This window comes from Mesorhizobium sp. 43Arga, from assembly GCF_053714255.1.
This window is the reverse complement of record NZ_JBSKBO010000002.1, coordinates 836,939-1,056,981: the sequence shown is the minus strand read 5'-3', so window position 1 is coordinate 1,056,981 and position 220,043 is coordinate 836,939. Positions and strand designations below refer to the sequence as shown.

The window sequence follows — 220,043 nt, the reverse complement described above, 5'->3', positions numbered from 1 at the left end:
CAGATTGCCGTTGGCGACCCAGGTGCCGTTGCGCCAGGCGAGCGCGGCCGACGCCTCGTCGATGTCGGCGTCGGCCGGGCCGACATCGGCGGCGGCTGGCAGCACCACGGCGTCGATGCCTTGCGCGTCGAGCCAGTCCTCGAAATCGATCCGCCGTGTCGCTTCCAGCCCTTTCAGGCCCTCTTCAAGCGTCGGAATATCCCTGAAGGGCGTGACGCCGGATTTGGCGCGCTCGACATATTCCGCCAGGTCGAAGCCACCCTCGTAGCGATCAGGCAATGTACCCGGCGGCTGCGGGAAGATTTTCGGGCCGTCGACCGAGGCGAGGTCGGGCAGGGCCGGATCGGCATTGGCGCGCAGGAAATCGTCCCAGCCCCAGATGCAGAGATCCCAGATTTCGCGGTCGGCGAAATCCGGCGGCACCAGCCCGCGCTCGACCATGGTGCGGGCGCCGGGACGGTCGCGCTCGTAGTTGGAGACGACGGGAAAACCGACCTCCACCACCTCGGCGCCAAGCTGCTTGAGATCGGCCGCGGCTTGTTCCCATAGCGCCCGCACCGAGGCGCGGGTTTCGATTGGCCGGTCGGCCTCGCTGTCGCGGCCGATATACATTTTCGGCACGCCGAGCCGCATGCCTTTCAGCGAGCCCTCAAGCATCAGGTCGGTATAGCGCTGCGGCCGCACTTGAGAACTCTTCGGCAGCGCGACCCAGGGCTGTGCGCGCCAGAAATCGCCGCGCGTCTGCGGGTCGTCGGCGACGATCACGTCGAGCAGTTCCAACATGTCGGGCACGCTGCGTGTGTGTGGCACCACGACATCCATGGTCGGCACCAATGGCCAGTTGCCGCGCACGGAAATGACGCAGCGCGACGGGGTGTAGGCGACCAGCGCGTTGTTGGTGGCTGGCGCCCGGCCGGACGACCAGGTCTCCTCGCCGAGACCGAAGGCGCAGAAGCTGGCGGCCGTTGCGGTGCCCGAACCATTCGATGAGCCCGACGCGAATGCTGCGGTCAGGTAATCGGCATTGTAGGGGCTTTCGGCGCGGCCATAGACGCCGCGCTGCATGCCGCCATTGGCCATTGGCGGCATGTTGGTAAGACCGATCAGTACGGCGCCGCCGGCGCGCAGCCGGGCGATGGTGAAGGCGTCCTCATTGGCGATGAGATGCTCGAAGGCCGGCGAGCCGGCGGCGACCGTCAGGCCTTTGACCTTGTAGCTGTCCTTGGCGGTGTAGGGGATGCCGTCGAGTGGCCCGAGCAAGGCATTGTTGCACCGCCGCCGGTCGGAAGCGGCGGCCTCCTCGAACATGGCGGGATTGAGCACGGGGACTGCGTTGAGGCCGATGCCATGCCGGTCGAAATGCGCGATGCGCCTGAGATATGCCGCGACCAGTTCGACGCTGGTGACCGTGCCGTCATCGAGCGCGCGGCGCAGTTGGTCGATCGTCGCTTCGACGAGATGAAGTCTGGCATCGGTCATCGCTGGTTCCAGGCTGTTGTCTGTACGCCATGGATGAGCGAGGCCGCCGGCTTCGGCAAGGGCCAGCGGTCAATCTTTGTCGGGACGCGTTATTCCTGCCGACACCTTGCCGGCAGGCATGGCGCGCGATCGGCGGTTTCACCATGGCAAAAAGATTTCCACCCTCATGCAACCCCTAATGGGTGCGTGCGTTACAGGGCTCCCGGGGGAGGTTTGCATTGAACCGTTTTGGGATCCTGGACGAGCCGAGAGGCGCGTGCTTCATTTTCGACAGATTTACGGAATTGCCGGCTCGGCAGGGGGCGGGGCTCTCATCGGGCTCCGTCGGCACGAAGTGCCGTCGGACCGGTTTGAGATGGAGCAAGCGGCAATCACTGGGCGCTGCCGTCGCTGTCGTCGCCGGGCAACTGTCGGATAAATAATGGAGATCGGACATATCAAAACGGCTTGCAAGCGCAAGCTAAAGCTCGCAGAAGTTGTGCAAAAAGCATGCCGTTCGAGAAGACTTATACCGTCATCCAGCATGAAGGGGGAATCATGCCTGACCAGAATGCCCTGATCCGCGCGGCTATCGGACGGCTGCTTTCCGAGAAAACCGGAGTTGCGGTGATTTCCATGAAAGAGAGTATCACCGAGTTGCTGGCAAGGACCGGAGCGACGCTAGCCATCGAAACCCTGCAGGACATACTGCTGGAAATGGCCGAGGTGCGCGGCATGACTGTCGTGCTCGATGTCTAGGGCAGTTCACCGTTTCCCGGAAACGGCGAGCTGCTCCAACTCAATTTCGGAGGGGAAAGCGCTACGCGCTTTCCCGGGCGGCATCGGGTAGCCGTTCAGCCGCGACCGGGCCGAGGCGTTCTGCCTTGCCCGCTGGTGCAAGCGTGCCATCACCGTAGATCATGCGGCCGGCGCGGAAGGTGGCGCGGACGCGTGGCACGGGATGGCGGTCGGCCACCACGAAATCGGCCAGAAGACCGGGCTCGATGGCGCCGCGATCGGTGAGTCCCAGGGCGTTGGCCGGGTTGGCGCTTGTCAGCGCCGCCGCCGCCGCGAGGCCATCGCCCCGCAGCTCCGCCAGGCCGAGCACGGCCGGCAGGATGGAGGCCGGATGGTAGTCGCTGGCCAGCATGTCGAGCAGCCCGGCCTGATAGGCCTGCCGGGCGGAAAGATTGCCGGAATAGGACTCGCCGCGCAGCGCGTTGGGCGCGCCCATGGCGGAATGCATGCCGAGCCTGCGGGCTTCCTGCGCCGCCTCCAGGGTCACCGGGAATTCCGAGAGCGCGGCACCCAGGCCACGCACCAGCTCCACCTTTTCCGGCGTGTCGTCGTCATGCGAGGCGAGCACGACGCCGGCGGCCCGGGCACGCGCCGACAGGTCCTGCAGGGCGTTCAGCACATCGCCCTGGCCGTTGCGGCCCGCCATGCGCTTGCCGACGACCTCGGAGGCCGCGGCAACCGACATGCCGCGCTCCTTGGCGATGCGGGCGATGTAGAGCTCGACGTCGCGGTACTGTCCCTGTCCGGGCGTGTGATCCATCAGCGAGATCAAATGCAGCCTGCCGGCGTCCATCAGCTTCTGCAGTCTGGGAATCGCAGGGGTGAAGGTCACTTCGAAGCGGGCGTGGATGCGGTGGTCGACCAACAAGTGGTCCTTCATCCCGGCAATGGTATCGATGATTTCCTTGGTATGGCCTTCCGAGCGCAGCACGCCGCTGGTGACGCTGGCGCCGATAAAGGAAAGCGCTGCATAGGCCGTGGTGATGCCGCAGGAGGCGAGCTTCTTGTCGAGCTCGGCAATGCCGATCCGCATCGGCACGTGGACGCCGATGCGCGGCTCGACTTCCCTCTCCACCATGTCGCCATGCATGTCGATGAAGCCGGGCAGCAGCAGGCGGCCGCCACCCTGGATATCGGCATGGTCGACAGGCCTGTCGCGGATTTCGGCGATCCGGCCGTCTTCGATCCTGACGGCGCCGTTCTGGATGACGCGGTCGCGCAGGACAATTTCGAATTCACTCAGCCACATGTCATGTCTCTCAGGATGGATTTCGCGATCGACAAGATCGGCGACATCATCGGGATGGCGGAAGACCGGGATCATGGAGGATGCGCCGGCTTGCCGACGCCTCGATCACGATCTCTCCAGGACATGGCTTCTAGTTCACTCGAATGTCGGTTTCCATTTGATTTTTATGACATTTCCATGAAAGCCGGCCCTGCCGGAGCCCCTGATTCAGCCGGTGCGTGATCGTTCCGACAGCCATTCGGCGGTTTGCCGGCTGGCCTGTTCGGCGGAAAACTCAGGGGTCAGCCCCTGCAGCAGGCCGTGCAGGAAGATCCCGGTGAAACAGTCGCCTGCGCCGATCGTGTCGGGCACGCTAACCTGCTTCAGCGGCATGACGTGATTGAGCGCCTTGCCGTCATAGAGCGAGATCGGCCGCATTCCATCGGTCAGCACCAGCGTCCCCAGGCGAGGCCCGGCAATCCCTGATGCCCGATCCCAGATCCCCCGTATGTCCTCGCCGGGAAAGTCGGCGCGCGATCCGATGACGATGTCGGCCGGGCGGTGCGATGGGCTGCGCAACGGAAACTGCGAGATGACAAGCGGGATCGTTCGCAGCGAGGCAACCAGGCCGTCGTCGAGCACCAGGGCGTTGAGATAGGCGGCGTCGCCGCTGACGGGCTCGGGTGCGGCGAAGGGAGGGCGCAGTTGGCCGCTGGTGTTCAAAATGGTGCGCTCGCCGTTTGGCTCGAGCAGGATTTCCGTGAACCGGGTTTCGCCGGCCCACACGGTGACGTAGCCGGTATCGATGCCGCTCGCCTGCAACGTGGCGAGTGCTGCCCGGCCATAGTCGTCGTCCATCAGGTTGCTGATCAGCCGGACATGGTTGCCGAGCTTCGCCAACTGCGTGCCGGTGTGGAAGCCGCCGCCGCCAAGCCTGACAACACGCTCGGAATAGGTGATGCGCGAGCCCGAGACGAGGGGCGCTGACAGCGACCAGACCTGGTCGTGATTGACGTGGCCGACAACGATGACGGTGCTCATGATCCCTTGCTTTCCGTTCCTGCCGCCCAGGCCAGGCGCCAGTGCGTCGACGATGAAGCGCTGCGCGAGCACGCTCCCGCCGCACTATGACCGGTCGGAGTCACCGTCGACAATCGCTGCTTTGTCCGGCGCTCCGGCGTTGGCGCGGACGAAAACACCGTCCACGCCATGGCCCTGCGCTGTCCCTGCGCATTCCGTGAAAACGGGAGACACTGCTTCTACACCGGCGAACGCGACTTCGTCGCCGTCTACCGCCGTCATCCCTGCACGAATTCGTAGGCGTGGGACACCAGGCCGTCGCCGATCTTTCGCGTATTGACCAGGTGCAGCGGTTTCTTGTTGCTGGTCTCGCCGAAGAGACGCTGGCCGGTTCCCAGCACGACCGGGAAGACCGTCAGCCGCAGTTCATCGGCCAGGTTATGTTCTATCAGTGTGTGCACCAGCTGATAGCTGGCATAGACCAGGATTTCCCCGTCCACTTTCCGCTTCAACTCCGAAACCTCCTTTGCCGCATCGCCGTTGAGGACCGTGGTGCTGCCCCACTGAGGATGATCGAGTGTCGAGGACACGACGTATTTGGGGATGCCGTTCATTCTGGCCGCCCACTTGCTGCCCACGCGGACGTCCATAAAGGGCGTCCGGGACGCGAACCACTCGAAGCTGCGCCTGCCCAGCAGCAGCGCCTCGGCACCCAGCACTTCCTCCGTCTCGTTGGCGGTCCAGTCTTCGATGTCCTTGGCCCCCGCGGACTGGCGGAACCAGCCGCCCAGTTCGAAGCCTTCCTGGCCGTCCGGATCCTGGACCACTCCATCGAGTGTGGCATTTGTGCTGATGACGATCTTTCCCATTTCCGTGCTCCTTTGACGATATTGTCGCAGAAGTAGACGCCGCGGCATCGCAAAAGGGGGCGCTCGGCGACCGCTCCTTTTGCGCCCTGGCCGGCGTCAATACAGTATGGAACCGCACACAAGGAGGCGTGGAGTTGGCGAGAACGGACCTGATGTCGAGGGCGCGGAGCGGCGACGGCGAGGCATTCCGGGCGTTGACAGAGCCGCACCGTCGCGAGCTACAGGTGCACTGCTACCGGATGCTCGGATCGTTTCAGGACGCCGAGGACGCTCTCCAGGACACGATGCTCGCCGCCTGGAGAGGTCTCGAACGTTTCGACGGGCGCGCCTCGCTTCGCACCTGGCTCTACCGCATCGCCACCAACCGCTGCCTCGACGTGCTGCGCTCTGCGCGCCGACGTCCGGCAAAGCAGTGGGACATCCCGGGAATCCAGCCGCCGGAACCCACCGGACTCGGCGAAATTCCCTGGCTCGAGCCCTATCCCGACGCCCTTCTGGACGGTGCGATCAGCGTGCCACTCGGTCCGGAGGCGCGCTACGAGCAAACCGAATCCATTTCCCTGGCCTTTGTGACCGCCCTGCAGATCTTGCCGCCGCGCCAGCTCGCTGTCCTCATCCTGCGCGACGTCCTCGGATTCCACACGGACGAAGTCGCCGACATGCTGGACACTTCAGTTGAATCTGTCAAAAGCGCGCTCAAACGCGCCCGTGCGGGAATGCAGCGCCGACTGACGGTAACCACTGTCCGAGAGCCGCCGCCGGCCGGCAACTCACCTGCCGAGGACGCGATCGTGGCGAAGTTCGTCAGCGCCTACGAATCCGCCGACATCGACGCGTTGGTGGCGCTGTTGACCGGCGACGTCTTCTTGTCGATGCCGCCGGTGCCGCTGGAATACCAGGGTCGAGACATTGTGGGCCACTTCTTCGCCCCCATTTTCGGCTCGGGACAGAGATACGAACTGGTGCCGACGCGAGCCAATTGTCAGCCGGCATTCGGCGTCTACAGGCACACACCCACAGGCATCCACGGATCCGGCCTCTTCGTCCTCGCTCTCGCCGGCGACCAAATCGGCGCCATGACCGCCTTCGAAAAGACGGTCCTGCCCATATTCGGCCTGCCGCAATCCCTCCCGGGTGCAGGGTAGATCGCCTTCAGCCTGACCGCAGAGCCGCTCTGGGTTCTAAGAGCTCCTATGAGGCGCGAAACGGCCAGGGGACGACGGTCACCATTGGACCAGATACAGCCGACAATTCACGCGGGGTGCAAGCGCGAACCGCCTATCCCCGCTTTTCAATCACCGCGTACAGAACATTGCGGTTCTCACCAAAATACACCTTTGCCTCGACGGCGTTGCGGTCGACGCTGGCGTTGACGATATTCCACATGTCGACCTCCGAGCGCAGCAGCAGCACCCAGTCCATGAACGTCTCGCGGTAGCCGGCGTCGGGGGTGCCCTCGGCGTAGTTGGCGAACAGGAATGTGCCGTTCGGCTTCAGCATCTGCAGGCAGGTCTTGGTGAGTTTCACGGCGACATTGTGCTGGAGGTAGTCGTAGAGGCCCGAGGCGTAGATGAGATCGAACTTGCCGAGCTTGTGGCCCCTGGTCAGCACGGTCCGCACGGAGCCGTCGACGGCCTCGACCGCGGTGCCCTGGAAGTCGCGTGCGATCAGCCCGACGCTCTGCGGATCCTGGTCGAGCGCGACCCAGCGCTTGAGACGGCCCTCGGCCAGAGCGACGGAGCGGTTGGCTTCGCGCAGGTGGCCGGCGGCGATGGCGAGCACCTCGGTTTCGGGGCCGTTCTTGGCCGCGGTCTCATCGACATAGCGGGTCAGGAGATCGCGCCGTTCGCGTGCCGCCACGCATGACGGAACGTTCTGGGTATGGCTGTAAAGCGCCTTGCCGATCTCGGAAGCGCTCGCCACGCTCTCGGCCACGTGCGGGTCGCAATAGATGTAGTCGAGCAACTGCGCGTCGCCGGAATAGCCCCTGGGCTTGGTGAAGGACCAGTGAGTCAGCGGATCCTGGAGAAAATACTCCAGGATCGGGTGGTTCTGCGCCACCGGTATCAGGGCCTGCCAGACGTCGGGATGCACCTTGGCCCGCAGCGCGCTGAGCAGCGACAACAGCCGGCGAACGATCTCGGCGGCATATTTTTGCTGCTCGATCTGCTGCTGAGTCGCGTGGAGGATGAGTGCCAGTTCCGCACGGGCGGTTTCGAACTCTTCGCCATGATGCTCGAGCTTACCCCGGGGCAGACTGCCGGCGATAATCTCGGCGGTAATCAGGCTTTGCCCATCAAACACGGTTTGCACACCAGGACTCCTTGGTTAACAGTCAGTTAACTTATTGCGTAGAATGCTCCCTTTGCCAACGGCACCTCGGAGGCATTTTATTGTTATGATTAATTTCCCGCTAACCATCTCAATTTATTAGCGATCTTGCAGATAAGATTCTGGGTCCGAGTTAACGCAAACTTGTCTGGCGCCATCGCATTTTACCGCGTGGCAATCGTGTCGCGTCCCAAGGAGTCGTCCTGCGTGGGGGCAGAAGCTGGAAAAAAGTTCGGAGCGCAGAATCCCCTTTCGCAGGGGCTTGTGAACGAACGCGCGTCATCTAGATTGGCCGATACGGCGGATGTGGAACCGTATGATCCGCGCCAGGAACTGGGGGTGGCGGAGCTGCGCATCCTTTACCGCGACGAAGCCCTGGCGAAGCGAAGGAAAGACGCCAGGCCCGGGCTCTGGATCGCCGTTGTCATCTATGTGCTGTTTTCGGTATCGGACCTGCTGCTGATACCTGACGTGGCGGCCTACACGATTACGGCGCGCTTTGCGGTGGGGTTGACCGCTCTGCTGACCCTGGAGGGGCAGCTTCGCCGGGGCGTCGCGACGGAATGGCTTGATGTGACCTGCGCCGCGGCGATCATCTTTGGCTATATCGGTTGGCTGCTTCCGGCTTCCATGGGGGCGGACAAGGAAAGCGTCGCCTATTACATGGTGTTCGGCACCATTTTCATGATGAGCGCCAATCTATTTTTCACGTTCAGCTTCAAGGTGTCGATCATAACGTCGACAATCATATTGTGTATCTTGTATGTCGTGAACTATTTTGTACCAGCCTCGCTGACATACAAGATGGTATTTGGAATTTTCTACGTTTCGTGCTTCACCTTCACCTCCTATGTGAACTGGAAGCTGAATGAAGAGCGCTACAACGTCTTCCTGAACGCGCTGGAAGCCAAGATCCAGCACAAGGAGGCGACCGAACGCGGCAAGGCCCTGCTCAGACTGTCGCGGACGGATCCGCTGACGGGGCTGGAGAACCGGCGTGCGATCGACGAGAAGCTGCGCGATCATTGGAGCGACTGGCAAAAGCTTGGCAGCAAGTTCGCCGCCATCCTCATCGACGTCGACTTCTTCAAGAAGTTCAACGACTGCTACGGGCACCAGGAAGGCGACCGCTGCCTGATCCATGTCGCCAATGCGCTGAGCGATCTGATCAAGAATTACAATGGCTCGATCGGGCGCTATGGCGGCGAGGAATTCATCGTGCTCGCCCGCATGGACAAGAAGGACCAGGTCGCCGAACTGGCCGAAGCCATCTGCCGCACGGTGGAGAACCTGGCGATCACCCACGAGCTCAGGCGCGACGGTATCTCGATCGTGACGGCGAGCGTGGGTGCTGCTTTCACCAGGACGCAGGCCGGCGCCAAGCTGGAAAAGATCATCCATGAGGCCGATCGCGCGCTCTATTTGGCCAAGGCCGGCGGGCGCAATTGCGCCCGGCTGTTCGACCCGACCGATCCGCAGAGCAGCGACGAGAGCGAGAACCTCGCAGCGCTCCTGAAGATCGCGATCGGCCAGGGCCTCGTTTCACTCGTCTACCAGCCGATCCAGGATGTCGTGTCGGGCCGGGTCGAGGCCGTGGAGGCGCTGATGCGTCTCAAGATGCTGGACGGAACCCTGGTTCCGCCGAGCCTGTTCATTCCCGTGGCGGAACGCACCGGGGCGATCCTGGAACTCGGCCGCTGGGCAATACGGACGGTGTGCGCCGAGCTGCTGGCGGACGATCACGTCCCCCTCGTCAGTGTCAACGTCTCGCCGATCCAGCTCAAGACGCCTGGCTTCGCCGCTTCCGTCGCGACCATTCTGGGCGAGACGGGCGTGACCGGCAACAGGCTGGCCTTCGAAATCACCGAAGGGCTCGAGATGGAGATGCACTCTGACATCCTGCGCTGCATCAGCGACCTGAAGCTGCTCGGCATCAAGATCTGGCTCGATGATTTCGGCACCGGCTTCGCCGGCCTGTCGTGGCTGCGTCTGATCGATTTCGACACGGTGAAGATCGACCGCTCGTTCCTGCACGATTGCGGCACTCCGAAGGGCATGGCGATGCTGCAGGACATCATCGCGCTGGTTCGCAATCGCGGCCACAAGATCCTGGTCGAAGGCGTGGAAACCGACGAGCAGATCGCGCTGATGCGTGAGTTCGGCATCGACAAGATCCAGGGTTTCCGCGTCGGCCGTCCGGTTCCCGCCGCGACCTACCAGGCAAAGCGGGGCGTCCAGAAGCGCCCGTTCCTCAAGTCCGCGTAACGGGGGCGGGCGCGCTCACCCCAGCAGATTGCGCGCCGTGCGCATGAAGATTTTCGAGCCGATCGGGATCAGGTCGTCGGGAAAATCATAATCCGGATTGTGCAGGGAAGGGTGCCGTTCGCCGGCGCCGAGGAAGAACATCGCCGATCTGGCGCTGCGGCCGAACAGGCCGAAATCTTCCGAGGCACGCATCGGCAGGGCCTCTTCACCGTACACGACGCCTTCTTCGTCGAGCGCGCGTTGCAGGTGCTCCACCGCGTCCGGCGCATTGACGCTGGCGACGAAGATCTCGTGATAATCCCAGCGCGCGGAGAGGCGATGGCGGGCCGCGATGTCCGTGACCACGGCTTGCGCCGCGGCGCACAGATCCGCCATGCGCTCGTCGCGGCGGGTGCGCAGCGTCGCCCACACCTCAGCATGCGCGGGCGCGATGCCGAACACGGCTTCGCCCATCGCGGCATGGGTGACGGTGACCATGGAAAAATCGTCGTCGGCGAAGGTGGCGCGGCCGAGCGCCGGCAGCGCCGGCATCAGCTCTGAGATCGCCGGCATCGGCGAAATGCCGGTCTCGGGCATGGAGGAATGCGCGGTCTTGCCCTCGAGCACGATGCGCATGCCGCGCGAGGCGCAGTTGACCACGCCGGGCTTCAGCCTGACCTCGCCGAACGGCACGCCGGGCAGATTGTGCAGCGAGAAGGCGAAATCCGGCGCGATCTCGCCATAGCGCGGATCGGCGACGACGCCGGCAGCACCGTTGCCGGTCTCTTCGGCCGGCTGGAACATCAGCACGACGCGGCCGCTGGCCGGGCGCTGGCGCCCCAGCTGGCGGCCAAGCGCGGCCAGGATCGCGGTGTGCCCGTCATGGCCGCACATATGCGACTTGCCGGGCACCTGCGAGGCATGCGGCACGCCGGAAAGCTCCTCGATCGGCAGCGCGTCGAGTTCGGAGCGGAACAGCACGGTCGGCCCGGCCTTGCCGCTGTCGTAGACCGCCGCCACGCCGTGCCCGCCGAGGCCGGTCAGGACCTTGTCCGGCCCGGTGTCGGCGAGGAAGGAGACGACTTCCTTCGCCGTCTTTTCCTCCTCGTTGGAGATTTCCGGCTGCCGGTGCAGCTTGCGCCGCCATTCGGTCAGCTCGACGATATCCCGGTTGGTCAGGGTCATGGTTCCGCCTCCGATTGTTCCGATCGGCACAGTGTCGCAAACGCCGCTAGCGTACTCGATTGGGGCAGAGCGCTTTGAACTGGTCCAGCGTGACATCGTATGAGGAGGCGCCGGAGCCATCGAGCACCACATTGTCATCGATCGATGTGATCAGGTAATCCGTCGTCACCTCAGTACCCTTGTTGCGGCCCTGGAACAGCATGTTGGCGCCATAGAAGGTGGTGAACTTGCCGGTCTTGCAGTTGGCGGATATTTCGAAGTGCAGGGGCGACTTCATTTCCGCGTCGATGCACTCCTTGGAGAAATCATGGCCATATTCGCGGCAGTAGACGCCCGCCTTCTGCCTGTTGTGCTTGGCCAGGATGCTGGCGTGCTCGGAGCCGATGCCTGACTTTTTGACGATGGTGAGTTCCATTCCCACCTTGTTGCCGTAGTAGATGGTCCTGGCTTCGGCAGAGGTGGCCAGCAGCAGGGCGGAAAGCACGAGCGGCAGATGTCGCATGGAAACGCCTCCCTTTGGCCGGGAGGATTTCACGCACGCGATCGCATGGTCAAGGCCTCAACGCACAACCGCCGCCGATGAGCATGTCATCGACGGCGGCGCCGCGCAGTTTCTGGAACTGCCTTACTGATTGATCTCCGGCTCGACCAGCTTTGCCAGGTTTCTCAGCGATTCCTGCCAGCCGAGATAGCAGGCCTCGACCGGGATGACGTCGGGGATGCCGGCCTGGGTGATGTCGATTTCGGTGCCGACCGAGACTTTTTTCAGGATCACGGTCACCTGGATCTCGCCCGGCAAATTGGGGTCGTCGAACCTGTCGGTGTAGCGCAGGCGCTCGCCCGGAACGAGTTCGAGATATTCGCCGCCGAAGGCGTGGCTGCCGCCGGTGGTGAAGTTGCGGAACGACATCTTGAACGTGCCGCCGACCTTGGCCTCGAACTGATGGACCGTGCAGGTGAAGCCGTTCGGCGGAAGCCATTTCGCCAGCGCGTCGGCTTCGACGAAGGCGCGATAGACCTTTTGCGGGCTGGTGGTGAGAACGCGGTGCAAACGTACGGTGCCGGGCATATCGTGTCCTTTCATGATGCCTGTTCGATGTCCCAAGGACGAACGGGGCTTGACCGATCCGACACGGGCTCTCAAACTTTTCGAGAACCCGGCCGCGAGCCTGTCTTAGTCCCTGTGCATGTCGTTGTCGCAAAACCGCTGCACGCTTTTGGCGACATGCACTGGCGTAGGGCAAACCAGGTCGATTTGGGACTCGATTTTGCGGCGGCTGGACCAATCGTCGCAAATGACGAACCCGATAGCCATTATGAGGAGAGTGTTTATAACGGTCGCTGAAATCGCGATATCCAAGGGGAGACGATGCGCTACATACGTCCGCTTTCAATCGAAGATGCCGTTGGCCAATTGGCCGGATCGGCTGGCACGGCAGCCATCCTGGCCGGAGGCAGCGACCTTCTGGTGAGGATGAAGGGGGGCTTTGTCGAGCCCGACCTGATCGTCGACATCAAGTCGATCGCGGGCTTGAGCGAAATCCGCGAAACCGCCGACGGCTTCAGCATTGGCGCTGCCGTTCCCTGCGCCGTGCTGGGCGAGAACGCCGCCCTGAAGAAGGCATGGCCCGGCGTCGTCGAGGCGGCCAAGCTGATCGGCTCGAAGCAGGTGCAGGGACGCTGCACCATCACCGGCAATCTGTGCAACGCCTCGCCGGCGGCGGACAGCGTTCCGGCATTGGTGGCCGCGAGCGCCAAGGCGGTGATCGCCGGACCCTCGGGCAAGCGCACCATTGCCGTCGAGGCCGTGCCGACCGCGCCGGGCAGGACATCGCTCGCCAAGGGCGAGATCATCGAGGCGATCCTGCTCGACAAGCGCTCGCCGCGTTCGGGCGATGCCTATCTGCGCTTCATTCCGCGCACCGAGATGGACATCGCCGTGGTCAGCGCCGGGGTGAACCTGACGATCGACGAGCATGGCGTCGTCACGGCGGCCCGCGTGGCGCTGGGCGCGGCGGCACCGACGGTGCTGCTGGTGGAAGAGGCCGCCGAGGCGCTTGTCGGCAGGAAGCTGGACGACGCAGCGCTCGAGCGGCTGGCAAAAGTCTGCGCCGGCGCCTGCCGCCCGATCGACGACAAGCGCGGCACCATCGAGTTCAGACGGAAGGTTGCGGGCGTGCTGGCCGGGAGAGCCGCAACGACCGCCTACGCACGTGCAGGAGGCAAATAATGGCTGGCATTGCAGTCTCGACGACAATCAACGGCGACACGATTGAATATCTCTGCCAGCCTGACGAGACGCTGCTCGACGTGCTGCGCGACCGGCTCGGCCTGACCGGCGCCAAGGAAGGCTGCGGCACCGGCGACTGCGGCGCCTGCTCGATCATCCTCGACAACCGGCTGGTCTGCTCCTGCCTGGTGCTGGGCGCGGAAGCCGAAGGCCGGCGCATCGAGACCGTCGAAGGCATGGCGCATGGCGACCAGTTGCACACGCTGCAGCAGAAATTCCTCGAGCACGCGGCGCTGCAATGCGGCATCTGCACGCCGGGTTTTTTGATCGCGGCGAAAGACCTTCTGGCCAAGAACCCCGACCCGACCGAGGAGGAAATCCGCTTTGGTCTGGCCGGGAACCTCTGCCGCTGCACCGGCTATGACAAGATCGTGCGCGCCGTCCAGGACGCCGCACATGTGATGAAGGGAGCCTGAAGATGAATTTCGATCCGCGTTTTTCCGGGCGTAAATTCGCATCCGTCGGCACGCGCCCGATCCGCCCCGATGGCGTCGACAAGGTGACGGGCCGCGCCCGCTACGGCGCCGACTTCAACATGGCCGGCCAGCTGGTCGGCCGCGTGCTGCGCAGCCCGCACGCGCATGCGATCATCCGCAAGATCGACACGTCGAAGGCGGAAAAGCTAGCTGGCGTGAAGGCGGTGATCACGGCGAAGGATCTGCCCGACCTCACCGATGGCGATGCCGCCATGTACGACATCCTCGACAATTGCATGGCGCGCACCAAGGCGCTCTATGACGGCCATGCGGTGGCCGCGGTCGCCGCCGTCGACGCCCGCACGGCAAGGCAGGCGCTGAAGCTGATCGAGGTCGAGTACGAGATCCTGCCGCATGTCACCGATGTCGACGAGGCGATGCAGCACCACGCCCCGCTGATCAACGACACGATCTTCACCGAGGGGCTGGAGGAAAAGCCGGCAAAACCCTCCAACGTCACCAAGCGCAGCCAGTTCGGTCATGGCGATGTCCATCAGGGCTTCGGCCATGCCGACTTCATCGTCGAGCGCTCCTTCAAGACCGAGCAGACGCACCAGGGCTATATCGAGCCGCATGCCTGCGTGGCGAGCGTCTCGTCCGACGGAACCGCCGATCTCTGGGTCTGCACGCAGGGCCATTTCGTCTACCGCCAGCACTGCGCCCAGCTGCTCGGCATGGAAGCCTCGAAGCTGCGCGTCACCTCCTCGGAGATCGGCGGCGGCTTCGGCGGCAAGACCCATGTCTGGGCCGAGCCGGTGGCGCTTGCCTTGTCACGCAAGGCCGGACGCCCGGTGAAACTGGTGATGACCCGCGACGAGGTGTTCCGCGCCTCGGGGCCGACCAGCGCCACCTCGATCGACGTCAAGATCGGCGCCCGCAAGGACGGCACCATCACCGCGGCGGAAGCCACGCTGCGCTACAGCGCCGGCCCCTATGCCGGCTCCTGGGCCGAGATCGGCGCCATGACGGCGTTCGCCTGCTACAAGCTCGATAACGTCAAGACCGTCGGCTACGAGGTGCTGGTCAACCGGCCCAAGACCGCGGCCTATCGCGCGCCGTCGGCGCCGATGGCGGCCTTCGCGGTGGAAAGTGCCGTCGACGAGCTCGCCAAGGAGCTCGGCATGGACCCGGTCGACTTCCGCATCAAGAACGCCGCGCAGGAAGGCACACGCTCGTCCTACGGCCCGGTCTACGGCCCGATCGGCATCGGCCCGACGCTGGAAGCGGTGAAGAACCATCCGCACATGAAGGCGCCGCTTAAAGCAAACCAGGGCAGGGGCATGGCCTGCGGCTTCTGGTTCAATTTCGGCGGCCAGACCTGCGTGGACCTGAACATCGGCATGGACGGCTCGGTGTCGCTCGCCGTCGGCACGGTGGACGTCGGCGGTTCGCGCGCGTCGCTGTCGCTGGTGGCGGCGGAGGAGCTCGGCATCGACTATGCCCAGCTCAAGGCGGTTGTCGCCGACACGTCCAGCCTCGGTTACAACGACATGACCGACGGCAGCCGCGGCACCTTCTCCTCCTCGATGGCGACCATCTCGGCCGCCCGCAACGCGATCAAGATCCTGCGCGAGCGCGCCGCGCAGATGTGGGACATTTCCGTCGACGACGTGGTCTGGGAACAGGGCCACGCTGTCGCCAAGGGCGAGAAGCACGGCAATCTCGGCAAACTGTCGCTGAAGGAGATCGCGGCCCAGTCCGGCAAGACCGGCGGGCCGATCGCCGGCCACAGCGAGCTCGTCGCCGACGGCGCCGGCGTCTCCTTCGCCACCCATATATGCGACGTCGAGGTCGACCCCGAGACCGGCGCGACCAGGGTGATCCGCTACACGGTGGTGCAGGATGCCGGCAAGGCGGTGCACCCGACCTATGTCGAGGGCCAGTACCAGGGCGGTGCGGCGCAAGGCATCGGCTGGGCGCTCAACGAGGAGTATATTTACGGCAAGGACGGAAGGCTGCAGAACGCCGGCTTCCTCGACTATCGCATCCCGGTGTGCTCCGACCTGCCGATGATCGACACGCAGATCCTGGAAATCCCCAACCCCAACCACCCCTATGGCGTGCGCGGCGTCGGCGAAACCTCGATCGTGCCGCCGCTGGCGGCGATCGCCAACGCGGTGTCGAACGCCGCCGGCGTGCGCATGACCCACATCCCGATGTCGCCGCCGCGTATTCTGGCGGCGATCGAGGCGGAACGGGGAGAGTAGAGCGAAGGCTAGGGATAAGGTGTGTTGAGATACAGGTCAGGCCGAGCCGAAAGTGGCGGGTTCCGAGAACCGGAGCGGAGCGTACTTGAAGTACGTGAGCACCGGAAGCGCAGGAACCTGCCATTTGCAGGCCGGCCTCACCTGAATATCAGCACACCGTAGCGCCGATGGTCGAAGTCACGCTTTGGGGCGCGCTCGGCCAGCTCGCCGGCGGCAAGAGCAAGGTCGAGGTCGAGGCCAAGGACATCAGGGAGCTGTTCAGGAAACTGGCTGAACAGTACCCCGGGTTCGAGCCGTGGATCGATCGCGGCATTGCGGTCGCGATCGACGGGACGATTTATAGGGATACGTGGAGCAAGGAGCTGCCGCCGGGGGCGGAGATTTTTCTGCTGCCGCGGCTGGCTGGGGGGTGAGGGGGTGAACCTATTTTGCCCTTTCCCAGCAGTCCCGCGCCACTGATGCTCGCTAGAACTTTGCTCGGCGACGACCTCGGGGTGGTCTAGAATGCGGAGGCCTCGCGTAGTTCCAACGACGAGCGGCTAGCCCCCTTTTGACAAACCAGGCAATAGCTTCAGTGGGAATTATGTGCCCCCTATTCCGAGCGGCGTCTATAAACCATGATCGAGAAACAGCCGCGAGAACGGCATAGCCGTCAATGCGCCCCGGCAGTAGGCACCAGAGCTTCCCTTGCATTGCCCCGGGTGTACCCTGCGGGGGAGCGAAGCCTTCAAAATCGAATAGGACCGGCTTTGCGCAGTTGAGCCAGACAGCGGGCAGACAACTCTCAGGGCTATGCGTGATGAATAGGTCTTTTGCAAAGGCTAGCCTAAACAGCTTTTCGCTTGTGAAAAACCGATGCCGGTCCCGCTTCAGCCGCATCCCGTCCACGATCCAGACCATGTTCCGGTAGAAAGCCTCGCGCGTGGCTCTCTCCTGCGCGGCTAGGGGCGAATGTTGGAACTCAATCACTATGCCATTGTCGGTCATCACATCCGCGATGTGCTTCTCGCCTTTTTCATCGTGCCGGAAGATTTCCTGCCATTCTGAAGGAAACTGTCCTTTCCAGCTGCGGTGCCAGAGGGTTTCCGCCTCCCACCAAGGGTCGCAGTTCCTATTGCCACGATGCGCCCAATGCCAAACTCGTTGTGTTCCGCACTTTGCGACCGTCGGCTGCGAACAGCCGGGGCAACAGCCTGCCAACTTAGAGGCCGCTTCGCTTCGTTCGTTGTTCACCAACGCAAACCGCATAACTTTCTCCATAGATTTACGGCCAGCCCATTGCCGGGCGACCGCGAGCTTCTCTCGAGGAGGGTTTCGGCAGCATAGCCAACTACAAGCTGGCGCTGGTTCTTCTTATCGTCGACATAAGAGACAAAACTCTTCGCCGGTTATCGTGCGGCTATCCTCAATGCCCGGCGCCGCTTCTTCTCGGAGCATTCCTCAACAGTATCCGAATAGGTGGGCCAGTCAAGTTTTGTCATAAGCCGCGACTTCTGGGCCGCCCATCTTGCGGCGGCACGATCATTTCGATCGGTGATAGAAACGAAAATATCGATAGATTTCAGTGTCTAGACTTTTAATGACGAAGCTTGCAAATGTATAACTTAGGGGTGGCATCTCATAGATTCGTGCCCATGCTGCTGTGGATGGTATTATGCTGGACGTTAAAGAGAGAAATTTTCTTGCAGCGGCGATGGAGATCGGGGAAAGCGGCGAAAACGATACTCTTCCCTACGATATCGACGCGAGCTTTATCCGTGACAGATCACCAGAGCTATCAAAAATATGTTTTGAGTTATTTCAAAATATCAACACTAGATCTGTTAGGCAGGCCGCCGCCTTTATGAGCGAGATTACAGTGGGTGCGGAGCGCCTACTTGCTCCTTCTGGCTCGCACGGCTTTCGCATCACGACTAAAATACACCCATTTTGGAACTTGTACCTTAATGGTCTTGGCTTAGCTATAGCCGAAGCGAACGAAGCCAGCCGGAGTGCCCGGGTGCATGCCTATCGGCTTGGCCGAGACTTGCACAATTTTCCATCATTCTTTGACAGGTCGCGCTCATGGAGAACCTATAAAGAAGCAACTTTAAATGAGGAAGCATTGAACAATGAGGATAGTGTTGTTATTCAAACGGACGTATCCAGTTACTACGAGCATATCTATCACCACAGATTGGAAAATCTCCTAAACGATCTGAGCCCCGCTGGGTCCACGGTTGCAGTGCAGATCGATCGAATCCTGAGCAAACTCTCATCGGGTCGATCTTTCGGTCTGCCCGTCGGTGGACAGTGCGCCCGAATTCTTGCGGAAGTTATGATGTCTCCGATAGACGGATCTCTTTCAGATGCTGGAATAGTTTGGCATCGTTATGTAGATGATTTTACATTGATATGCGACTCGCAACAAGACGCCTATCGGGCACTTTCGACACTGTCACATTCACTTGCTGACTACGGGCTTTCGCTTAATAGAACGAAAACTACGATTCTGAGCGCCAAACATTATAAGGATTATATTGCTGCCCTGCTCGGGCACGGAGAAGATGCAAGCACGGCGCTGAGGGAACTTGACTTGCATTTCGATCCTTATTCGGACGCATCCAAGAGCGATTACGAGGAGCTGAAAAAATCTTTTGATGATATTGATATTCAATTTCTGCTTGACCTTGAGAAGCAAAAATCACAGCCCGATAATTTCGTTTTGGCTCAGATAGGACGGGCTCTGAAATTTCAGGAGCCAACTGTAGCCGCCCAACTTTGCGCAACTTTGCTGGACGTTCGCAACCTGGATTCTTTTAGAGCGTCATGGGCAAAGATTATGCGCGGTGTGTACTCTGTACGCGCTAACGAGGATTTTAGCGTGGTATTTGATCAGATTGATGGCCTTCTAGATAGATTGCCTGCAGCCGCGTCACACCTGCTTATGCCAGAAGCCAATCTACTTCATTTTTTGAGAGCTATACGCTTTCGAAGAACAGATGTGCGCGGCCGTTTTGTACGTCGCATCTATGATGGATCTTCGTCGCAAGCGGTAAGGCGTGCTTGCATCGACTGCTGGCGGCATTGGGGCGATCGTGCCAGCTTTATGCGCCTAAGAAATCAGTGGCAGAATCTCGGCCCTGACGAGCAAAGGATGGTTTGGCTTTCAGCTGGCAATTTCGGGGATGACGGAGCGCATGCAAGAAGTCAGTTGCGCAGGACGCTAGCGCAAGAATGGCGGCTTGGGTTTGAGCCAACCATAGGGCCTACTTTTGCTTCGTGTTATGAAGACTGGGTGGCAAATGGCTCTTAACAGGCTCCCCTTAAGGGATCCACGAACTGTTGCCCGGGACATTCCCGGGGTGTTGGATATCCTTTTCCCTCGATTGTCCGGAGGGCTAGTGTCATCATTGAACAAGACGATGTTTTCGTTTGCCGAGTTGAATGCCATCCCGATTGAGCTAATTGAGCAAAGCCGACTGCAAAAGGCCATGTTGTTCGAGGTGGCGATGGCTCGCGTCGATTTCGCCTGTGATGGATTGAGCGAGGCAACATGGGACGACTGCCTCAAGGTAGCAGCAAGGCGCCAGAGTCAGCACTATGACGCAAGAATTCCGACAAAACTCGAACGGTGCGACATTGATGTTGCCGAGCTAGCCGCGCATAATCTCATGGAGATGCTAAGAAGTGTGAGGGCGCAGCAACCGGATGCGCCCCTGGAGAAAGCTCCCTTTATACCGGGATATGGGTGGATTGCATCAGGGAACGGAGACTTTTCGCTGAGAAATATTCTTATTGAAGTAAAACATACGGACAGGAACTTTGTGTCTGGCGACTTTAGGCAGATTCTCATGTACTGGATTCTAAAATACGCGGCGTCAATTGAGAACAAAGAAGACGTATGGTCTGATTGCCTTTTGTTAAACCCAAGGCGAAATTGTGCCTTGCTGGTTAAGTTTGACTATTTGGCCGATTCAGCCTCGGCAAACTCAAGCCGTGTTGAGCTATATGAACTCATGCGGTCCGTTGCAGCGCGGGATTTTGACAAGCGATAAAAGCATGCATATTCCTCGCTCTGCTCGCTTTACCCTACGCTCCAACCACCCCCGCCGCCTGCGCCCGCATATACACCAACCCCGCCACCGCAAGATCCCCCACCGCCATCCCCCGGAACACAAACGCCGTGACCTCGCCTGGGCCCTGCCGCCCCGCAAAGTCGCCGCAGACAAGGCCCGTCAGGTCGCCGGCGACCAGCGCGGGGTCGACCATGGGTTTGGGCATCTGCTTCTCCTGCTCCAGATCGTCGACGACGATGCGGTCGAAGCGGCGCATGGTTGCGGGCTGCCAGGGCAGTGCGAGGTCGGTGATGGCGGTGAAGCTTCCCGGCTTCAGCCAGTTGGCGTCGAGGAACGGTTCGGGTTCGGGCACCAGGGTCACCGTCGACACCACCATGTCGGCGCCTTCCACCGCGGCCCTTGCCGTGTCGCAGGGGATTGCTTCCAGGCCGCGCGACCCGGCCAATTCGCACAGTGCGTCGCGATTGCTTTTTCCCCGGCCGAAGGCGCGGATTTCGCGCAGGGGAAAGAGGTCGGCGAAGGCTTCGAGGTGGCCACGCGCTTGCACCCCGCAGCCGATGAAGGCCAGGGATGACGCATCGTGCCTTGCCATGCGCCGGGCGGCGACGGCGCTCAGGCCCGCCGTGCGTTTGGCCGTCACCCAATTGCCGTCGACCAGGGCCAGCGGCAGGCCCGTCTCGGCGTCGAGCAGGCTGATCAGCGAATTGATCGTGGCCAGTCCGCGCCCGGCGTTGCGCGGGTTCACCACCAGCGACTTGGTGGCCAGCACCGGCGGCACGGTGGCGACGCCGAGCGTCGCCATGAAGTAGCGGTCGTCGCCCGGCCACACGGCGGCCTTGGGCGCGCACCAGACTTCGCCGCGCCGCTGGCCGATGATCTGGCGTTCGATCTCGTCGACGATTTCAGGCGTCGAGATCGCCAGGCGATCGAGAACCGCCGACGACAGATAGGGCAGGGTTTCGGCTGTGTTCATCTTGCCATGTTCCCAAGAAAACCGTCAGACTACACGATGTGCGCGGAGCCGAAAGCCTCGCACCGTGAGCGGCGTGACGGCATGCGTGGCCGATGAGAGCCGCGTCCAGCCATTGCCGATCTTCCCGGCGGGTCCTTGCTTAAACCCTTGTTCTTCGGCTGAATGGCCGGACGCCATTTGACATGCCGCGAGGAGGGCATCGAGATGAGCAAGGACAGTCCACGGCCGCTCGCCGAGATCGCCAGCTATCACGCCCATATCTACTATGACGGGGCGGCCGAGCGGCAGCATGCCGAATGGCTGCGGCTTCGCATCGCGGAACGGTTCCGCGTGCGCCTGGGCAATTGGCATGAGGGGAAAGTCGGCCCGCATGAGCAGGCCATGTACCAAGTCTCCTTCGCCAACGAGATTTTCGGCGCGCTGGTTCCGTGGCTGATGCTGAACCATGGCGGCCTGAGCATCCTCATCCACCCGAATACGGAGAACCCCAAGCGCGACCATCTGGTCGATCCCATCTGGATCGGCCGGCCGCTGGGGGTGCATGGCGAGGTGCTTCCGGACGAGCATGAGGCGGAAGAGGCGCTGGAGCCGAACACCGAGCCGACGCTGCCGGCGTAGACCGACTTCGCCTGCTTCGCAAGGCATTGCGTGATGCCGTCGGGTGGGCTTCTATCGCGCCGCGCCGTAGGGCGCGCCATGGGGGGTCATCCTTTGTCTGCCACGAACCAAACGTCCACCGGTCACGAAGCGAGCGAGGCCGGCTGGCTCGATCTGCATTTCGAATCGTCGCGGCCCGAATACGAGGCGGCCTTGCTCGAGGCCGGTATCCGCCCGGGCTGGGGCGTGCTCGACGCCGGATGCGGCAGCGGCGGCTTCCTGCCGCTCATCGCCAGCGCCGTCGGCCCATCCGGCTTCATCGCCGCGCTCGACCTCGCGCCTGAAAACATCGGCCGGGTCGAGGCGCTCGCGGGCACGCTGCCCGAGCCGCCGGAAATCGCCACGCGTGTCGGCAGCATCCTGTCGCTGCCATTCGCCGACGCATCGTTCGATTGCGTGTGGTCCGGCAATGTCATGCAGTATCTGACGCCGGCCGAGTTCGAGCTTGCCGTCGGCGAGGCCAGGCGCGTGCTGAAGCCGGGCGGCATCTTCGCCGTCAAGGATTTCGATTCGACCATCCTGCAGATCCTGCCCATGGACCGGGCCCTGCTGGCGCGCTTCATGGCCGCCAGGCTGCAGGGGTTTCGCGACCGGGGCGTGCTCGGCACCGATTGCGGTTCGACGCTTCCGGCGCGTCTGCGGCAGGCGGGCCTGGAGGTCGTCAGCCGCAAGGGCTGGCTGGTCGAGCGCTGGGCGCCCGCGCCTCGCTTCACGCGCGACTATGTTCGCGACCTGCTGGCCTATTTTGCCAGCGTCGCGCCGGGCTACACCCTGCCTGACGCCGACCAGGCCTATTGGCGGGAGCTGAAGCAGCGGCCGGATCGCCTGCTCGACGATCCCGACTTCTGCTACCGCGAGTTCTTCGTCATGGCGGTCTGCCGGATTTAGCGCTCAGCTCAGCCGGCGCGTTTCCAGCAGGCGATGAAATGGCCAGGGGCAACTTCCCGGGCCAAAGGTTCGGCGGCGTGGCAGCCGGCATCGGCCAGCGGGCAGCGGCCGGCGAAGGCGCAGCCGCCGGGTTCGGCTTCGGTGGCCTGCGCTTCGGCCATTGTCGCAGCCTGCCCGTCGTTGGAGGAGGCCGCCAGCAGCAACTGCGTGTACGGATGGTTGGGGCCAGCAAAAATCTGGTCGGAGGAGCCGGTCTCGACCAGGCGGCCGCGATAGAGCACGCCGATGCGGTCGGCCATGTAGCGCACGACCCTGAGATCATGGCTGATGAAGAGATAGGCGGTATCCCCTTTCTTCTGCAGGTCGTTGAGCAGGTTGAGCACGGTGGCCTGCACCGAGACGTCGAGCGCCGAGGTCGGCTCGTCCAGCACCACCAGCCGCGGCAGGCCGGCGAAGGCGCGGGCGATCGCCGTGCGCTGGCGCTGGCCGCCGGACAGCGTGCCGGGCTTCTGTTCCGCCGTGGTGCGGGCGAGGCGTACCGAAGCCAGCAGGTCACTGATGCGCTGCGGCACGGCGCGGCGCGGCAGGCCGGCCAGCCGCCGCAGCGGGCGGCCAAGGATGCGGCCGATGCGCTGGCGCGGGTTGAGCGTGCGGTCGGGCGACTGGAACACCATCTGCACGTCGCGCCGCTCACTCGGCCGGCGGCGCTCGACCAGCGGCGCCACGGCCTTGCCAAACAGCGCGACTGTGCCTGCCGTCGGCGGCTGCAGGCCGGTGACGATGCGGGCCAGCGTCGACTTGCCGGAACCGGATTCGCCGATCAGCCCAAAAGTCTCGCCGCCGGCGATGTCGAGGTCGATGCCGTGTAGCACCGGCTGGCCGCCGAAGGATTGTCTTATCCCACGGCAGGACAGGGCGATTTCGCGCCGCCGTGCGGGCAGGGCGCTTGCCGCCTGATCTCCGGCCGGCACATCCGAAGCCAAGTCCACGGGGCTGGCATCCTCGGCCAGCCTGCCGTCGCGCTTGGTGCGGTTGAGCGTCGGAATGGCGGCGACCAGCGCCCTTGTGTAGGCATGACGCGGATTGTCGAACACGTCCCCAGCGGCGCCGGTTTCGACGATCGAGCCGGACTGCATCACCGAGACGCGGTCGCAGGAGCGACGGATCAGGTTGATGTCGTGGCTGATCAGCAGGATCGAGGTGCGGTGCTCGCGGCGCAGATCGTCGAGGATGGCGATGATCTCGGACTGGACGCTGGCGTCGAGCGCCGTGGTCGGCTCGTCCATCACCAGCAGAGCCGGGTCGAGCGCGACCGCAATGGCGATGTTGGCGCGTTGCTGCATGCCGCCCGACAGCTCGTGCGGGTAGAGCCGCAGCACGCGTTCGGGATCGGCGACGCGCACGCGGCCGAGCAACTGCGCGGCGCGCGCAAACGCATCGTCGCGATGCATCGGGCGATGGCGCCGGATCGTCTCGGTGATCTGGCCGCCAATGGTCATGCTCGGGTTCAGCGCCGAGCCCGGATGCTGGTAGACGGCGGCGATGCGGTCGCCGCGCAGGCGGCGCAGCTCAACGGCGGAGAGGTCGCGGATCTCGCGGTTTTCGAAGGCGAGCTGCGCGGCCTCGACCCGGGCGTGCCTGGGCAGATAGCGCAGCACCGCCAGCGCCACCGAGCTCTTGCCGGAACCGGATTCGCCGACCAGCCCGAGCGCTTCGCCCTGGCCGATCTCCAGCGAGATATCGTCGACCGCGCGGTGCCTGGCTCCGCGATAGGAAACGGAGAGGTGCTCGACATTCAGAACCGAAGACATGGCTGGCAGAACCGAAGACATGAAGGACCCGAAACCACTTTCTGCGCGCGCGGCGATCAGGGGCAATCGCTTCCGCTTTCATAGGGAACAATCTCTATAAAATTACTCGAATTAAGCCTAAGCGCAATCTAACTTTCACTGACTGGAAGATTTTCGGGGGCACGGCCACAGGCCGCTGCACTGGCGGTTTTCCGCACCCGCAGGGAAGGAACAGAGATGTCGCACATGATCCTCAGCGCGTTCTTCTTCAATCCGCAGGGCGACCATCGCATGGCATGGCGCCACCCGCGCGCGCCGGGCCGCGAAGTGCTCGATTTCGACTATTATCGCGAGCTGGTTCAGGCGGCCGAGCGGGCGCGCATCGACACCATCTTCGTCGCCGACCACGTGTCGATCTGGGATTCGGTGAAAAGCGGCGTCGCGCATTACGCCAATGCCCGCCTCGAGCCGCTGACGCTGCTGGCGGCGCTGGCCGGGGTGACCAAACATATCGGCCTGATCACCACGGCGTCGAGCTCCTATAGCGAGCCCTACAATGTCGCGCGGCTGTTCGCCTCGCTCGACCATATCAGCAAGGGCAGGGCGTCGTGGAACGTCGTCACCTCGGCGATGGACGAGGAGGCGCGCAATTTCGGCCGTGACGGCAATATCGAGCACGCCTTCCGCTATGAGCGCGCCGGCGAGTTCCTCGATATCGTCAAGGCGCTGTGGGACAGCTGGGAGGACGAGGCGCTCCTCATCGACAAGGAGACGGGCTATTTCGCCGACCCCGACAAGGTCCATCCGATCGACCACAAGGGCAAGCATTTCAAGGTGCGCGGGCCGCTCAACGTGTCGCGGCCGCCGCAGGGCCATCCGCTGATCGTCCAGGCCGGTTCATCGGAGGACGGCAAGAATTTCGCCACCGCGCAAGCCGATGCGCATTTCGCCATCTACAGCACCAGGGAAGACGGCATCAAATACCGGCAGGACATCAACGAGCGGCTGGCGCGCCATGGAAGGCGGCCGGAGAGCTTCAAGATCCTGCCCGGCATCCTGCCCATCGTCGCCGCCTCCGAAGCCGAAGGCCGCGACAAGCAGGAATATCTGCAGACGCTGCTTCCAGACCAGGTCGGCATCGACCTTTTGTCGAGCTGGAGCGGCCTCGACCTCTCGGCCTATCCGCCGGATGGGCCGCTGCCGCCGCTGCCGGACGAGAGCACCTTCGATGGCGGGCGCACCTCGCTCAACCGCGTCAAGCAATGGTCGAAGCAGAATCTCAGCCTGCGCGACATCGCCCGCAAGCTCGCCAACAGCGGCTCGGTGCCGACGGTCGCCGGCACGCCGAAGCAGATCGCCGACCAGCTCGAGGACTGGTTCGTCTCGGGTGCGGCCGACGGCTTCAACCTGATGTTCCCGCTGCTGCCGGAGGATTGGGTGAATTTCGCCGAACAGGTGGTGCCGGAATTGCAGCGGCGCGGCCTCGTCCCGACCGAATATGCGCCGGGCACGTTGCGCGACCGCTTTGGGCTTGCCCGCCCCGCCAACCGTTTCGCCGAGCAGCGCGCCAATCAGCGCGCCGTGTCCTGAGGAGGCAGCCATGACCGCGGCACCTAATCTCCAGCCCCGCGAAGCCACCGCTCCGCGTCTCGTCAATGTGCTGCACAGCCCCAAGCGTGTGCGCGTCAATTTCGGCGGCCGCACCATCGCCGACAGCCGCAATGTGCTTGTGCTGCGCTCCAACCATTTCCTGCCGATCTATTTCTTCCCGCCTTCCTCGGTCGATCCGTCGGTGCTGAAGCCGTCGCTGCATCGCGAGCCGCACGCCGTTGGCGGCGAGACAGCCTATTGGGACATCGACAGCGGCGACAAGCGCGCCGCCAATGCGGCGTGGTCGTTCACGGCGCCGCCCGATGAAAATCTGGCGCCGCTCGCCGGCCGCATCGCCTTCACCTGGAAGGCGGTCGACCAATGGTTCGAGGAGGAAGAGGAAGTCTTCGTCCACGCCCGCGACCCCTATGCGCGCATCGACGTGCTGCACAGTTCGAGCCATGTCCAGGTATGGTTCGACGGCGAGATCATCGCCGACAGCCACCGGCCGGTGCTGCTGTTCGAAACCCATCTGCCGACGCGCTTCTACCTGCGGCCGGAGGATGTCCGGCTGGAGCGGCTGACGGCGTCCAATTCGACGACACGATGTCCCTACAAGGGCATCGCCTCCTACTGGTCGGGCCTGCTGAAGGACGGTTCGGTTCGCCCCGACATTGCCTGGAGCTACCGCGACCCGATCGACGAAATGCCGAAAATCAAAGGGTTGATCGCCTTCTATCCGCAAGCGGTCGACCGCATCCATCTCGACGGCCAGCCGGCCTGACGGCGGCTTTTTCTCCCCCATCCTCCAATTGATGAGAGACTGACAATGACGAAACGTTCCGACATCGATTTGCTGCGCAGCCAGTCGACGCGCGGCCACACCGGCGACATATGGAATGTCGCGGTGGATGAATACGCGCAGGGCTTCCTCAAGCGCCGCGACCTCCTGAAATACGCGGCACTTCTGGGCCTCACCGGCTTTGCCGCCTCGCAGGGCCTGTTCACGCCCGGCGCGGCCCGCGCGGCGGCAGCTGGCGGCACGGTCCGTGTCGGTCTCGGCCAGCCGACCAAGGCGATCGATCCCGTCACCATCACCGATCCGGCCAGCATCGGGGTGATCAGCCAGGTCGGCGAATATCTGATCCTCGACGATCCCAAGGATGGGCTGCAGCCGAAGCTTGCCGTGTCCTGGGAAGCCGACGAGACCGCCAAGCGCTGGACCTTCAAGCTCAGGCCTGGCGTGAAGTTCCACGATGGCCGCACCGTCACCGCCAAGGATGTGGTGGCGAGCTTCGAGCGACTGGTCGATCCGGCCAGCGGCTCGTCGGCGCTGTCGGCCTACAAGGGCATCCTCTCCAAGGGCGGCGCCAAGGTCGTCGACGATGAGACGGTCGCCTTCGATCTCGACCAGTCGAACAGCAATTTCCCGTTCTATGTTTCCTCCGACGTCTACAACGCCGTCATCGTGCCGGCCGACTATGCCGGCGATTTCGAGAAGACGTTCAACGGCACGGGCCCGTTCAAGCTGGAGTCCTTCCGCCCCAAGCAGGGCGCCAGCTTCGTGCGCAACCCGGACTATTGGGGCGACAAGGCGCTGCCCGACCGTGTCGAGATCAAGTTCTTCGACGACGAGCAGGCGCAGGTGCTGGCGCTGCAGGCCGGCCAGCTCGACGTCATCCCCTCGACCACGCGGCTGGAGCTGGCGATCGAAGGCAATCCCAATTTCAAGCTGCTCAGCGTGCAGGCCAGCTCGCATGATCCGGCGCATCTACGGACCGACCAGGCGCCGTTCACCGACAAGCGCGTGCGGCGCGCGCTGGCGCTGACCATCGACCGCGAGGCCGTGGTCAAGGGCCTGCTCAAGGGCCGCGCCGTCGTCGGCAACGACACGCCGTTCGCGCCGATCTTCCCGTCGGCCGATCCGTCGGTGCCGCAGCGCAAGCAGGATATCGCCGAGGCCAAGCGCCTGCTTGGCGAGGCCGGCGTGCCCAACGGCTTCGAGGTGACGCTGACCACCGAGCGCGCCTATGACATTCCCGACTACGCCGTGATCATCCAGAACTTCGCCAGGAAGGCCGGCATCGACATCAAGCTCAACGTGCTGCCGCAGGATGCGTACTACGGCTCGGCGACGTTCGGCAGCTCGCCATGGCTGGACTCCAACCTCGGCATCACCGATTTCGGCCATCGCGGCACGCCCGACATCTTCCTCAACGCGACGCTGAAGAGTTCGGGCGCCTGGAACGCGGCGCATTTCAACAACCCGGACTATGACGCGCTGCTCATCGACTATGGCAAGGCGCGTGACCTGCAGGCGCAACGCGTGGCCGCCGGCAAGATCCAGACGCTGCTGCTCGACGAGACGCCGCTGATCATCAGCTATTTCTCGCAATACAGCCGCATCGTCTCCGCGAAGGTCGAGGGCGTGCGCTTCACCGCCATCTCGCATCTGCTGCTCGACAAGGTGTCGTTCGTGTGAGCGGCATCGCCTCGATGGCGCGGCCGCTGGCGGCACGCGCGGGCTCGCTGCTGTTGACGCTGTGGCTGGTCAGCGCGCTGGTCTTCCTCGCCGGGCAGGTGCTGCCCGGCGATGTCGGCCGCGTCATGCTCGGCCCGTTCGCCGATGCGCAGGCGGTTGCTGAATTGAACCGTAAGCTCGGCACCGACCAGCCGATCCCTCAACAGTACTGGCACTGGTTCAGCCGGGCGATCACCGGCGATTTCGGCGACTCGCTGTCGATGCGCGCGCCGGTGGCGCCGTTCGTCCTGTCGAGCATCAGGAATTCCGCGGCACTGGCCGGCGTCGTTCTGCTGTTCCTGGTGCCGATCGGCATCGGCGCCGGCGTCGTCGCGGGCCTGCGCTCGGGGAGCCTTGCCGACAGGCTGATCGTGCTGACCGGCGTCTCGCTCTCGATCGTACCCGATTTCGTCTCCGGCCTGCTGTTGCTGATGGTCTTCGGCCTGTGGCTGGCCTGGTTTCCGATCACCGGTGCTGCGCCCGACGGGGCCAGCTTCTGGACGTCCAGCTACTATCTCATCCTGCCTGCGCTGCCGTTGGTGCTGAACCTGATCGGCTATGTCGCGCGCATGACCAGGGCAGGGGTGATCGAGGCGCGCGCGGCGGACTATACGCGCACCGCCATCCTCAAGGGTCTCAGCCCCACGCAAGTGCTGTTCAAACATGTGCTGCGCAACGCACTGGTGCCGACGGTGGCGGTCATCGCCACGCAGAGCGGCTTCCTGCTCGGCGGACTGGTGGTGATCGAGGCGCTGTTCGGCATACAGGGTCTCGGCAATCTGGTGCTGAGCGCCGCAAAGGCGCGCGACTTCCCGATGCTCGAGGCTGGCGTGCTGGTGATGGCTGCGATTTTCGTGTCGACGGCGGCGATCGGCGATCTCCTGCAGGCGCTGCTCGACCCGCGCCAGCGCCGGCGCAACGCGCCATGACCGATCTCGCCCAATCCCCCATGCGCCGTGAAATCAGGCTCTCCTGGGTCGGCCGGCTGCGCGGTCTTTTGCCTGATCTGGCGCCGTCGACCGTGATCGGCTCGGTGGTGCTGCTGTTCTGGGTTGCCTGCGCGGTGTTCGGCGCGCGGTTCGTGCCGTTCGACCCCTATGCCGAGGATTTCCTGTCGATGATGACGCCGCCCGACGCGGTGCACTGGTTCGGCACCGACCAGCTCGGCCGCGACGTGCTTTCGCGCATCGTCGTCGGCTCGCGCGACATCCTGCTGGTGGCGCCGCTGGCGACCCTGGCGGGTGTCAGCGCCGGCAGCATCATCGGCCTGGTGCTCGGCACCTTTGGCGGCATGGTCGATGCCGTCGGCGCACGGTTGCTCGATGCCGTCATGTCGCTGCCCTTCATCGTGCTGGTGACCATGGCGCTGGTGGCGATCGGTCCGTCAAACCTCACCGTCATCGCGGTCATCGGCCTTGCCTATGCGCCGCTGGTGGCGCGCACCGTGCGCACCGCCGCGCGCGAACAGCGCGAGCGCGACTATGTCAGCGCCGCCCGGCTCGCCGGCGAGGGGCGCCTGGCGATCATGTCCCTCGAAATCCTGCCCAATGTCCGGGAAACCATTCTGATCGAGCTTGTAACCCGGCTCGGCTACGCCTTCTTCTCGATCGCGACGCTGAGCTTTCTCGGCCTCGGCATCCAGCCGCCATCGGCCGACTGGGGGCTGGCGATCGCCGACGGCTACGGCTTCCTCACCGGCGGCAAATGGTGGGTGGTGGTCTTCAACTCGGCCGCGATCATCTCGCTGGTGATGGCTACGAACCTGATCGCACAAGGCATCGGCGCCTTCGAAAACGGCGACAAGTAGCGGTAGTCGAACAGGCTGACCGGCGCGGGGCTGACTCTTTTCCCGATGCTCAAACGTCTTTGCTACAGTGAAGCAATGGAGCAGGGTCGATGAGCCTCAAGGACAAGAAAATCGTGGTCACCGGCGGCAGCCGTGGGCTTGGCCTGGGATTGGTCGAAGCGCTGGTCGACCATGATGCTGAAGTGACCGTCGTCGCGCGTGGCGCCGAGGCGCTGGAGGCGGTCGGTGCGCGGCTCGGGGTCGCCACGATTGCCGCCGACGTCACGGACGAGGACGCGGCCTATCGTATCCTTGGCGAGATCAGCCCTGATATACTGGTGCTGAATGCCGGCGCGACACCCCGGATGGGGCGGTTGGATCAGTTGAGATGGGAGGATTTCTCCATCGCCTGGGAGACCGATGTCAAGGCAGGGCTGTACTGGCTGCAGGCGGCGCTGAACCTGCCGCTCAAGCCGGGCAGCCGGGTGCTGGTGGGATCGAGTGGTGCTGCCGTTACCGGATCGCAGATGTCCGGCGGCTATGGCGGCTCCAAGCGCATGCTCTGGTTCATGGCCAAATATGCCAATGGCGTCTCGCAGGAGAAGAAGCTCGGCATCCGCTTCCAGGCGATCCTGCCGCGGCAGATGATCCTCGGTACCGGAACCGGCGACGCCGCGGCCGGCGCCTACGCAGGCTCCATGGGCATCACGCCGGAACAATTCGTCACCCGCTTTGGGGCGCCGATGCCGCCCCGGTCGTTCGGTGACAGGGTGGTTTCGGTGCTGGAAGACCCGCAATATGCCGAGGGTGTTGTCTTCGGCCTCAGCGGCGACGCCGGCGTTACGATCATGGAGGGCGGTGCGGCTTGAGCGGCGGAAAGCCTGGCGTGGAACGCGATCGACGCGAAGGGCTGCTTGCCCTGGCCGCCGCGCTGCGGCCGGAGCTGCACCGTTATTGCGCGCGGCTGATGGGCTCGGTCATCGATGGCGAGGATGTGGTGCAGGACACCTTTGCCCGGGCCTTCGTTGCGCTGGACGAACTGTGCGCGGTGCCGCAGCTCAGGCCCTGGCTGTTCCGCATTGCCCACAACAGGGCGCTGGACCTGCTGCGCAGCCGCGCAACCCGCGCCGCGGAACCCATCGAGGCGGCGCTTGAAGTCGTCGATGACAGCAAAGCCGATGCGGTAGAGACGCTGATGCGCAAGGAGGCAATCGAAACCGCCGTGTCGCGCTTTGCGGAGCTCCCGGTCGTCCAGCGCAGCGTCATCGTCTTGAAAGATGTGCTCGATGAACCTCTGGCCGAGATCGCGGCCCTGCTTGGCATTTCGGTCGATGCGGTGAAAGCGCACCTGTCGCGCGGCCGGGCCAGGCTTCGGGAGATCAACGTCAGGACCGACCCGTTTCCCGACGCGCGCATCGCCTCAGCCAACGTGGTCCGCTACATCAATCTGTTCAACCAGCGCGACTGGGATGGCTTGCGCGCGCTGCTTGCCGATGATGTGCGACTTCAGCAGTCCATGCACCCGCCACGCTCAGGTGCGGCCGATGTCGGGATGTTCTTTACGATCTATGCCAAGAGCGAGGGCCTCTGGCTCAAGCCGGCGTGGGTCGAAGGCCGCGAGGTGATCGCGGTGTTCGAACATCGGGCGGCCCCGAAGCCAATCCATTTCATGTGGCTGGAGTGGCTGGAAGGGCGGATCAGCTTCATCCGTGACTATCGCTATGTCCGCTATGTTGCGGACGATGCCAGGCTGGTTATGGCGAGCGACGTCAGGTCTTCCGGTCACGGGACCAGACTCTGATGTCTTGGCTCTGATGTCTTGGGGGCTTGCGACAACAATAAGGTTCCTGGTCGAGCGGGCCCTGGATGGTGGCTGCAACAGTCGCACGGGGCCAGTCGGTTGCCGGCGCGTGTAATTTTCCTTTGGGTACAGTCACGCTACGCAATGGTCGGCGATTCTATCGAATTTCTTTGTAACCCGTTAATTCGGCCATGCTGTGATTAAGCGTCTGCTAATGCATGTCGACCGGAACCGCGCGGCGGTTTCGGGACAACGACATGCGCGTAACTGATTGGTTTGGCGCGGGGTACGCAATGACCAAGAATCTCGGCAACGCACGCTATGTGCCGCCCAGGGACATGAAAGCTTCCTTCTTCAGCAAGGTGGCGCCAGCGCTGTTTCCGCTCGTCGCGGCGGCGCTGGGATACATGATCGGGCGACAGTTCTTCGGCCTGTAGAGCGTTTCACCGTTTCATGGAAACGGCGAACCGCTCTAACTCTTTGTTTTGACGCAATTCCTGACGGAAAACCGCTCACACTTTTCCTGGAATTGCTCTAGGGTCCGATAGCCGAGCCGGAAGGATCAGGCACTGATTTCGGCCGCCGCCTCCTCTGCGTTGGCCTCGGCTCGCTTGACGCGTTCGCTGGCCACAAGCACGACCGGGCAGGCGACCGTGGCGAGCACGGCTGTCGCGGTGTCGCCGAAGAACAGCTCTTCGCCTGGCCGCTGGGTGACACCCATCACCACCATCGCAGCCCCTTTGGCCACCTCCCTGGCGATCGCCCTGTCCGCCGTGGCCCGGGTGCGGATCGCGGTGTCGACGGCGACGCCGTAGCGGTCCGCGAGATCGGCGACATCCTTGAGCACGGCTTCCTCCCGGCGGTGCGAAAACCGAGCCCGGCAGGCTGCCTTGCCTGGCTTGCGAGACATAGAGCACCTTGACGCGGGCTCGGTGCGGCCGCGCCAGCGACAGCGCGAAATCGGCGGCGCGGCGCGCGACCTCGGTGCCGTTGACGGGGACCAGTATCGTCGTTCCGGCGCGCAGCACCGGCATCTTTCCATCGGCCCTGGCGCCGTTCAGCACGAGGCAGAGCGGGCCGTCGAAACCGCTGCTGATGTCCTTCAGCGCGCCGCTGAAGGTGCCTTTGTCGGTCAGCATGTTCTCCAGGCCGACCAGCAGAAGCCCATAGCCCTTGCGGGCTTCCGCGGCGATTGTCTCGGCGCTGGCCTCAAGCTCGGTGCGGGCTGTGAGGTGGACCTTGTCGACAAGCGTGTCCTCGGCCTTGCTGACGGCCCTGGCGCTCCTGGCGGCACCTTTCTTGACCTCCCTGGACGCCCGTTCCGGACCCCTCTCGCTGACCTGCCCGGCGAGCTTGCCGTCCTGGAGATGAAGCAGTGTGGTCGGCATGCCGCTGCCGCCGCTGATCAAGCCTGCAAGGTAGGCGGTGAACTTGCCGGCCGGGCTGTCGTCGACCAGCAGCAGCAGGCGCTCCAGCCTGGAGACGAAGCCGCGCTCGTCGAGCTGTTCGCGCTCGACGCGCTGCTTCTCGGCATGCCCCACCGGCAGGCGGCCGAGCGCCCAGCGCAGCATGGGCGGCATGGCGAGCGTGGTGATGACGGCCATGGTGACGATCATCGTGAACAGATTGTGGGACAGGAGATTCATCGACAGGCCGATGCTGGCGACAATGACCTCGGTCGAACCGCGGGCGTTCATGGCAGTGCCCACGGCAGTGGCTTCCTTCAGCGACATGCCGGCCAGCCGGCCGCCAAGGAAAGCGCCTGAGAATTTGCCGATGCTGGCGATGGCAACCAGTGCCAGTGTCAGCAATGCCAGCGTCGGATCGGTGAGCACGGTGAGGTCGGCGGACAGGCCGGCCATGCCGAAAAACACCGGCATGAACAGCGCGGTGATGACGCCGCGCAACTGGCTCTCGATGTGATCGGACAGGATCGGCGATTCGCCGACCAGTATGCCGGCGACGAAAGCGCCGAGCACCGTGTGGACGCCAATTAGATTGGTGATCAGGGCCATGACGCCCATGATGATGAGGATGACTGTGATGACGGCATATTCGCTGCGGAAAGAGTCGTTGCTCCACCGGATAAGCGTGAAGACAAGCCGGCGGCCGATGGTGAAGGAAAACACCATGAACAGCGCGACCTCGGCCACGGTGGTGATGAGTGGCAGGACCTGCAGGCTGCCGTTGGTGGCGATCCCGAAGGTAACGGCGATGACCAGCCAGCCGATCGTGTCCTCGATGATGGCCGAAGAGATGATGACCTGGCCAAGATTGCGGCGCATGAAGTTCATCTCGCGTACCACCATGGCGACGATCTTGACCGACGAAATCGACAACGCCGTGCCGAGGAACAGCCCGGCGACGACGCGCTGGCTCGGGTCGGGCAGCAGCGAGTCCGGCAGGAACTGCGCCAGCGCGAAGCCGCAGGCGAAGGGCACGACGACGCCGGTGATCGAGATCGAAAAACAGGCCGCCCCCACGCGACGCACCAGGCGCAGGTCCGTCTCCATGCCTGTCAGGAGCAGGAGCAGGAGGATGCCAAGTTGGGACACCGCATCGATCATGCCCCTCTGCGCCGGATCGCTGGAGAAGATCAGGTGCTGCGCGTCGGGCCATATCCAGCCGGACAGCGAGGGGCCGAGCAGGACGCCGCCAATCAGCTGGCCCATGATCGCCGGCTGGCCGTAGCGCTGGAAGATTTCGCCGAGGCCGCGGCCGACCAGCAGGAGAAGCACGATCTCCGCGACGAACAGCCCCTCGGCCGAGCCGCCCATGCCGGAGGCGTGTCCGGGCGCCTGGGCGGCGAAAACGCGGCTTGCCGGTGCAAGGGCAAGAATAGCCAGTATGAGAATGGCCGCAAGGTGGCCTGACGTCTTTGCCGGTTGCCGGTTCATGGGTTCCCTCAAAACGTCGCGGCGGCCTGACCATGACAACGCGCGCCCGCCGTTTGCGTTGCAGGCGCATGTCGCCAAAGGTCGATGTCAGACCTCGATGTCAGACATGGACGTCACCGAAGGTCAGCTCGCCGTCGCCGCTGGATGCGAAAAGGACGATGGCGAACAGCCAGGCATAGAATGCAGCCACGCCGACCACGATCGCCACGCCTGGGATGGGACCGAGTGCGGCGCTGTCGACCGCCTCACGCAGTGAGCCGACGATGCCGGTCCTGACTCCCACGGTTTGCAGGCTGGGCGTCGATATTTTCAGCACCCATGCCAGCAGCAGGATCAGGAAGAGATAGATGTAGTTGCGGCGCAGGCGGCGCGCCAAGGCGGCGCGGTGTGACAGCAGAAACTTCGGCGCGCGCAGGCCTTCGCCGACGATGAGCAGCCAATCCGAGGCGAAGTCGGGCTGCGGCGAGAATATCTGCGCGAAATAGTGGCGCTCGAACTGGCGCACGCGGGCCCGGTAGAAGTCAAAGAAGCGGTAGCGGCGCGCCTCGATCCACAAAAGCAGCAGGATCAGCAGCATAGCGAACAACAGCACGCCATGATGCGCGCCGGCCGTCGACAGCGACACCGAGAGCATTGCCGCCACCACGGTGATCGCCCAGTTGGTGGTCCTGTCTAGGCGATCGCGCCATCCGGCCATGCGCGCGATCTCGGCGCGGTGGAAATGCGACAGCGTGCTAACGCGCTCCGCCGATGAAAGGACAGGCCCCACAGGTTTTGCCGACGCATCGTTCATGACGTCCTCCGGCAAAGACTAAAACAGTTTGCCGGCAACATCGTTCCCTCGCGGTCGCTGTATCGATGCGCGGCGATTCGCCGTTTGGCGTGACCCCCGAGCAATTCTGTCCCGGCGAAAGCAACACGGTAGCCGTCGCGGCCCGGAAGACGAGGGTGATGGCCGATGGCGCGATGCTCGAGACCCGCGTATCGCTCGGCTGGCGGCACGCCTTCGCCGATCTGCCGGCGGCGCGGCTGCCCTTGGCCGGCGGCGGTGCCTTCACGGTCACCGGCGTGCCGATTGCAAGGGATGCGCTGGCGCTGCAGGCCGGTATCGATTTGGCCATCGGCCAGGCCAGCCGGCTCGGCTTCACCTATGACGGCCAGTTTGCTTCGGGCGCGATGGAGAACGCCTTCAAGGCGAATTTCTCGACACGGTTCTGAACGGCGTCAGCGCCGCCCCCGGGAGACCTCACAAGGCCAGGCTGCACATCGTATTGTCAATCCATCGGCCGTTGCTTCTCCTGCGTTGACCGAGTTCGCAATAGTTTAAGAGAGCAGCCTTTTAGAACAAGTTGAATTATCTTCTACTACCCCAGAATCAGCGTCGCTTGACATATTAGGCAATATAAGAATACGATTTGTGGTTGCCGGATTGGGGGGCTCCAATGACGGACATTTCTGTAAGCGCGAGCTTGCTCTCTCGTGCTGCGAAGAGGAATGGATATGCCGTTCCTGCCAAAGGCCTGGTGTTCTTTGGCATTCGCGGCCTGTCTCCAGATCATCCTTTCGAGAATACTTTCGCGCAGAGTCAGCCGGCGCATTTCAGCGCCTATGATTTCCGCCGCATGCGCTGCACTCTTGGGCAGTGGAAGGTGGAGACGGGCGAGGTGGCGCTGTTTCCGGGCTCGACCGTGCCATCCCTGCCCAACATCACGAGTGCCCAGGCCAGAGGTGGCATCGGCACCAATCTTTTGATGCCTGGCCGCTTCGAACATGAGCGTGGCACGCACAAGGCGGGCAAGCCAGGTGCCCACCGGGCCTTTCGCCAGGCGTCTTTCCAACCGGTATGGCGCACCGCCGACAATTCGGACTACGACCTTCAGGACAGGCTGGATTTCGGATCGAGTTCGGGCGATTTCGTCTGGGACAATATCCACAGCGCCTATTACGACAATCCGGAGGTGGGTTATTCCAGCGCCGGCTGCCAGGTCGTCTGCGGTTTGCCGCAATCGCCGAAACGCAACATGGCGCCGGAGACAGGCCCCTGGCGCGCCTTCATCGACAGTGCCTATGGCACAAGTCAGACCCGTTTCGTCTATCTGCTGTTCACCGCCGAGGAATTGTCGTCCGTCGACAAGGTCGACGACACTGTGCTGAAGCAGGTTGTCCGCTTCGGCTCGTCGGGTGCACTGGCCAAGAAAGTGCAGCAGGCGCTGGTCAAGCAAGGCGATTTGCAGGGCACGCCCGATGGTGCCTTCGGGCGGCTGTCGCTGATGGCGCTGGTGAATTTCCAGAAGCGCCAGTTTGGCGCGGGCGCCGCCGATGGCGTGTGCGGAGAGATAACGGCGGCGGCACTCGGCATCGATCTTCCCACCATCGCCAACGCCGGTACGTCGCCGATGCCGACGGGTCCTGCCGACCAGGCGACATCGGGCAATCCGGATATTCCCGACGAAACCGATCTGGCGCCCGATGTGCTGACGATGCTGCTTGCGGCGCTGGGCTTGCAGCCGCCGCCCGACGCTCCGGCGGTCCCCTCGACGCCTGCGGGCCCGGCCGCCGGCTCGCCCCAGGGAGGCGGCGCCTCGGCAGCCGGCCAGGCGGCGGTATCGCCACCGGCCGATGGCGGCAGGGCCAATTTCGAACGCGCCCAGGAAATCGTTCGCGAGTTCGAAGGCGGCTATTCCGACGATCCGAAGGATCCTGGCGGAGCCACCAATTTCGGCATCACCCGCAAGACGCTTGCGGCGTGGCGCGGCAAGCCGGTCTCCAAGGCCGACGTCGCCAATATGAGCTATCAGGAAGCCAAGGAGATTTATTTCTCGGAATACTGGTCGAAATCGTCCTGCGGCGCGATGCCTGGTCCGCTGGCGCTCGCCGTCTACAATGTCGCCGTCCACGCCGGGGTCGGCACCGCGGCGACCTATCTGCAAAAGGCGCTCAACCGGAATGGCGCGGCGGTGGCCGTCGACGGCGGCATCGGCGGCGAGACCCTGGGCGCGATCCCGAAGACGCCGCTGCCCGATGTGATCGGCGACGTCATCGATCTCTATGACGCGAAGCTGCGCGCGCATCCTGATTACGAGCATTTCAAGAACGGCTTCAATCGGCGCGTCAACAAGCTGCGGCTCGAAACCGAGCGCTGGCTTGAGGAAGACGGCGAACAGACGCTTCCGATACCCACGCCGAACCTAGAAGAAGGGGATCCTGTCGTGACGGACAAAGTGAGCGAATTCATTCAGGCGCTGCTGGCTGCGCTGCAGCCCGGCGCAACGACGACAACTGGAACCACGACGACCACGCCGGCAACCACCACGACAACGCCGGCAACGGGGACCGCCGTGGCGGCGGCTGCCAGCCTGGCCTTGCTCCTGCGTCAGCTGGCGCAGGGTCTGGATGGCAACCCTGTCGTCCTGCCGCCGAATTCGGCGGCCACCAATGTGCTGACGCCGGTCAATGGCGCGCTCGGCCAATGGCTGGGAAAGCTGCTCGACGGGCGCAAGAGCGCGCTCGGCATCATTGGAGCGCTGGCAAGCGCCTTGCTCACACCGTCAGCGGCCGGAGGGGCGGCGGGGACGGCGGCGACTTCGCCCTTGGGCGAACTCATCCCGATTCTCGGCTCGATACCGGGACTGGCGCCGATCATGATGCCGATTTCGCTGGCGCTGACCGCGTGGGGTCTGCTCGGCAAGATCGACAAATACGTGCGCGCGGCAAAGCAGTAGGGCTGGCACAGGGGGAACCGATGGCCGATGTTCCAGGCAAGGACCCGCGCCGGAACATCGTCGTCTTTGCCGACGGCACCGGCAACAGCGCCGCCAAGGCGTTCAAGACCAATGTCTGGCGCCTCTACCGGGCGCTCGACCTGACCGGCGCAGACCAGATCGCGGTCTTCAGCGACGGCGTCGGCACCTCGCAATTCAAGCCGTTCGAGATCATCGGCCTGGCGCTCGGCTTCGGCGTCAAGCGGCGCGTGCTGGCGCTCTACAAGTTCCTTTGCCTCAACTATGAGCCGGGCGACAGGATCTTCGCCTTCGGCTTCAGCCGCGGCGCCTTCACCATCCGCGTGCTGGTCGGCATGATCGCGCGCGAAGGGCTGGTCGACTTCAAGTCTGAAGAGGAACTCGACCGCAACGCGCTCGCCGCCTACCGGGCGTATCGGCCGAAGGCTTTCGATTCACGGTTGCCCTGGGTGGTGTTCGCCCGCTTCGTGCGCGACAGGGCGGTCGACCTGTGGAATGAAATCACCGGGAGCCGCACTTACACGCAAGTGCAGCCGCAAGCACCGTCCCCCCGTTCGGCCAGCAAGATCCGCATCGCCTTCGTCGGTGTCTGGGACACTGTCTCCGCCTATGGCCTGCCGGTCGACGAATTGACCAAAGCGGTGAACAAATGGGTCTGGCCGATGACCTTCGAGAAGAGGGGCCTTCTCGATGCCGTCGATTGCGCCCGGCAGGCCTTCAGCATCGACGACGAGCGGCGCACATTCTTCCCCATTCCGTGGAACGAGCCTGCTCCGGCACTGGATGCGGCTGTCGCGCAGGTGGCTGACCCGGCCGATCCGCGCCTGCTTCAGGTCTGGTTCGCCGGCTGCCATGCCAATGTCGGCGGCGGCTATCCTGACGACAGGCTCGCCCATATTCCCCTGTGCTGGATGATCGGCGAGGCCGCCGTGCAGGGGCTGCAATTCAAGAAGGATCTGGTCGCCGACTACTGGGACTATGCGTCCGAATCCGGCCGCATCTACGATTCCCGTTCCGGTGTCGGCGTTTTCTATCGCTACCATCCGCGCGACGCCAAGCAGTTGATGGGTCCCGGCGTGACACCGCTGGTCGACGCCAGCGTCATCATGCGTATGGCGAAGGGAAGCGACGATTACGCGCCGATCGCGTTGCCGGAGCATATCGAGGTGCTGTCGCCGCTCGGCGCCCGGGTGCCGTTCACCGGCTTGCCTGACGAAGACAGGGTGACGATGCGCAAGGCAGCCATCGTCGACAAACTGCCGCTTCCGGCCGGCCGCAAGCGCAATCTGGCCAGCATGGACAAGAAATTCCGCGACGCGCTGGCCACGCTTCAGGAAAAAGACACCGGCCGCGACCTGGAGACCGACGACGTACCGGCCGCTCAGCAAGGGAAAGACGCCGGCGACCATAAGCAGCATTTGGAGAGCCGCCTGGAGCGCATGCGGCTGATGCGGGACACGGTGTGGTGGCGCCGGGGGCTCTATTACGCCCTGCTGTCGATCGCCATGCTGTTCCTGGCGTTTCCGCTGTTTGCCGGGTACGTCACGCTCGATGTCACCGGCCGTTTCGATCAATCCGCGGCCGGCCTCGTCGGACCCGTGATCGGGCTGGTCAGCGGTTTCCTGCCCGGCATTGCCGCGCCGTGGGTGGACGCCATGGCCAAGCATTCGATCCTCGCTGCGGGACTTGGCCTCGTCCTCGGTGTTCTCCTGTGGGTCAACGGACTGTTGCGCACGCGCATCAACGATCGGGCGCGGGCGGCCTGGAACGTCGTGGTCGACGGCAATGCGAGTGCGCTGCTGTCAAACCGGACCGATGCACACCGGCGCACCTCGCTGATCGGGACGATCGTGCTCGGCTTCGGCGCCCTGGCGCTCGGGCTGGCCAAAAACTATGCGGCCGGCTTCTTCGCCATCGGCTTCATCGGCTGTCTTGCCACCTATGTGGTGCTCAGCCGGCGCGGACCGCGGCGGGACGCACCGCCGACGCCTGTCTCCTTGCGCATCGCCCGCGCCATCCGCACCAATGACCTCGCCAACTGGATCTACGAACATTTGCGGGAGTATGTGCTGCCGGCGGTGTTCCTGGCCCTGTCGGCTGGTCTTCTGCTGTTCGCGGCCAACAAGACCACGTTCGAGGTTGCCGATTCGATGGGGGCCTTCTGCGCCGAGCCCGCCTCGGCAAACACGACCGGCGCCGAAAGGCTGACGGGAACGCCCTATGTCCTCAACACCGCCGACATGTGCGGCGATACCGGCAACTGGGTGCAGGAAGGCGTTCGCTACAAGGTTGAAATCTCAATCACCGACCCCTGGAAGGACGGTGCGCTGTGCGCCGACACGCGTGGCGTCCAGGAGAGCAGTGTGGCGCACTATATGGCAACGCTGATGAAACGCTGGTGGGCGGAGCCCTATTTCAAGCCTATCGCGCGTGTCGGCCGGTTCGGCAATGACGAATATGTCCTCAATGCCGTCGAGCCGGTGGTCCCCGGCCAATGCGCCAACATGAAGCTGACCGCCGAGATCAAGCCCAAGGCATCGGGCGAGCTCTATGTCTATGTCAACGATGCCGTGTTCGGCCTGCCTGGTGTCTATGACTTCTTCTACCGTCACAACAACCAGGGATCGGCCGACGTCAAGGTCGGGAAGGTGAACGTCTTTCCCTGAGCGGGCTGGCCGTCATTCAGGCCCGCCGAGAGTTTCGAGGCGGCAAGGCTGCCGTTCCAGGTCAGGGTGGAGGCGCTCAGCGTTGACCTCAGAATGTCGCTGGTGGCGCGCGGCCATGGCATCGTCACGCCCGGCGCCTTCGCCGAAAGCCGCTGGCCCGACAAGGTGGAGGTCATCGACTGTCCTGGCTTCAAGCCGCAGTGCGCGCCCGGCTGCTGCACCGCCCGCCGGCGGGACGGCTGGCCCGCCCGATAGCGCTGTTTCGAGATGCGCTGATCGATGGGCTGAAGGTGCCGATGCCGCTGGTGTCATGAGTTGGCGGCCAGTTGTCGCGAGGAAGACTCCCCAATAGAGTGAGCACTCCGGGGGAGGGTGCCGTGTCGGTCAGCATTTGCGTGTATTGGGGCCCCAGGCAACGCCCTCTCGACGGGTTGGTCCCGCAAGCCGCAGCGTACTTTCGCGTTCTGGCGAAAGCCGACCCGGGGCTCGCCCGTTGGGCGCCGGTGGGCCGATCGCTCAAGCAGGCGATGCTATCCGAGCCTGTCGACACGTCGTCGCCAGAGGTTTTGCGACGCTTGCTGTTGAAGGGGCAGAACAGGACGGATGTTGCGCCGCGCAAGCCCATTCCGGAACTTGGATACACGCTGTCGCTTTGGAACCAGCGCCATGGGAATCTGGAAGCGTCGACCTCGGTCCATTGTGGTGCCTACTCGCAATATCTGTCCGAAGACAGCCAGAACAATGCCTTGCTCGAACTCAGCTTTCCGAACGAAGAAGGGCTTGCAGTTGGTGTTCTCCTGGATGTGTTCCGGGAGGCCATCGACATATGGCAGCCTGTCTGGGGAACGATCTGGCGATATTTCCATGGCGCGCATGCCGCTGGTGCACCTTGGGACCCGAGCCATGTCCAATACGCCTTCTACCAGTCGCAAAGCGGGTTGGGTCCGGCAGGCCGTGAGATTGGGACACAACAAGTGACGGCCGATCGAGGGCGCCTCTGGATCAATGATGCGACGGCGCCGTTCATGGAAAAGAGATTGCTCGCACCGGCTGCACTCCCACCCTGTTGACAGGCCACTCCTCGTCCCAACATCTTCAACCGATGCAGAACTCCTGGCCAGACATCGTTGGCTCCATTCAAGGCAGGCGGGACGCGGCCGACCCGTTTGCTCCGGCGCTCGGCGGCGTAGAAGCGCTTGCCTCTTTCATAGCAAGCGGTCCCTTGAGTTTCGTTTTGTTTGGATGGATGTCGATGTTCGACCTGTGTATTCAGCAAGTGGATGTCGAGCCCTATTCCGGGCCTTACCTGAAGGTGAGCCCACTGGCGTCCGGGCGGATCGAGTTTCGATATGTCGACACCGCCATAGTGCAAAGGCAATGGCATAGGGAGACGACACCCGATGCCGTGGTGCCGAAACTCGTCCAGTTCATGGACCAGCTTGGATGGATTTCAGGTCGCTGAGTGGAAGCAAGTCGTTGGCAGTGCAGGCGCTGTCGGGGGCGTGAAAACCTGTTCGAGCAGGCGGGCGACAGCTACCGTGCCGGTCAGGTCGACCTCCCTGCGGAAGCCCGACAGCGCTTCGAAGCAGGCGTCGCGAACGGCCTTGTGGCAGGCGGCCAGATTGCCCCAGGCGGGCGTACGCGCATTCGACGATCACATTGCATTACCAGGTCTTGACCCCTCCGCAACGAACCCCAGATCGACCGTGCCGGCGCCAGGTGGGGCCGGTGCAGGCGCGGGCGTCATCTTCATGGGTGGCGCCGCGCCGGATGGTCTTGTGACCGTCGAACTCGGGCATCATGCGCCGGAGGCGATGACGTGCGGGAGACCCGCGACCGGGCGAGGGCGTTCCAAAGGTTGAGCGTATCGGACCAGAAGCAGAGCGAAAAACAGCAAGCACGGATGGGCCGGCAGGGATGCCGGCTTCAGACGGCGTATCGTCCTCCGGAGCATGGCAGCCAGAGCATACAAACGTGCCAGAAACAGGATCAAGAAAGGAGAAGTGCAATGACCATTCGTGATCTCATGCCGTGGAGCCGCGACACCAGCCAGTCTGCGACCCTCTTTCGCGAAGGCGATCGGGATCCGTTCATGGGCCTGCATCGCGAGATGAGCCGCCTGGTCGACGACATGTTCCGCGGCTTCGAGTCGCGGCTTCCGTCCATGGGCAGGTTCTCGTTGGCCGGCACCGGTTGGCCCAGCGTGGAAATCTCCGAAACGGACAAGGATATCCGCGTGACAGCCGAGATACCCGGCATGGAGGAGAAGGACATCGAGGTGTTGCTCGATGACGGCGTCCTGACGTTGCGCGGCGAAAAACACTCCGAGACCGACGATAAGGAGCGTCAGTTCACCGAGCGGTTCTATGGCCGCTTCGAACGTCGCATCCCGATCGGCTTCGAAGTCGCGGAGGACAAGGTCGCCGCCGACTTCCGCAACGGCGTACTGTCCGTGAGCTTGCCGAAGTCCGAGAAGGCGCAGAGCAAGGCTAAGCGCATCCCAATCGGCGGCAAGAGCACCAAGCACTAGAACAGACCTGCCGGGCGTGCGTGCCGCGCACGCCCGGCATTGACCGGCGGATTTCGCGCCGGTCGCCCTTGAGAATCCCCCAGCCTTCGGCAACATGGCGGCAAGGCTGGGAGCGCAAGGATGAACAAGGCCATTTCCACCGCACCGGGCAAGTCCGCACCGCGCAAGGCGCCGATGGCGCTGACCGAGGCGCTGGTAGCTCGGACCATGCGGGTGGTCGAGGATGCCGGGCCGACGCCGGGCATGGTCCATATGCTGGACGCCGACTATGCGCGGTTTCGCGACGAGATCCTGGCTGGCGCTCCGCCCGGACCGCTGAAGCTGTTCGCCTATGGCTCGCTGCTGTGGAAGCCGGCCGGCGAGGTCAGTGGTGGCGAACGCGCGGTGGCGCGAGGCTGGCACCGGTCGTTCTGCTTCACGGTGCAGCGCTTTCGCGGCACGCTCGAGCAGCCCGGCCTGATGATGGCGCTCGACCGTGGCGGCCAGTGCCAGGGCATGGTGTTCGAGATCGCCGAGCCGGTCGCCGAAAATCTGGAAGCGCTGCTGCGCCGCGAGATGACCATCCTGCCCGCCGTCAACGTGCCGCGCTGGCTGCAGGTTAGGACCGAAATAGGGGCGAGCCGGGCGCTCGGCTTCGTCGTCGATCCGGCCAATCCGCGCTATGCCGGCAAGCTCGACAAGTCCGCGGTGGCGTCGACGCTGGCCAGGGCCGTTGGCCACTGGGGCTCGGGCGCGCAATATCTGTTCGAGACGATCCGCCACCTCGACGCCTGCGGCATACGCGACCGCAATCTGTGGCAACTGCAGGAACTGGTGGCGCAGGAGATTGGCCGTGACCATGCGGCTGTCTAGCCGTTCGCGGGCCTAACGGGGACCGTGCGAACCAGGAAATTTCGGAAGCTTTCCGGCGGCTTACCCGTAAGCGTGGTGAAATCGCTGGAGGTCGGGGCATAGCTACCCTCGGCGATCGAAGCGCATAGCGTGGCGAAGGCCTGCGGCCAGGGGTCGTCGAGGCGCGCCGACGCGGAGGCCAGATAGTCGTCGAGGGAGCAGGGGCGATAGTGCAGGGGTTGTGCTGTTGCGTCGGCATAGAAGGCAGCGATCGCGTCGAAGCCCAGCGCCCGGTCTCCGGTGATCGTGTAGTGGGCGCGGTCGGCCTTGGCCGCCGCAGCGGCGACGGCCGCCGCCACGTCGTCGCGCGAAACCGGCGCAACGAGACCCTGTCCGGCAGGCAGCACCAATTCCCCCGAGGCGGGCGCAAGCCAGGTGTCGAGAATGAAATCGCTGTAGAGGCCGCAGCGCAGGATGGTCGATGGCACGCCGCAGGCAGCCAGCCGGCGCTCCACGTCGCGGTAGGCGGGCGCGTAGTAGAAGGGCGAAGTGTCGCCGATGTCGATGATGCTGGTGAAGGTGATGTGGCGGACACCGGCCGCCGCTGCGGCCGCGATGGCGTTGGCGTGATGGCGCACGATCGTGTTCGCCTCTCCATCGCTCGAAATCAGAACCAGCCTTTCGATGCCGGTGAAGGCTGCCTTCAGCGCCGATGCATCCTCGTAATCGCCGACGCGCAGCGCTGTTTCCCGGGGCAGGCGCCCTTGCGCGGCCCCAGGCTTGCGGACCAGTGCGGCGACCTCGACGGCGCGCCCGACATGGCCAGTGGCTCCAGTGACGAGGATCATCAGGGTGCTCCATCTTCTGCCCAGCGCAATCTTGCGGCAGTCCAATCTTCCGCTTGACGAACATATATCTCTGCGGTTATACGTCAACCAATAGCCAACGGGTTATCGATCTGAGATGCCGGATACCCATGACATGCTTTTCAGGACGCTCGCCGACCCGACCAGAAGGGCGATCTTCGAGCGGCTGTGCCGCCAGGGCGAACAGACGGTGGGGGCGCTGACGAGCCAGTCCGGCGTCTCGCAGCCGGCGGTGTCGAAGCATCTGGGCGTGCTCAAGCAGGCCGGTCTGGTGCGCGACCGCCATGAAGGCCGCCAGACGCATTACAGCGCGCAGCTTGGCGCGCTGGCGCCGCTGATGGACTGGACACGTGAGATGGCCGGGTTTTGGGAGGCTCGGTTCGATGATCTCGAGGATTTGCTCAAAAGGATGGACCAGTGAACGATAGTGCCACGGAAAACCGCACCGTCGTTGTCGAGCGGCAGATTTCCCATCCGCCGGAGAAACTTTGGCGCGCGCTGACGCAACCGCATCTGATCGAGGAGTGGCTGATGAAGAATGATTTCAAGCCTGATGTCGGCCACCGCTTCAACATCAGCGCCGATTGGGGCGGGGTGCTCGACTGCGAGGTACTGGCCGTCGAACCGAACAAGACGCTGTCCTACACCTGGAACCTCGCGCACCAGGACCCGGCCTTCGATCTCAGAAGCGTGGTGACCTTCACGCTCACCCCGACGCCAACCGGAACGCATCTGCGCATGGAGCAATCCGGCTTCCGGCCCGAGCAGCGGCGCGCCTATGGCGGCGCCAAGATGGGTTGGCCGCAATTCTTCGAGAAGCTGGAGCAGCTTCTCGACCGGACGGATTAGACTTGTTGTTTTGACGCAATTCCGGACGGAAAACCGCTTCACACTTTTCCTGGAATTGCTCTGGTCCGCCAGGCCGATCGAACCCGACACCTGACTTCACCGGGCGGTCCACCGCCAGCAAAACCTATGGAGAAAGACGATGAAGATCAAACTGACCAGCATCCATGTCGACGACCAAGAAAAGGCGCTTGCCTTCTACACCGGCGTGCTCGGCCTGACCAAGAAGGCCGATTTCAGCAATGGGCCGTTCCGCTGGCTGACGGTCGCCTCGCCGGACGAGCCCGAGGGCACAGAGCTGCAACTGGCGCTCAACGACCAGCCGGCCGCAAAAGCCTATCAGCAGGCGATGTTCGAGCAGGGCTAGCCGGCGGTGATGTTCTTCACCGACGACATCAAGGGCGATCATGAGCGCATCAAGGCGCGCGGCGGCACGTTCGCTATGGCGCCGACCGAGGTGACCGGCTCGACCATCGCCAAGCTCAACGACGGCTGCGGCAATCTCATCCAGATCACGCAGCTGGCGCGCTGGTAGTAGCGCCCCTCACACATTTTCACGGGAGGTTATCTTGGACTGGAGCAAATGGATCAGGCAGGCGCATCGCTGGCTGTCGATCATCTTCACGGCGACCGTCGTCGCCAATTTCGTCACCATGGCGTTTGGACAACCGCCCGCCTGGGTGGTTTATTCGCCACTGCCGCCGCTCTTCCTCATGCTGTTCAGCGGCCTCTATATGTTCGTGCTGCCCTATGTCGCGAAAGGACGCAGCACACAGCGGGTCAACGGGAGGAAAGCGCATGGCCAAGTCGACCCCAGCCAAGGCTGAGCCGAAGCTGCTTTCCGGCGGCAATCCGCGGATCGCCAAGGGTTATGGCGATGCTTCCGTCCAGGCCTATATCGCGGCCATGCCGGGCTGGAAGCGAGAGATGGGCGGGCGGCTCGACGCGCTCATCGAGCGCGCCGTGCCTGGCGTTCACAAGGCGGTCAAATGGAATTCGCCGCTCTATGGTATCGAAGGCGAGGGCTGGTTCCTTGGCCTCCATTGCTTCACCAAATACATCAAGGTGGCTTTCTTTCGCGGCATGTCGCTGAAGCCGGCGCCGCCGGGCGAATCCAGGAGCCAGGACACGCGCTACCTCGACATTCATGAGGACGACGCGTTCGACGAGGCGCAATTCAGCGCCTGGGTGAAGCAGGCCAGCCAATTGCCTGGCGAGCGCATGTGAGCGCGCTATTGTTCATGGTTTGAGGAGAAACAGCATGACCGCATCGCAGGAGAGCAAATCCCCCTCCGAACTGATCGACGGCAGGATAAAGGAACTCGGCGACTGGCGCGGCGACATGCTGGGGCGGCTGCGCGCGCTCATCCATCAGGCCGATCCCGATGTGGTCGAGACCTGGAAATGGCGCGGCGTTCCGGTGTGGGAGCATGACGGCATGATCTGCACCGGCGAGACCTACAAGAGCGTCGTTAAGCTGACCTTCGCCAAGGGCGCGGCGCTGCCCGACCCCGCGCGCCTGTTCAACTCCAGCCTCGAAGGCAATACGCGGCGGGCCATCGATTTCCAGAAGGGTGAGGAGGTCGACGAAGAGGCGCTGAAGGCGCTGGTGCGGGCTGCCGTGGCGCTGAACAAGTCGAAGGCCAAACGCTAGGCGCCGCCATACTGCCACCCCAAGACCATCCATGTTTACGATCTGGGAAGCTTGACGGTGCTAGATGCGCCGGGATGACAGCTGGCCGCCTCGGCCGGCCCCGGATGGATTTGCCCGGATGGACTCGCCATGAACAGCCCGATGCGCATGCCGTGGGTGGACACGGCCAAAGGCCTCTCGATCATCCTCGTGGTGATGATGTACGCGGCGTACAACACCGGCGAGTACACGGGCGGCGTCGGCTTCCTGCACTATGTCATCGGCTTCGCGACGCCGTTCCGCATGCCGGAATTCTTCCTGATCTCCGGCCTGTTCCTGTCGCAGGTGATCGACCGGCCGTGGCGGCGCTATGTCGACCGGCGCGTCGTGCACTATCTCTATTTCTACGTGCTGTGGGCGATCATCTCGATCGGGCTCAAGATCGGCATCTTCAGCCGCGATCCCGGCGGCATGCTGCACGATCTGGCAATGGCCGTCGTCCAGCCCTATGGCGTGCTGTGGTTCATCTACATGCTGGCGGTGTTCGGCCTTGTCGCCAAGCTGTTGCGGCAGTTCCGCGTTCCCGCCTGGATCGTCATCCCGTGTGCAGCTGCGCTGCAGATGTGGGCGCCGCGTCCGGACAGCTATGCGGTCGAACAGTTCGCGGCCTATTTCGTGTTCTTCTATGTCGGCTTCGTCATGGCGCCGCTGGTGTTCCGCCTCGTCGAATGGACGCAGCCCCGACCGATGCTGGCCGTCGCCGGCTTGGCTTTATGGGCAGTTATCAACGGCCTGCTGGTCTATTCGCCGGGCTATGCCTTGCAACCGGTCAGCATGCAGATGGGGCTGGCGGCATGGCCGCCGCTGCATCTCACCTTGGCTGTGGCCGGCGCGGTGGCGCTCTGCGTGCTTGGCGGCTTGCTGTCGACATTCGCCTCGATGGAATGGCTGCGCTGGCTCGGCGAACATTCGCTGGTCGTCTATGTCGCCTTCACCATCCCGATGTCGCTGTTCCGCGGCGCCGCATTGGCAAGCGGCCTGCTGACCGATACCGGCCTGCTCAGCCTGGCGGTGCTGCTGGTCTCCATCATCAGCCCTGTCGTGCTCTACCTCGTCATCCAGCGCGTCGGCTTCGGCACGTTCCTGTTCGAACGGCCGGCCTGGGCGCATATCGACAACAGCGCGCCGCAAGCGGCACCGAGCGCGGCGCTGCCTGCTGTCCAATCAAGCCGGCCATAGGCGAGCATCCAGCCTCAGCCGTCCCGCAGCCATACCAGCATCTCGCCGGGCTCGCGATTGTCCCAGGCGTAATAGGGGATGGCGGTCAGGCGCGTCTCGACGCTGGCCGGCGGCTCACGCCGGTAGAGCCCGTCCTGCCAGCCGCCGCCGGCATCGGCCCGCGCCGTGGCTGAAAGCGTCACCACGCCGCCCAGCAGTTCGGGCGCCTCATGCGCCTCTATGCCTGCGGTACGGGGCAGGGTCAGGCGATGCAGCCGGCTGTCATTGTCGGATGCCTCGACGCAGTAGATCAGCGGCCCGCGCGACAGCGCGACGCGGCCAGCATCCTGCCTGACCTCTGGATTGGCGTAGAGCCGCTCGATCGGCATTTCGAGGTCGAGCCGGACGCGGTCGCCCTTTTTCCAGCTGCGCCGGATCGCAGCGTAGCCGTCGCTGGTCATGTCCTCGAGATCGACCGCCTCGCCATTGATCTCCAGCGTGGCGCTGCTGCTCCATGCCGGGATGCGCAGATGCAGCGTGAACTCCACCGGCGTTTGCGGATCGACGGTGATAGCGACGGCGCCGTCCCAGGGATAGCGGCTTGCCTGGGTCAGGCTCACCGGCGTGCCCGCAATGTCGAAGCGGGCGGTGGAGTCGCCGTAGAGGTGCACGGCCAGCGCATCATCCGCCAGGCTGTAGAAATAGCTGCCGATCGAGGCGACCATGCGGCCGACATTGGGCGGGCAGCAGGGGCAGCGGTGCCATTTCCACCTGTTGTGCCGGCCCCGGCTTTCCAGCGGGTTCTCGTAGAAGAACAGCGAGCCGTCGAGCGACAGGCCGGAGATCGAGCCATTGTAGAGCGCGCGCTCCATCATGTCGGCGTAGCGGGCGTTCGGCCCCATGCCGAGCATGCGGCTCGCCCAGAACACCAGGCCGACGGCGGCGCAGGTCTCGGCATAGGCGCTCTCATTGGGCAGGTCGTAGTCGCTGGTGAAGCCTTCATTGTGCGCCGACGGCCCAAGCCCGCCGGTGATGTAGAGGTTCTTCGTGGTGAGGTCGTCCCACAGCCGGTCGAGGGCGACGCGCAGCGTGCCGTCGCCATATTCGGTGGCGATGTCGGCCATGCCCGAATAGAGATACATCGCCCGCACCGCATGGCCGACGACCTTATCCTGCTCGCGCACCGGCTTGTGCGATTGGCTGTATTCATAGGTCTTGAAATGATAGGCCTTGGGATCGGCGCCACGGGCGCGCGCTTCCTCGTCGAAATAATGCGGCTGTTGGCCACGCTGATCGATGAAGTACTTCGCCAGATCCATGTATTTCTGCTCGCCGGTCACCCGCGCCAGCTTGACCAGCGCCAGCTCGATCTCCTCATGGCCGCAATAGCCCTTCTTCTTGCCCGGTTCCGGCCCCAGCACCGAGGCGATGTGGTCGGCGTAGCGGCACACAATGTCGAGCAGCTTGCGCTTGCCCGTCGCCTGGTAATAGGCGACCGCGCCCTCGATCAGGTGGCCGGCGCAATAGAGCTCGTGGCAGTCGCGCAGGTTCGTCCAGCGCTTGCCGGGCTGGATGCGCTGATACCAGCTGGAGAGATAGCCGTCATCCTGCTGCAACTTGCCATACATGTCGATGACGGCGTCGATCTTCTTCTCCAGTTCCGGGTTCTTGCGCCGGTAAAGTGAATAGGCCGCGGTCTCGATCGTCTTGCCGAGATCGGAATCCCAGAACATCTGCGTTGTCACCGTCGAGCCGGTGAATTCGGCGCCCTGGCGATCCGCTTCATCGGGCGAGGGCGAGTGAAAGGGAATGACGATACCGGGCGAGGGCCGGTCCGGGTCGATCTGTTCCAGCATGCGCGCCTCCACGCAGCGTTCGTAGAGGATATCGGCGGTGCGGGTCGCCACCGCGTCGGCGCGGTCGCCCCAGAAGCCGTGCACATCGACCTGCGGCACCGGCAGCGGCCGGAAGGCGAGTTTCGGCTTCCCCGTCTTTTCCAACCTTTTTGGCGTGGCGTGGCGGGGGGATGGCGATGCGGTCATGAACTCACTCCATTGTTCTGTCGATTGGTCGACGGCCTCGGCCGTCGGGCGATTACTTGACGGCCCCGGCCATCAGGCCGCGGATGTAGAAGCGCTGCAAAGCGAGGAACAGGATCAGGCACGGCACCATCATCACCGTGACGCCCGCCTGCACGGCGCCCCAGTCAATGGCGCCGAAGCGGCCCGACTGCAGTGCCGTCATCATCACCGGCAGCGTGAATTTGGACTGGTCGGTCATCAGCACCAGCGCGGCGAGGAATTCGTTCCAGGCGCCGAGAAAGGCGAACAGCGCGATGGTGACGACACCAGGCCAGACCAGCGGCAGCATCACCTTCAAAAGCATGGTGGCGTTGCCGGCGCCGTCCATGCGCGCGGCCTCCTCGATCTCGCGCGGCACGGCGTCGAAGGCGTTGCGCATCATGAAGATCGAGAACGGCAATTGCAGCGTCACATAGACGCCGACCAGGCCGGTCAGCGTGTTGTGCAGGCCAAGCCTGGTCAGCACCAGGAAGATCGGCGTCAGGATCGACTGGAACGGGATCATGATCGTCGACAGGATGAGGACGAAGAACAGGTCCTTGAAGGGAAAGCGGAACCGCGAAAAGCCGTAGCCGGCCAACACGCTGACGATGACCGACAGCAGGACGGTCATCGCCGACACATAGATACTGTTTTGCGCCGCAACCCAGAGCCCGTCGCCGAAGGAGTTGAGCGTGGCATAGTTTTCCAGAGAGACGCCTGTGGTCGGCCAGGGCGGCAACGGCGGCAGGCGCGCTTCGGCCGCCGGCTTGAAGGCCGACAGCGCCGTCCACACGATCGGCGCCAGGAACAGCAGCGAGGCAATGATGCCGGTGGAATGCCTGGCCAGGCGCGCGGCGAGCTTGCCCCTGGCTGAAATCGCCTGCGCCATCAGTCGAGCCCCTCGGGCTTGCGCAGCAGCCAGAGCTGGATGAGGCTGAGCGCCACCAGGATGACCAGCAGTACCATCGAGAGTGCTGCGCCATAGCCGAGCTTGAACGACACGAAGGACTGGTTGAAGATCCAGTAGACCGCCGTCAGCGTCTGGTTGCGCGGGCCGCCACGCAGGATGATGTAGAACTGGTCGAAGGCGAGGATGGAGCCGGCGACCGACAGGATCAGCGCCAGCGCCAGCGTGCGGCGCATCAGCGGCAAGGTGATCGCCCGGAAGCGCGCGAACGGCCCGGCGCCGTCGATCACCGCGGCCTCCTGCAGATCCTGCGGGATCGATTGCAGGCCCGTCATCAGGATGATCATGGTGAAGCCGGCAACCTTCCACACCACCATGGCGATGATCGACCAGAAGGCCGGCTGGAAGGTGGCGAGCAGGTTGAACTTCCTGTCGATCAGGCCGAGGTCGTAGGCGGCCGGGCTGAACAGGCCGGAATCGACATTGAGCAGCCATGACCAAAGCAGGCTCGCCGAAGCGAAACCAACCACCGCCGGCATGAAGAAGAAGGTGCGGTAGAGGTTGGTCAGCGGCCGCGGCTTTTCGATGAAGATCGCCAGGGGAAAGGCGACGGCAAAGATCGCGATGGTGACGACCACCGTGTAGTAGCCGGTGAATTTGAGCGCATTCCAGAACCTGGTGTCGCGCAGGATCGCCCAGTAATTTTCGAGGCCGATGAAGGCGTGCTCGCCCATCAGCGGCCAGTTGTGCAGCGACATCCACGCCGTCATGCCGAGCGGGATGACGAAGAACACCATGACCAGCGCCACCGCCGGCGCGACATAGATGAGGCCGATCCATTGCCGCCGCCCGGCGCCGACGAGTTTTCGGGCGCGGGGCGGGGCGGTGGTTGTGGCTGTGATGGTGGTCATGCCTTGCCTGTTCTTGCGTCGGATCCAGTTGGCCGCCCTACCTCCCCCTTGTGGGGAGGGTAAGGTGTACGCCGGCCACCCGCCCAGGGAGAGAGGCGGGCGGCCGGCAGGTCGCCGCTACTTCTGCGGCGCCTGGTCGATGATCGACTGCATGGTCTCCTGCGCATTGGCGATGGCGCCATCGACATCGTCGCCGAAGAAGACCTCGTTGATCATCTGCGTCCACGGGCCGTTGGCCGAGTTGATCAGGTCGTTGAACACCACCGAATAGGGCGTCTTGCCCTTGGCCATGGCCTCGGCGGCGACCTGGTAGCGCGGGTCGAGATCCTTCAGCGCGTCCTTGGCGATGTCGCCGCGCACCGGCAGGCTGCCATATTTGGCGAGGATGGTCTGGCCTTCCAGCGAATAGGCGAAATCCAGGAACTCCTTCACCACCGCAAGCTTCTTGGTGCCCTTGGTGACGACGAAATTGTCGCCGCCGGCAAAGGACGACCAGCCGCCATCCTTGCCCGGCAGGAAGGTGATGCCATAGTCGACATTGGGATACTGGGTGTTGAGCGCGCCGATGGCGAAGGCGCCGGAGGGCGAGATGCCGATATTGCCGGCGGCAAAGGCGGCGAAGAAATTGGCGCCGGTATCGGTCTGCGCGCCTGCCGGCACCAGGTCCTTCTTGACCATCGAGCGGTAGAGATCGATGGCGCCGCGCAATTGCGGGCTGTCCAGTGTCGCCTTGGAGCCGTCTTCACTGAGGATATCGCCGCCCGAGGCCCAGATCAGCGGTGTGAAGGTGAAGATGTTGCAGCCGCCGCAATTGCCGGAGAAGTAGAAGCCCTTGATGTTGCCGCCAAGCGCGTTGACCTTCTCCGCATCGGCGGCGATCTCGGCCCAGTTGGCGGGGCCTTTTTCAGGGTCGAGGCCGGCCTGCTTGAACAGCTTCTTGTTCCAGATCAGCACCGAGGCGTCGGCCGAGAAGGGCAGGCCGTAAATGTGGTCCTTGTAGGTGCCGGTCTTGACATGCGCCGGCGACAGGCTGGCGAAATAGGGCAGGGACTTGGCCCAGTCGGTGATGTCCTCCAGCTGGCCGGCGGCGGCGAAGGAGGGCGTGTAGATCAGGTCGAGCGACAGCGCGTCGGGCGCCGTGCCGCCGGCTGCGGCCGCGCCATATTTCGGGATGATCTCGGCATTGGGGATGATGTCGAGCTTGATCTGGTCCTTGTGCGCCTTGTTGTAGGCGTCGACGATGCGCGGCATGAAGTTCGAGCCGTCGGCGCGCACCCAGATGTTGGCGGTGTCGGCGGCGGCAGTGCCGAGCCCGCCGCCCAGTACGGCAGCGGCCAGCGCCAGTTTGGCAATCACGTTCCTCATCTTCTCCTCCTCCAGGGTTGGCCGCTATCCGCGGCTTGGCGCCGATCACGCGGCGCGTCGTTTCAGCCATCCAGCGGATGGCCGCAGGAACGCCGCACCACCAGCCGGCACGGCAGTTTTCGAATGCCCGGCGCGGCGGGCTGACCGCCGACCAGGGAAAGCAGGGTCAGCCCGGCCTCGCGCCCGAGCGCGACCAGGTTCATGTCGACCGAGGTCAGCGGCGGGCGCGTGGCTTCGGCGACGATCTCCCAATTGTCGAAACCGATGACGCCGACATCGCCGGGAACGTCGAGGCCGCGCTCGCGCAGGGCATCGATGACGCCGCGCGCGATCTGGTCGTTGCCGCAAAAGACGGCGTCGGGGCGTTGGCTTTTGCCGTCGAACAATTGCGCCACCGCTTCATGTCCCCAGGCTTCCGACCAGGCGCCGAGCAGCGGCTCGGTGACCGGCAGGCCGTTTTCGGCGAGCACGTCGCGATAGGCCTGGGCGCGGGCATGCACCACGGCAAAGCTCGCCGGTCCGCTGACATGGGCGATGCGCCGGCGTCCGAGCCGGCAGAAATGTTCGACCGCCAGCCGCGCGCCGCCGGCATCGTCCGAGACGAAGGCGACGGCGTCTGGATCGGGCTGGGTGAAAGCATAGATCACCGGGATGCGCAGATTGGCGAGGTCGACGGGCAGATGGCGGTCGATGCGCTTGCCGGTGGCGATGATGCCGTCGACGCGCTTGTCGAGCATGGCCTCGACATGCAGCTGGCCCAGCCGCGGATCCTCCTCGACATTGCACAGGAACACCGAGACGCCATTGTCGACCAGCGCGTCCGAAATGCCGGACATCAGCGGCAGCGAGAAGCGGCCATAAGTATCGTTGGTGAGCAAGCCGACGGTGAAGGAGCGGCGCCTGAGCAGGCTCTGCGCCAGGCTGTTGGGCCGGAAGCCCAGGCTGCGCGCCGTCTCGCGGATGCGCTTGCGCGTTTCGGCGGTCATCCGCCCCTGGTCGTTGAGTGCCTTCGAGGCAGTGGCAACGCTGACGCCGGCCCGCGCCGCCACGTCACGCAAGGTGACGGGCTTGGGGAAAACCGGAACAGGCTGATCGTCCGATGCCATCGAGAATCCTTAGTTGGGAAAAGGTTTTCTCTTACTGGCCAGAACAAGGCCCGGCCAATGGCCGAGCCTGATCGGAACTGTTGGAAAAACCTTTTCTCAAGTCAAGGCTAGGCCAGTTTGGAGCATCGTTCAAGGGGGAAAAGTGGTTTGGGGATCCGTCGGCCCGGAGGAGAAAGGCCTGAGGCGGCAAGGCCTGGGGCGCAACACGTACCGCATCTTCAAGGTCGAGGCCGGCGAAAGGCCGCAGCGCCGCGGCGTGAGGGCTGGACGCTTTCAGGAAAGCGGGAAAGGCCTTCTGGTCTGAATTTCTCGAAAACAACGAGTTAAGGCTGAGAGTTGGTGTTCTGCATCACCCGTCAGGCCGTGGCTTGCCCGCGCAGATCGGCGTTTCAGCCCCCATGGCACCGCTCGTTCCTTTTGGGTTTCGGTGGCGCAGTGCCTGCCGAACAGCGGTGCCAGCAACGACGCCAGGCGACATTTCGCGAAGTGCCGACAGAACAGCCGTCGGGCTTAACTTTTCCGCAAGCATTTCCCCGTTAGGTCGACTGCAATGGCCTCGTGGCGGAGCGGCTACGCTGGAGACTGCAAATCTCTGAAGCCTCGGTTCGATCCCGAGGCGAGGCCTCCAAAAAATCATACAGCCGAGACCCTGTGCCCGACCTCTTGTCGCAGCCGGGGTTTGCGCGGTTCCCTGGGCACGGCGGCCGCCGGCCCAGGGCCAAGACCCCGCAGCACCAAACCAAGAGGATTCCCGTGAGAGCGAGCCTGAGGCAAAAGATACTGGAGGTCTGCGACCGCAGGATTTCCGAGAAAGGACCTGCCGTCGGCCTGTCGTTCTACGCGTTTTTCGCCAATAGGAATGACGACCCCGAACTGCTGATGGAAGCAGCGGAATGGTGGATCAGGACGCACCGCCTCGACCATTTCGAAAAAGCCGCGAAGATACGGGCGATGATCGAGGACATGGACCTCGGCTGATCAGCCGAAGTCGTCTGCGGTCAGCACATACATGCTCTTGTGCGTGCGGTCGTAAGCCTTCGACGCCACGTCGCGGATGGCGCTGCTCTCGGTGTCGAATGTAGCGAGGTAGCCGGCCTCGTTGGCCGCGGTCGCCGGCTGCATCCTGGTCATGGCATCCGCGGCGACCGAGAAGGAAATCTGGAACATGCCGTCATGGCCGACGAAACGAATGCGCTTGCCGGCTTCGTCATAACTGCGGCTGCGGTTGGGGAAGGTCAGGCTCATGTTTTTGCCTCCGTAGCGGCGGCCTTCTTGGTCACCCGCTTCTTCTTCGGCGTCGGGTTCAGGGCTTCGGCGACGCGGTCTGCCTCTTCCTTGGCCAGCCGCAACTCCCTCAACCTTGCGGTCTTGATCTCCCTGGCCCGCGCCTCGGACATGTACTCGGCGGTTGCCTTGTTGCGCTCCGCCGTCTTCTTCTGCTTGTCGACGAAGCGGGCTTCAGCTTTTTCCATGATCGTCTGATTGCCGTCGGCCATCGCGTAAATCTCCTTGGTGCTGGAATCGTGAAAATGAACTTGTCCGATAAATAGGCATTCGACGGGCAAAATTCAATTTTTTGAATTATTTGACCGCCTTCCGATATCACGAAACGGCAAGCCGAAATAATACTTTTCAATATTCAATTGCCCCGCGAATAATTTTTGGCACTCCTATCCATCGAGTGCCAAAGCGCCTATAGGAAGGGCGCGGTCGCCAAAGCCGGCCCCAGAAAGTAGTTCTCATGAAGTTTCGGCCACTCCACGACCGCGTTGTCATCCGGCGCGCCGAAGGCGACACAAAATCCAAGGGCGGCATCATCATTCCAGACAATGCCAAGGAAAAGCCCGGGGAAGGTGAAGTCATCGCCGTCGGTCCCGGCGCACGCGACGAAAACGGCGCGCTCGTGCCGCTCGACGTCAGGGCCGGCGACCTGATCCTGTTCGGCAAATGGTCAGGCACCGAAGTCAAGATCGATGGCGAGGACCTGCTGATCATGAAGGAAGCCGACATTATGGGCGTTATCGAGAAGAGCGAGACTGGCGTCATCGAGAAGAGCGTCGAGGCCAAGAAGGCCGCCTGACTGGAGCGCTGCGCCTTCCGCGCGGGGTTCGTCCACTCCAAATTCGAAGGGGATAAAAATATGTCCGCCAAGGAAATCAAATTCGCCACCGACGCGCGCGACCGCATGCTGCGCGGCGTCGAGATCCTCACCAATGCCGTGAAGGTCACGCTCGGCCCCAAGGGCCGCAACGTTGTCATCGACAAGGCCTATGGCGCGCCGCGCATAACCAAGGACGGCGTGGCGGTGGCCAAGGAAATCGAGCTTGCCGACAAGTTCGAGAATATGGGCGCGCAGATGGTGCGCGAGGTGGCCTCGAAGACCAACGACCTTGCCGGCGACGGCACCACCACCGCGACCGTGCTGGCCGCCTCGATCCTGCGCGAGGGCGCCAAGCTGGTTGCCGCCGGCATGAACCCGATGGACCTCAAGCGCGGCATTGACCAGGCGGTCGCCGCCGTCGTCGTCGAGATCAAGGCCAAGGCAAAGAAGGTCAAGTCGTCGGCCGAGATCACGCAGGTCGGCACCATCGCCGCCAATGGCGACGCGACCGTCGGCGAGATGATCGCCAAGGCGATGGACAAGGTCGGCAATGACGGCGTCATCACCGTCGAGGAAGCCAAGACCGCCGAAACCGAACTCGATGTCGTCGAGGGCATGCAGTTCGACCGCGGCTACCTCTCGCCCTATTTCGTCACCAATGCCGACAAGATGCGTGCCGAGCTGGAAGAGCCGTATGTGCTCATCCACGAGAAGAAGCTCGGCAATCTGCAGGCGATGCTGCCGATCCTCGAAGCGGTGGTGCAGAGCGGCAGGCCGCTGCTGATCATTTCGGAAGACGTCGAGGGCGAGGCGCTCGCCACGCTGGTCGTCAACAAATTGCGCGGCGGCCTCCAGGTCGCGGCCGTCAAGGCCCCGGGCTTCGGCGATCGCCGCAAGGCGATGCTAGAAGACATTGCGGTGCTGACATCCGGCCAGATGATCTCCGAGGATCTCGGCATCAAGCTCGAAAACGTCACCATCGAAATGCTCGGCCGCGCCAAGCGCGTGCTGATCGAGAAGGACACCACCACGATCGTCGACGGCGCCGGCACCAAGGCGACCATCCAGGCGCGCGTTGCGCAGATCAAGGGCCAGATCGAGGAGACGACCTCCGACTATGACAAGGAGAAGCTGCAGGAGCGGCTGGCCAAGCTGTCGGGCGGCGTTGCCGTCATCCGCGTCGGCGGCGCCACCGAGTCGGAAGTCAAGGAAAAGAAGGACCGTATCGACGACGCGCTGAACGCGACGCGCGCGGCGGTCGAGGAAGGCATCGTGCCCGGCGGCGGCGTGGCCCTGCTGCGCGCCCGGTCGGCGTTATCGGGCCTCAACGGCGCCAATGCCGATGTCACCGCCGGCATTTCGATCGTGCTCAGGGCCCTCGAAGCGCCGATCCGCCAGATCGCAGAGAATTCCGGCGTCGAAGGCTCCATCGTCGTCGGCAAGCTCGCCGACAGCAAGGATCACAATCAGGGCTTTGACGCCCAGAACGAGACCTATGTCGACATGATCAAGGCCGGCATCGTCGACCCGGCGAAAGTGGTGCGCACCGCGCTGCAGGACGCCGGCTCGATCGCAGCACTTCTGATCACCGCCGAGGCGATGATCACGGATATACCGGCCAAGGATGCCGCGCCTGCCGCTGGCGCCGGCGGCATGGGCGGCTACTAAGGATTCAGCCGGCCTGGAGGGCGGTTCATAGGAGCCACCTTTCAGCCTGGGCTGACCATCCACGCCGGTTCTCGCAGCCGGACATTATCGCCGGGGGTCTCTCCCGGCGCGCAGGCCTCTAGCTCAGGAGACCGATCCATGATCGTGTTCGCGCAGAAGCCACAGACGGTCGTCACGACCGAAACCATCGAGGAAGGCCGCTTCGACCGCATTCGCAGGATTGCCGCCGACAAGCACAAGAAATCGGATTCCGACACGGCAACGCCACAAAAGGGCGAGCCCAAGCCCCCGATGTAGGGGTGCGCCGCGACGCTGCTGGCCGTTCAGCACCACATCGCGCGTCGACGGCGCGAGCTCGATTGCGTTGGCCGAGCGTGGTCCAGCCAGACACCTGCCTGCCGGCAGCATCGGCGTGTCCGGTATTGTCATTATATTAGCTTCAGCGCATATTTGGCCGGCAGCGGGCCCTTGGCCGCCACGCGTCCAAGGGCGCCTGCAATTGTTCCGAAAAAATAAATCACTCCGTGCCGCTCGAATTATGGAGCTGCACGAGACAATGACATTTGGAGGAAATACCCATGAAAGTGACAATCTTGGCAAACTATGCGCCTCACGCCGCCAAAGGGTTGATGCAAGGCTCGGACAGGCAGGCTGCGATCAAGGCGCTTTTTGAAAGCGTTGGCGGCAAGGTGAGCAGCGTGATGTTCACGCGCGGCATCTATGACGTCGTTGTCAATGGCGAGGTGCCGGACCAGTCAGCGGGGATTGGCATGTCCCTTGCGGTGCGAGCGAGCGGCTCGCTGACCGAGATGGTTGTACTGGAAGAGCTCGACATGAAGGCGGTGCTCGCGGCCGCCAAAAAGGCTGCCGGTGCGTACAAACCCGCCGGCTGATGGACTTGCCTTCTTGATCAAGGCAGCACGGTTTGATGCCGTGCTGCCGAGTGCCGGACAGGGCATCTTCTTGCGACTTTCCCAGCGACTGGAATTCAAGCTAGTATCGGCCGGTGGTCGTTTGGTGCAGAGAGCTTGCGGAAACGCAACCGCGATTCTGGACACGGAGACAAGCCATGTTTGCCGCCAAGGCCATCGACACCTCGGACAAGACCGCGTTCTACAGCGACCTCGCCGCTCAGCTGAAAGCGCTGCTCGACGGCGAGAGCGACTCGATCGCCAATGCCGCCAATACCGCCGCGCTGATCTTCCAGATGGTGCCGGACCTCAACTGGGCCGGCTTCTATTTCCTGGCCTCGGACGAGGAGCTGGTGCTGGGTCCGTTCCAGGGCAAGCCGGCCTGCGTGCGCATCGCGGTCGGCAAGGGTGTCTGCGGAACGGCGGTTGAACTCGGCACCTCGATGCTGATCAAGGACGTGCATGATTTTCCCGGCCACATCGCCTGCGATGCCAATTCACGCTCCGAGCTGGTGGTGCTTCTGGAAGACGACGAGGGCGTCTTCGGCGCGCTCGATCTCGACAGCCCGCTGCCCGGCCGCTTCGACAAGGCCGACCAGGCCGGCATCGAGGCTCTCGCGGCGATCTATGCGGCGGCGAGTTCGTTTGAGGACTGAGCGGTCGCCGTTGAGATAGGTGTCGACGTCGAGTTCTACGGCGCCCCCTCTGTCCTACCGGACATCTCCCCCACGGGTGGGGAGATTGGCAGCTTCGGCGCTTCGCTCAATCCTGCGGCGTTGGAGATTGGCGAAAGCCATCGTGACATCCGATCTCCCCCCTCGTGGGGGAGATGTCCGGCAGGACAGAGGGGGGCGCCGTAGAGCGCTGCCCTGCAGGCCTACGGCCCCGCTTTCAGCGCGCGATCGAATGCCATCGCTGCCATCTCGATCAGCTGCGCGTGAATCTCGTCGCGCGACCGGCCCACGCCATCATGCGTGCTTAAGCGCGATTGAGGACCGCTCGGCGCAGACGGCGTGGAGCGCTAACCCCGAGCCTTAAGCGAACTTCACCAGAATCAGGCTGAAGCTGCCGATGAACAGAAAAGCCGAGAAGGCGAGCGCCAGCGGGCGCAGGCCGCGCGAGCGCAGCTGCGAAATGTCGGCCTGCAGGCCCATGGCGGCGAGCCCCATGGTCAGCATGATGGTGGTGGCAAGCGCCATGGCCGACTTCACCTCGGCGGGCACGGTGACCAGGCTGTTCAGCGCGACGACGGCAACGAAGGCGGCGACGAACCACGGCATGGGCGGCCGTGCCGCCGATTGGTCGCGGCTGGTGTTGCGGCGTGCCATCAGGCCGAGCGCGATGACCATCGGCGCCAGCATGGCAACGCGCGTCAGCTTGGCCACGGTGGCGATCTCGCCGGACTGGTTGCCGTTCTGGAAGCCGGCGCCGATGACCTGCGCCACCTCGTGGATGGAGGCGCCGGCCCACAGGCCGAAAGCATGCTGGTCGAGGCCGAGCACGGGCGCAAGCAGCGGGAAGCCGAGCATGGCGACGGTGCCGAACAGTGTGATCGAGGCGACGGCATAGGTGACGTCCTCGTCACGCGCATCGGTGACGATGTTGGTGGCGACAATGGCGGAGGCGCCGCAGATCGAGGTGCCGGCGGCAATCAGCTGCGCCAGCTTGCGGTCGACGCCGATCAACCTGCCGAGCGTGATGGTGAAGAGGAAGGTGGCGCCAAGCGTCGCTGCGACAATGCCGACGCCGCCGATCGAGACGACCTGGCCGAGCGTCAACTGGAAACCGAGCAGCACGATGGCAAAGCGCAGCAGGCGCTTTTGCGAGAAGGCGATGCCGGCCTTGGCATGCGCCGGCGTGCCGAGCACGTTGGAATAGACCATGCCGGCGACGACGGCCAGGATCATCGGGCTGAACAGGGCAAAGCCCGAGACATTGTGCGCCGAGAAGGCGACCGCCGTGATCATCGCCACCAGCACTATGCCAGGAATGACGCCGTTCCACACCGAATCGAGCCGCTTGCGGCCAGCGGCCAGATCGGCCGGCATCCGGCTTTTCGGAATATCGTTCGCGATGTGGGTAAGGGAAGACAATGCAATGCTCCAGGCGGGTATGCCGGAGGAATGCCATTCCTGAAATGATCTTTCCAACGAATTGTTTTGGTTGGAATGATCGATTTTTACGAACGATCGGCAATCACTGACCGGCATTGGCGCTGCCCCTCATCCGCCTGCCGGCACCTTCTCCCCGTAGAACGGGGAGAAGGGAACTGGGCGTCAGAGCTGCGCTTCGATGGCCGCCTTGTCGATGACCGACCAGACGTTCCTGATCCGGTCGTTCAGGAATTCATAGAAGACGTTCTCGCTGAACGAGACTTTGCGGCCGTTGATGGGCAGGCCGAAGAAGGTTCCCTTCGGCGTGCAGTTGAACTGCAGGCGGCTGGCGATGAAGGGCGGATCGGACACCAGCAGCTGGACATCGAAATAGAGGTCCGGGATTTCGCGAAAATCCCGCTCCAGCATGGCGCGGTAACCTGACAGCCCGACCCGGTCGCCATTGTAGTGGACCTCGTCATGGACGAAGCGGTGCAGCCGTGCCCAATCCTGGTTGTTGAGGCAGTCGATATAGCCTCGGTAGAGATCGGTTTCTGTCACGGCGACGGCTCCGGGGTTTCGGAGAAGATCATGGTTGATCGCGAAGATAGAACGACCGCGGCGGCAGTCCAGATGGATTAACCGCGATAGCGCAGCGTCGAGCAGCAGCGAGAAAGCAGGCGAGGGAGCTGCCTGACAGCGTCACCGAGCCCGATGTCGCCTTTGGCGATTGGCTGAAGCGCTCCTCGCTTCGTCATCCGCGGGTCTCCGCAACGCCGCTACGCCGCTACGCCCGAGGATGACGAAGTTGGGGGCCTGGGCCAATCCCGAAATCTTGACAGCGCCGCGCCTGATGCTCCAGCTTGGCGTCATGTTCGCCTTCGCGCCCACCACCGCTACGCGATGCCGCCCCTGCTTAGCACCGAGCGGCAAGCGGATTGCGCGACGACAAAGGCCGGCAGGATAGATCCGGTTCGTTCGTTTCCAGCCCCGCCCGCGACACCGCCGGCGGGGTTTTTCATGTCTGGAGCATTGTGATGACAAATTCTTCCATCCGGTTTCGGCCGGCCGAACCCGCTGATGCCACCGCGATCAGGGACATTGTACGCGCGGCCTATGCCAAGTGGGTGCCGGTGATCGGCCGAGAGCCGCTGCCGATGCGCGCCGATTACGGGAAGGCCGTTGCCGAGCATCCGTTCGAGCTCGCCGTCGCGGACGGCCGGATCGTCGGGATGATCGAAACCATGCTGGCCGACGACCATCTGTGGATCGAGAATGTCTGCGTCGCGCCGCAGGCGCAGGGCAGGGGGATCGGCCGGCTGCTGCTCGAGCGGGCCGAGCACAAGGCGCTCGAAGCGGGCCGCCCGGAACTGCGCCTGCTGACCAATGGCGCCTTCGAGGCCAATGTGTTGTTGTACAAAAGGCATGGCTATACGATCGACCGGGAGGAGCCGTTCATGGGCGGCAAGACGGTCTATATGAGCAAGAAATTGACGCGATAGCGAGCAAATCGGAGGCATGGACACGACGATGGCTGCCAGGGTCAAATTGAGGCAACTTCCAGGCTCGTATGCGATTTCGCGGCTCGGGACGGGCGACAGCATTCCCGGCTGGGCGGACGGGCCGGGCTTCGTCAGCATCACCAGGACCGACGACGAGCTTTCGATCACGTGCCTGCAGGATCGTGTTCCAGGCACGGTCAAGCACGACCGCGACTGGGTCGCCTTCAAACTGCAGGGACCCTTTGCTTTCGACGAGACCGGCATCGTGTTGTCGGTCATCCAGCCACTGTCGGAAAACGGGCTGGGCATCTTCCTGGTGTCCACCTTCGACGGCGATCACCTGCTGGTGAAGGCAACGGATCAGGATGCGGCGAGAAGGCTTCTGGGTGAGGCGGGGCACACGCTGCTGTAATTCATCCGATGCCATCGAAAACGGCTGGGTTCGCTGGCCCAACGCCTCTGGCTCAATCACTGGCGCGCTGGCTCAACCACTTCGGGGGTTGCGTTTGACAGCGCGGTTCGCGCATCGTTATTTCTAGCTGGATATCACGGTCGGAACGGCCCTGCGGCACCCCAAGGAGAAAACCATGTCACACAATCTGCAGTTCTATATCGATGGCGCGTGGATCGATCCTGTCGTGCCGAACACGCTCGATGTCATCGATCCGTCGAATGAGGATGCCTTCGCGCAGATCTCGATCGGCTCCAAGGCCGATGTCGACAAGGCTGTGGCCGCCGCCAAGCGCGCCTTCGATACGTTCGGCTTCACCTCGGTGGAGGAGCGCCTCGACATCCTTAACCGCGTCATCGAGGTCTACAAGAAGCGCTCCAGCGACCTAGCGCTTGCCGTGTCGCGCGAGATGGGCGCCCCGCGCCAGATGGCGCTCGACAGCCAGGTTGGCGTCGGCCTGGCGCACCTGGAGAAGATGGCGGAGACGCTGAAGACGTTCCAGTTTCGCCACGTCAAGGGTTCCTCGCTGATCGTCAAGGAACCGATCGGCGTCGTCGGCCTGATCACGCCCTGGAACTGGCCGCTCAACCAGATCACCTGCAAGGTCGGCCCGGCACTTGCCGCCGGCTGCACCATGGTGCTGAAGCCATCTGAGATCGCGCCGCTCGATGCCACCATCTTCGCCGAGATCATCGACGAGGCCGGCGTGCCGAAGGGCGTGTTCAACCTCGTCAACGGCGACGGCCCCGGCGTCGGCCAGGCGCTGTCCAGCCACCCCGACGTCGACATGATGTCGTTCACCGGTTCGACCCGGGCCGGCATATTGGTGGCCAAGGCCGCCGCCGATACGGTCAAGCGCGTACACCAGGAACTGGGCGGCAAATCGGCCAACATCCTTTTCCCGGATGTCGACCTCGCCCGCGCCGTCACCAAGGGCGTCGCCGGCTGCTTCGGCAATAGCGGCCAGTCCTGCAATGCGCCCACCCGCATGTTCGTGCCGCGCGAGCGCCATGACGAGGCCGCCGGTTATGCCAAGGCGGCTGCGGAAAAGTTCGTGGTCGGCCCGGCCGACGGCGCCAACACCAAGCTTGGTCCCGTGGTCAGCCAGGTGCAGTTCGACAAGATCCAGGACCTGATCCAGGCCGGCATCGATGAGGGTGCGACGCTGGTCGCCGGCGGGCCCGGCCGCCCGGCCGAACTCAACCGCGGCTACTATGTCAGGCCGACGGTGTTCGCCGACGTCACCCACGACATGCGCATCGCGCGCGAGGAAATCTTCGGGCCGGTGTTGGCGATCCTGCCTTACGACACGGTCGAACAGGCCGTCGAACAGGCCAACGACACCGTCTACGGCCTTGCCTCCTACATCCAGGCCAAGGACATCCAGAAGGCCCGCGACGTGGCGGCCCGCATGCGCTCCGGCAATGTCTACATCAACTACCCGGCCTGGGACGCCGGCCTGCCCTTCGGCGGCTACAAGCAGTCGGGCAACGGCCGCGAATACGCCGAATACGGGCTCGAGGATTTCCTCGAGATCAAGGGCATCGCGGGGTATGAGGCGGCGGAGTAGGATACGACACAGCGCGCTGCTTGTGCGGCGCGCTGACCTTCCTGGATAGGTGCAATGGAGCTGATTACCGGCGCTGACATTTATGTCTCGTCGCGCGTTCTGAACGGCGCGATTGCGTGGTGCTTTTCCTTGGACTCCTTGCCAATTGGCAAATACATGCTATATCTCTGCCAATACCAGGGTGAGCAACATGCAACTTCAATCCATCGTCACCACACCGGCCACGGTCGGGTCAGCCATTTCGGAGGAAGAGGCCGGCGCGCTGGCGCGCACCACGGTCAATCTGTTCAAGGCGTGGAACCTGACGGACCTCGAGGCCTGCATCCTGCTCGGCGGCATGTCGGCACGCACTTGGGCACGTTGGAAGACTGGGGCGCGGTCGAAGGAAGGCGGCATCGGCCGGATCGACCGCGACCTGCGCACCCGCATGGCGCATCTGATGGGCATCCACAAGGGCCTGCGCTATCTCTTCACCGAACCGGCGCGCGGCTATGCCTGGATCCGCAAGCCCAATGCCACCTTCGGCGGCCAGTCGGCGCTCGACCTGATGCTGCGCGGCGAAATCTCCGATCTTGCCGCCATGCGCGAATGGCTCGATGCGGAGCGTGGTGCATGGTGAGTGGGTTCGCGGTCCGGCGCCGCGTCCACTGGCCCCAGACGTTTCGCATCATCCGCTCCATCCATCCGCCGATCGACCTGTTCGAGGACATTGCCGATCCGCGCGACTGGGAGGCGCTGGCCGCCGTCGAGGAGAAGACCAACCCGCGGATCCGGCTGGAGATCGGCGACCTCGGCAAGGTCGCGGCCGCAAGGCGGGTGTCCGGCCCCGGCGCCAGCTTCGTCATGGCGCCCTTCGTGCATTGTTCGACGTTGCGGCCCGGCCGCTTCTCGGATGGCAGCTACGGCCTCTATTATGCCGGCGACAGCGAGGATGTGGCGCTCGCCGAAACCATCCACCATCACCAGAATTTCACGCGCGCCACCAATGAGGAACCGGGCTGGACGGCTGACTTTCGCGTGCTGATCGGCAGCGTCGACCGCGACCTCGATGACGTCAACGCGGTGCCCGGCGTGCTCGACCCCGACGACTACACCGCCTCGCAGGCGGAGGGGCGGGCGCTGCGGGCAGGGGGCAGCGACGGGCTTGTCTGGAACAGCGTGCGCATGCCGGACGGGCAATGCATTGGCATCTTCTGGCCCGACGTCATCCCCGTGCCGATGCAAGGCCGGCACTACTCCTATCACTGGGACGGCAGCCATGTGGATTTCGTGCGCCAGCACGATACGGGCAAGGTGCTGGCGGTCACGTGACGGGATAGCGGCGCATTCGCTGCAGAGGCTGGCGCCCGGCGGCGCTATTTGCGGTTCCGTGCTGAGTCCAGAGATCAACGTACTCCGATCACCCCGAAAAATGGCATGGATTTCCTGCCATATCGGCTCTACCCGATCTATATATCGGGTGAGGTCGATGCGAGGTGAAGATGGACCGCGACATCATATTGAAGGCACTGGCGCATCCGTTTCGACGCGATGTCCTGGCGTGGCTGAAGGAGCCTGAACAGCACTTCGCCGCGCAGGCGCATCCGCTCGAGATGGGCGTCTGCGCCAGCCAGTTCGACCATCGCGGCCTGGCGCAGTCCAGCGTCTCGGCGCATCTGGCGACGCTGGCGTCGGCCGACCTAGTCACCACGCGGCGGGTCGGCCAATGGGTGTTCTACAAGCGCAACGAAGAAACCATCGCCGCCTTTCAGGCCGCCTTGTCCGATCTCTGACGATCCTCCCCCGATCCCCCAGAATGCATGAAAGGCATTTCTCATGACTACCCTCTTTGATCCCTTGCGGGCCGGCGACCTGACGCTGGCGAACCGCATCGTCATGGCGCCGCTGACGCGCAACCGCTCGCCCAATGCGGTTCCCAGCGATCTCTCGGTCACCTATTACAGCCAGCGCGCCACGGCTGGCCTGATCGTGACGGAGGCCACCGCCATCAGCCATCAGGGCCAGGGCTATGCCGACGTGCCCGGCCTCTATGGCGCGGATCAGCTTGCCGGCTGGAAGCGCGTCACCGACGCCGTCCACAAGGGCGGCGGCAAGATCGTGGTCCAGCTCTGGCATGTCGGACGCATCTCGCACAATGTTTTGCAGCCCGGCAGCGGCAAGCCGGTGGCGCCGTCGGCGATCAGGGCAAAATCCAAGACGTTCCTGGTCAAGCCGGATGGCAGTGGAGAGTTCGCCGAGACCTCCGAGCCGCGCGCGCTCGATGCGGCCGAACTCCCTGGCATCGTCGATGATTTCCGCCGCGCCGCCAAGGCGGCGATCGAGGTAGCGGGTTTCGACGGCGTCGAGATCCATGGCGCCAACGGCTATCTCATCGACCAGTTCCTGCGTTCGGGCACCAACCATCGCGGCGACGAGTATGGCGGTTCCATCGAAAACCGGACGCGCTTCCTGTTCGAGGTGGTCGACGCGGTCACGGGCGCTGTCGGCGCCGGCAGGACCGGGATCAGGCTGTCGCCGGTGACGCCCGCCAACGACGCTTCGGATGGCGATCCGCAACCGCTGTTCAATCACGTGGTGACGGGCCTCGGCAGCCGGGGCCTCGCCTATATCCACATCGTCGAAGGCGCGACCGGCGGCGCGCGCGACTTCAGCCAGGGCGACAGACCGTTCGACTATGCGGAGCTCAAGGCCACCTATCGCAAGGCCGGCGGCACCGGCGCCTGGCTGGTGAACAATGGCTATGACAAGGAACTGGCCGAAAAGGCTGTCGAGGACGGCTATGCCGACCTTGTCGCGTTCGGCAAGCTGTTCATCGCCAATCCCGACCTCGTCAGCCGGCTGAAGCACAATGCCGAACTGAACGCTCCCGACAAGGCGACGTTCTATGGCGGCGATGCCAGGGGCTATACGGACTACCCGACGGCGGCCTGAGCCGCCCATCCCAGACAGTGTGCTCCTTTGCTTGCACACAAAGCAGCCGGCTCCTCAATGAGGGGCCGGTCTGGCTGTCACACAGGTTCGCAGCCAGATTGAACATCTTGCCGGGACGTACAGACCAGGCCTGACCGGATTTCTTTTCTGCGGTGACTTGCGGCAATCAGGAATTTGCCTGATCAAGTCGGCATAAGGCCAACAACCAGTAATTGCGATCCAGATTCCGCTGACATGATGCTTCATGGATTTTTGCGATTGGCTGCGGGGGCAGGGCGGACTCTGGCTGTTCCTGCGATCCTGCTTGGGCTCGGCGGTCCCGTCATGGCCGCCGGCGGCCGCCTGGAGGATTGCGCAAACGACAAGCTCGACACCGCCAAGCGGATTGCTGCCTGCAAGGACGTCATCGAGGACAAGGCGTCGACTTCGAGCAATCGAGCCCTGGCCTTTTTCAACCGCGCCAACGCGTTGGCGGATATGGGCGCGTATGATTTTGCCATTGTCGATTATGGCGAGGCGATCAGCCTTGATCCGAAAGATGCCGACGCCTTCAACAACCGTGGGCTGGCCTGGGGCCAGAAGAATGATTACGACCGAGCCTTGGCCGACTATAGCCAGGCCATCAGCCTCAATCCGCAACTCGCTGTCGCCTACGGCAACCGGGGCATGATCTGGAACGACATCAAGCGCGACTACGTCAAAGCCATCGCGGATCTTGACAAGGCGATCAGCCTCGGCCCGGCAAACGGCTCCGCCTACAACAACCGCGGCAATGCCTTTTTGCGCACCGGCGACTACGACCAGGCCATCACCAGTTACAACCAGGCGATCTTTCTCGACCCGCAAGACCCGGATCAATATTTCAACCTTGGGCTTGCCTGGGCCTACAAGGGCAATGACGAGCGCGCCATCGCCGACTTTGGCCAGGCGCTCAGTCTCGAGCCGAAGCATGTCAATGCCTGGCACCGGCGTGGCGATGCCTGGGCCAGGAAGGGTGACACCGACCGCGCCATATCGGACTATACCGAGGCCATCAGGATCGATCCCAGGGATGGCGAGACCTTTCGCAATCGCGGCGACGTCTGGCGCGGCAAGAAGGATTACGATCGTGCCATCGCCGACTACGGGCAAGCCATCGACGTCAATCCCAGAGACGCGGTGGCCTATAATAATCGCGGCTGGACGTGGTCGCTGAAGAACGACGCGGACCGTGCCATAGCGGATTTCGACAAGGCGGTCAGCATCGATCCGAATTACGCCAGGGCCTATAACAATCGCGGCCTGATCTGGGCTGACAAGGGTGACCTCGACCGGGCGATCGCGGATTACGGCCAGGCAATCATCATCACGCCTGGAGATGCCTGGATCTATAACGACAGGGGCCGGGCCTGGGCATCCAAGGGCGAATATGTCCGCGCCATTTCGGACTACAACGTCGCCATCATGATAAAGCCCGACTTCGCAAGTGCTTTCAGGAACCGGGGCTGGGTTTTCAGCCGCAAGGCTCAGTACGAGAGCGCCATCGCCGACTACGATCAGGCGATCCGCCTCGACCCGCACTATGCCGTCGCCTACAAGGGGCGGGCCTGGGTGTTCGGCCGCAAAGGCCAATATGACCGCGCCATCGCCGATTACGATCAGGCGATCAGCCTCGAACCCAAATATGCCGATGCCTATAGCGGCCGAGGCCGCGTCTGGCTCTACAAGGCGGACTACGACCGCGCCATCGCGGACTGCAACACGGCCATCAGCCTCAATCTGAAAAATGCCAACGGCTTCGAGTGCCGCGGCCTCGCGCGGCAGCACAAAGCCGACTACGGCGGCGCGCTTGGCGACTATGACGAAGCCATCCGCCCCGATCCGAAAAACGCCGATGTCTATGGCGACAGGGGGATGCTCGGCTTCTATTCCGGCTCGGCGGTCAAGGCGCAGGCCGACTTCGAGCAGGCGACGGCGCTGAAGGCCGACAACGCCTATTATGCGATGTGGCTCGACCTCGCCCGCCGCCACAATGGCCAGCCGAGCATCCTGCGCGAGGCCAGGCTCGACATGTCGAAATGGCCAGCGCCGCTGGTGCGTATGCTTTTGGGCGACCAGACGCCAGAAATGGCGCTGGCCAACGCCGATGACCCCGACAGCACGACACGGAACGAGCATGTCTGCGAGGCCAATGTCTTCATCGCGGAATTCCAGCGGCTGCAGCATCATGATGAGGAGGCGTTGCGGCTCTACCGGCTTGCGCTTGGCGGCTGTCCTCGTGATTTCATTGAGTACACCGCCGCCACCAGCGCGCTGCGCTCCATGGGCAAGGCGCCATGAGGTTCCACTGGCGTTCCGGTCTGACTGTTGTGGCAGTGCTGTTCGCCCTAGGCACGGCGGCGACCGCCGCCGGCAAGGACCATGCCGACTGTGTCAATGAAGGGGTGGAGGGCGCCCGCAAGATTGCCGCTTGCACGGCAATCATCGAAGACAAGGCGGAAGCTTCGAACAACCGCGCCGCGGCCTATTTCAATCGCGCCGGCGCTTTCGTCAGGAGAGGCGACAACGACAATGCGTTCGCCGACTACGACAAGGCGATCGGCATCAACCCGGAGCTGTCGGCGGCCTACTATAACAATGGCATCATCCTGGTGCTCAAGGGCGACTTTGACCGGGCGATAACCTATCTGGACCAGGCAATCTTCCTCGATCCGGCCAACGCCGAATTCTACTACAACAGAGGTGTTGCCTGGTCTTACAAGGGCAATGACGAGCGTGCCATCGCCGACTACGATGCCGCGATCAAGCTCAATCCCGGAGATGCCAGGGCCTATCACAACCGGGGTCTGAACTGGGCACGGAAGGGCGATAAGGAGCGCGCCATAGCCGACTACAGCCAGGCCATCTCGCTCGATCCGAAGAATGCCAGCTCATACAACAACCGGGGCGACGCCTGGGGCGGCAAGGGCGACGATGATCGCGCGATGGCCGACTACAACCAGGTGATCGTTCTCGATCCGAAAAACGTCCATGCCTACTATCGTCGTGGCCTGATCTGGTCGCGCAAGCGTGACGATAGCAGGGCCATCGCGGACTACAGCCAGGTGATCAGCCTCGATCCGACAGACCCCAGCATCCGCTACGACAGAGGTCTGGCGTGGTCGCGCAAGGGCGACGGCGATCGCGCGATCGCCGATTTCGACGAGGCGATCCGCCTCGATCCCAAAATGGCAGCGGCCCATTACGACAGGGGCACCGAATGGCTCAGAAAGGGCGACAGGGACCGCGCCATCGCCGACTACAGCGAGGTCATCACGCTCGAACCGACAAATGCCATGGCGCTGAACGATCGGGGTTTCGTCCTGAACGAGTTGGGCCAATATGAGCGTGCGCTTGCCGATCTCAACCGCGCGATCGGTCTCGATCCGAAACAGGCAAAAATCTACAGCAACCGGGCAATCGCCTGGGCGGCAAAAGGCGATTTCGCTCCTGCCCTGGCTGATTACAACCAGGCGATCGCACTCGATCCGAACTTTCCCAACGCTTATGCGGGCCGGGGCTTCGTGAGTTTTCCGGAATGCTGGCCAAGGCAGAGCCCGATTTTGCCAAGGCGGCGGCGCTTGCGCCCGACAATGCCTATTTGGCGATCTGGCTCGACATCATCGACCGGCGCAACGGCGGCACCAGTCATTTGCGCGAGGCAATTGCCAAGATCGATATGTCGAGATGGCCTGCGCCGGTGATCAAGATGCTACTGGGGCAAAAGACATCCGCCGAGGCCCTTGCCGATGCCGGCACGGGAGACCCCGCGCAAACAAGCGGGCAAGTGTGTGAGGCCAATTTCTACACCGCAGAACTCGACCGGTTGCAGGCCCGCAACGAAGAAGCAGTGCGGCTTTACCGTCTCGCAGCCAGGACGTGCCCCAAGGGTTACGTCGAATATCGTGGCGCCGTCGCCGGCCTGCGCTCGCTGGGTATGCTGCCGTGATGCCTAGACCAAGTGCGCTGGTTGAGCTCGGTGTTCCAGCGCCCGCCGAGGACAGCGAAGATTGAAGGCAATGGCAGATCACCTTGTCGGGGAGTGGAAAGTCCGGCGCACCATGATCGATTTCCTGGCCGGCGCGACCTGCCGCTTCGCCGGCGACGCCGTGGTCACGGAAGATGGCTTTACCGAGCATGGAACCATGCGGATCGGCTCCCACGAAATGCCGGCAAGCCGGTGCTATCGGCTCGAGCCGGGCGAAGGTTCGACGCGTATCCTGCACGCGGATGGCCGCGACTTCATCGAGCTTGGCCCGGAGGCGGCGCAGACCGTCCGCCATCTCTGCGGCGCCGATCTCTATGTCGGGCGCTTCTTCTTTCGCGGCCTGGACGAGTGGGTGGAGGTCTGGCGGATCAAAGGGCCGCGCAAGAACTACGCAAGCCTCGCCAGGTTTTGCCGATTGGACGATCCCTCATCTCGTTGAGGATATGGCTCGGCAAGTGATGTCGTGCGTGCCGGCCGGCGGTGCTCGAAGTACACGAAGCCAAAGTCGCCGCGTTGCAAAACGCCCTCATTGCCGGCGAAGAATCCGGCACACCTGTCGCCTTCGACAGTGCCGCATTCCTGAGCAGGATGAGGACCAAGCATGTCAGGTAAGAGCCGCCAATATCGGCTCTCACCCTGCGCGCGCCCGGCCAAGTCTATTACCGAACGACCAGCACCGGGATCGCGGTGTAGGACAGCACTTCCGCCGTCTGGCTGCCGAGAAGCAGCTTGCCCAGCCCGCGGCGGCCATGCGAGGCCATCACGATCAGGTCGCAGCCTTGCGCCTGCGCCAGTTCCAGGATCGCTTCGGCGGGCCGTTTGTCCTCGACATGCACAAGCTTGGCGGACACGCCGGCCGCATCGGCAGAGGCCTTGCATTTGGCCAGAACCTCCTTGCCATATTTGCGCGCCTCTTCTTGGTAGACGGCCAGCTCATCGCCCGCCGCATAGCCGGACATGGCGCCGCCCCAGGCAAAGATCGGGAACGGTTCCGAGACGGTGATGAAGGTGACGGCGGCGCCGATGCCTTTTGCCAATGTGAGGCCATGGGCAACGCCCTTATCGGCCAGTTCCGATCCGTCGGTGGCGATGAGCAGATGTTTGAACATGATGATCTGACCTGTTGTGCAAGGGCTGGCGCCCTTGGGGTGGCGGGAGTCTTGGTGGCTCCCCCTGATATAGTTGCGCCGCTGGTCTGCTCACAGGGCCAGCGTCATGTGGATCAGGGCCAGGCGAGGGCGAGCGCCGCGGCGATCTTCCGGTCTTGGCCTTGGCCCGGTTGCGCCGCCACCGAGATGATTGCGACGAAGAGCGGAACGTCGCGTCGAAGACCACGCGCGAGCAGGTCGACCTTAGTGGCTCCCTTACGAATTCGTATATCCGCGGCGAGGTGGCGGTAAGTTACGACATCCAAAATTGAGGTCATCAGTTGCGTTTGACTGATACGTCCGACCGAGAATACAGCAAATGATGATTGCCATGGGCGCTGCGCGGCCATTACGGCCAACAGGCCCAATAAAACGGTCGCCCTCCAAGTTTCGGCGCAAGCTGAACAATTGGGTGCATGAAAAGAAATGGGCGGCGCTTCGGTGGATGTTCCGGCGCGATATCGCCGCCATCCGGTCGGCCCTCGGTGTTGAGCCGTTCACTGCAATCCTTGCTCAATATCCCGACATTGCGCTGAAGCCGGTTCGGCCGTATCTCGCCGCCAATTTGATGCGTATCCATCGTTGCGCCGCCGTCATTGGTCACTACGCCGCGGCAGCGCGTCTTTTGACCGACACCGCCCTGGTCGAAAGTCACACGCGCGGTCGTCGTCTTTTGGCAATGCCGACCGTTGCCGGTGAAGTCACGGTGGAACTGACGGGCCAGGCAGGTCTGTACCGAGAGGCGGAATGGCGCCTTCTCCTGCGCCTGGAAGGACGTCCCGTCATCGAAATGGGGCTGGCGATTGTGGACCGGTCGCTTCTACAACTCGATGGCGGTGGCAACATTCTCTATATTGGCGCGCTGAAGTCGATGTCGACCGGTGCGCAAGGTCTCGAGGATTCCCGGATACTGACCAAAGCCATGGAAGGTCTACGACCGAAAACCCTGCTGCTCCTCGTCGCCCAGAATTTGGCATCCTCCCTCAAACTGCGTGGCCTTGTCGCGGCGTCAAACGCAGGCCACGTCTTTTCGAGGGACTATGCTTTGCGCCGCCGCATCACCGCGGACTATGACAGCTTTTGGGTGGAGTCCGGGGGTAGGCCAGTATGCCGGACGATGTATGCCTTGCCCCTGGCGAAGGTTCGGCGCGACCCAGCCGACTACAGGCCGAACAAACGGGCGCAAATACGCAAGCGTCAGCGCCTCGAGGTCGAAATCGTGCGTTGTGTCAGCGAATCCGTCAGGCCTTTGCTGCGCGGCTGAACGCCTCGGTAAGGTCGACCGGCCACCAAGCGTGCCCGGCGGCCAATTGTGGAACGGTATGATCCTCGGCTTAGAGCGTTTCACCGTTTCATGGAAACGGCGAACCGCTCCAACTCTTTGTTTTGACGCAAATTCCCAAGGGAAAGCGCTACGCGCTTTTCCCGGGAAAACCGCTCACACTTTTCCTGGAATTGCTCTAGAACGGTGCCGCCGGCAGCTCCTGGGTGCCTTCGAGCTTCACAGCCTGGAGTTCGTTGGCGTCATAGCCAAGAGCCCGCAGGATGGTGGGAGCTACCTGCGTCGTCTGCACCAGAGCTGGCACCGACCTCGGCTTGAGCGAAGGACCGCTGATGAGAAGCGCCACGTTGCGATCGTTCACATTGGCGCCACCGTGCTCGGCAATCTTCGAGCCGGATGTGTAGACCACACCCGGATTGACCGTCGCTATGAAGTCCGGCGTACGGCTGTCGGTGGCCGGATCCTGATAGGCGAGAGCAAGGGCATTCGGGGGCTGGATCTGGGCGATGCCTTCGGCCTTGCTCGATTTCTCGAGATAATCCTGCGCGGCCGCGAGGTTTTTGACCCTGTCTTGCGGTTTGAGCCAGATCAGCGCGGCGTCGTCGGCGATGTGGAAGGCATAGCCCGGTGTCTTCGTATAGGGATCATCGTCCAGTGGCTGGAACGACGCCGGGTCGATGGGCGACTGGCCATGCTTCGAGGCAAGGATGATCAGGGTCGAATTGGCGAGTTTGTTGTCCTTGAGTGCGGCCATCAGTTCGCCGACAGCGCCATCTACATAGGCGAGCTGCCCGGCGAGACCATTGCCAGGCGTGCCGCTGGCATCCAGATAGCCGCCGACCAGACCGGCCTCGTCGCCAGGACCGGCCTTGGGAAGCTTCTGGCCCACGCTCACCGCCTGGAAATTCATGCCGAAAAGCGTGGGAACCGCCGCGGGATGCGAGCCGGTGCTGTCGAGGCCTTTGATTTCGTTGATCACCGCCTGGACCCGCGCTTCATCAAAGTCGCGCTCGGCCTTGAAGCTGCCCGTCGTCTTGACCTTCGTGCCGGGGATCAAGCTGTCCTGTTCCAACGCGTAGAGGTCGTCGACGCCTTTGCCCGAAGGTCCGTTCAGCCATTCATAGGCCGGGTGCTTGTCGGACCAGGCCGTGCGGCCGCCATGCGCTTTCACGATTTCGAAGACGTTGTTGACCCGCACGAAATCATGCGGATAGACCACCGAGCATTTGCCGTTGATCAGCGTCATCGGCAGCTTTGCCGGGTCGATCTGGCTGCGGTAATCGCCTGGCTTGCCGCCACCATCAAGGCGCGTCGAATCGACGTCGATGTTCTCGGCGAAGGCCACCTCGGCACCCGGCTCGCCCTTGCAGTCCGAAGCCGGCGCGAAATAGGTGCGGTCGTAGCTGTCGTCGTAGAACACGCCCGTCGATTTGGGTGTGCCGCCGGTTACCTGTGCCACAAGGCCGGGAAACGAGTCGGACGGGGCGCTGGCGAGCGCATTCGGATAGAAAATCCCGGTATCGGCGAGAGCGGCGAGCGAGCTTTTCGGATTTGTGGCGACATAGTTTGCCAGATCGAGCGCATGAAGCCCGTCGATGCTGATGAGCAGTACGTGCTTGTAGGGTGCGGCGATGGCGCTGGAACTGGACAGCGCGCCAGCCAATGCTGCCGTCAGCGTGCCCGCAGCCAACGCCAGAGATAGTGTTTTCATTGAAGTGTCCCTCGTCTCGCAGCCCGCGATGGATCAAGGATAGGCGGGTGGACATGACAGGTTCGTGAAACTCGTTGGCAAAGGACCTTACGGATTGGTAAGCCAGCGGTGATGCACAAGGACCGCCGTCACCCAAGCTGCGCGAAACGCAGGTGGCGAAGCGGTCGCCGGGCCTTTCGCTCTTTCGCGCCGACCGCTACAGCTTTGGCCGACATCAACGAAGGGCCGAGCGCATGAGCAGCGTGCTACCGCAAATCCATCTGGTCCGGCATGGCGAGACGGCGTGGAGCCTTTCTGGGCAGCATACCGGCCGCACCGACATGCCCCTGACGCCTGCGGGCGAGGCCGCGGCGCGGGGGGTGGCGGAGCGGCTCAAGGGCCTGTCGTTCTCGGCGGTGTGGTCGAGCCCCTCGCAGCGCGCCTACAACACCAGCGTGCTGGCCGGCTTTGGCGCGGCAAGCGTCAGAAACGACGATCTGCAGGAATGGGACTACGGCGCCTATGAGGGGCGCACGACCAAGGACATCCTGGTCGAGCGGCCAGGCTGGAACGTGTTTCGCGACGGCTGCCCGCAAGGTGAGACTGCAGCCGATGTCGGCGCTCGCGCCGACAGGATCATCAGGCAGCTTGGCGAAGCTGGCGGCTCGATCCTGATCTTTTCCAGCGCGCATTTCCTGCGCGTGCTCGCCGCCCGCTGGCTCGGCCTGCCGCCGGAAGGCGGCGCGCTGTTCGTGCTCGACACGGCCAGCATCAGCGTGCTCGGCTACGAGCATGATCTGAGCGAGCCGGTCGTGCGCAAATGGAACCTGAAGTAACGGGCATCGCTGCGGGCCACTCGCGGGAACGCTCATCGCTTCGTCATCCACGGGTCTGCGCCGCGTCGCTGCGCTCCTTGCTTCGCCCGTGGATGACGAACGCGGGGAGGCTTCGGCCGATTCCCGATGCAGGCGCTGAACCAACTCGAAACCGACGCAGCCCGCCCCCTACTTGTCGAACTTCCGGATCGCTTCCGCGGTCACCGGCGTGAAGAAATTCACCAGATTGCCGTCGGGGTCGCGGAACAGCAGCGAGCGGTTGCCCCAGGGCATGGTGGTCGGCTTTTGCACGGTCACGTTCCCGATCGTGTCCGACAGCCGGGCGAATTCGGCATCGACATCGCCGACGCGGAATTCAAGGATGGCCGTGTGGTTGTCGGCGGGGCGGGCGATGTCGCCGCCGAACAGCATCAAGGTGCGCGTGCTGCCGATCGCCAGCGTGCAGGAAGGTGTCGCGAGTTCCGCGAAGTCCTCCGTGTAGACCGTCACCGGCATGCCGGTGATCTCGCCGTAGAAGCGCACGAGGCGCTGAACGTCCGAGGTGATGATGCGGACAGAGACGAAATTCATCATTGGCTCCTTGATTGCTGAAGCCGCGGCCGGGCTCCCGATCGATCCATAGACCAGGCCTCCTGCCAGCTTTGTGTCAGGAGAGGATTGCGACGGCTACGCCTCCGGTCCGGACCAGACCGGCGGCAGACCGAACGCGGCGAACAGGTCTGCCCCGAGCGGGCCGACATAGACCGTGAGCGATACGATGCCGCCATCGGCCGGCTCGAAAACGTGGAGCGACTGGGCGCGCCATTCCGACTCGTGATGGTGGCGCGCGTAGATCGCGACCGCCGGCTGGCCATTGGCCCGTGTCGCGACAGGGAGATAGCCGGCGAAATTCCCCCACACGGTCCTGAAGAAACCGTGGATCGCCTGATGTCCCCGATACCAGTCGCGCCATGGCGGCATGTGGTAGGTGGCGTCCTCGCGCAGCAGCGCGATGAAGCCGTCGAGATTGTTGGCCTGCCAGGCGCTGATATAGCGTTCGAGCAGCGCACCTTCCTCCGGGTTGGGCTGCGATCGCTGCTGGGGGCGTCCCTGCGGATAGCGCAGCGCCAGCGTCGCGCGCGCCCGCTGCAGGGCGCTGTTGACCGAGGCGGTCGAGCCGCCCAGCAATTGCCCGGTCTCCAGCGCCGTCCAGCCCAGCACGTCGCACAGCAGGAGGGATGCGCGTTGCCTGGGCGGCAGCAGCTGGATGGCGGCGACGAAGGCAAGCCGCACGGCCTCTGTTGTCTCGTAGCGCGCGTTCGGGCCGGGCTCGCCATCGGCAAGGTCCGGCAGCTCGGCGTCGGGGTAGGGCTCCAGCCAGGAGAGCTCGGCGGCCGGCCCGGCGGCGGCGCGCCCTTCGCTCGGCGGTCGCGCGGGCTCTTCGAGGATGCGGTGCGCCGACGCCCGCGCCTTGATGGCGTTGAGGCAGGCGTTGGTGGCGATCGTGTAGAGCCAGCCGCGCGGCGAGCCGCGCCCGTCGAATTGCGCGCGGCCGCGCCAGGCCTTGAGGAACGTCTCCTGGACCAGATCGTCGGCCTCGTGCAGCGAACCCATCATCCGGTAGCAATGCAGCTTCAGCGCACGGCGATGGGCCATCGTCAGGCGCTCGAAGGCGGGCCGATCGAGGATCGGCCCGCCTGTCGGGGCCAGCGGCTCAAACGGGCCGGGAGCGTCTGTCATGTCGAGCCTGCCATGCGGAGTTCGCCTTGCATCCTGCGCGCCTCATGCCGCAGCGGCAAGGCCGCTGCCGCTCACCGTGAAGGCGATGCCCGGCACCTTGCCACCGGCGAGCGCCACCACGGCCCGTCCGACATCGGCGGGCGTCTGCACATCGCTCATGCTGGCCAGGAAATCCGCCGGGCTGATGCCGAGATAGGCGGAGATGCTCGAAATGCCGCGCTGGCCGACGCCGGTGCCGGCCATGATGCGCATCGGCGCCAGCGCCATGAAGCGCAGGCCAAGGCCAAGCCGGTCGGCCTCCTTCTGGCTGTGGGCGGCAAGGAACATCTGCATTTGCTTGGCGCCGGAATAGCCGCCGGAGTTCGGCGGGCCGCCGCTGAATGCCGCGCCGCTGGAGATCAGCACCACGCGGCTGCCCGGCTTCAACCGGCCCTGAAGTGCTGCCCTGCAGAACAGGAACGATGCCTTGACGTCCGTCTCCCAATTCGCCGAGAACTCGTCCCAGCTCTGGTCCTGGATGCAGGCCGATGGGGCGAGGGCGCCGGCGCAGATCACCAGCACGTGCGGCTCCAGCGCGGCGAACACCGCGTCGGGCGCGGTCTCTTGCGTGGCGTCGGCGGCCAGCGTCCTGACTTCAGACCTTTCCCAGGCGAGCTCCTTCAAGGCTTCCGCGCCGCGGGCGACGGCAAGCACATTCGCGCCTTCGCCGAGCGCGGCTTCCACGATCGAGCGGCCGACACCCCGGCTGCCTCCGACCACGACGACATTTTGACCTTTCAACGATCCCACGGATCACCTCGCTTTTCCGGCCCGGACAATTCCGGCGCCTATGGATGAGGACAGCGCGAGTGGATGGAAATCATCGGTGCGCGGTGAAGAAATCTCTCAAGTGGCCTGCGGAGCCGGCGTGTCGCAGACGTTCTGGTCAACGGAAGATCGTTGCGAGAAGATGCACGCCGTTACGCCCAAGCCGGACCGGGCGAGCCGCATAAAAAGTCAGCCGCCCAATGAGTGCAACTCTTCAGTCGCTTGTTGCCAATGTCGGGGGAAAAATCATTGCAGCCGTCAAACGGGGGCACCAAACGTTAGATTCTATCCACTAGTAGGCAGTTCAGACAATCGCTGAGCAGCTTTCCTAAGTCCGTGGCGCAATGGCCTCCGCGAAGAAATCGGTCACTTGGCGCACACGGGCCGGAACGAACCGGCGTTTGGGCCAGACGAGGCTAATATTCCTGATATCGCTCATAAAATCGTCAAGGATAGTGATGACATCGGGATGGCGGAGTTCATCAGCAAGAGAAACCTTGGCGAACAGGCCAATTCCAACACCGGCCAGAACCGCGGCCCGTATCGTTTCGACACTGTTGGACGAGAGATTCCCCTGAACTCGCACGCTGAATCGACCTTCTGGCCCCACGAAAGGCCAATTTGCCACCTCTGCTATGCCGCCATACAGGAGGCAGTTGTGGTCAACGAGCTCTGCGGGGGTCTTTGGCAAACCATGGCGCTCGAAATAAAGACGGGACCCAACGCATACAAGCGGGGTGCTCGCCACGCGCCTGACGACCGCGTCGGGTTCGTCGACGGGGCCCACGCGTATCGCCAAGTCAATCCGATCTTCCACCATATCGCGTACGAAATCCGAGAGAATGAGATCCACCTGAAGGGCGGGATGAAGCGACAACAACTCGGGTATCAGCGGCAGGATATGCAGGCGGCCAAATGTGGAGGCAGCGCTGATTCTGATCAGGCCCGAAACAGTCTGCGTGCTGCTCGTGAGTTCGCTATCGGCATCGTCGATTTCATCAACGAGCGGCTTCGTCCGGTCATAGTATCGCTGCCCCTGATCCGTCAGGGTCACGCTGCGGGTGCTCCGATTGAACAGCGCCACGCCGAGGCGTTTCTCGAGCGCGGCGATTGCCTTGCTGACAGCGGGCTGTGACTCGCCGGTCCGACGCGCAGCAGCCGAAAAGCCGCCCGATTCGACCACCGCGATGAAGGCACTCAACTCGTGAAATCGGTCCATTCTATTCTCCTCAGGCATCAATCTTATGGAGATCCGCGTTATTATCAATGTTTCCCGCATGACCTAAATGAGGCTTCTACCAACGCTTGAAAGGGAATGCGCCATGAATATCGATAGTACCGGACGCAAGGCGATCGTTACTGGGTCTACGGCGGGCATTGGCCGAGCCATTGCCGAAGGGTTGGCGCGTGCGGGCGCCTCGGTCGTCATCAACGGTCGCCGCGAGGACAGGGTCGCCGCAACGCTTCGCGAATTGCGCGCGCTTTTCCCGAAAGGCGAATTCGTCGGTGTCGTCGCCGATCTTGCGACCCCGGAGGGCGCGGCGGAGTTGTTCGCTCAGGCCCCGGATGCGGACATTCTCGTCAACAATGTGGGCACTGGGCGCGCGAAGCCCTTCTTCGAAATAGGCGACAGCGAATGGATCGATCTCTTCCAGCTGAACGTCATGAGCGGCGTTCGCGCCTCCCGCCACTATGTGCCGAACATGATGAAGCGCGGCTGGGGTCGCGTCGTCTTCGTCAGCAGCGAGTCCGCGCTCGCAATCCCCGTGGATTTGATCGACTACGCCATGACCAAAACCGCTCAGCTCGCCATTGCGAGGGGCTTGGCCGAGGTCGTCGGCGGAACGGGGGTCACCGTAAATTCGGTGCTTCCGGGTCCGACAAATTCGGAGATCATGGGCGGTTGGATGAAGGCGGCCGCGGAGGCGCAAGGCATTACGCGTGAGGAAGCCGAGCAGCAGTTCCTCAAAACGACGCGCCCGTCAACGCTCATCAAGCGCTTTGCGACAACCGAAGAAGTCGCAAACCTTGTCGTCTATGTCTGCTCGGAGCAGGCGTCGGCGACAACAGGCACGTCCTTGCGTGTCGACGGCGGTGTCGTTCGCACAATCGCATAAGGCAACCCGCCTTTGGCTCGCTTGAGCGGTGCCGAGAAGCGCCAAAGCAAATTGGTCGCCTCTCGGAGCGGACAACAGCTCAAGTCAGATGTGCCTTGCGTTCGTACGCGTATTTCCAATTCAAGCAGCGATCCGGAGGATCTTATGAACTATGCGATTATAGGTTTTGGTGCCATCGGCCAAGCGCTTGCCCGGGCGTTCGCCCGTAACAACATTCAAGTCTCCGTCGCGGCCCGGCGACCGCTCGAGGCGATCGCGCCACTGGCCAAGGCGATTGGGCCGACAGTGACCGCGAGTTCACTGCAGGACGCGCTCAAGGCTCAGACCGTCATCTTAGCGATCCCTTTTTCGGAAATTGCTGGGCTTGCTTCCACAACAAACTGGAACAGAAAAACGGTCATCGACGCGACAAACGCGATCGACTTTCCCGATTTCACCCCGTCTGACTTGGGCGGAAAATTCTCCTCAAGCATCGTTCAGGAGACCCTAAGTGGAGCGCAGGTGGTCAAGGCCTTCAACACAATACCCGCAGCAATTCTTGCACAGAGCCCCGAAGAAGATGGGGGGCGCCGTGTCGCGTTCTTGTCTGGCGACGATCCTGACGCCCGCAGGGATGTCTCCGCGCTAATAGACGACTTGGGCTTCGCACCAATGGACCTTGGATCGCTTCAGGACGGCGCGCCCCAGCAGTGCTTCCACCCTCTTTGGGCGAAAAATCTGATCCTCAAGGGCTAATCCAATGCCCTGCCCGCCAGTTTTTCCCCGACCTCTGGCGGACTGCACCGGTTCGCAAATAATGGAAAGGCGTCAATATGACTGTGAACACCCGAGAGCGCTCTGCTATCGAGTCAACTATCCTTGCATATTTCCAGGCGCTGAACGATGCCAACATCGACGCTATACTTGATCTTTATTTTGAGGATCCGGTGATGTTGCCATTTCTCCAACCCGCCGTCGCAGGGGCCAACGCTGTTCGAGCAAACTATGAAAGCACTTTCCAACGCATCCGCTTTGAGGTGCAAACCACAATCCAGGAACTTGTGGAGATGTCACCGGAATGGGCCTACGTGCGTACTGATACTAGCGGGATCTTCACACCAACTAGGACTGGAGAGGGCGCTCCGGCTGCTTTCCATGAACTCTTTCTTCTGCGAAAGATGGGCAATGAACATTGGCAAATCGCGCGGTATAGCTTTTCCCCTGCCGGCGCCCTCCCACCCATCTAGTCAGCGGGTCAACTTCAGCGTCATGACAACTCCAGGTATTTAGCTCATGCCCCCCGGCGTCAGGCGGACGAGTATGCTGATCCCATCAGGTTTAGTCGGGCGTCCGAAAGAAGATAGGCGAAGCTGTTGCCAGCGTCGTCCCTGGTCCAACGAATTCGGAAATCATGGGCGGTTGGATGAAGGCGGCAGCAAAAGAGCAAGGCATTACGCAACAGGCAGCCGAGCAACAGTTCTTGAAGACGATGCGCCTGATATCGCTCCTCAATCGCTTTGCGACAACCGAAGAAGTCGCAAATCTGGTCGTCTATGTCTGTTCGGAGCAGGCGTCGGCGACAACAGGCACTTCCTTGCGTGTCGACGGTGGCGTTGTTCGGACGATAGCGTGAGGGGCCGATCTAAGCGCGCATGACGCGGCTCCGCGAAGGGGGCAAGGCTTATCGGTTCCCTCGCGGGGTAGACTACAGCTCAATCCGAGCAAGCCTGCATTCTAACGCAAACTCCGCACGGAAAAATGAGCCTGGCCGCTCGCGGTCTGGCCGGCGGGACGTTTGCTCAGCCGCCCAGCAGCGCCAGCTCCTCCGGCGTCAAATGCCGCGCCGTGCCCTTGGCGAGGTCGCTTAGGGGCAGCCGGCCAATGGCGATGCGGATGAGGCGCTTGACCTCGATGCCGTGCGCAGCGAGCAGGCGGCGGATGTGGCGGTTGCGGCCCTCGTCGAGCACGACCTCCAGCCAGGCTGTGCGACCGCCGCTGCGCAAAAGCGCGATCGAATTGGCGGTCAGGGTCTCGCCATCGACGGTGACGCCCGCGCGCAACGTCTCGAGCATCGCTTCGTCGGGCACCGTGCCGACCTGCACATGATAGGTCTTGGGCAGATGCGAGGCGGGGTCCATCAGCCGGTTGGCGAAATGCGTGTCGTTGGTCATCAGCAGCAGGCCTTCGCTGGCCTTGTCGAGGCGGCCGACCGGCGAGACGAAGGGCAAATCGAGCCCCGCGAGGCAGGCATAGACGGTGTCGCGCTGCTGCGGGTCGTCGCGGGTGGTGACCAGCCCGCGCGGCTTGTTGAGCATGACATAGACCTTGCGCTTGGCAACGACTTGCGCGCCGTCGACGACGATGCGGTCGCGGTTCAGGTCGACGCGCAGCGCGGCATCGCGCACCACTTTGCCGCCGACGCGCACGCGACCCTCGGCGATCAGCACCTGCGCCTGCGTACGCGAGCACAGGCCGAGCTTCGAGAGCGCCCTGACGAGGCTGACGCCTGGCGGCTTGCCGGGTCTGCCGGCGGGGGGTGGTCGTGATGCCATGCTCATCCGGATTGGTCGGTTGCATCAGACAGATGGCACGGGCCGCGACGGCTCCGCAAGCCGCAACACCACTGCGCTGAAGCGGCTGGCCGCTCAATCCAGCCCGTTGAAAAACGCCGTCAGTACCGGCGCATGCGCGGCGGGCTTCAGCATGTGGTTCTGGCCTGTCAGCGTCTGGTAGCGCGCATTGGGCAGCGCCTGCGCCAACGCCTTGTTGCCGTGGCGCATCCATGGCGGGCTTTTTCCGCCGTCGGTCACCAGCGTCGGCACGCCGAGCGTGGTCCAGCGGGCGGGATCCAGCGGCTTGCCGAGCTGGTCGCCGGCGACGATGGCGCCGTCGTAGGGCAGCGTATGCGCCACTGCCTTGAGCTTGCGCCAGATCGGCGTCAGCTTCATGACCGCGATCAGCAGGCCGGGCATGCCGACCGATTTGAGGAAGGCGCCCACGGCGTCGCCGCGCCGGTTGTCGGCGATGGCTTGGCGGATCGCTGCCCAGTCGCCTTGCGTGGTCGCGCGGCTGTCGTCGACGATCAGCGGCGCTTCGTAGAGCGCGAGCCTCCTGATGCCGGGCAGGCGGGCTGCCGCCATCAGCGCCAGCATGGCGCCGGAAGACATGCCCCAGACATAGGCTTCGCCGCCGGCCGCCCGCAGCACGGCCTCGATGTCATCGACCTCGCGCTCGACGGCGTAAGGCAAGGTGTCGCCGCTGTCGCCACGGCCACGGCGGTCGTAGCGAAACACGGTGAAACCGCCTTGCAGCGCCTTGGCCAGCGGGCCGCTCGGCCCCATGGCGCGCGAGCAGAGCGCGCCGTCTACGAGGATGAGCGGATGGCCCTGGCCGCGCCGTTCGCAGGCGATCGGCGTTCCATCGCGCGACAGCACGGTTTGCGCGGTCGGTTTGGCACTCTCAGCCAGCATGGTCGGCTCCCCTGCCTATCAGCTGTTCCAGCCGGTCGAAGCTCTGCATCCAGCCGCTGCGCATGCCGAGTGCCAGCAGGCGTTCGCGGTCGGCGGCAGTCGCCAGCATCACCTCGAAATGGACATGGGTGCACGCGCCGTCGGGCGTGAAGCTCACCGTGTGGCGGCTCTGGCCCGGCGGCTTGCCTGCCCATTCGCGGATTTCAGGATCCGGTTCGTCAAGGTAGCTCAGCCTGACGTTCTCGACGATTTCGAGATAGCTGCCCTGGTTGCGGTAGAGCGCACCACTGGGCGTCAGCATGTCGATGCGCCAGCGGCCGCCGACGCGCACGTCGAGCACGCAAAGGGGAATGGTGCAGTCCCTGACGCCCCACCATTGCGCCACCAGGAGCGGATCGGTCCACAGCCGGAAGACGCGTTCGACCGGCGCGTTTAAAATCCGCTCGATGGCAAAGCTGCGCTCGGCGGGCGTACTCATTCCGGCCTGTCCGCGTCGCGCCGCAGCAGGTCTTCCATGCGGTCGAAGCGGCCTTCCCACAGCTTGCGGTAGTCGTCGAGCCAGCGGTCGATGTCGCGCAGCGGTCTGAGCTCGATGCGGCTGAGATGTTTCTGCGCGGCCCGGCTGCGGGTGACGAGGCCGGCCTGTTCAAGCACGCCGACATGTTTGGAGACCGCGCGGACGGTGAGCGCGAAGGGCTGCGCCAGCTCGGCAACCGAGGCTTCGCCATCGAGCAGCCGGGCCAGTATCGCCCGGCGTGTGGGATCGGCGAGGGCGGCGAATGTGTCGTCGAGGGAGAGCGCAGTCGTCATTATGGAACCAATTAGTTCTGGAACTAAATGGTTCTATAAATGGTTTGACCTAGGCCGTCAACGCGCTTTGCAGAGTCGAGAGAGTTTGGGGTGAGTGCACTGCCGAGGAGGACGTTCCCACCCCGGCAGGGAAATATCGCAGGAAATCTCAGGCGGCCGCCTTCTCGTCGGCTATGCCGTTCAGCACGGCGAGCGCGTCGGCCGGCAGGTCGAGTTCGGCCGCTGCCAGGTTCTCGCGGAGATGACTGAGCGAGGAGGTGCCGGGGATGAGCAGGATGTTGGGCGCGCGGCGCAGCAGCCAGGCGAGCGCCACCTGCATCGGCGTCGCGCCGAGTTTGCGGGCGACATTGGCGAGCGTGTCCGACTGCAGCGGGGTGAAGCCGCCGAGCGGGAAGAACGGCACATAGGCGATGCCGTCGGCGGCAAGCGCGTCGATCAGCGCGTCATCTTGGCGATGCGCGATATTGTACTGGTTCTGCACACAGACGATCTCGGCGATGCTGCGCCCCTGGGCGATCTGGGTCGATGTGACATTGCTCATGCCGATATGGCGGATGAGGCCCTGGCGCTGCAAATCGGCGAGCGTGTTCAACTGCGGCTCGAGCGATCCTTCGGCGGGACCGTGGATGCCATGCATCGAGCGCAGGTTGACGACCTCGATCACATCAAGCCCGAGATTGCGCAGATTGTCGTGGACGGCCTCAGTCAGTTCCTTGGGCGACATTGCGGGAATCCAGGATGCATCGGCGCCGCGCCGGGCGCTGACCTTGGTGACGATGGTGAGGTTGGCAGGGTAGGGGTGCAGCGCCTCGCGGATGATCTGGTTGGTGACGTGCGGGCCATAGAAATCCGATGTGTCGATGTGGTCGACGCCGCTGGCGATCGCCTCGCGCAGCACGGCAAGGGCTGCGTCGCGGTCCTTCGGCGGGCCGAAGACGCCGGGGCCAGCCAGTTGCATGGCGCCGTAGCCGAGGCGCTTCACGGTGCGGTCGCCGAGTTTGAAGGTTCCAGCCTTGCTGATGTCGGTCATGGTCTCATCTCCTTTGGATCGGCCCAATGTAGACAATGCGCGCCTGCGCGATAATATGGTGCAATCGGTACAGCCTGTACGGAAAGGCGAACAATGGCGACGGATCTTGGAGACCTGCAGGCGTTCATGGCGGTGGCGCGCGCCGGCGGCTTTCGCGAGGCAGCCCGTGTGGGCAATGTCAGCGCCTCCAGCCTCTCGGAGACGGTGCGGCGGCTGGAGACCGGGCTCGGCGTGCGGCTGCTCAACCGCACGACACGCAGCGTCGCGCCCACGGAGGCCGGCGCGCGGCTGCTCGAGCGGCTCGGCCCGGCGCTCGGCGAAGTCGAGGCGGCGCTCGACGTGGTCAACGGCTTTCGCGGCCGCCCGGCCGGCACGCTGCGGCTCAACGTGCCGGTCGTCGCGGCGAAACTGGTGCTGCCGCGCCTGTTGCCGCCCTTCCTCGCCGCCTATCCCGACATTCGCGTGGAAGTGACCGCTGAGGACAGTTTCGTCGACATATTGGCGAGCGGCTGCGATGCCGGCATCCGCTACGAAGAGCGGCTGGAGCAGGACATGATCGCCGTGCCGATCGGCCCGCGACGGCAGCACTACGCCACCGCCGCCGCACCGGCCTATCTCGACCGGCATGGCCGGCCCGACCACCCGCGCGACCTGCTGCATCACGCCTGCCTGCGCGGCCGCTTCGCCAGCGGCCTGACGCCGCCCTGGGAGTTCGAACGCGACGGCGAGGTGGTGAGCGTCGAGCCGACCGGCCCGTTGCTTGTCAGCACCGGCACGGCCATGGCGCTGGCGCTCGAAGTCGCGGTCGCCGGCGGCGGCATCGTCTCGCTGTTCGAGGACTGGCTGCGCCCCTATTTCGACGATGGCCGGCTGGAGCCGGTGCTGGAGCCCTGGTGGCAGGAATTCTCCGGCCCCTTCCTCTACTATCCCGGCCGCCGCCTGACGCCGGCGCCGCTGAGGGCGTTCATCGATTTCGTCGGCGGGATGCGCTGGGGGTGAGGTGTGGACGGTTGGCGGCGGTTCGGACGCCGATTCTCGTTTTCGTGCAGGTGCGTGCCGGCAGCGTCACGCGGCAGGGCGTTTCCATATCCTGCCAGAAACCCGCGAACTGGCGGGCGCGCCGCTGGCGCTGGCCTTGGCCGGATGGCTGCTGGCCGAATCCGAGACCGTCACTGAGATGAAAGCCGCACAATGACCATCACCATCTATCACAACCCCGATTGCGGCACGTCGCGCAACACGCTGGCGATCATCCGTCAATCCGGCGAGGAGCCGCAGGTGATCGAATATCTGAAGACGCCGCCGTCGCGCGAAAGGCTTGTCGAATTGCTCGAGGCAATGGCGATGACGCCGCGCCAATTGCTGCGAGAAGGGCACGCCCTATGCCGAGCTCGGCCTTGGCGACCCCAAATGGAGCGACGACGAGATCCTCGATTTCATGCTGGCGCATCCGATCCTGATCAACAGGCCGATCGTGGTGAGCCCGCTCGGCGTCGTGCTGGGCCGGCCGTCCGAAGCGGTGCTCGATATCCTGCCCAATCGCGATATCGGCCCGTTCACCAAGGAGGATGGCGAAGTCGTCATCGACGCGAGCGGCAAGCGGGTTGTCTGAAGGCTATTTCGGCCTCAGAACTTGCGTGGGTCGATACCCTTGGTGCCCGGGCCGGAGGGGCTCCGCTGTCAGCACCGGCAACATTGCTTTCTGAAGCCTGCCGGTGGAAGCTGCCCCGCAGCGCAATTCTAGAGCGTCCGCCCATGACTGGAATGTTTGCCGCCACCTCCATGCCTGACCGCGATTGGTGGCAGGCGCTTTGGCCAGACCCGTCGGGCCTCTTGCTGTCGTTGGGCGTCGAGCCGGGCATGACGGCTCTGGACCTGTGCTGCGGCGACGGCTATTTCACCGCTCCGCTTGCGAAAATCGTCAGTGGCCGCGTCTACGCGCTCGACCTCGACCCGGAAATGATCGTGGCGGCCAAGGCCGAGGCGAAACAGCTCGGCGTTTCGGTCCTGAAATGGATTGTCGCGGATGCCGGCGACGTCGCGGAACTGATCCCTGAAAAGATCGATTTTGTGCTGATCGCCAACACCTTCCACGGTGTGCCCGATCAGCCGGCCCTCGTCAAAGCCGTGGCCCGTACGCTTAAGCCGCGCGGTCTGTTTGCGCTGGTCAATTGGCATCAACTGCCGCGAGAGCACACGACCGTGCTTGGCCAGCCGCGCGGCCCCAGGACGGAGATGCGCATGTCGCCCGAAGCGGTGGCGGCGGTTCTGGAAGCTGCTGGTTTCCGGCTTCTGCGAATGGTCGATTTGCCGCCATATCACTATGGCGCGGTGTTCGAACACAATGGATGATACCGAAGCTTCCCGCCCGGCTCAGACGCCGCCGCCGACAAGTCCAAGGGTGAAACCGACCAGGCCGCCGGAGCCCAGGGCGGCAAACAAAGTAGCGCTCATGATGGCCGCTCGACGAAGAAGCTGTCATGGGCAACGATGCCCGCCAGCATAAAGGCCACGAAGACCAGGGTTGGCGTCAGCCCAAGCGACAGCGAAGCCAGGGCCGGACCGGGGCAAAACCCGCCCAGGCCCCATCCCAGGCCGAAGATCGCCGAGCCGACGATCAGTCGGGCGTCGATCCGCGACTTCATTGGCAAATGGAAGCGATCCGCCAGCAGCGGTCGCGACATCCGCCGGAGCCAGGCCATGCCTGCCATCGCAACCGCGACGGCACCGCCCAGCACGAAGGCCAGGCTCGGGTCCCACGCGCCAAAGACGTCGAGAAAGCCCTGGACGCGGACAGGATCGAGCATGCCCGACAGTGCCAGGCCAAGCCCGAAAAGGGTGCCCGCGGCCAAGGCGGCAACCGGCCGTAGTCTGGTGTGTCTCACAGGACTGCTCCGCGAAGAAGCGCGACGGCCGCGATGCCGCTCGCAAGGAATGTCAGGACCGCGACGATCGAACGTGGCGATAGCCGGGCCAGCCCCATGACGCCATGACCGCTGGTGCAACCCGAGCCCATTCGGGACCCAAAGCCGACCAGCAATCCCGCGAGCATGACCAATGGCAGCGATGCCGTCACCGTCACGGTGGGCCAATGGTGAAAGGCCGCGAAGTACACCACCGGGCCAAGCAGCAATCCGGCGACGAAGGCGCCGTTTGTCCAGACACCGATGCCCTGGACCGCCCTGCCGACAATCCCGCTGACGCCGGCGATCCTGCCGTTCAGCATCAAGAGGATGACCGATGAAAGACCGATAAGGGCTCCACCGAGAAGGGATACGAGATAGGAGGTCATGGCCGGCCTTCCGAACAGAAGATCGTGTAAAGTGCCGCAACCAGTTGAGCGGCCTTCTCGGCGGTCAGCCGGTAGAAGATCTGTTTCCCGTCTCGCCGCGTCTCCACAATGTCGGCGTCGCGCAACACCGTCAGCTGCTGGGAAAGGTTCGGTTGGTGGATGTCGAGCGTTTCTTCCAACTGGCTGACCGAATACTCGCCTTCGACAAGGGTGCAGACGAGCATCAGCCGCATTGGATGCGCCAGTGTCTTCAACAAGGCCGCCACTTCGCCGGCGCGCGATTCCATGGCGGCGGGCGACATCTTCACCGCGTCAGACCGAATCTCGCTCACCACGCTGCTCCTTGCAATGCGTCGAGGGGAAATTTCAGATAGCGCATACCGTTCGCCTCCGGCTCCGGCAGACGCCCGGCCTGAATGTTGACCTGCAAGGCATGCAAGATGAGTCTCGGCATTGGCAGAGTTCGGTCACGCGCCACTCGCAATCCGGCAAAGGCCTCTTCGTCCACGCCGGCCAGGTGTGCATTGGCGCGCTTCTGCTCGCCGACCGTGCTTTCCCACTTCGGCGCGCGTCCACCCGGCTGGTAATCATGGCCCGTGAACAGGCGGGTTTCGTCCGGAAGCTCCAGGATCTTCTGGATCGATTTCCACAGGATGCGCGCGTCACCACCGGGAAAATCGGCGCGAGCCGTGCCGCCGTCAGGCATGAAGATGGTGTCGTGAACAAAGGCCGCATTGCCGATCACGTAAGTGATCGACGCCAGGGTGTGACCGGGCGAAAACATCACGCGCGCGTCGATGGAACCGACCTTGAACGTGTCGCCATCCGAGAACAGCCTGTCCCACTGCGAACCGTCGACGCGAAGTTCTGGCCAGTTGTAGATGCCCCGCCACAGGCGCTGGACATCGACCACCGGCGCTCCGATCGCGGTCGGGGCGCCCGTCTTCTCCTTCAGATACTGCGCGGCCGAAAAATGGTCGGCATGAGGGTGGGTGTCGAGAATCCATTCGACGCTCAACCCGTTCTCGGCAACGTAGGAAAGCATGGCGTCGGCGTTGCGCGTCGTGGTCGCTCCGGACTTCTCGTCGAAATCAAGAACCGGATCGACAATGGCGCATTTTCGGGTGTCCGGGTCCGAAACCACATATTGCACGCTTCCCGTCCGGGGATCGAAGAACCCCTTCACGTCCGGTCGCAGTTGCCTGTGCGCTTGGAACCATCGCGACGCCGCCGACAGGTCCATGCCGAGCTTCTGTCCGAGGGCCGCTATATCCTGGGATGACATACGGCCGTCGAGGGCCTCGCCCAATGCATACAGGGTCAGGGCACGCGCGCCGGTCTTGCAATGAGCATAGACCGGGCCGCCGGCATCGGCCATGGCCGCCTGGAAGGCCCGCACGTCCGCCTCGGTGATGGTCGGCATCGTGACGGGTATGAAGGTGTAGGACACATCGGCATGACCCGCCGCTTCCCGCTCGGCGACGTTTCCGGGCTGGGAAGCCTCTTCGCCGTCAGGACGGGCGTTGATCATTCCCGCAAACCCATGGCCAGCAAGCGACCGGATTTCGGAGATCGAAGGCTGGGGACCGACGCACAGCACGTCATTTACACGGATCATGGTCATATCGAGCACCTGGCTTCCTATTAATATACAATTACATATAATGTATAATGAAGGCGGCGCAAGATGGCTGCCTCGAAATTTTGCAGCCTGGTTGACCAGGAGCCAGCTGCGATCGGCGGAACGCAGTCAGCTGCCTATCTGTGCGGCTGGTGTATGATGATGCCTCGCTACCTCCCAAGCAGGATCTTGCAAATCATGGTCTCTCGAATGCTCCGGCGGGCGAACGCCGTGCCCCTGGCGGCTTGCGACGCCTGGCGTGATCCTGGCGGCGTTGCTGCCGCGATCGCGTGGGCCTTGCGCCCTTGACCGGTTCTCCTGACTCCGCGCCGATCGTCAAGACCATCGCAATCGATGCAGCGCCGGCCGAGGTCTGGCGGGTGCTGACGACGCCGGCGATGCTCCCGCTATGGATGTCGGACGAAGAGCTGACCGTCAGCCTTGAGGGACGTGCCGGTGGCGCGATCGTGATAAGCGGCCTGCTGCACGGCATGGCGTTCGAGAACCGTGGCATTGTCCGGGCGTTCGAGCCGGAGCGGCTGTTCGCCTACAGTTACTGGAGCACGCTGTCGGCCTCGCGCCTGGCGGATGTGCCTGAAAACCGCACGCTGGTCAGTTTCGCCCTGGCGCCTGCGGATGGCGGGACGCTGCTGACGCTGACGCTCAGCGACTTCGCCGAACCGGCGATCCGCCCGCATGCCAATCTCTACTGGGGGCCGACCTTGCGGATATTGAAGGCGGTCTGCGAGCGCCCTTGAAGAGGGGTGCCATCGCAGCGACGCCGGTCTTTACCTCTGGCGCTTGGCCAAGGCCCGGATGCGGTCAGCGACCTTGCCTTCGACCGGATTGTAGACCGTCAGGTTCAAATCCGGCCGGCCGTCGACGGCGAAGGACGAATATTCCAGCTCGATGTCACCCAGCTCCGGGTGCTTCAGGCGCTTTGTTCCGTCGCCGTGGGCGAGCACGTCGTTCTCCTGCCACAGCGTGGCGAACTCGGCGCTACCGTTGCACAGTTCGTCCACCAGCTGGGTGACCTCGGAGACAGCGCCGGCGCGCGCCGCATCGGCCCGGAACGCGCCGACCACGAAACGGGCAAGGTTTTCCCAATCATGCTGCTTGGCGCGGATGTGGGGCGTGAGGAACATGAAGCGCAGGATGTTGCGCCGGCCGGCGGGGATGGTGCCGTAGTCGGTCAGCACGATCTCGGCGGCGCGGTTCCAGGCGACGACGTCCCAGGTGGCGGTCTTGACCAAAGCGGGGCTGGCCTCGAGCGTGTCGATGAGGCGCTGCAGCCGGGGGCTGACGCCCTCGTCGCCCCGGTAGCGGACCTCGGGGGGGCGGCCGAGCCCGAGCATGAAGAGATGTTCGCGTTCCGCCTCGGTCAAAAGCAGCCCCTTGGCGATGCGGTTCAGCACATCGGCCGAAGGCGCGCCGCCACGGCCCTGTTCCAGCCATGTGTACCAGGTCGGGCTGATGTTGGCGCGCTGGGCGACCTCCTCGCGGCGCAGCCCCGGCGTGCGCCGGCGCCCGGCGAAGCCGAACGAGGCGGGATCGAGCCGGGTGCGCCGGTCTTTCAGGAAGGCTGCGAGCGAACCGGGGGAAGGCATCCTGTTAGGCATCCTGTTAAAGATTATACCATGATAAGATCACTACTTTAATGGAATAATAGACCCGGGGATACTGCGCGGGCAACTGTGCAGGAGATTTTGCATGCGTATCTTTTTGACCGGCGCCACCGGCTTCATCGGCTCGGCCATCGTTCCCGAACTCATCCAGGCCGGCCACCAGGTGGTCGGCGTCACCCGGTCCGATGCCGGCGCCGAGGCGCTGGCGGCCGCGGGCGCCGAAGTGCATCGCGGAACCCTCGAGGATCCGACAAGCCTGCGCGACGGCGCGGCGAAGGCGGATGCCGTGATCCACACCGCCTTCGACCATGATTTTTCACGCTTTGCCAAGAATTGCGAAAAGGACAAGCGCGTCATCGCCGCGCTCGGCGAGGCGCTCGCCGGATCCGACCGGCCGCTGGTCATCACGTCGGGCGTCGGCATGGGCAGCCCCGGACATGGCCAGCTGGCGGTCGAGGACGTCTTCAACGCCAGCCATCCCAATCCGCGCATCGCCTCGGAACTCGCCGGCAATGCCTTGCTGGAAGCCGGCATCAACGTGTCGGTCGTGCGCCTGCCGCAGGTCCATAATCCGGTCAAGCAGGGGCTGATCTCGCCGCTCATCGAGATCGCGCGTGAAAAAGGCGTCTCGGCTTATGTCGGCGAAGGCCACAATCGCTATTCGGCGGGGCATTTGCTCGACGCCGCGCGGCTCTACCGGCTTGCCGTCGAAAAGCGCCAGCCGGGGGCGCGCTATCACGCGGTCGGCGAGGAAGGCGTCGAGGTGCGCGCCATCGCCGAGGCGCTTGGCCGGGGCCTCAACCTGCCGGTCGTTTCGATCGCGCCGGAACAGGCGGCGGAGCACTTTGGGTGGATGGGAATGTTCGCTCCCATGGACCTGCCGGCCTCCAGCGCGCTGACCCAGGCGCGGCTCGGCTGGCAGCCGACCGGCCCGACGCTGATCGCCGACCTCGACGCCATGCGGTATTGAGAGACTGCGGCCTCAGCCAGCAGCGCTGCATGGGGATTTGATGGGTTGGCGGCCTGTCAGCGGCGAGGATTCATCGTTCGTCTCGGTGGAACATTGAGAGTTGGCCGAAGCCTCCCAAGGTCGTCATCCTCGGGTCTCCGCGACGGAGCTTCGCTCCTGCTCCGCCCGTGGATGACGAAACGATGGGGGCTGGACGGAAAGCCGGTTCCTGCTTTCCGGTCTCAGCCAGGGCTCACGGCGTAGCGCAAGTGGATGAGCCCATGCGCCAGCGTTTCGCAGCTTGTCAGCGACAGCTGCATCTTGCCGGCGAGGCCGCTTTCGCCGAACTCGACAAAGCCCTGGTTTCCCGCCCGCGCATCGAGCGCGGGGGCAATGAGAAGACTCAGTTCATCGACAAGCCCCGCCGCGAAGAAGGAGCCGTTGATGCCGGCGCCGCCTTCGAGCAGCAGCCGGCGGATGCCGAGCTGGCGCCCGAGCACGTCGAGCATGGCGGCGAGATCGATCTCGGCCGTTTCCGACACGATGTAGGACACGCCGTCGGCGGTGAGCTCGGCGAGATGGCTGTCGGCAACGCCCTGCCCGAGCAGCACCACGACATGGTCGCCGCCGACATCCGGCTTGGCGAAGTGGAGCTTGCCGGAGGCATCGAGCGCCACGGCAAAGCTGCCCGCGTCGCGTTGCGCGAAATGATGCGGCCGCTCGACCTTGCCGGCCTGCGCCGGCGGGTGCGCGCCGGCCTTGCTCATCTCGGCCATGGTGACACGCCCGACGATCCAGCCGTCGCCTTCGAGATCGCCGTGGATCTTTTCATAAAGGCCCGACCACGCCGGCACGCCGCCATCGGGGCTCGCCGTGTAGCGGCTGGGATGAAGGCCGCCATCGAGCGAGGCGAGCATATGGCAGATGATGTGCGGCTTCATGCATTCTCCAGGGATTACTTTGGGGCGACACGCATCAGGCCGATTCAAGCTCCATCGCTTTCTCAGCCGCCTTCGCGAGAAACCCGGATCGCGTATAGCCATGGGCTTCGGCAAAGGCATCAATCCGTCGCAGAACGTCGTCCGGCAACGTCACGTTGATACGCACCGCCTTCCTGGCCTCGGTGTTGGCCGCGACCAGGATTGCGACACCGTCACGATTATCGGCGTCCGCCATCACGGCCTCCAGACTGGAAGGCTCCGGAATGGCTTCGCCATCCTCGACCAGCCCTTCGATGTGGAGGGTGAGCGCCTCTTCAGCCATGGACCGGGCGTCATCCAGATCCTTTCCGGCGGTAATCACACCCGGGAAGTCAGGGAAAGACACGCCGAAGTCGCTGTCGGCATCCTTGTGGATAAGTCCGATATACTGCTTCATGTCCGTCACCTCAGTTTCAGTCCAGATTACTTTTCGATGCTGCGTAGAGTGCCTATTGGGATATCGCGCTTGGGATGAGAGACGGTGACCCGCCCTTGCTTGTCACGGTGTTTGAATTGCGCATGGCTGCCCTTTCGGGCAACCTCGAACCAACCATCAGCTTGCAACAGACGGATAATTTCGGCGCTATTCATGTGTATTTATACACACTGAGAGGGATTCTTTCAACCAGAATGTGAAAGTCAGCTGGAGCCGATAAGGTTGGCGGAGCGCCGCGTCCGTCATACAGGGCAGGACGCCCGGCAGCCAAAATTCCGACAATTCCGATAATTCGCCGCCCGGCACTGTTATATCGATGTTGCACAAATGGTTGACCCTGGGTTAGCATTCCCTTGCTGACGCCGATGGGAGGCAGTTTTGCTACGGCGATCAGCTGGAGCGGCATGCGCTGTCCGCGCAAGGAGGATGCTCCAACACTTTGAACCGACGCATGATCCTTCCCGAAACCGTCCCGGTTTCCGGGGCGTGCGTTCTGTGGAGGAGATCAACCATGAACAGACGTGAATTCCTGATGACGTCGGTGGCCGCCGGCGCGATGGTTCTTGCCGCACCTTCGGCGTTCGCCGAGGACAAGCTGACTATCCTGGGCTCGGTGCCCAATCTCGGCTTTCCATTCTTCGTGCACATGCTCAACGAGATCAAGGCGGAGGCGCAGGCCCAGGGCGTCAACCTGACCGAAAGCGACGGCCAGAATTCGGCCACCAAGCAGACCGCCGACATCGAGGCGGCGCTGGTGCAGAAGGTCAACGCCATCGTGATTTCGCCGCTCGACGTCAACGCGCTGGCGCCGGCGATCGACGAAGCGGTCAAGGCCGGCGTTCCCGTGGTGACGATCGACCGCCGCGTCGACGGTGTCCAGGGCATCCTCGCCCATGTCGGCGCTGACAATGTCAAGGGCGGCGAGGCCGAGGCCAGCGCCATGGTGGCGGCGTTCCCGAACGGCGCCAAGCTGTTCCATCTGCAGGGTCAGCCGGGCGCCGGCCCGGCGATCGACCGCAACAAGGGCGTGCACAATGTGCTCGATCCCCTGAAGGACAAGTACCAGATCATCTTCGAGCAGACCGCCAACTTCGCTCGCGCCGAGGCGCTGTCGGTCACCGAAGCCGGCCTCGCCGCCAACGGCAAGCCGGACGCCATCATCTGCGCCAATGACGACATGGCGCTCGGCGCGCTCGAGGCGTGTGCGGCGCGCAACTTCACCGACGTCAAGATCTATGGCTTCGACGCGCTGCCGGAAGCGCTGGTTGCCGTGCGCGACGGCAAGCTCGCCGGCACGGTCGAACAGTTCCCCGGCCAGCAATCGCGCACCGCCGTGCAGATCGCGGTCGCCTACGCCAAGAGCAAGACCGAGCCGAAGGAGAAGCTGGTGCTTTTGACGCCGATCGTCATCGGCAAGGACAATCTCGACAAGGCCGAGAGGTTGAGCGAGACGAAGTAGGGAGCCGGTGGGGATCGGCCGATTGGCAAGGCAAGCGGGGCATCGCCCCCTCGAGGGGGAAGATCGGCAGTGGTCTCCGCTTTCGCCAATTACCAGCCTTACAGAAAGCCGCTGCCGGCGAAACTGCCAATCTCCCCTCTTGAGGGGGAGATGTCCGGCAGGACAGAGGGGGGCGTTCAAGCGCTGACGTCGAGAGGAACTTGTGTCGTGAGAGCCACCCTTGCCAGCTGAAGCCGCACCCGTCCTGCTTGCCGTCGAGGGCGTCACCAAGCACTTCGCTGGTGTCACCGCGCTGAGCGATGTCTCGCTCGACATCCGCCCCGGCGAGATCCTCGGCCTGCTCGGCGAAAACGGCGCGGGAAAATCGACGCTGCTCAAAATCCTGTCGGGCGTCATGCCGCCGTCCAGCGGGCGCATCACTTTCGACGGCGCCGACTATGCCCCGTCCAGCCCGCAGGATGCCAAGCGGCTCGGCATCGTCACCATCTACCAGGAACTCAGCCTGATCCCGACGCTGACAGTGGCGGAGAACATTTTCATCGGCCGCGCGCCGGTCGGGCCGCTCGGCCTGGTGAGTTGGAAGCGCATGGAGCGGGACTCCCGCGACATCATCGCCCGCGTCGGCCTTTCCATCGACCCGATGACGCCGGTTTCGGCGCTGTCGGTGGCCGAACAGCAGCTGGTCGAGATCGCGCGGGCGTTGTCGCTGCAGAGCCGGCTGATCATCATGGACGAGCCGACCTCGGCGCTGACCGAGACCGAGGTGCAGCGGCTGTTGTCGATCATGGGCAGGCTGCGGCAGGACAAGGTCGCCATCATGTTCGTCACCCACCGGCTGGAGGAGGCATCCGCCATCTGCGACCGCATGACGGTGCTGCGCGACGGCCGGCTGGCCGGGCATCTCGACCGCGACAAGGGACGGCCGATCCAGCTGCCGCGCATCATCGAAAAGATGGTCGGCCGCGCGGCTTCCGAACTTTATGCGAGGCCGGCCCAGCGCGCGGTGGCGGGTGATATCGTTTTGTCGGTGCGCGGCTTGCGCACCGTGCGCGATCCCGAGGCGCCGCATGCCATCGTGCTCGACGGCGTCGACATCGATCTCAAGGCGGGCGAAATCCTCGGCGTCGCCGGGCTTGTCGGCTCGGGCCGCACAGAGCTGGCGCGTGCCATTTTTGGGGCCGACCGCATCGCGGCCGGAACCATTACGCTCGACGGCAAGCAGATCGCGCCGGCCTCACCGGCGGATGCCATTGCGCTCGGCATCGGCCTGGTGCCGGAGGACCGCAAGCACCAGGCGATCTTTGCCGCGCTCGGCATCCTGCCGAATTTCTCCGTTGCCTCGCTGGGCACGTTCAGCAATGGCTTCGGCTTCATGGCCGAGCGGCGCGAGCGTGATGCGCTGTCGGGTTTCAGGAAAATGCTGTCGATCCGCATGGCCTCGGCAGAGCAGGCGATCGAAGGCCTGTCGGGCGGCAACCAGCAGAAGGTGATCCTGGCACGCTGGCTGGCGCGCGATCCGAAGGTGTTGATCGTCGACGAGCCGACGCGCGGCGTCGATGTCGGTGCCAAGGCGGAGGTGCACCAGATCCTGGTGCAATTGGCAGCGCGCGGCATCGCGGTGATGATGATCTCGTCCGAGCTGCCCGAAGTGCTGGCGGTGTCGGACCGCATCGTCACCATGCGCCGGGGCCGCATCACCGGTGAGATGCCGGGCGTCGAGGCAAATGAGGAAAAACTGATGGAACTGATGGCGCTCGACAGCCAAGATGCGCTTGGGCAGGATGCGAAGGATCAGGCGCGATGAGCATCGCCGAAGAGCAGAGCCAGCGCGGCGGCGCGACGATCGCGCGGCTGCTGATGAGTTTCGGGCCGCTGCTGTTCCTGGCGGCGCTGGTCGTCGTCTTCACCGTGCTGAAGCCGAGCTTCATCGACCCGATCAATCTGTTCAACATCACGCGGCAGATCTCGATCACCGGGCTGATCGCGCTCGGCATGACCTTCGTCATCCTCACCGCCGGCATCGACCTGTCGGTCGGCTCGCTGCTGGCCTTCTGCGGCATGGTCGCCGCCGTCGTCGCCAAGGGCGGTGCGGCCAACACGCTGTCGCTGTCGACCTCAGGCACGCAGGGCTATGGCTGGTTCGCCGCGCTGCTCGCCGCCGTCATCGTCGGCGCCGCCGCCGGCGGCGTGCAGGGGCTTGCCATCACCCGACTGAAAGTGCCGCCCTTCGTCGTCACGCTTGGCGGGCTGACGGTGTTTCGCGGGCTGACCCTGACCATCTCCAATGGCGGCCCGATCTCGGGCTTCGACGTCTCGATGCGCTGGTTCGGCACGGGACTGATCGGGCCGGTGCCGGTGCCGGCGATCATCTTCGCCGTCGCCGCGGTCCTGTGCCACATCGTGCTGCGCTACACGCGCTATGGCCGTGCCGTCTATGCCGTCGGCGGCAATGCCGAGGCCGCACGGCTGTCAGGCCTGCGCGTCGACCGCATCCTGGTCTCGGTCTATGTCATTGTCGGCTTCTTCGCCGGGTTGGCCGCCTTCGTGCTGTCGGCGCGGCTCAACTCCTCCGAAGCGGTCGCCGGCATCGGTTACGAACTGACGGTGATCTCCGCCGTCGTCATCGGCGGCACCTCGTTGTTCGGCGGCATCGGCTCGGTCGGCGGCACGGTGGTGGGCGCGGCGCTGATCGGCGTGCTGCAGAACGGGCTGCAGTTCAACAATGTCTCGTCCTACACGCAAAGCATCGTCATCGGGCTCATCCTGATCCTGGCGGTGGCGTTCGACCGGTGGCTGAAGTCGCGGGTGCGAAGGTAGCGCTCTTCCTTCTCCCGCAGGGGAGAAGGAAGAACCTTCACCCCGGCAACTTCTCCTCGATGATCCGCGCCGAGCCCGGCACCAGATGCCCGGCCTGATCAAAGCGCAGCACCACCACCCAGTTGAAGACATCGTCGGGCCATTTGCCGTTCGGCAGCAGCGCCTGCGGGTCGGCGCCGAAGGCCTTGATGAGTTTTCCCAGCTGGCCGTGATGCCAGGCGATCAGGATCGACTTGCCGTGGGTTTCGCTGGAGAGTGCGGCGACGAGGGCTTTGACGTCCTTGTCGGCGAAGCGCTGGTCGATGGGCAGTTTCAGCGCCTGGCTGAGCGGCGTCAGCGTCAGCCGTTCGCGCGCGCTGTTCTTGGAATCGGTGCTGGCCACCAGCACATCGGGCCGGAAGGCAAAGCCGTCGAGCATGAAGGGCTGGAAATAGGCGACATAGGCCTGCGCCCGGACTTCGCCCTCGGGCGACAGGCCGGGGCCGCTGTCGGGCTTTTCGCCATGGCGCACGATCGCCACCGTGGCGTCGGCAAGCCCTGATGTGCCGTCGTGGGCATGGGCGGACAGGGCAAGCGCCATCACCCACAGGGCGGCGAGAACAAGGCGTTTCATGGCGGGTCCTTCACTGGGGTTCGAGTGGACCAGCCAACGTATCAATTCGACGGAATCAGGGCCGGCGCCGTGCCCGTGGCATCGAACCGAGGAGATGCGCGGCCGTTTCCCGGCGCGGTTGCAAAACGATCGGGTCTTGCTAGAAAGGCCCGGGGCGGGTGGCATCGTGAGAGGCCTCATGTTTGCCGATATCATCAGGCCGATCAGCTTGAGTTTTTCGCTGCTGCGGCGCTTCTGGCCGCAGCTTGTCGCACTGGTGCTGGTCGGGGTGCTGGCCGGCGATCTTCTGCTGCGGTTGGCGGCGAAAGTGGCGCTCGCCAATCATTTCGCCGGGCTCGCCATGCTGACGCTGGTGGCGCTGGCGCAGCTGGTGGTGACGGTGGCGATGTTCCATGTGCTGCGCCCCGGCTTGCCGCATCTGCTCGCTGCCCAGCGTGGCGCCGACAAGGCCGCCGAGGAGCAGGCTACCGCCGACCGGCGCGGCTCGCGGCTGGTGCGCATGGTCACTATCGCGCTGTTGCCGTTCTTCGCCTATTACGCCGCCTGGGGGTTCCTCGGCGATATCGTGCGGCAATATTCGCGCGCCACACTCGACCAGGCCGGTTTCGGCCAGGGCGGCAATGTGCTCGACGTGCTGGATTCGCGCTGGCTGCTGATCTCGGTGGCGGTGTCCTGGCTGATCCGCCGGCTGGCCAAGTTCATGCAGACAAGGACAAAAACCGCGTCGTTCTGGCAGATCGTGGTGGTGATCTGCGAGACCAACTGGATCTTCGTCGGTCTCTATGTGATCAGCCGCTGGAAGGACACGGCGCTGCAATGGCTGATGAGCCGCTCTTTCTGGTCGGTGCTGCAGGCGGCCGCCGACGGGCTGACGAGCCCGGTGCCGGTGGCGACGGCCGCCCCCATGGTGCCGGTCGAGATCACCTCGATCGCGCCCTCGACGGTCGCCATCAACCTGTTCTTCTACATGCTCCTGCCGCTGATCTGGCTGGTCATGGCGGCGCTGATCTACGGCTATGACGTGCGCGACGATGCCGCGCTGATGCGCATGCACAACCGGGTGGAGCGCTTCGGCAAGCGCTATGCCGGCCTGCCGAAATTCCTGCGCGACTTCGCCGAACATTTCATCGCCGGCTACCGCTCGCGCTATCTGCCGATCGCCAATGGCGTGCGGCTGACGGTGAGTTCCAGCCTGCTGCTTCTGTGCACGCTGATCATCGGCTATCGCCTCATCGACTGGAGCGCGGCCTGGCTGTGGCTCGGCGCGACGCGGCTGATCGGCCCGCACGAGCTCGATGTCTGGCAGATTTTCTCGCATGGCGTGACGCTGCTGTTCGGCAGCCCGTTCCAGGATTCCTCCACCGGTACTCTGGTCGAGCCGATCAGAATCTGTTTTCTCGCCGCGGTGCTGGAGACGGCGTTTTCGCTGTCGAAGGGGGCCGGGAAGGCTGGCGAAGCGTAGAAGAGCGTTCTTCTCCCCGTCACAATACGGGGAGAAGGTGCCGGCAGGCGGATGAGGGGCGGCGCTGACGTGGCAGGATAGAGCACTTGGATTTGTGTCAGCTGTCGCAATCCTCAGCAACCACTTACCGAAGCGTTGGCGCTGCCCCTCATTGCCCTGCCGGGCATTTCTCCCCGTATAGTGACGGGGAGAAAGTAGCTACTTCGGCGGCCTCTGAAAGCGCAGATACCAGGGCCGTTCGTTGCCCACCCCGACAGCCGGGCGGATGGTTTTCACCGCATCCTCCGGCACGACAAAAGTGTCGCCGATGGTGAGGACGTCGCCTTTCCTGGCGCCGGAGAAGATCGCCGAGGTGCAGTTCATCACACCCGCCGGCAGGCTGACGCCGGCGATGACATCCGGCAGCCAGCTGCGTCCGGCGGCGTCGGTCAGCATCAGCTTGCAGCCCAGCCACTGCTTTTGCAGGTCGGGATCGCCAATGGTGACGGTGAAGGTGGCGATCACGGCGAAGGCGTGGTCGGGCAGGCGGCCGGCCTTGCCGCCGCGCAGATCGGTCAGTTTCCAGTCGCTGCCGCCGAACGGCACGGACTGGCCGAAATCGACATCCCTGGCGATGAGGTCCTCGCCATGCAGCCATTCGCGCAGGCTGTCATGGCTGGTCTCGGCCAGCGTCAGCGGCAGCAGGATGGCGAGCGCGACAAGGCTGCGCCGCCGCCATTTTCGCTCGGCCTGCAGGCCTTCGCTGGCCATCGGTCCGGTAGCGATAGGAACGGCGCTCATGACTTGCCTTGAGGTGTCTGGGCCTGCGGCGCATCCAGATCATACTCCGGCAGCACATCAGCCGGCTGGCCGTCGGCGCCTGTCGGCACCCCGTCGAGGCTGATGCGGGCTTGCGCATCGAGCGGGCCGAACTGGCGTGCGGCGACCAGCAGGCTGGCGCCGCGTATCTGGTCGGACGGTATCTCGAACACGAACAGGCCGTGCTTCTGCAGGCCTGGATCGACGCCATGCGGCGGCATGTCCTGGCGGTAGCCCAGCCGCTCCGTCTGGTGATAGCGCAGCCCGGTCGGGCCTTGCCAGGTGCCGTCGGCGACCGTGGTGGAGGCAGCGGTGGCGGTGAGGCTGGTCGACACCACCGCCCACAGGCCGCTGGTGGTCAAAAGCTTTTCCTGGCCGAACTGATTGGTCTTCAGCGCGCGGGCAAAGACCACCTTGTCGAGCCGGACATCGAAGCTGCGCGCGTGCACCGTGTCATGCGTGGCGCCGTCGACGTGGATCGGCGCGGTGAGGTCGGCATAATGCGGCTTCGACACCTGCATGCCGTAGCTGACCGCCACGGTCGCGCAGAGGATGACGAGATTGCCGAGGATGCGAATCCTCATGAGCCGGTCCCCGGCACATCGGCGACCGGCAAGGTGACGGTGCCGAGCCGGTAGGGATTGAACCAGCCGGGCATGCCATAGAGGTTGTCGCGCGGCTTGAAGATCTCGGCGGTGACGCCGAAGCTCAGGCTGGCCGGCACTGTGGCGTCGCCGGCCAGCGGCCAGACATAGGCCATGCGCTCGGTCATCCCGGGATGGAGTTCCGGCGTCAGCGTCGCATCGCGCGTCAGCACGATCATCGGCATGGGGTCGGGCAGGGCGATGCCGTCCGGCCTGAAGACATCGAAATAGGCCTTGTCGGATTGCGCGGTGCGGTTGGTCATGTCGGCCTCCAGCACCAGCGCCTTCTGGCCGGGCTTCAGCAGCACGCCATAGATCCTGGCGTGGCTGACATAGGCGCGCACCGGCTGGACGCGCCAGCGTCCGGCATCGATGGCGGTGTCAAGCGGCAGCTGCGGTGGGGCGTGGGTGGGCAAGGCGCCGAAGGCGCCCATCAGGCCAGCGACGAACAGCGCCGCGATGGTTCCCGCGCCGGCCGTGATCCAGGTTTGAACTTTTGAGCGGGCAGTCCTGATATTCGAAATCATGCACGTCGAACGAACAGCCACCCCCAGACGCAATCTAGAAAGAAAATTCAACGATTGGAACCCGCAAAGGGCTGGTCCAGTGCGCCGCGTCTCAGGCCGCTTCGAGCGCCCACAGGCGGTGGCCGTAGCGGCGGAAGAAGCGCGCCACGAGCCGCCGCTGCCTGGCCCGGATGAGGTCGGGCAGGCGCCGTTCCTGGCGCCAGCGCGGCATGTTGCGCCAGCAGGCGATGAAGTGGGCGGTGTCCTCGATGGCCTCGCCCGCCGACAGCGCCGGGCCGATCGCCGCCAGGAACAGCGGTTCGGATTGTTTCAACTCGTCGATGACGGCCTTGCGCCGGAAATGCTCCTGGCGGGCCTGTGCGATGCCGTTGCGGCGGATCGCCTCGAAGGCTTCAAGCAGAGCAGGGCTGTCGCCGGTGTAACCGCAGGCGCGGGCGAAATCGGCGGCATCCATCATTGCTCCCGGGTCTGATGCGGCAGGCGACTCACATTTGTGAGTTGTTGAAAGCATAACTCAAAAAAATATAAAAGGGAAACTTTGGGGAAAGTGTTAAAACTGCGACTCGACTCCGGGCTTAAAACACGGGATTATGCGAACAAATCAGGAACAAACTGGGTGGAGAGGCAATGGCATTGCCGGGCAGGAAACCAGTCATCGCGCATGTCGTCTCGATATCGGTCGAGTGCGTCGATTGCGGCCGCAACAGATGGTGGAAACCGGATGAACTCCGGCGTTTCGGGGTGACGGGCAGCACGCTGCTGGCGGAGCTTTCGGGCCGCATCGTCTGCTCGGCCTGCCGCGCCGATGGGCTGCCGGGCACGGCGATCTCGATCCAGGCAGCCTTCATTGACGAGCGCCAGCGCGTGCGCAGCGAGGCGCAGATGCTGAGCGATCGCGAGGTGTTGGTGGAGGGGGCGAGAAGGGCTTGAGGGAGGCAGGGCTAGTTAGGGCAGGGCGGACCCAGCTGTCGGATTCCGTTCTGGCTCGCTGTGCCCTTTACCTCGGTCGCGGCAAGGATCCTAAAGCGCGTCGCGTCGAAACGGATTCATGCGCCGCGCTTTAGGTTGTTGCTTGATGCATGTCGTTCTCGCAAAACCGAGGTGACTTTTGCGCGACATGCATTAGGTGTCGACCGTAGAGATGTCATGGCGGAGACGGCCAGGCTGTCGAACTTCGATGTCCATTCCACCGAACGCGAGCTGACAGCTCCATTGCGCTTCATCCCGCGAGGGAGACCCAGAAGTTGCTGACCATCGGATCCTTGCAGTCCATGTTGCGGCCCGTGAGATTCCGCCCTTCAGGCCCTTGATAGACGACCCGTGTGCAGGCTTGGGCTTCGGCGGTCAGCAGCGCCGCGGCGGCAGTCAAGGTGGCGCGAGAATGCGTGTAAATCGAGACCTATTGAACACCAATCCATAAGAAGACTGCGAGAAGCAGATGCTGATCAAAACCGATAGGTCATGCCGAGAACCGGGCCGCTGACGTCCGTTAGTAAATCAGCGATGTCGGGCGCTGCGTGCCTTGTAGGCACGACAGCCTCGCGCAATCAGCCATCGATTGCAACGTCGTACGGAGCCTCGGTGTCGGCGTTCTTCTCTTCAATACCCCAGCAATTCCTTCAGCGGTATGACCCGCCAGACATGCTTGATCGCGTAGCGGTTGAAGGTCAGCGTCTTCGGCGGATTATACTGCTCGACCACCAGCTCGCCCGCCGTGCGCCTGACCAGCTTCTTGACGAAGGCCTTGCCGTTCTTCTCGTTTTCTTCCGGAAACGTCTCGATCACCACGTGGTCGCCGGGGATCGCGTCGCGGCCGCCGCAATAGATGAGGTCGCCGGGTTCATAGCGCGGCACCATGGAGTCGCTCAGCACATGCAGCGCGAACACCTTGGGCAGGTTGCGCACGCCCGGCGGGCGCTGGACGTAGCCGGCGGGCTCGCCGTTGAAGGTGAAGTCGCCGTCATCGCCGCCGACCGCCGCACCCAGCACTTCGATATCCATTGAGCCGGCGGGCATCGGGCCGGCATCGGTGACGATCTCGGCATCGGCCACCGAGCCGGCATCGTCGAGGAAGACGACCTGCCCTTGGCCGAGCGCCACCGGGTCGACGCGCAGGAAGGCGGCGGTCTTCAGCAGGTTCTCGGTCTTGGGCAGGTTGCGGCCGGTTTCCCAATTGCCGACGGCGGCGACATCGGTGTCGTTGTGCTCGGCAATGTGGCGCATGACCAGGCCGCGCTGCTTGCGCGCCTGGCGTATCGCCGCCCCGACCTTGATCGATAGTTCCGTTTTGGCCATGGCACCCATGTGAGCGATGAAAGCTGCTCTCGTCTATGAAAGAATAGCTTGCATCTGTTTTTGAGTTATGCTTATATCTGGCCATGCAGAACCTGTCCAGTCTTCATGGCGCGGTAGCGCCGGCCTCTCGCGAGGCAAACAAGGCGACCGATGTCGCCGCCCTTCCGTCCCGGCCGTCCTCCTCCCCGGCCGGGGCGAAGCCCGAGCGCCTTGATGCCTCGGGTCCGGCCCGCCCGTCCCTGGCGGCCGGAACGGCCGGAGCCGCCGCTCCCCTCGGCTCCGGCCCCCAATTCGACCGGCCCGCTGCTGGTCCCCATGCGCGCTCCTGCATCCGCACCCAGGACGGCACCGTGTTCGAGCCGATGACGGGCAGGGCGGTTTCCGCTCCCGACAGGAAGACGGCGGAGGCGCGGCTGGCACGCCTGACCGCCAGGCATTCGATCCGCTCCGGCTGATCCGGCCCGCGAGCCGGCTTTCGCACTGAACACCCTGACCGTGGCCCGGACCGGGCCCGACCCCTGACGCCCGACTGACGGCGCGCTCGCTGGCGCGGCCGAAGGCCGACCCCTGGATGGAGCCTGGATATGGCAAGCTACAGCGACGCCGAACTGCATGAGATTGCCCGCTGGCTGAAGGAGGGGCTTTCGGCCTCGAGGATCGCTGCGGGATTCAGCGCGCTGCGCGGCAGCCCGGTCTCGCGCAACGCCATCATCGGCATCGTGCACCGCAACGCCATGCTGGGCGCGATCGGCTTTGCCAATGGCCGGGGGATGCCGCCGGGCGTCAGGCAAGCCGCCGGCGAACAGGCAATGCGCAAGCCGGCGGCCAAACGGGCAAAGGCGGTGGCGCAAGAGCCCAGCGGCGTCCATGCCGGCGAAGGCGCACGCAAGAAAAAGGCCCGGTCCAGGCGCGATTCCTCGCCGGCGTGGCTGCCGCCGCGCCTATTCGTGCGCGAGGTGGGCGTGCTTATCGCCGATGGCCAGGCCTACCGCCTGGAAGTGGCTGCACCCCAGCGTGGCCCGATCGGCCGCCAGCCGCATGGCGTGGCGATGCGCTTCATCGACTGCCTGTTTTCCCGCTGCCGCGCGCCGCTCGACCTGACGCTGGAAGAGGCCCCGGAGAACGACGCGCCGGGCGCCCGGCCCGGCGCCGACATGCTGTGCTGCGGCATGCGAACCCAAGGGCAGAAAAGCTACTGCGACTACCACAAGGCGCGGTTTCAGCGGCGGGTTTGCCAGTGAGCCTATTTCGGTATCTGCCGGCCCTGCTTGGGCATGCGGCTTTGCACGGTGCGTGCCTCCAGCCGCATGGCCGGGCCACCTTCGGCAACCAGGATGCCGGCGACGCGGGCAAAGCCGGTGAACACCTTTATCGCGTCGGATTCGGAGATCTGCGCGGCGATCGCGGCGCTGCAGGCGTTGAGCGCGCTGCGGTAGACATGGCCGCGACGATCGATCGGCCAGCGCTGCAGGAAATCGGCGGCATCACTGACGTTATCGATCTCCTCGACCTGTCCATCCAGGCTGACTTTGAGCGGCACTCCGGTTTTCAGCGTACCCACGGCGTTCACCTTCGATCTCGACGGGACTATAAAGCCCGCGCTTATAAACGCGCAAGGCCGCCACGCGGTTGCATTGCACCGGCGTCACGGGCCGGCGGCGGCGTCGAGCCAGTCATGCGCGCGGCTTCTCGGTTTCGCCACCAATATGCCCTGTTGCCTGGCGGTCTTGCTGAAGGCCTCGAAGGCGGTGCGCGGGCAGCAACTGCCCTCGACCGCCAGCCTGACCAGCCTTGCGGCTTCGATATAGGCGGGTGCTGTCTTGTCGGGCCACTGGTGTCGCAATGCCGTCTCGGCGTCGGCCACCGAGCCGACCAGCATGGTCTTGTTGTCGCAAAAGCGCAGCGTAACCGGCATGAACGCCGTCATCGGCAAACCTCCCCGTGGCATCGACGCGTCATAACGTGCGGACTGTCGGCTGGTTCCATTAGCTTGCGTGCAGACACGGGGCCGGCATGAGCGAGCGGCCCTTCATGCAGCTCTATGTCTCCGATTTCGTCGGCGACACGCTGCCACTCTCCACCGAACAGATCGGCGCCTACATGCTCATCCTGATGGCGATGTGGAACGCCGGCGGCCGGCTGCCCGACGACGACGCCAAGCTGGCGCGGGTCGCGCGCCTTTCCCTGAAAAGATGGCGCTCCATCAGCGCTGATCTGTTGCGCTTTTTCGAGCGCGAGGCGGGCGAGATCGGCCACAAGAGGCTGACCAGGGAATTGCACAAAGCCCAGGTCAAGAGCGAGGCGAGGGCCGCCGCCGGCGCACGCGGTGGCGCCGCCACCGCCTTGAAAACAAAGGCGCATGGGGCGGCAAATGCCGGCGCTTTGCCGCGGCATTCTCCAGACTCCAGAAACCAGAGTGAAAAAGCTTCCGCTTTTTCCCCTGCGGGCAGGAACACACCAACTCCCGGCTTTTCGGGAAGGAAGCCCGGCTGGCAGCGACCGAAGACCCACACCGACGCCGCCAACGCCATCATCGAGGAGATCCGCAGCCATGACCGCAGCCGAACTGCAGCAGGCGACGAAGGCGCTGGCCGCGATGTTCTCATGCTTCCCGCAATCCGCCCTGACTGATGTCGAGATGCAGATGCGCGGCTATCTCGGCGCGGTGCGCGACGCCGAGCTTGCCGATCTGCAGGCCGCCATTCAGCGCTTCGTGCGCGGCGAGGTGAAGACCGGCAACGCCCAGTTCTGCCCTTCAAGCGCGCAGCTCTGCATCGAGGTGCGGGAGCGGCGGGTGATGCGCGAGTTGATGGCGCGGCGGGGCGCGCAAGTGCCCGCGAAGCCGGTGACGGGATGATCAGACAGGTCGGCGGGACAGCGCCGCCCTCTCTAACCGAAACGCCACACCCCCAACCCAAGGAGCCACCCATGCCCAAAAAAGCCAAAGCCGCCAAACCGCAGGCCCCCAAACTGCCGAAGGGCGAGGCCGAGCAGGTGCGCATCCGCCGCGAGATCGGCCATGATTTCGCGCTGAAAGACGACGCCTTCGGCCGCAAGCGGCAGGCCGCCGGCACGGCTGAAGCGCGACGCGTCTACGAGGTGTCGAATGACGGCTACACCTCCACCGGCGGCATTGTGCGGGTGCGCAACGTGGATCCGCTCATCGGCATCACCTCGCTGTCGCGCCAGCAGCGCGAGGCCGGCCAGCGCTACCGCGAGGATTTCCAGTGCAGCCAGCAGGCCAGCGTAAAGCCGATGCGCTGGACCGAACGCGTCGATGGCGGGCGCCGGGGCAGCGGTATCGCCGACAGCGTGCTCGACGCCGGCCGCGCGCATGCCGCCGCCACGAGGGCGCTGGGGCATTGGGAGGTGGCGGCGGTGGTGCGACAAGTCTGCTGCGTGGGTGGGTCGATCAAGAGCCTGGCGGAGCAGACGGGCGAGGGCAGGGATGTGGTGACAAAGCTGCTGAAGGTCGGGCTGGACCTGCTGGCGGTGCATTATGGGATGATGATGGGGCGGTGAGAGCGTGACGCAACGATCCGACCGGCGAGGCCGGCCGGATCCGTTTCACGAAGGATCAGGTCATCCGCAGACGCGGACTTCCTCGACGATCCTGTGATGGTGACGCCAATGGTTGATCACTTCGATATGGCAACGGTGGTGCCGGTGGAAATAACGCGGCCTGTAGCCGTCATCATAGGGGTCGTAGGGGCTATAGACATAGCGGCGGCCATAGTCCCCATAGCCGTTGTAATAGTCATTGCCGTAATAGTCGTTGTAGCCGCCGCCGATGCCGATAAAGACGTGGCTACGCGCGGCGGCAGGGGCGATCATCGCCGCGGCCGAAGCAATGGCGATAACCGAGACAAGTAGGAGCTTCTTCATGGCTGCCTCCTTTTCAAGGTTGGTCTAATATAACTCCCGGGAGCCAGGCCCGTTCCATGGATTTTATGATCCACCAACCAGATTAGAGCGCGGAAAGATTGCACTTGAGCGCTATGTAGCAGAGTTGGCTGATGCTGAATCAACCGGCTGGGACGGATGTTTGTGCAAAAGGGCCGACGTCGGCGCCGCCCCTCATCCGCCTGCGGCACCTCCGGGCGTTTGCCGTTCGGAAAGCCAAGCAATTGGCTTTCCGTCCGCTACGCGGACCACGCCTCACCCCCGTGAACGGGGAGAAGGGAGCTGATTTTTCAAAACAGCGCTTTCTCCAGCGGCGCCTCCAAGGTCTCGGCAAAGGCCGTCGCCAGATGATGCCGGTCGCGGAAGGCGAGTTTTCCGCCGATGAAGACGTGACACTGTGTCGGGCCGCAGAAGCGGTCGGTGAGGTCGACATAGCGCGTGTCGGGGACGCTTTTGACCACGGCGCGCTCTTGCGCCGCCACGCTGTCGTTGGCGGCCTGCGCTCGCGGTGTGTCGCAGCGCGAGGGGGCTTCGCGCCACCACAAAGCGCGCGCCACGCAGGAATCGGCGAAACTGTCGCCGATCGGCGTGTCGCGGATGACGGCGGTTTCGACGCCGGCCTGGCTGAAGGCCTGCAGCGTGGAGCGCAGGCCGGCCTGCCAGCGCGCGGTCTCGGCCTTGCGGCCGGCGGCGGGCATGTCGCGCGTCAGATTGCCGATCGAGAATTCCGAGATCACCACCAGGCGCGGTTTGCGGCGGATGATGTCCGCGATCGCCTGTTCGCGCCAGGCGTCGCATTCGGTGTAGTCGCGCTTCAGCACTGTGTTGAAGGTCGGCAGACGCGAGGCGCGGCACGAGGATTTGAGATAGGTGACCACCTTGGTGTCGTTGCGCCTGGCCGCCTCGACCAGCGGCGTCGACCAGTGGTCGGCGTGCGAATCGCCGAACAGCACGATGGTGTGGGCGGCGTCGGCCGGGCCGAAGGTGCAGGGTTTCGGCTTCACCGTGTGGAAGTCGAGCAGGCAGTTTTTGTCGGTGGCGCGCGCGATGGAGGGCTGTTCGGCGGCCTGTTCGATGCCGCGCTGGGCCGGGTCGATATTGCGGGTCGCCAGATGCGCGTTGGCATAGGCCGCCGCCACGCCTACACCGGTCAGCGCCAGGGCGGGGGCCAGAGCAATTCCGGGAAAAGTGTGAAGCGGTTTTCCCTTGGGAATTGCGGCAAACCGAACTGCACGGGCGCCCGCCGTCAGCGAGCCGCCGCGCCGGGCCGGGTTTTCGATCAAATGATAGGTGAGGAATGCCAGCGCCAGTGCCAGCGCGCCGCAGCCAAGACGCTGGAGGACGCTGAGATCCGGCGCCAGCATGCCGGCATAGACGATGACAGGCCAGTGCCAGAGATAGAGCGAATAAGAGAGCGTGCCGACCCATTGCAAAGGCGGCAGCGACAGCAGGGAAGCGGGCGCGAGGGCCTGCCACCCAGCCTGGCTGGCTGCCTCTTCGCCGGCGCCGCCCAGCAGCACCAGCACCGTGCCGGCGACCGGCAGCAGCGCATACCAGCCGGGGAAGGGCAGGTCTTCGCTCAAGCTGAGATAGGCCACCGCGATCAGCGCCAGGCCGAGCCAGCCCTGCACTGCGCGCAGCCATGGCCGCTCTTGCCACAAGGCCGCCGGCGCCAGCGTCGCCAGGCCGCCGGCGGCGAATTCCCAGGCGCGCAGCGGCGAGAAGTAGAAGGCCCAGGCCGGCGAGAGGCTGGTCAGCCACAGGCAGGCGGCGAAGGAGGCGAGGCCGGCGACGCCGATCACCACCACTGCCATGCGCCGGCCCGGGCGCAGCCAGGCGGCGAACAAAAGCAGCGCCGGCCAGACGAGATAGAACTGCTCCTCCACCGACAGCGACCAGAAATGGATGAAGGGATTGCTCAAGGCGTCAGCGGCGAAATAGTCGAACGACCAGCGCAGCAGCCATAGATTGATGGCATAGGCCGAGGCGAACATGGCGCCGCGCGAATAGAGCGCCTGCTCCTGCGGCGCCAGGATGAAATAGCCTAAGCCAAGCGTCGCCAGGATGACGAACAGGGCCGCCGGCAACAGACGCCGGGCGCGCCTGGCATAGAAGCGCCAGAGGTCGAGCCTGCCGGTCTCGGTGATCTCGCCCATCAGGTGCGTTGATATCAGCCAGCCGGAGATGACGAAGAAGATGTCGACGCCGGCAAAGCCACCGGGGAGGGCGGTGAGGCCGAAATGATAGGCCACGACGCCGCCGACCGCCAGCGCGCGCAATCCCTGTATATCAGGCCGAAACGATGCCGCCACGAGGCCTCCTTCGTTACGCCCAGCCCGCCCCGCGTCTCGGCCTGACCGGCCGATATCGCAATGCAACAAGTTTTTCGCAGTGCAACATGGCCAGAACAAGGAATCGGTCGGAAAGGGCGAAATGTCCTGGCGCCGGGCGCTCAAGGCTATCGCCTCAGGGTGGTCCGACGCTTCTCGGAGACGTCAGACCACCGCTTCCAACTCCCTGTTCGACGCGCTCTGCCCGGGAAGGCCGTTTCACGCCTTTCCCGCCCCCTTCGGACGGCACTCCTGCGGCACGTCGCCATCGATGCTGATGATGGCGGCATGCGCCAATATGTCGATCGATGCCGTCTTGTTGCCTTCCGCCGGCGGCAGTCTCCTGGCCAGGCTCGTTTCCATGGCGCCGTAGTCCTTGAACAGGAAGTTCCTGGAAATCTCGTCGGCGCGCACATCCCTCCAGCCGGTGAACTTGGTCGGTTTCGGCCTGCTGTCGATGTCGATCAGAGGGTTGTCGATGCCAAGCGCCTGGATGATGGCGGCGCGCCGGCCTTCGGCGAGATAGAGATTGAGGTTCTGCTTCTTCGTGCCATTGTCGACACCGTCCCATTTCTCGCTGGCATAGCCTTCGACGCGCAGCTTGAGCCTGGGCGTGCCGGCGCCATTCCCCGCCTTGTCGAAAGCGGCCTTTGCCCGCTCCATGCAGTCGTTGTAACGGGCAGCGATCTCGCGCAGCAATGCCTGCTTGGTCTCGCTGTTCGACAGTTTCGGGTTGCTCAGGCTGGTGAGGCCGAAATAGAAAGCCTTCGCCTCCGTATCGATGCCTCCTTCCCAGAACGCCTTGTCATCGTTGCCGGTAACGGGATCGAGGAAGATCGGCAGCATCATCGCGCCGCTGCCATAGTCGTAAACCTTGCCGTCGGCGGTATAGACCTGGGTGATGAAGGTCGGGCCACCGGCCTGCGCTTCCGGGGCGCTGGCCTGGGCCGGCGGTGCGTCGATAATGATGGGCACGACGATGGGCGCCGCGGGCGCTTGCGAGCTTGCAAGGCGGCCGGCACCGTCCTTGATGTTGGCGGCAAGGCTTCCGGTCGCGCCCACCAGCCTGGCAAGCGGCGAGGCATCGTCCTGTCCGGTGCCCTTGCCAAGCTTGTCGGCGATGGCGCCAAGTCCCTTCTCGACGTTGCCAGCCAGGTCCCTGGTCGCGCCCACCAGATCCGGGGGAACGGGATTGTCGTGGATGGTGCCAAGCTTATCAGCGACAGAGGCAAGCTCTGTCACGCTGCCGGTCAGTTTGTCGGTCGCCGTCACCAGCGCGGCCTGGTCCGACGCCTTCGGCTCCGGGCGCGGCGCGGCGCAATCAGGCAAGTTCGACTGCGGAACCGAACCCTTGGCGTCCGTGGGTTGGGCGCCCTTGGCTTGCGATCCGTTCTGACCGGCTGTCTCATCGCTTCGCGCGGCGATCGCATCGCCCTGCTTTGCCGTCGTCTCATCCTGACCGAGAGGCTCTATGCGCAGCACCAGCGACTTGTCGATCTCGGTGACCGGGTTGCCGTGGCGGGTCTCGACGAAATAGCTGCCGCCATTGGCCAGCAGAACGCGGCCGCGTTCCAGAACACATGAGCCGAGTTCGGCGGTCCGCGAGATGAAGGCGAATTGCTTGTCGTGACCCAGCGTTCCGGAAGCAAGGGAGGGTAACAACAATAATGAAATGAAGAATAGACTTATGGCTGCGTTGATTAGAAACGTCACGCTATCTCTTGACGAGGACGTGTTGACGAATCTTTCCAGCGCTGACGAGAGGGGTTTCGATCTCAAATATTTTTTTGAAGGGATTTCGTTGAAACTCCCCCACGGCAGCTTTGTGAAGCTGAAATATTGATCAGACCTCTTTCCTTTCATGGCGGTCAGAATTCGGTCCATCCTGGTGAGGCCGGGTTGATTTTCTCCGCCTCCCGGCAGTTCGGCGGGATTCTCCAAGACGCTGTCATAAAGCGTTCCCCGCAGCGCGCTCATGAAGCTGTCGCGCCTGATCTTTTCGATGAAGACCGAAGCGGCATATGCCGCGATTGCGGCGACGGCCGCCGTCGGAATTATCCAGTTCTTGAGGACCAGATTGTTGTCGAAAACGATCAGGACGATCGCGACGACAAGGCCGGTCAATCCGCCGGTGATAAGGGCCGAATAAGCGGCAAAGAGTCCGGTTTTCTCGATGCGCATGGCGTAGGGCCGTGTCGCCTCCTTGTAGGCGTCGACGGAGGCCTCCGTGTAGAAATCGCGGCCGACCCTGTCCGCATAGTTCCTGGCGTGGTCCAGGAAGTTTCGGTAGCGCGTGAGGAATTGCCTGGCTCCGATCAACAGCTTGTCGTCGTCGGCGGAACGGTCGGGATTTCCTGGAGCCTGCATGGCGGGTGCCGGCTTCAGCGGCGAACGGAATTGGTCGATCTCCGTCAGCTTCTTGTCGATCGCCTCCTGATCCCGTTCGAACGCCTTCAGGCTTTGGATGAACTCGTCCTTGACCCTGTCGAACAGCCGCGCCGCGTTCGAATGATAGGTGACGATGTCCATCTCCTCGGCAATGCGCTTGGCGCTGGCGAGGTCGAGAAGGCGGTTTATTTCCTTGATGGTGTCGCCACTGGAGATGCCGACCTTCTCGATGGCCCCGAGAGCCTTGCGTTCTTCGGGAACGTCCTCGGCAGACTGCGGCAACGGCAGCGAATTCCCCTTGTCATTGTAGAAGATGGCAGGATTGTCCTGCCGGCTGACCAGGCAATAGACGCTGTGAAAGAGCGCCCTGGCCTTGTCCGAGCAGTTCTCGGTTCCATTCGCCGCACCCGATACAGGGGCTTGTGGCGTCACGTCTTGTTCGCGCTTCTCACTACCCATTGCTTCCTCCGAGATCTTGTTCCAGGAAATCGCGTGCCCGTTCCAGGCCCATCACGAACAGGTCTCTCTGGTCCCTTTCGTCCATGGCGAAGTTGAGCCAATTGGCGTCCTGGACGTTGATGGCCGCAAGGCGGAACGGGAATTTCGCCGGCATCGTCAGGCCCGCCTGAATTTGCCGCCTTTCAAACACCTGCCTTCTGCGCTCCAGCACGGCGATGGCGTCACGATCGCGCTGATCTCGAACCATGAAAGCCACTGTTCCGATGTCGGCGGCAAGGCTGCTCAGGCGGGACCGGCGGCGATAGGGCCGGGCAGGAGTGGCATTCATCAGTGGTACGGCGATCGTCGGCACGTCCGGAAAGATCGCGCTGAATGCATCGACCGGGAGGTTTGAAAACATCCCGCCATCGAGGAACGCCACTTCATCGATGGAGCGGAATTCATCCAGCCTGTCCTTGCCGGCGAGCCCGCCGAATTTGCTGTCGATGAACGATTTCCAGTTTGTCTTGTTGACGCCGAAAGTGGCTGGCCCGAAGAAGAACGGGATCGACATCGACGCCCGCACAAGTGCCGCCGGCGAGTTCGAGCTGGTCTCGCCTGAGAGATATCTGACATCTTCGGGAAACTGGAATTTCACGCCGATCGGTGTGCAGGCCGCCATCACCTGAAGCAGGTGTCTCCCTTCGTCTTCGACAGGTTCCAGCGATGACAGGGGCTGTTTTCCGAGCTTCTTGACGGCATCTATGGCCGCGTTCAACTGTATCGAGATCGTCTTCAACCGGGCAAACAGGTCGTCGACGGTTCGCAGGCCGCGCTCAGCCAGAACGCCGCGAACCCAGTCTTCGAAGGCGTTGCCCGGGTTCAGTCCACGCGTCTGCAAAATCTGGCGCAGCGCGCCGAGCAAGGCCGGCCACGACGAAGGCGAGAAGGACTGCCGCTTGAGCAGGAATTGCTTGATCAGCCGGCGCGTCCGGTATGGGCCGTCGATGAAGGCGCTCATCGGCATGGCATTGACGATGTCGACGACGTCCTTGTGGGTTTCGTTGAGCAGATCGTCTCCGCGCACCGCGGTCATGCCCATGGCCATGATGGCACCGGCAGAAGCGCCGGCAATGCCGGCGAAGCGGACATCGGCGCTTTCCAGGCCGGCAACGAAGCCGGCATGTGCTATACCCAGCACACCGCCGCCCTGCAGCACGATATTGGCTATTCTGTAGACTTTGTCGGCCGGGGCAATGGCGTTACGCGGTGGCTTTGCGCCATGCTGAGCGGCGGCGTTGAAGAATTTCAACTCGTGGGAGGCGGCGCCCGGTGCCTTGTTTCTGGCAGCGACTGCCTTCAGCCAGAAAAACTTGTCCACCTCCGACCGCTTGGCGAGCACTTTGATCTCGCCGAGCAGGCTGATGACGCCGGGATCTTTCCAGACATCCAAGGTCATTGGTTTCGCCCCCGCGAACCACGACTGTTGCGCAGCGCTACCGAAAACTCCAACCCTCGGACCTTGCGCCGGGGTGCACCCTCATGGTGCCGTCATCCCCTGTTGGTTCAGCCTTTCATTGCACCATTCGGCAGATTTTGTTTAGGCTTCGCTTTATTAGGGCTCCACATTGTTTTCGCCGTCAAGTCGTTTCTGGCGTCAACTTGGCCTTCGTGTGAAAAACATCGCGAACGAGCCCATTCATTTCATGCTTTCCAGATGTCGGCATGGCTGCCGGCGGTCAATTGCAGCATGCTGGCAGATATGATTGCGGCCGCTTGCTTTGGCTTTGGTTGAGCAGGCCCGATGCTGAAAGCAAAGCGTGAATTGATCAGTATTGATCTGCTGTTCGCAGGACCCGGGGTCAGGGATTGATCAAGGCCGCGAGGCGGAGTGCGGGGTGGCCGAGGTCCGCGAGCAGTTGGATCAGGGAGATGCTTTCGGGCGCGGGGCCGCGGTTCTCGCACCACGCGCGGCATAGAGGCCGGTCGCTGCCGCGAGGATGACCAAAGCGGTGAAGATCGCCAGCTTCTGTGGTGTCGCGCCCTGCGGGCCGAAGGCGACGAAATACATGGTGCGGCCGGGAATGAAGGTCAAAAGCCCGGTAATGATCAGGCCGAAAATGTAGGTGCCCTGCATGATGCGGCGGTGGGCGGCAATGTTGCCGCCGCGTGCCGCGCGCACGCCGCGCCACAGCATCACCAGCACGAACAGCGACAGAAGGTGGATCGGACTGAACGGCCCCCACAGCCGGATCGTCCAGATGAACAGGCCGGAGCCGGCGACCGTCGCCATCAGCGCCACCCAGATGCGGCCGAGCGCGCGGTGCAGCCGGTCGCCCTTGGTGCGCCAGAGCTGCACGGCGCCGAGCAGCAGCGCCGCGATGGCGATCAGCGCATGGAGCTGGATGACGGGCGAGGCGTGGAGCAAAGGGCTGAGCGACATCGATGTTCTCCGGCGGCCTTGGGCGTGCCTTGTGGACTATCGCCGACGCAGCTCCGTGGAGGCAAGACCGTACAAACCGGCTGCGAGCGCGGCGCCTCGTTGGTCCGGCCGGTGAGGTGCTTTTGTCAGCCGGTGATGCGCAGCGAGGCGGTTCGAAATTTCGATCTACGACTACGAAGGATTCGCCGCGCCACGCGGACCGGTATAATGTGCCTTGTCGTCCGCACTCAACCGAGGCACACGGACGCTTGAAAGAGGAGATCACGCTTTCGCCCACTGAGGGAGAAGAGCGTCATGCCCTTCGAAAAATACAGCAGCATATTCACGCCCGTCGACCTGGAGATTCTCCAAAGGGTGTTCGACAGGCTGTGCGAGGAGCGCCGCCTGGCCCCTAAGGACAAGGACCAGAGGAATTTCCTTGCCTCCGAAGTCATGGAGGCTTTCGGCAACGGGTTCACCGACGAAACGGAATTGTGGCAGTCGTTTTCGAAGCGCCGCGCCGCCTTGGCATGAAACCTGGAGCGCCTCTTGGGCGCTACACCTTTTGGGACACGCTTCTCGGCTTCCTTCGCTTCTGGCAGCGCCGCAATGTTCGCGATGTGCCAGAGCCCGCCAAGGGCGACCATCTCACGACAAGACAGCCCCGCGGGCGGGGCTGTCTTCATTGATATGGCGCGTCTACTTGCTGCCGCCGTTCTGTTTCACGCTGCTGCAGAATTCCGGATGCGCGTTGGTGGGGTTGGCGTTCTTGGCCTCGTCGGCGCAAGCCGTCGTCATCATCTTCTGGTCTTCGGGCGTCAGCGCCTTCCAGGCCTTGATGAAATCGTCATTGCCGCGCAGCTTCTTCATGCTGGAGTCGGTGTAGAAGGGCTGCATCTTGGCCGGGTCGTCGAGAGCGGATGTGCCACTGCCGCCCGCAGCCGCGAAAGCCGAACCGGCGACCATCGAAAGCGTCATGGCGCCAAGACAAATCATCTTGATATTCATGATAGGATCCTTCCCTGTTGCTTTATGACCGTCGAAGCAACGATCCTAGGCGTAACGGGGGGATTTGGGTGAAAGTTCCAGCCTGCCCCGCGAGTTTAGTCCAATTTTCTAAAATATGCCCGGAAGTAGCTCCGAAACATTGCCCGGCTCTTATCGTATGCCGGCGCGAAAACTTGCCATGACACAGGATTGTTGCGCAATAACTATCACTGACGCGAATCGGGATCGGCGCTGGAGTCGACCGAACAAACAGTGTCCGGCCGATTTGAAAACGTCGCTGCTCCCTGGTTGTTGCGTGCCGGCCGTCCTGCCGGCCCGCCTCAAAAGCCCCACCGGCAGGGCCGGCGGGGCATTGATCGGAGGTCTGCGATCGCCTGGGAGGCGATCCCGGGAAGCAACGGGAAGGGCGGGCGAAAAGTTTCACCCGTGCGGTATGATGGCCATCGCCGATGGTCGGCCTCAGCTGGCCCGGCGGCCTTGGCCGCGCCGGGCAAGAAGGTTCGCCACCACCAGGAGCACGATCGACAGCGCCATCGGCGAGGTAATAGCTGATGGTCAATGGCTCTAGGACGCTTCATCCTTCTGCCTCGGCTGGGTCAGCGCACGCGCCGCATCCGCGCCCGCCGCCAGGATACGGTCCGACAATTCCGTTCCTTCCACCGCACGGGCCAATTGAAGGGCGCCGATGAGCGCGGCGAACACGCCCAACGCCACGCCTTCGGGATCGCGGGTGTGCGGCGGCAGGTCCCTGGCCAACTGACGCACAAGGGTCAGCAGCTTTTCGGTGTAGAGGGAGCGCGTCTCGGGTAGTTGACGCGCGATTTCCGGCAACAGCGCTGCGGAAGCACAGCCGGTCTCCGGATGGTCCCGGTGCTCGGGCGACAGATACATCGCCATCGCCAGTTCCAGGCCGCCCAAGGCCAGCGCCTGCTGCAATTGCTGCGACTGGATTTCCAGCGCCGATGCCATGCTCTCGCGGACGAGATCGGCCTTGGACTGGAAGTGCGGATAGAAGGCGCCATTCGTCATCCCGGCGTCGCTCATGATGCTGGCCAATCCCGACGCGGCGATGCCGTCACCTCGGAAGCGGTGCGAAGCGACCTCCATGATCCGGCTGCGGGATGCGTCCTTCCGGCCCTTGTCATAGCGCATGATGGTTCCTTCTCGTTTCCCTATTGCATTATGAGTGTAATGTGATATTACGATCATAATTCAATGGCCGACCGCAGGCAAGACCTCTTACGTTTGGAGCCTTCACAATGAACCGGAATTCGGGAAAGACCGCTGTTGTGACCGGCGCCTCCTCAGGCATTGGCCGTGCCAGCGCCGAGATTTTGGCACGCGCCGGCTTCACTGTCTTCGGCACCAGCCGCAAGACATCCAACCAGGGCTCGAACGGGATATCGATGCTGGTTTGCGACGTGACCGACGACGCGTCTGTCGCGTCCCTTATCTCGACTGTCCTCGGCAAGACCGGCCGGATAGACCTGTTGGTCAACAATGCCGGTATCGGGCTGCTGGGAGGCGCGGAAGAGTCGTCGGTCTCGCAGTCGCAGGCCCTGTTCGACGTCAACCTGTTTGGCGTCATGCGGATGACCCACGCGGTGCTGCCGTCGATGCGGCGGCGAGGCGAGGGGCGCATCGTCAATATCGGCTCGATCCTGGGGTTGGTCCCGGCGCCGTACTCGGCCCATTATTCAGCCGTCAAGCACGCGCTTGAAGGCTATTCGGAATCGCTCGACCATGAGGTTCGCGCCTTCAATATTCGCGTTTCGGTCATCGAACCGGCATTCGTGCGCACCGTGTTCGACCAGAACGGGTTCGAGCCCGATTCCGTCATGAAGGAATATGATGAAGCGCGGGCCGGTTTGGAGGCATTGCTTCGCGACGTGATGCCCAAGGCCGATCTGCCGGAAGTGGTGGCCAAGGTGGTTCTGCGGGCTGCGACCGACGGGCATCCGCTGCGGCGCTACACCGCCGGCAAGGCAGCGCGGCAGGTAAGCATGCTGCGCCGGTTCGCGCCGACAGCAATGTTCGACAAAATCTTGCGCAAGCAATTTCGCCTGCCTGTCTGAACGAAGCCGCGGATTTAACAGCAACATCGCCGATCTTGTCCGGTGTATCCGCGCTTGCACCGACGACGCCTTGCGGCCTGGCCGTTCGTGCCGGCCACCGAGAATCATTTTTAGAAAGCGACCATGATGAAGGCCTTTGTTGTCGACAAGTATCAAAAGAAGGGTGCCCTGCGGCTCGCCGAGATGCCGGAACCCGAGTTGCGGGACAATGATGTCCTGGTCGAAATTCACGCCGCCGGGGTGAAACTTCTCGATTCCAAGCTTCGGGATGGGGAGTTCAAGCCGATATTGCCCTATCGGCCACCGTTCATCCTGGGCCATGACGTGGCGGGGATCGTCGTGCGGGCCGGATCGAAAGTCCGCAAATTCAAGCTGGGTGACGAAGTCTATGCGCGGTCGCGCGACGGGCGGATCGGCACGTTTGCCAAATCCATCGCCATGGATGAAGCCGATGTGGCGCTGAAGCCAAAAAACCTCAGTATGGAAGAAGCCGCCTCGATTCCGCTGGTGGGCCTGACCGCCTGGCAGGTGCTGGTCGAGACAGCCGGGCTGAAGAGAGGCCAGAAGGTGTTTATCCAGGCCGGCTCGGGCGGAGTGGGGACCTTCGCCATCCAACTGGCGAAGCATCTCGGCGCGACCGTCGCGACGACAGCGAGCGCGGCGAATGCCGATCTGGTGAAAGGTCTCGGAGCCGATATCGTCATCGACTACAAGAAAGACGATTTCGAGAAAATCCTGCAAGGCTACGACGTCGTCCTGAACAGCCAGGACGCCAAGACGCTCGAAAAATCCCTGCACGTGCTGAAGCCGGGCGGGAAACTCATCTCCATTTCCGGCCCGCCGGATCCCGAATTTGCGGGAAAGCAGAAGCTGAACATGGTCCTGAAGCTGGTCCTGCGCCTGCTGAGCCGCGGCATACGCAGCAAGGCCAGACGCGCCGGTGTCGGATATTCTTTCCTGTTCATGTGGGCGCAGGGCGATCAGCTGGGCAAGATCACGTCGCTCATCGAATCCGGCTTCATACGCCCCGTCATCGATCGGACGTTTCCGTTCGAGAAGACGAACGAGGCATTGGCCTACGTCGAAGCGGGGCGTGCCAAGGGCAAGGTCGTCGTCAAGGTCAGGTAAATGAGCGAACCGCTCTATCTCCTTGTTCCCTTTGCGCCATTACGGATGGAGGGTCGTTGCTTCACCTAGCCGACGCCGCCAGCCGGCGCCGTCTCGATCTCCTGGAGATAGAACACCTTGCTCGGCTGCAGGTGGTCGACGCAGAGCTGCGCCAGCACCCAATTGTCCCGGCGCTTCAGCGCCTCGATCATCATCGCGTGGTGCTGGCGCGAGACGTCGAGCTTTTCCCTGTCGGCCAGCGAATTGGCCCGCACCGGCAGGCTGAGGCGCATATAATGTTCGATCGAGGCAACGAGATAGGCGTTGCCGCAGGCCGAGAACATGGTCAGGTGGAAGCGGTCATTGGCCTCGTGGATGCCCCTGAGATAGCCACTGTCGACATGGCCGCTATAGATGCGGTGGATCTCCTCCAGTTGCGCGATCAGCGCCGCGCTGACCGGCAGGGGGATCATCAGCGCCGCCTGGCGCTGCAGCATTTCGCGCACTTCGTAGATCTGCCGCACCTCCTCCGGCGAGAGCCGGCGCACCATGGCGCCCTTGTTGCGCTCGCGCGTGACGATGCCGAGCTTTTCCAACTGGTACAGCGCCTGGCGGATGGTGTGACGCGATACCGGAAAGCGGGCCAGGAGCACGTCCTCGACGAGGCGCGTGCCGGGCGCCAGCCGGCCGAAGATGATGTCCTCCTCCAGCGCATGCACGGTGTCGGCTTCCTTGCCGCCATAGTCGAAGCTGTTGAGCATCGCATATCCCTGCTGCTCCCGGCTTCTTGTCCGCCGGGGATGCCAGTCTAAAGCGGTTCATCGTTTCACGGAAATGCCTAACCGCTGCATTTCCTTATCTGACGCAATTCCGGTGGGGAAAGTGCTATGCGCGGCTTCCACCGCGAGGCATGCTTTGATGGTCGCGACTGGCTGTGGCCGGCCTTTAGCGGTCCTTGGACGCATCCGGCGAATTCGATGGTGTTTCGCAATTTGCATGGCAACATGCCCACCCTTCGACGGGTGGGTCCATTTAGGCAAACTGCTACAGGAGCGAATATGTCCGAGCGCGACGCCAAGCTCCACGGTTGCTGGCGGTTGGTTTCTTTCGATACCGAGCTTCAGGAATCAAAGGAGCGCAGTCAACCGTGGGGCGCCGACCCCAAAGGGTACCTTATTTTCGGCTCTGATGGGCGAATGATGGTCCTGGTTACCGCTGAGGCGCGGGAGCCAGGGAATACAGATGAGAAACTGGTGGCACTTTTCCGCACTGTGATGGCCTATACCGGACCGTATCGGGTAGATGAGGATAGGTTCATCGTCAGGGTTGACGCATCCTGGAATGAAGCCTGGAACGGCAGTGAGCAGGAACGGTTCTACAAGCTTGATGGCGACACGCTCCACGTCTTTACGGCCTGGATGCCGAATCCGTTGGTATCAGGAAATCCAATAGGAAGGGGTATTCTCAGCTTTAGACGCGAGTAGTTCTCTGAGTTCGCAGCCAACTGGAATTACGACAGATTGAAATCACCCTTCTTTTTCAGTCCGCGTCTTTAGAGCGTTTCACCGTTTCATGGAAACGGCGAACCGCTCTAACTCTTTGTTTTGACGCAATTCCTGACGGAAAACCGCTCACACTTTTCCTGGAATTGCTTTAGAGCGTTTCACGCATAAGGCTGGCCACAAGTTGGTCGAGGCTCGGGTCATCGAGGCTGACGACCCCGGACATTTGCAGCGCCTGCCTCAGGCTGATCTTGCGGACCTCCTGGCGCATGATGACCTTCACGCAGACCGGCCTCGTTCCGGTCAGGACGAAGGCGTTGCCGACCAGGACCGGCTCCGAGAACGGCGCCCACTGCACGGCAACGATCGATGGCTCGCCGGTCTGGCGACGGTTGATGCCGGCGAAATAGATCCAGTTCAGCTGCGAGATCGCCACGCCATAGTGCCAGCCCGGCGCCCGCGCTCCGCTCCGGCGGAGGCCCTCGGCCCAGCGGGTCACGCGCCTGAATGTCACCAACTCGGCCTCGCGCCGCACGAAGGTGACCGATCGCATGACAAGGTCGGGACGGTCCGGAACCGCAAAGTAGGTGAAGTAGGTGCCGCCGGCGATGGCGGGAGCCGGGCCGCGCACCATGTTCTCGTAGAGCGCCCGGTGGATCGGCGACAGGGCATTGCGTTCAGGCGCGGGGGCTTCCAGCGCGCGGTACAATTCGTCCTCGTCGATGCGGAAATAGTCGCAGATCAGCTTGGCGGTGGCCCGGTTGGGCACGCTCTTGCCTTGCAGATAGCGCTCGAACTGCGAGCGGTTCATGTTCAGCCCGCGACATACGGCGGCCACCGACGCATGGCCGGAGACCAGCCGTCGCAGATTCGCGGCAAGATTCTTGCGAATTGGCACGACACCGCCCCTCGACAGCCGTCCGAACCATTATTCAAGTAATCGCTTATATGCGCCAATCTTGCACAAGATCACGCCGCCGCGAATGGGACCTTTGGCCAATATTGCGCGGCGCGTGACAATCCTTGTTCAGGCCCGGAACCATTGCGCGCGGCCAGCCGTTGGGTCGCACGGAAGGGACATCCGAAAGATGACCGACGAGCCAGAGAAGCCACCGGCCGCGACGGACGAGGTTGTTCGCCATTTGGTCAATAAAACCGGGATCACCGAAGCGCAGGCCCGCGAGCTTGTCGCCTTTCTTGGCCCGAACAATTGGACATCGCTGTTGCGCGAAGCGCGGATATTGAACCCGAAGCCCTAAGGCCGAAGCGGTTTTCAAATATCGAATGACAGGGCGGCCAGGCAAAGTGTGGGACAACGTGAAAAGCACGTCTTGAAACAGACCCGACGACATGTCTCCCGGAGACGCCACGCGCCTATGTCTTTGACTGCCGCTCGAGATCGCGCGCGTCGACAACCACCTTTCGCGCAAGGATCAGGTGTTCGCGGCGCCTTCAGGAAATCGGTCGTGGAAAATCGTATCGCGGAACGCGAATGGCGCATGCACGCCCGGGTGCTGGCGCGCGAATTGACCGAGCTTGACGAAATCAACCGGGACAGTCTGGACTGGATCGTGCGCTAGTAGACGTTGCCGGCCTTCGACAGTGCCCGCGCGGCGTCAGTCGACGTCGAAGGTTTTTCGTGGGGCTTTGCGGGCGGCTACGCACTTTCGGGGCGCACGGTCTCCACCAGAAGCGCTCCAGCTGGAAGTGGACGCAACAGTTCGGCTTCCGGCTTAGTCAGGTTGATCTAGGCCTCCCAATCCGCGGGTTGAAGAACGACGACCTGGCGATTGTGGTAGGGCGCGATATCCGGCCCGGGGTCCGTCGTCAGCATGGTGAAAGTGGGCGGCTTGTTGCCAACGGCTTCACGCCAAAGCCCCGCAATGGCCAGGAACGGGGAGCTGTTGAGCGTGAAGCGATGTTTCGCCTTCGGATATTTCGTGCCGGTGAATTCGAAGAAGCCAGACGCGGGGACGAGACAACGTTTACTGTTTGCGAATTGCCGGCCTTCGGAGCGGAAGTTGAACACTGGCCCGCCTTTGGGGCCAGCGGGCGGAAATCCGAATGTCATCGACGCCAATTCTATAGCGTCGCTGCCGGCGGTGGCGCGCATTATGGGTGCCGGGTCGTTGATGCGAATGTCGTCGGCTCGAGGCAGGTCAAGTTCGCTCTGGCGGCTGGGTATACGAAGCGCCAGGGACTCCATCATCCGGCAATACTCGGCCCATGCCACATGCTGTTCGTAGTCATTGCACATGTCCGGCACTCGCTCTCAATGCGCTGGATTCTCATATAGCGGTTCCGCCGCTGATGAAGTGCTAGCCGGCCTCGGCTCAGCCGGCGAACCGATGTCCGCGCGGCTTCTTCCTCGAGCTTGCCGAGCTTCGCCTTGATCTCCTTCGGGTCGGCATGTTCGAACCCGACGACGTCGTTCCTGGCGTCGTTGGGCGCGACGATGATCTCGTCTTGGCATGGATGGCGGCGGTGCCGCGGTAGCCCTGGATCAGGACGACACCGGTGATGACGATGGCCACACCGCAGTCCTCACTCCCCTGAGGACTTCGTCTTGCGGGCGTCCTGTTCGCCATTCAGAAGACCGAAATCTCCCGAACGCGTGCCGCTTTTGGCATGCAGAAAGCCTTCCGCGGCCAGGCCACGACGCAGCAGCTCACGCACGGCGGCCGCGCGGCTCGGCATGCGCTTGTCGAAACGCCATGTGTCGAGGGCCGCGAATTCTTCCTCGTTCAGCATGACCTGCAGGCGTTCAGGACGTTCGAGATTGTCAGCCATTGGGGAGGTCCTTCTTCCGGCGATTCAGCCGGTGAGCCGAATGAGTAAGTGACTTATGTGCCTCACAATCTGCAAATGGCCTGTTTGGTTCCGAGCTAGTCAAATACATTTGTTGCATCGGCCACTCAAAGTGCTTCGGTTGCATCACTGGCTCAACATGCTAACTAATTGATTTTATTAATACTTTTTTCACAATTGTCTTGCTTTAACGAATCGTGGGGCGCATGGTGAAAGTGAGGGAAAACCCAGTCCGCTGGACAGGAGTTTGCCATGCACAACTACCCGATCGAACTGCGTGACGACCTGAATCGCACGCTGATCAAGACCATCTACGATCTTGGAATCGTCAACGTTCCGGTCCTTGCCGCTCGACTGGCCGGTCGCTATTGCGACCTGTCGCTTGCCGACGCCGAACGGCTGGTGCTGGGCTTCGCCCAGCTCTATTCAGCGCCGATCGAGTTCGACCGCTCAGCCTGCGACTGGCGGTCGAGGGCGCCCGTCGGCGCGGACAATAATGGCTTGCTGCTCGACATTGTCGAGAACGAGTTCGGCCGCGCCGCCTGACGCTTGCCATGGCTGGGCTGCATGGCCCGGCGGGGAAGCTTCACAAGGTGAGCACCGGCTTCCATCGCAGCAAAGGATCGAACGCGCGATGGCTGATGCGATCCTGGCAGTCGTGTTCCCGGCCGATTTCAAATGAAGAAGGCCGCCGGTTCGAACGGCGGCCTCCAATCGTCTCTAGAAAGCGAAGAACCCTCAGAGGTTTTTGTTGATCGCGGCGGCGGTCTTGTTGGTCGCGTCCTTGACGGCGGACTTCGCGTCGCCGACAGCCGTCTGGACCTTGCCCTTGGCCTCTTGCGCCGCGCCCTCGGCACGCAGGCGGTCATTGCCGACGGCCTTGCCGACGCCTTCCTTGGCTTTGCCTACGGCCTGATTGGCGAGACCCGAGGCCTTGTCACTGGTGCTTCCCATGGAATGTTCCTTTTTGCGAATTGTCTGCCTGACCGGCGAGGACCAACGTCGCCTTGTCCGGAAGGTTCCGCATGCCTTGGAGAACGCGGAAAACGAAAAAGGCCCGCCACCGACGCGAATCGTGACGGGCCTTCTGGAGTAGGCCGGACGTCCCACCGCCCGGCCCTTTGCAAAACCTGTCAGCGGCAGGATCGTTCCATCACGATGAGAAGCTCGCGGGCTTGCGGGCTCCGGGAATGCAGCCGTTTCTCAGAGTTGATTGGTTGAGGATCGTTGCTTACCGGCTCATTGTCGAGCGAGCAGGACAGGACGGCGCAAATGCGGGCGCGCAAGGTCTGGCTGCCGGACGGTCAGTTCCGGTCCACCGGCCTGGAGCGCATGCGCGAGACCGTCTCGCGCTCGGCGCGCTTGGAGCGCAGCGGCGGCAGGCCGCGGTCGATCAGGTCCATGTCCTCCAGCACCATGTCGCCCATGCGCTTGAAGGCGATGTCGAGCGCGCCGGCGCGGTGGGCCGAGCGCAGGAAACCGGGCAGGGTGCGAACCGGATGGTCCAGTGCCAGCGGCTCTTCCGGGAAGACATCGCTGGCGGCGACGATGTGGCCGCTCTTCACCGCCGCCATCAAAGCCGGGAAATCGACGACGCCGGCGCGGCTGAGCAGGATGAAGGCGGCACCCTTGCGCATCGAGGCAAAGGCGTTCGCGCCGAGAAAGCCCTGGTTCTCGGAGGTCACAGAGGCGACGACGAAAACGAAGTCGCTCGATGTCAGCACCTCGTCCAGCGAGGCCGGCTCGACCCCATTGTCGATCAGGATCGATGGCGGCAGCCAGGGGTCGAAGACTTTGATGCTGACGCGGAAACCCGTCAGCAGCCGGTTCAGCGCGCGGCCAAGATCGCCGAAGCCGATGATGCCGACATCGGCGCCGGAAAGCAGCCTCGCCGTCTGGTTGCCGTCGCCGCCCCACAGCTCTTCGCCCTTGCGGAAGGCGAGGTCGGCATCGACGATATTGCGGGCAAGGTTGAGCGCCATGGCAAGGCCAAGCTCGGCCACCGGCTCGGCGAAGACCAGACCGGTGGTGACGACATGGATGCCGCGCGCGAACAGCGTCTCGTAGGGCATGTTGTCGAGGAGGTTGGACTCGACATTGAAGACGCAGCGTAGCGCCGTCATCCGACCCAGCGTCTCCGACGAGATCGGCGGCTGGCCGACGATGTAGCGGGCCTGCGCCAGCACATCGGCCGGCAGTTCGGCGACGCCGTCGGTCGTGGTCTCGACGATGCGGTATTTCGCCCGAAACCGCGCCAGCTGCGGCGGTGTGAAGATCAGCTCCAGCGAGCGCGGTTCCGGCGCGCTGATCACCAGCGGCAAATCCTTGTTTGGCACGACGCTTCCTCCCGGCGCGGTCCGACGCCGCGCATTTTTGCTTTGCCCATGCCGTTGTCCCAAGTTTGTACAGTTTTGGGCGACATGTGGCTCGGCGGCTAAAATACCGCCGATGAACCGATTTACAACTGTGAAAAATCGATTTACTCGTTTCTCCGGCGAACAGAATGCCTCTGTCCGCACCTCGGGAGGAGGAGCAATGGCGCAAGACCAGCAGCGGCGTCCGTCGATCCATGACGTGGCCAGCCGCGCCGGCGTCTCGGCCGCCACCGTCTCCAAGGTCATGGCCGGCGTCGCCACGGTGAAGCCCGAGAATGCGCAACGCGTTGCCGACGCGATCGAACAGCTCGGTTACCGCGTCGATCCGCTGGCCTCCGACATGCGCCGAGCCAAACGCCGCATCATCGGCGCCATCATGCCGGAATTCGAAAGCGAGTTCTTCGGCCAGATGGTCACCCAGCTCGAGAGCCTCGCCGAACAGCGCGGCTACACGCTGGTGGCGGCGTCGAGCCGCGAATCCGAGGCGCGCGAAACGGAGATCCTCGCCCGCATGCATGACTGGCGGGTCGCCGGCGTGGTGCTGGCGCCGGTGCGCAATGAGCATGGCCCGGCGGCCGCCTTCATGAAGGCCAACGGCATGACCGGCGTGCTGATCGACCGCGTGCTGTCCGACGATGCTTTCGACACGGTGTCGGCCGACAGTGCGGCGGCCAGCGCCGAAGTGGCGCGCGAACTGATCGGCAAGGGCCATCGCCACATCCTTGTCGTCGGCCTTGGCGAGCAGGCGGCGACGGTGCGCGCCCGTCTCGACGGGTTTCGCACCGCCGCGCTGCAGCTGGCGCCGGATGTGCGCGTCGATGTCGTGCTTGCCGAAACCGATGTCGAGCCGCTCAGGGCGCAACTGCGTCATTACTTTGCGAAAGGCGAGCGGCCGACGGCCGTCTATTCGCTGTTCCTCAAGGGCACGCTGGTGGCGATGTCGGAGTTCCGCCGGCGCGGCTGGCACTGCCCCAACGACATTTCGCTGGTCGGCTTCGACGACGCCGAATGGATGCAGGTGACATGGCCGGCCATCGCCGCGGTGGTGCAGCCGGTGCGCCAGATCGCCGGCCACGCCATGGAAGCGCTGTTTGCCAGGATTGAAGGCGAGGAGGGGCCGCCGACGGCGCGACTCGAGCCTTGCCGGGTCTTGATGCGGGAATCCGTTGGCTCGCCAGGCAGCGGCCGGCATTCCGCAAACCAGCAATAGCCGCTTTTTTCTGCGGCGGCGACACCGGCGTCGCGGCGGCGCGCTCGGCTCGTCCCGGTCTTTGGACCGCCGCATTCTTCGGCGGACGTCGCGGCATGGGCCTCAGGGTCTGCGCCGCGTCGCTTCGCTCTTTGCTTAGCCCTGGGATGACGAAGTTGGGAATGCCTCGGCTAATTTTGAAGACTCACGATTACCATGCCGCCAGCCCCGCAATCACATGGCTGGCGCGCTTCCCTTCTTCGCGGGGAGAGGAGAAGAAAACACGCCTCTGCCTTCGATGGCGGGAGACAGTGGGAGGACCCTCACGCCATTCCGGGCTCGCGCCGCGGTCCCAAATGGCGCATCTTGCGGCCGATGATCATCAACTGACGCGCCGTGTTGTTGCGCAGGCGCCGCACGCGCCATTCCAGTCCGGTTTCGGTGGTGATCTGCTTGGCGTAGAAACTTACTCGCATGCCCGCCTTGTCGGAGGCCACCTTGACCGGGTCGTCATAGAACGCGCCGATCTTGTCAGCCGCCATGCCTGGTGTTTCCAGCCAGCGCGGAATGTGAACGGAATGGAGCTGATCGACATCGACCATGACCCGCCCGATGCCGACGCCGGGCGTCGGGCATGTCGTGCTGAATGCGTCGCCGATGAAGACGACGCCGTCGCGGCGATGGCCCTGTGTCGTGGTCAGATTGACCTGCCTGACCTCGACCGGGCTCGCCACCTCGAAGTCACCGCATTGCGCCGCGATCTCGGGCATGAGTTCGCGTAGCATTTTCCGCGGATCGGCGCGGAAGTCCCGCGTCCATTGTTCGGCGACGGTGCGGTAGACGAACATGTTCGCGCGCATCCTGTCGCCGATGGGAAAGACGGTGAGATAGGCGACGCGGTCCGAGGCCCGCTTGCCGTAGCAGGTGACCGCCCGATAGGCGCAGTCACGCCGCGCGATGGCGAGGTCGAATCCCATCGACAGCGAATGCGCCTTCGACAATTCGATGCGCTCGACGCCGATGGCGCGCCGCACGGCCTCGCTGTAGCCGGTGGCCACCACCAGCAGGCGGGCATCGATGACGGCGCCGTCGGCCAGCACAAGCCGCTGCCGGTCAGGTCCGGTCGAGACTTCCGTCACCTTGCCGACCGTGATCGGCACTTGCGGCGGCAGTGCATCGCGCAGGCCGTTGATCAGCGCACCGTAGGAGAATGCGTATTCCCACTTCTTTTCACGGGCGAAGAATTGACCGAGGCGGAAGACATCTATGTCGGTAAACGGGGTGACGAGCGGCATGACCATCTTGTCGAGGCCGAGCTTCTCGAACAGCTGCATTTGGTCCGCGCCGATCTTCTCGGCCCTGAATTCGTCATGATGAACGCGGTGCGGATCGATCAGCGCCACCTTGCGGCCGGCGTTTGCCAACACCGTTGCCAGGGTGGTGCCGGCCATTCCGGCGCCGATGATCGCGACGTCGACTTCGGTCGGGCCGGCCGCGGCGGTGGTCATGTCCTTGCCCTTTCTGCTGGTCATCTTGCGCCTGCACAATCTGCAGTGGAAATATCTTCCCGACCCATATCAACCTCAAGCAACCAGCGCGGGTGGCTGGTAGTAACCATTGTTTACGTTAACGGCGAACGCTTCTGTTTCCAGCGCGGCGCGATCGCCGAGCCATCGATGAATTCCAGGCCGCCCGCTTCGTTGAGCGTATGCAGCTTGCGCCCATTCCATAGCGCTCCAGGAGTTAAGATGGTCTCGACGACTTGCTCCATGCCGCTCAAATCAAGGTGAGCGACGCGTGCGATGCCCAGGGCCGCGCCATAACTCCTGCGGCAATCCTGCACCGGACGCAGCAGGTCGTTGCCGCGCCTGACCATGCGGCCGGCCGGCCGCGCCGAGGCGATGTCGACCAGAACGGGGTTTTTGGGATGCGGTGTCCAGGGTCCGCGGAAGTCGGGCGCCGACCACAGATGCAGCGCATCGGAGAAGGCGCCTCCGCCGTCCCGGACAGTGGCGAACAGCCACCAGCGCCCGCCATGCTCGACCAGAGTGGCGTCGCTGGCGACAATGTCGGACAACAGCGTCGCTTCCTTGACCCATCCGCCGGGGAAGGCGGTGGCGCGGTAGAGATCGACGGTGCGGTTGGCACAGCTTTCCGGCACCATCCAGACCTCGCCGTCGCGCTCGAAGACAAAGGGGTAGGACAGGTGGTAGGGCAGGTCGAGAACCGGCTCGGGACGCCCGATCGGTCCCGACGGACCGAACGGCACGGCGGAGATGATGGCACGGCCCAGGCGGTGGATATAATCCTCGACGAACAGGGTCACTTGTCCCCGGTACAGGATCGGAAACGGATCGGCGTAGAAGCGGCTGCCGTCGTCGGGCAACACCTGCCAGCCGGTTGCCGGATGGGCGCGCAGGTCGAACAGATCCCGCCCCCTGGTCTCGCGCCAGCCGACCTTCCAGTGCGGGGCGTTGTAGCAGAGATGGTAGATCTTCTGGACGATGCGCCGCGCCAGCGCCTTGCCCGCCCTGATGCCGAGCCTGGTGGTGGAGGGTATCGCCGGCGGGGCGCCGACTGGCGCCGGTTCGGGCAGCACCGGCAGGGCGGCCCGCGCCGCGCCATTCATTGCTGAGAGGGGCATTGCCGCGAGGATCAGGCTCGCGGTGCGCGCCAGCATGTCCTGGAAGGAGGCCAGTGCGATGCCGCCATATTCGGTGCCCAGGCGTCCTTCGGCAACGGTGGCGCCGCCCTCCTCGATGCGGGCGATCGGGGTGCGGCCGTCGAGGATCAGCGCCAGCAAGGCCGCTTCTCCGGCGGCGCCGTCATAGGTGATGCGCCAGACGCGGGTTCCCTCCAGGCTTACGTCGCCGCAGAGGTCGATCACCAGGTCAGGGGAGGCGGGCGGCTGCGTCCGGTAGGGCGCCAGCGCCGAAAGCGGCAGGCGCTTGGCCAGCCCGTCCGCCGGCAGGCCATGGATGGCTGTCTCAAGCTGGAACAATGCCGCCGCGCTGCCCGGAATGCCGCCCCCGGCCGGCCTGGCATCGACCGACACCTCGACCTGCGCCAGTGCCCCCAGGCGCTGCAGCAGCAGCAGGTGAAAAGCACGGACGCATTCGCTGTCCAGGCGCAGGCTCACTTGCATGTCGCACCCCTAGAATCTTGACCTTTGTCTGGCTGGTGTTCGAAAATTGGGCACCGGAGATGGCCGCACGAATGGGCTGGACTGATCAGCTGCCCCATTTCCATCCGTCTCCTGCTCGCTGACCCGTGTCGATACGCACGCGCCTTTATTAGGCAAACTCCGTGCCAAAAATCAGAGGAGCTCTCAACATCATTAACAGTGTTTTAACAGTTGGAGGAATAGCTAGGTCGAAGCTGCAATTTAAACTTGCAGGCACACGGAGTGTTGTCGGAGCGACCTTTGCAATCATCCCTGCTTTCGTTGCCGCAACAACCCGCTCCGGAGGCGATGCAATATGCTGCCCAGGAGCCAATGCCGACGGCCTCCCATGCATCCTCGACCGTCGAGCTGGGTGACCTGAAGCGCATATTGGTGCGCCGCCGTTTCCTGATCTTGTTGACCGCCGCGCTGCTGACCCTCGGGGCGCTGGTGTATGGATTGCTGACACCGGCGCTCTACAGCTCGGTGGCGGAAATCCTCATCGATCCGCAAGACCTGCAAGTGGTCACCAACGACGTCAATCCGAGCCGCGTTCCGCCCGATGGCGGCATCACCATGGTGGAAAGCCAGGTCAGCGTCGTCCAGTCGACAGGCGTGCTGCTACGCGCCATCGAGGCGACCAACCTGACCGAGGATCCGGAATTCAACGGACAGGGCGGGTTGCTGGGCCGTTTGCTCCGCGGCGTGCTGGGCTCGGGCTCGGCTGAGACCGACAAGACCGGCAAGACGCTCGATGCGCTGCGCCGGGTGCTGGCGGTGAAGCGCGCCGACAAGGTGCTGGTGCTCGACGTGATCGTCACCGCCAAGAGCCCCGACAAGGCCGCGAAGCTCGCCAACGCCATCGCCCAGGCCTACCTGGCCGACCAGGCGAGCGCGCGCGCGAAGATGGCCACGGACGCTTCCGATTCCATCACCGCGCGGCTGGAGGAGCAGCGCAAGCGGGTGCAGCAGGCCGAGAACGCCGTCGAGGCCTACAAATCCGCCCACAATATGGTGATGGCGGCGGGCAATCTGGTCAGCGACCAGGAACTGACCGAGATCAACACGCAGCTTTCGGCCGCGCAGAGCCGCACGGCGGCGCTGAAGGCGCAGGTCGACCAGTTGCGCCGCTCCGGCGGCGCGCCGGACGCCACCTCGGAAGCGATGCGCTCGTCGGTTATCTCCAGCCTGCGGGCGCAGGAGGCGACGCTCGTCGACCAGGTCTCGCAGCTTGGCACCGAACTTGGGCCGCGCCACCCCTCGATGATCGCCGCCCAGCAGCAGTTGCGCGACACGCGCGCCCTCATAGCGCGCGAACTCGGCCGCATCAGTGCCGCCGCAGAAGCCGACTACGAACGGGCCCTGGCCAACCAGCAGGCGCTGGAAGCCAAGGTCGCCGGCATGAAGAGCAAGTCGCTCGACACCGACCAGGCCTCGGTCAGGCTGCGCGAATTGCAGCGCGACCTCGAGGCGGTGCGCTCGGTCTACGCCACCTATCTGCAGCGGGCGCAGGAAACGCGCGAGCAGATCAATGTCGACAGCACCAATGCGCGCATCATCTCCAATGCCATGCCCGCCTTGAAGAAGAGCTGGCCGCCTTTACCGCTGCTGGTTTTCGGCGCTCTCTTCGGCGGGCTGGGGCTGGGCACCGCCCTGGCGCTGATCATGGAATATTCCTCGCCGACCGTGCTTTCCAGCGCGCAGATGCAATCGGCCATCGACGCGCCGGTGTTCGGCGTGCTGCCGGCAAAGTCGGGCAGTGGCCGCCGCTGGCGGCCCTTCGGCGGCGGCGCCGCCGCGGCCGGGCAGAAGACGGATGCGGTCGCAGGCCTGGCGCTGAGGCGGCTGTTCGCCTCCAGCCGGCGTCCGCCGAACTGGCCGCTGGTGCCGTCCATCCTGCTGACATCGCCGCCGGAAGACGCCGCGCAACGGGGCCGAGTGGCGCGCCTGCTCGCCAATGCCGCGGCCGCCAGGGGCAGCCGTGTCCTGTTCATCGACACCAACAATGCCAGCGGCGGCAAGAAGGAGCCGCAGCCCGGTCTTCTCGACGTGCTGCGCGGCGAATATGCCTTCGAGGCGCTGAGCCAGCACACCGCCGGCAGCAATGTCGCGGTTCTGGGCAGGGGCCGGCAAAAGGCCGTCTTCTCCGAGGCGCAGGGCGTCTATTTCACGCAACACATGCTGGCCCAGGCAGGCCGCAACTTCGACCTCGTCGTCGTCGACGGCGGCGCGCTGGCCGACAATCTCAATGCCTCGCCGCTGGTCGCCATGGTCGACAAGATCGTGATGGTCGCGACGCTGAACTCGACGCCGATGCGCGATGTCACGGCGGCCTCGCAGGCCATTTCCGTGATGGGGCGGTTGCCGACCGGCGCCTTGCTGGTCGACGAGGCGGCCTGACATGGCCGCGACCGGGACCGCCGCCCGGGCCGCCAAGCCGGCGGCCGGCTGGGCCGGTTCGGGTCAAGTCCGCGCCGGCGATTCCGTCGACTGGGTGACGCGCTTCGGCCTGGTCGCGACGGTGGCGCTGCTGTTCGCCATCTCCGGCGGCATGCTGTGGCTGGTTGGCTACAATTACGACGGCCTGACCGGCAATCCGGCGACCAAGATCCATCCGTCGACCTATCTGCTCGTGCTGGTGTTCGCCTGGCGCGCCTGCACCTTCGGCAATCCGGTCGGCTATTTGGTGGCCGTCGCCGACCGGCGGCCGGCCAGCACGCTTATGGCGGTCATCTCGATCGTGCTCTTGGTGGTCGTCGTCGCCAGGCAGCGTCCCGGTATGGCCGGCATGATCGACACTTTCGTGGCGCCGGCGCTGCTGGTGATGATGCTGGCCGAGGACGACGAGAAGACATTCGCCCAGATGCGGACCGTCGTTCACGCCATCATGACCGTGAACGCGCTGCTCGCTTTGTTCGAGTTCGCCACCAAGACGCTGATTTTTCCCTATCGCCTCGACGGCGAGGTGTTCATGAGCGACCTGCGCTCGACGGCGCTTCAGGGCCATCCGCTGTCCAATGCCACGGTCACCTCGATCTACGTGCTGGCGCTGCTCTCCGGTTCGAGATCCCTGTCCATGCCGCTGCGGCTCGGGCTGATCGGCCTGCAATTTGCGGCTCTCGTCGCCTTCGGCGGCCGCTCAGCGATGGTGCTGACCATCGTGCTCGGCGGTTGCTACCTGCTCATCCAGGGCCTGCGCGGCTTGCGCGCGGGGCGCGTCAACCTGCTTGGCGCGGCGCTCGGCCTCATCGTTGCCGCGCTGGTGCCGGTGGTTATCGCGGTCGCGGCGGCCTACGGCTTTTTCGATGCGCTGCTCGAGCGCTTCGTATCCGACTCCGGCAGCGCCAATGCCCGTGTCGAGATGTTCGAACTGTTCAAACATTTCGAACTGCGCGACCTGATCGTCGGGCCTGACATCGACCTCATCGAAAGCCTGCGCCGCATCAGCGGCCTCGAACAGGGCATCGAGAACCCGATCATCCGCATGGTCCTCTACCAGGGCGCCTTCTTCACCTTGCTGTTGTTCGTCGGCTTCGCACTGTTCATGCACGAAGTGGCGCGCCGCTGCCATGCCGGCGTCTGGCTGCTGATGCTGGGCTGGCTGATCCTGCTCAACACCTCCGAAAGCCTGGCGTCGAAGACGACGCTGATGACCAAATTCGTGGTGATCGCGCTGGTGTTGTACCGGCCGGCAAGGGTGGTGGTGCGTCCGGGAGCACAAGGGCGCACGTTCAACTGATGTAGCGCTCTAGGGACCCCCTTGGACTGCCGGACATCTTTCTAGAGGGGGAGTCCAAGTAGCGGATACCGCTGGAGTGCGGGGGAACCCAGAACACCTTAACCGCAAGCTGCAACTAAAGGTGTATGGAACCTTACCTGCCCCTCGTTCGATACGGAGTTGCCGGTCGATGCATCAGAAAGATGGATGTCAACGTTAACACCTAGCGACAAGAGATATCGGAAGAGGCGTTCTGCCGAATAGCCAGTTAGCCTACCTCTGGTGATCTCAGAGACACGAGCCTGAGTCGTGCCTAGGCGGCGAGCAACATCGGTTTGAGTATATCGGCGTGCGTTTATAACCCGCGTGATTTCTCTCGCGATTTCAATCTTGATCTCGTCCTCGGCGGTTAGTTCGAGGCCAAGATCGGCGAACACATTCCCTGAGCTATGGACGATCTGCGGGTTATCGCCCTTGCGTGCTGACATATCTCTTCCTCATACCCTTTCGGCCGAAATGGGTTTCATAGTGCTCGTGGGCTGTCCTGAGACGTTGCCTCACCAAGTCCATTTCCTTTTTCGGCGTGGTGCATCCTTTCTTGGACTTCTTCATAAAGGCGTGCAGAACATACACCACTTCACGAAACCTGATGGTGTACACTGCACGAAACGTATCTCCGTTGCTGTCTACAATAACCTCAGGCACCGATGCGTTCCCGAACCCAGTGAGCGGAACTGCATTTATCGCCGTGTCGCCCGATTCAGCGAGGTATAGAGCGAATCCAATTTCTCTCCTTACCTCTTCCGGAAATTTCCTAATATCCTCTTTACTAGAACCTATGAAAATCGTCTGTCTGGACATCTGTCCTCCCTGGCGGCTCACCTGTTTGATGCATAATCATCTCTATCCTCCCAAGCACTCGCGTTGCAGATCAGCCGACCTAAGGACACATGCCTCCGTCAAAGATCGACCATGCCAATATGCCAGATTTAGCATAAATGGTCAACCTGTGAAACTGCCTAAATGAAGTGACTGTCGCCATAGTGTAAATTGGAAGTTGGCTATCCCGGCATCCTCAACCCAAGCGCCTCGACCATCGCCGGATCCAGCGCGCGCGTGGTGTCGTCCATCATGCCCATGCCGTCGAAGAGGTCCCAGAAGGCCCAGGGGAAGCCGGCCGCCTCGGCGCTCTGGCGGACATCGGCGATGTAGCGGGCGCGGTCGGGGTTGGGGGCGGCGGTGTAGCGGGCGTCGGTGCGCAGCGCGCCGAATTCGCCCATGATGACGCGCTCTGGGGCGATGCCGTTCCTGTCGGCCCAGTCGCGCGCCTGGCCGAGATATTTGTCGATGAACCAGCGGTCGGGCCGGGCGTCGAAATAGACTTTCAGCACGCGCTCGGTTTCGGCATAGGCGGCCTGCTTGTCGGCTTCCGGGGTCTCGCTATCCGCAGCCATGCGCGCCCTGACCGAGGCCAGCGTCTGTTCGAGCGAACCGGCGGAGGCCGGCCACGGCACATTGTTCAGCGAACGGTAGACCGGCTCGCGCATCCAGGGCGCGCCCTGGTGGCTGAACAGATAGGGCTCGTAGAAATGGAATGTGAACAGGATCGGCTCGAAGGCCGCCAGCGGCGCCGGATCGAGTGCCGCCAGCCCGCTCACCATCGAGCCGCAGCCGCCGGTGACGACCAGTGGCAAGGTCCGGGATGACGCCCGGGCCGCGGTCAGCAGGGATGCCTGGACCTGCGACCAGACGTTGGAATCGCAGGATTGTGCCGGTTCGTTGACCGGTTCCAGCGCCACCATGCCCGGCGTGAACCGCGCCAGCCTGCCGGCAAGCTCGCCGACCAGTGCGCGATAGGCCGCGAATTCGGGCGCGGCGGTGCTGGCGACCATGCGATTGGAGTTCCAGTAATGGGTGGCGCCATTGGCCTGGACGTTGACGATGATGCCGAGACCGGCGCCAAGTGTGGCGACGACGGCGGCGTCCAGCATGTCCAGCAGCTTGCCGCGCGTGGCGTCGTCTCCTGCCAGGAACGGGCCGGGATCGACGGGCAGGCGGATGAAATCGAGCCCGCTCTGGCGCAGCCGACCAAGGTCGTCCGGGGTCGGCACCGGCCGCTGCGACTGGAAGGGCGGCCAATCATAGTCGGTGCGCGGGGCGGGAAATTCGCGTGTCAGCGAGAACCAGGGCCAGGCGTTGACGCCGCGGCGGAAACGCCATTCACCACTTGCCGCTCGTGCGGACGAAAGCGGCGCCAGCACGGCAGGCACCAGCGCCGTCGACAGCGCGGTGGTGAGAAGCCGCCGGCGCGTCCAGCCCGTCATACCGCGCCGGGCGAGGGGCGGTCGATCGCGGCCGTTCGGGCTGATGTGACGCCGAGAAGCCGGTAGGCTTCGCTCTCGTAGGCCAGCAGCACATCCTCCCAGCGGAAGGCTTCGCGGGCGCGCGTCCTGGCGGCCTCGTCGCAGGCCTTGACCAGCGCGTCATCCTCCATCGCCTGCTGCATCCGCTCGGCGCAGCTTTGCGTGTCGGTGAAATAGATGGCGGCGGCTCCGGCGACCCATCTGTTGTAGGGATTGTCGTGCGCGATCACCATGTTGCCGGCGGCCAGCGCCTCGACCAGCGACGGGTTGGTGCCGCCGACCGTGTGACCATGCATATAGGCGCGCGCATGGTACCGCAGCGCCTTCACCGCCGCCTGGTCGTAGATGGCGCCGGGCAAGACCACCGAGGCGTTCGCCGCCTTGCGGACCGCGACGTGATAAGGAATCTGGTCGGACAGTGTGCCCAGCACCACCAGCTTCATGTCGCGCTTCTTGCTGCAGAAGGCTTCGACGATCGGCAGGATGCTGTTGTCGGGCTCGATGCGGGCGATCGAGATCAGGTATTTGCCGGGCTCAAGGCCGAGCGCGCGCACCGGCGCTTCGGGCGCCGATGTCACCGGATCAGCGCCATAGGCGATGGTGGAAATGGCGCTGCGCGGCCGGCGCGTCGCCAGGTGATCGGCAATGACCGGATGGTCGGCGACCAGCCGGTGCGAGGCCCAGGCGCCGATCCACTCGTTGAGCCAGAACCAGGTGCGCGCCGCGCGCCCCCATTTGGGGCGGCGCCACTCGATGCCGTCCATATTGGTGATGACCTTGCGCCGCATCAGCCTGAGCCAGGTCAGGAAGACCGCGCCATTGTAACCGAGCACCAGGCACACGCCAGGCCGGCGCGCGGCGTCGAGCACACATTGCCAGTCGAATTCCAGCGTCGCGCGCGGGCCTTTCGAGGCGACCTGGACGTGGATGAGGTCGATGCCGCGCCAGCTGTCGAGGCGCACCCTCTGGTCGACCCGCTCGACCTCTTCCTGGCAGTAGACGCCCACCTTCCAGCCGCGTGCGACCAGAAAAAGCGCCAGTCTCTCAGCGAAGGTTTCGAAGCCGCCATGGGCCGCGGGGATGCCGCGCGTTCCCAGGATCAGGATGGAAGGCTGTTCGGGTTTCATGGCTGCTGGCGCTTTCAAATCCGTCCAATCCGCTGTGGAAGGCTGTCCCGTCTCAAAACCCGGCCTTGCAATTTGCCTGCCAGGCCCGATTCCAGCCCCCGATTCCAGCCATTGTCGCATTCGGGTTGTAAAATATTTGTTCCAGCCGCCGGAGTTGTTTCACTATCGGTCAACCTTCCGAACGTATGTGTATCGAAACGAGGCGATGCCGGGGCCAGTCGGCCCGCGATTGGATATATTAGCCCGGCATGAACCTTGCTGATGGACTTCTGCGCGCCAGAAACGGCGGAAGGCGTGCAGCGTTGGTGTGGTGAGCCGGATCCAGATCCGTTTCATGACCACACTGAGAACCAGTGAAGTCCAAAGGGGTGTTGGGCTTGACGTTTCCGGTCGCCGATAGCGTCAGGCGGCGGAATCGTCACACCACCCCTGGCAGAAAGATGCGCGTGAAGATGCGGATTGCCTGCGTCCATCAGGGGTACGAACTCTACGGTTCCGACCGCAGCTTCGCCGAGAGCGTGGCGGCGCTGCGCGCCGCGTTTCCGCTGGCCGACATCGAAGTGGTCCTGCCGCGCAGCGGACCGATCGTCGAAATCCTGCAGCCGCATGCCAGCCGCATCGTCTTCGAGCCGCTCTGGGTGCTCAGGCGCCAGGCGATGCTGAGGCTGGCGACCATCGAGATGGCGCGGCTGCCGGTTGCGCTGTGGCGGGCATGGCGGCGCCTCAGCGTTTGCGACCTCGTCTATGTCAACACATCGATCGTCGCCGACTATGCGCTCGCCTCGCGCCTGCTGCCTGCCAAGGCGCTGCTGCACATCCATGAAATTCCCGAAGGCGTGCTGCGCCGGGCCCTTGTCGGCCTGATGCACTGGAGCCATGCCGATCTCATCTTCAACTCGAAAGCGACGCGCGACACGTTCGGCGAGCCCAGATCCGCGCGCTCCTACGTTGTTTACAATGGCGTTGCCGGTCCGGCCGCGGCCGAGGCGATGACCTATGACGGCAAGCGCCCGCTGAGGGTGCTGCTGCTTGGCCGCGTCAACCGGATCAAGGGCCAGGAAGTGCTTCTGGAAGCCATCGCCTCGCTGCCGACCGAACTCAAGTCAAGGATCGAGGTGCGGCTGGTCGGCGGCGCCTTCGAAAGCGTCGAGCGCGAGCGCGCTCTGGCGAACCTGGTCGAGACCATGGGGCTGGCCGGACAGGTCAGCGCCTTGCCCTTCATCCCGGACCCTTCGGAGCATTATCGCTGGGCCGACATCGTCACCGTGCCGTCACGGCGTCCGGAATCGCTCGGCCGTGTCGCCATCGAGGCGATGGCCTATGGCCGTCCGCCACTGGTGTCGGCGATCGGCGGGCTGGTCGAAGTGGTCGCCGACGGCGAGACCGGCTGGCATGTTCCGCCAGGCAATGCAGCAGCGTTGGCCGCGAAGTTGCGGGAGATCATCCTCGCCCCTGAGGCCTGGCGCGGTTTCGTCGTCGCCGGGCGCAAGCGCTACGAGACGGTGTTCAGCGAACCGGTCGCCGCCGCCGCGATCGCGGCGATCGCCGCCGACAAGCTGAAGGCTGCCATCGCAATGCCGGGACGGACGGCCAGCGCCCGCCAGGCGGAGACGCGGCCGTGAAGTTCCCTCTCCATCTGGTGCGGCGCCTCGTGCTGATGATCGGCGGCGAGGCGATGCAGAGCGGCTTTCACTTTGCCCTCAACATCGCGCTGCTGCACATGCTGTCGGCGCAAGGCTACGGCCTTTTCGCCATCGCCATGGTGATGGGCGGCGTCGGCCTGTCCTACATCAGGTCGCTGACTGCCGTTCCCGCCTCGATATGGATGGGCAAGAGCACCAACAGCGCAGGCGTCGACGCCCATGACGTGGCCTTTGGAACGGCGGCGCTGGTGGTGGCGCTGCTGATGGCCGTCGGCACGGGGGTTCTGATGCATCTCCTGGGCGACCCGAGCGGCATTGCGGCCGGCTGCTTCGTCGGCGCATGGTCGCTGCGCAGCCATATGCGCACGGCTTTCTTCGCGCGCCGCCAGCAGGTGATCGTGTCCGTAAGCGACGCGGCTTTCACAATCGCCGGCACCGTGTTGGCCGGGCTGGCGATCTGGTTCGCCGGGGCCGCGCTGCAGACCGTTTTCTACGCCCTTGCCGCGGCCAATGTGATCGGCATCTTCGTGCTGGCCCGGCTGGCGCGCCGCACGCTTCGCATCAGCTTCCGCATGCCGACGCGGCGGCGCTACACCAGGCTCTGGCGCCAGCTGTGCTGGTCGGCCTTCAGCGCGACCACCACCAACATCCAGGGCCAGTGCCTGGCGCTGCTGGTCGCCGGCATTGCCGGGCCCGCGGCCTATGCGCCGCTGGCGGCGGTGATCGTGCTGTTCGCGCCGCTGCGCATCATCAGTCTTGCCTTCGTCAACATGACGCAGCCGGAACTCGCCAAGCTGATGCGGCGCAATGAAACGCGCCGCGTCTGGTCGCAGGCGAAGACCTGGTCGGCCGTGATGGGACTTGGCGGCCTGGTCTACGGATGCGCCATCCTGTTCGTCCTGCCGATGATCAAATCCCAGGCTCTGCAGGATGCCTCGGTCGGGTTCATCGGGCTTCTGGTGACAGTGAATTTTATCCCGATCATGCTCTACATCATGCCCCGCATCGTCCTGGAGATCTTCGGCGATTTCCGCATCGTCGCCTTCATCACCATGGGCGGGGCGATCGTCGGGCTGGCGCTGATCGCCATCCTTTTGGCCGTCGCGTCCCCGCCATGGGCACTGCTGGGCTCGGCGGTCTCCGAGACCTTCGTGCTCGCGGCATCATGGTATTTCGCGCATCACCGCATGTGGAACATCGAGCATCCGGACCAGCAGCGTAACAGCCGCTTGGGCTCCTGGCGGCGGGCGGTCACGTTCGCCGCGGTAAAGCGATAGGAAATGGACGTGGCTGGCCAGGCAGTGCAAATCGCTACGGTGGATGACGGCTTGCCGGCAGGGGAAGCCTCCCGTCCAGTGACGGTCCCCGCGAACGACGCGTACACGGCGCGATTGCACACAAGCCTTGAAGCGGTCCGGCCGCTCTGGCTGCGTTTCCAAATGGACGGTGTCTGCACCGCCCACCAGCATTTTGCCTGGGCGGAGGGGATCGTGGCCCGGCTGATGCCGGCAGGCGCGGAGCCGCTCATTGTTGAAGTGAACGACGCGGTGACGGGCGCGCCCTTGATGCTGGTGCCGCTGATGCTGCGATCGGCCTTCCAGCATCGGGTGATCGAGTGGCTGAGCTGCGGGGTCTGCGACTATTCGGCACCGCTGCTGGCCGATGCGGGTGCCTGGACCGCCCAATCGGCGCAGGCTGCGTGGGCGGCGGTGCGTTCCGTGCTGCCGTCGGCGGATCGCTTCCATATCACGGGAATACCGCGGCAGATCAACGGCGTCGCCAATCCCCTGGCCTTGCTGACGGCCGCGCGCGATTCCGTCCATACCACCTTTGGCCTTGCCATCGACGGCGACCCGGAAACCGTCCTCAAGCGTCTCTGCAGGCCATCTTTCGTCAAGGAATTCGGCAAGGACTGGCGCCGGCTCGAAAGGCTTGGCGGCGTGGAGCTCGTCCAGGCCGGTTCGCCGGACCAGGTGGAGGAAATCTTCGGCGAACTGGTCCGGATGCGGCTCAGCCGGTTCCGAGAGCTTGGCCGCTTCGACCTGCTGACGCAGGAGGCGGTTGTCGATTTCTACCGTGACGCAGCCATTCGGGGCTTGTCGGACGGTTCGGTGCGGCTCTTCGGGCTGCGCGTCGGCGGCTCCCTGATCGCTGTTCAATATCTGCTGGTCCATCAAGGGACTGTTCATGCTCTGCTGATAGCAATGGACCAGAGCGTCGTGCCCAATGTCTCACCTGGAATGGCGATCATTGGCAGGTTGATGAGGTGGGCACGCGAGCAGGACTTTGGCTATTTCGACCTGTCGGTCGGCAACCAGAGCTACAAGGAACATATGGGCGCCAAGGGTTCGGTTCTTGCGGAACTCTGCCACGGGTACACAATGCGGGGCAGGGCGGCGACCACCGTCATCGATCTACGCAACCGGACCGAGGCCTTCGTGCGATCCAAGCCGCGGCTGCTCAATGCAGCCCAGGGACTGATGCGAGGTTTGCGGCGTTCGCGCGGAGGACGTTGAGAGCGGGCCTGAACAACGGGAGAAGTACGTGACAGGCCAGGCAATGCGAATAGTCGCGGTGGGGGATGCACCGGGCCAACCACTTTCCCATGATATAGCCGGTTTGGGCGCCGCCGCGCGCTTTGCCGCGCGGCTGCACACAAGCTTCGATTCGGTAAGGCCGCTGTGGCTGCACCTCGAAGCGACCGGCTTGTGCACGGGCCATCAGGGCTTTGCCTGGGTGGAAGGGATCGCAAACCGGCTGATGCCCAAAAGCGCGCAAGTGCTGGTCGTCGAGGTCAACGACGCCGCAACGGGCGCGCCGGTCATGCTGCTGCCGCTGATGCGCCGGCGGGCCCTGGGCCACAATGTGATCGAATGGCTGAGCTGCGGTGTGTGCGACTATTCGGCGCCGCTGCTGGCCGATGCGAGACCCTGGACCACGCAGAGCGCCGACGCCGCCTGGGCGGCGGTGCGCGCCGTGCTGCCGCCGACGGACCGCTTCCACATCGCGGGGATTCCGCGGGAGATTCACGGCGTCGCCAATCCGCTGGCGCTGCTTTCACTGGCGCGCGATTCCATCCAGATCGCCTCTGGCCTGGTCATGAATGGCGATCCGGAGACGCTGATAAAGCGCATCTGCAAATCGTCCTTCGCCAAGAATTTCCACAAGCACTGCCGCCGCTTCGAACAGATGATGGGCAAGCTCGATCTCGTCGAAGCCGACACGCCCGACATGGTGGAGGCGCATTTCGCGAGGCTGCTCGAGCTCAGGCTCAACCGCTTCCGCGAGCTCGGGCGCTTCGACCTCCTGACGCAGGCGCCGGTGGTCGATTTCTACCGCAGCGCCGCGTTGCAAGGGCTGTCCGACGGCTCCGTGCGGCTGTTTGGGCTGCGTGTCGGTGAAACCTATCTCGCCGTCATGTACGTGCTTGTCATGAAGGGTACCTTGCACGCGCTTCTGCTCGGGATCGATAAGGACGCGGTGGCCAACGCATCGCCTGGCCTGACGACGATCGGCAAGCTGATGATGTGGGGGGTGACGCAAGGGCTCGGCTATTTCGACCTGTCGGTGGGCAGCCAGGGTTACAAGCAGCATATCGGCGCTTCGAGCGCGGTGCTGGCCGAGCTTTGCGAGGCGGTGACGCTGAAGGGCAGGGGCTCGACCGCCTACATCAGGCTGCGCGGCAAGACCGAGCTTTTCGTGCGCTCCAGGCCCGGACTGTATAAGGCCGTGCAGGGCGTGATGCGGCGGTTTCGGCGGTTGAAGAACTAAGGAACTGAGGAACTGAAGAATTGAAGAATTGAAGAATTGAAGAACGGCTCCCGAAGCGGCTTCGGGAGCAGGAATTGATGGCGGCGACATGGCTCACAGCGGCTCGGTGTCGAAGAGCAGCATCGTCACCAGATCGTCATCCCCGGCGAGTTTGCGCCGGTCCTCCGCGCAGGCGCGGCCGATCTCGCTGGCAAAAGCTGTGCGAATGGCCTCCAGGCTGTCGAAATAGAGGATGGCGACCCTGTAGGGCGTCTCGCCCGGCAGGACGTTCATGATCGGCGACCGGCTGATCTCGTAGCGATGCAGTCCGGGCAATTGCTTGGCCAGCGGCACGTGAATGTCGTGGTAATGGCGCTCGAAAGCCGCCGGATCGGCGGGGGTTTTGTAGATGACAAGCATCTTGGCCATGGTGGTGCTCCCTGTTTGAGGTGATCGCGGCGCGTTGGCGCCGCACCAATGTCGTTCGCCAGGAGCGGATTTCGACAGGGATGCGGATTTTTGCGAGACCAACAGCATGGCTCCGGCGCCTGAAATTGACAGGACTGCTTGTCTCCGTCATCCTTGAACCCAATCGCCTGATGTGTCAGGGCGACCGAGGGCAGCGTCATGTTCAGTCCCGTCACCGGCCAGAATGCCAAGCGCGCCGCGGTGCGCAGGGCGCTCGACGCCCACAAGGTCTACATCACCGCGCAAAGCTTTTCGGACGGCGCCTACCGCGCACGCGTTCTGGTCGACGGCGAGGCCTATTGGGTGGATGAGTTCCGGCTGAGCCAACTTCGGCAGGGCCTGTCGCCGGCCGAGCTCGAGCTGACGCCGGCCGCCGACGATTGAGGCCAAGTGAACAATCGCGAGTGGTGCAAACGTAGCGCTCTACGGCGCCCCCCTCTGGCCTGCCGGCCATCTCCCTCACGAGGGGGGAGATCGGATGTTGCGACGGCCTTCGCCAATTTCCAAAGTTGTAAGGGGAGAGCCAGCGGCACGGCTGCCAATCTCCCCCCTCGTGGGGGAGATGTCCGGCAGGACAGAGGGGGGCGTGAAGGAACGAGGCGGTTATTGTTTCCAACTGTCGTGCGCTTCGGTCTTTGATCATGACCACCTCACCCAAACTCAAGACCTACCGCGCCAAGCGCGAATTCTCCAAAACGCCGGAACCGGCCGGTGGGCTGATCAGCGGCGAGGGCAACCGCTTTGTCGTCCACAAGCACCACGCCACCGCGGACCATTATGATCTGCGCCTGCAGGTCGGCGACGTGCTGAAGAGCTGGGCGGTGCCGCGCGGGCCCTCGCTCAATCCGGCCGACAAGCGGCTGGCGGTCGAGACCGAGGACCATCCGCTCGAATATATCGATTTCGAGGGCGTCATTCCCGAGGGTGAGTATGGCGGCGGGCCGATGATCGTCTGGGACACTGGCACCTGGGCGCCGATGGACGACATCGAGAAGAGCCTGCGCACCGGCGCTTTCAAGTTCCGGCTGGCCGGCGAAAAGCTCAATGGCGGCTGGATGCTGACCCGCCTGAAGCCCAAGCCCGGCGAGGACGAGAACAAGAAGAACTGGCTGCTGTTCAAGGAGCGCGACCTCGCCGCCGACACGGCGCTGAATATTCTGGAGGCGCGGCCGGAAAGCGTGAAATCCGGATTGCGCATCGAGGAACTGGCGGCGGCCGCAAAGCCGGTCGCGAAGTCCGCGCCAAAGCCGGGCTCGCTGAAGCCCGGCGAACTGCCGGGCGCGGTGAAGGCGCCGGCGCTCAGCCGCATCGAGCCGCAGCTGGCGACGCAGGCACTGAGGCCGCCGGGCGGCGAAGGCCCTGCCGAGAACACCAACGAACTCTGGCTGCACGAGATCAAATTCGACGGCTACCGCACCATGGCGCATCTGTCCGACGGGCAGGTGCGGCTGATCACCCGCGGCGGCATCGACTGGACGAAGCGCTATGGCGACCTGCCGCATGCCTTCGCCAAATTGCCGTGCCGCGAGGCGATCATCGATGGCGAGATCGTGGTGCTCGACGCCAAGGGCATCAGCCGCTTCGCGCTGCTGCAGGATGCGCTGGCCGAGGGCGCCGGCAGCAAGCTGCATTTCTATGCCTTCGACCTGCTCCATCTCGACGGCTGGGACTTGCTGAAGACGCCGCTCATCCGGCGCAAGGCGCTGCTGGCCGAGCTGCTTGGCGGGCTCGGGGCGAATTCCGCCATCCAGTTCTCCGACCATGTCGAGGGCTCAGGGCAGGGGCTGTACGACCAGGCGACCGAACTCGGGCTCGAAGGCGTCATCTCCAAGCGCGCCACCGCGATCTACCAGAGCGGCCGCACCAAGAGCTGGACCAAGTGCAAGGCGCTGCAGAAGGACGATTTCGTCATCGCGGGTTACACGATTTCGGCCGCGGCGGAAGGGCTGGCGGCACTCGGCATGGCCGAGTGGGAGGAGGGCGAGCTGCACTATCGCGGCAAGGTCGGCACCGGCTTCGATGCCGAGACGGCTGCCGACCTGCTGGCACGGCTGCAGCCGCTGACATCGGGCGCCACGGCGCCGGAAGGCGCGCCGCGCGAAATCTTGCGCGAGATGCATTGGGTCAAGCCGCTGTTTTCGGCGCGCATCCATTACGCCAACCGCACGGCTGACAATTCGTTGCGCCATGGCGTGTTTCGCGGTCTCAGGGATGTCGGCCTGTCGACGCCGGTCTCGCCCATGCGCAAGCGGCTGATCTCGGAGGCGGATCTTGCCACCATCTGGGTGACCAATCCGGAGCGGCGCCTGTTCGGCAAGACGGGCCCGACAAAGCTCGACATCGCCGTCTACTACGCGCTGGTCGGCGATTTCATGCTGCCGCACATCCTTGGCCGCCCGGTGTCGCTGGTGCGCTGCCCGACCGGCCTGCCGAAGGACTGTTTCTTCCAGCGCCACGCCTTCACCGGCATGCCGCCTTCGGTGGTGACGTTCCAGGCGACCAATTCCGAGGGCGAGACCAAATCCTATCTCTCGGTCGAGGGGGCAAAAGGCTATCTGGCGCTGGCGCAGTTCGGCGTCGTCGAGTTCCATACCTGGGGCACGCACCGCTTGAGCCTCGACAAACCCGACCAGATCGTCTTCGACCTCGACCCGGGCGAGGGGATTTCCTGGCGCGAAGTGGTGGAAGCCGCCATCCACATCAAGGGCGAACTGGAGGGGCTGGGGCTGGTGCCGTTCGCCAAGACGTCCGGCGGCAGCGGCATCCACATCACGGTGCCGGTGACCCCAAAGCAGAACTGGAAGAAGCTGCATCAGGCGACCAGCGCCATCTCCACGCATCTGGCGGCGACCGCGCCCGACACATTCACCACCACCATGGGCAAGGAAAACCGCAAGAAGCGCATCTTCATCGACTATCACCGCAACGCCCGCGGCCACACCTCCGCCGCGCCCTATTCGCTGCGCGCCCGCACCAATCTGCCGGCTTCGACGCCGGTGAGCTGGAGCGACCTGGAGGCGATCGATGCGCCGCAGGATCTGAACTATTCGTCGCTGCCGGGACTGCTGGAGACGTCAGGCGATCCCTGGGCGGATATCGAGGACTTTGCGCGGGATTTGCCTACCCATCTTTCGTCATCCTAGGGTCTGCGCCGCGTCGCTTCGCTCCTTGCTCCGCCCCAGGATGACGAAGAAGAGGGATGCCGGGTCATCTTCCTGGCTTGATCCGAAAGGCTGGGTGCCATCGACGCTTCATACAATTTGAATTATTCTCTCCCCGCGACCTCAAAGACGCAGCGGAAGATTTCGTCAGGAATTTTTCTGTATTGTGCGGGGTCGGTGTAGGATTTGCGCAGCCTTAATCGTCCTGCGGACGAACAGCGCTGCACCGATGTGAGTGCATGGCCGCGTAGGAGTGTATCATGGCGCCCAGGGCAAGTTGGAAAGGTTACCTCAAGCTCAGCCTCGTCAGCTGTCCGGTGCGGCTATACCCCGCCACCAGCGCCAGCGAGCGCATCTCGTTCAATCAGCTGCACAAGAAGACGCATAACCGCATCAACATGAAGCCGGTCGATCCCGAACTCGGGCTCGTCGAGCGCTCGGACCTGGTCAAAGGCTACGAGTACGAGGACAAGCAGTACATCATCATCGATGATGCCGACCTCGACGCGGTGCGTATCGAATCCAACCACACGATGAACATCGAGGCTTTCGTCGACGAGGGCGAGGTCGATGTCATCTACCAGGACGCGCCCTATTACCTGGCGCCGGATGGGGCGATGGCCGAGGAAACCTTTGCCGTGCTGCGCGAAGCCATGCGCAAATCCGGCAAGCTGGCGATCGCGCGGCTGGTGCTGTCCAGCCGCGAACGGGTGGTGACGATCGGCGCGCGAGAGAACGGTATGTTCGTGTGCACCTTGAGGAACCCGAACGAAGTGCGCGGAACTGCTGAATATTTCGGCAACATCCCGGCCGGCAAGCCCGATCCGGAAATGCTCGAGCTCGCCGAAGCGCTGATCAAGCAGAAGGAAACCACCTTCGATCCGAAGGATTACGAGGACCGCTACGAGATCGCGCTGATGGCGATGATCCGCGAGAAGCTGAAGGGCCACAAGCCGATCATCGCGGCCGCGCCCGAGCGCGGCAATGTCATCAATCTGATGGACGCGCTGAAGGCCAGCCTGTCGCAATCGAAGCCGCCGGCCAAGTCCAAGAGCAAGGCCGACGAAGGGGCCGCAAAACCCGCCGCCAAGAAGGCAGCGGCGGGCGGTGCGCCTGAAAATCCGCTGAAGGCCAGTCTGCTCAAGGCGGTCGGCAAGAGCAAGAAATGACGGCACCGGCCGTTTCGGTTCCAGGGGCCGTCTTCGGTACCATCGGCGCGCTGGCGGCGTTCCCCTTGCGGCTCGCCGCACGCGAGGTCGAGCGCCAGCACGGCCAGCTGAGGCGCGGCATCACCAGGCGGACGACGCATGTGGTGTTCGGCAGGACGATGTTGGCCAAGGCCGGACTCACCAAGAGCGGCGATGCCGGGATCGAGCGCCGCGTCGCGTCCGAGCGCGCCGCGGGACGCACGCTGATCAGCGAGAACGGTTTTTTGCGTCTGCTCGGCTTGATGAAGGCGCCGGAGGCGTCGTCATTGTCCAGGCAATCGCTGATCGAGCAGTCGCGGCTGTCGGGCGCCGACCTTGACCTGCTGTCGCTGTTCGATGCCTTCGAGCGTGATTGCGAACCCTACTCCTTCCGCGACCTGATCCTGGCGCGCAAATATGCCGGGCTGGTGGCAGGCGGCGCGACCTGGGGCGCGATCGCGCGTTCCGTGCACCGCTCCGGCCCGGTCGCCTCGCTCACCGCCAAATCGCTCAATGTCGGCTCGCAGCACGGCCGCCCCGACGCGATCTATCTCGAAGGCGGCCAGAGCGAGCTCGACGGGCAATTGCTGTTCGATCTGGGCGCCGCGGCCAGTGGCGACGACACGCTGGAAGATTTGTTCGCCGAGGCAGAAGCGGCGGAGGAGGGCGGCGACCACGAAGGTGCTGCCGCACTCTACCAGCGCTGCCTCGCCATCGACCCGAGCGACGCCATCGCCGCCTTCAACCGCGCCAACTGCCTGCGCGCCGGCGGCCACGCGGCGGATGCCGCGCATGATTATGCCAGGGCTATAAAGCTCGATCCGGCCTTTGTCGAAGCCTGGTTCAATCTCGCCGGGCTGATGAGCGAGCAGGGCCGCGACGCCTCCGCACGACGCCATTTGCAGAAGGCGATCGCGCTCGACAAGAGCTATGCCGATCCGGTGTTCAACCTCGCCAGGCTGGAATTCGACGCCGGCAATCTGCCCGAGGCGCGCCGGCTCTGGGTGCGCTACCTGGAGCTCGACGCGGATAGCGAATGGGCCGGGGTGGCGGCCAGGGGCGTGCAGTTCGTGGACATGCAGCTGGCGCGGACGGCGGGGTGACCATGATTGGCGAGGGTCGCGATGACAGCCGATCTCCCCCTTGTGGGGAAGATGTCCGGCAGGACAGAGGGGGGCGCTGTCCCGGCAACGGATCGGCTCATTTCAGATCGTTTTCCTGCACGCAAGCCCGACCGAAGGCTGGCGTTCCTTCACGCCCCCCTCTGCCCTGCCGGGCGTTCGTCATTTGAAAGCCAAGCAATTGGCTTTCATCCGCTTCACGGACCATTCCTCAATCCCCTCGAGGGGGGAGATTGGCAGTGTCACTGCCGCGCGAGACTCCCCATGACCAGCTTCCTCTTCGACGGCTTCGACACCGCTCCCCTCACCATCCTGCTTGCCCACGGCGCCGGCGCGTCGATGGATTCCCCCTCGATGACCGCAACCGCCAAGGCGCTGGCCGCCGCCGGCTTCCAGGTGGCGCGGTTCGAATTCCACTATATGGCGGCGCGCCGCTACGGCCACCGCAAACCGCCGCCGCGCGCGGAGACGGTCAATCCGGAATATGTCAAGGCGATCGGCGATCTCAGGGCCAGGGGCGTGACCGGGAAGCTTATCATCGGTGGCAAGTCGATGGGCGGGCGCGTCGCTTCCATGGTCGCGGACGAGATGTTCGCCAAGGGCGAGATCGCCGGGCTGGTCTGCCTGGGCTATCCCTTTCATCCGCCGGGCAAACCCGACCAGTTGCGCACCAAACATTTGATCGGGCTGAAGACGCCGACGCTGATCTTTCAAGGCACGCGAGACGAGTTCGGTACGCGCGACGAGGTGGCGGGTTATGGGCTGTCCGACGCGATCGAGGTGATCTGGCTCGAGGATGGCGACCATGATCTCAAGCCGCGCAAGAGCGTTTCGGGGTTCTCGACGGCCGATCATCTGAAGACGCTGGCGGAGACGGTGAAGGTTTGGGCAGAGAGGTCACGAACTTCGTCATCCTAGTGCAAAGCAAGGAGCGAAGCGACGCGCGCAGACCCTAGAATCCATGCCGCGACCTGCGAGCGTTGCGACGGTCGAGAATTCTGCACCGCCGCGTTCCTTGGCGGGCGTGCATGGATCCTCGGGTCAAGCCCGAGGATGACGAAACGAGAGGCGCTTTCGGCATCCAACCATGAAACTCGCCACCTTCAACATCAACAACATCAACAGCCGCCTCGAAAACCTTCTGGCATGGCTGGCGGCGGCGAAACCCGATGTCGTCTGCCTGCAAGAACTCAAGGCGCGCGATATGCAGTTTCCGCGCACCGCGCTTGCCGATGCCGGCTATGGCGCGGTGTGGAAGGGCGAGCCGACCTGGAACGGCGTCGCCATACTGGCACGCGGCGCGGAGCCGGTGCTGACCCGCGATGCCTTGCCCGGCGACGATGCCGACCGGCAGAGCCGCTATATCGAGGCGGCGGTCGACGGCATCGTCATCGCTTGCCTCTATGCGCCGAACGGCAATCCGCAGCCGGGGCCGAAATTTCAGTACAAGCTTGCCTGGCACAAGCGGCTGGAAGCGCATGCGGCGCAGCTTCTCGACACCGGCCTGCCGGTCGTGCTGGCCGGCGACTACAACATCGTGCCCGAGCCGCGCGACATCTATGCCACGCGCTCCTATGACGACAACGCGCTGGTGCAGCCGCAAAGCCGCGCCGCCTTCGCCGCCCTCATCGAGCAGGGCTGGGTCGACGCGTTGCGAAAAGTCTATCCGCAGGAGACGCTCTACACCTTCTGGGACTACCGCCGGAACCGCTGGCCGCGCGATGCGGGTCTGCGGCTCGACCACATCTTGCTGTCGAAGACGCTCGCCCGCCGGCTGAAGGGAGCGGGCATCGACCGCGACGTGCGCGGCGAGGATGGCGCCAGCGACCATGCGCCGGTCTGGGTGGAGTTGAAGTAGGTCGCGCCCTCTCCCGGCAAGCGGCGATGCCCGCAGTCATCCGACCGTCGGCGATGCCCCGGAGTATTCGCGCTTCAGCAGGCTCATAATGTGGGCGTCGACAGCTTCGCCATCCCAGATCAAGGCCTCGCGCCGCGTGCCTTCGAGCCGGAAGCCGAGCTTTTCGTACACCCGTCCGGCGCGCGGGTTGAACGCGTAGACCTCCAGTTCGATGCGGTTCAGCCCCAGCGTCTCGAAGCCGTGGCGAAGCAGCAGCGCGGCGGCCTCGGTGCCGTGGCCTCTGTCGCGACCGGTCGCCTCCCAGATGACGATGCGAAACGATGCCGTCTTGTTTGGCCAGTCAATTCCGTTCAGCACGGCTTCGCCGATCAAGGCGCCGCCAGCGATGATGCCATAGTCGCAGCGGTGGCTTGCCGTTTCGGCTCTTGCGTAATGGGCCTCCACCACCGCCAGCGTGTGCTTTGCGTGCGTGCCCGTCAGCCGCTTCGCTTCTGGTTCTTCCAGCCCCGCATGAATCGCCGGCGCATCATGCCGGGTCAGCGGCCTCAGCGTTACCGTCCTGCCGGTCAGCACCGGTTTGGTCGCCTGTGTCATGGACGCTCCCTTGAATGGCCCAGCCTTCTTTCGAACCAGCCGAGGAATGTCCAGCCATTTCCGTGCGTTCGCCCATGCGGCATTCGCACCGGCGGCCACTCGACTCCGCCGCGGCCTTGCGTAAGATCGGCCGCGGCGAGGAATTCGATGCGACCACAGCCTGCCAATATCGAGGCCGATGCCGTCATCGGCGGCATCACCGGCATGAGCCTCGCGCCATGAACAGGGTTGCCGACAGGTTGCTGGCGGTGCTGTTGATGGCGCTGGCCGCGGCTTGCCTTGTCCATCTCTATCTCTTGCCGGGCGGCAAGGGTTTCGGTCTCACGGCCATGCGTGAGCCATGGGCAATGCAGCTGGTGGCCTTCTCGCTGCTGGCGTTCGCCTGCCTCGTCGGTGCGGTGCTGTTCTGGGCCGGGCTGTTGCCGGGGCGGCCGGCGCATCTGGCCGGGGCACCGCTGTTCGGCCGCGCAGCCGAACTGCAGGAGACCGGCAGGCCCGGCCTGCGCAAGGTCTTTCTCGCCTTGCCGTTGATCGTGCTGGCGGCGCTGGCCGTCGACCGATTCGGCCCGTGGGGCGGCGGGGAGGCGGCCAGCCTGCCGAACGAACCGAAGACGGCCGAACCCAAGCCTAGCGCACCCAAGCCCAGTGAACCCAAGCCCGATGAGCCCAAACTTGCCGAACCCAAACCAGTGGAGCCGAAGGGCCAGGATGTCGCCAGCGCGCCACCGGCCCCGGAGCCAGCCCCTGCGCCAGCACCGCCACCGCTAGCCGCCAACCCGCCGCCGGTGCCCGCGCCGTCGGCGCCACCCGTGGCCGTACCGCAGGCGCCGGCCGCTCCGCCGGAGGTCGCGGTCATTCCGCCGCCGACCGTGGCGCCGTTGCCGCCACCGCCGCCGGCGGCGCCGACGCAGCCCGACGGCCATCGGGACGCGGTCGTCTGGCTTTCGGTGGCGCCGGACGGCCGATCGATCATGAGCGCCAGCACTGACCGTGTGATCAAGCTGTGGGACATTGGCGGCAAGCAGCTGATCCGCAATCTCGGCGTCCACAAGGACATGGCGCGCACCGCGCTCTATATGCCCGACGGCGCCAGCGCGCTGACGGGCGGCGACGATGGCGAGATCGTGCTGCGCAAACTTGCCGATGGCGCCGTGCTGCATGTCTTCCAGGCCGGCCAGAATGGCGGCGTCAACAAGCTCGCCATCAGCCCGGACGGCAAGCGCGCCGTCAGCGGGCATGATACCGGCAATGTCATCGTCTGGGACCTCGTCAACAATTCCGTGCTGCATGTGCTGACCGGGCACGACTGGTCGATCAGCGCGGTCGCCGTCTCGCCCAACGGCAAGCAGGCGCTGAGCGGCAGCATCGACGGCACGCTGAAACTCTGGGATATCGAGAGCGGCAAGCAATTGCGCAGCTGGCACGGCCACGAGCAAGGCACCTATGGCGCCGTGTTCACCGCCGACGGGCACCATCTGATCACCGGCAGCGGCGACCTGACGATCAAGGTCTGGGATCTCGACAGCGGCCGCGAGGTGAAGCGCTTCGAGGGCCATGAAGGCACGGTCTATACGCTGGCGCTGTCGGCCGACGGCAAACGCCTGCTGTCGGGCTCGCTCGACGGCACGGCGCGGCTGTGGGACATGGAAACGGGGAACCAGATCGCCCTATTCGACAGCCAGACCGGACCGATCTACGCCGTGGCCTTCGCTCCGGACGGCACGGTGCTGACCGGCGGCTACGACCGAACCATCAGGGATTGGCCGGCGGCGGGTGGCGATGGCGTGGTGCTGTTTGCGGGCGCGCCGGGGTGAATGAATTTCCGGGTAAGGTATATTTCGGAGAGAATTGCTCTGCGCTAGTATCTGTCGATGTCAGCAGGTGAATCTCCTCGTTTTTATAGTGAAGACTGGCCACCTGAGGCCACCACGACTGTGTCGAGCGTGCCTGCGCCACGTCGCTGGAGACTCTGGCCATTCATCTTGCTTGTGCTGGCCGCATGGGCGCTGCTCGCTCCGGTGCGCAACTATTATGTTCAGTGGTCGGCTGCGCAGAAGGCGCAGGCGGCACTCCTCGCCAAGAATTATGCTGAAGTGTTCAATCAGTGGAAGCTGATGGCGCAGGATGGGAACGTCGATGCCCAGACCAATATTGGCCTGATGTATTGGATGGGGCAGGGTGTTGCACAAAATGACCTGCTTGCAGTGGACTGGTGGAACAAGGCTGCCTCGGCGGGAAATGTGAATGCTGCGTCCGGCCTTGGCGCGGCCTATTATTTCGGCAGAGGCGTCAAGAGGGACTACGAGTCGGCGGCGATTTGGGCCCAAAAGGCGGCGGCCGGCGGCAATTCTGCCGCTCAATCCCTGCTGGGCAGTCTGTATTGGGAAGGTTATGGCGTTGCACGGGACGAGGCGCAGGCGGTGTCATGGTGGAGAAAAGCGGTTGACGGGGGAAACTCCGATGCCGCCTACAGTCTCAGCCTGGCCTATTCCTTCGGCAAGGGCGTTGCGAAGGATGATCAGCAGACTGTGATCTGGGCAAGGAAGGCGGCGGATCAGGGCAACGCCAATGGTCAATACATGCTTGGTGTGCTGTATCACCAAGGGCAAGGGGTGCCAAAGGATGATCGGCTAGCATTCGAATGGTGGATGAAATCTGCAGCCAGCGGTGTTCAGCAGGCTCAATATAGCGTTGCAGGCGCCTATAGCACAGGAAACGGCATCGGCAAGGATGACGTCCAGGCGTACTTCTGGATGCGCAAGGCGGCCGATCAAGGCCACGGTCCGGCGCAATCCGACCTGGGTACGATGTATTCACTTGGTTCGGGTGTGCAACAAGATGATGTCCAGGCCGCTGTCTGGTGGCGCAAGGCGGCAGACCAAGGCTATGCCCAGGCTCAACTGTGGCTCGGCAACGCATATATAAAAGGCAAGGGTGTCCCCTGAGCAATGCGGATGGGGCGTCATGGTGGCTGAAGGCCGCGCAGGCTGGCAATGCGGATGCTCAAGGCCAGATTGGCATCCTGTACCATCAGGGCGTCGGGCTGCCGCAGGATGACAGGCTGGCATTCCAATGGTGGATGAAAGCCGCGGCCAGCGGCGTCTCGCTCGCGCAGTACAGTCTCGCCAGCGCCTATTTGAAGGGACAAGGTATTGGCCGGGATGATGCTCAGGCATTCTCCTGGATGAGCAAGGCGGCCAATCAAGGCAATGTCTTGGCGCAATCCGGCGTTGGGGGGATGTATGCGCGCGGTCTGGGCGTGCGGCAAGATTATGCCCAAGCTGTCGTCTGGTGGAGCAAGGCTGCCGAAGCAGGAAATGCCGAAGCCGGTTACAATCTCAGCCGGGGGTATTATCTCGGCGAAGGCGTCAAACAGGACTATCAGCTGGCTGCCAAATGGGCTCGGATCGCCGCTGACCAAGGCAATGCGGATGCTCGATATCAGCTTGCCATCCTCTATCATGAAGGCCTTGGGGTTGCGCGGGACGAGGCGCTAGCCTTCAAATGGTGGATGAAGGCTTCAGTCAGTGGCCATGCGGTCGCGCAATACAATGTCGGCATCTGCTACCGTGATGGACAGGGCATCGACAAAGATGAAGCCCTGGCATTTACTTGGTTGAGCAAGGCAAACAACCAAGGCAACGACTTAGCTGAATTCGCCTTGGGTGGAATGTATTTTGACGGGGTGGGCGTCCCAAAGGACGAAGCACAGGCCGTCCTGCTGTGGCGCAAGGCGGCGGACCAGGGCAGCGCTGTGGCGCAGGAGGCCCTCGGAAACGCGTACTCAAAAGGCAAAGGCATTACGCATAGCAACAGTGACGCGGCTGGGTGGTGGCTCAAGGCCGCGCAACAGGGAAATGTCAACGCGGAACTCAGTTTGGCCTACGCCTATGCCAATGGCATAGGGATATTAAGAGACGACAAGTCCGCGGAGTTCTGGTGGCTCGCCGCGGCAAAGACCGGCAACGCCGACGCCGAAGCCAGCCTTGGGATGCTTTACTATCGCGGGATGGATGGAAAACCGAACTATGCGGAAGCCGCCAAATGGTTTTTCAAGGCAGCGGCACACGGCAGTCCCAGCGCCAAAACCTATCTGGAGATGATGAAAGAGAACGGCCAGATCGACAGCAAGCTGCTGTGATCACCGCACCCAGGCTCTTGCCATGGCCGACGCGGGCGGGGGGCGCATTGTTGGGATGGCTGGGCGCCCGCGTCAACCAGGGCGGCTCGTACCGCCGCGATAACACGATTGCATATTGCGGGGCCACCGAAACTTCCGCGAAAGCGGAATAGGCAAGAGCCGCGGTGCGGATTCGCGCTCTGCCTCGCCCGAACCAGGGCAATTGCGCGAAACAGTTTTTCTTGTCCGCCGCATTGACCCGTGGCGGGCGGGCGGCGAGGACTGGCGCTTTCAGCGGGGATGGCGCCCATGCGCGAGCAGACGATTTTGAGCAGGCAGACGATTTTGAGCGAGCAGACGATTTTCCGCAACGCGAAACTGGCCGATGGGTCGCTGGCGGATTTCTTCGTCACCGGCGGCCGCTTCAGCGCCATCGCGCCGGCCGGGAAGGCGCCGCCGGCTGATTTCGCCGCCGTCGCCCCCGGCATCGTCGACCTCGCCGGCCAGCTTGTCGTGCCGGCCTTCGTCGAGGGGCATATCCATCTCGACACCTCGTTCTATGGCGACGCCTGGCGCCCGCACATTCCCTGCACCAACGGATTCGACGTGCGCGAGCGTGTCGCCTTCCAGGCGCGAAACCTTGCCGCCGCCGCGCCGATGGCGGAGCGTGCCAAGAACCAGCTCGAGCTCTGCGTCGGCAATGGCAGCCTGGCCATGCGCAGCCATGTCATGGTCGACGCCTCGGTCGGGCTCAGCCATGTCGAGACCATCCTGGCCGTGCGCGAAAAATATCGCCATCTCATCGACATCCAACTCGTCGCCTTCCCGCAAAGCGGCATCCTGTCCTCGCCGGGCACGGCGGACCTGCTCGACGAGGCGCTGAAGCTTGGCTGCGACCTTGTCGGCGGGCTCGACCCCGCCAGCTTCGACCGTGACGTGAACGCCCATCTCGATCAGGTGTTCGCCCTGGCGCAAAAGCATGGCGCCGGCGTCGACATCCACCTGCATGATGGCGGCGCGCTCGGCCTGTTCCAGGTCGAGGAGATCGCCGCGCGGACAAGGGCGCTCGGCATGACGGGCCATGTCGCCGTCAGCCATGCCTATGGCCTTGGCGACATCCCGGCCGACGCCCTGGCGAAGGCCGGCGCGATGCTGGCGGCGGCCGGCGTGGCGATCATGACCAACGCGCCCGGCAACCATGCCTTCCCGCCGGTGGCGGCGCTCAGGCAGGCCGGCGTCACCGTGTTCAGCGGTTCCGACAACATCCGCGATTCCTGGTGGCCCTATGGCGATGGCGACATGCTGAACCGGGCCAACATGATCGGTTACCGCTCCGGCTTCTACGAGGATAGCGGCCTTCGATGTGGTGACCCATGCCGGCGCCAGGGCGCTGGGGCTGGCGCACTATGGCATTGCCGTCGGCGCCAGCGCCGACTTCGTCGCCATGCCGGCGCGGCACGTGCCCGAAGCGGTGGTGGCCGTGCCGAAGGATCGCACGGTCTATCGGCGGGGCAAGGCGGTGGCCAGGGACGGCAAGGTGCTGGGCGTCAGCACCTCTCATTAGGCTTTCCTGCCAAACTGCGGTCTATTTGTTGCTGCCGTGCAACGGGATGCACTCAAAAACACTCTCGCCTGAACCTTTCGGTGCTTTCAGCTACTGCCGCCGATCTGCCTTGTGGTATTGATGTGAGGCGGGGAAGGGCGATTGATGCGGAGACATTGATGAAGCTCGCACTGCTGTGTTCGGTTGCATTCCTGGCAGCCGCGTCTCCGGCTCTGGCGGCGGATATCGTCGAACCCGTCGCCGCCATGCCTTTTTCGTGGACCGGGTTTTATGGCGGCGTCCAGGCGGGCGGCGGATGGAACGACAGCCGCTGGTCTGGCGCCACGTTCGAAAGTTTCAACACAAACGGATCCGGCGGCATTTTCGGCGGCCAGATCGGCTACAACTACCAGATCAACCAGTTCGTCATCGGCATTGAAGGCGACCTTGCGGGCTCTACCGTCAAGGGCGACGATCAATGCTCTACTGCCCTGGGCACAACTTGCGAGACCAAGCAGGACTATCTGGGCTCGGTGCGTGGCCGTCTGGGATATGCGGTCGACCGGATCCTGATCTATGGCGATGCCGGTGTTGCCTTCACCAAGTATAAAATCGCTGAGGTCGACGGTTTTCAGCAGTCATTTGGCGGGGGATCCCGGGTAGGCTGGACGGCGGGCCTGGGCGCCGAATATGCATTGACCGACCATTGGACCGCCGGCGTCGAATGGAATTATTATGATTTTGGCTCGAAAAGCGGCGAAAGCGACGTAGTTCCGGGCTTCTTCGTCGACAATCGCAACACGGAAAATGTCGTGGTCGGCAAGATCAACTACAAATTCTGAGACGACAGGCCGGCTCCGGGGTCGCCGCCGCAATCTTCGATGACGCATGATGGCCGCGCCGCGGCCTCATCAATCGACCGCCCTGCGGTCGGCCGCCTGGGCTGATCGGGCTGGCACGGAAGACAGCGCGCGTTGATCGGGTGGCTGCTCGCCGAAATAGAGCAAGCCGCCCAGGACGAGGAATACGATCCCCACCGCCGCCAGTCCGACCATCAACACGGCGACCGCCGTACCCGGGCCGTAGCCCGTTCTGGTGATGATGGACCGCTGGCGCATCGCTCTTCCTCCGAAATCCAGTCCGGTCCGCGGACCTTGCGGCAAACGACGGCGGAGGCGGGATGTTCCCGATGGAGAGCCTCATCAGCCTTTTGCGTTTCCTTTTGGGACCAAGGTCTTAGGTGCCGGAAGCAAAGGTCCGATGGGTCCTGTTCGGTTCCGGCAATGTCCATCGGATGTTCCGCTATTTTAGCCAATTGAGATATAATGGCTTTACCCTGTCGAGGGGCAAAAGCGGGCGGCGGAAAGGGCAAAATGTCGGCCGCCTGCCGCTCGACGATGATGTGCTACCTTCCACATTTACAAAAGGCCCGCTACAGGCGCGCTCGCTTGTTTCGAAACTCAAGATCCATCCAACACGGCTGTTGTGGGAGCGGAGTTAGCCCTGAGGGATTACGCGGACATTGCGGAGCGTGCGCTATGTCCCGCAGCTACCCCAGCCACCACCACAGCGCCGCAACCACCACCAGGGCGGCCGCTACCGCCAGACCCAGCATGATGTAGGAGCCGTTGATGATGTCGCGGATGATCTTCTTGATCGTCTCTCGGTCGTTGAGGTTGGGGAAGGGCTCGTTGGGCAGCGCCACGCCGAGGAAATCGCAGAGCGGCGCCCAGCCTTCGGTCACCTTGTAGACCAGCAGCCTGTGCGGCGGCACCGCGGCCTTCACCTCCTCGACATAGGTGTTGTAGCGCGCAACCGCCTTGGCGCGGTCGTTCATCACGCCGTCCAGCGTGCGGCCCCATATCAGCTTGCGCGACATATCGCCGAATTTCCAGCCGAACGGCGTCAGCCATTCCAGGATCTTGAACTGCCAGACATTTTCGGTGAAGTAGATCGTGTCGATCGTGCTTTCGTACCACGCCTCGGCGCCGCGCGGATGCAGGGTCAAAAGCACCTTGGCGTCGGGGTAGGCGGCCAGCAGTTCCTTCCACACGCAGCAGCCGGGATTGTCGACGGTCGCCGTGTAGTTGGCGAAGACGCGGTTCCAGTCGTGCTGGCTGCCGGGCGGGCTGTTGGCCACCTTGCGCCAGAAATCGAGATGGCCCTTGTTGGCCTTGTTCATGATCACTTCCTGCATGTGATAGCAGGGCAGGCCGAGCCTGTTCAGCGCGGCAAAAGTCGACCACGTGCCGGTGCGGCCGAAACCGGCCCCGATCAGTTTGAGCGTCATTTCCCTATCCCCCCGGATTTATTTTCTGCGCGACCTCAGCCCGTGAGTATCAAATTGCTCCTGACCAGGTCGGCGCGCAACAATTTTCGAGGTTGGTCAAGGGTCAGACCATCACATAGTTGCGGAGTTGCTAAAATAATGGAATTTTGTCTGCGGGCATTGGGAGTTCGGGTAGGGAGTCGTGCGAAACCGGGCGGTTTCGGCGATGTGGATCGATGTACTTTGGACAGTTTCTCCTGGGAATGTCAGCCACGACCACTATCGTCGCGGTCTGGACTTATATGGCCACCGGTTCTTTCTGGAAGGCGCTGGGCTGGGCGATAGCCGTGCTGGTTGTCCTGCAGGTCGCCTATTTCGCGCTCGTCATGCGGCTGATCTACTCGCGCGCGCGCAAAGCGGCAAGTCAGGGTGAGGTCGACGCTGGTCCGCCGCTGCATCGCGACGGCGTCTCGCTGTGAGGCCTGGCACTTGGGCGCCGTCAACGCGGTAGCGACAAGCATCATCCGAGCTGGAACCGGATGTCAATGCCGGCATTTTCCCGATGTGACCGGTGAGGCTGCCACCTCCGCCGGCACCGTTTGGGGCTCGCCCTGCTCCCGGCCGGGCGAGCCTTTTCATGCCTCGGACTGGAACGACATCTCGCGCCCTACGTTAGTCGTCTCTAAGGCAATCAGCCGCTCGCCTCCTGTTTGGAAAACAGCACCCTCGGATGCATCGTCCGAGGTAAGTGTATTTCACACTATTCATCCCAGATGCTGTAATTAATCGCGGCTCAGTCAAGCATAGACTGGGGCGCTTTCCGCTCGCTTCGAAAATAATAGAAACAGGCATTTGTTGGGCGTGCCGCATTTATTCCACAAACTGCGATGGAACCTCGTGGCAATGGCCGAGTTCTCCTACAGGGCGGGGACTGGAATAATTGATATGGAGGTAGTTATGAAACATTATCTTTCGAGTGCGGCAGCCGCGATCATCCTGATGGGCGGCGTTGGCACGGCGCTGGCGGACACCATCGTCCTGCAGCCCGAGCAGGAGACCGTCGTCCGCGAATACGTCAGGAAGCAGCCGCTGGCGTCGGTCAACCTGCTGGGCCTCGAGCTCAAGCTCGGTTCGCCGGTGCCTGACAAGGTCGAGCTGCGCGAAGTGCCCAACGTCAAGTATCGCGTCGCCGTGATCAACGACCAGACCGTCCTGGTCGACCCCGATACACGTCAGATCGTCGAGGTTCTGCACTAATCCATGGCTCGGCCATGACAGCGGGTGCGACGCCAGCATAGCGAAAAGCCCGCCACGATTCGTGGCGGGCTTTCTCGTGAAGCTCTTGCTGCCGCCTATTCGGCTGCCAGCTTGTCCTGCGTCTTGGTGTCGAAATCGCTGGCGTCATGGCGCTCGTGCAACTGCATGGCCGGCTCGCCGAAGGCGCGGTTCACCATGCGGCCGCGCTTGACCGCCGGGCGGGCGTCGATCGCCTTCGCCCAGCGCTGGACGTGCTTGTATTCCTGCACGGACAGGAACTCGCCGGAATCATTGTACATGCGCCCAAGCGCCAGCCCGCCATACCAGGGCCACACCGCCATGTCGGCGATCGTGTAATCCTTGCCGCCGAGATATTCATTTTCGGCCAGCCGACGGTCGAGCACGTCGAGCTGCCGCTTGGTTTCCATGGCGAAGCGGTCGATGGCGTATTCGAATTTCTGCGGCGCGTAGGCATAGAAATGGCCGAAGCCGCCGCCCAGATACGGCGCCGAGCCCATCTGCCAGAACAGCCAGGACAGGACTTCCGCGCGCGCCGGCTGTTCGGTGGGCAGAAATTCGCCGAACTTTTCGGCGAGATAGACCATGATCGAGCCGGATTCGAAGATGCGCACCGGCGTGGCGCCGCTGCGGTCCAGCAGGGCGGGGATCTTGGAGTTGGGATTAACCTCGACGAAGCCGCTGCCGAACTGGTCGCCATCGTTGATCCTGATGAGCCAGGCATCGTATTCGGCGCCCTTGTGGCCGCGCGCCAGAAGCTCCTCCAGCATGACGGTGACCTTGACGCCATTCGGCGTCGCCAGCGAATAGAGCTGCAGCGGGTGCTTGCCGACGGGCAATTCCTTGTCATGCGTCGGCCCGGCGATCGGCCGGTTGATGCTGGCAAAGGCGCCGCCATTTGCCTTGTTCCAGGTCCATACTTTCGGCGGGGTGTAGTCTGTCATGTCGGGCCTCGTGGGGAAGGACGGGATTGAGCGGACACATCTACAGCTAGGGCTGCGGAGGAGGAAGTTCAACTTGCGTTGAACTATTGTTTTATGGGGGTGCTGCTCCTCATTGTCCTGCCGGACATTTCTCCCCGTATAGTGACGGGGAGAAAGACGCCGTCATCGGCGCTTTCGCCAATCACCAATGTCGCAAGAAGAGCGCCGAGGCCAACGTAGCTTGCCTTCTCCCCGTCACTATACGGGGAGAAGGTGCCGGCAGGCGGATGGGGCGCGCCGCCTTCTGCAATTGCACCTTCTACCCTTGCACCATCCCCTCCGAGGCATACCTATAGAAGAAGCCGCAAAGCATTTGCATCGCAGGACAAAATCATGGCCATCAATCCCAATCCGCGCTCCGTCGTCGCCGTGCGCGCCACCGTTCCCGAGGATGCGTTCACGGCCGGCGCGCTGGGCACGCTCAGGGAAGGCAGCGGCGTCGTCATCCGCAATGACGGGCTGGTGCTGACCATCGGCTATCTCATCACCGAGGCCGAGGAGGTCTGGCTGACCGCGTATGACGGCCGCGTCATCCCGGCGCATGCGCTGGCCTATGACCAGGAATCGGGTTTCGGCCTGGTCCAGGCGCTGGCTCCGACCGGCCTGCCGGCCGTGGCGCTTGGCGATGCCGGTAAGGCCAGGATCGGCGATGTGGTGGTGCTTGCCGACGGCATCGGCCGGGCGGTCGAGGCCAAGATCGTCACCAAGCAGGAATTCGCCGGCTATTGGGAGTATCTGCTCGATGAGGCGATCTTCATCGCGCCGGCGCATCCGTCCTGGGGCGGGGCGCCGCTGTTCGGCGCCGATGGGGCGCTCCTCGGCATCGGTTCGCTGCGCCTGCAGATGAGCCGGGCCGGCGAGGTCGCCGATATCAACATGGTGGTGCCGATCGACCTGTTGCCGCCGATCCTCGACGACCTGCTGACGCGTGGCCAGGTGGCCAAGCCGCCACGCCCGTGGCTCGGCGCGCTGTCGGCCGAAAGCGACGGCAAGGTTGTGGTGATGAGCGTGACCGAGGGCGGCCCGGCGGCCAAGGCCGGCCTGCGCCAGGGCGATGTCATCTCCGAGGTCCGCGACGGTGCTGTCGACGGGCTCGCCGATTTCTATCGCAAGCTGTGGGACAGCGGCTCGGCCGGCGCCGAGATCCCGATGCGGGTGGTGCGCGACGGCCGCGAGACGTGGCTGCGCGTCAAATCCGCCGACCGCGGCAGTTTCCTGAAGAAGCCGCAGCTGCAATAGGCCTGATGTCGGCCAGGCGATGCATCCAAGACTGCTCAAGACCTTCCTCGCGGTGGCGCGCAGCCGCAACATCACGCGTGCCGCCGAAGCGGTGCACCTCGCGCAATCGAGTGTCAGCGACCAGATCCAGTCCCTGGAGGCCGAGCTTGGCGCTGCCCTGTTCACGCGCTCGAAGTCAGGGCTTGAATTGACGCCGGCTGGGCTGGCGCTGAAGCCCATCGCCGACGAGCTGCTGCGGCTCGACGGCGAGGCGCGCGCGGCGGTGCTGGCGGCTGCCGGGCGCGCCAGCGGGGTGCTGACCATCGGCGCGCTGGAGACGATCGCCTCGGCCCGTCTGGCGCCCTGGCTGCCGGGGTTTCAGGCCGGCCATCCCGACATCACCGTGCGGATGAAGGTGGCCGACAGCAGCACGCTGCGGCGCCTGCTGGAGGACGGCGATATCGACGTCGCCTTCTGCTTCGAGCGTCAGGACGGTGCGAAGGACGACGATGCGCGCCTGGCCAAGCGCACGATAGGCGCCGAAACGCTGGTGCTGGTCGCCGCTCCCGGACAAGCCACCCCGCCGCGTGACCTGGCAGACCTTGCCGCGCTGCGCTTCGTGGCGACGGAGCCCGGATGCATCTACAGGCACATGCTCGACGCCGCTTTCGCCGAGGCGGATATGGCGCCGCCCAAACCCGCGGCCGAAGTCGGCAGCATCGGCGCCATTGCCCGGCTGGTGGCTGCAGGTGCTGGGCTGGGTCTCGTACCGCGCCTTGCCGTGAGCGATGCGCTGGCGCGCGGCGAGCTCATGGAATTGCCGTGGCCCGGCCCGGCACAGGGAGCACCGCTGACAATGATCTGGCGACGCCGGCGCGTCCAGCCGCCGACGCTCAGGCAATTGCTCGCCGCCGCGCGCGACACGCTGGCGCCGGAACGCCTCGAGACGGGCTCAGAACTTGAATCGGCGGATAGCTCCAAAGCGTTGTTTCCAAACAACTTCCTGGCGAAGGGTCTCGCCAGCTAAACCAGCCGGTGCCCGCCTTCGACATGCAGCGTCGTTCCGGTGGTAAATCCGTTGCCGAGGAGGAAGAAAATCGCGTCGGCGATGTCTTCGGGCTGGCCGACCCTGCCGACCGGCAGCCGCTCGGCCATCCCCGCCAGCGTCTCGGCCTTGCGGTCGCCGGCGACCTGCGCCCAGATCTCGGTGTCGACCCAGCCGGGCGACACGGCGTTGACGCGGATCGGCGCGAGCTCGACGGCCAGCGCCCGCACCAGCCCTTCGAGCGCGGCATTGACGGCGGCGACGACCGAGCCGCGCGCGGCCGGCCGGTAGGCGGCGATGCCGGAGACGAAGCTCATCGAGCCGCTCGCGGCAAGCCGGGGCGCGCCGTGCTTGGCAAGCAGCAACGGGCCGAAGAGCTTGCTGTCGACCATGCGCTGTGCTGCCTTCAGGTCAAGCTCCGGCAGCAGCCTGTAGGCGCCTTCTATGTCGGCCGCCGTGCTGACGATGTGGTCGAGCGCGCCGATCTCGGCGAACAATGCCGCAACCTGGTCTTCCCGGGCGATGTCGACGACGGCTACCTTCAGGCCGGCAGGATTGCCAAGCGCCTCACGCGCCTGTTGCAGCCTGTCTTCGCTGCGCCCGGCTATGATGACCATGGCACCGGCCTCCACGCAGCGCCTGGCAAGCGCCAGGCCCATGCCGGAGCCGCCGCCGACGATCAGGATCTTCTGGTTCGAAAGGTTCATTTCGCTCTGCCTTTGCTTTGATGGGACAAGGGCAGGGGATTGGCAGGCCGGTGTGCCGAGGGGAAACGGAAGAAACCGATAGCGTTATCGGAAATGCCGATGATGATGCCATGAGCGCGGTTTCGGTAAGGGGCGGTCGCAGGGGTAGGGCGCGCCACTTATTGGTCGCAAGCGGTAAAGGCGTCGCCGGAGTCCCAGTCCCGGAATGCGATGGTCCGGCCTTCGGTCGACACGGTCTTGTGCTTGGTGCTGCCGTCCGGCTGCTGCTTCGAACTGGTGCCCTTGCCGGTCAGCACATTGTAGTCACAGCCGCTGGCGGCATTCTCCTGCAGGTAATCATTGGAATCATAGGCGAAGCCGGCAACGATGAAGGCGCCGTCGCGGTAGGCGATGGTCAGCGTCTGGTTGGTGCGCTCGCTGCCGATCGGCGGCGCCGGCAGATAGAATTTGATCGAGCCGTTGGGCAGCATCGTCAGCTCCGGCTCGGTGTCGGAGTTCTCGTAGCCCGGGCGGTCGTAACCGTTCCACTCGCCACCGATCTGTTCGTGCACGATTTCGACGGGCTTGAGGTAATTGTGCTCCTTGTCCCTGAGGAAGAAGTGGACGTCCATCGGGTCGGTCGGCCCGGTCTCGACCACCATGGCAAGGTCCGGGGCGCCATCGCCATTGAAGTCGCCGGTCAGCGCGGTGATGATCTTGCGGGTTTCGACCGGTTCGGCCAGCGCCACGCCCGGCAGCAACAAGCCAAGGCCGAAGAGCAGAGATTTCATTGTGACGTATCCCCCAGCGTGGCATTTCTGGTCCTATAGCACGGTGGGGAAGTGTCGCGCTGCTCCATCCGGTCGGTTGCGCTCCGGCCGCAACGCGGCGATGTATGGTGCGTTCGCTACTTCGCGGCGGCGTGTCGCGCTGCTGACGGGATCTGACAGTGCGCGATGCCATGATGCCGAGATCGCAGCAGGATGACGGAGCCACGATGACAGGGATGCCAGTGACGACGATTCTAAACCGGCAGGCCCGCTGATGGCGCCGGTCAGGGTCGATCCCGACAAGGTGCGGGAATTCCCCGACGCGGCGAGTTTTTATGCCTGGCTCGGCCAGCACCACGCCTCGGAAAGCGAAGTGTGGATCAAGGTGCACAAGGTCGGGTCGGGGCTGAAGTCGATCACGCCGAAGGAGGCCATCGACGTCGTGCTGTGCTTCGGCTGGATAGACGCGGTGCGCAAGGGGCTGGACGAGAACAGCTTTCTCCAGCGCTACACGCCGCGCGGCAAGAAGAGCATCTGGAGCAAGATCAACATCGACAATGTCGCGCGGCTGGTGGAGGAGGGCCGCATGACCGGGCATGGGCTGAGCCAAGTCGAGGCAGCTAAGGCCGACGGGCGCTGGGCGCGCGCCTATGGCGGCAGCAAGGAGATGAAAATCCCTAGCGATTTGCAGGCGGCCATCGATGCCGAGCCGGCGGCGAAGGCAATGCTGGAAAAGCTCAGCGCGCAGAACCGTTTCTCGCTCGCCTTCCGCACCCACAACATGAAGACCGAGGCTGGCCGCAAGAAGAAGATCGAGACCTTCGTCGCAATGCTGAAACGCGGCGAGACGATCTATCCGCAGGGCAAGAAGTAGTTCTCAGCCGCCCGAGTGGGGGTCGAGGCTGTAGGAATGGACGGGGTAGCCGGGGCCGATGGCATCGCGCACGCGGCCGGTCCAGGCGAGGAATGCCGGGTAGTCCGCCGGCGAGAAGCCGCAATCCCCGGCACGGTGGCTGTAGGCGTAGATGGCGATGTCGGCGATGGTGAGGTCGTTTCCGGTGAGGAACGGCGTCTCGCCAAGGCTGCGGCCCAGGGCGGCCAGCGTGCGGGCGCCGGCCTCGCGCTTGCCGGCAACCATGGCGTGGTTGCGGTCGAGCCGCCCGGTCAAGGTCCAAAAGCGCAGCGAGCCGATGACGGGCTCGACATTGTACTGTTCAAAGAACAGCCACTGCATCACCTTGGCACGCCGGAAGCGGTCCGCCGGCAGCAGAGGCGTGCCTTCGGCGAGATAGGTGAGGATCGCATTGGATTCGGCGATGGCGCTGCCATTTTCGAGCTGGAGCACGGGAACCGCGCCGGCCGGGTTGAGTTCGTGAAATGCATCGGTGTGGCTCTCGCCCTCGAAGATCGAGACGATGCGGGTCTCGTAAGGGATCTTCAGCAGGCCGAGCAGGACCCGGACTTTCCAGCCATTTTGCGATGGCAGATAATCGTGAAGCGTGAGCATGACAGGTCCTCGTGATGGGTGAACAATTGCATGGCGAGATGCCAGGCGACACCCGATTCCTGCGGCGGAGCATTCGCAGAGACGCTGAGTGCGGGATGGGGCGACAGTCTGGATGCGTTGGCGCTTGGCGCCACGGAATGCAACTTTGGAAAGCAACCTCGCAACTCATGCATCAAATCGCATGAAGATTGCGAACTCTGACGCCTAATAAATCAATCCGCCTCGTGCCATTTTCTCCAAGCAATCGAAATCCAGGAAGGGCCCGTGACCACGCATCCCAACAAAGTCGCCCTAATCACCGGGGCCAATCGCGGCATCGGGCTGGAGACCGGCCGCCAACTGGCGAAACTTGGCTTCACCGTGCTGCTCGGTGTGCGCGATGTGGCCAAGGGCGAGGTGGCGGCGAAAGGGCTCGACGGCCATGTCGAGGCCATCGCGCTCGATGTCGCCGCATCCGACGCGGCAACAAGGGCAGCCGCTGAGGTCGAGCGCCGGTTCGGTCGGCTCGACGTGCTGATCAACAATGCCGCCATCCACTACGACACCGGCTCGCGCGCCTTGCGGCCGGACTGGACTGTCATCCGCGAAGCGTTCGAGACCAATGTCTTCGGCGCCTGGCGGGTGGCGGCCGCCTTCGCGCCGCTGCTCAAGGCCGGCGGCCACGGCAGGCTGGTCAATGTGTCGTCCGAAGGCGGTTCTCTGGCCTCGATGGGGGCGGGGGCGCCGGCCTATTCGACATCGAAGGCGACGCTCAATGCGTTGACCCGTGTGCTGGCTGCGGAATTGCGCGGCTCCGGCGTGCTGGTCAATGCCATCTGCCCCGGCTGGGTCGCCACCGACATGGGCGGGCCGGGCGGACGCCCGGTGGCGCAAGGGGCGGCCGGCATCGTCTGGGCCGCCACCTTGCCGGATGACGGCCCGACTGGCGGCTTTTTCCGCGACGGCAAAAAACTGCCGTGGTGAGCGAACAGGAGGCGGCGATGAGAATTGCAATTCTGGGCGCCGGCATGATCGGCGGCACGGTCGGGCGGCTGTGGGCCGAGGCCGGACATGAGGTGAGCTTTGGCGTGCGGCACCCCGAGCGGCGGCGCTCGATGCTTTCCAGCCTTGGCGGCAAGGGCACGGCCGGCTCGGCCATCGATGCCGTTGCCGGCGCGGATGTCGTGCTGGCCGCCATCCCGTTTCGGGCCTGGCCCGGTGTCGCGGCCGAGATCGCGGCCACGCTCGGCGACAAGGTGCTGCTCGATGCCACGGTGCCCGACCCGCCACGCGACCGTGCCTTCGGCGACGCCGCACTTGCCCGCGAAGATGGCGTGGCTTTCGCCGTCGCCCCGCTGCTGCCGCGCGCGAAACTGGTTCGCGCCTTCAGCACTGTCATGTGGACGACACTGCAATCGCAGGCGCATCGCGCCGGCGACAGGGTCGGCATTCCGCTCGCCGGCGATGACGAAGAGGCCGTTGCGCTCGCGGCCCGGTTGGTGAGCGATGCCGGCTTCGATCCGGTCGTGGTCGGACCGCTGTCGCAGGCCAGGCGCTTCGACCCGGGCACGGCCGTTTTCGACAGCGGCATGAGCGGGCCGCTGGTTCGGGCCGCACTCGACGTGGCCTGAGGCGGTTCACGATCTGAATCGTGGAATTGCCGTAAGCGCCTGTTTTGACGAATTTTCAGTGGATCTGGCTTGCCTTGTCGCAGACAAGAAAACGCCGCCTCGCTTTTCAGCGAATGGCGGCCTTTTCCCGGGAGGAAGTCAGAAAGAGCGGCGATCAAGCCGCCTTGGCGTGCTTGTGGCCGTGCTTCTTGTGGGTGTGCTTCTTGGCGACGTGCTTGCGCCCATCCTTGCGATGCTTCTTGTGGTGCTTGTGCGCGGCTGCCTTGACCGGCGTCTTCGCTGCGTCCACGGCGGCGGGAGCCGCTGGAGCGGTCGCGGGGGCGGTCGTCGTCGCCGGAGCGGTTGTCGTGGTGGTGGTGGCGGCAGCATTGGCCGTGCTGGCGCCGACAACCGGCATGGCCAGACCGAGAGCGATGGCCAGGCCGAGCGCGGAGAGGAGGGGCTTGTTCATGATAGGCTTTCCTGTGATGGCTGCTGTCACTGGTCGAGGTCGACCGGTGTCACTCCAAGAAGTTTCAGGGCGTTGGCGTAGGTCCGGATGCCTTGCGCCTCCTTGCGCTCGGCGCAAAACCGGTTGGCCTTGTCCTGCAGTGCCGTTGCCGTGGCGATCTGGCTCGCGCTGGCACCGGGTTCGGCTTTGGTCCGGATGGCTCCGTCGAGTTGAGAACCAAGCCGGCTGCAATATTCGCTCCGGGTAACCGCCGCTTCCGCACCCGATTGCGCGACCGCAAGCATGGCGAGCGAAATGCCGGCTCCGGCACCCATCCATCCGGTCGAACGTCGTTGCATTGTCGGGACCATCCCTTTGCGTTGTGTGGCGACCGCTGTCCGGTTGCTACGAGGATGGTTATGCCTGACGATCTTTTCTTCAGTTTTTCCCGCATGTTGAATCTTGTTTCTGAAGTGTGTCTGGGGGTGAAGCTGCCAATCTCCCCCCTCGTGGGGGAGATGCCCGGCAGGGCAGAGGGGGGCGCGAAGGAACGCCAACCTCGCGGGCATTACGATAGGGTACGAACGCTTCTGCCATATCGAAGGATTGAGAGGCCGGCGGGCCAACGTCCCCCTCTGGCCTGCCGGCCATCTCCCCCACGAGGGGGGAGATCGGCTGTCTGCGGCGCTTGTGCCCCTTCCTCTGGCGCTCGCCATCGCGTATGGCCCCGGGGAAATCCTCCCAAGTTCCAATTCCCTCGGAAACCGCATGATCAGACTTGAAAGCATCAGCAAGCAGAACGGCCGTCAGCTTGTCTTCATCGAGGCGTCGGCCTCCTTGCAGAAGGGCGAGAAGGTCGGCCTTGTCGGGCCGAACGGCGCCGGCAAGACGACCTTGTTCCGCATGATCACCGGCCAGGAGCAGCCCGACGAGGGCCAGGTGCAGGTCGATCGCGGCGTCACCATCGGCTATTTCAGCCAGGATGTCGGCGACATGGCGGGCCACAGCGCTGTCGCCGAGGTGATGAACGGTGCCGGGCCGGTGAGCGACGTGGCTGCCGAGATGGCGGAACTGGAGGCGGCGATGGCCGATCCCGACCAGGCCGACCGGATGGATGAGATCATCGAGACATATGGCGAGGCGCAGCATCGCTTCGAGGAGCTCGACGGCTATGCGCTGGACGGCCGCGCCCGCGAGGTGCTGGATGGCCTCGGTTTCAGCCAGGAGATGATGGACGGCGATGTCGGCAAGCTGTCGGGCGGGTGGAAGATGCGCGTGGCGCTGGCGCGCATCCTTTTGATGCGGCCCGATGTCATGCTGCTCGACGAACCGTCCAACCATCTGGACCTCGAAAGCCTGATCTGGCTGGAGCAGTTCCTGAAAGGCTATGACGGCGCGCTGCTGATGACCTCGCACGACCGCGAGTTCATGAACCGCATCGTCAACAAGATCGTCGAGATCGATGCCGGCTCGCTCACCGCCTACTCGGGCAATTATGAATTCTACCAGCAGCAGCGGGCGATCGCCGACAAGCAGCAGCAGGCGCAGTTCGAACGCCAGCAGGCCATGCTGGCCAAGGAGATCGCCTTCATCGAACGTTTCAAGGCGCGCGCTTCGCATGCCGCCCAGGTGCAGAGCCGGGTGAAGAAGCTCGACAAGATCGACCGCGTCGAGCCGCCCAAGCGCCGCCAGGTGGTGAATTTCGAATTCCAGCCGGCGCCGCGCTGCGGCGAGGATGTCGTCACCTTGAAGAACGTGCACAAGGCCTATGGCAGCCGCTCCATCTATGAGGGGCTCGATTTTCAAGTCCGCCGCCGCGAGCGCTGGTGCATCATGGGCGTCAACGGCGCCGGCAAGTCGACGCTGCTCAAGCTGGTGGCGGGCGCTTCCGATCCCGACACCGGCACGGTGGCGCGCGGGCCTAGCGTGAAGATGGGCTATTTCGCCCAGCACGCCATGGAACTGCTCGAAGGCGAGCGCACCGTGTTCCAGACGCTGGAAGACAATTTTCCGCAGGCCGGCCAGGCGCCGCTTCGCGCGCTTGCCGGCTGCTTCGGCTTTTCCGGCGACGAGATCGAGAAGAAATGCCGCGTGCTGTCAGGCGGCGAGAAGGCGCGGCTGGTGATGGCGCTGATGCTGTTCGACCCGCCGAACCTTCTGGTGCTGGACGAGCCGACCAACCACCTCGACATCGCCACCAAGCAGATGCTGATCGAGGCGCTGTCGCAATATGAGGGCACCATGCTGTTCGTCTCGCACGACCGGCATTTTCTGGCGGCACTGTCGAACCGCGTGCTGGAACTGACGCCCGAAGGCATCCACACCTATGGCGGCGGCTATACCGAATATGTCGAGCGCACGGGCCAGGAAGCGCCGGGGCTGCGGAGCTAGGAGACTAAGGACTTTGCGAGACGCGCTCGCTGACATCGGTCGCCCTTCGTTTTGTCGTAGTGCGGTCAACTGAGTTCCTGGGCGAGGCCGACGAGAAGCCCTCCAGGCCCGCGAATGTAGCAGAGCCGATACGCATCCTTGTACCGGACGACCTCGCCTGCGAGCCGCGCACCGCGCTTGCGGAGCCTTTCAAGCGTCTCGTCGATGTTATCCACGGTGAACATGACGCGGAGGTAGCCCAGGGCGTTGACCGGGGCGTCGCGGTGATCCGCGACGACCGGCGGCGTGAGGAAACGGGACAGTTCGAGCCGGCTGTGGCCGTCCGGCGTGCGCATCATGGCAATCTCGACGTGCTGATCGCCCAGTCCTGTGACACGTCCGGCCCACTCGCCTTCGATCGTGGCCCGCCCTTCGAGTTCAAGGCCAAGCTCGCGAAAGAAACCGATCGTCTCTTCGAGGTCATCGACGACGATTCCGACATTGTCCATCCGTTTGAGCGCCATGTGTCCAACCTCGTGTCTGGATCAAAAGCTGGTCGGCCGTCGGCCAGGGAAAAGGCGGCTGTCGAGTCGACGCCGCCTTCTGGATTTTCCGTCCGACCTCTTACCGTCGAAGGAATAGGGTCCCTTACCTCAGCGAGATGGCCAGGCCGCTGAGATCGGCGTTGACCTGCAGCCCGACCTGCTTGCCGGTGAGTTCGAGCTGGGCACCCCTGTCATTGGTCATGACGATCACCTGGGCGCCTTTGCCGAGCGTGCCGCCGCCGCCCGCCGCCCCGTAGACCCCCGTCACATCGCGGACGCGCCTGATGTGGCGAACGGTGCCTCGGAAATAGGTCTTTGAAACGCCGAAGGCGAGGCCGCCCGAGACGCCCCCGATCGAGATTGGGTAGGTTTTGCCGTGGAAAGTAAACGTACCTTCCCCGCCGGAGCCGCCGACGAAGAAGGCCGCCTTGTAGACGGCAAAGCGGATCGTTCCGCTGTCGGCATGCGCGGCGCTGGCGAAGCCGATGCCCGCGGTGGCGATGGCGGCAACCGCGATTCTACGAAATCCGGAGGAAATATTCATCATGAGAGCTCCTCAAAGTCGCCGCTTGCCCAACCGGCCGGGCGCGCCAGCGCTGTGTTAAAGTTACAACGGAACAGTCTCGCCCGTCATTTGGTTCCAGGCACGCGGCCTGAATCTGGCCGCGGGAAGATCGACATGAAGCGAGGCCTATGGCAAGCGCTCGGGCGAGACATCGCGTACACGTGATTGGCGCGGACGGGACGCCTGCGAGGTCTGCGGAAAGCGAGAAGGGCTTCGGGATGAGAATTGCGATGCGAATTGCAATGTCCGCATTGGCCGCGACTGTGGCTGGATGCGCGACCTCTCCCGTCGATTATGGCGCGTCGCTTTCGCCGCAGGACGCGAAATGGGCGTCGCCGCCATGCCAGCAGGCCCGCGCGGCGGCTGCGGCCTACGAGGTTCGCGAAAAACAGCACCCGGGCTGGGAATTCGCGGCGCTTGGCCCGTACGGGCTGGGCATCATTGCGGCCACCAAGGAGGCCGAGCAGAAGCAACGAAAGCTTTACGCCCGCGATGTGCACCTGCAATGCTCGAGCCTGCCTTTGCCGAAGGAATTACAGGGCGATCTGAGCCCGGCAGGCGCCAAGGCGAAATATCCGTAGCCGTGTCGCTGGGGATACGGTCAGGCTGGAAGCGCCGCGCCTTGGTGTGTCGGCTTTATGATGCGGCGTTGACCGCAAATTGCGCGGCGAAAGCCCTGGCATAAGCGGGCCGGGCTTCCCCGCGCGCCACATAGGCAGCCAGGTTTTGATATTCGTCCAGAATGCCTGACATGCGTAGTCGCAGCAGCACCGACACCATCAGCAGATCGCCGGCGCTGAACGCACCATCGAGCCAGTCGGCGGCGCCGAGGTAGGCCGAGAGCTGGTCCAGCCGCGCGCGAACACGGTCCTTGACCAGTGGCAAGCGCTCCCCGCTCCAGGCCCTGTCGGCTTCGAATATTCTCGCCGTCGTCAATTCGAGGATCGGCGGCTCGACCGTGTTGAGTGCGGCAAATATCCAGGTGATTGCGCGGGCGCGGGCATCGCGATCGCTGGGCAGCAGGCCCGGATGCTGCTCGGCAAGATGAAAGACGATCGAGCCGGTCTCGAACAGGCACAGAGAGCCTTCCTCATAGGTGGGAATCTGGCCGAAGGGATGGATGGCCAGATGGTCAGGAGCCTTCATCCCGGCGAAGGAAACGAGACGAACCTCATAGGGTTGCCCCACTTCTTCGAGCGCCCAACGCACGCGCGTGTCGCGCGCCAGTCCCTTGCCGCCATCGGGCGATCGTTCAAAGGCGGTGATGGTGGGGATCATGGTAGGCTCCGGGTGAATAGTGTGCAGTTCTTGCTCTTTGCACTCTGAGGACGAACGACCGGGGCGATTCCCGACAACCGCCTCGTTTTTCCGGACCGCGGATTAACGGCTCGGGCTGGTTGGATGCGTCCTCGGTTCTAGCGCAGCAGGCCTTCCGCCTCGAATGTGTCCCAGCCCTCCAGCTTCGGCGGTGGAGTGTCGTCCTTTCCCGAAGTCCCGGCGCTGCGCGCCTTGCGCTCCCGTTTTCCTGCGCGCGTCAGGGCGGCCTTGCCGGCACCGCGCCGTCTGTTTTCGGACGCTTCCCGCGCATCTTCCTCCCGCCAGGCGCTCGCCAGGTCGCGATCGAGAACGTCCTCGATGTGGCGTGGATCGAAGACATGGAAGGTTACGGCCTTGGATCGCCCGCGCATCTTGACGGTGCGGGTGCCGATGCTCTTCAGGCGGCCGTCCTTCAGCCATTTGTGGCGCTCGCGGTCGGAGATGGTGAGAATGTCCTCTGCCTCGCGCGGAAGCACGGCCAGTGCTTCGATCCCCTCCAGTGTCCTTGAAATGGTTGCCGACGCCGCCTGGAACGCCTCCGCGTCGGTTCGCAACATGCGCAAGATGATGCGGCCCGTCTCAGCCTTGGCAAATTTCCTTACAGTCCACGGCAGACGGGCCCGAATTTCGCGTTCGATCCCCTTCAGGCGCAAGGCGGAGCCAAGTGTTGCCGATGGCGGCAACGGCCATTCGGCGACCACCGACGCTTTGGCGGTGCTCACGCCGTGCTCGGATGTGCGGTCAGGCGCGCCGGCAATTGCCGCGACGATGCCACTCAGGACCTTTCGCAGGGAATCGCGCTTCTTGTCTGCCATGCTTCATGTTCGCTCAACAGGTGGCTTCGTGGAACGGCAGTTCGCACAGCAGACAACCGAAATCGGGCTCAAACAGTTCCTTGGCATGCGCAGGCGCCTATTCGAATTCGCCAAACCAGCGCGATGCGGCTTGGGCAGCTCCCTCGAGGTCAGGCTCAGCATCAGCGGCCCAGGCCACAAAGCCATCCGGGCGCACGAGCACGGCGCTGAACCCCAGCCGCTCCCTGGCGTCCCCGGCGACATAGGCGATCCGCCCGCTCCAGCGGCTGGCAAGCGCTTGAAGGGCAGGGTGGGCATCGAAGTCCAGCAGCAGGCCCTGGCCGGCCCTCAGGCGTTCGCCGAGCCTCGTCCCGTCGGCCAGTTCGAAATCGGGCGCGCTGCGGCCCACCAGTCTATGGCTTGTGCCGAGATCGTAGCGCAGCGAAACGCCCCAGACACGCTCGGCGAAATAGGTTGCGCCGTCGCGTGTGTCGATGAGGTCGCGGATGATGGCTTCGAGCGCGCGTGAACTGCGGCTTGGCCGCATCAGCGCGACCTGGGCGCGTGACCAGTCGAGCACCTGCGCTCCGACCGGATGGCGCTCGTCGAAATAGCTGTCGAGCAGGTCGGCCGATGCATCGCCGCGGATGGTGGCGGCAAGCTTCCAGCCGAGGTTCATCGCATCGCCAATCCCAAGGTTGAGCCCCTGGCCGCCCAGTGGCGAATGGATGTGCGCGGCGTCGCCGGCAAGCAGCACCCGCCCGTCGCGGTAGGTGGACGCCTGGCAGGCGCGATCGGTCCAAGTCGTGGCGAGGCGCAGCGCCGTCAGGGTGACGTCGGTGCCGGACACGCGGCGCAGCACCGCCTGCACATGCTCCAGCGTGACCGGCTCCGTCCGGTGGAAAGCGGCGCCATCGAACTCGACCATCGCGATGATGCCTGGCCGTGAGTAGGTGTACATGCCCGTCGGCGTGTAGTGGCGGCCAAGGCTGAGCACGTCCGGATCGGCGAGTTCGACGTCTACGGAATAGCCGGTGAACTCCGCATCGGTGCCGGTGAAGGCAAAGCCGCCAAGCCTGCGCACCGTGCTGCGGCCGCCATCGCAACCGACGAGCCAGCATGCGCGAAAAATCTCGCCACCGGCGCGGACGGTCACGTCCTCATCCGACTGGTCGAAGTTTTCGACGCCAAGGCCGCGCCTGATCTCGACACCCATGGCGGTCGCGCGCGCGGCAAGCATGGTTTCCAGATGCTCCATCTCGACCGCCATGCTGGTGCCCGCCGGTCCTGGCAGGCGATAGGGCCATTTCGAGCTGTCGACGGCGTCGAGGTGGAACTGGATGCCGGCGAAATGGCCGCCCGGCCGGCGCGGCTGCTGCATCCAGTGCGCGGCCAATTTGCTCTCGCCCGTGCCATCCTTCTTCGCCGGCGCAACGGCGTCCAGCAGGCTGCGCCGATGGAAGGCCTCGAGGGTGGGTGCCGAGAGACCGCGCATGCCGAAGGGAAGCCGCTTCAGCGGCGAATGCGGGTCTTCGGCCTTTTCCAGCACCAGCACGGAGGGGCCTGCCAGGCGCAACTCGCAGGCGAGAAACAGGCCGACGGGGCCGGCGCCGGAGATGACGACGTCATAGGAAATCGGGTGGTGGTTGCGCATGAAACTACTCCTTGGTCGATGTTCGACCGGAGCGTTCCTCGAGATAAGAACCACACGGACGAACGATTGAACGCTCGATCAGCGTCCGATGTTCGTCGTGGGGATCTCGGGCACGAAGCCAAAGACCAGAGCTCTCGTTACCGAGAGGAGTTGGGCTTACCAAACCAACCCTGCCTTTTCCGACAGCGCCGATATAAGGTCATGGCGATCGATCCGCAACAGGGTGAGTCATGGTTTTCTGGATAGCGAGCGTGGCCGGATTGGCGATCGCCTACCTCTTCGGCTCCACGCCCACCGGCTATCTGGCGGGAAGACTACTGAGCGGCATCGATATCCGGGAGCATGGCTCCCGGTCGACGGGCGCAACCAACGTCTTGCGGACCCTTGGCAAGGGACCTGCCTTGGCTGTGCTGCTGGTCGATGTGCTGAAAGGCGTGGCGGCGATCGTCTTTGCCCGCTGGTTTTATGCCTTGCCGTTTCTGACGCCCCCGACCGGGCTCGACCTGCAAAGCTTCGTGCCCTGGGCGGTGTGCCTGGCAGGACTTGCCGTTTTGCTGGGGCACGGCCGTTCGATCTGGCTCAATTTCACCGGCGGCAAATCCGCGGCGACGGGGCTCGGCGTGCTGTTGGCGCTGTCCTGGCCGATCGGTCTGGGCGCCGGAGCGGCTTTCTGCATTGTGCTGGCCATTTCCAGGATTGTTTCCCTGAGTTCGATGCTGGCCGCGTTGACAGCGATCGTCTTCGTCTGTGCTCTTTCGCAGCCATTGCCGTACCGGCTGCTGGTGATTGCCGGCGGCCTCTATGTGATCGCGCGTCATCGCGCCAACATCGGGCGGCTGGTGGCCGGGACGGAGCCGCGCCTTGGGCAGAGCAGCCCGGGATCGCAAGTGGAACCGCAGGTCTAATCGTCGGCCCATACGAGCAGGACCTTCTCCCGAGGTCGTCGATCTCATCTCCGACATTCGGCGACCGCTCCTGAAGAGCACGGGGCTTGGCATCTGTGCCAAACCATGCGCATCGGCGATAACAGGTTCCAGCACGGACGAGGGGACGGTTCCGGAAAAACACAATGGCAAGGCGGTTTGCATTTCTCCTGGTGCGCGACTTCACGCTGTCGCCGCTGTCGCTGTTCATCGACACGCTGCGGCTGGCAGGCGATGAGGGCGACCGCAGCCGCAGGATCGAGTTCGACTGGGAGATCGTCGGCGAACGCGGCCTGCCGATCCGGGCCAGTTGCGGCGTCGAATTGCTGCCGACAAAGGGGATCGGCAATCCGGAGGATTTCGACAATGTCGTCGTGGTCGGCGGCCTGCTCGACACCAACCGCAGCCTGAGTTCCGACAAGGAGGCCTTCCTGTTGCGGGCGGCCGAAAAGGGGGTGCCGCTGACGGCGCTCTGCACGGGAAGCTTCGTGCTGGCGCGCTACGGCCTGCTCGACGGCTACGCCGCCGCCGTCAGCTGGTTCCACATCAAGGATTTCCGCAACCAGTTCCCCGATGTCAACGCCCATGCCGACAGCCTGTTTTCCGTCGACCGGGGCCGTTCGACTTGCGCCGGCGGCACGGGTGCGGCCGACCTCGCCGGCTATTTCGTGTCGCAGTTCATCGGCCAGAAGGCGGCGGAAAAGGCCGCCAAGATTCTGGTGCTCGACCGCATCAGGAGCAGCCGGGACGTGCAGCCCGTCGGCGACCTGTTTCCGGCGGCGTCGAGCCGCGCGGTCAAGCGCGCTTTGCTCCTGATGGAGAGCAACCTGCAGGAGACGTTGTCGGTCGACGAGATCGCAACCCGGCTGAACCGCTCGCGGCGCCAGCTCGAGCGGCTTTTCGGCACCGAACTCGGGATCGGCCCGATGGCGGCCTATCTGGCGCTGAGGGTGCATCATGCGAAGTCGCTGCTGGAAGGCAGCGACCTGCAGATCGGCGACATCGCCTATCGCTGCGGCTTCACCAATGCCGGCCATTTCAGCCGCGTCTTCCGCCAGCAGACGGGCATCACGCCAACCCATCTGAGGCATCCCAACCGCATGGCGAGCGCCGCGGCGGGGCAATAAAGCCTGCCGCGTAGCGCCACCTCAGCAGCGCCCGAGCTGGGCCGGCTCCCGGGCGACGTGCGTCACGAAATGCGCTGACCGTCCTCGTCGAGCAGAACGCCGCCTTCGGGATCGAAGCCGAGGTCGATTGCTTCGCCTTCGCGAAGCACGCGGCCGGTGATCGGCGCGTTGGCGCGGACGCTGGTCTTGCCGCCGATGTCGACCTCGTAGATCGCGCTGCCGCCTAGATACGAGGCCGAGACGACACGGCCGGACAGCCTGTTGGCGCTTGCCGTCGCGCCGACCGACAGCTTCTGCGGCCGCACCACGACAGTGACCTTGCTGCCCGGCGCAAGCGGCCTTGCACAGGCGACCTCGACCGTCTGGCCGGTGGCAAGTGCCACCGCAATTGCCTTGCCCGACCGGCTCACGGTTCCGCCCAGCATGTTGGCCTTGCCGAGGAAGTCCGCGACGAAGGCCGTGGCGGGCGTTTCATAGACCTCTTGCGGGGTTCCGATCTGCTCAACCGCGCCCGCATTCATCACCACGATGCGATCCGACATGGAGAGCGCTTCCTCCTGGTCGTGGGTGACGAAGATGGCGGTGATGCCGGTTTCCTTCTGGATCTTCTTGATCTCGACGCGCATCTCCTCGCGCATATTGGCGTCCAGCGCCGACAGCGGCTCGTCGAGCAGCAGCACCTGCGGCTCGAAGACGATGGCGCGGGCGAGCGCGATGCGCTGCTGCTGGCCGCCCGACAGCTGCGACGGCAGCTTCTTCTCGCTGCCCGGCAGCCGCACCATTTCGAGCGCCTGGCCGACCTTGCGCGCGATCTCGGGCTTCGGCACGTTGCGGTACTTCAGGCCGAAGGCGACATTGTCGAAGACGTTCTTGTGCGGGAACAGCGCATAGCTCTGGAAGACCAGCCCGATATTGCGCTTGTAGATCGGCACGTCGTCGACCCGGCGCCCGTCGATCATGATCTGGCCGCCCGAAATGTCGACCAGGCCGGCGATGGAGCGCAGGATCGTCGTCTTGCCGCAGCCCGAAGGCCCGAGCAAGGTGACGAAGCTGCCCTTGGCGATCGAGAGCGAGAAATCGCGCACGGCGACGAACTTGCCATAGGCGATGTCGATGTCGCGGAACTCGACCGCGGGCTGGCTCGTCCCAGGGGCGGCGCTCGCTACGGCTCCGTCCAGGCCGGGCCATGCCACCCCGGCCGCTGCCGGCCGGGGTATTTCCGAAAGGTCGTGGCTGTCAGGCACCTTTCGAGATCCTGTTCCACTGCTTGGTCCAGACATCCTCGTTGGTCGCCCAGTAGACCGGGTCGGCGAAGGTCAGCGACTTCATCGTGCCGGTCTTGTCGAAGGCCGGCAGCTTCTCGATCTTCTCGGTGAGCTTGACCTTTGTCGGGTCCAGCGACGGCGGATAGCTCTGGCCCTCGGCCACCGCGATGGAGGTCGCCGGGTCGAGCATGAAGTTGATCAGCTCCTCGCACTCGGCCATCGGCGAGCCTTTCAGGATCAGCATGTCCTCCATCCAGGCATAGGAGCCGGCTGGGTCGAGATAGCCGATCGGATGGCCCTGGTCCTGCAAGGCGGCGACGCGGCCCGACCATGCGTCGGTCACCACGATCTCGCCCTTGGAAAGCAGGTCCATCAGCTCGGCGCCGGAACTCCAGAACTTCTTGGCGAGGTCGCGCGTCTCGCGCACCTTGGCCCAGATCGCGTCCATGTCCTTGAGATTGTTGGGATCCTGTCCGGTGGCGAGCGCGGCGTACCAGACGCGCGTGGTCATGTCGTCATAGCCGCCGACCTTGCCGGCATATTTCTTGTCGAGCAAAAGGGCCGCGCCCTTTTCCTTGGCTTCCTCGGGCGAGATCACCTTGGTGTTATAGGCGATGCCTGTCGTGCCGTAGTCGTAAGGCACGGCCGAGAGTTTCGGCGTCAGCTTGCGGAACGGATCGATCATCGGCTGCAGCACGTTCGCCATATTGGGAATGTTGGCCTCGTTGATCTCCGAGGTCAGGCCGCCATTCACATATTTGATGTAGTAGTTGACGCCGGAGGAATGGATGACCTGGTAGTCGCCGGGCTTGGCGGTCTTGATCTTGGTGATGATCTCGTCCTCGTCGCCGAACGTGCCCTGGACCACCTTGATCTTGGTCTTGGTCGTGTAGGGCTGGAAGGCATATTTGTCGATCGCGTCCTGCACCGTGCCGCCCCAGCCGTCGAAGCGAACCTCTTCGACCGCGGCGAGCGCCTGCTGCATCCAGGGCATGTCGAGGCCGACCGCGGCGGCCGCGGCGGCGGTCAGCGTCAGGAAAGTGCGGCGGCTGAGATCGCCGTTTTGATATCGATCATGCAGCCGTTCAAGCCGCTTGCCGTTGGACAATTTCATCGTGCTTCTCCTTTGGTTCACCGCGTCGTTTCAATCTGGTCAGGCTTTGCAGGATCAGGCCGCCGAGCAGGGGGATGCCGACGGTCACCAGGATCATGACGGTGCCGAGCGCGTTGATCTCCGGGCTGATCGAGATCTTGAGCATCGAAAGGATCTGGGTAGGCATGGTCTCGACGCCCGCCGGCCGCCAGAACAGGCTGGCCGATGTGTTGTCGAACGAGATGGTGAAGGCGAGCAGCGCGCCGCCGACGACGGCGGGGATGAGCAGCGGCAGCGTGATCTCGCGGAAGGACGAGAAGCGCGAGGCGCCGAGCGAGAGCGCCGCCTCCTCATAGACGCGCCGGATGCCGACCATGCGCGCCTGGGTGATCAGCACCACATAGGGCACGGCGAGCAGTATATGTCCGAGCACCAGGAGAAGCATGGTGCGCGGCTGGTCGACCGCCTTGATCAGCACCAGAAGGCCGACGCCGAGGATGGTCTCGGGCACCAGCGCCGGCAGGATCACCAGCGTACTGAGCGCCTGCTTGCCGCGGAATTCGAAGCGCACCAGCGCATAGGAGGTGACGACGCCTATGGCCGTGGTGACGGCGGCCGTGACCAGTGCGATCCACAGCGACGTGCGGAACGCGGTCAGCACCTGATCGTTGGCCATCAGCTTGCCGTACCATTGCAGGCTGAAGCCCGTCATCGGGAAGCCGCCGAACATCGAGGCGTTGAACGACAGGATCACAGTCGCCACGATCGGGGCGAACATGAAGATGTAGACGCAGACCGTGACGAAGCCGGTCAGCCGCCAGGCCCATCTGCCTTCCTCTTTGCGCCGCGCCTTCATCCGCCCAACCCCTTGACGATCTGCGACATGCCCATGAAACGTGTGTAGATGGCGGCGAAGAAGCCGAGCACGAGGAAGAGCACGATCGAAAGCGTGGCGCCCATCGGCCAGTTCAGCTCGCCCATGATGGTGTCGTAGATCAGATTGCCGAACAGCGCGTCGCGGCCGGAGCCGAGCAGTTGCGGCGTCACATAGCTGCCGGCGGCCAGCACGAAGCAGAGCAGCAGGCCCGCCGCCAGGCCGGGCAGCGAAAGCGGAAGCGTGACCTCGCGGAACGCCTGCGCGCTGGTGCAGCCCATCGAGCGCGCGGCCGAAATCAGGGTGCGGTCGATGCCCTCGAGGCTGACATAGACGTTGAGGATCATGTAGGGCAGGAGGAAGTGCAGCATGCCGAGGATGACCGCGCTCTCATTGTAGAGCATCGGCAACGGCTCGCTGATGATGCCGAGCTTCAGCAGCGCGACATTGATGACGCCCTGTTCGCCCAGGATGTTGATCCACGAAAAGGTGCGGATGGTGAAGCTGATCCAGAACGGCACGATGAGCAGGAGAAGCAGCAGCCATTTGTGCCTGAAGGTCGTCGCCCAGATGAAATAGGCCGGGAAATAGCCCAGCACCCCGCAGAGCAGCGCGGTGATGGCGCCGACCCGCAGCGTCTTCAAAAGGAAGCTGGCATAATAGCTGTCGGTCAGGAATTCGTGCCAGTTCGCCGTCGTCAGCGCGCTGGTTTCCACGCCGGCGGTGACGAAGGTGAAGAAGGTGTAGGCCGCCATCACGGCGATCGGCAGCACCAGGAAGAAGATCAGCAGCAGGAGCACCGGCGCGACCAGCAGCCATGCCAGCCGTGGATCATACAATGTCCATCGTCGTTTCATGAGCACCCGGTGCGCTTTCTTTGAAGCGCCTGTTTTGTTCCCGGGCCAAGATTGGGTGATTGGTGGCCGGATGTCTACACCAGGCGATTGAGCCAGCGGACATCAGGCGCGTCGCCGGCTGCGATGGACGCCGTGTCGGCGGACGGCATCGCAGCGGCTCCGACGATCGTTGGCGAAGCTCAGCCCTTCGCGATGCCGCGTGCAATCAGCCGCGCCAGACGCTCGGAGAATGCCCTGGCATCGGCCGGTTTGTCGCCGTCGAGCACGCGCGCTTCGTCGTAGAGAAGGTGGGCCGCGTCGTCCTTGAAGGCCTGCTCCTCGTCGCCCAGGCTCGCCAGCGCCAACACGCGTTCGTGGCGCGGGTTGATTTCGAGGATGGGCTTGGCCGCCTTGTCGAGGCGGCCGGCGGCGTTCATCAGCCGCTCGAACTGCCGGTCGGGACCATGCTCCGGCGCGACCAGGCAGACGGCGCTTTCGGTCAGGCGGTCGGAGGCTTTTACGTCCGAAACAGCATCGCCAAGTGCCGATTTGACGAAGGCCAGGAAGCCGTCGACCTCGGGCGTTGCCGCCGCATCCGGCTTCTTGGCATCGTCGAGCAACGGAATGTCGGACAGCTCGGCCACGCCTTGCGTCACCGACTTGAACGGCTTGCCGTCGAAGTCCGGCGCCATCGTCACCCAGAAACTGTCGACCGGGTCGGTCAAGAGCAGCACCTCGATGCCGCGAGCCTTGAACCCTTCGAGCTGCGGCGAGGCTTCGAGCCGGGCGCGGTCGTCGCCGGCCATGAAGAAGATAGCCTTCTGGCCTTCCTTCATCGCCGCGACATAGTCGGCAAGGCCGCGCCAGCCTTCGCCCGAGGCGGTCGAGTGGAAGCGGGCGAGCTTCAGCAATTGCTCGCGCCGCTCGTAATCCTCGTAGAGCCCTTCCTTGAGGACGACGCCGAAATTCTCCCAGATTTTGGCGTAGGCTTCGGCGTCGTTCTCGGCCAGCTTGGCGAGGTCGCCGAGCACGCGGTTGGTCAGCCCCTTGCGGATCGAGGCCAGCAGCGGGCTTTCCTGAATCATTTCGCGCGAGACGTTGAGCGGCAGGTCGGCGGAATCGACCAGCCCGCGCACGAAGCGCAGATAGCGCGGCAGAAGGTCGGCATCGTCGGTGATGAAGACGCGGCGCACATAGAGCTTCATGCGGCCCTTGCGGTCCTGGTCGAACAGATCGAACGGCGGCGAGCCCGGCACGAAGGCGAGGACGGAGTATTCCTGCCGACCTTCGGCGCGGAAATGGATCGTGGCGGCCGGCTCGTCATACTGGCCGGCGACGCTGCGATAGAAGTCGGTGTATTCCTCGGGCTTGATCTCGCTCTTCGGCCGCACCCAGAGCGCGGTGCCATCGGCGATGTCGCGCGCCTCGGCGCCGGGTTTTTCGATGAGCGTGATCGGCACCGGCACATGGCCCGACTGCGACTTGGCCAGCTGTTCGAGCTGGTAGGCGCCGGTGTAGGACACGGCGTCATCCATCAGATGCAGCACGACGCGGGTGCCGCGCTTGGGCGCGGCTTCGAGCGGGGCCGGCGCGATTTCATACGAACCCTTGCCGTCGGACGACCAGCGCCAGGCCTCGTCGCTTCCCGCCAGGCGGCTGATGACATCGACGCGGTCAGCCACCATGAAAGCGGAGTAGAAGCCGACGCCGAACTGGCCGATGAGCTGCGTGTCCTCCGTGCCTGTGCCGACGCGCTCGATGAAGGCGCGGGTGCCCGAGCGGGCGATCGTGCCCAGGGCCTCGGCCATGTCGTCGCGACTCATGCCGATGCCATTGTCCTCGACGGTGATCTCTTTGTTGTCGGCATCAGCCGAAATCGAGATGCGCGGCTTGGGATCGTCGCCCAGCAATTCGGGGCGGCTGACGGCCTCGAAACGCAGCTTCTCGCAAGCGTCGGCGGCGTTGGAAATCAGCTCGCGCAGGAAGACGTCCTTATCGGAATAGACCGAATGCACCATCATGTGCAGCAGCCGCGAAACATCGGCCTCGAATGCCCTGGTTTCCGTCGCTTTCGTATCCGTCGTCATTCAGATTTTCCCACGCTGTTCATCCGCCCCGCCGCGCCGGGCGCGTTCGGGACTTTCCTTTCAACCATTTTTAGTGGTGCTGGCAACTGCGTTCAGCGTGCCAGCGCGCCGACGATATGGTGGTGGGATGCGAAGGCGACAAGAGGGCGTCGGCGGCGAAACTATCGATCTCCCCCCTCGCGGGGGTTGAGGAGCGGTCCGCGCAGCGGACGGGAAGCCAATTGCTTGGATTTCCGAGCGAGGAAAGCCCGGCAGGGCAGAGGGGGGCGATGTCCCCCCGACGTCTCAGGATCTGGGTCGCTCTCCCCCACTTTCTTGGGGGGCGAGGAAACCAAGCTGGATGCCCTACTTCCCCGCCATGTGATCCGCCAGCGCCTGCGCCTGCGCGAGCAGCGCCGGGTAGGCCGGGGTGTCCGGCAGGCTCTTGCCCATGCAGGCGCGGAAGTCGTTGTCGCCTTTCGTCCAGGCGGCGTTGGCGGCATCGGATGTGTTTTCGTCGCTGTCGTCGGTGGCCTGCTTGGCGAGTTTCTGGGCGGCGGCGTCGGCGGCGGTCCACGCGTCGTCGCAGGCCGCGATCTTGGGGACGGGCGGTGCCGCGGGCGCTTCGGCGATCAGGACGCTGTTGCCCTTGACGACCGTGACGACGACCTCCTGGTCGGAGTTCGGTCCGATATCCTGTGCCCAGCCGCCGAGGCGGGCGATCGCCATGTCGGCGCCGTCGGGCTTCTTCAGCGCGAAGTCGAGCGTGCCGGTGAAGGCAGCGTCGCTGCCGATGGCCTGGGTGTAGAAGGCATCGAGCTTCAGCGCCGCGTCGAAGCTGGTGGGCAGTTTGAGATCGGCGTCAGTCTCGGCGGCGCGCGACTGCAGCCAGTGCTCGACCAGCCCGCGTGTCGAGGCCACGATGCTGGGACCATCCTCTGTGCCGTGGCGAAGCCCGTCCAGCATGCCGAAGCCGACATCGGAGGAACTGAGGCTTTCGATGTTGATCTTGCCGGCGGCCGGAAAATCCTTGACCGTGAAAGGCCCGAGCAGGGCGGAAAGGCGCTTTTCGAGATCGGCGCGGGCCTTTTCGTTGGCCGCATCGAGCGTCTCCACCGGCGCGTTCGTGCTCTCCATCGCCGCGATGTCGGCAATCGCCTTGTCGCGCGCGGCGATATAATCGTCCTCGGGCGAGGCCGCGAAGGCAGCACTGCTCGCCAGTGCAAACATGACCGTCCAGACCAACCGCATGACAGAACCTTTCTTCGTGGCGGATCAACAGGCCAGGCAGCCATCGGGCAGCTTTGCGGCTATTGCGCGGCAGAAAACATCGCGGCGAAACATCCTGATCGGGGAGGCATGGCAAGCGCCGCCATTAACCATCAGTTAACTATCCGGTCGCCTTTGAATCAATTTTGACGGATACTGTTTCCAGGCCAAACGAGGCTGCTCGAGAGGCCGGAGACGACAGTAATCATAAGCCTGAATCACAAGCCTGACGCGCCACTTTCGGTCGTGCACGGCAGGTTCAAAAAAAGAAGCGACGGACCACCGTCGCCTTGCGGGGAGGCGTCAGCATCATTCTTGATGAGGACCGCCAGAATGAAGATCGAAGACGCAGTGACCGCTGTAACAGCCGAGGCCAACGCGCTGCTGTCATGCCTCGGCCAGCCCGTCGTCGCCTACCACGTGACGGAAATCATGCGAGAGGCGAATCAGGAACACGCAAGGCGGATGCAGCTCGCCCTGATGCGGCGAAGCATCGAGGCGCTGGTCGATGACGGCCTGGAGGACGTCGCCGCCGAGCAATGTGTTTCACAGTTCCACGGTCATCTAGGCTCGACGTGGAGGCTGCTGCACGCCTTGGATGGATTGGCGCACTGATTTCCCGGGAAGTCGCTCAATCGTATTGCTCTCGGCCGCCTTCGAAACCCTGTCGGCGATATCGTCGGCGATTATAGGATCGTCGGAAAAATGATGCCTCGTGACACCCGACGCTAGAGATGGAGCACGATCCGTGCGGCCCCTGGCCTGTGCGGGGTTCATGACCATCTCTCGTGAAACGGGTTCTGTCGTTCGGATGGGTGCAATTTTCGGTGGGCCGTTGCGGTGTCGATCTCGACGATGACTCGAGCGCTAATCTTGACCGTTATCTTGCCGGCCTCATCATCGATGCGCGTCACGTGCCCCGTTATCGCCACCTTGTCGCCGGGCTTCGCTTTCCGCGGAGGCTCAATGGCAACTGGGAGGCCGTGGCTTGGAATGCTCACACATGCTCGGCCACTGCGACGAACCATCAGGATCGTCGCCGTCAGCGCCACCTCATCGCCGATCTCCATGCTCCGTCCCATACCTCTAGTTCCGGCGCCTATGATGAGTTGATCAATCACTGAACCCTGTTCTGCGTCAGGCGGGCGGGCGTCGAGAAGCGCCGAAGTGCATTCCGATGGCGGACGCTATTTCCATCTGCCTATGCGAGCGCCCGCCTGCTGGAGGAACCGACCGAGCCTCCCGGTTCTCAATACACCTGCTATTTGGCCGATCTTTCCGATCGCCCCATGGCCGTCGGATGCTGTCCGTTCCAACGGCGGGCGGGGCAGCCCAAGGCGCATGCGTTGGGTATCCGCGAAGGCAATTGCATCGCGCTCACGCCTGAATTGATAGAAGGTTTCATGGTCGTTCTCGCATACGCGGGCAAACCAGCCACCAAAACCCTCCGACAGCTCCACGGCGGCTTTAGGGCAATCGCTGTCATACTGAGGGTGAACAAGCATGGCGCTTCCTCATCGCAGCCGAAAAGGACGTCTCAACAAAAGTAACCGTCGACAATGAATGTGCTGTGACAGGCGCAACGGCCTCGCACCGTCCTGTGTTCTGCCAACCCGCGTCAGATGCAGCTTGCCTTGATGCAGCGAAGTATCGAGGCGCTCGTCGATAACGGGCTGGAGGATGTGGCGGCGGAACATTTTGCCGCGCAGCTCCACGGCCGTCTCGGCCCGACCTGGAGGTTGCTGCGCACTTCGGATGGCGTGGCGCGCTGAATGGGCGCCAAGTGACAAAATACCGTCAGCCTGATATGGTCCTCGATGGCCTACACCGGCTGTCATCGCAAGTTTGGGGAGGGATGGCGTAGAGGCCTCCGCTGACGCACTTGTCTTGACTGGCGGGAAGAGGTTTGGATTGTTCGGACCGCTCCGTTCCGATGGGGGTTAGCATGTCCGCCTCACGACGTGTCCTTTCGGTTCTATTGCTCGCGCTTCCCTTGGCGATCTACGCAGAGCGCGCTTCGGCGGAAATAAGAATATGCAATAATTTTTCGCAGACGGTTTATTTTTCAATAGGTTACGCCCAGCCGGGCTATGATTCCTTCATGTCTCGCGGATGGCTTATATTAAATCCGAATGGCGGTTGCGACGAGTTCGACAGCGCCCTTCATCTTTCTGTATTTTGGTACTATGCAGAGACCAACGCATACTACGTAAGAAAGCACGTCAAAAATACGAATACATGGGGAGCCGTGCGCCCGGACAAGCAATTATGGGTCGCGCAACACTCGTTCAATATTATTGATAACCCAGGTATGGGTCGGCCATCCGATCCGGGAGCGAAACTGGTCGGCTTTACCAAGTCAATTGAAGCCAGCGGTTCCGAACTGAATGAGACACTGACCATCGAGGCGGACGGGATCAACGTTACGCAGAGCATCAAGAACGATAGCCAATAGCTTTGACCGGCCGAGTCTCGGGCCTACAAGGCTGTCGGCGACCGGATCGTCGGCACGAAGCCTGAGTCACGCCTTCTGCCTAGTCAGCCGATCCAGCGCATCCACGATCAGGTCACAGAACTTCGCGTGGTCGAGCTTCATCGCCACGGTGTGGCGGAAGTCGGTCTGCTCGCCCGCTGTGCCGCCGAAATGGCGCATGCCGCCCATCTTCTCGAAATTGCAGACGGTCATCCCCTTGGTCCAGCGGCCAGCGACTTCGACGCGGATATCGGCCTTCTCGGTGGTGAAGACGCTTCCGTCGATCATGGCGGCGACGCAGCATGCGTCATGGATGGCGGGATATTCGATCTGCAGCAGGCCGCCATGCGTGGTCGCTATGAACTCCCAGATATCGAGGATGAACCTGGCCATCGGGCCGCCGATGGCGCGCACGCGATCCTGCAGGTCCGGGGTGGCTAACGCCTGATGGGTGAGGTCGAGCCCCACCATGGTGACATCCCAACCGCCGCGGAACACCACGTCGGCGGCTTCCGGGTCGGCATAGACGTTGAACTCCGCCGCCGGCGTGATGTTGCCCCGCGTAAAACTGCCGCCCATCGCGACGACCCGCTTCACCCGTTCGACGATGCGCGGGTCCTTGCGCGCGGCGAGCGCGATGTTGGTGTAGGGACCGACCGGCACCAGCGTCACCGTCTTCGGCTCATGCGCCATGACGGTGTCGATGATGAAGTCGACGGCATGCCGCCTGTCGAGCTCGAACGAGGCGGGCGGCAGCACCGGGCCGTCGAGCCCTGTATCGCCGTGGATCTCGACGGCCAGCACCTGATCGATGATGAGCGGGCCGGGAGAGCCTTTCGCCACCGGCACCTTGATGCCATAGGCGGTGCACACGGAAAGCGCATTGCGCGTGGTGTTGTCGACATTGTGGTTGCCCGAAACCGTGGTGATGCCGAGGAGATCGATCTTCGGATTGCCGGCCGCGAGCAGAATGGCGATGGCGTCGTCATGCCCGGGGTCGCAGTCCAGGATGATCTTTTCCATGTTAGGCACCTCCCTTGTCGGCCGAACTTGTGGGCACAAGAGGCTGGCGCGCGCGGGCAGTCAAGGCTCTGGTGCTCGACCGATCCAGGCCACGCCCTTGCCTGCGGAAATCTCGTCGCGCGCCTGCCGGCGCATGCTCGGCGCCGCTGATTCAAACAGAGCCGTCTTTGCCGCATGGAACAGGGGAAAGCTTCATTCGTTCGTTCGAATGACAACAAGCAGGGAAATAGGAGGTAGCGTCCAGGTGACGCGGCATCCAGCGCCGTGGCTCGAACTAAGTGGAGAATACGATCGCGGTGAAGGTCGCGCCAGGTGAGGTCAAGTGATGAATCATTTGCAGGGTACCAGGTCCAAATGTCTGCGCTTTGACTTCACCTTTCCCAAAAGACGGCCTTCTATTTCACTTCGCGCGATATGTGGCAGCGGGTGTAGCGCCATGCTGCCAACCGTTTCGTCAATCCTCATCCTGCTGTTGGCATCTCCGGCAAATAGCCAGCTGGCGCCCGATGCGTCATCGCCCGCAGCCAATGGCCGATCGCCGGTCGTGGTTTCGGACCGCACCGATATCGCGAAAGGCGATGATGGGCAGGCGGCCTTGCTGAGCGAACTGGCCTCGGCACGGGCTGAGTTGGCCAGGCAAGCGCAGGTCCTGAAGGAGCAGCAGCAGACGGACGAAGCGCTCAAGCTCAATCTGGAGACAGCGCAGCGTGCCATCGAAGATTTCAGAACGGAAGCCAGTCTCTGGGACGGCAAGAAAGGCGCTATAGCTGAAGCGCCTCCTTCCACGGACGCCTCGCAGCCTGACGCGACGCAGGCGCTGGATGAGGAGCGCCATAAGGTTGGGCTCCTGGAAAAGGAGCTCGCCGCAGCCCGTCAGACCATCGATGCCCTCAAGACAGGGGCAAATCTGGCCGTCGCGGAGCAGGCCAAGGCCGTGACGGACCGACAAGCGGCCGACGCCGCTTCGGCGCAGGCGCTTGATGAGGAGCGCCACAAGGTTGAACTCCTGGAACAGGAACTCGCCACGACCCGTCAGACCATCGATGCGCTCAAGGCAGGCGCAAATCTGGCCGTCACCGAGCAGGCCAAGGCCGTGACGGACCGACAAGCGGCCGACGCCGCTTCGGCGCAGGCGCTTGATGAGCAGCGCCACAAGGTTGAACTCCTGGAACGGGAACTCGCCACGGCCCGCCACACGATCGATGCTCTCAAGACAGGTGCAAATATGGCCGTCGCGGAGCAGGCCAAGGCCGTGAAGGACCGACAACAGGCCGACGCCGCTTCAAACCAGGCTCGCAATGCGCTCCAACTGGAACGTCAACGAGCAGATTCAGCCATGCGTGATCTCGATAGTGCCCGCAAGGAGCGCGACGCCTTGAAGCAGAGTTCGATGGATCTGAGCGCGGCGCTGGACCAGGAGCGTGAAAGAGCCAACGGCCTGGCCCGCAGCCTCAGTGCCGCGCGCGAGGACATCGACAGTTTGAAGATCGAAAGCGCCGGGGAAAAACGTCGAACCGCGGCCGTGGTGCGCGCACCCGAGGCCTCCAAGACCGCGCTCGCAAGCTCACCATCGCGTCCGGTCGCAGCGCGTAAACCGGGCTTGCTGAAAAAACATAAGGTGAAGGGCGTAAAGTCGCGGCAGCCTGTCATGATGGCAACCTTCGCTCTTCCCCCCGCTTTGCTGCCAACCCGACCACTTTCGCAGTGAAAGACAGGGGAGCGAAATGCGTGGCGCACGGAGGATGACAGTGAAAAAATACCTCGCGGCGGCGTTGACGATCGGCATCGCGATCGGGCCGGCCTCGGCTCTCGATGCAGGCCTGGGCGGCAAGGTCGGCGGCCTCGGGATCGGCGCTGGAGTGAGCGCCGGTTCGCAAGGCGCATCCGCAGGGGTAGGCGCGAGCGTCGGCGGTGTCGGCGGCGCAAACGTCGGCGCTTCGGTCGGCGCAGGCAACGTAGGCGTCGGTGCCAGCGGCAATGTCGGTAACTCAGGCGTCGGTGCCAGCGGCAACGTCGGTAACTCAGGCGTCAGTGCCAGCGGCAACGTCGGCTCCGCAGGTGTCAGTGCCGGTGGCAACGTTGGCACCACAGGCAGAGGCCTTTCGACAGGTGTCGGCCTTGGCGCCGCTTCCTCCGCCGAAAACGGATCGGCGGCCGCTCCAGGTGGCTCGGCCGCCGCCACGGCCAGTGGCTCCGCCGCGACTGGCACTGCCTCTGCCGCGACCGCCATTGCCAAGACCGCCAGGCCATCGATCGCCCTGCCGCCCGTCCTCAGGCCGTCCAAAGCCGGTCAGGACGACCTTACCAGGGGATATCCCTTTGCACCCCTGGAAGCACTGAAAGCCAAACCCGGCACGCCAGCCGCGGTCGTGCTGGCCTGTCGCGCGGCGATCCTATCCGCCGCCGGGCCGCTTGGCGCCGTCCGTGTCCGTGCGGTCAGCGCGGGTGCCGTGCGTCGACGTGGGGGTGCGCTGACGGCGCCGATCCAGGTGCGAATAGACTATGCAGGACGCGGTGGCATCGAAGTTCGGCAAGCACAAGTCGGTTGTCGCCTCAACGCTGCGGGCAGGGTGATAGCGGTCATATAGAACCGATCCGCAACAGGGCACGCGGCGCTCCGCCGGTGTCGCCCGAGTCGGTCGGCACATGCGGCCGTGCTACCCCTTCCGCTTCTCCACCTCCGCCTTCCGCAGCAGGAACCGCTGGATCTTGCCGCTCGGTGTCTTGGGCAATTCGGCGACGAAATCGATCTCGCGCGGATAGGCGTGGGCCGAGAGCCGCTTGCGGACGTGTTGCGCCAGTTCCTCGGCGAGTTCAGGGCTGCCCTGGTAGGCGGACGCCAGGATGACGAAGGCCTTGACGATCTCGGTGCGCTGCGGGTCGGGCACGCCGACCACCGCCGCCTCGTTGACCGCAGGATGTTCGATGAGCACGCTTTCGACGTCGAAGGGGCCGATGCGGTAGCCCGACGAGGTGATGACATCGTCGGCGCGGCCGATGAAGGAGACCGAGCCGTCGGGCTCGTATTCCACCGTGTCGCCGGTGCGGTAGTAGCCGCCCGTGATCGCCGGGGTTTCGGCCTGGTGGTAGCCATCGAACCAGCTCAGCGGCGAACTGGCGATGTCGACGGCGAGGATGCCGGGCTGGTTGGGGCCCAGCTCGTTGCCGGCCTCGTCCAGCACCACCATGCGATAGCCCGGCATGGCAAAGCCGGCGGAACCCGCGCGCACGGAATGCGCGAGCCCATGATGGTTGTTGACCATCATGCCGTTCTCGGTCTGGCCGTAATGATCGTGGATGGGGGCGGCGAGATGGACGTCGAACCAGCGGATCACTTCAGGGTTGAGCGGCTCGCCGGCGCTGCTCACCACGCGCAGCCGGCCCTTGACGCGGGCGGCGGCTTCAGGCCCTTCGGCGAGCAGCAGGCGGAAGGCGGTGGGCGAGCCGGCAAGGCTGGTGACGCCGAGCCGCTCGATGACTTCATAGGTGCTCCTGGCGGTGAAGGCGCCTTCGTTGAAGGTCGTGGCTATGCCGAGCATCAAGGGCCCGGTGATGGCGTAATAGAGGCCGTAGGCCCAGCCGGGATCGGCGATGTTCCAGAAGACATCGTCGGGACGCAGCCCGATCGCATGCCGCATATAGGCGCCGAAGGCGAGCAGCGCATTGAGCGGCACCGGCACGCCCTTGGGCAGGCCCGTCGTGCCCGAGGTCGACATCATCATGAACAGGTCGTCGCCCTTGCGCATGACGGGTTCGCAATCGGCCGAGGCGGCGGCCAGGGCTGCGCGGAAATCGATGTCGCCGGCGGGCAGGGCATCGCCGGTGCCAACAATGATGGCGATCGGCGGGCCGTTCTCGATCTCGTCGAGCTTGCCGCGATTGGCCGGATTGGTCACCACCAGCTTTGCGCCGCTATAGCCCAGGCGGTGCTCGATCGCCTTCGGGCCGAAGGCGGTGAACAGCGGCTGGTAGACGGCGCCGACGCGCCAGGCGCCGAGGATGAGCGCTATGAGTTCGGGAATGCGCGGCAGCATGCCGGCGACGACATCGCCGGGCCCGACGCCCAACTCCTTGAGCAGATTACCGACGCGGCCCGACATATCAGCGAGGTCGTCGAAGCTGAATTGCCTGAGCTCGCCGCCGGCGGAGATCGCCCGCAGCGCCAGCCGGTTTTCGCCGGTGTGGCGGCCGCAGCATTCGACATAGGCGTTGATGCCGGTCGCCGGGTCGCCGTGAAGCCTGGCGATCTCATCCTCGATGCGGAAGCGCGCAACGGCGTCCTCGTAGCGTGGCAGGCCGGTCATGTCAGTCCTCCCTGGCGGCGCCCATCTCCCCATCGGGCGCCATCATCCGTCAGATTGCCCGAAATCGTGGTCATGGTCGATTGCGACGAAGGTGGACAGCCGGGCATTGGCCTGGTTTGCACCGGCCTGTATCATAGCCAGGTGAATGCAGGAGAGGAGCTCGAGCGTGCGGCTGGATCGGAATCTCTGCCATTGGCCAATCTGGGTCTGCATCGCCGTGCTGGCGCTTTGGCCGCGTGCCGCGTCGGCCGACACCATTACGCCGGAGCGCATCGCTGTCGCCCTGTCGAAGCTCGAAACGCTCGCCGAAGGCGCCGTCGCCGACGGTGGGGTGCCCGGTCTCGCCATCGCGGTGGTGCACGAGGATGAGGTGATCTTCCTGAAAGGTTTCGGCCATCGCGAGGCCGGCAAGCCGGAGGCGGTCGACGCCGACACGGTGTTCCAGATCGCCTCGCTCTCCAAGCCGGTCTCCGCCACCGTCGTGGCGGCGCTGGTCAGCGATGGGGTCGTGTCCTGGGATTCGAAGATCGCCGACCTCGATCCGGCCTTCCGGCTGGCCGATCCCTATCCGACCAGCCAGCTCACCGTCCGCGACCTGTTTTCGCACCGCAGCGGGTTGCCCGGCACCGCCGGAGACGACCTCGAGGACATAGGCTACGACCGCGCCGAGATCCTGCACCGCTTGCGGTTCGTGCCGCCATCGTCGAGCTTCCGTGCCGGCTATTCCTACAGCAATTTCGGACTGACCGAGGGCGCCGTCGCGGCCGCCGTGCCGGCAGGCAAGCCCTGGGAAGAGGTCGCCGAGGAGAAGCTCTACCGTCCGCTTGGCATGGCCTCGACCAGCTCCCGTCATTCGGACTTCGTCAAGCACGCCGATCGTGCCGCGCTGCACATCAAGGTCAATGGTGCCTGGGTCGCCAGGATAGAGCGCGATCCGGATGCGCAGGCGCCTGCGGGCGGCGTCAGTTCCACCGCACGCGATCTCTCGCAATGGGTGCGCCTCATCCTCGGCGACGGGGTCTATGCCGGCAAGACGCTTATATCAGCCGATGCGCTGGATCAGACGCATGTGCCGCTGATGACGCGCGGCAAGAACCCTGTCTCCGGCGGCGCGTCGTTCTACGGCCTCGGCTGGAATGTCGAATTCGGCCGGCATGGCCTGAGCTGGGGCCATGCCGGTGCCTTCAGCGTCGGCGCGCGCACGCTGGTGACGATCTTCCCGCGGGAGAAGCTTGGCATCGTCATCATCGCCAACGCCTTTCCGACAGGCGTGCCGGAAGGGCTGTCCGACAGTTTCGCGGACCTCGTCTTCGAGGGTTCGGTGCAGAAGGACTGGGTCGAGGCCTGGGACGGCATCTATGCCGGAATGTTCGGGCCGGTGGTCGAGGCGGCCAAGGCCACCTATGCCACGCCGCCATCTCCGGCAAGGCCGGCCCGGCCGGCAAGCGCCTATGCCGGCCGCTACGCCAACGATTTCTTCGGCGACGCTGTCGTGGCGAGTGCTGGAGACGGCCTCGTGCTCAAGGTCGGTCCGGCCGGCGCCCGGTCCTATTCCCTGGCGCATTTCGACGGCGACCTGTTCCTGACCTTCCCCGATGCCGAGACACCCGACAGGCCAACCGGCGTGAGCTTCGCCGTCGGCCCGGACGGCAAGGCATCGGCCATGACCATAGGCTTCCTCGACGACAATCATCTCGGCACGCTGCGCCGCGTGGGCGACTAGGGCTGACGGGGGCAACGAGCGGCGTCTGGTCGCAGATCTTGTGCCGCAGCTCATCGTTCCAGACATGCTTGCCCGATGTCGGATCGTCGCAAAGATCGATGCGATGGTTCACCGCGCCGCGCTGCCACAACACGATCGCGATGCGCGACAGTGCCAGCGCTGGAAGCAGGCCCGCCTGACAAGCGAGCGGATTTTCTCACGACGTATTTCTACAGAGGTGGATTCTGCAGAGGTGGACTTAACGAAAACGACGTCCGCTTTGCGCCGCAGCTGTAGAACCCAGTCCTGCCAACCACTGAAAGCAGACGCTAGCGGCAACCGCGCTGGAGGTCGCGGTTGCGCCTCATGTGAGCCGAAGAGGCAGGCAGTTGCTCGAACCGGGCAGGCGGGAGCGGTGTCTATTGTGGGGCCTCTATCAGGCGACGGCTGCAAATTTCGCGTAGTCCTGCGCCTGGCCCCAATACCGAAGCTGCGTCTTACCTTCCGAGTTGTGACGCTGCCGACATCAGCTCCTGAGTGTTCGGGGCGCCGAATAGGCCGCCATCGAGTACCTCGTTGGAAGTCCAGCGAACGACGCCATCGCGGTCCAGCAAGAACTGGCCGACGAGCTGCCCAACGCCGGTGGCCATCATCTGTTGATCCGCTTCCGTGATATCGTAGCCGTCCTTCTTGTTCAGATATTCGAGCGCCGCAAACGGCTCCATCGGTTCCGGCATCTCGCCGGGCAAGGCGACCCGTATCGACTTCACATCGCTCATCGAAACCTTTTGCGGCCATGCGCTCTCGTCTTCGGTGATCTGCATATTCGGCAGTCCAAAGGCACGGTGTGAAGTCCGCTCAGGATCGGATGCCGCGAGTAGGCCAAGCATCGGATGGTACCGCAGATAGAGGCGTGCCCGCTCGATGGGCGTGTTGACCACTGTCAGGCTTTCGATGCCCTTCTCGTTGAGGGCTGGGGTGAGTTGCGAAAGCATGGCGATATGACGCCTGCAAAAAGGACAATGGAGACCTCGATACAGCCCAACCAGCACTGGTTTCTCGCCTCGGAAATCGTCGATGGCGATCTTGCCCTCGCGGGTAATCGCGTCGAGCACGACATTGGGCGCCGTTTCGCCAGGTTGCAGCGGGCCTATGTTGAGACGTTCCGACATGCTGATCCCTCCTCGCGGGTCAATCCACAACGGATGTGCGGGCGGGTCGCTTGAGCCCATGCGGCACATACGTCCTTGGGCATGCTGAAATGGCGGTCGGCCATGGAACGGCGTCAAGGCCGGCGTCGATAGTTCCATTTTATAGCACGGACAGGGCGGACGCTAGTTCATACGGAAGGCAGTGCTTTCACCAGATGGTGTTCCACGAGCCGAGCGGGCTCTTGATACTCAGGTGCGCCAAGGTCTGGAAGTGCCCGATTTCGGATCATGGTCGCATCCGCCCAGCGAGCGAAAGCATCGACGCCACCGCTTCAACGCATTTGCGTTCTTCTTCCGTCAGGCCGGTTGAACCGAAGCCACTTTGCCGTCGGTGTCGACGATGCAACTCGTTGGCTTTCCCGCGACGTTGAGTTCGACCTGGTAGCTCTTGGAATCGAGCTTGCGCGAACTGGTCGGCAGCGCCTTGCTGCTATCGACCCCGCTCGCCTTCGCCGCCGCGCCGGCGCAAAGAAGCTGGAGATCAGCCGGTGCGGTTTCGACCGCGGTCCTCGACATCTGGTCGGGTGTCGGGGCACTCTGGCATGCCCCAAGAACCGTCGCGATGACAATCGAGGCTGATCCGTGAATGGTCCAGTGCCTCATCCGGAACTGTCTGCGGGTCAACATAGCCATAGTCTTATCCCCATTGTCGAACTATACGCCCGTCCTCGGTCAGACGCCCCTGTGTCAGACGCCCCTGTGTCAGACGCCCTTGTAGAGGGCAGCCCCCTGCATCAGCACGATGACCTTCGCCCCGACCTTGATGCGGGAATGCAGGTCGATGATGTCGCCATTGTTCATGCGGATGCAGCCGGAAGACACGTCCAGACCGATCGTCCACGGTTCGGGCGTGCCGTGGATTCGGTAGATCGTGTCGTGGTCGCCTTCATAGAGGTAGAGCGCCCGCGCGCCGAGCGGATTGTCGGGTCCCCCGGGCATGCCATTGGCCCAAGGCCGGGCTTTTGGATCCCGGGCAACCATTTCGGCCGGCGGTGTCCAGGTCGGCCATTCCGCCATGCGCCCGACCTTGACGATACCGGCCCATCCGAAGCCGTCCCTGCCGACGCCGATGCCGTAGCGGATCGCCTGCTGGCCGGGCTGGACGAGATAGAGGAAATGCTGGTTGCCATCGATGATGATGGTGCCGGGCTGCTCGGCGGTCCGGAACTTGACCAGTTGCGGACGGAAGGCATCCGGGACCTGCTTGTGCAGCTTGTAATACTGGTAGGCCTTGGTGCGATTGTAGTCCGTCCACTGACGTGTCTTGGGATTGTAAACCTGGGTCCCGGCGGCAAGGGACGCGGCGGTGGAAAAAACCAGCCCCAGCGCCAGCACAACCGCCAGACCCGCCGCGTGCCCGCCGCCGGTTCCCGTCGCCCGTTCGTCCGTGCCGAACCTCGTCTTCGAGCGTCTGATCATTGCTTGGCCCATCCTTCGACGCGCGCCGCGTTGCTGGTCACCCATTGCTCGGCGTATGCATTGGGCGCCTGTCGCTCGACCTGCAGCGCATAGCTCATGGCGATCGCCTCCTCCGGCTTGAAATCGACATGCTCCAGGAAGCGAACCACCTCCGGATGTTTCTTGCGCAGCGAAGTCGCGTAGGCGATGTGGTAATGGGCGGTGTCCCAGCCAACCGCGGCCCGCGATTTCGAAAGCCATTGCGGATCTTCCGTCGGCAGGACGATCTTCCATTTGGCGGCATCGTATGGTGGTTCGGTCAGCCGAACGATGTCGTGCAATTTGAAGACCACATGCGGCGCGTAGCAAGCGAAGACCATCGGCCGATCCGAGGCCTCCGCCGCATCGACGGCCGCCATGCCCACATCTTCCGGCATCTCCAGCAGCGTCAGGTTCCTGGCATAGCCGTAGCTGTTGGCGCGGATGCGCTCGATCGTGGTCGACGACCACGTCTGGGCGCCAATCCACATCTCGCCCTTGCCGTCTCCGTCCGTGTCGAGCGCCTCGGTCTTCTTCGGATCACCGAGGTCGGAAATGTCCTTGAAGCCGTATTTGTCCGCCGCTGTCCGGTTGGCGCAGATGCCTTGCCAGGCCGGAACCCCGATCGGGCTGATCGCGACCGTACCGGCCTGGGTGACATACTTCTTGATCAGGGTGTCGAGGTTCGGCAGCCACACTTCCGGATGGATGTCGACCTGGCCGGAGTCGAGGCCAGCGAACGCGATCATGGTGCCCATCTCCACCACATCCGCATCGAGCCCGAACTCCTTCTTGAGACTCACCTTCAGGATATTGGCCGTCGCCTGGCCCGACGACCAGTTCGGCATCGCAATAACCAGATCGGCGGCATGGGTACGAATGCCGCCAAGCACGAGCACCGAAGCCGCCAGCGCCAGCTTCAATGCCAGTTTCACCAAATCGGCCATCAAGTGATCCTCTACATCTTGCCGCTCGCGCCAGGATATGATCGCTGCTTGCGACGGGCGCCTCATGCGATTGTTTCGCCGGTCGGAAAGGCTGGCCGCGGCGGCCGGACCCGCGACGCGGTCACCGCCTGATGCGGCGCAGGTCCACGACACGGCCATTGCGCGCGTTCAAACCGATTTCAAACAGGCCGGTGGCGCGGCGTGCCCGATAGGTGAAAAGGCGCCCGCGGCAATCCACTCGCCGGACGTCTCGAAAACCACGGCTGCGCAGCAGCCTCTCGCCGTCTCGGCATGTGATCGCTCGGCCATTGTTGAGGCTGGTGCCGATATTGATGTTGATCGTTACGGCATGGGCGGGCGCCGGCAGAGCCAGGGGCACGACAAGACTGAGGACGAGACCCAGGCAAGCAAACAAGGGACGAGACATGGAACTCTCCGTGACGTTGCTTTGGTTCCCGTGGAATCATTTCCTCGAAAAGCGTATTGTCAAGGGAATAACTTCCGAGCAGGCCGGGGTCTGGATGGTCTTCGCCTCAGACGGAGCCGAATGCGACCAGCGCCACCAGGGGTGACGGCGCCGACCATGACGGTGTCGAGATAGCTCTTCTTGTCGTGGCGCAGGCGGCAAGCATCCTGTGCTTGCGGCACAGAAATCATGCAAGCTTGCGTGTTCGGCGGCATGTCAGTATTTTGAAGTCGCGGGGGATTTCTGCAAAGAGGCCCCATCATGTCGGACAAATCCTCGAAGGGCATTGATCGCCGCGATCTTTTAATGGCATCCATTGCAACGGTCGGCGCCGCGGCCGCCTTGGCGGCCAACGCCGGCTCGGCGAACGCCGAGGACTCGGCGACTTCCTCGTCCGCTCCGGCAGCGAGTGCGCCATCGGCGACGATTTATGTCGGCGATGTGATCCAGGGGAAGAAAGTCGTCAGCACGCTCGACGTCAACGACCTGGAACCCGGCAAGAAGCACCTTCTGTATTTCCAGGGCGTGGAGATGCCCACCGGACAGCACTGGCATGTGTCCGTGACCGTCGCCAAGGGAGCAAAGCCGGGCAAGCGCGGCGTGCTGGTCAGTGGCGTGCATGGCGACGAGATGAGTTCCGTGCATACCGTCCAAACCGTGATGAACCAGCTCGACCCGGCGCAGATGTCGGGCACCGTGATGGCGGTCACGGACGTGTCCCGCCCGGCCATGGAAGGCATGCAGCGCAGATGGCCCAATTTCGGCAGAGGCACTGACTTGATCGATATGAATCGGGAATGGCCCGGGAACGAGAACGGCGTCACCGCGGCTAGTCGGCACGCAGGGCTCCTGTTCAACCGGCTGCTCCGGCCGAACGCCGACTTCGCGATCGATTTCCATACCGGAACAACCGGATTCGATGTCGCGGCCTTCAATATTGGCGGCATGGATGTGCCCGAGATCAAGGCAATGCTGGAGCTTTACCCGGTCGGCCAGATCTTCGACAATCATGTGTATCCCAGTGTCCTGCATAACGCGTTCATCGCCGCTGGCATTCCGTCCTTTTGTCCGGAGATCGGCGCTGCACGTCTCCTGGACCTCGAGATGATCTCCCTGTTCGTGGAAGGCACGATGAACGTCCTCAAGCATCACGGCATCGTTGCCGGCCCGATGGGACGTACGGGCAAGGACGTGCACGTCTTTGTCGGCAACAGTGCGTTCCCGATCCTGGCTACCGCCGGCGGGCTCGTCGAGCATCTGGTAAAGCTCAACGACAAGGTCGAAGCCGGACAGAAGGTGGCCATACAGCGCGATAGCTTCGGCGAAGTGGTTGCGGAGTACGCAAGCGGCGTGGCTGGAGAAATATCGGGCCTGCGCAGCGATGCAGTGTCCGAGCCCGGCAATCCCTTGGTATTTATCCTTTTCAACAAGCCGGGGCCGGAGGACGTTGGGGGCTACCCCGAGTGAGTTCACCATTTCTACCGAGGTGGACTTTACGAAACCGACGCGCGCCTTGCGCGTCAGCGCCGACGTTCACGCGGTTGGGCTGATCAACGGAAAGCTGCATCTCGCTATTCCAGATATGGCGTCAGCACATCTTCGATCCATTTCATGAATGCGCGGACTCGGCGCGACAGATTGCTCCGATGTGCCACGACGAGTGAGACGGCGAGCGCCCGGCGACGAAAATCGGGTATGATCTCCACCAGCGCTCCACTCTCCAAGTATCGGCCAACGCCCAAGAGCGGAGCCTGAATCAGGCCAAGGCCGGCGAGGGCAGCCGCTTCGTAGGTCTGCGCGCTGTTGACATGTAGTGCACCTGGCAACTGAAGCGTCGCGTAGCTGTCGCCGTCTGGATACTCCCATCCATAGGGTCTTGCGCCCAGCATCGTCGAAAAATGAATTGTCCGATGTTCCTGGCGCTGGAGATCTTCCAGCGATCGAGGGACGCCATGGCGCGCCAGATAGGCGGGACTGGCAGCGTTGACCATGCGCAACAGGCCGAGCGGGCGGGCAACCAGCGTCTCGTCCCTTATGGGGCCAAGCCGCAATACACAGTCGAACCCCTCTTGAACCAGATCGACCTGCCGATCCGTACTCGACACCTCCAGTTCCAACTCGGGATGAGCCGCCATGAAATCCGGCAAGGCCGGCATGATCGTTGTGCGCGCCACCTCGGTCGGAAGATCGACCCGCAAACGCCCGCGAAGCGCCACGCGATCGCCTGCGAACATCGAGTGCAGATCATCGACTTCAGCAAGCAGATCGCGGGCACGGGCATGGAACGCGCGTCCGTCCTCCGTCAACTGCACGCTGCGCGTCGTCCGGTGCAGGAGCCTGACCCCGACATCTTCTTCCAGCTTCCGGACCGCCGTTGAGGCCCTCCCTTTTTGGATGCCCAGACTATCGGCCGCGCGGGTGAAGCTCCCCATTTCCGCTACGGTTATGAAGATGAGGATGGGTTCGAGGTTCTGCATTTTCGTGCCCCGGTATTGTTTCCCAAAAAGAGAACAGTTGGTTCTCTTTGTCGGTGTTTATCACATCCAAGACGCACAGTAAGCTTCGAATATGGGATCCCCCCATCGGAGAATGACAAGTGTCCGAAACGATGAACCTGCATCAGCCGCCTGAAACCATGACCTTGCATCGCGCCCTGTGGGCCGGCCGGATAATGAGCGCGTTTGTCGTTGCCGCTCTGGCGACAGACGGCACCATTCAGCTTTTCGCGCCGGCACAGTTCGCGAGCATGATGCAGGAAACCGGGTTCGCGATGGACCTGACCCGTATCGTGGGTCCGATCGTACTCGCCTGCGCCATCCTTTACGCCATCCCGGCCACCGCCGTCCTCGGCGCTATCCTGGTAACTGGCTTTTTGGGAGGTGCCATCTGCGCCCATGTCCGCATCGGTGAGTTGGGGTCGCCGCCGGAAATCATTTCCCTGCTTCTGGGCGCGATGACATGGGGCGGCCTCTACGCCCGCGATCCCCGAATCCGGGCCATTCTACCGCTCATCCATTGAACCAACCGGGGCAGTGCTCTGTCCCTCGACATCAGGAGAAAACACATGTTTTTAGTAATGGGCATCACGGGAAAAGTTGGCGGCGCAACGGCAGAACATCTGTTGGCGCACGGCAAGGAGGTACGCGCGCTCGTCCGCAATCGCGAGAAGGCGGCTCACTGGGCGAGCCGCGGCGTGGAACTGGTGGATGGCGATTGGAATGATCCGGCAGCCATCGAGCAAGCGCTCAAAGGCGTCGAAGGCGCGTTCGTCATGTTGCCCCCTGTCTGGGCGCCGTCGCCCGACTACAAAGAAGCAAAGGGCGTGATTGCAAACTACATCGAGGCGCTCACCAAGGCAGCGCTGCCGCGAGTGGTTGCGCTTTCGTCGATGGGTGCGAACAGAACCAGCGGGCATGGGGTGATCACGGCCTTGTCGCTTCTGGAGCAAGGTTTTCGCGACCTGATATCGCCAATGGCATTTGTGCGCGCAGGCGGATTCTTCGAAAATTTTCTTTACGGCCTGCAGGTCGCGCGGGGCGGAACGCTACCGGTTCACTACAATCCAACAAGCCGGAAATCGACCATGGTCGCGACGAACGACATCGGCGCGGAGGTCGCAACCCTTTTGACCGGGCCAGCTTGGTCAGGGCAGCGTATCGTCGAGATTGGTTCGATGGTCACCGCCGATGAAGTCGCGGAGCAATTGGGTGAAGTGCTGAATCGCGACGTGGAAGCCTTTGCAATCCCGCGCGCAGGGTGGGCGGAAGCGTTCGAGCAATTCGGCATCCCAAAGGGCCACACCGGACCTGCTGAAGAAATGTTTGAGGCCGTGAATGCAGGATGGATGGACCTCGGAGTTGAAGGTACGGAGCACGTAGCGGGTACGACCTCCGCGCGCGATGTATTCGAGGCTGCACAGAACGCCGCCAAGGCGTAAGCCCAGGACGGATCAGGCATGAGACGGAGACTTCCCGCGCCTGCGTCGGACGCGTCGCGGGAAGCGCTCAACAGTCGACCGCATCCGGTCCAAAACAGACCGCTCTGTTTTTTCTACATCCGGTTCTTCTACATCCGGCGCTGAAGCCTCGCGCAAGCTCATCCGCTCGGCTGGAGCGTGCCGCGCCCACATGCTACAATGTGACGGGTTGGGGATCCGCCATGGCACGCGTACGTCGCAAGCCGGAGGCTGCTCAAGCGAGACCGTGGGGCCTGGCTGGCAATCTGATTGCCTTTTTCGCGAAGTATCCGATCGCGACCGCGATTGCCACGATCTCCGCCATCATCGTCGGTATTGTCGGCCTCCTGGATCTCCACGATCGCTTCGCTCCGGCTCCGCGGATCGACGATGGACTGCATGTGAAGCTTGACGAGAAGGAGCTTTCGCCGCTGTCGGGGGGCACCATGATCCAGGTCGCCGGGGCCAGGGTCTTTTCGGAGGGCGTGAAGCTTCGCGCCCAGCTCTCGCTCAAGACTCCTGCCCCCCGGATCGCCATCAACGCCATCGCCATCGCGCCGATCGACGCGGTGCCGCCCGAGGTTGTGGCGGCCGTGAAGGCAAACGCCGCCCCGCCCAATCGCAAGCCGGAATCCTGGGCAGGGGCCCGGCCGGTAAATACCTATCTCGGCGTCATAAAAGGCGGCGGGACCACGGTCGTCTACAATGATGCGAATGGGCAGTTCTTACCCTGTCGGCCGGAGAACCTTCTCGATTGCAAAGACCGAGCGCAAGTCATCGAGCTCAACCCGACCGATGCCACCTATACCCTAGACCTGCGGCTGCGCTATCTCGACGCCACGCTCAAGGGTCTCCAGATCATCGCCAGATACACTATCGATGGGGTTGATCATGAATCGCGTTCTGAGCCTCTGTATCTGCACAACTAGCCTGCTGGCGGGCGCGACATTGCCAGCCGTTGCCGGCATTGCAGGGATTGCCGATTGTCCGGTGGTTCGAAGCGAACAGCCGCTGCAGAACCTCGAGCATTTGTTCGACCTCAGGGCGGCATCGCCCTACGGCAGCCCCAACGAGGCGCCGTACCTCAACAACGAGGCGATGGAAGAGGACGGACCGGCCGACCAGAACCTCTTGAACATCTGGACGCAGCAGAATCCGGACACGCCTCTGCCCGTGGTGCGTTTTGGGGCCGCGGGGACCGCCACCGAAGTCGAGCTGCCGAGCGGCGACCTCGTGCTGCCAATCGATCGCTGGCCGTGCATTCTTGCGCCGGGCGACGAAGCGATGCTGAGCGACGGCTTTACCGACCACTCAACCATGATCTACCGGATCGAGGCCGACAAGAGGCTGGTGACCTTCATAGATCCGCGGGCCGAGGAGAACTTTCTTCTCTCCGCGAATAGCCTGCTGCAGGACTTTGGCGGCCGCTGGTTCACGGAAGGCGACCGCAAGCTGTTCTCGGTCCCCTTCGACACCATGGGCTCGGTTCTGAAGGAAGCGGTTCTGTTCCAGTCGATGGACGGAAAGACGATGATCGAAACCGCCGCCGCTCTGGCGCCGGGCGTCGCCAGGCCGGATCTCTACTATTGGCGCGACGCCGATTTCTTCGCCACGATGGACGCCTCGCAGGCGACAGGGGATATCGGATACCTCCTCGATCCACAAGCAAGCCCGCTGGTCGCCGCCCTGGGCAACTACGTCATGGCGCTTTCCGGGCTCACCGGCCACCAGCACCAGGGGCTGTTGGAGGGCTTCGACGAGGCGATCCAGGCCTTTCCGCACATCCTCTCGCGCAACCTCAACTTCCGTATCCTCTACGAACTGTACAGCGCAGGCGAATACTCCCGCGCCGCCAGTTTCGCGGATTACTATCTCAAGGTGCGCGGCTTTAATGCGGACTTTGCTGTAATCGGCGCCGCCGCCTGCCATGGGATGGGCGATAGCGCCTGCGCGGAAGACCTGCGGGCCCAGGCCCGAGCCGAACTCGATCCCCGCCTGGGACGGATGTTTCGCGGCGAGACTTTTGCCGAAGACCGCGCCATGCTCGACCGGCGCGACTACGAGAACGCCAGCATCTACTTGATGCGCCGTCGCTATGAAATGCTCGAGAGCTGGTGACTTTGGGATGCTGCCCGTTCCCCCTGCCGCCTGTTCGCTTTGCGGTCGGGCACGAAGATCCGCCGCCGAAGCCTTCAAATCTATAAGCGATGCCGCGTCGGAACCGATGCACGCGACGCGCTTTAGGTCCTTGTTTTTCTACATCCGGCTTGGGATTTTTCCCCTAGGTATCGACGGCACTCGGGGCTAGCATAGGGATCACTGGGGGTGTGCGATGACAGATGTCTCGATACGCCGCGCGGACTTCATGATGGTCCTGGCCTATGCCTCGGACCTCGCCACTGGTCATTCTCGCGACTTCGCGCTGAAATCCTGCGTGCTTGCAATGCGGATCGCCGAGCTTGCGGGTGTTTCCGATGAGGTTCGGCGCAACGCCTACCATCAGTCGATGCTGCGCTATGTCGGCTGCAATGCCGACACGGACCTTCTGTCGGCCACATTCGGCGACGAAATCGCCCTGCGCCAGGATCTTGTCGGTCTCGACATGGGCAATCGTGCGGAACTGGGCAGGGTCTTCGTGCAGGCGTTCAAGCGGTTCTACTACGATCTCGAGCCTGACGCGCAGGCCAGGGCGATCGAGGCCGCGATGTCGCAGGCGCTCGCGGTGGCGCGCCCGGTGCTCACAGCGCATTGCGAGGTCGCGCAGCGGATCGGCGAGCGGCTCGGCCTGTCGGACGAGATCCGGCGCAATCTTGGGCAGATCTACGAACGCTGGGACGGCAAGGGGCTGCCGCGCGGACTGAGTGGCGAGGAGGTCCTGCCCGCCGTGCGCCTGATCACATTGGCGCAGGATGCGATTGCGCTCAGCGACGCCGTCGGCATCGACAAGATGGCCGAGACCGTCGCCAGCCGCGGCGATGGTCCATACGAAGCCGATCTGGCCCGGCTCGTCTCCGCCAACGCGGCGGTGCTGATGGAGGGCATCGGCGCGACGGTCGACCGCGAGACCATCCTGGCGCTCGAGCCGGATCCGCCGGTGACGCTGGATGAGGGGGCTTGCGATGAGGCGTTCCTGGCCATAGCCGACATGATCGACATGCGCATGCCGTTTACGCAGGGCCATTCGCGGATGGTGTCGGAGCTGGCCACGGGTGCGGGCAAACGGATCGGGCTGCCCGATCCTGACGTTCGCGCGCTGCGCTGGTCGGGCTGCATCCACGACATTGGCGAACTGGTGGTGCCGGTGGCGACCTGGATGCGCAGCGGCCCGCTGTCGGTGCGCGAACGCGACGCGGCATGCCTGCACGCCTATTATGGCGAGCGCGCCCTGGCCTCGTTCGGTCGCGAGGGCGAGGCGATGGCCGCCCTCGTGCTTCGCCATCACGAGCGCCTGGATGGCTCGGGCTATCACCGCAAGGTCGGCGGCTCGGACCTGTCGCCGGCGGCAAGGATCCTGGCCGCTGCCGAGGCCTTCCAGACGTCGCGAGAGGAACGTCCGCACCGCAAGGCGCTGTCCAGCGAGGCGGCGGCGGCCCAGCTGCGCGCTGCCGTGCGTGACGGCTGTATCTGCCCCGATGCCGCCGAGGCCGTATTGTCCTTCGCGGGGCAGCCAGCGCGGCGGGCCGTGCCGCAAGCGCTGGCCGGCATGACGCCGCGCGAAATCGAGGTGCTGCGCCTGATCGCCGCCGGACTTACGGCGAAGGAAGTGGCCCGGAAGTTGGATATCTCGCCCAAGACCGCGGACCACCATATCCAGAGCGTCTATGCCAAGATCGGCGTGACCACCCGTGCCGCGGCCGCGCTCTACGCGGTCGAGCACGGCCTTGTCCGACCAGGCGAAACGCAGGCATAGGGAATCCACCCCATGCGCGCCCGCTCCGGGGCGCGCATCGTGATCCTGTCGACGGACCAATGATGGCCGCGACCGACAGGAGGAAATCAAAATGCTGCTCGCAACGACCAAAGTGGCTGATATCGACCACTTCATCCGTATCTTTTCGACCAAGGGCGCCGACAAGCGCCGGCTGCACGGCTCGAACGGCGCGACCGTCTTCCGCGACCCCAGCGAGCCCGACCGCGTCTGGGCGATTTTCGACTGGGACGCCGAGGGCTGGAAGAATTTCGTGTCCGATCCGGAGGTGCCAGCGATCCTGCAGGAAGCCGGCCATGTCGGCAAGCCGCGGGCGGCACTGCTGCTTGGCCACTACGAGGCCTGAGATCCCGCGCTGAACGCCGCCCGCCGCCTGGCGGCGCGCCCGACGAACCCCCAGATTTGGAGAAATCAAATGAATCCGAAACCCATCAAGATCGGCCTTATCGCCGAACTCACCGGCCCATTGTCTTTCATGGGCGTTGCAAATGCGAACCTCACCACCATGCTCGTCGACGATATCAACGCCAAAGGCGGCCTCCTTGGCCGGCCGGTGGAACTCGTCATCGAGGATGGCGAGACCACGGACAGCGTTGCCAAGGCAAAGGCCGCGAAACTAGTCGACGTCGACAAGGTCGACGTGGTCGTCGGCGGCATCTACAGTTCGACCCGCCTGGCCATCAAGAGCGAGGCGGTTACGCGGGGCAAGACGCTCTACATCTACACCGAGCAGTATGAGGGACAGGAAAACGATCCCCTGATCTTCTGCACCGGGCCCGTACCCGCGCAGCAGGTTGAGCCGCTGATACCATGGCTCATGAACAGCACCGGGGCGAAGCAGTTCTATTTGCCGTCGGCCGACTACATCTGGCCCCATTTGCTGAACAAGGCGGCGAGCCGGGCGGTGCGCGCCAATGGCGGCGAGATCGTCGGCGAGGAGTATTTCCCGCTGGACACCGTCGATTTCCGGCGGACCGTGCAGCAGGTCATGGCGAGCGGCACCGACGTGGTTTTCAACACCATCGTCCCGCCGGGCCTGACGCCGTTCCTCGAAGAGTTGCACAAGGCCGGTTTCGGTAAACGCGGCGGCAAGATCGTCTGCACCTACTTCGACGAGAACTTCTTCAACCTGGTGCCGTCCGATCGAATCGAGGGCCTCTACAGCTGCCTCGACTACTACCAGGAACTCGACGAACCGTTCGGTCGCGCGCTGTTGCGCCGCTACCGTGAGCGGTTCCCTGGTGGGGCTACCCTGACCGCGGGCAGCGGATGCACCGGGCACTACCGGGCGATCAAGATGTGGGAAGCGGCGGTGAAGGAAGCGGGCAGTGCTGAGCGGGACGCGGTCATCCGGGCTCTCGATCACGCTCGCATAAGCGAGGGACCGGGTGGCCCTGCCGAAATGGTCCCCGGCCAGCACCATGTGCGCATGAACATGTACATCGCGCAGGCGCAGGGCGGTCGATTCCGGGTTGTGAAGAATTTGGGTTCGATCGATCCCAACGAGCGCGCGCTCAGCGACGAACTCCAGCTAAGCAAAGCGGGGTAACTGGCGGCGTCGGAAACGGACAGTCCGCATCCAGCCCATTTCAGACAACTAGTCTGGATGATCCCGCGCTGCGGCATAGACGCCGTGGAGTTATCAAAAACAGGGCGGCTTTGACAAACCGCCCTGTTATGGAATTTCAATTGCGGCAGTTTGGGCTAACAGGTTCATACATTCGCGGACTGACGCCGAGGCACTTGGATATGATGTCCGCGTTTGCATCGAAACCTGTCTTCAGTGGATCCATCATCGCCTTTGAGGCGAATGAATCCTGACTGATGAGTTCACCCCAGGTGTCAAAATCACAGTCGTCGGCGCGCAAACTGTCGGCTACAGATCTTCCCCACCTTTTGCCGGCCGCAGATGTCAATATCGCTCCCCGCAAATCAGCGAATGCGGCCCATTCATAGTTGGTACCCGGACTTCGACCATTGGAGGCCAAAGCGAGGGGGGCGTGGGTGCGACAGCCACCTCGACCTTCTTGCTACGTCACGAGGATAAGGTCACCGTTGCCGCTGCAAGGGCCGCGAGGACCTGCTGGTAGGTCTCGGCGACAAGAGTGAACGTGCCATTTTCCGCAATGATAGCGCAATGACCGGTTTTCGTTTCATGTACTTCGACAATGGCGTCAGCATTGAACCACGTAGGAATTGAAGCCTTCCCGCCCACAAATAGACGAAAAGTTACAATTCTTGCCTGGGTCATTATTCGCGCGGCGATAATTTCGGCCGTCTCGGCCGTTTCATCGCTCCAATTGCTACAAATTATGCTAGTCCCCGACTTTGAAGTGTGTCTGTCGACATACAAAAGCTGGACCAAGTTCCTAGGATTCAGAGACGACTTGAGCCCGTCGCTGTTTACGAATTCGATCATCGCTTCCTCCCTCGCAATTTGCTACATTGATCGCTTACCCTTATGTAGTCAACAAGTATTCAAATTGCACTGCACAATTGTCCAGCTTTACTTACACACGGAAACGACATGGATCGCCCATGCGCCGGGACCGATGCTGCCGGGCATGTCTGCTCCGACTCTTCTGATTAGTTGTCATAAACTGAGGGGCTGGTTATGGATGGATTGCCTTCAATAGCTGACAGTCCGCATCCGGCGCCGACCCCGGTCTTTGAAAGTGTTTGGCTTTGTCACCAGAGCAGCGGGCCTTGCCCGCTCGCTCCCGCCTCACGACCCCTGACCATACCGCAGCAGCTTGAAGCAATCGCCGCTGCCCGACTTCGCCTGCGATAACACCGGCTTCGATCTGTCGAGCCATTCCTGGTGCGACCTGGCGTCGGCCTCGATGGCATTGACCGGGGCCGCACCGACGAAGCCGCGCCCCTGGCTGAACAGCCAGCAGGCGCGGGCCAGATGCCGCCTGGAGCGCTCGCGCAGCAGATCGGCATCGTAGAAGATGTCGAGCACCTCCCGCTTGACGCGGCGCTCCTTTTCAGGGTCGGCGACCACTGCCTCGGCCGGATCGCCGCCGATCGTGTCGCGCAGGTCCTTGTAGTCGAGGGCGAGCTGAGTGGTGGCGTATTTGATCTCGCTCTCGTCGTGCACGATGTCGAACCACAGCTTGGAATCGAGCTCGTTGACGACGAAAGAGGATTCGAAATCGCGCGACAAATTCAGCACCTCGAAATCTCCGAGATCGACGTCGCGTTCGACCAGCAGGATCCTGGCCGCCTGTTTGCCGAGTTCTGTACCGTGAACGCTGACGGCGGTGTTCTTGCCGCCGAGTTGGGGGCTGAGATAGGGCCCGCCTTCATCCAGCAACTCGTCGAATTCTTCCAGCGACTGCATGACCGGCGCGCCGCGGGCAATGCGCGCCGCCAGCTTGGCGAGAACCTGCTGCAGCTCCGTCTCGCGTCTGCGCTGGTCCTGATAGTTCTGCTGGAAGAAGAAGATGAACAGCGACACGCCGATGCCGATCAGGATCACGCCCAGCTGTGAAAAGATGTTGCGATAATATTCGAGCAGCTTTTCGCGATGGCGCACGTCGTCGCGCACGCTGTGGGCGACGCGAAGATTGACGATCAGCGACAGGGTGAGCAGCCCGGTGCCGACCAGGATAAGGCCGCCGATGAGGAGGTAGCCATGGCCCGTGCTGAAATCCATCCGCTTGTCCCAAGACCCTGCGCAGAATAGTGCCATTTTGCTTCAATACCTAGGGTTCGTCGCGATCGGGTCGATGGCGGCGAGATACCCATGACGAGCAGCGGCTGCATTTCTACAGGTTGGCCTCGGCGAAGATGCGCGCCGCCCAGTCGAGGAAGACGCGCAGGCGCGGCGAGAGCTGGCGGTTCTGCGGGTAGAGCGCCGACAGCGGCGTCGGCGAGGGCGGGCACTCGGCCAGCACCTCGACCAGTGTTCCGTCGGCAAGGTCCTTCTCGAAGCGATAGCGCGGCGCCTGGATGAGGCCGAGGCCGAGCCGCGCCAGATCGGCGGCGGTGTCGGAATTGTTGGCGGCGACGCGCCCCGGCAGCCTGATCTCGCGGGTCTTGCCGTTGACGGTGAATTCGAAGGGCAACACCTCGCCGGTGCGCGACGAGACGAAGCCCACTGCCTGGTGGCCGTCGAGCGCGTCGGGGGAGGCGGGTATGCCGTGGCGTTGGAGATAGGCGGGACTGGCGCAGGTCATCTCGCGGATCATCCCCAGCCGGCGCATGATCATGCCGCTGTCGGGCGGCTCGCCGACGCGGATGACGCAATCGACGCCCTCGCGCACAAGGTCGACCAGCCGGTCGCTCTGGCCGATCTGCAGGTCGATGCGGGAATAGTGGGCGAGGAATTCCGGCAGGCGCGGCAGCAGGAAGGTGCGGGTGAGCAGCGTGCTGGCGTCGATGCGCAGCAGGCCGAAGGGCTCGGCCTTGCGGAAGGCGGCTTCGGCGTCCTCGATCTCGGCCAGGATCGACAGGCAGCGCCGGTAATAGGCCTCGCCGTCCTGCGTGGCGTTCACCTGCCGCGTCGTCCGCTCCAGCAGACGCGCGCCGAGATGTTCTTCGAGCCGGCGTATCGCTTCCGTCGCGGTTGAGCGCGGCAGGCCGAGATCGGCGGCGGCAGCGGTGAAACTGCGCCGCTCCAGCACGCGAACGAAGAGCCGCATCGTGTCCAGGCGATCCATGCTCTTTGTTCGCAGTTTCCGAATAGAGATGTCAAGAGACGGCTGATTATCCGGAAGATCGCCATGTCTATATCCGTGTCACTGAATACACGGAGAGATTTCAATGACAAACCAGCAGACAAGTACGGGCAACCCAACCAGAACCGCGATCGTGACCGGCGCCTCCAAGGGCATTGGTGCGGCGATCGCACGGCGCCTTGGCCGCGACGGCTTCGCCGTCGTCGTCAACTATGCACGGGGCCGCGCCGAGGCCGAAGCGGTCGTCGGCGCGATCGAAGCCGAAGGTGGCAAGGCGATCGCCGTGCAGGCCGACATCGCCGATCCCGCGGGCATGGCCACCCTGTTCGATGCCGGCGAGAAGGCCTACGGCGGCGTTGATGCGCTGGTCAGCAATGCCGGCATCATGAAGCTGTCGCCGATCGCCGGGACCGACGATGCCTCTTTCGACGCGCAGATCGCCATCAATTTCGGCGGTGTGTTCCGGGGCATGCGCGAGGGCGCGAAACGCCTTCGCGACGGCGGCCGCATCGTCAATTTCTCGAGCAGCGTCGTCGGCCTCTACCAGCCGGGCTACGGCGTCTATGCCGCCACCAAGGCGGCGGTCGAGGCGATGACGCATATCCTGGCCAAGGAGCTTGGCGGGCGGGGCATCACCGTCAACGCCGTGGCACCTGGACCGGTCGAGACCGCGCTGTTCATGGACGGCAAGAGCGCGGCGCAGATCGAGGCCATCGGCAAGATGATCCCGCTCGGTCGGCTCGGCCAGCCAGACGACATTGCCGGCGTGGTCTCGTTCCTGGCCGGGCCGGACGGCTCCTGGGTCAACGGGCAAATCATCCGCGCCAATGGCGGCGCGATCTGAAGGAGACAACCATGCCATTCGCCAACATCAAGCTGCCGCAGGCCGCTCTCTCCAAGGCGCAGAAGGAAGACCTCATCCACCGAACCACCGCCATGTTCGTCGACTTTTTCGGCGAAGGCGTGCGGCCCACCACGATGGTGCTGGTCGAAGAGGTAGCCGACGGCGGCTACGGCCGGGCCGACGAAGTGTTCGTCATGCCGGAAGCCTATCGCGTAAAGGAGTAGGGCCGGCCCTGGAGCTGACCACACCTCTCCCCGCGCTGCGGGGTGAGGTGCTCAGGTCTTGATAGGTTTGCGCCAGGACCCCCACCCCGCTGCTTCGCAGCGACCCTCCCCACAAGGGGGAGGGTGAGGCGACGCCGTGCCCGCCTATTCGATAGTGCTCTTGTGGAGATGCGGCAAAAAGGCGGGCTTTCTACCTCCCGCATCGCGCGGAACAGGGTCACGCAGGGCGCGATGATCGATCTGTGGCGCCGGGTCGGCGGCCGCTCGCCGCGTGTCGTGAAGATGAGCGCGCAGGAGCTGGAGGCGTTCATCGCCGCCGTGCCCGGCCTTGGTCTGTTGCGGGCGTCCTGGATCCGCGGCGAGACCGCGCTGGAGTCGGATACGCCGGAGGTGGGTGCGCTTTATCCGGAGTTGAGTTTTGAGAGCATTGAGAGTGCTTTTGTGGCGATGGCGGCGAGGGAGGGGCGGACTGGGTGAAGGCTCGCTGAACAGCAAGGGCCGGCGCCGTAGGGCGCGGCTTGCGTCGTTGGCATTGCAACGGTGGTTGACCCAACAGCCCATCCGGCCGATAGGTCCGCGCGATCACTCCGAGACCTGCAATGACCGACCTCAAAGCTGTAACCCGCGCCAACCCCGACGAGGCCCCCGACTGGCAGGACGATGTCCGCCAGGGCGTGCGCCATGTGCGCGATCTCGACCGCCTGCCGCTGTCGCCGGACGAGCGTGCCGCTGCCCAGGAGGCCGCCAGCCGCCACAAGGTGCGTGCGCCAAAAACCTATCTGGACCTGATCGACTGGAATGACCCGGCCGATCCGATCCGCGCGCAGGTCATCCCGTCGCCGGACGAACTGGACGAGGCTGAGGGCGAGCTTGACGATCCGATCGCCGACCATGACTTCAGCCCGGTGCCCAGATTGACGCATCGCCATGCCGACCGGGTGCTGTTGTTCCCAACCTATCAATGCGCGGTCTATTGCCGGTTCTGCTTCCGCAAGGAATCGCTGACATCGATCGGCCGCGGCTATACGCGCGAGGCGCTCGAGCCGGCGCTGGCCTATATCGCGGATCATCCCGAGATCCGCGAGGTCATCCTGACCGGCGGCGACCCGCTGTCGCTGCCCGACAAGGCCCTGGCCGAAATCGTCGCGCGCATCGAGGCGATCCCGCATGTGCGGCTGCTGCGCATCCACACCCGCGTGCCGGTGGCGCTGCCGTCGCGCATTACCTCGGGGCTGGTCGCCGCGCTGCAGGGTCGGCTGATGGTCACCGTCGTCACCCATTTCAACCACGCGCGGGAGATCACGCCCGCGACCGAAACGGCCTGCCGCACCATGCGGCAGGCGGGCTTCGTGCTGCTCAACCAAAGCGTTCTGCTCAAGGGCGTCAACGATACGGTCGAGGCGTTGGAGGAGCTCTGCCGCGAGCTGATGTACCGGCTCGGGGTAAAACCCTATTACCTACACCATGGCGACCTCGCGCGCGGCATGGCGCATAGGCGCACCACGATCGCGCAGGGCCAGGCGCTGGTGGAAGCGCTGAGGGCGCGGCTGTCGGGCATCTGCAATCCCGTCTATGTGCTCGACCTGCCGGAAGGCGGCGGCAAGGTGCCGCTCGGGACGTGTCCTGTCGAGGGCCGCGACGGTGAGAACTGGCGGATACGCGGGCTGGATGGGAAGGTGAGGGATTATCGGGAGATTGTGGGCGAATAGGCCGCGCTATTTCCCGACAGAGGCCAACACGACCACGCGCGGGGCGACGCAGTAGGCGAGGCTGACCTGGCGGCTGGTCTTCGTCGTCGCGCGGCCGGCATCGAGGTCCACGGCGATATCCTCGTAGCCCAGCACCTTGCGATCGAGCGGATAGGTTGCCTTGTAGACCGCTTCCTTGGCGGCAAACAGGATGCGGCCGACAAGCCGCGGGTCCGCCGCGCCGATCCGGTCCGCGCCGGTTGCGACGATCGCGAAAATATCGTCCGGCAAGGGTTCGGCGGGCTCGACGTCAATGCCGAGAGAGACAATACCGCCGACAGGCGCGACCGCCGCCACGGCCATGTCGTCGTCATGGGCGAGCGAGCCAACTATCCCATCCGGCCAGACCGGAGCGCCGGATGGCGCGCGCGGAATGGCGAGGTCGCTGACGCCGATATCGGCCAGCAGCCGGTGCGCGACCCAGCGGGCCGCACCGCTGGCGCGCCGCATGGCCGGCTGGCGCGCAGGGATGGAACGCGCTTCCTCGGGCAGCAGATGGGCCTCGTCCGCGTCGCCTATCAGCCGGCACCCGGTCCGGACATTTCGAGGCGCGATTGCCGCCATCGCCTCGGTCAACGCGGCTTCAGGGGAGGGCGGAAGCGTCAACGGCCATCCCTCGGCAGGACGAGGTCGGCGATCATTTCCCCATCCTCGTCGAGCCCTTCCTCCACGAAACCGGCGGCACGATAGAGCTGGCGTGCCGCTTCATTCTGCGGCTCATAGCAGATCGAGACGTGCCTGACGTGACCGAGCCCGCCAATCTCGCGCAGCACCTCGCGCAACGCGGCCTTGCCATAGCCTCTGCCCTGCCAGGCACGGTCGATCATGAAACGGTAGATGCGCGCCTCGTCGTCGTCTTCCGGCGCGTCGTACATGAGGAAACCGACGATGCGATCCCCGGCCATGATGACACGCGGCCGCGCGTCCTCGTCGGATTGCGCCTCCTCCAGAGACTCCGCGTTGCCAGCGACAAAATCCATTTGCTGCGGCGCCAGTTCCAGCGACCCGACCAAGGCCCGATTGGCCTCGGTCACGGGAGCGAGACGGATTTCTCCGGCCCTCAAGCCGACGCCTTGGCGCCGTCATCCGTGACCGGGATCACGAAGCGGTGCAGCTTGGCCGGGTTGCCGCGCCAGATGGAGTAGGGTTCCAGCTCCTCGCCCTTCATCACGAAGGAATCGGTGTCGGCCACCGATCCTTCGCCCATCACGACGCCGTAATGGACAAAGGCGGACGGTCCGAGCGTGCAGCCCTTGCCGATGCGGATGTAGTCGGACTTGAACGCGCCTTCTTCCAGCGAGTGAGCCTGGATGACGCAGCCTTCGTTGAGCGTGACATCGTCGCCGATCTCGACCAGCGAGCGTTCGGTCAGGTTGGCTCCGCCATCATAGACGCGGCTGCCGACCTTGACGCCCAGCATGCGCAGGATCATCGGCCGGAAGGGCGTGCCGGCGAACAGACGCACGATCGGTGAATCGGCGAGTTTCCAATGGCGTTCGTGGCGCCAGAAGGCGACGTCGTAGATCGTCGTCATCTGCGGCTTCAGCCGGCCGAAGCCAAGGCTTGCCCGCTCGACCAGGATGTAGAACGGAATGGTGATCGCCGAGGTCAGGAGGACGGCGACGAACAGGGCCACCTCAGCCCATTCGGTGTAGTAGTTCAGCGCCCGGTCCCAGATCGCCAGCGTGGCGAACAGCATGGCCCATTGCGTGGCCAGGAACAGAAGGATCGTCACCAGATTGTGGCGGTTCTTGTGCGGGATGCGCTGGCGTCGGTCCGCCTCGTCGACCCCGGCGATGAGTTCCTTGTCGCGGTTGACCATGCGCGGGATTTCAAAGGCAGGCGAACCCAGGAGC

231 protein-coding genes, 1 tRNA gene and 6 pseudogenes (2 of these 238 running past the window's edge) are annotated in these 220,043 nt (G+C 63.8%); 128 read left to right on the top strand and 110 right to left on the bottom strand.

Annotated elements, in window-relative coordinates:
- Positions 1–1,479, bottom strand: partial view of an amidase gene (locus ACWGS8_RS11685; protein WP_454581061.1) — the 5' portion only. The gene continues 540 nt to the left of window position 1, outside the view; 1,479 of the gene's 2,019 nt are visible here — the first part of the coding sequence; the start codon lies at positions 1,477–1,479; the stop codon falls past the left edge of the window.
- A gap of 489 nt (positions 1,480–1,968) precedes the next feature.
- Here ACWGS8_RS11685 and ACWGS8_RS11680 point away from each other — a divergent pair, with 489 nt between their 5' ends.
- Complete coding sequence (locus tag ACWGS8_RS11680; protein WP_454581060.1) at positions 1,969–2,217, top strand: hypothetical protein; 249 nt, start codon at positions 1,969–1,971, stop codon at positions 2,215–2,217.
- A gap of 61 nt (positions 2,218–2,278) precedes the next feature.
- On the opposite strand, the gene ACWGS8_RS11675 is transcribed toward ACWGS8_RS11680, so the two are convergent.
- From ACWGS8_RS11675 to ACWGS8_RS11665, 3 genes are all read right to left on the bottom strand, one after another.
- Positions 2,279–3,505 (bottom strand): alpha-D-ribose 1-methylphosphonate 5-triphosphate diphosphatase, encoded by a 1,227-nt coding sequence (locus ACWGS8_RS11675; protein ID WP_454581276.1) that lies wholly within the window; start codon positions 3,503–3,505, stop codon positions 2,279–2,281.
- Positions 3,506–3,712: 207 nt separating this feature from the next.
- Positions 3,713–4,597, bottom strand: a complete 885-nt coding sequence (locus ACWGS8_RS11670) for a PfkB family carbohydrate kinase (RefSeq protein WP_454581059.1) — start codon at positions 4,595–4,597, stop codon at positions 3,713–3,715.
- Positions 4,598–4,782: 185 nt separating this feature from the next.
- Positions 4,783–5,373 (bottom strand): dihydrofolate reductase family protein, encoded by a 591-nt coding sequence (locus tag ACWGS8_RS11665; RefSeq protein ID WP_454581058.1) that lies wholly within the window; start codon positions 5,371–5,373, stop codon positions 4,783–4,785.
- Positions 5,374–5,507: 134 nt separating this feature from the next.
- Here ACWGS8_RS11665 and ACWGS8_RS11660 point away from each other — a divergent pair, with 134 nt between their 5' ends.
- Entirely contained in the window at positions 5,508–6,518 is a 1,011-nt protein-coding gene (locus ACWGS8_RS11660; protein ID WP_454581057.1) for a sigma-70 family RNA polymerase sigma factor, read from the top strand.
- A gap of 133 nt (positions 6,519–6,651) precedes the next feature.
- Here the strand turns inward: ACWGS8_RS11660 and ACWGS8_RS11655 are convergent, their stop codons facing one another.
- On the bottom strand, positions 6,652–7,686 hold the full coding sequence (locus tag ACWGS8_RS11655; RefSeq protein WP_454581056.1) for a class I SAM-dependent methyltransferase: 1,035 nt from the start codon (positions 7,684–7,686) through the stop codon (positions 6,652–6,654).
- 282 nt (positions 7,687–7,968) lie between these two features.
- Between ACWGS8_RS11655 and ACWGS8_RS11650 the strand changes: the two genes are divergently transcribed.
- Positions 7,969–9,969 (top strand): putative bifunctional diguanylate cyclase/phosphodiesterase, encoded by a 2,001-nt coding sequence (locus ACWGS8_RS11650; RefSeq protein ID WP_454581055.1) that lies wholly within the window; start codon positions 7,969–7,971, stop codon positions 9,967–9,969.
- Positions 9,970–9,984: 15 nt separating this feature from the next.
- Here ACWGS8_RS11650 and ACWGS8_RS11645 read toward each other — a convergent pair whose 3' ends face one another.
- Complete coding sequence (locus ACWGS8_RS11645; RefSeq protein WP_454581054.1) at positions 9,985–11,133, bottom strand: amidohydrolase; 1,149 nt, start codon at positions 11,131–11,133, stop codon at positions 9,985–9,987.
- A gap of 46 nt (positions 11,134–11,179) precedes the next feature.
- Positions 11,180–11,635 (bottom strand): hypothetical protein, encoded by a 456-nt coding sequence (locus ACWGS8_RS11640; RefSeq protein ID WP_454581053.1) that lies wholly within the window; start codon positions 11,633–11,635, stop codon positions 11,180–11,182.
- Between ACWGS8_RS11640 and ACWGS8_RS11635 the strand changes: the two genes are divergently transcribed.
- Positions 11,634–11,765, top strand: coding sequence for a hypothetical protein (locus tag ACWGS8_RS11635; RefSeq protein ID WP_454581052.1), 132 nt, complete (start codon positions 11,634–11,636; stop codon positions 11,763–11,765). The genes ACWGS8_RS11640 and ACWGS8_RS11635 overlap by 2 nt on opposite strands.
- On the opposite strand, the gene ACWGS8_RS11630 is transcribed toward ACWGS8_RS11635, so the two are convergent.
- Entirely contained in the window at positions 11,759–12,202 is a 444-nt protein-coding gene (locus tag ACWGS8_RS11630) for an SRPBCC family protein (protein ID WP_454581275.1), read from the bottom strand. The two genes, ACWGS8_RS11635 and ACWGS8_RS11630, sit on opposite strands and share 7 nt — an antisense overlap.
- A 300-nt stretch (positions 12,203–12,502) precedes the next feature.
- Between ACWGS8_RS11630 and ACWGS8_RS11625 the strand changes: the two genes are divergently transcribed.
- From ACWGS8_RS11625 to ACWGS8_RS11610, 4 genes are all read left to right on the top strand, one after another.
- Positions 12,503–13,363, top strand: a complete 861-nt coding sequence (locus ACWGS8_RS11625; protein WP_454581051.1) for an FAD binding domain-containing protein — start codon at positions 12,503–12,505, stop codon at positions 13,361–13,363.
- Positions 13,363–13,839, top strand: coding sequence for a (2Fe-2S)-binding protein (locus ACWGS8_RS11620; protein WP_454581050.1), 477 nt, complete (start codon positions 13,363–13,365; stop codon positions 13,837–13,839). Before ACWGS8_RS11625 ends, ACWGS8_RS11620 begins: the two co-directional genes overlap by 1 nt.
- A gap of 2 nt (positions 13,840–13,841) precedes the next feature.
- A complete protein-coding gene (locus tag ACWGS8_RS11615) occupies positions 13,842–16,106 on the top strand; it encodes a xanthine dehydrogenase family protein molybdopterin-binding subunit (protein ID WP_454581049.1) in 2,265 nt (754 codons plus the stop codon).
- Between the two features lie 167 nt (positions 16,107–16,273).
- Positions 16,274–16,519, top strand: coding sequence for a MoaD/ThiS family protein (locus tag ACWGS8_RS11610; RefSeq protein WP_013894215.1), 246 nt, complete (start codon positions 16,274–16,276; stop codon positions 16,517–16,519).
- A gap of 52 nt (positions 16,520–16,571) precedes the next feature.
- On the opposite strand, the gene ACWGS8_RS11605 is transcribed toward ACWGS8_RS11610, so the two are convergent.
- Together ACWGS8_RS11605 and ACWGS8_RS11600 are read right to left on the bottom strand one after the other, a co-directional pair.
- On the bottom strand, positions 16,572–17,093 hold the full coding sequence (locus ACWGS8_RS11605) for a competence protein CoiA family protein (protein ID WP_454581274.1): 522 nt from the start codon (positions 17,091–17,093) through the stop codon (positions 16,572–16,574).
- Between the two features lie 126 nt (positions 17,094–17,219).
- A pseudogene (locus ACWGS8_RS11600) lies at positions 17,220–17,354 on the bottom strand (competence protein CoiA family protein); the annotation flags it as partial.
- Positions 17,355–17,760: 406 nt separating this feature from the next.
- On the opposite strand from ACWGS8_RS11600, the gene ACWGS8_RS11595 reads away from it, so the two are divergent.
- Positions 17,761–19,401, top strand: a complete 1,641-nt coding sequence (locus tag ACWGS8_RS11595) for an RNA-directed DNA polymerase (RefSeq protein WP_454581048.1) — start codon at positions 17,761–17,763, stop codon at positions 19,399–19,401.
- An 88-nt stretch (positions 19,402–19,489) separates the two neighbouring features.
- Positions 19,490–20,143 carry a hypothetical protein gene (locus ACWGS8_RS11590; protein ID WP_454581047.1) on the top strand — a complete coding sequence of 218 codons (654 nt, stop codon included), beginning with the start codon at positions 19,490–19,492 and terminating at the stop codon, positions 20,141–20,143.
- 34 nt (positions 20,144–20,177) lie between these two features.
- Here ACWGS8_RS11590 and ACWGS8_RS11585 read toward each other — a convergent pair whose 3' ends face one another.
- Entirely contained in the window at positions 20,178–21,137 is a 960-nt protein-coding gene (locus tag ACWGS8_RS11585) for an ornithine cyclodeaminase family protein (RefSeq protein ID WP_454581046.1), read from the bottom strand.
- 204 nt (positions 21,138–21,341) lie between these two features.
- Here ACWGS8_RS11585 and ACWGS8_RS11580 point away from each other — a divergent pair, with 204 nt between their 5' ends.
- Positions 21,342–21,755: a DOPA 4,5-dioxygenase family protein gene (locus ACWGS8_RS11580; protein WP_454581045.1), complete on the top strand. Its 414-nt coding sequence runs from the start codon at positions 21,342–21,344 to the stop codon at positions 21,753–21,755.
- A 93-nt stretch (positions 21,756–21,848) separates the two neighbouring features.
- Positions 21,849–22,682, top strand: coding sequence for a methyltransferase domain-containing protein (locus ACWGS8_RS11575; RefSeq protein WP_454581044.1), 834 nt, complete (start codon positions 21,849–21,851; stop codon positions 22,680–22,682).
- An 8-nt stretch (positions 22,683–22,690) separates the two neighbouring features.
- On the opposite strand, the gene ACWGS8_RS11570 is transcribed toward ACWGS8_RS11575, so the two are convergent.
- Positions 22,691–24,493 (bottom strand): dipeptide ABC transporter ATP-binding protein, encoded by a 1,803-nt coding sequence (locus ACWGS8_RS11570; RefSeq protein WP_454581043.1) that lies wholly within the window; start codon positions 24,491–24,493, stop codon positions 22,691–22,693.
- A gap of 216 nt (positions 24,494–24,709) precedes the next feature.
- Between ACWGS8_RS11570 and ACWGS8_RS11565 the strand changes: the two genes are divergently transcribed.
- The 8 genes from ACWGS8_RS11565 to ACWGS8_RS11530 all read left to right on the top strand — a co-directional run bounded on the left by ACWGS8_RS11565 (position 24,710) and on the right by ACWGS8_RS11530 (position 32,607).
- A complete protein-coding gene (locus tag ACWGS8_RS11565; RefSeq protein WP_454581042.1) occupies positions 24,710–26,062 on the top strand; it encodes an LLM class flavin-dependent oxidoreductase in 1,353 nt (450 codons plus the stop codon).
- 10 nt (positions 26,063–26,072) lie between these two features.
- A complete protein-coding gene (locus tag ACWGS8_RS11560) occupies positions 26,073–26,846 on the top strand; it encodes a DUF427 domain-containing protein (RefSeq protein WP_454581041.1) in 774 nt (257 codons plus the stop codon).
- 45 nt (positions 26,847–26,891) lie between these two features.
- A complete protein-coding gene (locus tag ACWGS8_RS11555; protein ID WP_454581040.1) occupies positions 26,892–28,544 on the top strand; it encodes an ABC transporter substrate-binding protein in 1,653 nt (550 codons plus the stop codon).
- A gap of 14 nt (positions 28,545–28,558) precedes the next feature.
- A complete protein-coding gene (locus ACWGS8_RS11550) occupies positions 28,559–29,512 on the top strand; it encodes an ABC transporter permease (protein ID WP_454581273.1) in 954 nt (317 codons plus the stop codon).
- Complete coding sequence (locus tag ACWGS8_RS11545) at positions 29,509–30,390, top strand: ABC transporter permease (protein WP_454581039.1); 882 nt, start codon at positions 29,509–29,511, stop codon at positions 30,388–30,390. Before ACWGS8_RS11550 ends, ACWGS8_RS11545 begins: the two co-directional genes overlap by 4 nt.
- A gap of 89 nt (positions 30,391–30,479) precedes the next feature.
- Entirely contained in the window at positions 30,480–31,238 is a 759-nt protein-coding gene (locus ACWGS8_RS11540) for an SDR family NAD(P)-dependent oxidoreductase (protein WP_454581038.1), read from the top strand.
- Complete coding sequence (locus ACWGS8_RS11535) at positions 31,235–32,170, top strand: sigma-70 family RNA polymerase sigma factor (RefSeq protein WP_454581037.1); 936 nt, start codon at positions 31,235–31,237, stop codon at positions 32,168–32,170. The genes ACWGS8_RS11540 and ACWGS8_RS11535 overlap by 4 nt, the downstream gene beginning before the upstream one ends.
- A 293-nt stretch (positions 32,171–32,463) precedes the next feature.
- Positions 32,464–32,607, top strand: coding sequence for a hypothetical protein (locus ACWGS8_RS11530; RefSeq protein WP_454581036.1), 144 nt, complete (start codon positions 32,464–32,466; stop codon positions 32,605–32,607).
- Positions 32,608–32,732: 125 nt separating this feature from the next.
- Here ACWGS8_RS11530 and ACWGS8_RS11525 read toward each other — a convergent pair whose 3' ends face one another.
- The 3 genes and pseudogenes from ACWGS8_RS11525 to ACWGS8_RS11515 form a co-directional block, all read right to left on the bottom strand.
- Positions 32,733–33,080, bottom strand: coding sequence for a universal stress protein (locus ACWGS8_RS11525; RefSeq protein WP_454581272.1), 348 nt, complete (start codon positions 33,078–33,080; stop codon positions 32,733–32,735).
- Positions 33,081–33,111: 31 nt separating this feature from the next.
- Positions 33,112–34,842: pseudogene (locus ACWGS8_RS11520) on the bottom strand (cation:proton antiporter); the annotation flags it as partial.
- A gap of 325 nt (positions 34,843–35,167) precedes the next feature.
- Entirely contained in the window at positions 35,168–35,860 is a 693-nt protein-coding gene (locus ACWGS8_RS11515) for a DUF2270 domain-containing protein (RefSeq protein ID WP_454581035.1), read from the bottom strand.
- A 158-nt stretch (positions 35,861–36,018) separates the two neighbouring features.
- Between ACWGS8_RS11515 and ACWGS8_RS11510 the strand changes: the two genes are divergently transcribed.
- The 3 genes from ACWGS8_RS11510 (at position 36,019) to ACWGS8_RS11500 (ending at position 41,473) form a co-directional block, all read left to right on the top strand.
- Positions 36,019–36,285 (top strand): autotransporter domain-containing protein, encoded by a 267-nt coding sequence (locus ACWGS8_RS11510; protein WP_454581034.1) that lies wholly within the window; start codon positions 36,019–36,021, stop codon positions 36,283–36,285.
- Between the two features lie 305 nt (positions 36,286–36,590).
- Positions 36,591–38,789 carry a glycosyl hydrolase 108 family protein gene (locus ACWGS8_RS11505; protein WP_454581033.1) on the top strand — a complete coding sequence of 733 codons (2,199 nt, stop codon included), beginning with the start codon at positions 36,591–36,593 and terminating at the stop codon, positions 38,787–38,789.
- Between the two features lie 20 nt (positions 38,790–38,809).
- Entirely contained in the window at positions 38,810–41,473 is a 2,664-nt protein-coding gene (locus ACWGS8_RS11500) for a DUF2235 domain-containing protein (protein WP_454581032.1), read from the top strand.
- Here ACWGS8_RS11500 and ACWGS8_RS11495 read toward each other — a convergent pair.
- Positions 41,416–41,649 carry a hypothetical protein gene (locus ACWGS8_RS11495; protein ID WP_454581031.1) on the bottom strand — a complete coding sequence of 78 codons (234 nt, stop codon included), beginning with the start codon at positions 41,647–41,649 and terminating at the stop codon, positions 41,416–41,418. The genes ACWGS8_RS11500 and ACWGS8_RS11495 overlap by 58 nt on opposite strands.
- A gap of 201 nt (positions 41,650–41,850) precedes the next feature.
- Between ACWGS8_RS11495 and ACWGS8_RS11490 the strand changes: the two genes are divergently transcribed.
- From ACWGS8_RS11490 to ACWGS8_RS11475, 4 genes are all read left to right on the top strand, one after another.
- Entirely contained in the window at positions 41,851–42,543 is a 693-nt protein-coding gene (locus ACWGS8_RS11490) for an Imm52 family immunity protein (protein ID WP_454581030.1), read from the top strand.
- Positions 42,544–42,575: 32 nt separating this feature from the next.
- Positions 42,576–42,935: a hypothetical protein gene (locus ACWGS8_RS11485; RefSeq protein ID WP_454581029.1), complete on the top strand. Its 360-nt coding sequence runs from the start codon at positions 42,576–42,578 to the stop codon at positions 42,933–42,935.
- A gap of 546 nt (positions 42,936–43,481) precedes the next feature.
- Positions 43,482–44,003: an Hsp20/alpha crystallin family protein gene (locus ACWGS8_RS11480; RefSeq protein ID WP_454581028.1), complete on the top strand. Its 522-nt coding sequence runs from the start codon at positions 43,482–43,484 to the stop codon at positions 44,001–44,003.
- A gap of 120 nt (positions 44,004–44,123) precedes the next feature.
- Positions 44,124–44,855: a gamma-glutamylcyclotransferase gene (locus ACWGS8_RS11475; RefSeq protein WP_454581027.1), complete on the top strand. Its 732-nt coding sequence runs from the start codon at positions 44,124–44,126 to the stop codon at positions 44,853–44,855.
- Here the strand turns inward: ACWGS8_RS11475 and ACWGS8_RS11470 are convergent.
- Positions 44,852–45,682 carry an NAD(P)H-binding protein gene (locus ACWGS8_RS11470; protein ID WP_454581026.1) on the bottom strand — a complete coding sequence of 277 codons (831 nt, stop codon included), beginning with the start codon at positions 45,680–45,682 and terminating at the stop codon, positions 44,852–44,854. The genes ACWGS8_RS11475 and ACWGS8_RS11470 overlap by 4 nt on opposite strands.
- Before the next feature lie 115 nt (positions 45,683–45,797).
- On the opposite strand from ACWGS8_RS11470, the gene ACWGS8_RS11465 reads away from it, so the two are divergent.
- The 8 genes from ACWGS8_RS11465 (at position 45,798) to ACWGS8_RS11430 (ending at position 49,418) form a co-directional block, all read left to right on the top strand.
- Complete coding sequence (locus tag ACWGS8_RS11465) at positions 45,798–46,121, top strand: ArsR/SmtB family transcription factor (protein WP_010910781.1); 324 nt, start codon at positions 45,798–45,800, stop codon at positions 46,119–46,121.
- Positions 46,118–46,549, top strand: coding sequence for an SRPBCC family protein (locus ACWGS8_RS11460; protein WP_142878360.1), 432 nt, complete (start codon positions 46,118–46,120; stop codon positions 46,547–46,549). Before ACWGS8_RS11465 ends, ACWGS8_RS11460 begins: the two co-directional genes overlap by 4 nt.
- 139 nt (positions 46,550–46,688) lie before the next feature.
- Positions 46,689–46,913 (top strand): VOC family protein, encoded by a 225-nt coding sequence (locus ACWGS8_RS11455; protein ID WP_454581025.1) that lies wholly within the window; start codon positions 46,689–46,691, stop codon positions 46,911–46,913.
- A 9-nt stretch (positions 46,914–46,922) separates the two neighbouring features.
- Positions 46,923–47,081, top strand: a complete 159-nt coding sequence (locus ACWGS8_RS11450) for a hypothetical protein (protein ID WP_454581024.1) — start codon at positions 46,923–46,925, stop codon at positions 47,079–47,081.
- A 34-nt stretch (positions 47,082–47,115) separates the two neighbouring features.
- Positions 47,116–47,373 (top strand): hypothetical protein, encoded by a 258-nt coding sequence (locus ACWGS8_RS11445; protein WP_454581023.1) that lies wholly within the window; start codon positions 47,116–47,118, stop codon positions 47,371–47,373.
- Positions 47,345–47,773 carry a DUF1801 domain-containing protein gene (locus tag ACWGS8_RS11440; protein ID WP_454581022.1) on the top strand — a complete coding sequence of 143 codons (429 nt, stop codon included), beginning with the start codon at positions 47,345–47,347 and terminating at the stop codon, positions 47,771–47,773. Before ACWGS8_RS11445 ends, ACWGS8_RS11440 begins: the two co-directional genes overlap by 29 nt.
- Before the next feature lie 34 nt (positions 47,774–47,807).
- The gene (locus tag ACWGS8_RS11435) at positions 47,808–48,200 is read left to right on the top strand and encodes a DUF1801 domain-containing protein (RefSeq protein ID WP_454581021.1); all 393 of its coding nucleotides are present in this window, start codon (positions 47,808–47,810) and stop codon (positions 48,198–48,200) included.
- Between the two features lie 129 nt (positions 48,201–48,329).
- Complete coding sequence (locus tag ACWGS8_RS11430; protein ID WP_454581020.1) at positions 48,330–49,418, top strand: acyltransferase family protein; 1,089 nt, start codon at positions 48,330–48,332, stop codon at positions 49,416–49,418.
- Between the two features lie 14 nt (positions 49,419–49,432).
- Here the strand turns inward: ACWGS8_RS11430 and ACWGS8_RS11425 are convergent, their stop codons facing one another.
- The 5 genes from ACWGS8_RS11425 to ACWGS8_RS11405 all read right to left on the bottom strand — a co-directional run bounded on the left by ACWGS8_RS11425 (position 49,433) and on the right by ACWGS8_RS11405 (position 55,749).
- Positions 49,433–51,439 carry a glycoside hydrolase family 127 protein gene (locus tag ACWGS8_RS11425; RefSeq protein ID WP_454581019.1) on the bottom strand — a complete coding sequence of 669 codons (2,007 nt, stop codon included), beginning with the start codon at positions 51,437–51,439 and terminating at the stop codon, positions 49,433–49,435.
- 52 nt (positions 51,440–51,491) lie between these two features.
- Positions 51,492–52,349 carry a carbohydrate ABC transporter permease gene (locus ACWGS8_RS11420; protein WP_454581018.1) on the bottom strand — a complete coding sequence of 286 codons (858 nt, stop codon included), beginning with the start codon at positions 52,347–52,349 and terminating at the stop codon, positions 51,492–51,494.
- Entirely contained in the window at positions 52,349–53,278 is a 930-nt protein-coding gene (locus tag ACWGS8_RS11415) for a carbohydrate ABC transporter permease (RefSeq protein ID WP_454581017.1), read from the bottom strand. The genes ACWGS8_RS11420 and ACWGS8_RS11415 overlap by 1 nt, the downstream gene beginning before the upstream one ends.
- A gap of 117 nt (positions 53,279–53,395) precedes the next feature.
- Positions 53,396–54,643 (bottom strand): ABC transporter substrate-binding protein, encoded by a 1,248-nt coding sequence (locus ACWGS8_RS11410; protein WP_454581016.1) that lies wholly within the window; start codon positions 54,641–54,643, stop codon positions 53,396–53,398.
- Between the two features lie 62 nt (positions 54,644–54,705).
- Entirely contained in the window at positions 54,706–55,749 is a 1,044-nt protein-coding gene (locus ACWGS8_RS11405; protein WP_454581015.1) for a LacI family DNA-binding transcriptional regulator, read from the bottom strand.
- A gap of 552 nt (positions 55,750–56,301) precedes the next feature.
- Between ACWGS8_RS11405 and ACWGS8_RS11400 the strand changes: the two genes are divergently transcribed.
- Both ACWGS8_RS11400 and ACWGS8_RS11395 read left to right on the top strand, forming a co-directional pair.
- Positions 56,302–56,377: transfer RNA gene (locus ACWGS8_RS11400), tRNA-Cys, on the top strand.
- Between the two features lie 125 nt (positions 56,378–56,502).
- Positions 56,503–56,727, top strand: coding sequence for a DUF6500 family protein (locus tag ACWGS8_RS11395; protein ID WP_454581014.1), 225 nt, complete (start codon positions 56,503–56,505; stop codon positions 56,725–56,727).
- On the opposite strand, the gene ACWGS8_RS11390 is transcribed toward ACWGS8_RS11395, so the two are convergent.
- Together ACWGS8_RS11390 and ACWGS8_RS11385 are read right to left on the bottom strand one after the other, a co-directional pair.
- A complete protein-coding gene (locus ACWGS8_RS11390) occupies positions 56,728–56,994 on the bottom strand; it encodes a DUF1488 domain-containing protein (RefSeq protein WP_454581013.1) in 267 nt (88 codons plus the stop codon).
- Positions 56,991–57,245 (bottom strand): hypothetical protein, encoded by a 255-nt coding sequence (locus ACWGS8_RS11385; RefSeq protein ID WP_454581012.1) that lies wholly within the window; start codon positions 57,243–57,245, stop codon positions 56,991–56,993. Before ACWGS8_RS11385 ends, ACWGS8_RS11390 begins: the two co-directional genes overlap by 4 nt.
- Before the next feature lie 245 nt (positions 57,246–57,490).
- On the opposite strand from ACWGS8_RS11385, the gene ACWGS8_RS11380 reads away from it, so the two are divergent.
- From ACWGS8_RS11380 to ACWGS8_RS11360, 5 genes are all read left to right on the top strand, one after another.
- A complete protein-coding gene (locus ACWGS8_RS11380; protein WP_454581011.1) occupies positions 57,491–57,829 on the top strand; it encodes a co-chaperone GroES in 339 nt (112 codons plus the stop codon).
- Positions 57,830–57,889: 60 nt separating this feature from the next.
- On the top strand, positions 57,890–59,518 hold the full coding sequence (gene groL, locus ACWGS8_RS11375; RefSeq protein ID WP_454581010.1) for a chaperonin GroEL: 1,629 nt from the start codon (positions 57,890–57,892) through the stop codon (positions 59,516–59,518).
- A 138-nt stretch (positions 59,519–59,656) separates the two neighbouring features.
- Entirely contained in the window at positions 59,657–59,815 is a 159-nt protein-coding gene (locus ACWGS8_RS11370; RefSeq protein ID WP_454581009.1) for a hypothetical protein, read from the top strand.
- A 287-nt stretch (positions 59,816–60,102) separates the two neighbouring features.
- Positions 60,103–60,411: a GYD domain-containing protein gene (locus ACWGS8_RS11365; RefSeq protein WP_454581271.1), complete on the top strand. Its 309-nt coding sequence runs from the start codon at positions 60,103–60,105 to the stop codon at positions 60,409–60,411.
- A 176-nt stretch (positions 60,412–60,587) separates the two neighbouring features.
- On the top strand, positions 60,588–61,085 hold the full coding sequence (locus tag ACWGS8_RS11360) for a GAF domain-containing protein (RefSeq protein WP_454581008.1): 498 nt from the start codon (positions 60,588–60,590) through the stop codon (positions 61,083–61,085).
- A gap of 378 nt (positions 61,086–61,463) precedes the next feature.
- On the opposite strand, the gene ACWGS8_RS11355 is transcribed toward ACWGS8_RS11360, so the two are convergent.
- Complete coding sequence (locus ACWGS8_RS11355; RefSeq protein ID WP_454581007.1) at positions 61,464–62,477, bottom strand: YeiH family protein; 1,014 nt, start codon at positions 62,475–62,477, stop codon at positions 61,464–61,466.
- 228 nt (positions 62,478–62,705) lie between these two features.
- Entirely contained in the window at positions 62,706–63,083 is a 378-nt protein-coding gene (locus ACWGS8_RS11350) for an ester cyclase (RefSeq protein ID WP_454581006.1), read from the bottom strand.
- Between the two features lie 473 nt (positions 63,084–63,556).
- On the opposite strand from ACWGS8_RS11350, the gene ACWGS8_RS11345 reads away from it, so the two are divergent.
- From ACWGS8_RS11345 to ACWGS8_RS11290, 12 genes and pseudogenes are all read left to right on the top strand, one after another.
- The gene (locus ACWGS8_RS11345; RefSeq protein WP_454581270.1) at positions 63,557–64,024 is read left to right on the top strand and encodes an N-acetyltransferase family protein; all 468 of its coding nucleotides are present in this window, start codon (positions 63,557–63,559) and stop codon (positions 64,022–64,024) included.
- Between the two features lie 28 nt (positions 64,025–64,052).
- Positions 64,053–64,436, top strand: coding sequence for an ACT domain-containing protein (locus ACWGS8_RS11340; protein WP_454581005.1), 384 nt, complete (start codon positions 64,053–64,055; stop codon positions 64,434–64,436).
- A 175-nt stretch (positions 64,437–64,611) separates the two neighbouring features.
- Positions 64,612–66,045, top strand: coding sequence for an aldehyde dehydrogenase family protein (locus tag ACWGS8_RS11335; RefSeq protein WP_454581004.1), 1,434 nt, complete (start codon positions 64,612–64,614; stop codon positions 66,043–66,045).
- A 190-nt stretch (positions 66,046–66,235) separates the two neighbouring features.
- The gene (locus tag ACWGS8_RS11330; protein WP_454581003.1) at positions 66,236–66,664 is read left to right on the top strand and encodes an MbcA/ParS/Xre antitoxin family protein; all 429 of its coding nucleotides are present in this window, start codon (positions 66,236–66,238) and stop codon (positions 66,662–66,664) included.
- Positions 66,658–67,356: an RES family NAD+ phosphorylase gene (locus ACWGS8_RS11325; protein WP_454581002.1), complete on the top strand. Its 699-nt coding sequence runs from the start codon at positions 66,658–66,660 to the stop codon at positions 67,354–67,356. The genes ACWGS8_RS11330 and ACWGS8_RS11325 overlap by 7 nt, the downstream gene beginning before the upstream one ends.
- 170 nt (positions 67,357–67,526) lie before the next feature.
- Positions 67,527–67,817 (top strand): ArsR/SmtB family transcription factor, encoded by a 291-nt coding sequence (locus ACWGS8_RS11320; protein ID WP_032931173.1) that lies wholly within the window; start codon positions 67,527–67,529, stop codon positions 67,815–67,817.
- Positions 67,818–67,860: 43 nt separating this feature from the next.
- Positions 67,861–68,976 carry an alkene reductase gene (locus tag ACWGS8_RS11315; protein WP_454581001.1) on the top strand — a complete coding sequence of 372 codons (1,116 nt, stop codon included), beginning with the start codon at positions 67,861–67,863 and terminating at the stop codon, positions 68,974–68,976.
- Positions 68,977–69,234: 258 nt separating this feature from the next.
- On the top strand, positions 69,235–71,295 hold the full coding sequence (locus ACWGS8_RS11310; RefSeq protein WP_454581000.1) for a tetratricopeptide repeat protein: 2,061 nt from the start codon (positions 69,235–69,237) through the stop codon (positions 71,293–71,295).
- Positions 71,292–72,698 (top strand): tetratricopeptide repeat protein, encoded by a 1,407-nt coding sequence (locus ACWGS8_RS11305; RefSeq protein ID WP_454580999.1) that lies wholly within the window; start codon positions 71,292–71,294, stop codon positions 72,696–72,698. Before ACWGS8_RS11310 ends, ACWGS8_RS11305 begins: the two co-directional genes overlap by 4 nt.
- A 5-nt stretch (positions 72,699–72,703) precedes the next feature.
- A complete protein-coding gene (locus ACWGS8_RS11300) occupies positions 72,704–72,943 on the top strand; it encodes a hypothetical protein (protein ID WP_454580998.1) in 240 nt (79 codons plus the stop codon).
- 70 nt (positions 72,944–73,013) lie between these two features.
- On the top strand, positions 73,014–73,421 hold the full coding sequence (locus ACWGS8_RS11295) for a DUF6314 family protein (protein WP_454580997.1): 408 nt from the start codon (positions 73,014–73,016) through the stop codon (positions 73,419–73,421).
- Between the two features lie 3 nt (positions 73,422–73,424).
- A pseudogene (locus ACWGS8_RS11290) lies at positions 73,425–73,594 on the top strand (type II toxin-antitoxin system ParD family antitoxin); the annotation flags it as partial.
- Between the two features lie 47 nt (positions 73,595–73,641).
- Here the strand turns inward: ACWGS8_RS11290 and ACWGS8_RS11285 are convergent.
- On the bottom strand, positions 73,642–74,091 hold the full coding sequence (locus ACWGS8_RS11285) for a universal stress protein (RefSeq protein WP_454580996.1): 450 nt from the start codon (positions 74,089–74,091) through the stop codon (positions 73,642–73,644).
- 358 nt (positions 74,092–74,449) lie between these two features.
- On the opposite strand from ACWGS8_RS11285, the gene ACWGS8_RS11280 reads away from it, so the two are divergent.
- On the top strand, positions 74,450–75,394 hold the full coding sequence (locus ACWGS8_RS11280) for a VirK/YbjX family protein (protein ID WP_454580995.1): 945 nt from the start codon (positions 74,450–74,452) through the stop codon (positions 75,392–75,394).
- A gap of 196 nt (positions 75,395–75,590) precedes the next feature.
- Here the strand turns inward: ACWGS8_RS11280 and ACWGS8_RS11275 are convergent, their stop codons facing one another.
- Entirely contained in the window at positions 75,591–77,123 is a 1,533-nt protein-coding gene (locus ACWGS8_RS11275; RefSeq protein ID WP_454580994.1) for an alkaline phosphatase family protein, read from the bottom strand.
- Between the two features lie 233 nt (positions 77,124–77,356).
- On the opposite strand from ACWGS8_RS11275, the gene ACWGS8_RS11270 reads away from it, so the two are divergent.
- Positions 77,357–77,938 (top strand): histidine phosphatase family protein, encoded by a 582-nt coding sequence (locus ACWGS8_RS11270; protein WP_454580993.1) that lies wholly within the window; start codon positions 77,357–77,359, stop codon positions 77,936–77,938.
- 168 nt (positions 77,939–78,106) lie between these two features.
- Here ACWGS8_RS11270 and ACWGS8_RS11265 read toward each other — a convergent pair whose 3' ends face one another.
- The 4 genes from ACWGS8_RS11265 to ACWGS8_RS11250 all read right to left on the bottom strand — a co-directional run bounded on the left by ACWGS8_RS11265 (position 78,107) and on the right by ACWGS8_RS11250 (position 81,683).
- Positions 78,107–78,508: a VOC family protein gene (locus ACWGS8_RS11265; RefSeq protein ID WP_454580992.1), complete on the bottom strand. Its 402-nt coding sequence runs from the start codon at positions 78,506–78,508 to the stop codon at positions 78,107–78,109.
- A gap of 96 nt (positions 78,509–78,604) precedes the next feature.
- Positions 78,605–79,657 (bottom strand): sigma-70 family RNA polymerase sigma factor, encoded by a 1,053-nt coding sequence (locus tag ACWGS8_RS11260; RefSeq protein WP_454580991.1) that lies wholly within the window; start codon positions 79,655–79,657, stop codon positions 78,605–78,607.
- 42 nt (positions 79,658–79,699) lie between these two features.
- Positions 79,700–80,446, bottom strand: coding sequence for an SDR family NAD(P)-dependent oxidoreductase (locus ACWGS8_RS11255; RefSeq protein ID WP_454580990.1), 747 nt, complete (start codon positions 80,444–80,446; stop codon positions 79,700–79,702).
- A gap of 346 nt (positions 80,447–80,792) precedes the next feature.
- Positions 80,793–81,683: a LysR family transcriptional regulator gene (locus ACWGS8_RS11250; protein WP_454580989.1), complete on the bottom strand. Its 891-nt coding sequence runs from the start codon at positions 81,681–81,683 to the stop codon at positions 80,793–80,795.
- 103 nt (positions 81,684–81,786) lie between these two features.
- On the opposite strand from ACWGS8_RS11250, the gene ACWGS8_RS11245 reads away from it, so the two are divergent.
- The 4 genes from ACWGS8_RS11245 to ACWGS8_RS11230 all read left to right on the top strand — a co-directional run bounded on the left by ACWGS8_RS11245 (position 81,787) and on the right by ACWGS8_RS11230 (position 84,193).
- Positions 81,787–82,581 (top strand): SDR family NAD(P)-dependent oxidoreductase, encoded by a 795-nt coding sequence (locus tag ACWGS8_RS11245; RefSeq protein ID WP_454580988.1) that lies wholly within the window; start codon positions 81,787–81,789, stop codon positions 82,579–82,581.
- Between the two features lie 144 nt (positions 82,582–82,725).
- Positions 82,726–83,316, top strand: a complete 591-nt coding sequence (locus tag ACWGS8_RS11240) for an NADPH-dependent F420 reductase (protein ID WP_454580987.1) — start codon at positions 82,726–82,728, stop codon at positions 83,314–83,316.
- Positions 83,317–83,393: 77 nt separating this feature from the next.
- Positions 83,394–83,807 carry a YybH family protein gene (locus ACWGS8_RS11235; RefSeq protein ID WP_454580986.1) on the top strand — a complete coding sequence of 138 codons (414 nt, stop codon included), beginning with the start codon at positions 83,394–83,396 and terminating at the stop codon, positions 83,805–83,807.
- A 176-nt stretch (positions 83,808–83,983) separates the two neighbouring features.
- A complete protein-coding gene (locus tag ACWGS8_RS11230; protein ID WP_454580985.1) occupies positions 83,984–84,193 on the top strand; it encodes an SDR family oxidoreductase in 210 nt (69 codons plus the stop codon).
- A 166-nt stretch (positions 84,194–84,359) separates the two neighbouring features.
- On the opposite strand, the gene ACWGS8_RS11225 is transcribed toward ACWGS8_RS11230, so the two are convergent.
- From ACWGS8_RS11225 to ACWGS8_RS11205, 5 genes are all read right to left on the bottom strand, one after another.
- Positions 84,360–85,112, bottom strand: coding sequence for a pseudouridine synthase (locus ACWGS8_RS11225; RefSeq protein ID WP_454580984.1), 753 nt, complete (start codon positions 85,110–85,112; stop codon positions 84,360–84,362).
- 93 nt (positions 85,113–85,205) lie between these two features.
- Positions 85,206–86,030: an alpha/beta fold hydrolase gene (locus ACWGS8_RS11220; protein WP_454580983.1), complete on the bottom strand. Its 825-nt coding sequence runs from the start codon at positions 86,028–86,030 to the stop codon at positions 85,206–85,208.
- Positions 86,020–86,508: an SRPBCC family protein gene (locus tag ACWGS8_RS11215; RefSeq protein ID WP_454580982.1), complete on the bottom strand. Its 489-nt coding sequence runs from the start codon at positions 86,506–86,508 to the stop codon at positions 86,020–86,022. The genes ACWGS8_RS11220 and ACWGS8_RS11215 overlap by 11 nt, the downstream gene beginning before the upstream one ends.
- On the bottom strand, positions 86,505–86,840 hold the full coding sequence (locus ACWGS8_RS11210) for an ArsR/SmtB family transcription factor (RefSeq protein ID WP_454580981.1): 336 nt from the start codon (positions 86,838–86,840) through the stop codon (positions 86,505–86,507). Before ACWGS8_RS11210 ends, ACWGS8_RS11215 begins: the two co-directional genes overlap by 4 nt.
- A 148-nt stretch (positions 86,841–86,988) precedes the next feature.
- Positions 86,989–87,870: an aldo/keto reductase family oxidoreductase gene (locus tag ACWGS8_RS11205; RefSeq protein ID WP_454580980.1), complete on the bottom strand. Its 882-nt coding sequence runs from the start codon at positions 87,868–87,870 to the stop codon at positions 86,989–86,991.
- A 93-nt stretch (positions 87,871–87,963) separates the two neighbouring features.
- Between ACWGS8_RS11205 and ACWGS8_RS11200 the strand changes: the two genes are divergently transcribed.
- From ACWGS8_RS11200 to ACWGS8_RS11185, 4 genes and pseudogenes are all read left to right on the top strand, one after another.
- The gene (locus ACWGS8_RS11200) at positions 87,964–88,869 is read left to right on the top strand and encodes a LysR family transcriptional regulator (RefSeq protein WP_454580979.1); all 906 of its coding nucleotides are present in this window, start codon (positions 87,964–87,966) and stop codon (positions 88,867–88,869) included.
- A 1-nt stretch (position 88,870) separates the two neighbouring features.
- Positions 88,871–89,065 carry a hypothetical protein gene (locus ACWGS8_RS11195; protein ID WP_454580978.1) on the top strand — a complete coding sequence of 65 codons (195 nt, stop codon included), beginning with the start codon at positions 88,871–88,873 and terminating at the stop codon, positions 89,063–89,065.
- Positions 89,062–89,482: pseudogene (gene arsC / locus ACWGS8_RS11190) on the top strand (arsenate reductase (glutaredoxin)). The gene ACWGS8_RS11195 and the pseudogene arsC overlap by 4 nt, the downstream one beginning before the upstream one ends.
- A 143-nt stretch (positions 89,483–89,625) precedes the next feature.
- On the top strand, positions 89,626–90,222 hold the full coding sequence (locus ACWGS8_RS11185; RefSeq protein ID WP_454580977.1) for a class I SAM-dependent methyltransferase: 597 nt from the start codon (positions 89,626–89,628) through the stop codon (positions 90,220–90,222).
- Positions 90,223–90,320: 98 nt separating this feature from the next.
- On the opposite strand, the gene ACWGS8_RS11180 is transcribed toward ACWGS8_RS11185, so the two are convergent.
- From ACWGS8_RS11180 to blh, 4 genes are read right to left on the bottom strand one after another with little or no spacing between them, the layout of a single operon-like run.
- On the bottom strand, positions 90,321–90,722 hold the full coding sequence (locus tag ACWGS8_RS11180) for a DUF6691 family protein (protein WP_454580976.1): 402 nt from the start codon (positions 90,720–90,722) through the stop codon (positions 90,321–90,323).
- Positions 90,723–90,751: 29 nt separating this feature from the next.
- Positions 90,752–91,162: a YeeE/YedE family protein gene (locus ACWGS8_RS11175; protein ID WP_454580975.1), complete on the bottom strand. Its 411-nt coding sequence runs from the start codon at positions 91,160–91,162 to the stop codon at positions 90,752–90,754.
- The gene (gene bigR, locus ACWGS8_RS11170) at positions 91,159–91,464 is read right to left on the bottom strand and encodes a sulfite-sensing transcriptional repressor BigR (RefSeq protein ID WP_454581269.1); all 306 of its coding nucleotides are present in this window, start codon (positions 91,462–91,464) and stop codon (positions 91,159–91,161) included. Before bigR ends, ACWGS8_RS11175 begins: the two co-directional genes overlap by 4 nt.
- A 26-nt stretch (positions 91,465–91,490) precedes the next feature.
- Positions 91,491–92,786 carry a bifunctional sulfur transferase/dioxygenase Blh gene (blh, locus tag ACWGS8_RS11165; protein ID WP_454581268.1) on the bottom strand — a complete coding sequence of 432 codons (1,296 nt, stop codon included), beginning with the start codon at positions 92,784–92,786 and terminating at the stop codon, positions 91,491–91,493.
- A 302-nt stretch (positions 92,787–93,088) separates the two neighbouring features.
- Here blh and ACWGS8_RS11160 point away from each other — a divergent pair, with 302 nt between their 5' ends.
- Positions 93,089–93,541 (top strand): SRPBCC family protein, encoded by a 453-nt coding sequence (locus ACWGS8_RS11160; RefSeq protein WP_454580974.1) that lies wholly within the window; start codon positions 93,089–93,091, stop codon positions 93,539–93,541.
- A gap of 30 nt (positions 93,542–93,571) precedes the next feature.
- On the opposite strand, the gene ACWGS8_RS11155 is transcribed toward ACWGS8_RS11160, so the two are convergent.
- A complete protein-coding gene (locus tag ACWGS8_RS11155; RefSeq protein ID WP_454580973.1) occupies positions 93,572–94,402 on the bottom strand; it encodes a helix-turn-helix transcriptional regulator in 831 nt (276 codons plus the stop codon).
- 91 nt (positions 94,403–94,493) lie between these two features.
- Here ACWGS8_RS11155 and ACWGS8_RS11150 point away from each other — a divergent pair, with 91 nt between their 5' ends.
- Positions 94,494–95,378, top strand: a complete 885-nt coding sequence (locus ACWGS8_RS11150; protein WP_454580972.1) for an SDR family oxidoreductase — start codon at positions 94,494–94,496, stop codon at positions 95,376–95,378.
- Positions 95,379–95,599: 221 nt separating this feature from the next.
- Here ACWGS8_RS11150 and ACWGS8_RS11145 read toward each other — a convergent pair whose 3' ends face one another.
- From ACWGS8_RS11145 to ACWGS8_RS11135, 3 genes are read right to left on the bottom strand one after another with little or no spacing between them, the layout of a single operon-like run.
- Entirely contained in the window at positions 95,600–96,298 is a 699-nt protein-coding gene (locus ACWGS8_RS11145; RefSeq protein WP_454580971.1) for a RibD family protein, read from the bottom strand.
- A 34-nt stretch (positions 96,299–96,332) separates the two neighbouring features.
- Entirely contained in the window at positions 96,333–96,734 is a 402-nt protein-coding gene (locus ACWGS8_RS11140) for a type II toxin-antitoxin system HicB family antitoxin (RefSeq protein ID WP_454580970.1), read from the bottom strand.
- A gap of 26 nt (positions 96,735–96,760) precedes the next feature.
- A complete protein-coding gene (locus tag ACWGS8_RS11135) occupies positions 96,761–96,928 on the bottom strand; it encodes a type II toxin-antitoxin system HicA family toxin (protein ID WP_454580969.1) in 168 nt (55 codons plus the stop codon).
- A 356-nt stretch (positions 96,929–97,284) separates the two neighbouring features.
- Between ACWGS8_RS11135 and ACWGS8_RS11130 the strand changes: the two genes are divergently transcribed.
- From ACWGS8_RS11130 to ACWGS8_RS11120, 3 genes are all read left to right on the top strand, one after another.
- On the top strand, positions 97,285–98,232 hold the full coding sequence (locus ACWGS8_RS11130; protein WP_454580968.1) for a substrate-binding domain-containing protein: 948 nt from the start codon (positions 97,285–97,287) through the stop codon (positions 98,230–98,232).
- Between the two features lie 220 nt (positions 98,233–98,452).
- The gene (locus ACWGS8_RS11125) at positions 98,453–100,036 is read left to right on the top strand and encodes a sugar ABC transporter ATP-binding protein (RefSeq protein WP_454580967.1); all 1,584 of its coding nucleotides are present in this window, start codon (positions 98,453–98,455) and stop codon (positions 100,034–100,036) included.
- Positions 100,033–101,049: an ABC transporter permease gene (locus ACWGS8_RS11120; protein ID WP_454580966.1), complete on the top strand. Its 1,017-nt coding sequence runs from the start codon at positions 100,033–100,035 to the stop codon at positions 101,047–101,049. Before ACWGS8_RS11125 ends, ACWGS8_RS11120 begins: the two co-directional genes overlap by 4 nt.
- A 37-nt stretch (positions 101,050–101,086) precedes the next feature.
- Here the strand turns inward: ACWGS8_RS11120 and ACWGS8_RS11115 are convergent, their stop codons facing one another.
- Positions 101,087–101,662: a flagellar basal body-associated protein FliL gene (locus ACWGS8_RS11115; protein WP_454580965.1), complete on the bottom strand. Its 576-nt coding sequence runs from the start codon at positions 101,660–101,662 to the stop codon at positions 101,087–101,089.
- Positions 101,663–101,840: 178 nt separating this feature from the next.
- On the opposite strand from ACWGS8_RS11115, the gene ACWGS8_RS11110 reads away from it, so the two are divergent.
- On the top strand, positions 101,841–103,124 hold the full coding sequence (locus ACWGS8_RS11110) for a hypothetical protein (protein ID WP_454580964.1): 1,284 nt from the start codon (positions 101,841–101,843) through the stop codon (positions 103,122–103,124).
- 198 nt (positions 103,125–103,322) lie between these two features.
- On the opposite strand, the gene ACWGS8_RS11105 is transcribed toward ACWGS8_RS11110, so the two are convergent.
- From ACWGS8_RS11105 to ACWGS8_RS11090, 4 genes are all read right to left on the bottom strand, one after another.
- A complete protein-coding gene (locus ACWGS8_RS11105; RefSeq protein ID WP_454580963.1) occupies positions 103,323–103,904 on the bottom strand; it encodes a hypothetical protein in 582 nt (193 codons plus the stop codon).
- Entirely contained in the window at positions 103,901–104,506 is a 606-nt protein-coding gene (locus tag ACWGS8_RS11100; RefSeq protein ID WP_454580962.1) for a hypothetical protein, read from the bottom strand. The genes ACWGS8_RS11105 and ACWGS8_RS11100 overlap by 4 nt, the downstream gene beginning before the upstream one ends.
- Complete coding sequence (locus tag ACWGS8_RS11095; RefSeq protein WP_454580961.1) at positions 104,503–105,093, bottom strand: hypothetical protein; 591 nt, start codon at positions 105,091–105,093, stop codon at positions 104,503–104,505. Before ACWGS8_RS11095 ends, ACWGS8_RS11100 begins: the two co-directional genes overlap by 4 nt.
- Before the next feature lie 91 nt (positions 105,094–105,184).
- Positions 105,185–105,547 (bottom strand): hypothetical protein, encoded by a 363-nt coding sequence (locus tag ACWGS8_RS11090; protein ID WP_454580960.1) that lies wholly within the window; start codon positions 105,545–105,547, stop codon positions 105,185–105,187.
- A gap of 173 nt (positions 105,548–105,720) precedes the next feature.
- Between ACWGS8_RS11090 and ACWGS8_RS11085 the strand changes: the two genes are divergently transcribed.
- On the top strand, positions 105,721–106,023 hold the full coding sequence (locus ACWGS8_RS11085; protein ID WP_454580959.1) for a hypothetical protein: 303 nt from the start codon (positions 105,721–105,723) through the stop codon (positions 106,021–106,023).
- Positions 106,024–106,692: 669 nt separating this feature from the next.
- Here ACWGS8_RS11085 and ACWGS8_RS11080 read toward each other — a convergent pair.
- A complete protein-coding gene (locus tag ACWGS8_RS11080) occupies positions 106,693–107,397 on the bottom strand; it encodes an XRE family transcriptional regulator (RefSeq protein WP_454580958.1) in 705 nt (234 codons plus the stop codon).
- Positions 107,398–107,471: 74 nt separating this feature from the next.
- Here ACWGS8_RS11080 and ACWGS8_RS11075 point away from each other — a divergent pair, with 74 nt between their 5' ends.
- Complete coding sequence (locus ACWGS8_RS11075) at positions 107,472–107,843, top strand: hypothetical protein (protein ID WP_454580957.1); 372 nt, start codon at positions 107,472–107,474, stop codon at positions 107,841–107,843.
- A gap of 129 nt (positions 107,844–107,972) precedes the next feature.
- Positions 107,973–108,629, top strand: coding sequence for a GcrA cell cycle regulator (locus ACWGS8_RS11070; RefSeq protein ID WP_454580956.1), 657 nt, complete (start codon positions 107,973–107,975; stop codon positions 108,627–108,629).
- A 2-nt stretch (positions 108,630–108,631) separates the two neighbouring features.
- On the opposite strand, the gene ACWGS8_RS11065 is transcribed toward ACWGS8_RS11070, so the two are convergent.
- Together ACWGS8_RS11065 and ACWGS8_RS11060 are read right to left on the bottom strand one after the other, a co-directional pair.
- Complete coding sequence (locus tag ACWGS8_RS11065; RefSeq protein WP_454580955.1) at positions 108,632–108,949, bottom strand: DUF982 domain-containing protein; 318 nt, start codon at positions 108,947–108,949, stop codon at positions 108,632–108,634.
- 84 nt (positions 108,950–109,033) lie between these two features.
- Positions 109,034–109,315 (bottom strand): DUF982 domain-containing protein, encoded by a 282-nt coding sequence (locus ACWGS8_RS11060; RefSeq protein ID WP_454580954.1) that lies wholly within the window; start codon positions 109,313–109,315, stop codon positions 109,034–109,036.
- 86 nt (positions 109,316–109,401) lie between these two features.
- Between ACWGS8_RS11060 and ACWGS8_RS11055 the strand changes: the two genes are divergently transcribed.
- From ACWGS8_RS11055 to ACWGS8_RS11045, 3 genes are all read left to right on the top strand, one after another.
- The gene (locus ACWGS8_RS11055) at positions 109,402–110,019 is read left to right on the top strand and encodes a YdaU family protein (RefSeq protein ID WP_454580953.1); all 618 of its coding nucleotides are present in this window, start codon (positions 109,402–109,404) and stop codon (positions 110,017–110,019) included.
- A complete protein-coding gene (locus tag ACWGS8_RS11050; RefSeq protein ID WP_454580952.1) occupies positions 109,940–110,245 on the top strand; it encodes a hypothetical protein in 306 nt (101 codons plus the stop codon). Before ACWGS8_RS11055 ends, ACWGS8_RS11050 begins: the two co-directional genes overlap by 80 nt.
- Positions 110,246–110,316: 71 nt before the next feature.
- On the top strand, positions 110,317–110,910 hold the full coding sequence (locus ACWGS8_RS11045) for a DUF6456 domain-containing protein (protein ID WP_454580951.1): 594 nt from the start codon (positions 110,317–110,319) through the stop codon (positions 110,908–110,910).
- A 60-nt stretch (positions 110,911–110,970) separates the two neighbouring features.
- On the opposite strand, the gene ACWGS8_RS11040 is transcribed toward ACWGS8_RS11045, so the two are convergent.
- The 5 genes from ACWGS8_RS11040 to ACWGS8_RS11020 form a co-directional block, all read right to left on the bottom strand.
- The gene (locus ACWGS8_RS11040; RefSeq protein ID WP_454580950.1) at positions 110,971–111,273 is read right to left on the bottom strand and encodes a hypothetical protein; all 303 of its coding nucleotides are present in this window, start codon (positions 111,271–111,273) and stop codon (positions 110,971–110,973) included.
- Positions 111,274–111,581: 308 nt separating this feature from the next.
- Positions 111,582–113,603: an acyltransferase family protein gene (locus ACWGS8_RS11035; protein WP_454580949.1), complete on the bottom strand. Its 2,022-nt coding sequence runs from the start codon at positions 113,601–113,603 to the stop codon at positions 111,582–111,584.
- Positions 113,604–113,840: 237 nt separating this feature from the next.
- Positions 113,841–116,468: a hypothetical protein gene (locus tag ACWGS8_RS11030; protein WP_454580948.1), complete on the bottom strand. Its 2,628-nt coding sequence runs from the start codon at positions 116,466–116,468 to the stop codon at positions 113,841–113,843.
- Positions 116,461–117,906, bottom strand: a complete 1,446-nt coding sequence (locus tag ACWGS8_RS11025) for a patatin-like phospholipase family protein (protein WP_454580947.1) — start codon at positions 117,904–117,906, stop codon at positions 116,461–116,463. Before ACWGS8_RS11025 ends, ACWGS8_RS11030 begins: the two co-directional genes overlap by 8 nt.
- 465 nt (positions 117,907–118,371) lie before the next feature.
- On the bottom strand, positions 118,372–118,890 hold the full coding sequence (locus ACWGS8_RS11020) for a DUF2306 domain-containing protein (protein WP_454580946.1): 519 nt from the start codon (positions 118,888–118,890) through the stop codon (positions 118,372–118,374).
- 294 nt (positions 118,891–119,184) lie between these two features.
- Here ACWGS8_RS11020 and ACWGS8_RS11015 point away from each other — a divergent pair, with 294 nt between their 5' ends.
- Positions 119,185–119,403 carry a hypothetical protein gene (locus ACWGS8_RS11015; protein ID WP_454580945.1) on the top strand — a complete coding sequence of 73 codons (219 nt, stop codon included), beginning with the start codon at positions 119,185–119,187 and terminating at the stop codon, positions 119,401–119,403.
- A 165-nt stretch (positions 119,404–119,568) separates the two neighbouring features.
- Here ACWGS8_RS11015 and ACWGS8_RS11010 read toward each other — a convergent pair whose 3' ends face one another.
- Positions 119,569–119,877, bottom strand: a complete 309-nt coding sequence (locus tag ACWGS8_RS11010) for a hypothetical protein (protein WP_454580944.1) — start codon at positions 119,875–119,877, stop codon at positions 119,569–119,571.
- A 564-nt stretch (positions 119,878–120,441) separates the two neighbouring features.
- Positions 120,442–121,029: a TetR/AcrR family transcriptional regulator gene (locus tag ACWGS8_RS11005; protein ID WP_454580943.1), complete on the bottom strand. Its 588-nt coding sequence runs from the start codon at positions 121,027–121,029 to the stop codon at positions 120,442–120,444.
- A gap of 107 nt (positions 121,030–121,136) precedes the next feature.
- On the opposite strand from ACWGS8_RS11005, the gene ACWGS8_RS11000 reads away from it, so the two are divergent.
- The gene (locus tag ACWGS8_RS11000) at positions 121,137–121,952 is read left to right on the top strand and encodes an oxidoreductase (protein WP_454580942.1); all 816 of its coding nucleotides are present in this window, start codon (positions 121,137–121,139) and stop codon (positions 121,950–121,952) included.
- A 126-nt stretch (positions 121,953–122,078) separates the two neighbouring features.
- The gene (locus ACWGS8_RS10995; RefSeq protein ID WP_454581267.1) at positions 122,079–123,080 is read left to right on the top strand and encodes an NADP-dependent oxidoreductase; all 1,002 of its coding nucleotides are present in this window, start codon (positions 122,079–122,081) and stop codon (positions 123,078–123,080) included.
- Positions 123,081–123,145: 65 nt separating this feature from the next.
- Here ACWGS8_RS10995 and ACWGS8_RS10990 read toward each other — a convergent pair whose 3' ends face one another.
- Positions 123,146–123,820 carry a GntR family transcriptional regulator gene (locus ACWGS8_RS10990; RefSeq protein ID WP_454580941.1) on the bottom strand — a complete coding sequence of 225 codons (675 nt, stop codon included), beginning with the start codon at positions 123,818–123,820 and terminating at the stop codon, positions 123,146–123,148.
- 126 nt (positions 123,821–123,946) lie between these two features.
- Here ACWGS8_RS10990 and ACWGS8_RS10985 point away from each other — a divergent pair, with 126 nt between their 5' ends.
- Positions 123,947–124,543 (top strand): lipocalin-like domain-containing protein, encoded by a 597-nt coding sequence (locus ACWGS8_RS10985; protein ID WP_454580940.1) that lies wholly within the window; start codon positions 123,947–123,949, stop codon positions 124,541–124,543.
- A 169-nt stretch (positions 124,544–124,712) separates the two neighbouring features.
- Here the strand turns inward: ACWGS8_RS10985 and ACWGS8_RS10980 are convergent, their stop codons facing one another.
- Complete coding sequence (locus ACWGS8_RS10980) at positions 124,713–125,459, bottom strand: helix-turn-helix domain-containing protein (protein ID WP_454580939.1); 747 nt, start codon at positions 125,457–125,459, stop codon at positions 124,713–124,715.
- A 190-nt stretch (positions 125,460–125,649) separates the two neighbouring features.
- On the opposite strand from ACWGS8_RS10980, the gene ACWGS8_RS10975 reads away from it, so the two are divergent.
- Positions 125,650–125,820 (top strand): hypothetical protein, encoded by a 171-nt coding sequence (locus ACWGS8_RS10975; protein ID WP_454580938.1) that lies wholly within the window; start codon positions 125,650–125,652, stop codon positions 125,818–125,820.
- 398 nt (positions 125,821–126,218) lie between these two features.
- Here the strand turns inward: ACWGS8_RS10975 and ACWGS8_RS10970 are convergent.
- From ACWGS8_RS10970 to ACWGS8_RS10960, 3 genes and pseudogenes are all read right to left on the bottom strand, one after another.
- Positions 126,219–126,818 (bottom strand): annotated as a pseudogene (locus tag ACWGS8_RS10970) (SOS response-associated peptidase).
- A gap of 92 nt (positions 126,819–126,910) precedes the next feature.
- Positions 126,911–127,092, bottom strand: a pseudogene (locus tag ACWGS8_RS10965) (low affinity iron permease family protein); the annotation flags it as partial.
- 13 nt (positions 127,093–127,105) lie between these two features.
- Positions 127,106–127,351 carry a hypothetical protein gene (locus tag ACWGS8_RS10960; RefSeq protein WP_454580937.1) on the bottom strand — a complete coding sequence of 82 codons (246 nt, stop codon included), beginning with the start codon at positions 127,349–127,351 and terminating at the stop codon, positions 127,106–127,108.
- A 270-nt stretch (positions 127,352–127,621) separates the two neighbouring features.
- Here ACWGS8_RS10960 and ACWGS8_RS10955 point away from each other — a divergent pair, with 270 nt between their 5' ends.
- Entirely contained in the window at positions 127,622–127,915 is a 294-nt protein-coding gene (locus tag ACWGS8_RS10955; protein WP_454580936.1) for a hypothetical protein, read from the top strand.
- A gap of 192 nt (positions 127,916–128,107) precedes the next feature.
- On the opposite strand, the gene ACWGS8_RS10950 is transcribed toward ACWGS8_RS10955, so the two are convergent.
- Both ACWGS8_RS10950 and ACWGS8_RS10945 read right to left on the bottom strand, forming a co-directional pair.
- Positions 128,108–128,323 (bottom strand): CsbD family protein, encoded by a 216-nt coding sequence (locus tag ACWGS8_RS10950; protein ID WP_454580935.1) that lies wholly within the window; start codon positions 128,321–128,323, stop codon positions 128,108–128,110.
- 350 nt (positions 128,324–128,673) lie between these two features.
- Entirely contained in the window at positions 128,674–129,705 is a 1,032-nt protein-coding gene (locus ACWGS8_RS10945; RefSeq protein ID WP_454580934.1) for a hydroxyacid dehydrogenase, read from the bottom strand.
- A 199-nt stretch (positions 129,706–129,904) separates the two neighbouring features.
- Between ACWGS8_RS10945 and ACWGS8_RS10940 the strand changes: the two genes are divergently transcribed.
- Positions 129,905–130,954 carry a LacI family DNA-binding transcriptional regulator gene (locus ACWGS8_RS10940; protein WP_454580933.1) on the top strand — a complete coding sequence of 350 codons (1,050 nt, stop codon included), beginning with the start codon at positions 129,905–129,907 and terminating at the stop codon, positions 130,952–130,954.
- 302 nt (positions 130,955–131,256) lie between these two features.
- On the opposite strand, the gene ACWGS8_RS10935 is transcribed toward ACWGS8_RS10940, so the two are convergent.
- Positions 131,257–132,465 (bottom strand): FAD-dependent oxidoreductase, encoded by a 1,209-nt coding sequence (locus ACWGS8_RS10935; RefSeq protein ID WP_454580932.1) that lies wholly within the window; start codon positions 132,463–132,465, stop codon positions 131,257–131,259.
- An 89-nt stretch (positions 132,466–132,554) separates the two neighbouring features.
- Positions 132,555–134,078 carry a glucosamine inositolphosphorylceramide transferase family protein gene (locus ACWGS8_RS10930; protein WP_454580931.1) on the bottom strand — a complete coding sequence of 508 codons (1,524 nt, stop codon included), beginning with the start codon at positions 134,076–134,078 and terminating at the stop codon, positions 132,555–132,557.
- Between the two features lie 351 nt (positions 134,079–134,429).
- Here ACWGS8_RS10930 and ACWGS8_RS10925 point away from each other — a divergent pair, with 351 nt between their 5' ends.
- Positions 134,430–136,496, top strand: coding sequence for a GumC family protein (locus ACWGS8_RS10925; RefSeq protein WP_454580930.1), 2,067 nt, complete (start codon positions 134,430–134,432; stop codon positions 136,494–136,496).
- A gap of 1 nt (position 136,497) precedes the next feature.
- Positions 136,498–137,835 (top strand): VpsF family polysaccharide biosynthesis protein, encoded by a 1,338-nt coding sequence (locus tag ACWGS8_RS10920; RefSeq protein ID WP_454580929.1) that lies wholly within the window; start codon positions 136,498–136,500, stop codon positions 137,833–137,835.
- A gap of 98 nt (positions 137,836–137,933) precedes the next feature.
- On the opposite strand, the gene ACWGS8_RS10915 is transcribed toward ACWGS8_RS10920, so the two are convergent.
- The 4 genes from ACWGS8_RS10915 to ACWGS8_RS10900 form a co-directional block, all read right to left on the bottom strand.
- Positions 137,934–138,302 (bottom strand): helix-turn-helix domain-containing protein, encoded by a 369-nt coding sequence (locus ACWGS8_RS10915; RefSeq protein WP_454580928.1) that lies wholly within the window; start codon positions 138,300–138,302, stop codon positions 137,934–137,936.
- Positions 138,280–138,675, bottom strand: a complete 396-nt coding sequence (locus ACWGS8_RS10910; RefSeq protein WP_454580927.1) for a type II toxin-antitoxin system RelE/ParE family toxin — start codon at positions 138,673–138,675, stop codon at positions 138,280–138,282. Before ACWGS8_RS10910 ends, ACWGS8_RS10915 begins: the two co-directional genes overlap by 23 nt.
- Positions 138,676–138,875: 200 nt before the next feature.
- Positions 138,876–140,138 (bottom strand): glycoside hydrolase family 5 protein, encoded by a 1,263-nt coding sequence (locus ACWGS8_RS10905; RefSeq protein WP_454580926.1) that lies wholly within the window; start codon positions 140,136–140,138, stop codon positions 138,876–138,878.
- A complete protein-coding gene (locus ACWGS8_RS10900; protein WP_454580925.1) occupies positions 140,135–141,304 on the bottom strand; it encodes a DUF1972 domain-containing protein in 1,170 nt (389 codons plus the stop codon). The genes ACWGS8_RS10905 and ACWGS8_RS10900 overlap by 4 nt, the downstream gene beginning before the upstream one ends.
- A 452-nt stretch (positions 141,305–141,756) precedes the next feature.
- Between ACWGS8_RS10900 and ACWGS8_RS10895 the strand changes: the two genes are divergently transcribed.
- Genes ACWGS8_RS10895 through ACWGS8_RS10880 form a run of 4 tightly spaced genes read left to right on the top strand, consistent with a single transcriptional unit; the run spans position 141,757 to position 146,718 of the window.
- A complete protein-coding gene (locus ACWGS8_RS10895) occupies positions 141,757–142,926 on the top strand; it encodes a glycosyltransferase family 4 protein (protein ID WP_454581266.1) in 1,170 nt (389 codons plus the stop codon).
- Positions 142,923–144,224 (top strand): hypothetical protein, encoded by a 1,302-nt coding sequence (locus ACWGS8_RS10890; protein ID WP_454580924.1) that lies wholly within the window; start codon positions 142,923–142,925, stop codon positions 144,222–144,224. The genes ACWGS8_RS10895 and ACWGS8_RS10890 overlap by 4 nt, the downstream gene beginning before the upstream one ends.
- Before the next feature lie 3 nt (positions 144,225–144,227).
- The gene (locus ACWGS8_RS10885) at positions 144,228–145,463 is read left to right on the top strand and encodes a GNAT family N-acetyltransferase (RefSeq protein WP_454580923.1); all 1,236 of its coding nucleotides are present in this window, start codon (positions 144,228–144,230) and stop codon (positions 145,461–145,463) included.
- 28 nt (positions 145,464–145,491) lie between these two features.
- On the top strand, positions 145,492–146,718 hold the full coding sequence (locus ACWGS8_RS10880) for a GNAT family N-acetyltransferase (protein ID WP_454580922.1): 1,227 nt from the start codon (positions 145,492–145,494) through the stop codon (positions 146,716–146,718).
- A 93-nt stretch (positions 146,719–146,811) separates the two neighbouring features.
- On the opposite strand, the gene ACWGS8_RS10875 is transcribed toward ACWGS8_RS10880, so the two are convergent.
- Entirely contained in the window at positions 146,812–147,126 is a 315-nt protein-coding gene (locus tag ACWGS8_RS10875; protein ID WP_454580921.1) for an EthD family reductase, read from the bottom strand.
- Between the two features lie 198 nt (positions 147,127–147,324).
- Here ACWGS8_RS10875 and ACWGS8_RS10870 point away from each other — a divergent pair, with 198 nt between their 5' ends.
- From ACWGS8_RS10870 to xth, 6 genes are all read left to right on the top strand, one after another.
- Positions 147,325–147,549 (top strand): hypothetical protein, encoded by a 225-nt coding sequence (locus ACWGS8_RS10870; protein ID WP_454580920.1) that lies wholly within the window; start codon positions 147,325–147,327, stop codon positions 147,547–147,549.
- A 257-nt stretch (positions 147,550–147,806) separates the two neighbouring features.
- Positions 147,807–150,308: a DNA ligase D gene (ligD, locus tag ACWGS8_RS10865; RefSeq protein WP_454580919.1), complete on the top strand. Its 2,502-nt coding sequence runs from the start codon at positions 147,807–147,809 to the stop codon at positions 150,306–150,308.
- A gap of 278 nt (positions 150,309–150,586) precedes the next feature.
- Positions 150,587–151,495, top strand: a complete 909-nt coding sequence (gene ku, locus ACWGS8_RS10860) for a non-homologous end joining protein Ku (RefSeq protein ID WP_454580918.1) — start codon at positions 150,587–150,589, stop codon at positions 151,493–151,495.
- Positions 151,492–152,616 (top strand): tetratricopeptide repeat protein, encoded by a 1,125-nt coding sequence (locus ACWGS8_RS10855; RefSeq protein WP_454580917.1) that lies wholly within the window; start codon positions 151,492–151,494, stop codon positions 152,614–152,616. The genes ku and ACWGS8_RS10855 overlap by 4 nt, the downstream gene beginning before the upstream one ends.
- A 282-nt stretch (positions 152,617–152,898) precedes the next feature.
- Positions 152,899–153,552 (top strand): alpha/beta hydrolase family protein, encoded by a 654-nt coding sequence (locus ACWGS8_RS10850; protein ID WP_454580916.1) that lies wholly within the window; start codon positions 152,899–152,901, stop codon positions 153,550–153,552.
- Positions 153,553–153,721: 169 nt separating this feature from the next.
- Positions 153,722–154,492, top strand: a complete 771-nt coding sequence (gene xth, locus ACWGS8_RS10845) for an exodeoxyribonuclease III (RefSeq protein WP_454580915.1) — start codon at positions 153,722–153,724, stop codon at positions 154,490–154,492.
- Positions 154,493–154,528: 36 nt separating this feature from the next.
- Here the strand turns inward: xth and ACWGS8_RS10840 are convergent, their stop codons facing one another.
- Positions 154,529–155,086: a GNAT family N-acetyltransferase gene (locus tag ACWGS8_RS10840; RefSeq protein WP_454580914.1), complete on the bottom strand. Its 558-nt coding sequence runs from the start codon at positions 155,084–155,086 to the stop codon at positions 154,529–154,531.
- Between the two features lie 218 nt (positions 155,087–155,304).
- Between ACWGS8_RS10840 and ACWGS8_RS10835 the strand changes: the two genes are divergently transcribed.
- The 4 genes from ACWGS8_RS10835 to ACWGS8_RS10820 all read left to right on the top strand — a co-directional run bounded on the left by ACWGS8_RS10835 (position 155,305) and on the right by ACWGS8_RS10820 (position 161,591).
- Positions 155,305–156,900, top strand: a complete 1,596-nt coding sequence (locus ACWGS8_RS10835) for a WD40 repeat domain-containing protein (RefSeq protein ID WP_454580913.1) — start codon at positions 155,305–155,307, stop codon at positions 156,898–156,900.
- A 174-nt stretch (positions 156,901–157,074) separates the two neighbouring features.
- Positions 157,075–158,031 (top strand): tetratricopeptide repeat protein, encoded by a 957-nt coding sequence (locus ACWGS8_RS10830; protein ID WP_454581265.1) that lies wholly within the window; start codon positions 157,075–157,077, stop codon positions 158,029–158,031.
- Positions 157,989–159,227 (top strand): tetratricopeptide repeat protein, encoded by a 1,239-nt coding sequence (locus ACWGS8_RS10825; protein ID WP_454580912.1) that lies wholly within the window; start codon positions 157,989–157,991, stop codon positions 159,225–159,227. The genes ACWGS8_RS10830 and ACWGS8_RS10825 overlap by 43 nt, the downstream gene beginning before the upstream one ends.
- A gap of 288 nt (positions 159,228–159,515) precedes the next feature.
- The gene (locus ACWGS8_RS10820; RefSeq protein WP_454580911.1) at positions 159,516–161,591 is read left to right on the top strand and encodes an amidohydrolase; all 2,076 of its coding nucleotides are present in this window, start codon (positions 159,516–159,518) and stop codon (positions 161,589–161,591) included.
- A 69-nt stretch (positions 161,592–161,660) separates the two neighbouring features.
- On the opposite strand, the gene ACWGS8_RS10815 is transcribed toward ACWGS8_RS10820, so the two are convergent.
- Both ACWGS8_RS10815 and ACWGS8_RS10810 read right to left on the bottom strand, forming a co-directional pair.
- Positions 161,661–161,867, bottom strand: coding sequence for a hypothetical protein (locus ACWGS8_RS10815; RefSeq protein WP_454580910.1), 207 nt, complete (start codon positions 161,865–161,867; stop codon positions 161,661–161,663).
- 431 nt (positions 161,868–162,298) lie between these two features.
- Positions 162,299–163,039, bottom strand: a complete 741-nt coding sequence (locus tag ACWGS8_RS10810) for a sulfotransferase family protein (RefSeq protein WP_454580909.1) — start codon at positions 163,037–163,039, stop codon at positions 162,299–162,301.
- A 242-nt stretch (positions 163,040–163,281) separates the two neighbouring features.
- Here ACWGS8_RS10810 and ACWGS8_RS10805 point away from each other — a divergent pair, with 242 nt between their 5' ends.
- Complete coding sequence (locus ACWGS8_RS10805; protein WP_454580908.1) at positions 163,282–163,497, top strand: hypothetical protein; 216 nt, start codon at positions 163,282–163,284, stop codon at positions 163,495–163,497.
- Positions 163,498–163,975: 478 nt separating this feature from the next.
- Positions 163,976–164,275, top strand: coding sequence for a DUF1236 domain-containing protein (locus ACWGS8_RS10800; protein WP_454580907.1), 300 nt, complete (start codon positions 163,976–163,978; stop codon positions 164,273–164,275).
- Positions 164,276–164,370: 95 nt separating this feature from the next.
- Here the strand turns inward: ACWGS8_RS10800 and yghU are convergent, their stop codons facing one another.
- Positions 164,371–165,237, bottom strand: coding sequence for a glutathione-dependent disulfide-bond oxidoreductase (gene yghU / locus ACWGS8_RS10795; RefSeq protein WP_454580906.1), 867 nt, complete (start codon positions 165,235–165,237; stop codon positions 164,371–164,373).
- 372 nt (positions 165,238–165,609) lie between these two features.
- On the opposite strand from yghU, the gene ACWGS8_RS10790 reads away from it, so the two are divergent.
- Positions 165,610–166,515, top strand: coding sequence for a S1C family serine protease (locus ACWGS8_RS10790; RefSeq protein ID WP_454580905.1), 906 nt, complete (start codon positions 165,610–165,612; stop codon positions 166,513–166,515).
- A gap of 19 nt (positions 166,516–166,534) precedes the next feature.
- The gene (locus ACWGS8_RS10785; protein WP_454580904.1) at positions 166,535–167,521 is read left to right on the top strand and encodes a LysR family transcriptional regulator; all 987 of its coding nucleotides are present in this window, start codon (positions 166,535–166,537) and stop codon (positions 167,519–167,521) included.
- Here the strand turns inward: ACWGS8_RS10785 and ACWGS8_RS10780 are convergent.
- Both ACWGS8_RS10780 and ACWGS8_RS10775 read right to left on the bottom strand, forming a co-directional pair.
- Positions 167,518–168,246, bottom strand: coding sequence for an SDR family oxidoreductase (locus ACWGS8_RS10780; protein ID WP_454580903.1), 729 nt, complete (start codon positions 168,244–168,246; stop codon positions 167,518–167,520). The two genes, ACWGS8_RS10785 and ACWGS8_RS10780, sit on opposite strands and share 4 nt — an antisense overlap.
- 158 nt (positions 168,247–168,404) lie before the next feature.
- The gene (locus ACWGS8_RS10775; protein ID WP_454580902.1) at positions 168,405–169,016 is read right to left on the bottom strand and encodes a hypothetical protein; all 612 of its coding nucleotides are present in this window, start codon (positions 169,014–169,016) and stop codon (positions 168,405–168,407) included.
- 253 nt (positions 169,017–169,269) lie between these two features.
- Between ACWGS8_RS10775 and ACWGS8_RS10770 the strand changes: the two genes are divergently transcribed.
- Entirely contained in the window at positions 169,270–169,869 is a 600-nt protein-coding gene (locus tag ACWGS8_RS10770; RefSeq protein WP_454580901.1) for a YdeI/OmpD-associated family protein, read from the top strand.
- 3 nt (positions 169,870–169,872) lie between these two features.
- Here the strand turns inward: ACWGS8_RS10770 and ACWGS8_RS10765 are convergent, their stop codons facing one another.
- The gene (locus ACWGS8_RS10765; protein WP_454580900.1) at positions 169,873–170,502 is read right to left on the bottom strand and encodes a glutathione S-transferase family protein; all 630 of its coding nucleotides are present in this window, start codon (positions 170,500–170,502) and stop codon (positions 169,873–169,875) included.
- Between the two features lie 264 nt (positions 170,503–170,766).
- On the opposite strand from ACWGS8_RS10765, the gene ACWGS8_RS10760 reads away from it, so the two are divergent.
- Both ACWGS8_RS10760 and ACWGS8_RS10755 read left to right on the top strand, forming a co-directional pair.
- On the top strand, positions 170,767–171,465 hold the full coding sequence (locus ACWGS8_RS10760) for an SDR family NAD(P)-dependent oxidoreductase (protein WP_454580899.1): 699 nt from the start codon (positions 170,767–170,769) through the stop codon (positions 171,463–171,465).
- A gap of 17 nt (positions 171,466–171,482) precedes the next feature.
- Positions 171,483–172,112 (top strand): NADPH-dependent F420 reductase, encoded by a 630-nt coding sequence (locus ACWGS8_RS10755; protein WP_454580898.1) that lies wholly within the window; start codon positions 171,483–171,485, stop codon positions 172,110–172,112.
- 154 nt (positions 172,113–172,266) lie between these two features.
- Here ACWGS8_RS10755 and ACWGS8_RS10750 read toward each other — a convergent pair whose 3' ends face one another.
- Together ACWGS8_RS10750 and ACWGS8_RS10745 are read right to left on the bottom strand one after the other, a co-directional pair.
- The gene (locus tag ACWGS8_RS10750; protein WP_454580897.1) at positions 172,267–172,563 is read right to left on the bottom strand and encodes a hypothetical protein; all 297 of its coding nucleotides are present in this window, start codon (positions 172,561–172,563) and stop codon (positions 172,267–172,269) included.
- 26 nt (positions 172,564–172,589) lie between these two features.
- Complete coding sequence (locus tag ACWGS8_RS10745) at positions 172,590–172,901, bottom strand: hypothetical protein (protein ID WP_454580896.1); 312 nt, start codon at positions 172,899–172,901, stop codon at positions 172,590–172,592.
- A gap of 409 nt (positions 172,902–173,310) precedes the next feature.
- On the opposite strand from ACWGS8_RS10745, the gene ACWGS8_RS10740 reads away from it, so the two are divergent.
- Positions 173,311–174,933 (top strand): ABC-F family ATP-binding cassette domain-containing protein, encoded by a 1,623-nt coding sequence (locus ACWGS8_RS10740; RefSeq protein WP_454580895.1) that lies wholly within the window; start codon positions 173,311–173,313, stop codon positions 174,931–174,933.
- A 65-nt stretch (positions 174,934–174,998) separates the two neighbouring features.
- On the opposite strand, the gene ACWGS8_RS10735 is transcribed toward ACWGS8_RS10740, so the two are convergent.
- Positions 174,999–175,436, bottom strand: coding sequence for a VOC family protein (locus tag ACWGS8_RS10735; RefSeq protein WP_454580894.1), 438 nt, complete (start codon positions 175,434–175,436; stop codon positions 174,999–175,001).
- Between the two features lie 124 nt (positions 175,437–175,560).
- Positions 175,561–176,001 (bottom strand): hypothetical protein, encoded by a 441-nt coding sequence (locus ACWGS8_RS10730; RefSeq protein WP_454581264.1) that lies wholly within the window; start codon positions 175,999–176,001, stop codon positions 175,561–175,563.
- 251 nt (positions 176,002–176,252) lie between these two features.
- Between ACWGS8_RS10730 and ACWGS8_RS10725 the strand changes: the two genes are divergently transcribed.
- The gene (locus ACWGS8_RS10725; protein WP_454581263.1) at positions 176,253–176,603 is read left to right on the top strand and encodes a hypothetical protein; all 351 of its coding nucleotides are present in this window, start codon (positions 176,253–176,255) and stop codon (positions 176,601–176,603) included.
- Between the two features lie 55 nt (positions 176,604–176,658).
- Here ACWGS8_RS10725 and ACWGS8_RS10720 read toward each other — a convergent pair whose 3' ends face one another.
- From ACWGS8_RS10720 to ACWGS8_RS10710, 3 genes are all read right to left on the bottom strand, one after another.
- Positions 176,659–177,300 (bottom strand): glutathione S-transferase family protein, encoded by a 642-nt coding sequence (locus ACWGS8_RS10720; protein ID WP_454580893.1) that lies wholly within the window; start codon positions 177,298–177,300, stop codon positions 176,659–176,661.
- A 137-nt stretch (positions 177,301–177,437) separates the two neighbouring features.
- Complete coding sequence (locus tag ACWGS8_RS10715) at positions 177,438–178,154, bottom strand: hypothetical protein (RefSeq protein WP_454580892.1); 717 nt, start codon at positions 178,152–178,154, stop codon at positions 177,438–177,440.
- Between the two features lie 97 nt (positions 178,155–178,251).
- Positions 178,252–179,787, bottom strand: a complete 1,536-nt coding sequence (locus ACWGS8_RS10710) for an FAD-dependent monooxygenase (protein WP_454580891.1) — start codon at positions 179,785–179,787, stop codon at positions 178,252–178,254.
- Positions 179,788–180,017: 230 nt separating this feature from the next.
- Here ACWGS8_RS10710 and plsY point away from each other — a divergent pair, with 230 nt between their 5' ends.
- On the top strand, positions 180,018–180,692 hold the full coding sequence (plsY, locus tag ACWGS8_RS10705) for a glycerol-3-phosphate 1-O-acyltransferase PlsY (RefSeq protein ID WP_454580890.1): 675 nt from the start codon (positions 180,018–180,020) through the stop codon (positions 180,690–180,692).
- Positions 180,693–180,856: 164 nt separating this feature from the next.
- Entirely contained in the window at positions 180,857–181,837 is a 981-nt protein-coding gene (locus ACWGS8_RS10700) for a GlxA family transcriptional regulator (protein WP_454580889.1), read from the top strand.
- Between the two features lie 62 nt (positions 181,838–181,899).
- On the opposite strand, the gene ACWGS8_RS10695 is transcribed toward ACWGS8_RS10700, so the two are convergent.
- The 6 genes from ACWGS8_RS10695 to ACWGS8_RS10670 form a co-directional block, all read right to left on the bottom strand.
- Positions 181,900–183,081, bottom strand: coding sequence for an ABC transporter ATP-binding protein (locus tag ACWGS8_RS10695; protein WP_454580888.1), 1,182 nt, complete (start codon positions 183,079–183,081; stop codon positions 181,900–181,902).
- Complete coding sequence (locus tag ACWGS8_RS10690) at positions 183,074–184,216, bottom strand: ABC transporter substrate-binding protein (protein WP_454580887.1); 1,143 nt, start codon at positions 184,214–184,216, stop codon at positions 183,074–183,076. The genes ACWGS8_RS10695 and ACWGS8_RS10690 overlap by 8 nt, the downstream gene beginning before the upstream one ends.
- Positions 184,188–185,051: an ABC transporter permease gene (locus ACWGS8_RS10685; protein WP_454580886.1), complete on the bottom strand. Its 864-nt coding sequence runs from the start codon at positions 185,049–185,051 to the stop codon at positions 184,188–184,190. The genes ACWGS8_RS10690 and ACWGS8_RS10685 overlap by 29 nt, the downstream gene beginning before the upstream one ends.
- Positions 185,048–185,926, bottom strand: a complete 879-nt coding sequence (locus ACWGS8_RS10680) for an ABC transporter permease (protein ID WP_454580885.1) — start codon at positions 185,924–185,926, stop codon at positions 185,048–185,050. Before ACWGS8_RS10680 ends, ACWGS8_RS10685 begins: the two co-directional genes overlap by 4 nt.
- 179 nt (positions 185,927–186,105) lie before the next feature.
- Positions 186,106–187,992 carry a molecular chaperone HtpG gene (htpG, locus tag ACWGS8_RS10675; RefSeq protein ID WP_454580884.1) on the bottom strand — a complete coding sequence of 629 codons (1,887 nt, stop codon included), beginning with the start codon at positions 187,990–187,992 and terminating at the stop codon, positions 186,106–186,108.
- A 345-nt stretch (positions 187,993–188,337) separates the two neighbouring features.
- Positions 188,338–189,222 (bottom strand): hypothetical protein, encoded by an 885-nt coding sequence (locus tag ACWGS8_RS10670; RefSeq protein ID WP_454580883.1) that lies wholly within the window; start codon positions 189,220–189,222, stop codon positions 188,338–188,340.
- A gap of 351 nt (positions 189,223–189,573) precedes the next feature.
- On the opposite strand from ACWGS8_RS10670, the gene ACWGS8_RS10665 reads away from it, so the two are divergent.
- Positions 189,574–189,855, top strand: a complete 282-nt coding sequence (locus tag ACWGS8_RS10665) for a hypothetical protein (protein WP_454580882.1) — start codon at positions 189,574–189,576, stop codon at positions 189,853–189,855.
- Between the two features lie 158 nt (positions 189,856–190,013).
- On the opposite strand, the gene ACWGS8_RS10660 is transcribed toward ACWGS8_RS10665, so the two are convergent.
- Together ACWGS8_RS10660 and ACWGS8_RS10655 are read right to left on the bottom strand one after the other, a co-directional pair.
- On the bottom strand, positions 190,014–190,310 hold the full coding sequence (locus tag ACWGS8_RS10660; RefSeq protein ID WP_454580881.1) for a hypothetical protein: 297 nt from the start codon (positions 190,308–190,310) through the stop codon (positions 190,014–190,016).
- Positions 190,311–190,427: 117 nt separating this feature from the next.
- Entirely contained in the window at positions 190,428–190,745 is a 318-nt protein-coding gene (locus ACWGS8_RS10655; RefSeq protein WP_454580880.1) for a hypothetical protein, read from the bottom strand.
- A gap of 132 nt (positions 190,746–190,877) precedes the next feature.
- Here ACWGS8_RS10655 and ACWGS8_RS10650 point away from each other — a divergent pair, with 132 nt between their 5' ends.
- Both ACWGS8_RS10650 and ACWGS8_RS10645 read left to right on the top strand, forming a co-directional pair.
- The gene (locus ACWGS8_RS10650) at positions 190,878–191,012 is read left to right on the top strand and encodes a hypothetical protein (RefSeq protein WP_454580879.1); all 135 of its coding nucleotides are present in this window, start codon (positions 190,878–190,880) and stop codon (positions 191,010–191,012) included.
- A gap of 173 nt (positions 191,013–191,185) precedes the next feature.
- Positions 191,186–191,695, top strand: coding sequence for a DUF1036 domain-containing protein (locus tag ACWGS8_RS10645; RefSeq protein ID WP_454580878.1), 510 nt, complete (start codon positions 191,186–191,188; stop codon positions 191,693–191,695).
- 66 nt (positions 191,696–191,761) lie between these two features.
- Here ACWGS8_RS10645 and ACWGS8_RS10640 read toward each other — a convergent pair whose 3' ends face one another.
- Positions 191,762–192,736, bottom strand: coding sequence for a nucleoside hydrolase (locus tag ACWGS8_RS10640; RefSeq protein WP_454580877.1), 975 nt, complete (start codon positions 192,734–192,736; stop codon positions 191,762–191,764).
- 436 nt (positions 192,737–193,172) lie between these two features.
- Here ACWGS8_RS10640 and ACWGS8_RS10635 point away from each other — a divergent pair, with 436 nt between their 5' ends.
- Both ACWGS8_RS10635 and ACWGS8_RS10630 read left to right on the top strand, forming a co-directional pair.
- Positions 193,173–194,444 carry a hypothetical protein gene (locus tag ACWGS8_RS10635; protein WP_454580876.1) on the top strand — a complete coding sequence of 424 codons (1,272 nt, stop codon included), beginning with the start codon at positions 193,173–193,175 and terminating at the stop codon, positions 194,442–194,444.
- Between the two features lie 40 nt (positions 194,445–194,484).
- Positions 194,485–195,324 (top strand): hypothetical protein, encoded by an 840-nt coding sequence (locus ACWGS8_RS10630; protein WP_454580875.1) that lies wholly within the window; start codon positions 194,485–194,487, stop codon positions 195,322–195,324.
- 69 nt (positions 195,325–195,393) lie between these two features.
- Here the strand turns inward: ACWGS8_RS10630 and ACWGS8_RS10625 are convergent, their stop codons facing one another.
- Positions 195,394–197,040: an acyl-CoA synthetase gene (locus ACWGS8_RS10625; RefSeq protein ID WP_454580874.1), complete on the bottom strand. Its 1,647-nt coding sequence runs from the start codon at positions 197,038–197,040 to the stop codon at positions 195,394–195,396.
- Positions 197,041–197,206: 166 nt separating this feature from the next.
- Here ACWGS8_RS10625 and ACWGS8_RS10620 point away from each other — a divergent pair, with 166 nt between their 5' ends.
- Positions 197,207–198,763: a serine hydrolase gene (locus ACWGS8_RS10620; protein ID WP_454580873.1), complete on the top strand. Its 1,557-nt coding sequence runs from the start codon at positions 197,207–197,209 to the stop codon at positions 198,761–198,763.
- 476 nt (positions 198,764–199,239) lie between these two features.
- Here ACWGS8_RS10620 and ACWGS8_RS10615 read toward each other — a convergent pair whose 3' ends face one another.
- From ACWGS8_RS10615 to ACWGS8_RS10595, 5 genes are all read right to left on the bottom strand, one after another.
- Positions 199,240–199,914 (bottom strand): peroxiredoxin-like family protein, encoded by a 675-nt coding sequence (locus ACWGS8_RS10615; protein WP_454580872.1) that lies wholly within the window; start codon positions 199,912–199,914, stop codon positions 199,240–199,242.
- A gap of 336 nt (positions 199,915–200,250) precedes the next feature.
- Complete coding sequence (locus tag ACWGS8_RS10610) at positions 200,251–200,469, bottom strand: hypothetical protein (RefSeq protein WP_454580871.1); 219 nt, start codon at positions 200,467–200,469, stop codon at positions 200,251–200,253.
- 186 nt (positions 200,470–200,655) lie between these two features.
- Positions 200,656–201,372: a L,D-transpeptidase gene (locus ACWGS8_RS10605; RefSeq protein ID WP_454580870.1), complete on the bottom strand. Its 717-nt coding sequence runs from the start codon at positions 201,370–201,372 to the stop codon at positions 200,656–200,658.
- A complete protein-coding gene (locus tag ACWGS8_RS10600; RefSeq protein ID WP_454580869.1) occupies positions 201,369–202,337 on the bottom strand; it encodes an ABC transporter substrate-binding protein in 969 nt (322 codons plus the stop codon). The genes ACWGS8_RS10605 and ACWGS8_RS10600 overlap by 4 nt, the downstream gene beginning before the upstream one ends.
- 121 nt (positions 202,338–202,458) lie before the next feature.
- Entirely contained in the window at positions 202,459–202,716 is a 258-nt protein-coding gene (locus ACWGS8_RS10595) for a hypothetical protein (RefSeq protein WP_454580868.1), read from the bottom strand.
- A gap of 348 nt (positions 202,717–203,064) precedes the next feature.
- On the opposite strand from ACWGS8_RS10595, the gene ACWGS8_RS10590 reads away from it, so the two are divergent.
- The gene (locus ACWGS8_RS10590) at positions 203,065–204,270 is read left to right on the top strand and encodes a M14 family metallopeptidase (RefSeq protein ID WP_454580867.1); all 1,206 of its coding nucleotides are present in this window, start codon (positions 203,065–203,067) and stop codon (positions 204,268–204,270) included.
- Positions 204,271–204,374: 104 nt separating this feature from the next.
- Here ACWGS8_RS10590 and ACWGS8_RS10585 read toward each other — a convergent pair whose 3' ends face one another.
- Positions 204,375–205,280, bottom strand: coding sequence for a LysR family transcriptional regulator (locus ACWGS8_RS10585; protein ID WP_454580866.1), 906 nt, complete (start codon positions 205,278–205,280; stop codon positions 204,375–204,377).
- A 119-nt stretch (positions 205,281–205,399) separates the two neighbouring features.
- Between ACWGS8_RS10585 and ACWGS8_RS10580 the strand changes: the two genes are divergently transcribed.
- From ACWGS8_RS10580 to ACWGS8_RS10550, 7 genes are all read left to right on the top strand, one after another.
- Positions 205,400–205,822 (top strand): DoxX family protein, encoded by a 423-nt coding sequence (locus ACWGS8_RS10580; RefSeq protein ID WP_454580865.1) that lies wholly within the window; start codon positions 205,400–205,402, stop codon positions 205,820–205,822.
- A 45-nt stretch (positions 205,823–205,867) separates the two neighbouring features.
- Positions 205,868–206,740: an NmrA family NAD(P)-binding protein gene (locus ACWGS8_RS10575; RefSeq protein WP_454580864.1), complete on the top strand. Its 873-nt coding sequence runs from the start codon at positions 205,868–205,870 to the stop codon at positions 206,738–206,740.
- Between the two features lie 221 nt (positions 206,741–206,961).
- Positions 206,962–207,687, top strand: coding sequence for a hypothetical protein (locus tag ACWGS8_RS10570; protein ID WP_454580863.1), 726 nt, complete (start codon positions 206,962–206,964; stop codon positions 207,685–207,687).
- Between the two features lie 100 nt (positions 207,688–207,787).
- Entirely contained in the window at positions 207,788–208,876 is a 1,089-nt protein-coding gene (locus ACWGS8_RS10565) for a hypothetical protein (RefSeq protein ID WP_454580862.1), read from the top strand.
- Between the two features lie 214 nt (positions 208,877–209,090).
- Positions 209,091–210,668, top strand: a complete 1,578-nt coding sequence (locus ACWGS8_RS10560) for an HD domain-containing phosphohydrolase (protein ID WP_454580861.1) — start codon at positions 209,091–209,093, stop codon at positions 210,666–210,668.
- 91 nt (positions 210,669–210,759) lie between these two features.
- Positions 210,760–211,032, top strand: a complete 273-nt coding sequence (locus ACWGS8_RS10555; RefSeq protein ID WP_454580860.1) for a hypothetical protein — start codon at positions 210,760–210,762, stop codon at positions 211,030–211,032.
- Positions 211,033–211,101: 69 nt separating this feature from the next.
- The gene (locus ACWGS8_RS10550; protein WP_454580859.1) at positions 211,102–212,235 is read left to right on the top strand and encodes a substrate-binding protein; all 1,134 of its coding nucleotides are present in this window, start codon (positions 211,102–211,104) and stop codon (positions 212,233–212,235) included.
- A gap of 486 nt (positions 212,236–212,721) precedes the next feature.
- Here the strand turns inward: ACWGS8_RS10550 and ACWGS8_RS10545 are convergent, their stop codons facing one another.
- The 3 genes from ACWGS8_RS10545 to ACWGS8_RS10535 all read right to left on the bottom strand — a co-directional run bounded on the left by ACWGS8_RS10545 (position 212,722) and on the right by ACWGS8_RS10535 (position 215,353).
- A complete protein-coding gene (locus ACWGS8_RS10545) occupies positions 212,722–213,105 on the bottom strand; it encodes a hypothetical protein (protein WP_454580858.1) in 384 nt (127 codons plus the stop codon).
- A 306-nt stretch (positions 213,106–213,411) separates the two neighbouring features.
- Entirely contained in the window at positions 213,412–214,347 is a 936-nt protein-coding gene (locus ACWGS8_RS10540) for a hypothetical protein (protein WP_454580857.1), read from the bottom strand.
- Positions 214,348–214,459: 112 nt separating this feature from the next.
- On the bottom strand, positions 214,460–215,353 hold the full coding sequence (locus ACWGS8_RS10535; RefSeq protein ID WP_454580856.1) for a LysR family transcriptional regulator: 894 nt from the start codon (positions 215,351–215,353) through the stop codon (positions 214,460–214,462).
- Positions 215,354–215,456: 103 nt separating this feature from the next.
- On the opposite strand from ACWGS8_RS10535, the gene ACWGS8_RS10530 reads away from it, so the two are divergent.
- The 4 genes from ACWGS8_RS10530 to ACWGS8_RS10515 all read left to right on the top strand — a co-directional run bounded on the left by ACWGS8_RS10530 (position 215,457) and on the right by ACWGS8_RS10515 (position 218,148).
- A complete protein-coding gene (locus ACWGS8_RS10530) occupies positions 215,457–216,215 on the top strand; it encodes an SDR family oxidoreductase (RefSeq protein ID WP_454580855.1) in 759 nt (252 codons plus the stop codon).
- Positions 216,216–216,226: 11 nt separating this feature from the next.
- On the top strand, positions 216,227–216,439 hold the full coding sequence (locus tag ACWGS8_RS10525; protein ID WP_454580854.1) for a tautomerase family protein: 213 nt from the start codon (positions 216,227–216,229) through the stop codon (positions 216,437–216,439).
- Positions 216,440–216,670: 231 nt separating this feature from the next.
- Positions 216,671–216,916 carry a hypothetical protein gene (locus ACWGS8_RS10520; protein WP_454580853.1) on the top strand — a complete coding sequence of 82 codons (246 nt, stop codon included), beginning with the start codon at positions 216,671–216,673 and terminating at the stop codon, positions 216,914–216,916.
- A gap of 122 nt (positions 216,917–217,038) precedes the next feature.
- Positions 217,039–218,148: a KamA family radical SAM protein gene (locus tag ACWGS8_RS10515; protein WP_454580852.1), complete on the top strand. Its 1,110-nt coding sequence runs from the start codon at positions 217,039–217,041 to the stop codon at positions 218,146–218,148.
- Positions 218,149–218,154: 6 nt separating this feature from the next.
- On the opposite strand, the gene ACWGS8_RS10510 is transcribed toward ACWGS8_RS10515, so the two are convergent.
- From ACWGS8_RS10510 to ACWGS8_RS10500, 3 genes are all read right to left on the bottom strand, one after another.
- The gene (locus ACWGS8_RS10510) at positions 218,155–218,793 is read right to left on the bottom strand and encodes a 4'-phosphopantetheinyl transferase family protein (protein ID WP_454580851.1); all 639 of its coding nucleotides are present in this window, start codon (positions 218,791–218,793) and stop codon (positions 218,155–218,157) included.
- Positions 218,790–219,167, bottom strand: a complete 378-nt coding sequence (locus tag ACWGS8_RS10505) for a GNAT family N-acetyltransferase (RefSeq protein ID WP_454580850.1) — start codon at positions 219,165–219,167, stop codon at positions 218,790–218,792. The genes ACWGS8_RS10510 and ACWGS8_RS10505 overlap by 4 nt, the downstream gene beginning before the upstream one ends.
- Positions 219,168–219,247: 80 nt before the next feature.
- A protein-coding gene (locus ACWGS8_RS10500) for a Pls/PosA family non-ribosomal peptide synthetase (RefSeq protein ID WP_454580849.1) crosses the window boundary here: on the bottom strand, positions 219,248–220,043 show its 3' portion. 3,359 nt of this gene lie beyond the right edge of the window; only the last 796 of its 4,155 coding nucleotides appear in the window; the start codon falls outside the window, past its right edge; the stop codon is at positions 219,248–219,250.

Bases quoted from the DNA above. Each gene is read 5' to 3' on its own strand.
- ACWGS8_RS11680 (WP_454581060.1), top strand. From the start codon at position 1,969: ATGCCGTTCGAGAAGACTTATACCGTCATCCAGCATGAAGGGGGAATC.
- ACWGS8_RS11675 (WP_454581276.1), bottom strand. From the start codon at position 3,505: ATGTGGCTGAGTGAATTCGAAATTGTCCTGCGCGACCGCGTCATCCAG.
- ACWGS8_RS11665 (WP_454581058.1), bottom strand. From the start codon at position 5,373: ATGGGAAAGATCGTCATCAGCACAAATGCCACACTCGATGGAGTGGTC.
- ACWGS8_RS11645 (WP_454581054.1), bottom strand. From the start codon at position 11,133: ATGACCCTGACCAACCGGGATATCGTCGAGCTGACCGAATGGCGGCGC.
- ACWGS8_RS11635 (WP_454581052.1), top strand. From the start codon at position 11,634: ATGGAAACGCCTCCCTTTGGCCGGGAGGATTTCACGCACGCGATCGCA.
- ACWGS8_RS11640 (WP_454581053.1), bottom strand. From the start codon at position 11,635: ATGCGACATCTGCCGCTCGTGCTTTCCGCCCTGCTGCTGGCCACCTCT.
- ACWGS8_RS11630 (WP_454581275.1), bottom strand. From the start codon at position 12,202: ATGCCCGGCACCGTACGTTTGCACCGCGTTCTCACCACCAGCCCGCAA.
- ACWGS8_RS11625 (WP_454581051.1), top strand. From the start codon at position 12,503: ATGCGCTACATACGTCCGCTTTCAATCGAAGATGCCGTTGGCCAATTG.
- ACWGS8_RS11620 (WP_454581050.1), top strand. From the start codon at position 13,363: ATGGCTGGCATTGCAGTCTCGACGACAATCAACGGCGACACGATTGAA.
- ACWGS8_RS11615 (WP_454581049.1), top strand. From the start codon at position 13,842: ATGAATTTCGATCCGCGTTTTTCCGGGCGTAAATTCGCATCCGTCGGC.
- ACWGS8_RS11610 (WP_013894215.1), top strand. From the start codon at position 16,274: ATGGTCGAAGTCACGCTTTGGGGCGCGCTCGGCCAGCTCGCCGGCGGC.
- ACWGS8_RS11605 (WP_454581274.1), bottom strand. From the start codon at position 17,093: ATGACCGACAATGGCATAGTGATTGAGTTCCAACATTCGCCCCTAGCC.
- ACWGS8_RS11595 (WP_454581048.1), top strand. From the start codon at position 17,761: ATGCTGGACGTTAAAGAGAGAAATTTTCTTGCAGCGGCGATGGAGATC.
- ACWGS8_RS11585 (WP_454581046.1), bottom strand. From the start codon at position 21,137: ATGAACACAGCCGAAACCCTGCCCTATCTGTCGTCGGCGGTTCTCGAT.
- ACWGS8_RS11580 (WP_454581045.1), top strand. From the start codon at position 21,342: ATGAGCAAGGACAGTCCACGGCCGCTCGCCGAGATCGCCAGCTATCAC.
- ACWGS8_RS11570 (WP_454581043.1), bottom strand. From the start codon at position 24,493: ATGTCTTCGGTTCTGAATGTCGAGCACCTCTCCGTTTCCTATCGCGGA.
- ACWGS8_RS11565 (WP_454581042.1), top strand. From the start codon at position 24,710: ATGTCGCACATGATCCTCAGCGCGTTCTTCTTCAATCCGCAGGGCGAC.
- ACWGS8_RS11560 (WP_454581041.1), top strand. From the start codon at position 26,073: ATGACCGCGGCACCTAATCTCCAGCCCCGCGAAGCCACCGCTCCGCGT.
- ACWGS8_RS11555 (WP_454581040.1), top strand. From the start codon at position 26,892: ATGACGAAACGTTCCGACATCGATTTGCTGCGCAGCCAGTCGACGCGC.
- ACWGS8_RS11550 (WP_454581273.1), top strand. From the start codon at position 28,559: ATGGCGCGGCCGCTGGCGGCACGCGCGGGCTCGCTGCTGTTGACGCTG.
- ACWGS8_RS11545 (WP_454581039.1), top strand. From the start codon at position 29,509: ATGACCGATCTCGCCCAATCCCCCATGCGCCGTGAAATCAGGCTCTCC.
- ACWGS8_RS11540 (WP_454581038.1), top strand. From the start codon at position 30,480: ATGAGCCTCAAGGACAAGAAAATCGTGGTCACCGGCGGCAGCCGTGGG.
- ACWGS8_RS11530 (WP_454581036.1), top strand. From the start codon at position 32,464: ATGACCAAGAATCTCGGCAACGCACGCTATGTGCCGCCCAGGGACATG.
- ACWGS8_RS11525 (WP_454581272.1), bottom strand. From the start codon at position 33,080: ATGTCTCGCAAGCCAGGCAAGGCAGCCTGCCGGGCTCGGTTTTCGCAC.
- ACWGS8_RS11515 (WP_454581035.1), bottom strand. From the start codon at position 35,860: ATGAACGATGCGTCGGCAAAACCTGTGGGGCCTGTCCTTTCATCGGCG.
- ACWGS8_RS11510 (WP_454581034.1), top strand. From the start codon at position 36,019: ATGGCCGATGGCGCGATGCTCGAGACCCGCGTATCGCTCGGCTGGCGG.
- ACWGS8_RS11500 (WP_454581032.1), top strand. From the start codon at position 38,810: ATGGCCGATGTTCCAGGCAAGGACCCGCGCCGGAACATCGTCGTCTTT.
- ACWGS8_RS11495 (WP_454581031.1), bottom strand. From the start codon at position 41,649: ATGACCTCCACCTTGTCGGGCCAGCGGCTTTCGGCGAAGGCGCCGGGC.
- ACWGS8_RS11485 (WP_454581029.1), top strand. From the start codon at position 42,576: ATGCAGAACTCCTGGCCAGACATCGTTGGCTCCATTCAAGGCAGGCGG.
- ACWGS8_RS11480 (WP_454581028.1), top strand. From the start codon at position 43,482: ATGACCATTCGTGATCTCATGCCGTGGAGCCGCGACACCAGCCAGTCT.
- ACWGS8_RS11475 (WP_454581027.1), top strand. From the start codon at position 44,124: ATGAACAAGGCCATTTCCACCGCACCGGGCAAGTCCGCACCGCGCAAG.
- ACWGS8_RS11470 (WP_454581026.1), bottom strand. From the start codon at position 45,682: ATGATCCTCGTCACTGGAGCCACTGGCCATGTCGGGCGCGCCGTCGAG.
- ACWGS8_RS11465 (WP_010910781.1), top strand. From the start codon at position 45,798: ATGCCGGATACCCATGACATGCTTTTCAGGACGCTCGCCGACCCGACC.
- ACWGS8_RS11455 (WP_454581025.1), top strand. From the start codon at position 46,689: ATGAAGATCAAACTGACCAGCATCCATGTCGACGACCAAGAAAAGGCG.
- ACWGS8_RS11450 (WP_454581024.1), top strand. From the start codon at position 46,923: ATGTTCTTCACCGACGACATCAAGGGCGATCATGAGCGCATCAAGGCG.
- ACWGS8_RS11440 (WP_454581022.1), top strand. From the start codon at position 47,345: ATGGCCAAGTCGACCCCAGCCAAGGCTGAGCCGAAGCTGCTTTCCGGC.
- ACWGS8_RS11435 (WP_454581021.1), top strand. From the start codon at position 47,808: ATGACCGCATCGCAGGAGAGCAAATCCCCCTCCGAACTGATCGACGGC.
- ACWGS8_RS11430 (WP_454581020.1), top strand. From the start codon at position 48,330: ATGAACAGCCCGATGCGCATGCCGTGGGTGGACACGGCCAAAGGCCTC.
- ACWGS8_RS11425 (WP_454581019.1), bottom strand. From the start codon at position 51,439: ATGACCGCATCGCCATCCCCCCGCCACGCCACGCCAAAAAGGTTGGAA.
- ACWGS8_RS11420 (WP_454581018.1), bottom strand. From the start codon at position 52,349: ATGGCGCAGGCGATTTCAGCCAGGGGCAAGCTCGCCGCGCGCCTGGCC.
- ACWGS8_RS11415 (WP_454581017.1), bottom strand. From the start codon at position 53,278: ATGACCACCATCACAGCCACAACCACCGCCCCGCCCCGCGCCCGAAAA.
- ACWGS8_RS11410 (WP_454581016.1), bottom strand. From the start codon at position 54,643: ATGAGGAACGTGATTGCCAAACTGGCGCTGGCCGCTGCCGTACTGGGC.
- ACWGS8_RS11405 (WP_454581015.1), bottom strand. From the start codon at position 55,749: ATGGCATCGGACGATCAGCCTGTTCCGGTTTTCCCCAAGCCCGTCACC.
- ACWGS8_RS11390 (WP_454581013.1), bottom strand. From the start codon at position 56,994: ATGAGCCTGACCTTCCCCAACCGCAGCCGCAGTTATGACGAAGCCGGC.
- ACWGS8_RS11385 (WP_454581012.1), bottom strand. From the start codon at position 57,245: ATGGCCGACGGCAATCAGACGATCATGGAAAAAGCTGAAGCCCGCTTC.
- ACWGS8_RS11380 (WP_454581011.1), top strand. From the start codon at position 57,491: ATGAAGTTTCGGCCACTCCACGACCGCGTTGTCATCCGGCGCGCCGAA.
- groL (WP_454581010.1), top strand. From the start codon at position 57,890: ATGTCCGCCAAGGAAATCAAATTCGCCACCGACGCGCGCGACCGCATG.
- ACWGS8_RS11370 (WP_454581009.1), top strand. From the start codon at position 59,657: ATGATCGTGTTCGCGCAGAAGCCACAGACGGTCGTCACGACCGAAACC.
- ACWGS8_RS11360 (WP_454581008.1), top strand. From the start codon at position 60,588: ATGTTTGCCGCCAAGGCCATCGACACCTCGGACAAGACCGCGTTCTAC.
- ACWGS8_RS11355 (WP_454581007.1), bottom strand. From the start codon at position 62,477: ATGCCGGCCGATCTGGCCGCTGGCCGCAAGCGGCTCGATTCGGTGTGG.
- ACWGS8_RS11340 (WP_454581005.1), top strand. From the start codon at position 64,053: ATGGCTGCCAGGGTCAAATTGAGGCAACTTCCAGGCTCGTATGCGATT.
- ACWGS8_RS11335 (WP_454581004.1), top strand. From the start codon at position 64,612: ATGTCACACAATCTGCAGTTCTATATCGATGGCGCGTGGATCGATCCT.
- ACWGS8_RS11330 (WP_454581003.1), top strand. From the start codon at position 66,236: ATGCAACTTCAATCCATCGTCACCACACCGGCCACGGTCGGGTCAGCC.
- ACWGS8_RS11325 (WP_454581002.1), top strand. From the start codon at position 66,658: ATGGTGAGTGGGTTCGCGGTCCGGCGCCGCGTCCACTGGCCCCAGACG.
- ACWGS8_RS11320 (WP_032931173.1), top strand. From the start codon at position 67,527: ATGGACCGCGACATCATATTGAAGGCACTGGCGCATCCGTTTCGACGC.
- ACWGS8_RS11315 (WP_454581001.1), top strand. From the start codon at position 67,861: ATGACTACCCTCTTTGATCCCTTGCGGGCCGGCGACCTGACGCTGGCG.
- ACWGS8_RS11305 (WP_454580999.1), top strand. From the start codon at position 71,292: ATGAGGTTCCACTGGCGTTCCGGTCTGACTGTTGTGGCAGTGCTGTTC.
- ACWGS8_RS11300 (WP_454580998.1), top strand. From the start codon at position 72,704: ATGCTACTGGGGCAAAAGACATCCGCCGAGGCCCTTGCCGATGCCGGC.
- ACWGS8_RS11295 (WP_454580997.1), top strand. From the start codon at position 73,014: ATGGCAGATCACCTTGTCGGGGAGTGGAAAGTCCGGCGCACCATGATC.
- ACWGS8_RS11285 (WP_454580996.1), bottom strand. From the start codon at position 74,091: ATGTTCAAACATCTGCTCATCGCCACCGACGGATCGGAACTGGCCGAT.
- ACWGS8_RS11280 (WP_454580995.1), top strand. From the start codon at position 74,450: ATGATGATTGCCATGGGCGCTGCGCGGCCATTACGGCCAACAGGCCCA.
- ACWGS8_RS11275 (WP_454580994.1), bottom strand. From the start codon at position 77,123: ATGAAAACACTATCTCTGGCGTTGGCTGCGGGCACGCTGACGGCAGCA.
- ACWGS8_RS11270 (WP_454580993.1), top strand. From the start codon at position 77,357: ATGAGCAGCGTGCTACCGCAAATCCATCTGGTCCGGCATGGCGAGACG.
- ACWGS8_RS11265 (WP_454580992.1), bottom strand. From the start codon at position 78,508: ATGAATTTCGTCTCTGTCCGCATCATCACCTCGGACGTTCAGCGCCTC.
- ACWGS8_RS11260 (WP_454580991.1), bottom strand. From the start codon at position 79,657: ATGACAGACGCTCCCGGCCCGTTTGAGCCGCTGGCCCCGACAGGCGGG.
- ACWGS8_RS11250 (WP_454580989.1), bottom strand. From the start codon at position 81,683: ATGGACCGATTTCACGAGTTGAGTGCCTTCATCGCGGTGGTCGAATCG.
- ACWGS8_RS11245 (WP_454580988.1), top strand. From the start codon at position 81,787: ATGAATATCGATAGTACCGGACGCAAGGCGATCGTTACTGGGTCTACG.
- ACWGS8_RS11240 (WP_454580987.1), top strand. From the start codon at position 82,726: ATGAACTATGCGATTATAGGTTTTGGTGCCATCGGCCAAGCGCTTGCC.
- ACWGS8_RS11235 (WP_454580986.1), top strand. From the start codon at position 83,394: ATGACTGTGAACACCCGAGAGCGCTCTGCTATCGAGTCAACTATCCTT.
- ACWGS8_RS11230 (WP_454580985.1), top strand. From the start codon at position 83,984: ATGAAGGCGGCAGCAAAAGAGCAAGGCATTACGCAACAGGCAGCCGAG.
- ACWGS8_RS11225 (WP_454580984.1), bottom strand. From the start codon at position 85,112: ATGGCATCACGACCACCCCCCGCCGGCAGACCCGGCAAGCCGCCAGGC.
- ACWGS8_RS11220 (WP_454580983.1), bottom strand. From the start codon at position 86,030: ATGCTGGCTGAGAGTGCCAAACCGACCGCGCAAACCGTGCTGTCGCGC.
- ACWGS8_RS11215 (WP_454580982.1), bottom strand. From the start codon at position 86,508: ATGAGTACGCCCGCCGAGCGCAGCTTTGCCATCGAGCGGATTTTAAAC.
- ACWGS8_RS11210 (WP_454580981.1), bottom strand. From the start codon at position 86,840: ATGACGACTGCGCTCTCCCTCGACGACACATTCGCCGCCCTCGCCGAT.
- ACWGS8_RS11205 (WP_454580980.1), bottom strand. From the start codon at position 87,870: ATGACCGACATCAGCAAGGCTGGAACCTTCAAACTCGGCGACCGCACC.
- ACWGS8_RS11200 (WP_454580979.1), top strand. From the start codon at position 87,964: ATGGCGACGGATCTTGGAGACCTGCAGGCGTTCATGGCGGTGGCGCGC.
- ACWGS8_RS11185 (WP_454580977.1), top strand. From the start codon at position 89,626: ATGACTGGAATGTTTGCCGCCACCTCCATGCCTGACCGCGATTGGTGG.
- ACWGS8_RS11175 (WP_454580975.1), bottom strand. From the start codon at position 91,162: ATGACCTCCTATCTCGTATCCCTTCTCGGTGGAGCCCTTATCGGTCTT.
- bigR (WP_454581269.1), bottom strand. From the start codon at position 91,464: ATGTCGCCCGCCGCCATGGAATCGCGCGCCGGCGAAGTGGCGGCCTTG.
- blh (WP_454581268.1), bottom strand. From the start codon at position 92,786: ATGACCATGATCCGTGTAAATGACGTGCTGTGCGTCGGTCCCCAGCCT.
- ACWGS8_RS11155 (WP_454580973.1), bottom strand. From the start codon at position 94,402: ATGCCTAACAGGATGCCTTCCCCCGGTTCGCTCGCAGCCTTCCTGAAA.
- ACWGS8_RS11150 (WP_454580972.1), top strand. From the start codon at position 94,494: ATGCGTATCTTTTTGACCGGCGCCACCGGCTTCATCGGCTCGGCCATC.
- ACWGS8_RS11145 (WP_454580971.1), bottom strand. From the start codon at position 96,298: ATGAAGCCGCACATCATCTGCCATATGCTCGCCTCGCTCGATGGCGGC.
- ACWGS8_RS11140 (WP_454580970.1), bottom strand. From the start codon at position 96,734: ATGAAGCAGTATATCGGACTTATCCACAAGGATGCCGACAGCGACTTC.
- ACWGS8_RS11135 (WP_454580969.1), bottom strand. From the start codon at position 96,928: ATGAATAGCGCCGAAATTATCCGTCTGTTGCAAGCTGATGGTTGGTTC.
- ACWGS8_RS11130 (WP_454580968.1), top strand. From the start codon at position 97,285: ATGAACAGACGTGAATTCCTGATGACGTCGGTGGCCGCCGGCGCGATG.
- ACWGS8_RS11120 (WP_454580966.1), top strand. From the start codon at position 100,033: ATGAGCATCGCCGAAGAGCAGAGCCAGCGCGGCGGCGCGACGATCGCG.
- ACWGS8_RS11115 (WP_454580965.1), bottom strand. From the start codon at position 101,662: ATGAAACGCCTTGTTCTCGCCGCCCTGTGGGTGATGGCGCTTGCCCTG.
- ACWGS8_RS11110 (WP_454580964.1), top strand. From the start codon at position 101,841: ATGTTTGCCGATATCATCAGGCCGATCAGCTTGAGTTTTTCGCTGCTG.
- ACWGS8_RS11105 (WP_454580963.1), bottom strand. From the start codon at position 103,904: ATGAGCGCCGTTCCTATCGCTACCGGACCGATGGCCAGCGAAGGCCTG.
- ACWGS8_RS11100 (WP_454580962.1), bottom strand. From the start codon at position 104,506: ATGAGGATTCGCATCCTCGGCAATCTCGTCATCCTCTGCGCGACCGTG.
- ACWGS8_RS11095 (WP_454580961.1), bottom strand. From the start codon at position 105,093: ATGATTTCGAATATCAGGACTGCCCGCTCAAAAGTTCAAACCTGGATC.
- ACWGS8_RS11090 (WP_454580960.1), bottom strand. From the start codon at position 105,547: ATGGATGCCGCCGATTTCGCCCGCGCCTGCGGTTACACCGGCGACAGC.
- ACWGS8_RS11085 (WP_454580959.1), top strand. From the start codon at position 105,721: ATGGCATTGCCGGGCAGGAAACCAGTCATCGCGCATGTCGTCTCGATA.
- ACWGS8_RS11080 (WP_454580958.1), bottom strand. From the start codon at position 107,397: ATGGGTGCCATGGCCAAAACGGAACTATCGATCAAGGTCGGGGCGGCG.
- ACWGS8_RS11075 (WP_454580957.1), top strand. From the start codon at position 107,472: ATGCAGAACCTGTCCAGTCTTCATGGCGCGGTAGCGCCGGCCTCTCGC.
- ACWGS8_RS11070 (WP_454580956.1), top strand. From the start codon at position 107,973: ATGGCAAGCTACAGCGACGCCGAACTGCATGAGATTGCCCGCTGGCTG.
- ACWGS8_RS11060 (WP_454580954.1), bottom strand. From the start codon at position 109,315: ATGACGGCGTTCATGCCGGTTACGCTGCGCTTTTGCGACAACAAGACC.
- ACWGS8_RS11055 (WP_454580953.1), top strand. From the start codon at position 109,402: ATGAGCGAGCGGCCCTTCATGCAGCTCTATGTCTCCGATTTCGTCGGC.
- ACWGS8_RS11050 (WP_454580952.1), top strand. From the start codon at position 109,940: ATGACCGCAGCCGAACTGCAGCAGGCGACGAAGGCGCTGGCCGCGATG.
- ACWGS8_RS11045 (WP_454580951.1), top strand. From the start codon at position 110,317: ATGCCCAAAAAAGCCAAAGCCGCCAAACCGCAGGCCCCCAAACTGCCG.
- ACWGS8_RS11040 (WP_454580950.1), bottom strand. From the start codon at position 111,273: ATGAAGAAGCTCCTACTTGTCTCGGTTATCGCCATTGCTTCGGCCGCG.
- ACWGS8_RS11030 (WP_454580948.1), bottom strand. From the start codon at position 116,468: ATGGGTAGTGAGAAGCGCGAACAAGACGTGACGCCACAAGCCCCTGTA.
- ACWGS8_RS11025 (WP_454580947.1), bottom strand. From the start codon at position 117,906: ATGACCTTGGATGTCTGGAAAGATCCCGGCGTCATCAGCCTGCTCGGC.
- ACWGS8_RS11020 (WP_454580946.1), bottom strand. From the start codon at position 118,890: ATGTCGCTCAGCCCTTTGCTCCACGCCTCGCCCGTCATCCAGCTCCAT.
- ACWGS8_RS11015 (WP_454580945.1), top strand. From the start codon at position 119,185: ATGCCCTTCGAAAAATACAGCAGCATATTCACGCCCGTCGACCTGGAG.
- ACWGS8_RS11010 (WP_454580944.1), bottom strand. From the start codon at position 119,877: ATGAATATCAAGATGATTTGTCTTGGCGCCATGACGCTTTCGATGGTC.
- ACWGS8_RS11005 (WP_454580943.1), bottom strand. From the start codon at position 121,029: ATGCGCTATGACAAGGGCCGGAAGGACGCATCCCGCAGCCGGATCATG.
- ACWGS8_RS11000 (WP_454580942.1), top strand. From the start codon at position 121,137: ATGAACCGGAATTCGGGAAAGACCGCTGTTGTGACCGGCGCCTCCTCA.
- ACWGS8_RS10995 (WP_454581267.1), top strand. From the start codon at position 122,079: ATGAAGGCCTTTGTTGTCGACAAGTATCAAAAGAAGGGTGCCCTGCGG.
- ACWGS8_RS10990 (WP_454580941.1), bottom strand. From the start codon at position 123,820: ATGCTCAACAGCTTCGACTATGGCGGCAAGGAAGCCGACACCGTGCAT.
- ACWGS8_RS10985 (WP_454580940.1), top strand. From the start codon at position 123,947: ATGCGCGGCTTCCACCGCGAGGCATGCTTTGATGGTCGCGACTGGCTG.
- ACWGS8_RS10975 (WP_454580938.1), top strand. From the start codon at position 125,650: ATGACCGACGAGCCAGAGAAGCCACCGGCCGCGACGGACGAGGTTGTT.
- ACWGS8_RS10960 (WP_454580937.1), bottom strand. From the start codon at position 127,351: ATGGCTGACAATCTCGAACGTCCTGAACGCCTGCAGGTCATGCTGAAC.
- ACWGS8_RS10955 (WP_454580936.1), top strand. From the start codon at position 127,622: ATGCACAACTACCCGATCGAACTGCGTGACGACCTGAATCGCACGCTG.
- ACWGS8_RS10950 (WP_454580935.1), bottom strand. From the start codon at position 128,323: ATGGGAAGCACCAGTGACAAGGCCTCGGGTCTCGCCAATCAGGCCGTA.
- ACWGS8_RS10940 (WP_454580933.1), top strand. From the start codon at position 129,905: ATGGCGCAAGACCAGCAGCGGCGTCCGTCGATCCATGACGTGGCCAGC.
- ACWGS8_RS10935 (WP_454580932.1), bottom strand. From the start codon at position 132,465: ATGACCAGCAGAAAGGGCAAGGACATGACCACCGCCGCGGCCGGCCCG.
- ACWGS8_RS10930 (WP_454580931.1), bottom strand. From the start codon at position 134,078: ATGCAAGTGAGCCTGCGCCTGGACAGCGAATGCGTCCGTGCTTTTCAC.
- ACWGS8_RS10925 (WP_454580930.1), top strand. From the start codon at position 134,430: ATGCCGACGGCCTCCCATGCATCCTCGACCGTCGAGCTGGGTGACCTG.
- ACWGS8_RS10920 (WP_454580929.1), top strand. From the start codon at position 136,498: ATGGCCGCGACCGGGACCGCCGCCCGGGCCGCCAAGCCGGCGGCCGGC.
- ACWGS8_RS10915 (WP_454580928.1), bottom strand. From the start codon at position 138,302: ATGTCAGCACGCAAGGGCGATAACCCGCAGATCGTCCATAGCTCAGGG.
- ACWGS8_RS10910 (WP_454580927.1), bottom strand. From the start codon at position 138,675: ATGTCCAGACAGACGATTTTCATAGGTTCTAGTAAAGAGGATATTAGG.
- ACWGS8_RS10905 (WP_454580926.1), bottom strand. From the start codon at position 140,138: ATGACGGGCTGGACGCGCCGGCGGCTTCTCACCACCGCGCTGTCGACG.
- ACWGS8_RS10900 (WP_454580925.1), bottom strand. From the start codon at position 141,304: ATGAAACCCGAACAGCCTTCCATCCTGATCCTGGGAACGCGCGGCATC.
- ACWGS8_RS10895 (WP_454581266.1), top strand. From the start codon at position 141,757: ATGCGGATTGCCTGCGTCCATCAGGGGTACGAACTCTACGGTTCCGAC.
- ACWGS8_RS10885 (WP_454580923.1), top strand. From the start codon at position 144,228: ATGGACGTGGCTGGCCAGGCAGTGCAAATCGCTACGGTGGATGACGGC.
- ACWGS8_RS10875 (WP_454580921.1), bottom strand. From the start codon at position 147,126: ATGGCCAAGATGCTTGTCATCTACAAAACCCCCGCCGATCCGGCGGCT.
- ACWGS8_RS10870 (WP_454580920.1), top strand. From the start codon at position 147,325: ATGTTCAGTCCCGTCACCGGCCAGAATGCCAAGCGCGCCGCGGTGCGC.
- ligD (WP_454580919.1), top strand. From the start codon at position 147,807: ATGACCACCTCACCCAAACTCAAGACCTACCGCGCCAAGCGCGAATTC.
- ku (WP_454580918.1), top strand. From the start codon at position 150,587: ATGGCGCCCAGGGCAAGTTGGAAAGGTTACCTCAAGCTCAGCCTCGTC.
- ACWGS8_RS10855 (WP_454580917.1), top strand. From the start codon at position 151,492: ATGACGGCACCGGCCGTTTCGGTTCCAGGGGCCGTCTTCGGTACCATC.
- ACWGS8_RS10850 (WP_454580916.1), top strand. From the start codon at position 152,899: ATGACCAGCTTCCTCTTCGACGGCTTCGACACCGCTCCCCTCACCATC.
- xth (WP_454580915.1), top strand. From the start codon at position 153,722: ATGAAACTCGCCACCTTCAACATCAACAACATCAACAGCCGCCTCGAA.
- ACWGS8_RS10840 (WP_454580914.1), bottom strand. From the start codon at position 155,086: ATGACACAGGCGACCAAACCGGTGCTGACCGGCAGGACGGTAACGCTG.
- ACWGS8_RS10835 (WP_454580913.1), top strand. From the start codon at position 155,305: ATGAACAGGGTTGCCGACAGGTTGCTGGCGGTGCTGTTGATGGCGCTG.
- ACWGS8_RS10820 (WP_454580911.1), top strand. From the start codon at position 159,516: ATGCGCGAGCAGACGATTTTGAGCAGGCAGACGATTTTGAGCGAGCAG.
- ACWGS8_RS10815 (WP_454580910.1), bottom strand. From the start codon at position 161,867: ATGCGCCAGCGGTCCATCATCACCAGAACGGGCTACGGCCCGGGTACG.
- ACWGS8_RS10810 (WP_454580909.1), bottom strand. From the start codon at position 163,039: ATGACGCTCAAACTGATCGGGGCCGGTTTCGGCCGCACCGGCACGTGG.
- ACWGS8_RS10805 (WP_454580908.1), top strand. From the start codon at position 163,282: ATGTCAGCCACGACCACTATCGTCGCGGTCTGGACTTATATGGCCACC.
- ACWGS8_RS10800 (WP_454580907.1), top strand. From the start codon at position 163,976: ATGAAACATTATCTTTCGAGTGCGGCAGCCGCGATCATCCTGATGGGC.
- yghU (WP_454580906.1), bottom strand. From the start codon at position 165,237: ATGACAGACTACACCCCGCCGAAAGTATGGACCTGGAACAAGGCAAAT.
- ACWGS8_RS10790 (WP_454580905.1), top strand. From the start codon at position 165,610: ATGGCCATCAATCCCAATCCGCGCTCCGTCGTCGCCGTGCGCGCCACC.
- ACWGS8_RS10785 (WP_454580904.1), top strand. From the start codon at position 166,535: ATGCATCCAAGACTGCTCAAGACCTTCCTCGCGGTGGCGCGCAGCCGC.
- ACWGS8_RS10780 (WP_454580903.1), bottom strand. From the start codon at position 168,246: ATGAACCTTTCGAACCAGAAGATCCTGATCGTCGGCGGCGGCTCCGGC.
- ACWGS8_RS10775 (WP_454580902.1), bottom strand. From the start codon at position 169,016: ATGAAATCTCTGCTCTTCGGCCTTGGCTTGTTGCTGCCGGGCGTGGCG.
- ACWGS8_RS10770 (WP_454580901.1), top strand. From the start codon at position 169,270: ATGGCGCCGGTCAGGGTCGATCCCGACAAGGTGCGGGAATTCCCCGAC.
- ACWGS8_RS10765 (WP_454580900.1), bottom strand. From the start codon at position 170,502: ATGCTCACGCTTCACGATTATCTGCCATCGCAAAATGGCTGGAAAGTC.
- ACWGS8_RS10755 (WP_454580898.1), top strand. From the start codon at position 171,483: ATGAGAATTGCAATTCTGGGCGCCGGCATGATCGGCGGCACGGTCGGG.
- ACWGS8_RS10750 (WP_454580897.1), bottom strand. From the start codon at position 172,563: ATGAACAAGCCCCTCCTCTCCGCGCTCGGCCTGGCCATCGCTCTCGGT.
- ACWGS8_RS10745 (WP_454580896.1), bottom strand. From the start codon at position 172,901: ATGCAACGACGTTCGACCGGATGGATGGGTGCCGGAGCCGGCATTTCG.
- ACWGS8_RS10740 (WP_454580895.1), top strand. From the start codon at position 173,311: ATGATCAGACTTGAAAGCATCAGCAAGCAGAACGGCCGTCAGCTTGTC.
- ACWGS8_RS10735 (WP_454580894.1), bottom strand. From the start codon at position 175,436: ATGGCGCTCAAACGGATGGACAATGTCGGAATCGTCGTCGATGACCTC.
- ACWGS8_RS10730 (WP_454581264.1), bottom strand. From the start codon at position 176,001: ATGAATATTTCCTCCGGATTTCGTAGAATCGCGGTTGCCGCCATCGCC.
- ACWGS8_RS10725 (WP_454581263.1), top strand. From the start codon at position 176,253: ATGCGAATTGCAATGTCCGCATTGGCCGCGACTGTGGCTGGATGCGCG.
- ACWGS8_RS10720 (WP_454580893.1), bottom strand. From the start codon at position 177,300: ATGATCCCCACCATCACCGCCTTTGAACGATCGCCCGATGGCGGCAAG.
- ACWGS8_RS10715 (WP_454580892.1), bottom strand. From the start codon at position 178,154: ATGGCAGACAAGAAGCGCGATTCCCTGCGAAAGGTCCTGAGTGGCATC.
- ACWGS8_RS10710 (WP_454580891.1), bottom strand. From the start codon at position 179,787: ATGCGCAACCACCACCCGATTTCCTATGACGTCGTCATCTCCGGCGCC.
- plsY (WP_454580890.1), top strand. From the start codon at position 180,018: ATGGTTTTCTGGATAGCGAGCGTGGCCGGATTGGCGATCGCCTACCTC.
- ACWGS8_RS10700 (WP_454580889.1), top strand. From the start codon at position 180,857: ATGGCAAGGCGGTTTGCATTTCTCCTGGTGCGCGACTTCACGCTGTCG.
- ACWGS8_RS10690 (WP_454580887.1), bottom strand. From the start codon at position 184,216: ATGAAATTGTCCAACGGCAAGCGGCTTGAACGGCTGCATGATCGATAT.
- ACWGS8_RS10685 (WP_454580886.1), bottom strand. From the start codon at position 185,051: ATGAAGGCGCGGCGCAAAGAGGAAGGCAGATGGGCCTGGCGGCTGACC.
- ACWGS8_RS10680 (WP_454580885.1), bottom strand. From the start codon at position 185,926: ATGAAACGACGATGGACATTGTATGATCCACGGCTGGCATGGCTGCTG.
- htpG (WP_454580884.1), bottom strand. From the start codon at position 187,992: ATGACGACGGATACGAAAGCGACGGAAACCAGGGCATTCGAGGCCGAT.
- ACWGS8_RS10670 (WP_454580883.1), bottom strand. From the start codon at position 189,222: ATGCGGTTGGTCTGGACGGTCATGTTTGCACTGGCGAGCAGTGCTGCC.
- ACWGS8_RS10665 (WP_454580882.1), top strand. From the start codon at position 189,574: ATGAAGATCGAAGACGCAGTGACCGCTGTAACAGCCGAGGCCAACGCG.
- ACWGS8_RS10660 (WP_454580881.1), bottom strand. From the start codon at position 190,310: ATGGAGATCGGCGATGAGGTGGCGCTGACGGCGACGATCCTGATGGTT.
- ACWGS8_RS10655 (WP_454580880.1), bottom strand. From the start codon at position 190,745: ATGCTTGTTCACCCTCAGTATGACAGCGATTGCCCTAAAGCCGCCGTG.
- ACWGS8_RS10650 (WP_454580879.1), top strand. From the start codon at position 190,878: ATGCAGCGAAGTATCGAGGCGCTCGTCGATAACGGGCTGGAGGATGTG.
- ACWGS8_RS10645 (WP_454580878.1), top strand. From the start codon at position 191,186: ATGTCCGCCTCACGACGTGTCCTTTCGGTTCTATTGCTCGCGCTTCCC.
- ACWGS8_RS10640 (WP_454580877.1), bottom strand. From the start codon at position 192,736: ATGGAAAAGATCATCCTGGACTGCGACCCCGGGCATGACGACGCCATC.
- ACWGS8_RS10635 (WP_454580876.1), top strand. From the start codon at position 193,173: ATGCTGCCAACCGTTTCGTCAATCCTCATCCTGCTGTTGGCATCTCCG.
- ACWGS8_RS10625 (WP_454580874.1), bottom strand. From the start codon at position 197,040: ATGACCGGCCTGCCACGCTACGAGGACGCCGTTGCGCGCTTCCGCATC.
- ACWGS8_RS10615 (WP_454580872.1), bottom strand. From the start codon at position 199,914: ATGTCGGAACGTCTCAACATAGGCCCGCTGCAACCTGGCGAAACGGCG.
- ACWGS8_RS10610 (WP_454580871.1), bottom strand. From the start codon at position 200,469: ATGTCGAGGACCGCGGTCGAAACCGCACCGGCTGATCTCCAGCTTCTT.
- ACWGS8_RS10605 (WP_454580870.1), bottom strand. From the start codon at position 201,372: ATGATCAGACGCTCGAAGACGAGGTTCGGCACGGACGAACGGGCGACG.
- ACWGS8_RS10600 (WP_454580869.1), bottom strand. From the start codon at position 202,337: ATGGCCGATTTGGTGAAACTGGCATTGAAGCTGGCGCTGGCGGCTTCG.
- ACWGS8_RS10590 (WP_454580867.1), top strand. From the start codon at position 203,065: ATGTCGGACAAATCCTCGAAGGGCATTGATCGCCGCGATCTTTTAATG.
- ACWGS8_RS10585 (WP_454580866.1), bottom strand. From the start codon at position 205,280: ATGCAGAACCTCGAACCCATCCTCATCTTCATAACCGTAGCGGAAATG.
- ACWGS8_RS10575 (WP_454580864.1), top strand. From the start codon at position 205,868: ATGTTTTTAGTAATGGGCATCACGGGAAAAGTTGGCGGCGCAACGGCA.
- ACWGS8_RS10570 (WP_454580863.1), top strand. From the start codon at position 206,962: ATGGCACGCGTACGTCGCAAGCCGGAGGCTGCTCAAGCGAGACCGTGG.
- ACWGS8_RS10560 (WP_454580861.1), top strand. From the start codon at position 209,091: ATGACAGATGTCTCGATACGCCGCGCGGACTTCATGATGGTCCTGGCC.
- ACWGS8_RS10555 (WP_454580860.1), top strand. From the start codon at position 210,760: ATGCTGCTCGCAACGACCAAAGTGGCTGATATCGACCACTTCATCCGT.
- ACWGS8_RS10550 (WP_454580859.1), top strand. From the start codon at position 211,102: ATGAATCCGAAACCCATCAAGATCGGCCTTATCGCCGAACTCACCGGC.
- ACWGS8_RS10545 (WP_454580858.1), bottom strand. From the start codon at position 213,105: ATGATCGAATTCGTAAACAGCGACGGGCTCAAGTCGTCTCTGAATCCT.
- ACWGS8_RS10540 (WP_454580857.1), bottom strand. From the start codon at position 214,347: ATGGATTTCAGCACGGGCCATGGCTACCTCCTCATCGGCGGCCTTATC.
- ACWGS8_RS10535 (WP_454580856.1), bottom strand. From the start codon at position 215,353: ATGGATCGCCTGGACACGATGCGGCTCTTCGTTCGCGTGCTGGAGCGG.
- ACWGS8_RS10530 (WP_454580855.1), top strand. From the start codon at position 215,457: ATGACAAACCAGCAGACAAGTACGGGCAACCCAACCAGAACCGCGATC.
- ACWGS8_RS10525 (WP_454580854.1), top strand. From the start codon at position 216,227: ATGCCATTCGCCAACATCAAGCTGCCGCAGGCCGCTCTCTCCAAGGCG.
- ACWGS8_RS10520 (WP_454580853.1), top strand. From the start codon at position 216,671: ATGATCGATCTGTGGCGCCGGGTCGGCGGCCGCTCGCCGCGTGTCGTG.
- ACWGS8_RS10515 (WP_454580852.1), top strand. From the start codon at position 217,039: ATGACCGACCTCAAAGCTGTAACCCGCGCCAACCCCGACGAGGCCCCC.
- ACWGS8_RS10505 (WP_454580850.1), bottom strand. From the start codon at position 219,167: ATGGATTTTGTCGCTGGCAACGCGGAGTCTCTGGAGGAGGCGCAATCC.